We start from the raw sequence: 224,554 nt of genomic DNA on the forward strand, positions 1-224,554 counted from the left end.
ACCCTGCGCAGCGCCGAGGGCGTGGCCGATGAATCCACCGCCGAGCGCGAGGCTCAGCGCAAAGAGCACGCGCCACCAGATCCAGGCCATGTTCTGGAAGCGTCAGGCGGCCGACGCGATCGCTTGCTGGGTGAAGCGATAACCGGCGCCACGGACGGTTTCGATCATGCTGGCGCATTGGGCCGGCAACAAGGCCTCGCGCAGCCGCTTGACGTGGACGTCGACGGTGCGCTCCTCGATGAAGACGTGGTCTCCCCAGACCCGGTCGAGCAACTGGGCGCGGCTGTGCACGCGCTCCGGATGGGTCATGAAGAAGTGCAGCAGGCGGAATTCGGTGGGGCCGAGCTTCAACTCGATGCCCGCCCGACTGACCCGCCGCGTCGAGGGGTCGAGCTTCAGCCCGGCCATCTCGACCGCGGAGTCGAGCGCTTCGGGGACGCGGCGACGCAGCACGGCACGAATCCGGGCCAGCAGTTCCTGGGTCGAGAACGGCTTGGTGAGATAGTCGTCCGCGCCGGCGTCCAGGCCTGACACCTTGTCTGCCTCGTCGGCCCGCGCGGTGAGCATGATGATGGGCAACTCGCGCGTGCGCGCATCGCCCCGCCAGCGGCGTGCCAGCGCGACGCCGGATTGGCCCGGCAGCATCCAGTCCAGCAGCACCAGGTCGGGCAGCACCGCATCCACGGCCACCATGGCCTGGTCGGCGTTCTCGGCCAGCGTCACCTCGAAGCCGGCATGGCGCAGGTTGATCGCGACCAGTTCGGCGATCGCCGATTCGTCTTCAACGACGAGCACGGTGGGCATGTCAGGCGTTCCCTTCGTTCATCACAGCCGATGCCAACTCAGTTGCGTGTCAGCGCGATCGTCTCGACCGCCTCGACGCTGTTGTGCCGCACGTCCTGCCCCTTGACGATGTAGATGATCTGCTCGGCCAGGTTCTTGGCGTGGTCGCCCACCCGCTCGATGGCCTTGGCCACGAACACCAGGTCGATGCTGGCCGAGATGGTGCGCGGGTCTTCCATCATGTAGGTGATGAGCTTGCGCATCAGGCCGTCGAACTCGGCGTCGATCTGGTTGTCGTTCTTGATCACGTCCAGCGCCTGGACCGTGTCCAGCCGGGCGAATGCATCCAGCGCCTTTCGCAGCGAGGCGGTGGCCAGAGACGCTTCGAACGAGACGTCGCCCACGGGCAGCCGCAGCCGGCTGAAGACGCCGGTGTTGATCAGGCGCTGCACGGTGCGGGCGATGCGGGCGGCTTCGTCGCCCACCCGCTCCAGGTTGCCGATGGTCTTGCTGATGGCGATCAGCAGCCGCAGGTCGCGGGCCGTCGGCTGACGGCGGGCGATGATCGCCGACAGGTCGGCATCTATGTCGACCTCGAGCTGGTTGACCCGCTCTTCCATCTGCAGCACCTGGGTGGCCGTCTCGGCGCTGTAGTTCGTCAGCGCGTAGATGGCCTGCGCCACCTGGGCCTCGACCAGGCCGCCCATTTCGAGCACTCGCGTCGAGACCCCGCTCAACTCGGTGTCGAACTGGGTGGAGAGATGCTTGTCCATCTTTGCTTCCTTCTTCTGGAGCGTCAGCCGAAGCGGCCGGTGATGTAGTCCTCGGTGTCCTTCTTCTGCGGCTTCATGAAGAGGTCGCGCGTCGGGCCGAATTCGATGAGGTCACCCAGGTACATGTAGGCGGTGTAGTCCGAAACGCGGGCCGCCTGTTGCATGTTGTGGGTGACGATGACCACGGTGTAGTCGCTCTTGAGCTCGTGGATCAGTTCCTCGACCTTGCCGGTGGAGATCGGATCCAGCGCCGAACAGGGTTCGTCGAGCAGCAGCACCTCGGGCTTGATCGCGATGCCGCGGGCTATGCAAAGGCGCTGCTGCTGGCCTCCGGACAGGCCCGAGCCGCTCTGGCCCAGCTTGTCCTTGACCTCGTTCCACAGCGCCGACTTCTTCAGCGCCCACTCGACGCGCTCGTCCATCTCGACGCGGGAAAGATTCTCGAACAGGCGCACGCCGAAGGCGATGTTGTCGTAGATCGACATCGGGAACGGCGTGGGCTTCTGGAAGACCATGCCGACCTTGGCGCGGATCAGCGACACGTCGAGTTTGCGGTCCAGCACGTTCTCGCCGTCGACCAGGATCTGGCCCTCGGCGCGCTGTTCGGGATAGAGCTCGAACATGCGGTTGAAGGTGCGCAGCAGCGTCGACTTGCCGCAACCCGAGGGACCGATGAAGGCCGTCACCTTCTTCTCCGGAATGTCCAGATCGATGTGCTTCAGGGCGTGGAAGCTGCCGTAGTAGAAGTTCAGGTCGCGCACGGCGATCTTGGCCTTCCCGGCCACCGGGGATCCGACTTTGGCGTCCATTGTGAAAAGGCCTTCAGTGCTTGTTGCGGAACAGTACGCGCGCCAGGATGTTCAGCGCGAGCACGCCCAGGGTGATGAGGAAGACGCCCGCCCAGGCCAGCTTCTGCCAGTTCTCGTACGGGCTCATCGCGAACTCGAAGATGACCTTCGGCAGGCTGGCCATGGGCCGGCTGAGGTCAGTCGACCAGAACTGGTTGTTCAAGGACGTGAAGAGCAAGGGCGCCGTCTCGCCCGCCACGCGGGCCAGTGCGAGAAGAACACCGGTCACCACACCAGCCCGGGCGGCTTTCAAGGTGATCGAGAGGATGACCTTCCACTTCGGCGTCCCCAGTGCATAGGCCGCTTCGCGCAAGGCGTTGGGCACCAGCACCAGCATGTTCTCGGTCGTGCGGATCACGACCGGAATGACGATCAGGGACAGTGCCATGACACCCGCCCAGCCGGAGTACGACTTGAAGCGGGAAACCACCACGCCATAGACGAACAGGCCGATGACGATGGAAGGCGCAGACAGCAGGATGTCGTTGATGAACTGCGTCGTGCGGCCGAGCCAGCTGCGCTGCCCGTATTCGGCGAGATAGATCCCGGCCATGACGCCGATGGGGGTGCCGATCAGGGTGGCCAGCGACACCATCATCACCGAGCCGTAGATCGCGTTGGCCAGGCCACCCGTCTCTGCCTGCGGAGGCGGTGTCGCCTCGGTGAAGACCTGCAGGCTGATGCCGCCGAAGCCTCGGACCACGGTCTCGTAGAGGATCCAGATCAGCCAGACCACCCCGAAGGCCATCGCCGCCAGCGAGAGCGTCAGGGCGATGACGTTGGTGCGTTTGCGGCGGCGGTGAATCGCCAGCCGAGCGGTGTCGAGCGCAGTCAGGGAACTCATGTCTTGCTCCCCTCGTTTTTCTTCAACTGGGCCAGCAGGAGCTTGGAAAAGGCCAGCACGACGAAGGTGATGAAGAACAGCACCAGCCCCAGGTAGATGAGCGACGCCTGGTGCAGTCCCTCCCCGGCCTCGGCGAACTCGTTGGCCAGGGCCGACGTGATGCTGTTCGCGGGCTCGAAAAGCGAGATCGAATTGAGCTGGTTGGCATTGCCGATCAGGAACGTCACCGCCATCGTCTCGCCGAGCGCGCGCCCCAGCCCCAGCATGATCCCGCCGACCACGCCGGTCTTGGTGAACGGCAGCACCACGTTCCAGACCACCTCCCACGTGGTGGAGCCAAGACCGTAGGCCGATTCCTTCAGCAAAGCAGGCGTGACCTCGAAGACGTCACGCATCACCGACGCGATGAACGGAATGATCATGATGGCGAGGATGATCCCGGCGGACAGCAGGCCGATGCCCACCGGCGGGCCGGCGAAAAGCGCCCCGAGGACAGGGACCCCTTTGAACAGGTGCTGAAGCGGCTGCTGCACGTAGGTGGCCAGCAGCGGGCCGAAGACGAGCAGCCCCCACATGCCGTAGACGATGGACGGCACGGCCGCCAGCAACTCGATCGCCACGCCCAGCGGACGCTTCAGCCACTGCGGAGAGAGTTCGGTCAGGAACAGCGCGATACCGAAACTCACCGGAACCGCGATGATCAATGCGATCAGCGAGGTCATCAGCGTGCCGTAGATCATGACCAGGCCGCCGTAGCGATCCTGCACCGGATCCCACTCGCTGCGCCAGAGGAAGGACAGGCCGTACTCCTTGATCGCCGGCGCCGCTCCGGCGATCAGCGACAGGAGGATGCCGAGCAGCAGTGCCAGCGTCAGCCAGGCCGCGCCGTGCGCCGCCAGCGCGAACACCCGGTCGGCCCAGGGGGCACGCACGCTGCGGCCACCCGGCCGCCCGGCCGGGGCCGATCGTTCCATGGTCAGGTCGTGGGCAGTGGGGCTGGCGGGCAGTGTAGCGGTCACCTGTCGCTCCTTCGGTCGCGCCGGCGTGGCACGGGCCCCTTGAGGGGCCCGTCCGTCTCGGCTGGCGTTGACGGTGAATTACTTGAGGGCGATCGGCTTGCCCGCACCATCCTTGACCTCGCCCCACTGCTTGTGCACGAGGCTCTTCACGCTGTCGGGCAGCGGAACGTATTCCAGCTCCGCGGCCATCTTGTCGCCGCTGGCGTAAGCCCAGTCGAAGAACTTGAGCGCGGCACCAGCCTGTTCGGGCTTGGCCTGGACCTTGTGCATCAGGATGAAGGTGGCGCCGGTCAGGGGCCACGACTCCTTGCCCGGCTGATCGGTCAGGACCTGGTAGAAGGTCTTGGCCCAGTCGGCATTGGCGGCAGCGGCCTTGAAATTGGCATCGTCAGGCGCGACGAACGCGCCGTCCTTGTTCTTCAGCTGCACGTGGGCCATCTTGTTCTGCTTGGCGTAGGCGTACTCGACGTAGCCGATCGAGTTCGGCAGGCGCTGCACGTAGGAAGCCACGCCTTCGTTGCCCTTGCCACCGGCGCCGGTCGGCCAGTTGACGGCGGTGCCCTCGCCCACCTTGGCCTTCCAGTCGGCGTTCACCTTGGACAGGTAGTTGGTGAAGATGAAGCTGGTGCCCGAACCATCGGCCCGGCGAACGACCGCGATATCGGCCTCCGGCAAGGCAACGCCCGCGTTGAGCGCCGTGATGGACGGGTCGTTCCACTTCGTGACCTTGCCGAGGTAGATGTCGCCCAGGACCTGCCCGGTGAGCTTCAGCTGACCCGCGGCGATGCCCTTGACGTTGACCACCGGCACCACGCCGCCGATGACGGTCGGGAACTGGAACAGCCCGTCAGCGGCCAGTTCCTCGTCCTTCAGCGGCATGTCGGAGGCACCGAAGTCCACCGTCTTGGACTTGATCTGCTTGATGCCTGCACCGGAGCCGACCGACTGGTAGTTGATCCTCGCGCCGCTGGCCTTGTTGTAGGCGTCCGCCCACTTGGCGTAGATGGGAGCGGGGAACGAGGCTCCTGCGCCGGTCACGTCCTGCGCCAGGGCGGCACCGGACAGCATCAGGGCGGCAACGCCCAGCCAGATCGGACGAATCACAACTTTCAGCATGTCACTACCTTTTCTTCAGCGGGTTGCCCGGCACTGTAGAAAGCTTGTGTGACAGCGCCGTGACGCCGGGGCGGCGTCACGCAGGTGTCATGAACCTGTCACGAACCGGCTCAGGCCCCGTTCCGGGCGGCCTCGGCGAGGCGTTCGGCCATGCGGCGGGAGGTTTCCGCCTCCCGGGCCTCGACCATGACCCGCAACACCGGTTCGGTGCCGGAAGGGCGGATCAGGACGCGACCGGTACGGCCCAGTTCGACCTGTATGGTCTCGATCTGGCGGGCCAGCTGCGCGTTGCGCTTCCAGTCGCTGCCTTGGGCCAGGCGCACATTGATCATCGTCTGCGGAAAGAGTTGCACCTCGTTCAGCAGGACGGACAGGGCGCGGCTGCTGCGCTGAACGGCCTGAAGGACCTGCAAGGCGCTGACGATGCCGTCACCGGTGCTGTGCTTGTCCAGTGCCAGCAGATGACCGGAGCCCTCCCCACCGAGCAGCCATCCTCGCCGGCCGAGCTCCTCCAGCACGTAGCGATCGCCCACCTTGGCTCGCACGAGCGGAATGCCTTGCCCCGCGAGGGCCACTTCAATGGCCATGTTGGTCATCAAGGTTCCGACGACTCCCGGCACCTCTTCGCCGTGCGTCCGTCTGTCCATGGCGAGCAGGTAGAGGAGTTCGTCGCCGTTGTACAGCCGGCCCGCAGCGTCGACCATCTGCAACCGATCCGCGTCGCCGTCCAGGGCGACCCCGTAGTCGGCGCCGTGCTCGCGTACCGCCTGCACCAGCGCCTGGGGTGCCGTGGCGCCAAAGCCCGCGTTGATGTTGGTTCCGTTGGGCGCGCAGCCGATGCTCACGACCTGGGCGCCCAACTCGTGAAACACGGCCGGCGCCACCTGGTAAGCCGCACCGTTCGCGGCATCGACCACCAGCTTCAGGCCCTTGAGCGTCAGCTCCCCGCTCACCGTGGCCTTGCAGAACTCGATGTATCGGCCCTGCGCATCATCGATACGGCGGGCTCGGCCGAGCCGTGCCGAGTCGACCCATTGCGGTGGCTCGTCGAGTGCAGCCTCGACGGCGAGCTCCCATTCGTCGGGCAACTTTTCGCCCCGGGCCGAGAAGAACTTGATGCCGTTGTCCGGATAGGCGTTGTGCGAGGCACTGATCACCAGGCCCAGGTCCAGCCGCAGGGCGCGGGTAAGGTAGGCCACGCCGGGCGTCGGCAGCGGCCCGGTCAGGAGGACATCCACGCCAGCCGAGGCGAATCCGGCTTCCAGAGCCGATTCGAGCATGTAGCCCGAGATGCGGGTGTCCTTGCCTATCAGCACGCCGGGAGCACGCCGGTCTTCGCGGGATGCCGCGCTTCGCTGAAGGACACGGCCCACGGCATGGCCCAGCCGCAACGCGAAATCTGGCGTGATCGGCGCCTGGCCAACGGTGCCGCGGATGCCATCGGTGCCGAAGTAGCGACGGGTCATGGGTCGGTTCTCCTCTGAGTCTCGTTGTTGTCGCAGCCTGGTGCGCCTCCCAGGCCTGCCGAATTCCACACCTTCAAGGCATCGACGGTGTCGGCCACGTCATGCACGCGAACCACTCTTGCCCCCAGGGCCACGGCGGCCAAAGCGGCTGCGACGCTGGGCACCATCCGTTCGCCCGCCGGGCGGCCGGTCAACTGCCCAAGGGTCCCCTTGCGCGACCAGCCCGCCAGCAACGGGCGGCCCAGTGCCGTCAGCTCCCGTTGGCGCCGGAACAGCATCAGATTGTGGTCCAGCGTCTTGCCGAAACCGTACCCCGGGTCGAGCACGATGCGCTCCGCCGCGATGCCGGCCGTTTCGGCGACCGCCATTCGTTGTGCCAGGAAGCCAGCGACATCGACCACCACATCGTCATAGTGGGGCGATATCTGCATCGTCGCCGGTTCGCCCTGCATGTGCATCAGGCACAGGCCTGCGCGCGGATGAGCCGCGGCGGCCGCCAGCGCCCCCGGGGACTGCAGCGCGCGGATGTCGTTGATGATGTCGGCTCCGGCGTCGAGGACCGCACGGATGACTTCGTGCCGGCTGGTATCCACGGAGACCGGCACGCCCAGCGTGACCGCCTGCCGAACCACCGGCAGGACGCGCGCCAGTTCGACCTCGACTGGCGGTGGCTGCGACCCCGGCCGGGTCGACTCTCCGCCGATGTCCAGGATGTCGGCGCCCTGCGCCAGAAGGCGCTCCGCATGCAGGCACGCAGCAGCCTCATCGGCGTGGCGACCGCCGTCCGAGAAGGAATCCGGCGTGACATTCACGATGCCCATCACCAGCGGTCGGGAGGTCAGGTCCAGGCTGAAACGGGCGGTCTGCCAGAGGTAGGTCGACACGATGGCTCGACAGGTGCAAGAACAACGGGGCCTTGCGGCCCCGTTACGGTCTGTGGTGTGTCGCCGCGGCGATCAGGCCGTGGCCGGCGCGCTGTCCGGGTTGACCGGCGGAGTGGCGCCATTGCCCGTGCGATTGGCCGACGGCGTCCAATCCTTCGGCGGGCGCGGCGGCTTGTCGTTCATGATGTCGTCGACCTGGTCGGCATCGATGGTTTCCCACTCCAGCAGCGCCTTGGCCATGGCATGCATCTTGTCTGCGTTCTCTTCGATCAGCTTGCGTGCGATCGAGTACTGCTCGTCGATGATGCGCCGGACCTCCGAATCGACCTTGCGCATCGTGTCTTCGGACACGTTGGTCGTCTTGGTCACCGAGCGGCCGAGGAACACTTCGCCTTCGTTCTCGGCGTAGACCATGGGGCCCAGCGTGTCGCTCATGCCGTACCTGGTCACCATGTCGCGGGCGATCTGGGTGGCACGCTCGAAGTCGCTGCTGGCGCCAGTGGTCATCTGGTTCATGAAGACCTCTTCGGCGATCCGGCCACCGAACAGCATCGAGATGCGGTTCAGCATGTAGATCTTGTCGTAGCCGTAGCGATCCTTCTCGGGCAGGGAGACGGTCACGCCGAGGGCACCGCCGCGCGGGATGATAGTCACCTTGTGAACGGGATCCAGCTTGGGCAGGAGGCGACCGACCAGCGCATGCCCGGCTTCGTGGTATGCCGTGTTGGTGCGCTCCTCCTCGTCCATCACCATGGACTTGCGCTCGGTGCCCATGATGATCTTGTCCTTGGCACGCTCGAAGTCGATCATCTCGACCACGCGAGCGTTGCGCCGGGCGGCAAACAGCGCCGCCTCGTTGACCAGGTTGGCCAGGTCCGCACCTGAGAAGCCCGGCGTGCCGCGCGCGATGATGTCCGCCTTGACGTCGCCGCCGACCGGTACCTTGCGCATGTGCACGTTCAGGATCTGCTCGCGGCCGCGGATGTCCGGCAGCGTCACGTAGACCTGGCGGTCGAAACGGCCGGGGCGCAGCAGCGCGGGGTCGAGGATGTCCGGCCGGTTGGTGGCGGCCATCACGATGACACCGAGGTTGGTTTCGAAGCCGTCCATCTCGACGAGCATCTGGTTCAGCGTCTGCTCGCGCTCGTCGTTGCCGCCGCCCAGGCCAGCGCCGCGATGGCGGCCGACCGCATCGATCTCGTCGACGAAGATGATGCACGGAGCGCTCTTCTTGGCCTGCTCGAACATGTCGCGCACGCGAGCCGCACCGACACCGACGAACATCTCGACGAAGTCGGAACCGGAGATCGAGAAGAACGGCACCTTGGCCTCACCGGCAATCGCCTTGGCCAGCAGCGTCTTGCCCGTCCCCGGAGGGCCGACCAGCAACACGCCGCGCGGAATGCGGCCGCCCAGCTTCTGGAACTTCTGCGGGTCCTTCAGGAAGTCGACCAGCTCCTTCACCTCCTCCTTGGCCTCGTCGCAGCCGGCGACGTCAGCGAAGGTGGTGGAGTTGTTGGCCTCGTCCAGCATGCGAGCCTTCGACTTGCCGAAGCTGAAGGCGCCGCCCTTGCCGCCGCCCTGCATCTGGCGCATGAAGTAGATCCAGACGCCGATCAGCAACAGCATCGGGCCCCAGGACAACAGCAGTGTCTGAAGCAGCGAGGGCTCTTCGTCCGGCTTGCCCGAAACCTGCACGCCGTATTTCATCAGATCGCCCACCATCCACAGGTCGCCAGGCGACGAGATGGTGAAAGGCTGGCCATCGTTGGGCGTGACCTTCAGGGTCCGCCCCTGCACCTCGACCCGCTTGATGCGACCTTGCTTGGCGTCGTCCATGAACTGGGTGTAGGTCACCTGTTCGCTGGCACGGGGCTTGTCGAACTGCTTGAAGACGGTGAACAACACCAAGGCGATCACCAGCCAGACGGCGACCTTCGAAATCCACTGATTGTTCACCGCGGTTCCTTTGCGAAGTCCTGAGGGAATGAACTGGCAACCCAGCTCGTCACCTCGGCATATAGGGTTGATTCTAGTCGACTCAATACCGGGGATGCTGCCAGAGGGTGACTTGGGTCAAGGCAGCCGCAAATGGCTAAAACAGGCTGTTTTCGGGCCTTCGGATGCCCGATCCGACCTTTTTGAGACCAATTCCCACCAGAAATGTTTCCGACGATTTGTCTCTGGATGCTTTGGGCTTGATCGGCTTGACCACACGGAAGTGGCGCTTGAAGAGCTCCGCCAGCTGGCTGTAGCCGCTGCCATGGAAAACCTTGGCCACCAGGGCGCCCTCCGGCTTCAGATGCCGGCCCGCGAAATCCACCGCGAGCTCGACCAGGTGGGCGATGCGTGCCGAATCGGACGCGGCAATGCCCGACAGGTTGGGCGCCATGTCGGATACCACCAGATCCACCGCTCGCCCGGCCAGTTCATCTTCCAGGCGATGCATCACCTCATCTTCGCGGAAGTCCCCCTGGATGAATCGCACGCCATCGATCGGCGCGAACTCCAGCAGGTCGAGCGCGATGATCGTGCCGTCCAGTTCGCCGGTGGCGGCCCCGCCGGTGCCGGCTGCCTTGGGAGCGAAACGCCGGCGCAGGTACTGGCTCCAGGCGCCCGGGGCGGCGCCCAGGTCCACCACGACCTGGCCCGGACGCACCAGACCGAAGGCCTCGTCGATCTCCTTGAGCTTGTAGGCCGCCCGAGCTCGGTAGCCCTCCTTCTGCGCCAGCTTGACGTAGGGATCGGTCAGGTGGTCGTGCAGCCAAGCCTTGTTGACCTTCTTGCTCTTCGTCTTGATCTTCATGCGGCTGCGATAATGACAGGATGTCTGCAATTGAATTGACACCCGCCGAACGCAAGGAAAAGCGGGGAGAAGCCCATCACCTGGATCCGGTGGTGATGATTGGTGCCGACGGCCTGACGCCGGCTGTCCTGAAGGAAACGGAAGCCGCCCTCAAGGCGCATGGGCTGATCAAGGTGCGGATGCTGTCCGACGATCGCGCCGCGCGGGAGGCCGCGCTGGCGACATTGGCAGACGAACTCGGCGCTGCGTCGGTGCAGCACATCGGCAAGCTGCTGGTGCTCTGGAGGCCCCTGCCCGAGAAGGCGGTCGCCGCGAAGGATGACCGCAAGCCGGGGCCGCGCACCGTCAAGCTGGTCAGCTTTTCCAAGAGCGGCAACCATCGTCCGACGGTGAAGAAGGTCAAGGTCTTCGGCAACCAGCGCGTGACGGCCGGCGGGCAGATCAAGCGCGTCAAGGCGAGGGCCACCAGCGTCAAGAAGAAGGCCCAGCAGAGCTGATCGACGGGCCGCAGGCGCGCCAGGCCAGTGCCGACACCGCCGCGATCTTCCCGGCGAAGAAGGCAAGACTCACGGCATGCAACTGGCCGAAGGTCCAGTTGCCCTGCCCGGCCCGCGCCGCCTCCAGCATCGGCTGAAGTCCGAAGTACCCGAACACGGTGCAGAAGATGGCTGTCAACGCCAGGATGATCGGTGTCGTGAACCGGGATCCGCCGTGTACGGCCGCGCTGGCCACCCGGCGCTCCAGCAACAGGACAGCCACCCCCAGCGCGAGACTGAGGTAGGCCTCCTGCGCGAAGATCCTGCCGACCACTCGGCCGGCCTCATGCAAGGCCAGGATGGCAAACGGCGCGGGCGTGGCGATGAGCGCAATGCACAGTAGGACGCCAGCCCACAGCCCGGGAATCAGGCGCCGGGCCCGTTCCTGCAGGCTCACTGGTAACGCACCGCCACGATCTCGTAGCTCTTCACGCCGCCAGGAGCGCGCACTTCGGCGACGTCGCCGACCTCCTTGCCGATCAGCGCACGGGCAATGGGCGAGCTGATGGAGATGAGCCCGAGCTTCAGGTCGGCCTCGTCGTCGCCGACGATCTGATAGGTCACTGCCGCCCCCGACTCTTCCTCCTCCAGATCGACCGTGGCGCCGAACACGACGCGGCCCCCGGCATCCAGCGAGGCCGGGTCGATGATCTGGGCAGCCGCCAGCTTGCCCTCGATTTCGAGGATGCGGCCCTCGATGAAGCCCTGCTTGTCCTTGGCGGCGTCGTACTCGGCGTTCTCCGACAGGTCACCCTGGGCTCGCGCCTCGGCGATGGCCTGGATCACCGCGTGGCGGTCGACGGTCTTGAGCCGTTGAAGCTCTTGCTTGAGCTTCTCGGCGCCGCGCTTGGTGAGTGGAATGGTCGTCATGGGAGTCGTGGCAAAAAGGAAAACGCGCCATCTGGCGCGCTTCGAGTGGAAGTTTAGAGCAGTTTGACCGGCCGGCAAGCCCGCGGACCTCGTGCGGATTTGCCGCCCGGCGGCGACGAACGGTCAGCTGAGCGCGGCGTGCAACTCTTGAAGCGACAGCACGTTCGGATCGTCCTGGTGCTTCAGCGCTTCGGTAACGGCCTCGCATCCCGCCATGGTGGTGTAGTAGGTCACCCGATTGGCCAGGGCGGCGGTGCGGATGTAGCGCGAATCGGCGATGGCCGTGCGGGTCTCGTCCACAGTGGTGAACACCAGCTGGATATCCCCGGCCTTGATCATGTCCGCGATGTGCGGCCGGCCGTCCTTCACCTTGTTCACGACCTTCACCGGCACGCCGGCGGCAGCAATCGCGGCCGCCGTGCCTTTGGTGGCCACCACCTGGTAGCCCAGGTCGACCAGGTCACCCGCGACCTTGATCGCGCGATCCTTGTCATTGTTCTTGACCGTGATGACCACGGTCCCCTTGGCCGGCAGGCGCGAGCCGGCACCGAGCTGGCTCTTGAGCATGGCCTCCCCGAAGGTGTAGGCCACGCCCATCACCTCGCCGGTCGAGCGCATCTCGGGACCGAGGATGGGATCGACGCCGGGGAACTTGTTGAACGGAAAGACCGCCTCCTTCACGCTGAAGTACGGCGGGATCACCTCGTGCGGCGGCTTGCCGTCCTTGCCGCGCTGGTCGGCCAGCTTCTGGCCCGCCATGCATCGCGCGGCGATCTTGGCAAGCGGCTGGGCGGTGGCCTTCGAAACGAACGGGACCGTCCGCGAGGCGCGAGGGTTCACCTCCAGCACGTAGACGGTGCGTTCGTCGCCCTCGCCCTGGATGGCGAACTGAACGTTCATCAGCCCGACGACCTTCAGCGCACGCGCCATCAGCGCCGTCTGGCGGCGAAGCTCGTCCTGCAGCGAGACGGGCAGCGAGTACGGCGGCAGCGAGCACGCCGAGTCGCCGGAGTGGACGCCGGCCTGCTCGATGTGCTCCATGATGCCGCCGATCATCACGTCGCGGCCGTCACTGATGCAATCGACGTCGACCTCGATGGCGTCGTCGAGGAAGCGGTCGAGCAACACCGGCGACTTCTCGGACACGCGCACGGCCTCGCGCATGTAGCGCTCCAGGTCCTTGTCGCCGTGCACGATCTCCATCGCGCGGCCGCCGAGTACATAGCTCGGGCGTACGACCAGCGGGTAGCCGATCTCCTGCGCCATCGCCAGCGCAGCCTCTTCGGTGCGCGCGGTGCGGTTGGGCGGCTGCTTCAGGCCCAGGTCGTTGAGCAGCTTCTGGAAGCGCTCGCGATCCTCGGCGATGTCGATCGAATCGGGGCTGGTGCCGATGATGGGGACGCCGGCGCGCTCCAGGTCGAGCGCGAGCTTCAGGGGCGTCTGGCCGCCGTATTGCACGATCACGCCGACGGGTTTCTCCTTGTCGACGATCTCCAGCACATCTTCCAGCGTCACCGGCTCGAAGTAGAGGCGATCGGAGGTGTCGTAGTCGGTCGACACGGTTTCCGGGTTGCAGTTGACCATGATGGTCTCGTACCCGTCTTCGCGCATCGCCAGTGCCGCGTGCACGCAGCAGTAGTCGAACTCGATGCCCTGGCCGATGCGGTTGGGGCCGCCGCCGAGCACCATGATCTTCTTCCTGTCGCTGGGCTGGGCCTCGCACTCCTCGTCGTAGGTCGAGTACAGGTAGGCCGTCTGGGTCGCGAATTCTGCGGCGCAGGTATCCACTCGCTTGTAGACCGGGCGCACGCCGAGCGCATGCCGCCGGGCGCGGACCTCGTGCTGGTTGGTGGCGAGCAACTTGGCCAGGCGCTTGTCGGAGAAGCCCTTTCGCTTGAGGAAGAACACCTCGTCCTTCGACAGGCTGTCCACAGTGCGACCCGCCAGCGCCTTCTCGGTCGAGACGATCTGCTCGATCTGGGCCAGGAACCACGGGTCGATGGCCGTCTCGGCAAAGATCTCGTCCAGCGTCATGCCGATGCGGAAGGCGTCAGCGACGTAGAGGATCCGCTCGGGCCCGGCCTCGCCGATCTCCTGCACGATCTCCTCGCGGTCGGTCGAGCGCTCCGTGAGCCCGTCGATGCCGGTCTCGAGGCCGCGCAGGGCCTTCTGGAAGCTCTCCTGGAAAGTGCGGCCCATGGCCATGACCTCGCCCACCGACTTCATCTGGGTGGTGAGGTGCGGATCGGCGGCGGGAAACTTCTCGAAAGCGAACCGAGGAATCTTGGTGACGACGTAGTCGATCGACGGCTCGAACGAGGCCGGGGTGGCGCCGCCCGTGATGTCGTTCTTCAACTCATCCAGCGTGTAGCCGACGGCCAGCTTGGCCGCCACCTTGGCGATGGGGAATCCGGTCGCCTTGGATGCCAGTGCCGACGAACGCGAGACACGCGGATTCATCTCGATCACGATCATCCGGCCGGTGTCCGGGTTGATCGAGAACTGGACGTTCGAGCCGCCGGTGTCGACGCCGATCTCGCGCAGGATCGCGATCGAGGCGTTGCGCAGCAGCTGGTATTCCTTGTCGGTCAGCGTCTGGGCCGGTGCCACCGTGATGGAGTCGCCCGTGTGGATGCCCATCGGGTCGAGGTTTTCGATGGAGCACACGATGATGCAGTTGTCGGCCCTGTCGCGGACGACCTCCATCTCGTACTCCTTCCAGCCGATGAGCGACTCCTCGATCAGCAGCTCCTTGGTCGGCGAGAGGTCGAGTCCGCGCTTGCAGATCTCTTCGAATTCTTCCGGGTTGTAGGCGATCCCGCCGCCGGTGCCGCCGAGGGTGAAGCTCGGGCGGATGACCATCGGGAAGCCTGAGCCTCCGATCTCCGCCTGAATCGCCTTCTGCACGGCCCAGGCCTCCTCCATCGAGTGCGCGATGCCGGACTTGGCCGAGCCAAGTCCGATCTTCGTCATCGCATCCTTGAACTTCAGGCGGTCCTCGGCCTTCTCGATGGCGTGCTCGTTGGCGCCGATCATCTCGACACCGTACTTGCCCAGCACGCCGTGGCGGTGCAGATCCAGGGCGCAGTTCAGCGCCGTCTGGCCACCCATGGTCGGCAGGATGGCATCCGGGCGCTCCTTGGCGATGATCTTCTCGACGACCTGCCAGGTGATGGGCTCGATGTAGGTCACATCCGCCGTGTCCGGGTCGGTCATGATGGTCGCCGGATTGGAGTTGACCAGGATGACCTTGTAGCCCTCTTCACGCAGGGCCTTGCAGGCCTGCGCGCCGGAATAGTCGAACTCGCAGGCCTGGCCGATGATGATCGGGCCGGCGCCGATGATCAGGATGCTTTGGATGTCGGTGCGCTTGGGCATTTCAGTTCTTCTCCATCAACGCCACGAAGCGGTCGAACAGGTAACCGATGTCATGCGGGCCCGGCGAGGCTTCGGGGTGGCCCTGGAAGCAAAAGGCCGGCTTGTCGGTCCGGGCGAGGCCCTGGAGGGTGCCGTCAAACAGGCTCACGTGAGTGGGTCGAAGGTTGGACGGCAACGTCTTCTCGTCGACGGCGAACCCGTGGTTCTGGCTGGTAATCGAGACGCGACCGTTGTCCAGGTCCTTCACGGGGTGGTTGGCTCCGTGATGGCCGAACTTCATCTTGAACGTCTTGGCGCCCGATGCGAGGGCCATGATCTGGTGCCCCAGGCAGATGCCGAACACCGGCAATCCGCTGTCGATCAGCTCACGGGTGGCCGAAATGGCGTAGTCGCAGGGCTCCGGATCGCCTGGGCCGTTGGACAGGAAGATGCCATCCGGCTTGTACTTGAGCACCTCGCTCGCCGGAGTCTTGGCCGGCACCACGGTGACGCGGCAGCCGCGTTCGGCGAGCATGCGCAGGATGTTGCGCTTGACGCCGTAGTCGTAGGCCACGACGTGGAACCTGCCATTCGCGAGCTGCCCGTAGCCGGGCGTGCCGTCCTCGCGGGACAGGCGCCACTCGGTCTCCGTCCACTCGTAGGGATGTCCGATGGTGACGACCTGGGCCAGGTCCAGGCCGGACATGCTTGGAGCCGCCTGCGCGCGACCAACGGCCTCGGCGATCTCGGCATCCGTGATCACGTGACCCGGCTCGAAGGTGGCGATGCAGCCGTTCTGCGCCCCCTGGGTGCGCAGCACCCGCGTGAGCCGGCGGGTATCGATGTCGGCGATGGCCACCGTGCCCTGGGACTGCAGGTATTCGGTCAGGGTCTGCCCGTGGCGAAAGTTGGAGACGCGGACCGGCAAGTCCTTGATGATGAGGCCGGCGGCATGGACCTTCGACGCCTCGACATCCTCGGCATTGACCCCATAGTTGCCGATGTGCGGATACGTCAGCGTGACGATCTGCCGGCAGTAGCTGGGGTCGGTGAGGATTTCCTGGTAGCCGGTGAGCGCGGTGTTGAACACCACCTCGCCGACCGTGTGACCGGCTGCGCCGATCGAGGTGCCGGTAAAGACCGTGCCGTCTGCAAGAGCCAGGAGAGCAGGCGCCATGACAGGCACCAGGGACACAGGCGCCTGGGGGGACGTTGCGGGCAACAAAGGAAACTCCGGTGTTTGCGCACCCAGCCCCGGCCCACTTGCCGCCCCGGCGATGCGGGGCTCGGGCAGGACTCGAGAGGAAACCGTGAGGGGAGTTTCGCTGGGTGGATGTGGGTCGGTTAAACCTTCAAATTATAGCTCCAGATCGGCCGGTCGTCCACGGCCTGCCGGGTCCGCGGCAGGCGTGCCCCGTGGGAGCAGGAACTAGAATCGGCCCGGGCGGGTCTGACCCGCTGCGCTGCACTGTGAGCGCCCTTGCAACCAACGGAGGTCCCATGAACGAAAGCCTGCAAACCTACACCGGCCTGGCCGGGTCGGGCACGCTGGCCGCGCAACGCAATCGCGTCCTGCGCAATACCTACTGGCTCCTGGCCTTGTCGATGATCCCCACGGTCCTGGGCGCGTGGGTCGGTGTCTCCACCGGCATCACGGCGGCCATGTCGCCTGGCGTCGGCCTGATCGTCTTCCTCGTCGGCGCCTACGGCCTGATGTTCGGCATCGAGAAGACCAAGCATTCGTCGGCCGGCGTGGCCATGCTGCTGGCGTTCACCTTCTTCATGGGCCTGATGCTTTCGCGCCTGATCGGAGCGGTGCTGGGCTTTCGCAACGGCACGGCGCTGGTCATGACGGCCTTCGGCGGCACGGCAGGGGTCTTCCTGGCCATGGCCATGCTCGCCTCGGTGGTCAAGCGCGATCTGTCGGGCATGGGCAAGTTCCTGTTCGTCGGTGCGGTGGTCATCATGGTGGCCGGCATCATCAACGTCTTCGTGCAATCCAGCGCCGCCTTCCTGACGATCTCGGTGCTGTGCATCGGCCTGTTCTCGGCCTTCATGGTTTACGACCTGAAGCGCGTGATCGACGGCGGCGAGACCAACTACATCACCGCGACGCTGGCACTCTATCTGGACATCTACAACGTGTTCCAGAGCCTGCTCAGCCTGCTGGGCATCTTCGGCGGCGAAAGCGACTGACGCGCTGAACCCGGTTCATCCCCACGGCAAAGGGCCCCTCGCGGGCCCTTTGTCCTGTCTGGACGGAGCAAAATCGTGCCTGATGAGACCGCCATGGAACCAGGCACTCGGCGCGCTGGCCGCGCGCTGTGACACGCTCGTGATAGGCGCCGGCCCCGCCGGCAGCGCCTGCGCCCGCGTCCTCTCGCAGGCCGGGCGGGACGTGACGCTGATCGACGCCCACCCCTTTCCGCGAGACAAGGTGTGCGGCGATGGCCTCGTGCCGGACTCCCACGCCGCCTTGCGGCGCCTCGGCGTCCACGAACGGGTGATGGCCGTGGCGAGAAAGGCCGATGCCGCCCGTTGCGTCGGCCCAGGCGGCAGGTCGATCGACATCCCGGGCGAACTGGCCGTCCTGCCCCGGCGCGAACTGGACGCGATCCTGTGCAACGCCGCGCTGGAGTCGGGCGCAAGAATGGTCGCGCCCGCCAGGTTCGTCGGCACGCTGCGCGATGGCACCGGCCGGGTGGTCGGTGCACGTCTCACGGACGGAGAAGTCTCGCGGGAAGTCACCTGCCGATGGCTGGTGCTGGCGACAGGCGCGAAGCCCAACGCGCTCCTCTCGACCGGGCTGTGCGAGCGGCGGACACCGAGTGCAATGGCCTTGCGGGCTTATGTTCGACACGAAGGGCTGGTGGCAGAGATTCCGAACCTGCGCTTCGTCTGGCATCGCCGAATGCGCGGCGGCTACGGCTGGATCTTTCCCGCCCGGGACGGGTTGTTCAACATCGGCGTCGGCCTTTTGGACAGCCACGTGGAAGCTGCCGATGGGAGCCTAGACGGGCGACGCCAAGGCCCCAACCTGCGTGCACTGTTCGACGATTTTCTGCGTGTGGATCCGGTCGCTGCACGCCTCATGCGGGAGGGCACTCAGGTGGGCGAGTTGCGGGGCGCGCCCCTGCGCTGCGACCTCGAAGGCTCCCAGGTGGCGGCCGCAGGCGTGTTGGTGGCAGGTGAAGCGGCCGGTGCGACCTATGCTTTCTCGGGGGAGGGCATCGGCAAGGCGCTGGAGACCGGCATCGCGGCGGCCGAAAGCCTGCTCGCTCACCAGGACGACCAGGGCGTTCTGGCCGACTACCGCGCGAGGCTGGACGTGCTGCGGCCGCGCTTCCAGATGTACCGCAAGGCGGCCAGCTTCAACCGCCACCCATGGCTGGTCAGCCTGGTCATCTGGCGTGCCCTGCGCAGCCGGCGCACCATCGCGCGACTTTCGGACATCCTGAACGAGCGGCGCCTGCCGGGCAGCCTGCTGTCCTGGCGGGGCTTCAAGGGGATGCTGTTCGGCTGAGCAGGTTCAGTCGCGGTCGAAGACGGCCATGCTCTCCACGTGCGCCGTGTGCGGGAACATGTTCACCGCGCCTGCCGCACTGCACCGGTACCCCGCTACATGAACGAGAAGGCCGGCGTCGCGGGCCAGTGTGGCGGGGTTGCAGCTGACATAGACGATCCGGCGCGGCGGCGTCCAGCCGCCAGGCGGGCCGGGCGCCAGATCCGCCAGGGCCTTGGCGAGCGCGAATGCTCCCTCGCGAGGCGGGTCAACGAGCCACTTGTCTGCCGATCCGAAAGAGACCAGGTCCTCCGGGGTGATCTCAAACAGGTTGCGGGCGGCGAACGAAGACTTGCCAGCCAGGCCGTTGCGCTCGGCGTTCTGCTGCGAGCGCTCGACCAGCGCCTCGCTGCCCTCGATGCCCAGCACCTCACGAGCGCGTGTCGCCAGCGGCAGCGTGAAGTTGCCCAGGCCGCAGAACCAGTCGATGACTCGTTCGTCCGCTTGCACGTCCAGCAGGCGCAGCGCCCGCCCGACCAGCACCGTGTTGACCTGGTGGTTGACCTGGGTGAAGTCGGTCGGCTTGAACGGCATGGTCAAACCGAACTCGGGCATCGTGTAGGCCAGCTCCGGCCCTTGATCGTCCAGCAAGTGAACGGTGTCAGGGCCCTTGGGCTGCAGCCACCACTGCACGCCGTGGGCATCGGCGAACTCGCGCAAACGGGCGAGATCGCCGGAACTCAGCGGCTCCAGATGGCGCAACACCAATGCGATCACGCCCTCGCCCGCCGCCAGTTCGATCTGCGGCAGCCGGTCGCGGGCATCCATCGCGCCGATCAAGGCGCGAAGCGGCAGCAGCATGTCGCTCACGCGGCGCGGCACGACGTGGCATTCCGTCATGTCCGCCACATAGCGAGATTTGCGCTCGTGAAAGCCCACCAGCACGGTGCCCTTCTTGGCGACGTAGCGCACCGAGAGGCGGGCTCGAAGGCGATAACCCCAGGCCGGCCCTTCGATGGGCCGGAGCACGCGCTCGGCCTTCACCTTGCCCAGGTGGGCCAGGTTGTCCTCCAAGACGCGCTGCTTGATGGCCACCTGCGCGCCGGCATGCAGATGCTGCATCTTGCAGCCCCCGCAGGCGCCGGCGTGCAGTCCGAAGTGAGGACAGGCGGGACGCACGCGCTGCGAGCTTTCGCGCCTGAGCGACTTCAGCGTCGCCTGCTCCCACTGGTTCTTGCGCTTGTGAACGTCGACCTGCACATGCTCGCCCGGCAGGGCACCCTCGATGAAGACGACCTTGCCTTCACTGTTGTGGGCCACGCCCTGGGCCTCGATGTCGAGCGATTCGACGACCAGCCATTCGTTCGGTTGGGTCATGATGGAAAAGCGCCGCCCGAAGGCGGCGCCATTGGAAGCTGGTTCGAAGGGTCAGCGGATCTCAGCGCGCCGGCAGCAGCTTGGACGGGTCCACGGGCTTGCCCTGGCGCCGGACCTCGAAGTGCAGCTGGACACGGTCGGCATCCGAGGAACCCATCTCGGCGATCTTCTGCCCCTTGCGCACGACCTGATCCTCCTTGACGAGGAGCGTCTGGTTGTGGGCGTAGGCCGTCAGGTAGGTGGCGTTGTGCTTGACGATCACCAGGTTGCCGTAGCCGCGCAGGCCCGAGCCGGCATACACCACCCGGCCGTCCGCCGCGGCATAGACCGGATCGCCGGCCTTGCCAGTGATCGCCAGGCCCTTGTTGCGCGTTTCATCGAAGGGAGCGACGACCGGGCCGGCCGCCGGCCACGCCCATTGCACGTCGTCATCGTTGTCGCGTGAGGGCACCGCCGGCGCGACGCCTGAGGCGCTCGCGGCCGCCCCTGACGCGGCCGCGGCGGGCGGCTTGCCGTTGGCATCCAGAGGCTTGGTCTCGATCTTGGACGGCGTGACCGGCTTGGTGGCCACCGTCTCGCTGGTCGGTGGAAGCACACGCAGGACCTGGCCGACCTCGATCAGGTTCGGGTTGTCTATGCCATTCCAGCGGGCGATGTCCCGCCAGGCCTGGCCGGTCTCGAGGGCGATGCGCATCAGCGTGTCGCCCGGCTTCACGGTGTAGGTCGCCGGTCGCGTGTCGGACGGGGCGCTGGCAGGCGCGGACGCCGCCTTTGCGGCTTCGGGCGCGACTTCAGGCTTGACCGGCGACTTGGCCGTGGGACGTTCCTCGACGGGTGCGGGAGGGCGCCGCGTGGCGCAGCCCACCAGCAGCAGTGCCGCGAGGGCGGCAGCCGCCAGGCCGAGCGTGCGTGAAGTCAGGCACCGTTGCATCGTGGTCATCGAGGGCATCCGTCCCTGGTGCTGGAAGTCAATGGGTGCCGGATTTTAAGGGGACGAATTGCACGCCCTCGCCAAGGCGGCGCGTGAACCCGTCGGACCGCCTGTCGACGATGACGAGCGTCTGGCCCCGGCCGTCGGGCGAACGGGCGGGCGCCACCAGGCGGCCGCCCACGGCGAGTTGATCCAGCCATGCCGCCGGCAGGTCGTCGCCGCCGGCCGCCGCGATGATGGCGTCATAAGGTGCGTTCGGAGGATGGCCACGCATGCCGTCGCCATAGACCAGTCGGCACCGGGGCACCTGCAGCCGGTGCAGGTGCCGGGCGGCCAGTTCATGCAGGCCCTTGAGCCGCTCGACCGAAACGACGCTGGTCGACAACTGGGCGAGGACGGCGGCTTGATATCCGCAGCCGGTGCCGATCTCCAGGGTGCGTCCGAGATGCCCTCGCGCGCGTGCCGATTCGCCCAAGTAGAGCCACTCGATCATGCGGGCCACGACGGAGGGCTTGGAAATCGTCTGCGACAGGCCTATCGGCAGGCTGGTGTCCTCGTAGGCCTGGGCCGCCAGCGCGGAGTCCACGAACTCATGCCGCGGCACTTCGCCCATCGCGCGCAGGACGGGCTCGCATTGCACCCCATCCGCCCTCAGCCGCTGCACCATGCGTTGCCTGACCGGCGCACTGTCCAGCCCAAGGCCGCTGGGCGCGACGGCGCGCGCGGCATCGCGAGCGGCTTCGTGCAGCGGGCGCTGAGGGCGCAACAGCGTGCCGGCCGGCGCAGGCGCCGCCAGGGCGCCGCGCTGTGCCAGCGAGGCCGGAAAGCGCGCCCCGCGGGCTGGTGGCTTGCCGCTCATGTCAGGGCGCGGAGAAACGCTGGCGCCAGTCGGGCAGTGCCGCGTGGTCAGTGAGATCGACCTGCAGGGGCGTGATGGAGACCATGCCGTTGGCCGCGGCGTGAAAGTCGGTCCCCTCGCCGGCCTCGCGCGCATCGCCGGCCGGGCCTATCCAGTACACGGTCTCGCCGCGCGGGCTGATCTGGCGGATCACCGGCTCGCTGGCATGCCTGCGGCCCAGGCGGGTGACGACCCATGGAAGCTGCTCCGCATCGGGCCGGTTCGGGATGTTGACGTTCAGCAGCCAAGGCCGCTGCGACGGGGGCCTCTGCACGACCGATTCGAGCACCGACTCGACGACCCTTCGCGCCACTCGCGCTGCCGCATCCAGGTGCGCCCAGCCTTTTTCGACTTGCGAGAACGCGATCGCGGGGATACCGAACAGATAGCCTTCCATCGCCGCGGCGACCGTGCCCGAGTAAAGCGTGTCGTCGCCCATGTTGGCGCCCTGGTTGATGCCGGAGAGCACCAGGTCAGGCTTCTCCGGCAGCAGGCCGGTCAGGGCGATGTGGACGCTGTCGGACGGCGTGCCGTTGACAAAGCGAAAGCCCTGGACCGGTTCTCCCCGGGCCTCGTGCACCGTCAAGGGACGGGTCAGGCTCAGCGCATTCGACGTGCCGCTGGCGTTTTGCTCCGGCGCGATGACGTCGATCTCGCCCAGGCCCTGGCAGGCCTGCACCAATGCCGCAATGCCGGGCGCCAGGTAGCCGTCGTCGTTGGCAATCAGGATACGCATGGTTGCATTGTAGGGAGGGCCGGACGCGGTTCGGACGCGTCGCCCAGGCGACGCACGGCACCGGCACCCGCTGCCTATCATCGCGCCACCGGCCTCGTCACTCACCACCCTCGATCGGGAGCGTTCCATGCATGCCTGGCTTTGCGAAACCACCACCGGCCCACAGGATCTCGTCTGGCGCGAGATGCCCACGCCCGAACCGGGTCAAGACGAAGTCCGCATCGCCGTCCGCGCGGCCAGCATCAACTTCCCCGATCTGCTGACGGTGCAAGGCAAGTACCAGTTCCGCCCGGAGCTGCCATTCGTCCCGGGTTCCGAGTTCGCCGGCACCATAGAAGCGATCGGCTCAGGCGTGACGCAGCTTGCAGTGGGCGACCCCGTGGCCGCGATTGGCAATTCCGGTGGCTTCGCGACCCACGCGTGCATCAAGGCCGACCGCGCCATCCCGCTGCCCAGCGGATTTCCGCTGCAGGACGCGGCCGCCTTCGCCTTCACCTACGGCACCTCTCACCATGCGCTGCTCGATCGCGGCCAGCTTCGATCGGGCGAGACGGTGCTGGTGCTGGGTGCGGCAGGCGGGGTGGGCACCGCTGCGGTGCAGATCGCCAAGGCCGCCGGAGCGAAGGTCATCGCGGCCGCCTCCACCGACGACAAGTGCGCGGCCTGCCGGTCCATCGGTGCCGACGCCACGGTCAACTACAGCCAGGAGAACCTGCGCGACGCCCTGAAGGGGCTGACCGGCGGACACGGCGCAGACGTCGTGTACGACCCGGTTGGCGGCGACCTCGCCGAGCCGGCCTTTCGCGCCATGGCGTGGCGTGGCCGCTACCTCGTCGTCGGCTTTGCCGCCGGCACCATACCGGCATTGCCCTTCAATCTGCCGCTACTAAAGGGTGCCTCCATCGTCGGCGTGTTCTGGGGCGACTTCGTGCGGCGCGAGCCGGCGGCCAACACCCGCATGATGGACGAGCTGGCGCGCTGGTATGCCGAGGGGCGGATCAAGCCGGTGATCGACAGCGTCCTGCCGATGAAGGAGCTGCCCACCGCCTACCGTCGGATGGCCGCGAGGGACATCAAAGGCAAGCTGTTGCTCGTGAACTGAGGCAAGGCGCCTAAGATGAGGGGCTGATCCATCGATCGACGTCCCCCAAAAGGGGGCTCGGGATGCGTGCCGGGCACTGCTAGCATGCCGGCCCACGCTAGGTAGTAAAGGGAGCGTCTACATGACCGTCAAGGTTCTGATCCTGGAAGACAACCCGGTCGCTCGCGACTTCCTGTCGCGCGTCCTGAGGGAGAGTTTCAGCGATCCCATTTCGATCACCGAAGCCGGCGATCTCGAGACCGCGCGCGAGCAGATCGCCTTGACGGGACCCCACGGCCTGCACGGCGCCGACCCGTTCAAGCTGATGCTGGTCGACCTCGAGCTGCCCGACGGCAACGGGCTGGAACTGCTGGCAGAGCTGACCCAGTACCCCGCGACGAAGGTCGTCACCACGCTGTATTCGGATGACGACCACCTGTTCCCGGCCCTGCAATGCGGGGCAGACGGCTACCTGCTGAAGGAAGACCGGTTCGACGTGCTGGTCGAAGAGCTTCGCAAGATCGTGCTGGGGCAGCCCCCTCTGTCGCCCGCCATCGCCCGGCGCCTGCTGACGCACTTCCGCCACGGCGCCGCGGCGGAATCCGCCGCTCCCGCGCCCATGGGCAGCTTCTCCAGCACGCCGATGCCCGGCGGCCAGAAGCCGGTGCCCATCGAGAAGCCGATCGATCTTCCCCACCTCACTCCGCGCGAGATCGAAGTCTTGACGTACCTGAGCAAGGGTTTCACGATCAAGGAGATCGCCAACCTCATGGGCATCAAGTGGTTCACAGTCAACGACCACATCAAGTCGATCTACCGCAAGCTCAACGTGTCCAGCCGCGCGGAAGCAGCGGTCCTCGCCAGCAAGCAGGGCCTCGTTTGAACGACCGGCCGGGGGCGGCGCGGTCGCAGCAGGGCGGGCGATGACCCACGCCACCCTCGAAGACGCCCCCGACGCCGGCCTGCCTGGTGACAGCGTCTGGCCGAGCGTAGAAGGACGCCTGGGCGAATCCGGTGGCCTGGGAACGCCCTCCGGGACGCTGGCCGGCACGACCCCGCGCATAGGGTGGCGCCGCCAGGCTCTCCTGCTGGCGGCGGTGGTGGCCTGCCTGACGGTGTTCCTCCTGGCCAGGGTGATGGCCAACAACCCGCACGTGGCCGCCGACTGGCGTGTCACGCCGGCCGGCGGGCTGGAGCTGGTCTATACCAGCGTTCCGGGCCTGAAGGAGCAGGTGGGCAAGGAGCTGGTGGGCATCGAGACCGCACCACGGACCGTGCTGTCCTTCGATGCGCTCGCCCTGACGCATTCCTCTCGCTGGGTGGTCGACGACAACCAGCGGGATCGGCTCATCGCCAGTCGCCTGGCCGTGGCGCGCGAGGTCGAATCCGGCCACGTGCAGTTCGTCTTCAACGACGGCCACCGCATCGACGTGGTGCCCCGCCCGCGCGGCTACGCCGGCCTGGGGGCGATGTTCTGGCTGCTCAGTGCCTTCGCGATGGTGCTGTTCCTGGTGGGCTGGATCGTGCCCCTGGTGCAACCGCAGCTTCGCAACCTGCTGTACGCGCTGATGGCCCTGGCGCAGTCAGGCCAGTTGCTGCTGGCGGCCATCGGCTCGGTGCCCGGCCTGACGCTGCCGAGTTCACTGGTGATACGCGAGCATGCGTTGCTGACGCTGCTCGATCTCGTCACCGGCGCAGCGGTGCTGCACGCGACCGCCCTCTTCCCTTACCGCTCCCGGTGGCGCAGCGTGCCCGTCATGCTCAGCTGGGGCGCCGCCCTGGGCTTCGCAGCGTTTGCGGTGGGGGCAGGCAAGCCCTACGCGTGGTGGGTCTCGCAATCGGTACTGCTGGCCGACGGCTTGTTGTGCATTGCCTATCTCGCATTCCCCATCGGGCCGCAGCCCCACCCGTTTGCCGTGGTGATGAGGCGCTTCGCCATCGTGACGGTCGGCGCGCTGCTGCTGCTGACACTGGCTGTCGCTCTGGTACCGCACATGCCGCCGGACGTCCAGCCGCTCGCCGCCGTCGGCCCGGTGATCTGGAACGTCTTCTTCGCGTCGGTCATCCTGATGGTGCCCTTCATCTCGCGCTCGCAGAACGTGATGCGCGAGTTCGCGATGCTGGCGGGTGTCAGCACCGTGGCCACCTCGGTCGACCTGCTGTTCGTCGCGGTCTTCTCGTTCTCGCAGTTCGCGTCGCTGACGCTGTCGCTCTTTCTCGCGCTCGGGGCCTATGCGGCGGTGCGGCAATGGGTCGTGAACCAGATGATGGGGGCCCGCACGCTCACGACCGAGCGCATGTTCGAGCACCTCTACCGGATCGCCCGCGAGGTCGAGGCCAAGCCGGAGCGGGCCGCCGATCGCATGGCCGATCTGCTGCGTCACGTGTTCGAGCCCCTGGAGACCGCCCACACCGGCGGGTCGGCTCGCCAGAGCCGCGTGGTCGCCAACGGTTCCGTGCTGCTGGTGCCGGCGCCCAACCTGACCCAGGGCCCGATGCTCGACGGGCAGATCGCCCTGCGGTTCGCCGAACGCGGCAAGCGCCTGTTCACGCCCGAGGATGCCCGTCTGGCCGACCGCATCGTCGAGCAGCTGATGCGCGCCCTGGCGCACGACCGCGCGGTCGAGCGTGGCCGCAGCGAGGAGCGCCAGCGCATCGCCCAGGACCTGCACGACGACATCGGCGCCCGCCTGCTGACCCTCATGTACAAGGCGCCCAGCAAGGAGATGGAGGACTACGTCCGCCACACCCTGCAGGACCTGAAGACGCTGACCCGCGGGCTGGCGGCCTCGACCCACTCGCTGACGCTGGCCGCCGCCGAGTGGAAGACCGACATCACCCAGCGCCTGGAGGCGGCACGCTGCGAGCTGGAATGGTCCGCCAGCTTCGACGAAGACCTGACCCTGACGATGGTGCAGTGGTCATCGCTGACCCGCATCCTGCGGGAGCTGGTCAGCAATGCGATCGCGCACTCCAAGGCCAGCAGGATCCTGATCGAGGTCCGGCTTCAGCACAGCGAGTTCACGATCACCATGAGTGACGACGGCGTAGGCCGCGAGCCAGCCAAGTGGTCGCACGGCCTGGGCCTGGGCGGCATCCGCAAGCGCGTGAAGCTCATGGGCGGCACGGTGAGTTGGCGCGAACGCGAGCCCAAGGGCATCGTCTGCCTGGTCACCGTGCCCAGCCTCGGCGGCGCAGCCACGGGCTGACGCGGTAGCGTTCGCCGCGGTAGAAGCCGTCGAGCCGGTCGATGAGCGCGGTCACTGCGCGCACATCCCATCGAGCCAGCCACTCGAACGGCCCGGCCGGGTAGTTGACCCCCAGCTTCATCGCCAGGTCGGCACCCTCCGGGGTGCACACGCCTTGCTGGACAGCGTCTGCCGCTTCGTTGATCAGCATCGCGAGCGTGCGCGCCACGACCAGGCCAGGGGTGTCCTCCACCTGCTGCGGCTGGAGCCCGGCCGCCGCCAGCATCGCGGCAGCCTGCCCCTGCCAGGCTGGGCTCGCCCCTGCAGCTGCTGCAAACGCCATCGTGCTGCCCGGCGCCGCCACGACAGGCCAATCGAAAAGCGCCAGCTCGGCGTGTGCCTCCTCGGCCGCCCGCTGCGAGGCCGTGCGGCCGTCGGTCAGCGCCAACCGGCCGCCCTCGGCTTCGACCCCGATCCACGTCGAGCCAGCCACCGTCTCGACGGCCACGCCGGCAGTCGTCAACGCTTCGCGCCAGCGCTGGCCGAAGGCCGCGAGCGCCGGACCGCCATCGCCCGAATCGTGCCAGCGCACGCGCGTCGGCAACGCGCCCAGCCGCGGAGCCGGCAGCTCGGGGGTCGACACGCCTTCGCCGTAGGCAAAGAAGCCCCGGCCGGACTTGCGGCCCAGCAGGCCGCCATCGACCATGTCGCGCTGTACCAGCGAAGGCTGATAGCGCTTGTCGCCGAAATTGGCCTGGTAGACCGATTCGGTGACCGAGAAGTTGGTGTCGTGGCCGATCAGGTCCATCAGCTCGCAAGGCCCCATCCGGAACCCGGCGCCGCGCAGGCAGGCATCCAGCACGGCCGGCGAGGACGCCCGCTCCTGCAGCAGCGCGAGCGTCTCGGCGTAGTAGGGCCGCGCGATGCGATTGACGATGAAGCCGGGCGTCGATCGAGCGTGCACCGCTGTCTTGCCCCAGGCCGTGGCGAGCTGGAACACCCGCTCCGCGACCGCCGCCTCGGTCTGCAGCCCGGAAACGACCTCCACCAGCTTCATCAGCGGCACCGGGTTGAAGAAATGCATGCCGACCACCCGGCCCGGCGCCTTCAAGCCGTTGGCCAGCGCCGTGATCGAGATCGAGGAGGTGTTCGAGGCCAGGATGGCCTCGGGGGCCAGGAGGGCCTCCAGCTGGCGCAGCAAAGTTCGCTTCGCCTCGAGGTTCTCCACGATCGCTTCCACCGCCAGGCCCGCGTCGGCGGCCTCCTCGAGCCGGCCGACCGGCTGGATTCGAGCCAGCGCGGCATGGGCCGCCTGCTCGGACAGTCGACCTTTGGCGATCAGGGCCTGCAACGACTGGCCCAGCTTGTCCTTCGCCGCAGCTGCAGCGCCTTCACGCGTGTCGAACAGCATCACGGCGTGGCCCGCCTGGGCGGCCACCTGGGCGATGCCGGCGCCCATGATGCCGGCGCCGATGACGAGGACAGTGGGGGATGTCGAGGTGTTCATGGCGGCAAAGCATAGCGTGGCAGGGTATGCACTATATTGCCTTTTCCACGTGGATTGACGTAGTCTAGCGGCACTTTCAGCACAATGATGCATGCCACGCAGGCCGCTGTACCGCCCACCCAACGCCCGTGCTTGCCCCTACCGGAAGCCCTTGGCGCCTGCGCTACCCTGCCTCGGCCCATGACTTCAAGCCCACGGAGAAACTCATGAAGAAACCTCGCCTTGCCCTGCTCGCCTGTGCCGCCGTGATGGCCGTCGCCGCCTTCCCTGCCTGCGCGCAATCGGCCTCCAAGCTCAAGGTCGGCCTGATGCTGCCGTACACCGGCACCTACGCTTCGCTGGGCAATGCGATCGAGAACGGCTTCCGGCTCTACGTGAGCGAGCAGGGCGGCAAGCTCGGGGGCCATGAGATCGAGTTCTACAAGGTGGACGACGAGAGCGAGCCGTCCAAGGCCACCGACAACGTCAACAAGCTCATCAAGCGCGACCAGGTGGACGTCCTGGTGGGCACGGTTCACTCCGGCGTCGCGCTGGCCATGGCCAAGGTGGCGAAGGAAACGGGCACGCTGCTGATCGTTCCGAATGCGGGCGCGGACGCGCTGACCGGGCCGCTGTGCGCCAAGAACATCTGGCGCACCTCGTTTTCCAACTGGCAGCCCGGCTATGCCACCGGCGTCATCGCCGCCCAGAAGGGCTACAAGAAGGCGATGAGCATCACCTGGGGCTATGCGGCGGGCACGGAAGCGGTCAAGGGCTTCACCGAGGCCTTCGAAAAGGGCGGCGGCAAGGTGGTGAAGGACCTGACCCTGCCCTTCCCCAACGTCGAGTTCCAGGCCCTGCTCACCGAGATCGCGGCGCAGAAGCCGGACGTGGTGTTCGCCTTCTTCGCCGGCGGTGGCGCGGTCAAGTTCGTCAAGGACTACGACGCCGCGGGCCTGCGCAAGAGCATCCCGCTGATGGGCTCGGGCTTCCTCACCGATGGCACGCTCGAAGCACAAGGCGCGTCCGCGCAAGGCATCGTCACTTCGCTGCACTACGCCGACAACATCGAGACGCCGCGCAACACCGCCTTCCGCAACAAGTACGCCGTCACCTACAAGACCATGCCGGATGTGTACGCGGTGCAAGGCTACGACGCCGCGCAGCTGCTGCACTCTGGCCTGACCGCCGTGAAAGGCGACTTCAGCAAGAAGGACGAGCTGTACTACGCGATGGGCAAGACCACCATCGCCAGCCCGCGCGGCAAGCTGGCCTTCAGCGCCGCGCACAACCCGATCCAGGATTTCTACATCCGCGAGGTCAAGGGCAACTACAACGTGATCACCGGCGTCGCGGTGCCGGCGCTGGCCGATCCGGCTCGCGGCTGCAAGATGTGACATGGATGGGCCCACCTTCCTCATCCAGTGCCTGAACGCGCTGCAGTACGGGCTGCTGCTGTTCCTGCTGGCCTCGGGCCTGACGCTGATCTTCGGGATCATGGGCGTCATCAACCTGGCCCACGGCAGCTTCTACATGATTGGCGCCTACATGGCGTACGCCCTGGCGCCGGTGGTGTCCGGCACGCTGGGGGGCGGCTTCTTCGCCACGCTGGCCGTCGGCCTGGTGCTGGCGGTGGTGCTGGGCTACGTGCTGGAGTGGGCCTTCTTCAGCTTCCTCTACGAACGTGAGCATCTGCAGCAGGTGCTGATGACCTACGGCCTGATCCTGGTCTTCGAGGAACTGCGCTCCATCCTGGTCGGCGACGACGTGCACAGCGTCGCGCCGCCCGAGTGGCTGGCCGGCAGCCTTCGGCTCGGTGAAATGATGAGTTACCCGGTGTACAGGCTCTTCATCTCCGGCGTGTGCCTGCTGCTCGCGCTGGGCATGTACTTCGTTTTCGCGAAGACCCGGCTGGGCATGATGATCCGCGCCGGCTCGACCAATCGGGAGATGGTCCAGTCCCTGGGCATAGACATCAAGTTCCTCTACCGCGTGGTGTTCGCTGCCGGCGTGGCCATCGCGGTGCTGGCGGGCATGGTGGCGGCTCCGGTGTCCTCGGTTTACCCGGGCATGGGCAACCAGGTGCTGATCATCTGCTTCGTGGTGGTGGTGATAGGCGGCATCGGCTCGATCCGCGGCGCGCTGCTCGCGGCGCTGCTGATCGGCCTGGTCGATACCTTCGGCACGGTGGTGTTCCCGCAGGCCGCGGGCGTGCTGGTCTACGTGATGATGGCGCTGATCCTGCTGTGGAAGCCGGACGGGCTGTTCAAGGCGGGGTGATGTCGCGAAAGAACCTGTTCGTGGCGGGCGCCGTGCTCGCGTTGGCGGCCTTTCCACTGTTGGCCGGGAGCTTCGGCATCGACCTGGTCACCAAGATCATGATCTTCGCCATCCTGGCCCTGAGCCTGGAGTTGCTGGTGGGCATGACGGGCCTCGTGTGCTTCGGCCAAGCCGCGTTGTTCGGGCTGGCGGGCTACGCAGCCGTGCGCCTGTCGCCTGAATCGGAATCGGCCTCGATGTGGTGGCTGCTGCCGGCCAGCGTCGCCGTGGCGGGCTTGTATGCGCTCTTCATGGGCGCGCTGTCGCTGCGCACCAAGGGCGTGTACTTCATCATGGTCACGCTCGCCTTCGCCCAGATGGCGTACTACGTCGTACACGACACGCCGCTGGGTGGCGGCACCGACGGCATCTACCTCTATTTCAAGCCCACGCTCGCGATCGGCAGCTGGACGATCGCCGATCTCGACAAGCCCCTGACCTTCTACTACCTGGTGCTCGTGTTCCTGGCGGTCGTCTTTGCCAAACTGGCGCTGCTGGCGCGGTCCCGCTTCGGACGCGCGCTCGCCGGCATCCACGCCAGCGAGCAACGCATGCGCGCCACCGGCTACTCGACCTATCCCTACAAGCTCGCCGCCTTCGTGATCTCGGGCTGCATCGCAGGCGTGGCGGGATTCCTCTTCGCGGTCAAGGACGGTTTCGTCAACCCCGAGCTGCTCTCCTGGCACCTGTCGGGCTCGGTGCTGATCATGATCATCCTCGGCGGCCTGGGGCACCTGCGCGGAGCGGTGCTCGGCGCCTTCGCGTTCACGCTGCTGCAGGAGCTGTTCCAGAGCGAGGCGGTGTTCGGCTCGTTCGCCAAGCATTGGCACCTGGGCCTGGGCCTGGCCATCATCGCCTGCGTCGCGTTGCTGCCCCGGGGGCTGATAGGCCTTCCAGCCGAAGTGCGGCGCCGCTTGTCAGGTGAAGGGAGCGTGCGATGAGCCCCGCCCGGCTGCCCGTAGTCGCTCGCCCCCGCCGGGCGGAACCGGCCACAGGCCGAAGGGGGCAGGCATGAGTGAGGCACTGCTGCGCTGCGAAGGCCTGACGCGTCGCTGGGGCGGACTCGTGGCCGTCGACGGCGTCTCGCTCGGCTTCGAGCGAGGCCAGGTGCACGCCGTGATCGGTACCAACGGCGCCGGCAAATCGACCTTGATCAACATGCTGTCTGGCGAGATCCCGCCCTCGTCGGGCAGCGTGCAGCTGCTGGGCGAGGACGTCACCGGCTGGACGCAGCCGCGCCGCGCCCGCGCGGGTCTGGGCCGCAGCTACCAGCGCAACACCATCTTCCCCGGCTTCACCGTGCTGGAAAACTGCCGGCTGGCCGCCCAGGCCGCATGGCAACGGCCGTGGCGCTGGTGGCAGGCCGCAGCGCGATGCGAGCACAGCATGGGGGCGGCACGGCAGGCCCTGTCGCGCGTGGGGCTCGACGATGTGCTCGATCGCCCGGCCGGGCTGCTGAGCCATGGCCAGAAGCGCCAGCTGGAGATCGCGATGTGCCTGGCCACCAGCCCGCAGGTGCTGCTGCTGGACGAACCGCTGGCCGGCATGGGCGCCGAAGAGACCGAGCGCATGCTGGCCCTGCTGGCCGAGTTGCGCGCCGGACACGCCACGCTGCTCGTCGAGCACGACATGGACGCAGTCTTCCGCATCGCCGACTGGATCACCGTGATGGTCAACGGCGTCGTCATCGCGTCGGCTGCACCTGACGCGGTGCGCGCCGACCCGGCCGTCCAGGCTGCCTACCTCGGAGGTCACTGAAGTGGCGGCGCCCATCCTCGAAGCCCGCGGCATCCACGCCTGGTACGGCTCCAGCCACGTCCTCCATGGCGTCGACCTCACCGTCCACGCCGGCGAGACCATCGGCCTGCTGGGCCGCAACGGCATGGGCAAGTCCACGCTCATCCGGACCGTGCTCGGCCACGTGAAGCAGCGCGAGGGCCGCATCGCCGTGCGCGGGCAGGACCTTTCACGCGCAGCACCGCACGAGGTCGCGCGGGCGGGCGTGGGCTACGTGCCCGAGGGTCGCGGCGTCTTCCCCAACCTCAGCGTGCGCGAGAACCTGGTGATGGCCGCGCGGCCTGGGCGAGATGGCCGCCGCGACTGGTCGTACGAGCGCGTGCTGCAGACCTTCCCTCGCCTGGCAGAGCGCCTGGACAACCTCGGCGGCCAGCTTTCGGGCGGCGAGCAGCAGATGCTGTCGATCGGCCGGGTCCTGATGACCCATCCGGACCTCGTCATCCTCGATGAAGCCACCGAAGGCCTGGCCCCGCTGATCGTGGCCGAGATCTGGCGCGTCATCGGCCAGATCCGCGCCAGCGGCATCGCCACGCTGATCGTCGACCGCGACTACCGCAAGGTCGCTTCGCAGGCGGATCGCCTGGTGGTGCTGCAGAAAGGCCAGGTGGTGCTGGCCGGCCAGGCAGCCGCGCTAGCGGACAGCCACGAGCTGGCGGCCTGCCTAGGCGTTTGAGTTCCGTCTTGTTTCCGCGTCTGGAGCGCTTGCATGGATACCCCAAACCTCGCCGCCCTCCCGATCGGAGAGCCTGGAGCCCTGGCGCCGTCGCGCGTCGTGCGAGAAGACCGCGCTGACGGCAGCTTCATCCTGCGCAGCGCCGAGGCCCTGCAGCCCTACACCCGCTGCATTGGCGACTGGCTGGAGCACTGGGCCCGCACGACGCCTGATGCGCTCTTTCTCGCAGAGCGTGACGGCGTCGCTGGCTGGCGCCGGCTGGACTACGCCGAAGCGCGGCGCGAGGTCGGCCGCATCGCGCAAGGCCTGTTGAACCTCGGCCTGCCTGACAGCAAACCGGTGGTCGTGCTGTCCGACAATGCCGTCGACCACGCCTTGCTCGCCCTGGCCGCGATGCACGTCGGCCGGGCGGTGTGCACCGTCTCCAGCGCCTACTGCCGCCTCACGAAGGACTACGCCAAGATCCACGCCATCCTCGACGCCCTGGACCCGGCGCTGGTCTACGCCGCCGAGTCTTCCGTCTACGGCCCGCCGATCGCGAGTTGGGCCACGCGAGGTGATCGGCCGATCGTCTTCAGTCGCGGCGCGTCCGAGTTGCCAGGGGCGATGGATTTCGCCGCGCTGGCCGCGGAAGAGACGACTGCCGTCGCCCAGGCGCTGGCGAAGATCACGCCGGACACCCACGCGAAGTACCTGCTGACCAGCGGCTCCACCGGCACACCCAAGGTGGTGATCAACACCCACCGCATGCTGTGCGCCAACCAGCAGATGATCGCCCAGGCCTGGCCCTTCCTGAACCGCCATCCGTTGCGCCTGCTCGACTGGCTGCCCTGGAGCCACACCTTCGGCGGCAATCACAACTTCAACATGGTGCTGGCGCACGGTGGCAGCCTGTGCATCGACGAGGGCCGGCCGATGCCGGGGCTGGTCGAGAAGACCGTGGCCAACCTGCGCGAGGTCCGGCCCAACTTCTACTTCAACGTGCCGCGCGGCTTCGACATGCTGCTGCCGTTCCTGGAGAGCGACGAAGCCTTCGCCCGCGACTTCTTCGCCGACCTGCAGGGCGTGTTCTACGCCGGCGCGGCCCTGCCGCAGAGCCTGTGGCAGCGGCTCGAAGGCGTGGCCCGCCGAGTGCGGGAGCAGCCACTGTGGTTCACCTCGTCGTGGGGCTCGACCGAAACCTCGCCGGCCGTCACCAGCGTGCACTGGAACATCGACCGGGCCGGCTGCATCGGGGCGCCGCTGCCGGGGGCGGAGCTGAAGCTGGTCCCGAGTGCGGGCAAGCTGGAGATGCGCGTGCGCGGGCCGCATGTCTTCGCCGGCTATCGGAATGCCCCGGCGCTGAGCGCCAAGGCCTTCGACGAGGACGGCTACTACCTGATCGGCGACGCCGGCAAGCTGGTCGACCCGGCGGACCCCAGCCAGGGCGTCGCCTTCGACGGCCGTGTGGCCGAGGACTTCAAGCTGATGAGCGGCACCTGGGTCTCGGTCGGCACTCTGCGCATCCGCGCGGTCGCCGCGCTTTCGCCGCTGGCAGCCGACGTGGTGGTGACCGGGCACGACCGCGAGGAGGTGGGCCTGCTCGTCTTTCCCAGCCCGGCAGCCAAGGCCATGGATCACGCCGAACGCGCGGACAAGGTGCGAGCCGCGCTGCAGGCCATTCGCGCCGAGGGCGGCGGCTCTTCGCAATCGCCGACCCGCGTGCTCTTCCTGGCCGAGCCGCCCAACGCCGATGCCGGAGAGATCACCGACAAGGGCTATCTCAACCAGCGCGCCGTCCTCGCCCGCCGCGCCCCCGACGTCATCGCGCTGTACAGTGCCGTCCCGAACCCCGAGGTGATCCGACTCTGATGAGCAACCCCAAGACGCACATCCACCGGGTCGACGTGCATTTCGGCGATTGCGACCCCGCCGGCATCGTCTTCTTCCCGAACTTCTCGCGCTGGATGGACCAGGCCTCGCTGGCCTACTTCATGGCCTGTGGCGTACCGCCTTGGCGAGAACTCGAAGCCACGCGCGGCATTGTCGGCACGCCGCTGCTGGAGATCCACACCCGCTTCCTGCGCCCCGCCACCTACGGCCAGACGCTGGAGGTTCACACCAGCGTCGTCGAGTGGCGCGAGAAGGTGCTGATCCAGCAGCACCGCATCACGCGCGAGGGCGAGCTGCTGTGCGAAGGGCGCGAGACTCGGGCTTTCGTGGTGCGGCTGCCGGGCAGCTACAAGATGAAGTCGATACCGATTCCGGAGGACATCAAGGCGTTGTGTTTGTAGGCGTCCCCTTTTGTGCGCTCGCGATTCAGTGCGTTTGGAAAGTTCTCCCGAGCCCGTTGCAACGGTATGTAATTCTTGAGCTAGGTGTGAGATGCGATTTGGGTTCGAGAAGGTCGAGGCGACTTCATTTGCAGGCCGGGTAGGTTTGGGTTCATCGAGTCAACTCAACTTTCCGGAAGGAAGCACGATTAGTTTCCGACTAATGGCCTTCAGAACTTTCGGCCTCGAATGATAGACCATATACGCTGCAAAGATCGAGCAGCCCCTTAGGAGCCGGAATAACTCCAAAAGTTGAGTCCGAAAAGGTGCACTTGGCTTTATCGCCTCCGGCTCTCGGTGCTTCAATAGCGACGTAAAAGGTCGGCTTGGTATCCACAGACATTCGATCGGCCGAAAGGCGAAGAGCCTGGTATTCGAAGGAGCAACAACCAGAACCGCCTCCCAGGATCAACAGGTCGCCGCGTCGAGCTATGGTACTGAACTCCTTCGCGAGGACCCTCCTGAGGCTTCGGGTGCTGGGGTCAAAGAAGTAGACCGAGTGGGCACACGTTCGGTTGCCACAGTCTCCCTCCAACACAATATCTCCATAACCATCACCGTTGAGGTCGGACGCGCTGGCCGAATGCATACTCTTGTTTTCAAACTCCAAAGCCAGGGCCTGAATGAACTGCGTTTCACCCATCTTCGTTAAACGCACCTCATATGCCTGCAGGCGATCAGAGAATGAGATAAAGAGAATAGTACCGTCCCCATTCGCATAACTACCAGAACTCGGCGCGCCCGTGGCAACACCGGTGGAGCACGCCGAGAAGATCCAACAGAGCGCCATGAAACATATAGCCGTTCTCATTCCATCGAGTCCATCAGAATTTCTTGGCAATGCATCGTTTTCTGGGTGCGGTCGGCCAAGCCAATCTCACCGCCGTTAATTGTTCTGGTGATTCTTCGGATCAAATCATTCCCATAAGCGCTTGCATCAACAACGACGTTGACCGAACTACCCTGCCGGCCCTTTCCGCCAGCCAACCCGCGGATCGGCGTTGCTTCCCAATACCATCCTCCTGCGTCGACCGTTGTGTACGCGTTGCTTCCGGCGAATTGCGGATTGTCAACGACGGGCGCTCGATCAGGTCGAGAGGGGTTCCACCATGGCTCTTTGAACGAGGCAGAAGCTATCCAGTTTCGGTACGCCCAGTAATAGCCATAATTGTATCTTCCCGTGAGCTGTTTGAGGCCGCGACCTCGGAACTTGATATGGTCGCGATCATCAATGTTTCCGTTTCGACCTTTGTACTGATTGAAGTAGTTCTCGTTGTTGCTATCGAACCAGGAATCCATTTCTGACGTCGCGCTGGCAGACGTATTTCCACGTTCGATCATTCCACTCAGCTGAGATGACTCGTGTGCGCCTTGCCCGATAAAATGCGTCATTCGATGCACTGATCCGGTCACGAAATATTTTTCCATGCATCGGTTCAGATGGAGGCGATACAGTTGCCTATTCGCAGCCGTACTCGCTGGCATCAACCTGAGCAACTGAACATCATCTAACCAGCGGCACTTCCGGAGCTGACGAACAAATTCCCTCGGCTGCAAATGCCAATGACTTGCCGGCAATCCCGTGTTCCCCGGAAAGAACGCCAGCGCCCGAATGTGAGCGCGCAGCAGCTCGAAATCCCGATCGCTGAATGGCTTGGGGTTCTCTTCGCTAGATGTCTTGAGCCATCCCCAGCGTTGGTCGATGGTGGCCGCGTCCCACTCCGTGGGGAACTTGCAGATGGTGCGGGCCAGGCGAGGCGCGAGGGCCGGGTCGCTCAGGCGCGTCGTCGCTTCGATCGGATCGATCTGGCCGTCGCCGCTGACGTCCAGCCATGCCCTCAGCATTGGTGAGTCACATCGACTGTCACGGTCCTCGCTGTCGTCGATCAGCTGCCACCTCTGCCAGTGCGGGAAGTCGGCATCGCTGAACTTGCGAACGTTCGGCGCGTTGAGGTTCACCCAGCCTTGGCCGCCCGGGTAGCGGACTTGGCGCCAGTGGGGCACGTCACTGGGCGTGAGCGTCTCGTTGGCCGTGTTGACGACGCGGCCGAAGCGCAAGAGTTCATACACAGCGCTCGGGGCAGGGCGAGCATCGGCGGGATAGGCCTCGCTGATTTCGTTGGCACGGGTGTACAGGTTGTACTCGGCATCTGCTTCGTCCAACGCTTCACCCAGGCTGGTTCCGTCGAGGCGCAGGGTCGTCAGGTACGCGCTGCCGCGATGGCCCTCGGCGCCTTCACCGCCGGCATGACGCAAGCCGACCACCAGCGTGTCATCTGCGGGGCTGGTGTAGACGGCTTGCAGCGCCTCCAGGGGCGGAAGAGGTGCTCTGGCATTCGGTCTCGATGGCTGGGTATGCGCCACCACCAGGTGATCGAGCGGCTTGCGGTCGTAGAACGGCGTGCCGCCCGGAAGCACGAAGTACATCTGGCCGTAAACGGCGTCCAGGCGGCCATCGGTGTCGGTCTGCAATTCGCCAGCCGATCGGCCGACGAGGGCCCGCAGGTTGGCGTCGTTGCAGACGATCTCGAAATGGATGCGTCGCTGGGTATCGCCGTAGATCTGCCCCGCCGTGCCTACCTCGGACTTGCGATAGGCCGTGCGGTCCACGGCCAGCGCCGGGTGGATGGCGCTCAGATGCATGTAGATCGAGAGGAACACGACCTGGCCGTTGAGCCCTTCGCCGATCTCCGTCTCGTGACGAAGCACCACCACGCCATCGTCCGTCCATCCGCCGCGGTAGGCCAACGGATGCTCGACGGGCAACGGACCGCTGGGCTGTCTGGTGGGCTTGCGAAGGAACACCACCGTGCCGTCGGCGATGGCGCGCACAGGCTCGGGCTGATTGCCGCACATCGGCGCGATGAGATGCATGCCGCCGTGCCAGCCGAGATTGAAACTCAGGGGGAAAGCGCCGTCGCCCGGTTGGCCACCGGCCATGCAGCGGTCGATCCACGCGTCTTCGGTCTCGGTGGCCAGGCGCGCGGGAAGGAAGGGTGGGCTGATCAGCATGTACAGCCTCCATCACAGCGAGAACGCATAGCGGGCCTCAAGCTTCAGCTCGCCTTTGGGCATGAGCGGCATCGTGACGCTGACCTGCTGCGGCCCCACCAAGCTCTTGGTACTGGCATGGACGGTATAGGTCCCCGCGCACTCGATGACGATCTTGCCGTCGGACAGGGTGATGCGGCTGCCGTGGCTGTTGGCGATGACGATGCGCTTGGCGGCCTGGAACTTGATCGGGCCGGTGGCGGATTGCAGGGTGAGGTCCTGCTGGGCGGCCAGTTGCAGCGTGCCGGCCTGGGCTTGCAGGCTCAGGTCGCCCGAGCCGGCGATCATCGTCAGGCCCGTTCCCTTGGGTGATGCCTCCGCAACCCCGGGCTCGATGGCGCCGGCGACGATGCCGATGGCCTGGCCGGTGTGGATGCGGGCGGCGCCGCCAGCGGCGATGTCGGTGCGGCCGCCGCTGGCCAGGCTCACCACGTCGCCGGCGGCTATCGCAATGTCCTGCGCAGCGGTGGCGACGAGGCCCGCGCGGGCGGCCACGCTCAAGGCCGGATCGCCAGGGTGCGGGAGCTTGCTTGGGCCGACGCTCGTCAACCGGCTCGCTGCATCGGCCAACGCCTTGTCCGCACTCGCATCGGCCATGCCGCTGGCGTTGGTGAGCCAGGCTTGTGCCGGCGCTTGGGCTTCATTGGCCACGCTGGCATTCGCGCCCGTGGAGCCTTCATGCGCGGCCAGGCGCACGCCCTGGTGCGTGCCGGCCGCCTGGCTGAAGGTCTGCGCGAGCTGGGTGTACTGGCGCGCCAATGCGATGTGGGCCGCCTGGTCCAGCGCCGGCTCCGTCGGGTTGGCGGCGTAGGTGGACAGCAACACGCCGCGCGCCCCGCGCAAGGCACCGTACGCATCCGTGCGCAGCTCGAACCCCAGGCCGCGGAAGCTGCCGCGGTGGTTGTCCGCCTGGTGCACCAGGTGGCCCATGTTCAGCTGGGTGGCGTGCTGGGTGGTGGCCAGTTGCACGCGCGACTGGCCGTCGGTGTCGTCGAAGACGAGCTGGTTGAAGCCCGCGCCGCCGAACTCCTGTGTCTTGAGGCCCGACAGCGCCGCGGCGTTGGCCTGGCCGCCGGCTTGCAGCGATTGCGGCGCGCCGCCGTGCCAGGCCGGGCTGTGGCCGGCGGTCAGGTTGCCCTGACCCGCCGGACGGTGGTCCGCGCTCATGCCGAACACGCTGGTGTCGGCCTCCGCCGGCTTGCCGCCGGGAGTGGCCGGCACACCGCCTTCGCCGCGGCCGTTGTAGAGGCTGCACAGCACGACCGGGCGCTCGGCGTCGTCGTTCAGAAAGCCCACCACCACCTCGTGGCCGATGCGCGGTATCCACTGCGAACTCAGCCCCGGGCCGGCGATGGGTTGCAGCACCCGCACCCAGGTGCTGGCCAGGCTCGCGTCGGGGTCGTTGTCCGGATGGCCCTGGAACTCGAAGCGCACGCGGACGCGGCCCAGGCGGTCCATGTGCAGCTCATCCGCGCCTTGCGGCTTGGTTCGGCCATCGGGGCCGACCACGGTGGCCAACAGCGGCCCGGGCACGCGCGGGCGCGGGGCCAGGCGGCCGGCCGGTGCGCCGGGCAGCAGCGGTCTCCACGGGGTGTCGGCGTCGATCGCATCGAAGCGGTTGGCGTAGCCGCGCTGCGCAGCCTGGCGCTTCAGCTCGGCATCGACGCCAGGCAGCTCGGCCAGCAGCTCCACGCCGGGGCGCAGCAGCGGATCAGCGCCGCTTTCCGGCTGCAGGGCGGTGGGCAGGTTGTTGATGCCGACGTGGGTGATGTCGACGAGCAGGTAGCGCCGCTGCGGGGAGGCCAGGCTTGCGGGCAGCGCCGCCGCCAGGCCCCCGAGCTCATCCATCGGCGTGCCGTTCAGGTGGAAGAACGAGCCGGCACTGAAGCTGCGCACCACGCCGCGACCGGTGAAGACCCAGCGGCGGCACTCCATGGCTTGCTGCGCCAGCGTCAAGGCCTGCTCCGCAGATGCTGCGTCGGGCCAGGCGTAGGCGCCGGCGTACGCGAAGGTCTCCACCGTCGGTGCGCGGGCGCCGCCCACCGCGGCCAGCGTCGGCACGCTGGCCGCGGTGAGCTGGCTGGACTTGTAGTCGGCGGTGACGGCGCTCAGGGTGTCGGCGCTCCAGCGGGACATGGCGTCGAAGGCCTGCAGGGTGTCCTGCTCTTCCACCGGCGCCTCGCGGTGGTAGCGCAGGCCCGCACCGCCAGCCAAGGAAGCAGAAGCCAAATCCTCCGGGCAGCCCTCGACGCTGGTGGTGTCGGCCAGGATCACCAGGATGGCCGGCTCGTCGGGGCCGGTCTCCTCGAAGCGGTACGTCAGGCCCGCGTCGGCCAACATCCGCTGGAAGAACTCCAGCCGCGTCTCGCGGTACTGCACGCAGTAGCTGAGCAGACCGCCCTGCGGCTGGTCGGCCAGGTGCTGCAAGGCACACGGGCTCCAGCGCCAGCGGCCGTGGCGCGCGTAGTGGCCGAGCAGGCCGTCGATGATCTGGACACGCGTCTTCTCCTGCCAGACGTCGCTGCGCAGGTCGTAGGCCAGCAGGCCCAGCCAGGGCATCACGGTCAGCCGCAGGCGGGTCAGGCGCAGCGAGCCGAGCGAGGCACTGGCCTCGTCGGTGGCAGCGGCCTGCTCGACCAGGCCGGTGCGCCGGTGTTCGCTGCCGTCGGCCAGCGTGGTGACGAGGGTGACGCGCTGCCAGCGCAGGGCCGGCAGCCGCACCTGCGGGGGTTCTGCCAGGCCACTGATCACCATCCGCCACGGCTGGTGCAAGGCCTCGTGCAGGGTGAAGGCCTCGACGTGGAACTGGCCGACATCACCCGAGCCTTCGAGGCGGTACAGGCGGCGCTCGCTCGACAGGCCGCCCAGGAACGACGTCACGTCATCCAGGTTCATTCTTATGCTCTCCCGTTCCGGCGCGCATGCCACCGAAGTGCCGGATTATGTGAGGCATATGTAAGAACCAGGTAACGGCGGCCTGGCTAGAGTTCCCCCGGGAGGGGGATGGCAAGACCGCCCGCTCAGCCGCCCGTGGCCCCGCCTTGCATCAGTCCAGACTGATGTTCTTGCGGCGGACCAGCTCGGCGTAGGTGCGGGACTTCGCCGTCGCCTGGCGCTCGATCTCCTCCGGCGACCAGCCCAGGCTCTCGAAGGCGAAGGTGTCGAAGCGCGCCTTGATGTCCGGCTCCGACAGGGCCAGCTGCACGTCGGCGTTGATGCGCGTGCGCACCGCCGCCGGCAACCCGCGCGGAGCGACCAGCACGACGAAGGAGTTCACCTCCAGCCCGGCGGGGCCGCCGGCCTCGGCCACCGTCGGCACCTCGGGCATCTGCGGCAGGCGCTTGGCTGCGGCCACCGCGAGGTAGCGCAGCTTGCCCGCCTTGTACGCGCCCTGGCTCGACGGGATGGAGCCGAAGCTCCAGTCCACGTCGCCGCCGCCCACCGAGGTGAACAGCTGCGAAACCTCGCGGTAGGGCACATGCTGCATCGTCGCACCGGTGAGCACCTCGACCTGCTCGCCGCCCAGGTGGCCGGGGCTGCCGACCCCCCAGGAGCCGTAGCTCAGCTTGTCCGGCTGGGCCTTGGCCGCGGCGATGAGATCGCCCATGGTCTTGAACTTCGAGTCGGCTCCCACCGCCACCAGGAAGGGCGTGCGGAAAAGAGCCGCCACCGGCTCGAAGGTCTTGAGCGTCTCGAAGCCGCGGGCCTTGTACAGATGCGGCAGGGCGGCCAGGTGCTCGCTGTCGACCTGCAGCAGCGTGTAGCCGTCGGCCGGTGCGCGCTTGGTGGCGTCGATGGCGATGAAGCCCCCGCCGCCCGGCCGGTTCTCGACCAGCACGCGCTGGTCCCAGCGTTTGCCGAGCTTCTCGGCGACGAGTCGCAGGACGGCGTCCGGCCCGCTGCCCGGGGCAAAGGCGGTGACGAGCGTCACCGGTTTGTTGGGAAAGGCATCGCCGGCGGCATGTGCAGCGGGCATCAGCAGGGCCGCGGCGAGTGCGATGGATGAATGCTTCATGGACTTTGTCTCCTCTCGTTCCTGGGCAGGCGCGATCAGCCCGCCTCGGCGATCTGCAGGCGGATCTCGCCGATGCCCTCGATGTGGCCATCTATGCGGTCACCCGGGACCACCGGCCCTACACCTTCAGGGGTGCCAGTGAAGATGAGGTCACCGGGCTGCAGGTGGTAGAAGCGCGAGAGGTCCGCGATCAGCTCGCGGACGTTCCAGATCAGCCGAGACACGTCGGACTGCTGCCGCACCTGGCCGTTCACGCTCATCGACAGGGCACCGTGCTCCAGCACGACGCCCGGCATGGGCACGATCTCGGACACGATGGACGATTGCTCTACGTCCTTGCCCGTGTCCCAAGGCCGGCCCTTGTCTCGCGCCGCCAACTGCAGGTCGCGGCGCGTCATGTCCAGGCCGCAGGCGTAGCCGTAGACGAGGCGGTGGGCGTCGGCCTCGCTGACGCCAAATCCCGCCGCGCCTATCACCAGCACCAGCTCCATCTCGTGATGGAAGCTGGAGGTCTCGCTCGGGTAGGCGATGGTGGCGCCGGATTCGACCAGCGTCGTCGGCGACTTGGTGAAGTAGAACGGGCGCTCGCTCGCCTTGTCCACCGGCTTGCCCATCTCGGCGGCATGCGCGTGGTAATTGCGGCCGACGAAGAACAGGCGGTTCACGGGCGCTCGCGCCGCGAGTCTTCGCACCGGCAGGGAGGGAACGGGCGGCGGGGCCCAGACGAAAGTGGTGTCGTTCAAGAAGGGTTCTCCAGAGGGGATGGAAAGGGTTCAGCCGCGGTCTTCGTAGAGGCCGAGCTTGCGGTGCAGGGGCGATTCGTCGGCGATGAAGACGAAGGCGGGCGCGGTGGCCGAGCGATTCGACAACTGCACCGCGGTGTAGCCGGGAGCGCAACAGGTATCGGCCTCGGCCAGGGCAAAGCGCTGGTCCTCGACCTGCACCTCGACGGCGCCTTCGATGAGGTGGAAGACCTGCGCCGGCGAACGTGCCGCCAGCCGCAGTTGCTGGCCGGGCCGCAGCATCAGGGCGGAGAAGCCGAGGATGTTCTGCGCCGGCTCGCCCGTCTCCGGGTGGACGTAGGCGAGCTGGATGACCTCGCGATGCGGCTCGGCCTGCGCTTGCGCGAGCAGGGCTGCACGTGCCTCTTCCCAGGGGTAGCGCAGGAGCGGGTAACCGGCGGAGCAGGCGCGTTCGAACATCGGTGTCGGCCGCAGCCCGGCCTGCGGATCGGGCGGGATGGCGAACTCGCGCAGCGCCTGGCGCGGCCCATCCACGTGGTACGAGGCCTCGAGGTAGTGCACCAGCGGCAGGTCCAGCACGTCGAGCCACACCACCGGCTGGTCGCCGTCGTGGCCATGCTCGTGCCACAGGCCGGTGGGCGTGAGGATCAGGTCGCCGCGTTGCATGGGGCACTTGCGGCCGTCCACCGTGGTGTAGGCGCCCTCGCCTTCCACCACCATGCGAACGGCGTTCGGCGTGTGGCGATGAGCCGGCGCCCATTCGCCTGGCAGCAGCAGCTGCATGCCGAGGTAGATCGCGGCGCTGGCCTGCATGCGCTCCAGCCCGTGGCCGGGGTTGGCCAGCACCAGCACGCGGCGCTCGGCCTTCTCGATCGGGGTCAGCTCGCCGGCCTGCAGCAGCAGCGGGCGAAGGCCTTCGTACGACCAGTGGGTGGCGCGCGTGGCGGGCCGGGGCTTGTCAGGCGGCAGCAGCGCGCGCAGGCTGGGCCACAGCGGGACGAGGTTCTGCCGGGCCAGGGCCTGCACATAGTCCGGCGGCAGGTCCTCGAGGCGGCCGAGGGTGGTCGTCATGTTCGTCTCCTTCGTGATTTCAGTCGGCCAGGCAGGTGTCGGCCGTCCAGCCGTAGAGCCATTCCATGGCGTCGTAGAAGCGCTCTGGGGAACGGCCCTTCCACAGCTCGTTGCGCACCAGCCGCTCGACGCCCTTGGCGTGGAAGATGCGCCCCATCTCACGGGCCGACAGCACCACCCGTGCGGTGCGCGCGATGCGCGAGCGCTCGTAGCGGGCGAAGGCGGGCTGCAGCTCGTTGTCGTGGGCGCGCAGCGCCTCGCCCAGCGTCACCGCGTCCTCCAGCGCCATGCAGGCCCCCTGGGCCAGGTACTGCAGCGTCGGGTGCGCGGCGTCGCCCAGCAGCGTGGCGCGGCCGAAGGTCCATTGGCCTATGGGCTCGCGGTCGGCGGTGGCCCAGCGCTTCCAATCCTTGGGCAGGTCTATCAGCTGGCGGGCCCGGGCGCAGATGCCTTCGAAATAGCTGCGCACTTCCTCGCGGTTGCCTTCGCGCACGCTCCACTCCTCCTTCTCGCGGCTGTGGAAGGTGACGACCACGTTGTACTGCTCACCACCGCGCAACGGGTAGTGGACGAGGTGGCAGTTCGGGCCGACCCAGATGCTCGCGGCGTTCCACTGCAGGTCGGCCGGGAAGTCGCGGCGGTCGATCACCGCTCGGTAGACCACATGGCCGGACACCCGAGGCTCGTCGGCGACGTACTGCCGCCGCACCGCCGACTTGACGCCATCGGCGCCGATCAGCGCCGCGCCACGGTGCGCCTGGCCCTGGGCATCGATGACCGTGACGCCGGCGTCGTCCTGCTCTATGCGCTGGACACACGTGCCGGTGGCCACCTGGATGCGGTCGGTCTGCTGCGCGCCTTCGAGCAGCGACTGGTGCACGTCAGCGCGGTGGATCACCGCATAGGGATTGCCGAAGCGCTGGCGAAATGCCTCGCCGGTGGGGATGCGGCCGACCAGCGTCTCGTCGAGCGCGTCGTGCATCACCATCTCGTCGGTGTAGACGGCCCGGGCCCGTGCCTGCGGCCCCACGCCCAGGGCGTCGAAGGCGGCGAAGGCATTGGGCCCCAGCTGGATGCCGGCGCCGATCTCGCCCAGTTGCGCCGCCTGCTCCAGCACCTTGACGTCGAAGCCCTGCCGCACCAGCGCGAGGGCCGCCGCGATGCCACCGATGCCGCCACCGGCCACCAGGATGGGCAGCTGTCGTCTGTTCGAAGCCATTGCTTGTCTCCTGCTTTCCACTCGATGGGCCGCAGTGTGGGCAAGGGCCTCTATCTCGTAAACGCCATCGTTGATATACGTCAAATTGCGTTTCTTGATAATGTCCGGCCAGGAGGGCCGCCATGGCCAAGCTCGACATCGACTGGCTCAACGTGTTCGTGGAGGTCTACAAGACCCAGAGCGTCTCGCGCGCCGCCGAGCGCCTGGGCATCGCGCAGGCCAACGCCAGCATCGCGCTGGCCAAGCTGAGGCGCCACTTCGGCGACCAGCTGTTCTCACGCACCTCGCGCGGCATGGAGCCCACGCCCTACGCCCGGCAGATCCATCCCGACGTGCTCGCCTCGCTGGAGACGTTGAACCGGCTCGTCGAGGCGCACGGGCCGCGCTTCGATCCAGCCACGGCCGAGCGGCAGTTCCGCATCAGCATGACCGACATCAGCGAGGTCGTCGTGCTGCCCACGCTGGTCAACCGCCTGCGGCGCGTGGCGCCAGGCGTGATCGTCGAGGCCGAGCACATCTCCACCGAAAGCCCGCGGCGGCTCGAATCCGGCGAGATCGACCTGGCGGTGGGCTTCATGCCGCAGCTTGAAGCGGGCTTCTACCAGCAGACGCTGTTCCAGCAGGATTTCGTCTGCCTCGCCGCACGCGACCATCCGCGCATCCGGACGAAGCCGACGCGGCGCGCCTTCCTGGCCGAAGGGCACATCGTCGTGACGACCTCGGGCACCGGCCACGCCATCGTCGAGAAGCTGCTCGCGCAGCAAGGGATGGAGCGGCGCGTCGTGCTGAAGGTGCCGAGTTTCCTGGGGGTGGCGCGGCTGGTCGCGCGGACGGAGCTGCTGGTCATCGTGCCGCGGCGCCTGGGCGACACGCTGGCGCGCCAGGAGGACGTGCGCGTGCTGGAGCCGCCCGTCACCCTCCCCCCATTCGCCGTCAAGCAGCACTGGCACGAGCGCTTCCATGCGGACGCAGGCAACGCGTGGCTCAGGGCCACGCTGGCGGAGCTCTTGCGGGACCGCTGACGAGCTCGGCCTACACCGGCTCGGGACGTCGACCTACACAGGCCTCGCGAGCGCCGGGACAAGCTAATGGCGGGCCGCGACAGCCTGGAGTCCTAAGCCATCATGAGCCAAGCCGACCACGACCACCCCGCCCCACGCGAGCACGTCGACACCCTGGGCCTCATCACGAGCCGCGGCAGCCCGGCCTACGGCGCGCACACGATGCTGCTGCGGGCTTTCGACCGCTTCGCCACGCTGATCACGCGCTGGGCGGGTTCGCCGGCCGCCTTCTGCTTCGCGCTGATCATCGTTCTAGGCTGGGCCCTCGTGGGCCCGCTGTTCGGGTTCTCGGAGGGCTGGCAGCTGGTGATCAACACCGGCACCACCATCGTGACCTTCCTCATGGTGTTCCTCATCCAGCAGAGCCAGAACAAGGACAGCGTGGCAATGCACCTCAAGCTGGATGAGCTGCTGGCCTCCAGCCGCTTCGCCAGCAACCGGATGATCGGTATCGAGGACCTGAACGAGCAGGACTTGCACGAGGTCGCCGCCTTCTACCTCCGCCTGGCCCAGCGGGCCAAGCAGACCGGGCCCCGCAAGGAGGCCCACTCCATCGACGAAGAGGGCCTGCCGACCGACAAGGTCTGACCCGCCGCCCTACCCCATCCTGCCGAGCATCGGGTGCGGCAGGGACGGCGGCGGTTCGCACGGGGCCCGGCGCCCCGCCGCGATGGCCCGTTGAAAAGCCGGCACGGTGACATCCGGGTCTTCGCTCAAACCACGCACCACGCACACGCCGTCCGGGCCACAGGCGGCTGCCAGTTCAGCCTGCTCGGTCGTCAGGATGCCGCCGATGGCCACGACGGGATGGCCCGCCATGCGAGACCACCAGCGCAGGTTGTCCAGCCCTTGCGGAACCCACGGCATGGCCTTGGTCAGCGTCGGCCACACCGGCCCGCAAGCGATGTAGCGCGGGGCCACGGCGCGTGCCCTGGCCAGTTCCCAGAGGCTGTGCGAGCTGATGCCCAGTGCCACCTTGCTGGCGGCCAGCGCTGCGCGGCCGGATTCGCCGAGCTCGAGCAGATCCTCCTGGCCGAGGTGAACCCCGGGTGAACCGAGCTCGACCGCCAGCGCCCAGTGATCGTTGACGAAGAGCTCGGCGCCTGCATCTCGGCAATCGCGCACGCTCGCGGCGATCTGCTCGCGCAGGTCGGTCGTCCCGGCCGAATCGGCCTTGATGCGCAACTGCACCGTTCGCACGCCGGCGGCAAGCACCTCGCGGACGCGGGCGGCGCTTTCCACGATGGCGTACAGGCCGAGCGGCTCGGCGGGCGCCTGGGCTTCGAAGTCCGCGAACACCGGCTCTTCGCCCCATGACAAGCTCGGCATCAGCGAAGGCTCGAGCCCGAAGCCCGGGCGCGCACGCACGGGGCCCGCGCCCTGCCCGGCCGCGCTCGCATGGCGCAGCGCGTGCGATGTCGACATCTTGGCCAGCACCAGCGCATCCGCCGCCACATGGCCCAGCGCCATCGCCGCCGCGGCACTGGTGGCGAAGGTGCAGCCGGTGCCATGGTGGTGCGGGGTAGCGATGCGCGACGCGGCCAGCCAGCCGGCCGCCTGGGGCGTGGCGATCCAGTCGAGGACCCGGCCTTCGAGGTCGGCGCTGTCGCCGCCGGTGATCGCCACCGCCTGGACGCCTCGCTGCTGCAGTGCGCGGGCCAGCGCGGGCGACGCGGTGTGGTCGGCATCGTCGACCGTCTGTCCCAGCAGCCGGGCCGCCTCGCGCCGATTGGGCGACAGCAGCGTCGTGCGAGGCAGCAGCTCGTCACGGTAGGCGGCCAACAAGGCAGCGTCGGCGAAGGTGCGACCGGTGCTGGCACCGAGCACCGGGTCGACGATGAGCGGGACGGGCCCGTGGTCGGCCCGCAGGCGGTCCAACCAGCGGACGAGTACGCGAAGGTTGTCGGCGCTGCCGAGCAGGCCGCACTTGATGGCCGCGGGCGGCATGTCGGCCGCGAGGGCCGCCAGCTGCTCGTCCAGCCATTCGGGCGGTACGGGCCGCACCTGATGGACGGCCACGCTGTTCTGCGAGGTGACGCCAGCGACCACGGGACACAGGTGGACGCCGAACGCTTCAGCGGCGCGCTGGTCGGCGGACAGGCCTGCCCCGCCGCCCGAGTCGGTGCCGGCGATGCTCCAGACGATGGGCAGGTTCATGGCTCTCATCCGATCAGCACCGGCCCGTCGGCGACCGGCGTGCTGGGCACGGCCATGTCCTGCGGTGCCATCACGCCGGCCTCGTAACCCAGCCGCCCCGCGTTGATGGCCTGGGCGAACGCCGCGGCCATCCGCACCGGCTCGCGCGCTTGCGCGACGGCCGAATTCAGCAACACGCCATCGAAGCCCAGCTCCATCGCCCGCGCGGCATGGTGCGGCGCCCCTATGCCCGCATCGACGATCAACGGCACGCCAGGCAGCCGCTCGCGCAGCGTGCGAAGCGCGTAGGGGTTGAGCAGGCCCTGGCCCGAACCAATGGGCGCGCCCCAGGGCATCAGCACTTCGCAACCGGCATCCAGCAGGCGCCGGCAGGCGACCAGGTCGTCGGTGCAGTAGGGGAAGACCTGGAAGCCTTCACGCGAGAGCTGCGCTGCTGCTTCCAGCAGCTCCCACGGGTCCGGCTGCAGCGTGTGCTCGTCGCCGGTGACCTCGAGCTTGATCCAGCGCGTGCCGTACAACTCGCGGGCCATGTGAGCGAGCACCACGGCCTCGCGCGCCGTACGGCAGCCGGCGGTGTTGGGCAGCAGGTGCACGCCGCTCGCCCGCACCATGCCGACGAAGCCGTTGTCGCCGGCCTCGCCCGACAAGGCTCGCTTCAGGCCGACGGTGACCACCTGCGCACCGGCCGAGGCGATGGCTTCGCGCAAGACCTGCGGCGAGGGATAGCCCGCGCTGCCGAGCAGGAACCGGCTCTTCAACGAGGCGCCGTAGACGGCCCACGGCTTCGCTTCGATCGTCATCTCGTCATCCTCCGACGATGGCTTTGAACAGGTTGATGCGGTCGCCGCGCGCCAGCCGATGCTCGCCTCGCCGATCGCGGGCGACGAAACTGCCGTTCAGTGCGGTGGCCACCGCGTCGGGCGGCTCGCCCAGGCGCGCCAGCAACTCGGCCAGGCTCAGGCCTTCTGCCTGGTCGACAGGCACGCCGTTGAGCAGGATGTCGGCGTCATTCGGATCGGTCATGCCAGCTCCATCTCGCGCAGCGCATCGTCGACGAGGGCCGGCGCGATCAGCCAGCCGTGCCGGAACAGGCCGATGATCCGCACCAGGCCGGGCCGGGTCTCGACGTGAGGCTCGTTGTCGGGCAAGGCCGGCCGCAGGTTGCGGTCGAGCCGCAGGACGCGGGCCTCCTGCAGGGCCGGCAGCACGCTGTACGCAGCCGTCATCAGCTCGACCGAGGTCTTCAGCGAGACCTCGCTGCGGTCCTCGCTCTCGATCTCGCTCGCACCGATCACCAGCACGTCGCCGGGCCGAGGTGCGATGTAGATGCGATGGCGCGGATGCAGCAGCCGCAGCGGCCGTGTGAGGCCATGGGCCGGCGCGTGCAGCCACACCGTCTCGCCGCGAACGCCTCGCACGGGCAGGTCGGGCCGCGCCCCCAGGCCCCGGACGTCGAACACCACGTCGTGGCACCGCGTACAGCCGTCGACCACCAGGCGACCGGGCTGCAGGCCTTCGACACCCGCGCCCCAGTGCCACTCCACCGCCGGTGCGCCGTCGAGCAGGGCCCGCATCGTGTGGACGGTGTCGATCTGCCCCTCGCCGGGCAGCAGCCAGGCGTGGGGCACGCCATGCACGGCCGGCTCCAGCTTCGCCAGGTCGGCAGCCGTCAAGGCGACCGGCGCCCGCGCCTCATCGTCCGACGGCAGTCGCGCCAGCATGCGTTGCGCGGTGCCCATGTCGCCGCGGTGGGCCAGGAGCAGGCTGCCGCCATCCCGGAAGTACGGCTCGCCCGGCAACGCGCGCACGATGTCCCGCCACAACGCGATCGACCGCCAGCCGAGATCGGCGACGCGGTCGCTGCCCACGTCTCGCTCCGCCAGCGGGCTCAGCAGCCCGGCCGCGGTGAATGCGGCCGCGCCTTGCCCATCGAAGCACGGTTCTGGGCCTTCGGCGGGATCGAACACCTCGACCCGGCAGCCGCTGCGCGCCAACCGCCAGGCCACGAGCCGCCCGAGCAGGCCGGCGCCCGCGATGCCCACATGCATCCCGGTCACCGCGTCAGGCCTTGTCGGCGTGGTCGGTCTGGATCGGGATGTAGATCTCGCCCCCGGCGGCGCGGAACTCGCCCGACTTGGCCTGCATGCCCCGTCCCAGCGCCTCGGCCTCGTTCACGCCCAGCGTGGCGGCGTAGTCGCGCACCTCCTGCGTGATCTTCATCGAACAGAACTTCGGGCCGCACATCGAGCAGAAGTGCGCCACCTTGCTGCTGTCCTTGGGCAACGTCTCGTCGTGGAAGTCACGGGCGGTGTCCGGATCCAGGCTGAGGTTGAACTGGTCGGTCCAGCGGAACTCGAAGCGGGCCTTGGACAGCGCGTCGTCGCGCGCACGCGAGCCCGGATGGCCCTTGGCCACATCGGCCGCGTGGGCGGCGATCTTGTACGCGATGATCCCCTGCTTGACGTCGTCCCGGTCGGGCAGGCCCAGGTGCTCCTTGGGCGTGACGTAGCACAGCATCGCCGTGCCCATCCAGCCGATCATCGCGGCGCCGATGGCGCTGGCGATGTGGTCGTAGCCGGGCGCTATGTCTATCGTCAACGGGCCCAGCGTGTAGAACGGCGCCTCGTGGCAGTGCTTGAGCTGCTCGTCCATGTTGGACTGGATCATGTGCATCGGCACGTGGCCCGGGCCTTCGATCATGGTCTGCACGTCGTGCTTCCAGGCCACTTGCGTCAACTCGCCCAGCGTGCGCAGCTCGGCGAACTGGGCTTCGTCGTTCGCATCGGAGGCGCAGCCAGGACGCAGGCCATCGCCCAGCGAGAAGCTCACGTCGTACGCCTTCATGATCTCGCAGATCTCTTCGAAGTGCGTGTAGAGGAAGCTCTCCTGGTGGTGCGCGATGCACCACTTGGCCATGATGGAGCCGCCGCGCGAGACGATGCCGGTGACGCGGTCCGCCGTGAGGTGGATGAAGGGCAGCCGCACGCCGGCATGGATGGTGAAGTAGTCCACCCCCTGCTCGGCCTGCTCGATCAGCGTGTCGCGGAAGATGGTCCAGGTCAGGTCCTCGGCGACGCCGCCCACCTTCTCCAGCGCCTGGTAGATCGGGACCGTGCCGATGGGCACCGGCGAGTTGCGCACGATCCAGTCGCGCGTCGTGTGGATGTGGCGGCCGGTGGAAAGATCCATCACCGTGTCCGCACCCCAGCGGATGGACCACACGAGCTTCTCGACCTCCTCCTCGATGCTGGAGGTGACGGCCGAGTTGCCAATGTTGGCGTTGATCTTGACCAGGAAATTGCGCCCGATCGCCATCGGCTCGATTTCCGGGTGGTTGATGTTGGCCGGGATGATGGCCCGGCCGCGCGCCACCTCGTCGCGCACGAACTCGGGCGTGATGAGGCCGCGCGGCAGCACGGCGCCCATTGGATTGCCGGCACGGCGCTGCTCGCGTTTGGCGTCGCCCAGGTAGCTGGCCATCCACTCGCGGCGCCCGTTCTCGCGCAGGGCGACGTACTCCATCTCGGGGGTCACGATGCCGCGCCTGGCGTAGTGCATCTGGGTGACGTTGGACCCGCTCTTCGCGCGGCGGGGTGCTCGCTGCAGTGCTGCAGCTTCGGCGCGCAGGGCGGCGAGGCTGTCGGCAACCCGCTCGGCGTTGCGGGCGCCGTCGTCGAGCGCCTGGGGCGCGCGGCCGTCGTAGGGTTCGGTGTCGCCACGCTCGGCGATCCACCCGCTGCGCAAGCCGGGCAGTCCACGGCGCACGTCGATGGCCACGGACGGGTCGGTGTACGGACCCGAGGTGTCGTACAGCGTCACCGTCTCGCCGTTGGTGAGGCTCACCTCGCGCACCGGCACGCGCAAGTCTGCACGCGAACCGGTGAGGTGGATCTTGCGGGAGGCGGGAAACGGCGCGCGCGTCAGCGACAGCAGCTCGTCGAGTCTTTCAGGGGCGTTCATCGGCGGTCCTTCGCAGCAGGCGGTTTGCTCCGAAGGTCGCCCCGCGACAGGTGCACCGAGAGACGGTGCCCGTGTCCTGAAGGATCGACGGCTCTTCTTACGCCGGTACTAACCGGTTCAAGTTCGCGGGTTCGGATCAACCGTCTCAGCACGCACCATGCATGCACCCCGGAGCAGGGGCGCATTCTCTGCGCCCGGCATTGGCGCTGTCAATGAACCGGCGGCGGATTGACCGGATTTCGACAGCGCGGGCCTGAAACGAAAAACGGCCCCGAAGGGCCGCTTGTCGATGACGAGAAGGCGTTGCCTTGCGTCACTGTTCGGTGGGGTGGCTGATGGGACTCGAACCCACGACAACCAGAATCACAATCTGGGACTCTACCAACTGAGCTACAGCCACCACCGTGAGCCAAAGATTATAGCCTCAGACTCGGGCCCTCCCGCGGGAGTTCACTTGGAGGCGGCGGAAGCCGCTTCGGCCGCCGTCGCTGCGGCCTTGATATCCACCTTGTAGCGGCGCTTGAGGGCATCGTAGTAGGCGGCCCCCTCGGCGGCCGAGAGCGCCTGGGCCACGTAGGGCTGGGCGCGCTCGTTGTCCGGATCATCGGCCGGCCGGTCGACCCGCTTGACCACCTTCGCGGCCACGTAGCCTTCCTTGCCGAGGTCGATGCCGATCACGGCGGGACCCTTGGTGATGTCGGCCCGCAGCACCGCATCGATCACCTGCCGGCCCTGCCCTTCAGGCTTGGTGCGCGACAGTTGCACGGTCTGCGGCAACGCCTCGCTGGCGTTCTGCTTGAGCGCGGCGACGCGGGCTTCGCCATCCTTCTTGGCGGCAGCCGCGGCCTGCTGCGACTTCACCTCGGCCAGCACGCGGTCACGGACCTCGGCCAGCGGCAGGATGCGCTCCGGGTGGTGCTCGACGACGCGGGCCGAGACCAGCTGGTTGGCGCCCGTCTCGACCGCCTCGGTGTTGCGCTTGTTCTTGATCGCATCGGTCGAGAAGATGGCATCCAGGAGCTTGGGGGATGCCAGCGGCCCGGCCGCGCCCGGAGCCGGCGTCCGCTGCACCGTGGCCTGCTGCGGGGCAAGCTTGAGCTTGTCGATCACCGGCTGCAGGCTGTCGGGCTGCTCGTACACCGTGTTGGTGAACTGCTCGGCGGCGGCGGCGAACAGCTCCTGGGCCTTGGGCTTGCTGATGGCTTCGACGATCTCCGGGCGTACCGACTCGAAGCTCTTCTTCTCGCCGCCACGCGCTTCCAGCAGCTTGATGATGTGGTAGCCGAATTCCGACTCCACCAGGTTGCTGATCTCGCCGGGCTTCATCGAGAAGGCCGCGTCCTCGAAGGGCTTGACCATCGCGCCGCGGCCGAAGAAGTCGAGGTCGCCCCCGTTGGCCGCCGAACCCTTGTCATCCGAGTTCTTCTTGGCCAGTTCCGCAAAACCTGCCGGGTTCTTGCGTGCCTCGGCGAGCAGCGCCTCGGCCTTGGCCTTGGCCTTGGCTCGATCGGCCTCGGGCATGTCCTTCGGCGCGTTGACCAGGATGTGCGCGGCGTGGCGTTCCTCGGCCGCGGTGTAGCGGCTGATGTTCTGCTCGTAGTACTTGCGCAGGTCTTCCTCGTTGAGGCTGACCTGCTTCTTCATCGCTTCCAGGTCGAGCACGACATACTCGATGCGGGCTTCCTCGTTGGTGTGGAAGTCGGCCTGGTGCTGCTTGTAGTAGGCCTCCAGGTCCGCGTCGCTGGGGTTGACCTTGGCCAGGTAGTCCTTGGCGTCGAAGCGCTGAAGCTGGACCTCACGGCGTTCCAGCAGGGCGTTCAGGGCAGACCCGAGGGCCGTCTTGCCGGCGACCAGCGAGCCGCTGACGCCTTGCGTCACCTGCCGCGTGGCGAGGTCGTCGCGCAACTGCTCGGCGAACATGGCCGAGCTCATGCCGCGCGCGGCCAGGAATTCCTTGTTGACGCTGCCGTCGGGCAGGCGGATCGACGCGAACTGCGGATCGGTCGCGAAGATGTGCTGCAGCCTGTCGTTGGTGATGACCAGGTTCTCCTTCACCGCTGCGGTTCGCATCACCCGGTCCTTGATGAGCTCATCGAGCGTGCGCCGCCTCATCTCCGGCGTGTCGAACAGCTTGACGTCCACGCCTGGCATCTGCTGGCGCATGCGCTCGACCTGCTGGCGGTGGGCCTGGTCGAGCTCGGACTGCTTGATGTCGCCGCCGGCCACCTTGGCCACGGTGGCATTGCTCGGATCGGTGAACCGCGAGTAGCCCTGGATCCCGAACACCACGAAGGACGGGAAGATCAGCAGCACCAGGATGAACTGCAGCAGCTTGGTGTGCTTACGGACGAAATCAAACATGGGAATGAGCCTCGAAGAGCGGCGCCGCGGACATAGAAACGGAAAAGGCGAACCGGGGTTCGCCTTGGTCATCGCTTGCGCACGCCGCGCGGGATTCTAATCAATGCCCGCCCTGTGGCCTGCGGGTTGCCGGCCGAGGCCGGCGGTGGTGGGTGCTGAGGGGCTCGAACCCCCGACCTACGCCTTGTAAGGGCGCCGCTCTACCAACTGAGCTAAGCACCCGGGTATCAGTTCAACGCATCCTTCAGGCCCTTGCCGGGACGGAACTTCGGCACCTTGGCCGACTTGATCTTGATCGCCGCGCCGGTGCGCGGGTTGCGGCCGGTGCGGGCCGCGCGCTTGGTGACGGCGAAGGTGCCGAAACCGACGATCGATACGCTGCCACCCTTCTTCAGCGTGACTTTCACCCCACCGATCACGGCCTCCAGTGCCCGCGTGGCCGCTGCCTTGGAAATATCGGCCTGGCGCGCAATGTGTTCGATCAACTCGGCCTTGTTCACGTGGGTACCCCTCTCTCTCGGCGCTTTCGCGGTGGTTCTGCGGTGTTGTTGCAGTGGTGACTTCTAAGCGGCTTGCGACGACTGCTGAACGCCCGTTTTTCGAGGGCGAAAATTCATTACAGCCTTGGGCCTTGGCGGTGTCAAGCACGCGGGCGGATTCTATGTGTAAACCCCGAGATGACCGGGTGGCGGAGCCGCCGCGCAGCGTGAAGCGCGTCTCGAGATTCGCGCCAACTAGCGGGCCTTCGCGCGAATTTCCGGCAGGGCTTTTTGCAGGTAGTAGACCATCGACCAGATGGTCAGCACGGTGGCCAGGATGATGAGCCAGGTGCCCCACAGATGCGTATCGATCAAGCCGAAAAGGCGGCCATCGAACAACAGGAAAGGGATGGCGACCAACTGCAGCGTGGTCTTGAGCTTGCCCAGCATGTGGACCGCCACGCTGCGCGATGCGCCGATCTGGGCCATCCATTCACGCAGCGAAGAAATGGCGATCTCCCGTCCGATGATGACCAGCGCGATCAGCACGTCGACCCGGTGCAGATGCACCAGGACCAGCAGCGAAGCGCAGACGAGGAACTTGTCGGCCACCGGATCGAGGAAGGCTCCGAAGGCCGAGGTCTGATTGAGCTTGCGCGCGAGGTAGCCGTCGAGCCAGTCGGTCAGGGCGAAGGCCACGAACATCACCGTTGCCACGAGATTGCGCGTCCCGTCCTGCAGCGGCAGGTAGAACACCGCGACGATCAACGGGATCGCCACGATGCGGGCCCAGGTCAGCAGCGTCGGGACGGTGAAGAACATGATGGGGCGCATTCTGCCCGCGAATGCGCGCGGGCCCGGCCTGGCGCGCTAGCGGTCCAGCGTGACCGGCTTGAACTTGCGGTCTTCGTCGAAGAGAAATGTCTCGACGTACTTCCAGGGCTTGGGCAGGCGTGAGACATCGCCGAAGGGCGCCGCGCGCCGCACCGCGTCGATCGCGATCTGCGTCGTGTCCTTGGCCTGGCTGGGATAGCGCATGACGTCGATGCGGGCGATGCTGCCGTCCGCATGCAACTCGACCGACAGCACGGGGATCGCGAGCAGGGGCTCGGGCACCCGGCCGGTATACGTGATGGTCGGGTTGGCATCGACGAGGCGCTGCGCCGCGCGCAGCCGGAACTCGTCCCAGTTGCGTGCGGCTCCGGGAGCGGGCGTCACCGGCCGCGTGGCGGCGGGGGGCAAAGGCCGGGCGGGCGGTGGCGCGGGGACGGCAGGCGCCGGCTCGCGGGTGGCGCAGCCGGCGATCCAGCCGGCAGGCAGCACCATCGCGCACAGAAGCGCGATGCCGGCCCAGGGTGTGGCGCGGGTCGAGGCGGGCGTGCCCCTGGCGCTGGTGTCGTCCTTGTTCTCGTCAATGCAACGCACGATAGATGTCCTCTGCCAATTCCTTCGAGATGCCTTCCACGGTGGCCAGGTCATCAACGCTCGCCGCGGTCACGCCGCGGACACCACCGAAGCGCTGCAGCAGTTTCGCGCGCTTTTTTGGTCCGACGCCGGCGATGTCCTCGAGCCGGCTGCCGCCGGTGCGAACACTGGCACGCTTGGCGCGCATGCCGGTGATGGCGAAGCGGTGCGCCTCGTCGCGGATCTGCGCGATGAGCATCAGCGCGGCGGAGTCGGGCGGCAGCGAAAGCTTGTCGCGGCCATCGGCGAAGACGAGCTCCTCGAGACCGACCTTGCGTCCCTCGCCCTTTTCGACACCGGCGATCAGCGACAGGTCCAGGCCGAGCTCGCCGAAGACCTCACGGGCCATCGCGACCTGCCCTCGCCCGCCGTCGACCAGCACCAGGTCCGGCAGCCTCGCCTTGGCCCCGGGCACTGTCGGCTGCGGCCCCTCGGCGCTGGCGAGCTCTGCCAACTTGGCATAGCGCCGGGTGAGCACCTGCTTCATCGCGGCGTAGTCGTCGCCGCCGGTCACGCCCTCGATGTTGAATCGCCGGTACTGCGCGTTCTGCATGCGATGGTTTTCATAGACCACGCAGCTTGCCTGGGTAGCCTCGCCGGCCGTGTGGCTGATGTCGAAACATTCGACACGGAATGTGTCGAGATCGTCGATGGCGAGGTCCAGCGCATCGACCATCGCCCGCGTGCGTTCCCGTTGCGAGCCCTCCTCGGAGAGCAGACGTGCCAGTGCCAGCTCGCAACCCTTCACCGCCATGTCCAGCCAGATCCGCCGCTGCTCGCGGGGCTGGTGCTGGGCGACGATCTTCACCCCCGTCTGCACACACAGTGCGGACAGCAGTTCCCTGTCCACTGGGTGGCTCAGGACCAGCAGCGGCGGCGGCGGGCTGTGGAGATAGTGCTGCGCCATGAAGGCCTGCATCACCTGCTGTTCGGCGTTCCACAGCCGCTGATCGGCCGTCAAGGGTTCGTGCGCCGGCGCCGGTTCGCCTTCGTCCAAGGCCGTCGACTCTTCGGCGGCCAGGGCGGTCGCATCATCGACATGGGCCGGGAAGAAGGCCCGGTCGCCGAGGTGGCGCCCGCCCCGCACCATCGCCAGGTTCACGCAGGCGCGGCCGCCAGCGACCTTGACCGCCAGGATGTCGACATCCTTGCCGGCGCCCGACAGGCTGCTCTCGTCGACGGACTGCTGGTGCAGCACGCGCGCCAGCGCCGAGATACGGTTGCGCAGTTCGGCGGCACGCTCGAACTCCAGCACCTCGGAGTGGGCCATCATCTGGCCCTGCAGTTCGTCGATCACCTGCTGCTGCTCGCCCAGCAGGAATCGTTCGGTGTCGCGCACGTCGCGCGCGTAGTCCTCGGCCGAGATGAAGCCGACGCAAGGGCCGGAACAGCGATGGATCTGGTACAGCAGGCAGGGCCTGGACCGGTTGGCGAAGACCGTGTCCTCGCACGTACGCAGGCGAAACACCTTCTGGATCAGCTGGATCGTCTCCTTCACGGCCCATGCGCCCGGGTACGGCCCGAAATACCGGTGCTTGCGATCGACCGAGCCGCGGTAGTAGGCGACACGCGGGAAGCGGTGGGTGACCAGCTTCAGGTAGGGGTAGCTCTTGTCGTCGCGGAAGAGGATGTTGAACCGCGGGTTCAAGGCCTTGATGAGGTTGTTCTCGAGCAGCAGTGCCTCGGCTTCCGTGCGAACGACGGTCGTCTCGAGTCGCGCGATGCGCGAAACCATCACCCCGATGCGCGTGCCGCCCAGGTCCTTGTGGAAGTAGCTGGAGACACGCTTCCTGAGGTCGCGCGCCTTGCCCACGTAGAGCACCTGCCCCTGGGCGTCGAAGTAGCGATAGACGCCCGGCAGCCCGGGCAAGGCGGCGACTTCGGCCAGCAGCCGCTCACGGGCGGCGGCAGAAGATTCGGGCTCGGGCCGGTCGGGCTCGGCCGGCGGGACAGGCAGATCAGGGTCGGACATCGGGGGGCGATTGTGCAGCGTGCCGGCACGTGGGCGCCTTCGATAATGCCTCGATGAGCGCGTCGCCGAATCCGCCGTTGAGATGGGACCTCTTCTGCCGCGTGGTGGACAACTTCGGCGACATCGGCGTGTGCTGGCGCCTGGCAGCCGACCTGGCGGGGCGCGGACATTCGGTCCGGCTGTGGGTCGACGATCCGTCGGCGCTCGCCTGGCTGGCGCCCGGGGGAGCGAAGGGTGTCGAGGTCATTCACTGGACGGCCGACACGCCGGCGCTTGCGCCCGGCGACGTGGTGATCGAGGCCTTTGGCTGCGACCCTCCGGACGCCTTCGTCGCGAAGATGGCTGCCACGACACCGGCGCCGGTCTGGGTCAACCTCGAATACCTCAGCGCCGAAAGCTACGTCGAACGCAGCCACCGCCTGCCATCGCCGCAGCACGGTGGGCCCGGCAAGGGGCTGACGAAGTGGTTCTTCTACCCGGGCTTCACGACGGCCACGGGAGGGCTGCTGAGAGAGCCTGGCCTCGAGGCTGTCCAGGCGCGCTTCGACCCGGCGGCCTGGTTGGCGCATCAAGGGATAGAGCCCCGGCCGGGTGAACGGCTGGTGAGCCTGTTCTGCTATGCCGGAGCGCCGCTGGCGTCGCTGGTGGAGCGCCTGGGGGAAGCGCCGACACTGCTGCTGGCCACCCCGGGGCACGCGACCGAGGGCCTGTCCCGCGTGGCGGCGCCGGCCGCCGTTCGCGTGCAGAGCCTGCCCTGGCTCAGCCAGGCGGATTACGACCGGCTGCTGTGGAGTTGCACCCTGAACCTCGTGCGGGGCGAGGATTCTTTCGTCCGGGCGCAATGGGCCGGCGTGCCTTTCGTCTGGCACATCTACCCGCAGCACGATGGCGTCCACGCAGCCAAGCTGGAGGCCTTCCTGCAGCGGCATCTGGGCGCGGCCCCGCCCGAGCTGGCCGAAGACATCGCCGCGTGGATGCGTGCCTGGAACGGCCTGAGGGACGAACTCCCGCCCTTGCCGGACATGCAAGCCTGGGCCGCCCATGCCAGCCACTGGCGTGACGCCCTGCGCGCCCAACCCGACCTCACGGCGCGGTTGCTCGCCTTCGTCGCCGAAAAGCGTTAAAATTCAAGGCTTTGCGGGCAAGCCTCAAAGGCGCTTGCACGACACCTCTTGCACGGCACGGCTTAGCCTCCATGTCCGGCCTCGAGGCGGGGCATCGCCGCCCGCACCGCACACGCGCCCACCCACCACCCGATGACACGATGGGCGGCAGCGCAGCTTGGAACACCGACTCCTCTCGGAAACTCACCATGAAACTCGCACAGGAAATCCGCGCCGGCAACGTGATCATGCAGGGCAAGGACCCGATGGTCGTCCTCAAGACCGAATACAGCCGTGGCGGCCGCGGCGCGGCCACCGTGCGCATCAAGATGAAGAGCCTGCTCAGCGGCTTCGGCGCTGAAACGGTGTTCAAGGCCGACGACAAGATGGAGCAGATCATCCTCGACAAGAAGGAGTGCACCTACTCCTACTTCGCCGATCCGATGTACGCCTTCATGGACGCCGAGTACAACCAGTTCGAGGTCGAGGCCGAGAACATGGGCGACGCCATCAACTATCTCGAGGACGGCATGTCCGTCGAAGTGGTGTTCTACGAAGGCAAGGCCATCTCCGTCGAACTGCCGACCACCGTCGTGCGCGAGATCGAGACCGATCCTGCCGTCAAGGGCGACACCTCGGGCAAGGTGCTGAAGCCGGCCAAGCTGGTGGGCACCGGTTTCGAGATCAGCGTGCCGATCTTCGTCGAGAACGGCGACAAGATCGAAATCGACACGCGCACCCACGAGTACCGTAAAAGGGTCTGAGCGCATGGCGCTCCAACCCTTTTCGGGTTGAACGTTGAGCTCCCCGAGCCCCCTGCGAGCGGGGGCTCCAGCTTGAGTGACGAGCCGGCCCCTGGGCCGGCTTTTGTTTGGCATCCGTGAAGAGTTCGGGAATCGTTCCGGCGCGCATAGAGATCCAGGACGGCGTTCCATTTGCGCCGGAGTTTGGTGACGTCTATCACGCGAGGGCCGGGGCATTCGAGCAGGCGCGCGAGGTGTTCCTGGCGGGCAATGGGTTGCCCGCGCGCTGGCGTGGACGCGAACGCTTCGTGGTGCTCGAGACGGGGTTCGGGCTAGGGAACAACTTCCTGGCGACCTGGGCGGCGTGGCGCAATGATCCCGCTCGCCCGAAGCGGCTGGTCTTCGTCTCGATCGAGAAGCACCCGCCCACGGCCGCCGACCTGACACTGCTTCACGCGAATTCGCCCGAGCCGTTGCTGGCGAAGCAGTTGCTCGCCGCCTGGCCAGCCCCGACGCACGCCATCCACAGCCTCGAGTTCGACGGCGGGCAGGTGAGCCTGCTTCTGGCGATGGGGGATGTGGCCAGCTGGCTGCCCGAGTTGCAGCTGCAGGCCGATGCCTTCTACCTGGATGGCTTCGCGCCCGCGCGCAATGCGCCCATGTGGGACGCCCGTGTCCTGCGGGCGCTGGGCCGGCTGTCCGCGCCGGGCGCGACGGCGGCCACCTGGAGCGTCGCGCGTGGCGTGCGCGATGGCCTCGCCAGTGCCGGATTCAACGTGCGACGCGCGGCGGGTTTCGCAGGCAAGCGCCAGATGACGGTCGCCGAGGCAGATGCCGGCGTGTCGGCACGCCGCCGCGCCGCGCCACCCGGGCGGCAGACGCGGCCCGATGCCAGGACTGCCGTGGTCATCGGGGCCGGCTTGGCCGGGGCCAGCGCGGCGTGGGCTCTGGCACGCCAGGGCCTTCAGGTCACGGTGCTGGAAGCGGCGGGACACCCCGCTGCCGGGGCCTCCGGCAATCCGGCCGGTCTGTTCCACGGAGTGGTCCACAGCCACGACGGTGCCCATGCGCAGTGGTTGCGTGCGGCCGCTTTGCGAGCGAAGCAGGCCTATGGGCCGCTGGTGGACGCCGGTCTCGTGCCGGGGGCGGTGAACGGCCTGCTGCGGGGCGCCGGCACGGCAACGCTCGCCACGCTCCGGACCACCGTCGGCCACCAGGCCTTGCCTGCTTCGTACGTGAAGTCCCTGTCGCGTGAAGAGGCCTCGGCGGCGGCCGGCGTTCCAGTCGCCGGACCTGCCTGGCTCTTTCCGGGCGGCGGTTGGCTGCGGCCAGGGGCACTGGTGGAACATTGGCTGGACCAGGCGGGTGTGACGCTGCGATGTGGCACGCCGGTGTCTCGGCTGGATCCCTTGCCGGGCGGGCGCTGGCGCGCGTGTGTGCAGGATGGCAACGCTCCCGTCGAAGCCGACGTCGCCGTCGTCGCCACGGCCGCAGCCAGCCATGCCCTGCTTGAACCCCACAGCGACGCCGCCGAGTGGCCGTGGCGGCGTACTCGAGGCCAGGTGACCTGCATTCAAGGATGGCAGGCCGCTGCCTTGCCCCATCCTCGCCTGCCGTTGGCCAGCGGCGGCTACCTCATCGCGCTTCCACAGTCCCTAGGCGGTGGCGTGCTCTGCGGCGCGACCTCGGACCAGGACGATGGCGAGCCGGGCTTGCGTGAGGCCGACCATCGTCGCAATCTGGCTCAGGTTGCCGCTTTGACGGGTCTCGAGATCGATGTCGATTCGATCGACATCGGCGCCCTCTCAGGGCGAGTGGGCTGGAGGCTTGGCCTGGACGACCGGTTGCCGGTGGTCGGGGCCGTGCCCCTGCGGGCCGACGGGCTGATCGGCGTGGCGGGCCTCGAGCAGGCTCGCCATGTCCCTCGGGTTGCTGGCCTGTATGTGCTCGCCGGGCTGGGATCGCGCGGCATCACCTGGGCTGCCTTGATGGGCGAGGTGCTGGCCGCCACCATCGTCGGCGCCCCGGTACCCGTGGCGGGCAGCCTGCTGGACGCCGTCGATCCGGCGCGATTCCTCGTGCGCGGCAGACGCCGCCCGGCCCGCTGAAGGCTCAGCTGGCGGAGGGCGTTTCGCCTGCGGGCGTGTCCTTGGCGCGGCCTTCCGCCGGCGCTTCTGCGGACTCGGTGGACGAGTGCTGCGACCCCGAAGCCTTGCGGGCGGCTTTGTCTTCCTTCTTGCGCTTCTTGGCCAGTTCGCGCTGGCGTTTCTCGTAGGAGTAGTTGGGTGTGGCCACGGGCCTTCCTTTGCATCAACGGGGAAGAGTCGGCATCAGCCTGGTGGCCGACGCAGCGTCGCCAACGATACACCCTGCCCGCGGCGATGCCCATGGAACGCCGGGCGCCACGGGAATCAGAAGCGCAGTGTCTCGACGCCAGCCGGTGTGCCCAGCAGGCAGATGCTCGCCCGGTGGCGTGCGAAGACGCCGACCGTCACCACGCCCGGCCATTGATTCACCTCGGTTTCGAAGCCCAGCGGATCGGCGATGGCGAGACCCTGCACATCGAGGATGTAGTTGCCGTTGTCGGTCACCAGGCCCTCGCGCAGCCGGCCTTCGCCGCCATAGGTGGCCCGGAATCGGCGCGCCACCTGCGCTGCCGCCATCGGGATCACCTCCACCGGCAGCGGGAACGCACCCAGCGTGTCGACGAGCTTCGAAGCATCGGCGATGCAGACGAAACGATCGGCCAGGTCGGCCACGATCTTTTCCCGCGTGAGCGCGGCTCCCCCGCCCTTGATCATGAAGCCGTGGTGGTCGATCTCGTCCGCACCGTCGACATAGACGGGGATGCGCTCCACCTCGTTCGCATCGAACACCCGGATGCCGTGAGCCAGCAGGCGCTCGGTGCTCTTGACGGAGCTGGACACGGCGCCCGCGATTCGGTCCTTCATGGAAGCCAGTGCATCGATGAAGCAGTTGACCGTGGAGCCGGTGCCCACGCCGACGACCGCGCCGGGCACCACCTCGGCCAGGGCCGCCTGGCCGACGAGGGCCTTCAATTCGTCTTGCGTCATGCGCGAATTATCTCAGCCGGCCGGCGTGGACAATTGGCGGATGTCGCTCGTTCCCTACGCGCTTGCGCGCCCCTTTCTCTTCGGCCTCGATCCCGAGGCGGCCCACGAACTGACGCTCGGCTCGATCGCGCGCCTGCAGAACACGCCCGCCCAGTGCCTGTGGTCCAAGCCCCGCGTCGAAGACCCGGTCACGCTCGCCGGCCTGCGCTTTCCCAACCGGGTGGGGCTGGCGGCCGGCCTCGACAAGAACGGGCGCTGCATTGACGGCCTCGGCGCGATGGGATTCGGCTTCATCGAGGTCGGCACGGTCACGCCCAACGCCCAGCCCGGCAATCCCAAACCCAGGATGTTCCGCCTGCCGGAGGCGAACGCCCTGATCAACCGTCTGGGCTTCAACAACGACGGGCTGGACACCTTCCTCGCCAACGTCCGCCAGGCCCGCAGCTTCCGCGCCGGCGGGGGCATCCTGGGGCTGAACATCGGCAAGAACGCCGCCACGCCGATAGAGCGGGCGGCCGATGACTACCTCGCCGGACTGACCGGCGTGTTCCCTCACGCCGATTACGTGACGGTCAACATCTCCAGCCCGAACACCAAGAATCTGCGCGCATTGCAGAGCGACGAAGCCCTGGACGCCCTGCTGGGCAGCCTGACCCGGCACAAGGCGATGCTCGAGCAGCAGCAGGCGCGCCGCGTCCCGATGTTCCTCAAGATCGCGCCTGACCTGGATGACGACCAGATCGGCGTCATCGCGGCGACGCTGCTGCGCCATGGCGTCGACGGCGTGATCGCCACCAACACCACGATCGCGCGCGAAGCCGTCAAGGGCCTGCCGCATGCCGAGGAGACGGGCGGGCTTTCGGGGGCGCCAGTGCGCGAGGCCAGCAACCGCGTCGTGCGCGCCTTGCGCCAGGCCCTCGGCCCCGCCTTTCCCATCATCGGAGTGGGCGGCGTGATGAGCGCCGAAGACGCCCGGGCCAAGATCGCCGCGGGCGCGGATCTCGTGCAGGTCTACACCGGCTTCATCTACCGCGGCCCTGCGCTGGTCCCCGAGATCGGCCGCGCGCTGGCCGGCCGCTAGGGCCTGTTGACAGGCCCTAGTCACCCACGACGGTGCCTTCGCGCCGCCGGTCCGCACCGCCGAGCCAGCCTCCATCCACCCGCAGCAGCACCTGGCTGCCGCTGGTGAGGTCCTGTTCGATCACTCGCTGGCCCCGGGCCCGCAAGGCGTCCTGCGTGGACGAAGGGAAACGGTCTGCCTCCAGCCGTGTCGGACCGTTGTCGTTGGCGAAGTTGGGCAGGTCCAGCGTCTGCTGCGGCGACAGTCCCCACGCGAGGGTGCCCAGCAAGGTCTTGGCGTTGTAGTGGATGATGGTCGCCCCTCCCGGCGATCCCATCACCAGGCGAAGCTGGCCGACCGGCTGATCGAAGACCATCGTCGGCCCCATGCTGGAGCGCGGCCGTTTGCCGGGTTGGACGCGATTGGCCACCGGCCTGCCAGCCGCGTCGCGCGGAACGAAGGCGAAGTCGGTCAGCTGGTTGTTGAGGAGAAACCCGCCTCGCAAACCCGTGCCTCCGTCGCTCATCACGCGGCTGCCGAAGCCGGCTTCGATGGTGGTCGTCATGGCCACCGCGTGGCCTTCGGCATCGACGATGCTGATGTGGCTAGTGCCGTGCTCGACCTGGGCCGCCGAGGGGGCGCGCTTCACGCCGGTGGCGTGCTTCGGGACGCCGGCGGTGGCGATCCCGATGCTGCCGTGGTCGCTCAGCAGGGCAGCGCGACCGGCGAGGTAGGTCTCGTCGAGCAGGCTTTCCCATCGGCCTGCCGGGGGTGTGGCGAAATCCGGATCGGCCAGGTAGAGGGCGCGATCGGCAAAGGCCAGCCGGGAAGATTCGGCGTACCGGTGCAGGAAGGCCGGACTGGGCAACCCACTGCGCAAGGGCGCTGGCGCATCGGGCCAGTGGTCCAGCAGCCGCAGGATCTGCATCGTGCTGATCTGGCCCGACGACGGCGGTGGAAAGCCGCAGACGAGGTAGGTGCTGCGCCATGTCGTGCAGAGCGGCTCGCGCTGGCGCGGACGGTAGCCCGCGAGATCGGATTCGGCCAGGCGGCCAGGGTTCGTGGGATGCTGGCGCACGCGGCGCACGATGTCTGCCGCCACGATGCCGGTGTGCAGCGCTGAGCTGCCCTCGCGCGCCACCCGGCGCAGCACGGCAGCCAAGGCGGGATTGCGCAGCCGCTCCCCGGCCGCCACCGGGATGCCCTGCGCATCGAAGAAGTACGCGGCGGCGCGTGCATCCTCACGCAGCCGGCCCCCCTCGGCGCCACGCAGCAGTCCGGCCAGCCGCGGGCCGACGACGAAGCCGTTCTCGGCCAGTTCGATCGCCGGCTCGAACAACCGGGCCCACGGCAGCCGACCGTGAAGCCGATGCGCGCCTTCGAGCATTCGCACAGCGCCGGGCGTCCCGACCGAGCGGCCGCCGGTCACCGCGGCATCGAAGGGCAGCGGCCGCCCCGAATCGTCGAGGAACAGGCGTTCGGTGGCCGCCGCGGGCGCGGTCTCGCGGCCGTCCCATGCCTGCAGCTTCCGGCCGTCCCAATGCAGCAGGAAGGCGCCTCCGCCTATGCCGCTGGATTGAGGCTCGACGAGTGCCAGCACCATCTGGACGGCGATCGCGGCATCGATGGCGTTGCCGCCCGCTCTCAGCATCGCGGCACCCGCGTCGCTGGCCAGCGGATGGGCGCTGGCCACCGCCCAATGCGGCCAGACTCGCTGCTCGACCGGCGCCAGCGCCGAGCCTGTGGCGGCCTCGGGCTGGCGTGGGAGCTCTTCTTCCGGCTCGGATGCCGGCGGGCGTGAAGGCGCAGGACTGCACGCTCCGAGCACCGCCGCCAGCAGAACGGCCGCCAGGCGTGCAGCGGCCGGTGTGCAGGTTCTCATCCGGACGATCATGCCATCCGCCCGGACTGAGCAATTTGCCCAGGGACGGGCTGGCGCGCTCGGGCATCATGACGCGCTCGGCACCGAGTACGTCAGGGAAGAGATGAAGATGAGGGACAAGACCACCATGCCGGGCCGCAGGCTCACCCACGCCTTGGGCGCCACGGGCATGTGCCTCCTGCTGTTCACCGGGTCCGCCGCGGTCCTGGCCGCGACACCCAAGCCGAAGCCGGCGGCGGCGCCCGCGGAGGCGTTCGGCGTCGGGGCGGCACCCGCCTGGGCCCAACCCGTCGCGCCCGACGCCGCCCTCAGCGCGGCGATGCCCAAGGCGCCGCTGCAGTTCCTCCTGATCGATCTCCAGACGCGCACCGGTGCCACCGCCGGCGACGAGACCCAGTACCGCCACGTGGTTCGCCAGGTGAACGACGCGGCCGGCCTGCAGGCAGGCGCGCAGATCCAGATCGAGTTCGATCCCAGCTACCAGACGCTCGTCCTGCACCGCCTCGAGGTGTGGCGCGGCAACTCACGCATCGACAAGCTCGACCGGCGCAAGGTGCAGGTGCTGCAGCGCGAATCGCAGCTCGAGCGCCAGATGGTCGACGGGCGGCGCACCGCCTCCGTCGTGCTCGAGGACGTGCGCGTCGGCGACCGCATCGAATACGCCTACTCGTTGCGCGGCGCCAACCCCGTCTTCGAAGGCCGGTTCGTCGACACCGATTGGTCCGTCGACCCCAAGGGTCCGACGGCCCTGTTCCGCTACCGCCTGCTCGCCCCCGAGGCGCGCAGCATCCACCTGCGGGCCGACCCGTCGCGACACGAGGTGACGAGCCAGGTCAACGCCGGCTGGCGCGAGACCGTCGTGCGCCGCACCGGCTCGCCGCAATTCCAGTACGACGCCTACGCGCCGCCGAGCGTGTACCAGGTGGATACCGTGCAGGCCAGCGAGTTCGCCGACTGGAACGACGTCGCCCGCTGGGCCGCGCGGGTGTTTGCACCGGCCAACGCCGCACCGTCTGCGGCGGTGCAAGCCCAGGCGGACGCCCTGCGCCAGGCCGCGGGCGAGGACCCGGCGGAGCGTTTGCGCCGCACGCTGGATTTCGTGCAGGCGGAGGTGCGTTATTTCGGCACCGAGATCGGCGCCAACACCCACCGCCCTGCCGAGCCGGACACGGTGCTCAAGCAGCGTTTCGGCGATTGCAAGGACAAGGCCACGCTGCTGGCCGCGCTGCTGAAGGCACAAGGCCTGTCGGCGACGCCGGTGCTGGTGTCCACCGGCTTTCGCAGCGACGTGGCCGGCATGCTGCCGAGCCCCCTGGCCTTCAACCACGTCATCGCTCGCGTTCAGCTGGCGGATCAGACCTGGTGGCTGGACGGCACCCGCGCCCAGCAGACCGGCCCCTTGCCCGAACGCCAGTCCATCGGGCTGGGCCGCGGCCTGCTGGCCGATGCCGCCACCAGCGAGCTCAGCGTGCTGCCGGACGGCCGCCAGACGCTGCGCGTCTCGGGCGAAGACCGCATCGTCTTCAGGAGCATGTCCGAAGATCCGGTACTGGACGCCGAGCTGACCTATCACGGCGACCAGGCCGAGGGCATCCGCTACCTGCTGGCACAGCAGCCTGCCGCCGAGGTCGAGAAACAGTTCGCCGCCGAGTACGTGCGCCACTACACCGGCGCGGAGCTGGACGGCCCCATGCAATCCGAGGAGATCCAGGGGCACAACGCGCTGCGCCTGCGGTTGCACTTCAAGCTGCCCGGCTACCTGCGCCTGTCGGACGGCAAGACGCTGGTCGGCGACTTCGGCCTGGTGTCTCTCGTGCAGTTGCTGCGCCTGCCGGACCAGGTGCCGCGCAAGCAGCCGATGATGCTGGGCTCCGTGGGCATCTACCGCCACGCGGTCGAGTTCAAGTTCCCCGAAGAGGTCTTCAGCCGGGAGAGCCGGCAGCCTTTCGACCTGGCCGATCGCCATCTCGAGCTGCACACGTTGAGCGAGGGGCGCCGCGATGGAGCGCGAATCAGTGGCGAGCTGCGACTTCTCGACGATCGCCTCGAGGCGGCCGACTGGCTGGCCCACCGCGATCAGCTCGTCAAGCTGTGGCCGAAGATGCAAGGCTCCGTCAGCGTCCCCACCGTCAACGCCCGCCAGGCGGCTGCGCTGTCGGACCGCGCCACGGCATCGGACCAGCAGGCCCGCGCCTCGGGCCGCACCCGCACCAAGGCCCAGATCAGCGCGCAGGTGCAGATGTGGCTGGCGCAGGCCCGGCTGGATTCGAACCGGCTGCCGCCGAAGCTGCGTGCGCAGGTCCTCGTCGACCTGGGCGTGCAGCAGGATCACCTGGGCCTGCTCAACGAAGCAGCGCGCACCTTCGACACCGCGCTGAAGCTGGACCCGCGCAACAGCGAAGCGCATGCAGGCATGTCGGTCAACGCCCTGCTGCGCCGAGAGGACGCGCTGGCGGTGGATCACGCGTCGCAGGCGCTGCAGCTCTCACCCAACGACAACGGGCCGCGCTACACACGAGCCTACGCCCGCTACTACGCCGGCGAAGCCGGGCCGGCCCGCGATGAACTGCTGGAAATCCTGAAGAACCGCAGCGACGCCGAGAAGGGCTATGCCACCCTGTGGCTGCACCTGACGACGCGCCGCCTCGGCGGCGACGGCACGGCCGCCATCAAGCCCTATCAGTCCACCGAGGCCAAGCCCGCCTGGCCGCAGCCGGTGGTCCAGCTGCTCAGCGGCACGGGCACGCTCGAACAAGCGCTCGCCGCGGCGAAGGCCGACAAGGAAGAAGCCGACGGGCGCCTGTGCGAGCTGTATTTCTTTCTCGGCCAGCAACAGCTGCTGGACGGCCGCGCGGAGGCCGCGCGCGATTCGTTCCAGAAGGCCGTGAACACCGGCGTGGTCGAGTTCACCGAATACGCGCTGGCCCAGCGCGAGCTGCAGAAGTTGACGACGGCGCGCTGAGGGCGCCGCCCGGAAAGCACCGGCTGCTCAGTGCAGCGTCACGCCGGTCTTGGCCTGCACTTCCTCGCGGGTCACGCCCGGCGCCAGCTCGACGAGCTTCAGGCCCTCGGGCGTCACGTCCATCACCGCCAGGTCGGTGATGATGCGATCGACCACGCCCAGGCCCGTCAGCGGCAGGGTGCACCGGGGGATGATCTTGAGGTCGGTGGAGCCGTCCTTCTTGGTCGCCACATGCTCCATCAGCACGATCACGCGGCCGACGCCGGCGACGAGATCCATCGCGCCGCCCATGCCCTTGACCATCTTGCCGGGGATCATCCAGTTGGCCAGGTCGCCGTGCTCACTGACCTGCATCGCGCCCAGGATGGCCAGGTTGATCTTGCCGCCGCGGATCATGCCGAAGCTGTCGGCGCTGCTGAAGATCGACGAGCCGGGCAGCGTGGTCACCGTCTGCTTGCCGGCGTTGATCATGTCGGGATCGACCTCGTCCTCGGTCGGGAAGGGGCCGATGCCGAGCAGGCCGTTCTCGCTCTGCAGCCACACCTCCATGCCCTGCGGCACGTGGTTGGCCACCAGCGTGGGCAGGCCGATGCCCAGGTTCACGTAGAAGCCGTCCTGCAGTTCCTTCGCAGCGCGGGCGGCCATCTCTTCGCGGGTCCATGCCATGGTCTTGTGCTCCTTCAGGCCTTGCGGGTCGTGCGTTGTTCGATGCGCTTTTCCGGCGTCGTGTTGAGCACGATCCGGTGCACGAAGATGCCGGGCAGGTGGACCTGGTCGGGATCGATCTCGCCAATCTCGACGATCTTCTCGACCTCGACGATGGTGATCTTGCCGGCCTGGGCCACGTTGGGATTGAAGTTGCGCGCGGTGCGGCGGAACTGCAGGTTGCCGCTCTTGTCGGCCAGGTAGGCCTTGACCAGCGAAACCTCGGGCGCCAGCGAGCGCTCCATCACGTAAGTCTGGCCGTCGAACTCGCGGGTCTCCTTGCCCTCGGCCACGATGGTGCCGACGCCCGTCTTGGTGAAGAAGGCCGGGATGCCGGCACCACCGGCGCGCAGCTTCTCCGCCAGCGTGCCTTGCGGCGTGAACTCCAGCTCCAGCTCGCCGGCCAGGTACTGGCGCTCGAACTCCTTGTTCTCGCCCACGTAGCTGGAGATCATCTTCCTGATCTGCCGCGTGGCCAGCAGCTTGCCGAGGCCGAAGCCGTCGACACCCGCGTTGTTGGAGATGACGGTGAGGCCCTTGACGCCGCTTTGCTGCAGGGCCTCGATCAGCGCCTCGGGGATGCCGCAGAGGCCGAAACCCCCGACGGCCATCAGCTGTCCGTCCTTGACGACGCCGTCCAACGCCGCTGCGGCGTTCGGGTATACCTTGTTCATGGCTGGATTCGCTCCGGGCTTGTTCGGATGGGCATGAAGGGTACTACGTACAACATTAAGTAGTCGTTACGTAGATTTGACTAAGGTTCGATTGCCATGCCCCTCCCGACAGACACCCACGCCAGCGCCGTCACCCCCGCCCAGCTGCAGGAGCTGCTCGGCAGCATGTTCGCCCCCTGGGTCCAGGAACTGGACCTCGTCGTGCGCGCGGTCGAGCCCGACGGCGTCATGCTCGCCCTGCCCGTGGGTGCGCGACACGTCCATGGCGGCGGCGTGCTCTGCGGCCAGACGCTGATGGCCGCTGCCGACACGGCGATGGTGCTGGCGGTCAGCGCCCAGCTGGGCGGCTTCCGCCCGATGACCACGGTGCAGCTGCAGACCAGCTTCCTTCGGCCGGTGCCCAAGGACGCCGGCGAGGTCACGGTGGTGGCGCGGATCCTCAAGCCCGGTCGCCAGCTGGTCTTCGGCGAGATCGAGTGCCTGCTGCCGGACGGCAAGCTGGCCGCCCACGCCACCACCACCTACGCCCTGCTGTGACCGCGACCGGCGAAGTGCCCATCGACCTCGACTACCGCACCGCCTTCGACCTGGCGCCGATCGGCATGATCCTTTCGCGCCGACGACTGGTGGTCGACTGCAACCGGCGCGTGCTCGAGATGTTCCGTGCGCAGCGCGACGAACTGGTCGGCCTGTCCTTCGAAGCGCTGTACCCCAGCGCGGCCGAGTACGAGCGCACCGGGGCGCGCATCGTCGCGAGCCTGGGCCGCGACGGCTGCTACGCCGACGATCGGGTGATGAAGCGCATGGACGGCGAGCTGTTCTGGTGTCACGTCTCGGGCCGCGCGCTGGACGCGGCGGACCCGCATGCGGCCGGCATCTGGAGCTTCGAGGACTTGTCCGCCCGGCGCGTGCTGAAGGTCGACTTCACTGCCCGCGAACGCGAGATCGCGGCGTTGCTGATCGACGGCGGCACCAGCAAGCAGATCGGCAAGCGCCTGTCGATCAGCCCGCGCACGGTGGACGTCTACCGTGCCCGCCTGATGCGCAAGGTGGGCGCGAGCACCACGCCCGAGCTGGTCCACCGACTGCTCTCGGCCTGACCCTCTCGGCGCCTGTCCGGCCATGTCCGGATGGGCGCGCCTGGCTCCGTTCTTGTGGATGAGGCGATGCGCCAAACGCAGAAGCCTCGATCCACCACTCACCCAGGAGCAGGCCATGAAAGCATCCGTATTCGCCCTCGCGTTCACCGCCATGGGCACCATCACCCCGTGGGCCGCCGACGCGGCCGTCCCGCCCGTCGACGGCATCGGCAAGCCGGCCATCGTCCGGTGCGGCACCAACAATGGCGCCGTCGTGCGCGCCTCGCACGCCGACAAGATCGTCTTCGCGATCGTGGGCTTTCTCCAGGCCCAGCTGCCGGACGATCAACCCGGCGTCGACAAGCTGCCGCGCAACACGCAGCTGGACATCAAGGTGCTCGATGACCCGCGCACCGTGGCCGACATCTCGGGCAAGGTGCTGACCTTCCTGGGGGCGGCCGACACGTCGGCCAACCGCGAGGCGCTGCGCATCCTCGAGGTCAAGTACGCGATGGTGTGCCCGACGACCACGGGGCCGTGACCTGGCTCGAACCTGCCACCGGGCGCCGCGCCGTCGTGGCGCCCGGCCTCAGGCGATGAGCGCGCGCAACCAGTCCGGCACCGGCATCGACTTGGCCGACGGGAAATCGACCCACACCGTGGTCGCGCCGCCCTCCGCGTAGATCACGCCGGGGTTGTCGGTGCGTTCGAGCGTGATGAAGGTGTCGAAGCTCGTGCGGCCGAGGTTGGCCACGTAGTGCCTGGCCAGCACGTCGCCCGGATATTCGAGCTGGCGCAGGAAGTTGCAGAAGGCGTTGACGATCACCGGCCCCTGCCCTGACGGATCGGGTGCCCCGCCGACCTCGTGAAGCCATTGCACGCGGATGATCTCGAGGTAGCGGAAGTAGACGGTGTTGTTGACATGGCCCATGGCGTCCATGTCGCCCCAGCGGATGGGGATCACCATCTCGCAGGTCAGCTTCTTGTCCGCGGGCAATTCGAAGCGCATGGCGAACGTTCTCAGCCCAGTCCGAGTTCGCCCTTGACCGCCGCCAGGTCTGCCCGCAGGGCGGCCAGCTCGCTGGCCAGACGGGTGACCTCGCTTCGCAGGGCGGCCAGTTCACCCGAGGCCACGCCGGCATCGCTCGACAGGACGACGGCCCCTGCAGGCGGAAGGACGGGCTCGCCGCACAGCAGGTGCGCCCACCGGGCTTCTCGCTCGCCCGGCGCGCGCGGCAGCTTGACGACCCGCGCAGGCGTCTTCTCGGCCAGTTCGTCGAGAAAGGCCTCGACCGAGGAGATGTCGGCGAAGCGATGCAGACGTTCGCAATTCAGCCGCAGCTCCGCGGCCGTCTGCGGGCCGCGCAGCATGAGCACCGCCAGCAGTGCGACCGACTGGCTCGGCACGGCCAGCACCCGGCCCATGTTGTGCTCGTAACGGGCCACTCGGCCACCGCTGACGGCGAACACCAGGTTCAGGTGCTTGAGGCTGTCCACCGCCACCAGGAGGTCGGCCTCGCTCGCCTCCATCACCGGGGCGCGAGCCGTCTTCTGGTTGCAGCCCGACTGCAGCGCATTGAGCGACAGCGGGTAGGTGTCGGGCACCGTGCGCTGCTTCTCCACCAGCACGCCGAGGACCCGCGCCTCGAGGGGCGTCAAGGTTCGCAATTCCACCCGCTGCAGCTCCATCACACTCCGAAGCCGTCGTCGGCCTGGAGCACGGCACCGTTGATGAAGTGGCTCTCCTTGGCGCACAGCATCAGCAGCGCGAGGTCCAGGTCCTCCGGCTTGCCGATGCGCTTGCGCGGCATCATCTGGACCAGCTTCTGGCCACCGTCGGTCTGCCAGTGGTGGTGATTGATCTCGGTGTCGATATAGCCCGGGCAGATGCAGTTGACGTTGATGTCGTAGCGGCCCCATTCGAGAGCCATGGCGCGGGTCATGTGGACGACCGCCGCCTTGCTCATCGCATAGACGCCTATCTGGCTCAGCACGCGCAGGCCGGCCATCGAAGCGATGTTGACGATGCGCCCGCCGGTGAAGGTGCCCGGCGCCGCGCCGCGCGCCCGGGCCACCATGCGCTTGCCCACCTCTTGCGCGACGAAGAAGGCGCCGCGCGTGTTGGTGTCCATCACGTAGTCGAAGTCTTCGGGCGTCACGTCGAGCAGCTTCTGCGTGGTGCTCACGCCCGCGTTGTTGATCAGGATGTCCAGCGTCCCGACTTCGGTCTCGGCATGGGCCACGCCGGCGCGGATGCTGACCGGATCGCTCACGTCCATCGCCACGACGTGGGCATCGCCGCCGGCGCCTTCGATCTCGGCACGCAAGGTCTTGAGGCGCTCGACGCGGCGTGCGGAAAGCACCACCGCAGCACCCGCCTTGGCCAGCGCGCGGGCGAACTGCGCGCCCAGGCCGCTCGAGGCGCCGGTGACCAGGGCCACGCGGCCGGAAAGGTCGATGTTGTAACTCATGGTGATCGCTCTTCGAGGGGGCATTCAGCGTAGCACGGGGCGACACCCCGGTCGATCGTTCGGCGGATTCATGGCAGCATCGTGCCGCTCACCAACCGGGTTATCGCCTGTTGCCATGCGTCCTGCTGGCCCTTCGTCTGCCTCACTGGGCATCGCCATGCTTCGACGGTGCCGCGGCATGGCCTTGGCATGGAGGGTCGGCCTGCTGCTGCTCGCGGCCGGGATGGTGCCGGCGCACGCCGAACATGCGCTCCTGCATGGCTATGGCCAGGCCGACGGCCTCGACAACCTCGCCGTCACCAGCGTGGTGCAGGACAACGACGGCTACCTGTGGGCAGGCACGCTCAATGGCCTGTACCGGTTCGACGGCCAGCGCTTCCACCGCGCGGCAGACCAGGAGCTGATCGAGATCTACGTCGTGCTGCCGGATCCGCTCGGTGGCCTGTGGGTGGCCGCCGGCAACGGCCTCTACCACTGGCGTGCCGGCAAGACGCAGCTGGTGGAGGGTCCCGGCAAGGCGCCGCTGCTGGCGTCCCACAACGGCCTGGCCGTCGATCGCGCCGGAACGGTCTGGGTGGTCAGCAACGATCAGCTCTACGAGATCCGTGGTACGACCCAAGGGGGATCGAACTGGCAGGTCCGCGAAGTCCTCGGCAAGCCAGACGCCGGCACCAGGCCCCCTCGGCTCTACAGCGTCGCGACCACCCCGGACGGGACGGTGTGGGTGGGTTGCGAGCATGCGTTGTGCCGGCTCGAGGCCGGACGGCTCGACCCTTTCGTCGCTGGAGAGGGCCCGCTGGCACACCAGATCTGGAGCCGCCTGCTGTCGACGGGTGACGGCGCACTGTGGTTGCGCAGCGCCCACCGGCTGGCCCGCCTGCCACCGGGCGCCCAAGCGCTGGTCGACATGGACCTGCCCGCATCGGCCGCGGGCGAGCATGGCCCGAACTATCCGCTCGTGGAAGATCGCCAGGGGCGCATCCTCACCGGTGGCGGCAGTGCCCTGGCCCGCCTCGATCCCCGAAACGGCGGCTCCACCTGGCAGGTGTTCGACAAGAGCCGCGGCATGCCGCCGGGGGGGCGCTTCTTCACCGTCTTCTCGGATCGCGAGGGCGGGGTCTGGCTGAGCCGCGGCGGCAGCGGCCTGTGGCAGTGGCTCGGCTATGGCCGCTGGGAACATTGGACGCCGGGCGACGGCCTGCCTCACGACGTGGTGTGGTCCGTCGTGCGGGATCGAGAAGGCGTGCTGCACGCGGCCACGAATGCGGGCGTGGCACGGTTCGACGAGCGCGCACGTCGCTTCGAAACGAGCCCGGGCACGGCGGGCCTGCGGATCATGGCGCTGCATTCGGATGCCGCCGGGCAGGTGTGGGCGTCCGCCATGGGCCGGCTGCTGCGCCGCCCTGCAGCGCCCGCCAACGCCTTCGCGACGATGGCGCACAGCGAAGGCTGGAACTTCATCCACTACAAGCTGCTGTCCCGGCCGGACGGAGAGTTGTGGTTCGCGGGCGATGAGGGCGTCGGCTGGTGGCCGGCAGCCGTCGAAGGGGCCGGGCCGCTGGGCAAGCCGAACACGGCCGGCGGCGGCGCCGGCTTCGACCTGTGCCAGACGCGGACCGAGTCGGAGGCCAGCGTCCTCTGGGCCACCACCGACCAGGGATTGCTGCGGGTGGCCGAAGCGCCCGCCCCCCGCGTGGTCTCGCCGACGTCCTTCACCATGATGGCCTGCGGCCGCGGGGGCGTGCTCTACACGGCAGACCCCAGGGGGCACATCTTCCGCATCGAATCTCCCGCGGCTTCGCCGCGCCAGCAGGACATCACGCCCGCCCTGCTGGCCCACCGCCAGATCGCCGCGATGCTGGAAGACCGGCGGGGCTGGCTCTGGGTCAACACGGACGCCGGTGTCGCGGTGTGGAACGGGCGGCTGTGGCGCCTGCTCGACCAGGCGCAGGGCCTGATCTGGAACGACACCTCGGGCGCCGGATTGTTCGAGGACACCGACGGCTCGATGTGGATCAGCACGAGCCAGGGCCTGTCGCACCTGATGGAGCCGGAGACGGCCTTCTCGCCCACGCTGCCGCCGGTGCGCATCGACTCCATCGTCCATGGCGGCAGGCCGCTCGCTGCCTCGCACCGCCTGAGCTTGCAGTGGTCGCTGACGGAGGCGCTGGAGGTCGCGATCGAGTCTCCCAGCTACCGGGACCGCGCGAGCCAGACCTTCGAGCATCGCCTGCTGGGCTTCGACGATCGCTGGCAACGCACCGGCGGCTCGGTGATCCGCTACGCGCGCCTGCCTGCCGGCAGCTACACGCTGCAAGCCCGCCTGGTGGACCAGCAGCTGGGCATGAGCAGCCCGAACGTCGACCTGCACCTGGAGATCGACCCGCCCTGGTGGGAGACCTGGACCTTCCGGCTGCTGACGGGCGCCCTGCTGGCCGCCCTGGCGTACGCCGGCCACCGATGGCGCATGCGCCTGGCCCGCCAGCGCGAGCAGGAGCTGGCCCAGCTGGTGGCCGAAAGGACCCGCGAGCTCGAAGCCTCGCGCGAGGAACTGCGGGAGCGGGCCACCAAGGACGGCCTGACCGGCGCCTGGAACCGGCGCACGGTGCTCGAGATGCTCGAGCACGATGTCGAGCGCTCGGCGCGCGACCGGCAGCCGCTCACCGTGCTGCTCGCCGACATCGACCACTTCAAGCGCATCAACGACGAACTCGGCCACCCAGCGGGCGACGAGGTGCTGCGCCAGTTCGTGGCTCGCTTGCGCGCGGAGGTGCGCCCCTACGATGCGATCGGCCGCTACGGCGGCGAGGAGTTCGTGGTGATCCTGCGCGGCCTGTGCGTGGACCAGGCTGAAGACCGGGCCCGTGTCGAAGCCATGCGCGCCGCGATTGCGGGTGAACCGATGATGCTGGCACACGGCATGCAACGCCATGTCACTTGCTCCTTCGGTGCCGCCTGCGCCCGCGCCGAAGAAGCCGCCACGTCGGAAGATCTCATCCGACAGGCGGACGAGGCGCTCTACCGCGCCAAGCGCGCCGGCCGCAACCGCGTCGAGTACGCCGGCACCGGCAAATAGCACGACCGTTCGATTCTGCCGCGGGGCCGATAGAATCGCCGCGCGCCGTACCCCCAACTTCCCTCAGAAAACCCATGACATCCCCCGACCTGCTCGCCCAATTCGGTCCCCGCGAATCGATGGAATACGACGTGGTGATCGTCGGCGCCGGCCCCGCGGGCCTGGCCACCGCGATCCGCCTGAAGCAGGTCGCAGCCGACAAGGGCCAGGAGGTGAGCGTGGTGGTGCTGGAGAAGGGCTCCGAGCCCGGCGCCCACATCCTGTCCGGTGCGGTGATGGACCCGCGGGCGATGAACGAGCTGCTGCCGAACTGGAAGGACCTCGGCGCCCCGCTGAACCAGCCGGTCACCGGGGACGACGTGCTCTTCCTCAGCGAGTCCGGCTCCACCCGCACGCCCGACTGGCTCGTGCCGCGCAACCTGCACAACGACGGCTGCTATGTCGTGTCGCTGTCCAACGTCGTGAAGTGGATGGCCCAGCAAGCCGAAAGCCTGGGCGTCGAGATCTTCCCCGGCTTCGCCGCCGCTGAAGTGCTGTACGACGACCAGGGCCGCGTCAAGGGTGTCGCTACCGGCGACCTGGGGCTCGGCAAGGACGGCCAGCCGCACGACGGCTTCCAGCTCGGCATGGAGCTGCTGGGCAAGTACACGATCTTTGCCGAAGGCGCGCGCGGCCACCTGGGCAAGCAGCTCATCGCCAAGTACCAGCTCGACAAGGGCAAGGACCCGCAGAGTTTCGCCATCGGCGTGAAGGAGCTGTGGGAGGTCCCAGCCGACAAGGCCAGGCCCGGCCTCGTGGTGCATACCGCCGGCTGGCCGATGGTCGACGACACCTTCGGCGGCGGCTTCCTCTACCACCTGGAGGACAACAAGGTCACCCTCGGCTTCGTGGTCGGGCTGGATTACCAGAACCCGTACATGAGCCCCTTCGAGGAGATGCAGCGCTGGAAGACGCACCCCGCGATCCGCGCCCACATCGAAGGCGGCAAGCGCCTGGGCTACGGCGCGCGCGCCATCAACAATGGCACGCCACAGGCGCTGCCCACCACCGTCTTCCCGGGCGGCGCGCTCGTCGGCTGCGATGCCGGCTATCTGAACGCGGCGCGCATCAAGGGCAGCCATGCGGCCATCAAGAGCGGCATGCTTTGCGCCGAGGCGCTGGCCGATGCGCTGTCCAGCGGCCGTTCGCAGGACCTGCTGGCCGCCTACCCGGTGGCCTTCGAGCAGAGCTGGCTGAAGGACGAGCTCGACCAGACCCGCAACTTCAAGCTCTGGTTCAAGAAGGGCAAGACGGTCGGCAACCTGATGACCGGCATCGAGCAATGGCTGCTGCCGAAGCTGGGCGTGCAAAGTCCTCCATGGACGCTGCATGCCACCAAGCGCGACCACGAGTGCCTCAAGCCTGCCGCCGATTGCCGGCCCATCGCCTACCCCAAGCCGGACGGCAAGCTGAGCTTCGATCGCCTGTCCTCGGTGTTCGTCAGCAACACCAACCACGAGGAGAACCAGCCCTCGCACCTGACGCTGAAGAACGCCGGCATCCCGGTTCAGGTCAACCTGGCCAACTACGCCGGGCCCGAGAGCCGCTACTGCCCCGCCGGCGTCTACGAGTTCGTGAAGAACGAGGACGGCAGCGACCGCCTGCAGATCAACGCGCAGAACTGCGTGCACTGCAAGACCTGCGACATCAAGGACCCGACCCAGAACATCGTCTGGGTCACGCCCGAAGGCGGCGGCGGCCCGAACTACGTCGGCATGTGAAGACGGGCGCGGCACGGGTCAGGGACTGGGTTGCCGCGCACCACGGGGTGTCGGTGGCTTCTTCGCGCTGCGTGGCGCGACTCGATTGTGAAATCCATCGCCTACGCATCGAGGGGCCCCGGCCGCGCGAGCTGGCGCTGCGTATCTACCCGCCGCGCATCACCACCGCGACGTCGATCGCGGACGAGATCACCTGGCTCGCCGCGCTGGGCGCCGAGCGCCTGCACGTGCCGACGCCGCAGCGCGCCCTCGACGGCGAATTCATCCACCGGTGGCCCGATGGCCGGCTGGCCGTTCTGCTGAGCTGGGTCGACGGCCGCCTGCGCGACAAAGGTTTGCGCGCTCTGCACCTGAAGCGCGTCGGCCGTCTGGCGGGGGCGATGCACCGCGTGTCCCAATCACTGGTAGACGCCGGTCGCATCCAGGGGCAGCGTCCAGGTGACGGCCCCGAGCTGGACGTGTGGGCCGACAGCCGGCGAGCCCTCCACCCCGCCCTGCCTCACGCGGGCCAGCAGCGCGTCGAGGCCGCCGCGCGCCGCCTGCGTGAAGAGCTGGCGACGTTTCCGCGCGACGCGTCCGCCTATGGCTTCATCCACAGCGACCTGCATCTGTGGAACCTGCTCTTCGAAGGCCAGGCGGCCGGTGCCATCGATTTCAGCGAATGCGGCTGGGCCCACCACGCACTGGACCTGGCGGCCCCGCTGCAGTACCTCAAGCACCCCGTCGTCGGCAACCACGACCAGCGGGAGAACTACCCGCGCCTGCGTGACGCCCTGTTCGAAGGTTATGCCGAGGAGCGTCCGTGGCCCGCCGGCCTGGAGCGCCAGGTCGAGGCCCACATCGAGTTCCGCATGATCTGCACCATCGAGTGGGTGCTGGACTGCTGGCCCACGGTGGACGCGCGGCCCTGGGGCCGGGCCCTGCTGCAACGCGCCGGCGAGTTCTTTCCGGATTGAAGGCGGACCGGGGATCCGGCTCTTCCCGGCCCACCGGTCAGATCACCTCAGGTCGAAGCGATCCAGGTTCATCACCTTCGTCCACGCCGCCGCAAAGTGGCGCACGAAGACCTGCTTCGCGTCGCTGCTGGCGTAGACCTCGGCCAGCGAGCGCAGCTGCGAGTTGGAGCCGAAGACCAGGTCGGCCACCGTGCCCGTCCACTTCAGCTCGCCGGTCTGGCGGTCGCGGCCTTCCAGCACGCCTTCGGTCGCCGACTTCTGCCACTTCGTGTTCATGTCGAGCAGGTTGACGAAGAAGTCGTTGGACAGCGTCCCGGGGCGATGCGTGAACACGCCGTGTGACGAGCCATCGACATTGGCATCGAGCACGCGCAGGCCGCCGACCAGCACGGTCATCTCCGGCGCGCCGAGCTTGAGCAGCTGGGCCTTGTCGATCAGCAGCTCGGCCGCGGCGCCTTCCAGGCCCGGCTGCGCATAGTTGCGAAAGCCATCGGCCAGCGGCTCCAGCACGGCGAAGGAGGCCACGTCGGTCTGGTCCTGCGTCGCGTCAGTGCGGCCCGGCGCGAATGCCAACTCCAGCTCCACATCGGCCCGCTCTGCGGCCGCTTCCACCGCCGCGTCGCCCGCCAGCACGACCAGGTCGGCCAGCGAGATCTTCTTGCCGCCGGTTTGGGCCGTGTTGAAAGCTTCGCGAATGCCTTCGAGCGTGGACAGCACGTGCGCCAGTTCGGCCGGCTGGTTGACGGCCCAGTCCTTCTGCGGCGCCAGGCGGATTCGGGCACCGTTGGCACCGCCGCGCTTATCACTGCCGCGAAAGGTCGAGGCCGAGGCCCAGGCGGTGCGCACCAGCTGCGCGATCGACAGGCCCGAGGCGAGCACCTGCTTCTTCAGCGCCGCGACATCCTTCACGTCGACCAGCGGGTGGTCGACCGCCGGCACCGGGTCCTGCCAGATCAGCGCCTCTTGCGGCACGAGCTTGCCGAGGTAGCGGGCACGCGGGCCCATGTCGCGGTGCGTCAGCTTGAACCAGGCCCGTGCGAACGCGTCGGCGAACTCCTGCGGGTTGGCGAGGAACCGGCGCGAGATCTTCTCGTAGGCCGGATCGAAGCGCAGCGCGAGGTCGGCGGTGGACATCATCGGCGCGTGGCGCCTGGAAGGATCGTGCGCATCCACCACGGTGTCGGCGCCGGCGCCATCCCTGGGCCGCCACTGTTGAGCGCCGGCGGGGCTCCTGGTCAGCTCCCACTCGTAGCCGAAGAGCGTCTCGAAGTAACCGTTGTCCCAGGTCGTCGGGTTGGGCTTCCAGGCGCCTTCCAGGCCGCTGGTGGTGGCGTGGGTGCCCACGCCGCTTTCATGCGCGTTGCGCCAGCCGAAACCCTGTTCCTCTATGCCCGCGCCTTCGGGCTCGGCGCCCACGTGGTGCGGGGCGCCGGCACCGTGCGCCTTGCCAAACGTGTGGCCGCCGGCGACGAGCGCCACCGTCTCCTCGTCGTCCATCGCCATGCGGGCGAAGGTCTCGCGGATGTCTCGCGCCGAGGCCACCGGATCCGGGTGGCCGTTGGGGCCTTCCGGGTTCACGTAGATCAGGCCCATCTGCACGGCCGCCAGCGGCTTGGCCAGCTCGCGATCGCCGCTGTAGCGCTCGTCGCCGAGCCAGGTGGTCTCCTTGCCCCAGTGGATGTCGGCTTCAGGCTCCCAGATGTCCGGGCGGCCGCCGCCGAAGCCGAAGGTCTTGAAGCCCATCGACTCGAGCGCGACGTTGCCGGCGAGGATCATCAGGTCGGCCCACGAGAGCTTGCGGCCGTACTTCTGCTTGACCGGCCACAGCAGCCGGCGGGCCTTGTCGAGGTTGCCGTTGTCGGGCCAGCTGTTCAGCGGCGCAAAGCGCTGGGCACCGGTGCCGGCGCCGCCGCGGCCGTCCTGGATGCGGTAGGTGCCCGCTGCATGCCACGCCATGCGGATGAACAGCGGGCCGTAGTGGCCGTAGTCGGCGGGCCACCAGTCCTGCGAGTCCGTCATCAGGGCGTGCAGGTCGGCCACCACCGCGTCCAGGTCGAGGCTCTTGAACTCCGCCGCGTAGTCGAAGGCCTCGCCCATGGGGCTGGAAGCCGGCGAGTGCTGGTGAAGGATGCCCAGCTCGAGCTGGTTAGGCCACCATGCGCGGTTGCCATGGGCGCCCGCCTTGGCATGCGGGACGGCGTGGTGGGGGAACGGGCACTTCGATTCGTTGTTCAACGCGATCTCCTGGTCGATGACAGGACCAGAAGATACGTGGCGCCTCCCGGGGCCGCCAGTTGGTTGTGCCAATTCGAGCGATAGGAAATTTTCTTGCGCTATTCGCCTGACTCGATGAGCGTGACCCCCTGCTTGCGCACCTGGCCGGCGCGCCAGACGGTGAGCGTCACCTTGTCGCCGGGGCGGTAGCGCTCCAGCGCGGAGAGCAGGTCGTCGAAGTCGGCCACCGGTTCATCGTTGATGGCGGTGATCACGTCGCCGGGGATCACGCGCCCATCGCTGCCCCGCTTGAAGGGCTGCAGGCCGGCCCGGTCGGCCGCACCGCCCTTCGTGACGCCGACCAGCGTGACACCGGGTGGCACCTCGAGCGCACGCGCCAGCCCTGGTGAAGCGCTGCTGATGCCCAGCGCGGGCCGCACGAAACGCCCATCGCGGACCAGCCGCGGCACGATGCGATTGACCTCGTCGACTGGGATCGCGAAGCCTATGCCCGAGCTGGCCCCGGACGGGCTGTAGATCGCCGTGTTCACGCCGATCAGCCGGCCGGCGGAATCGAGCAGCGGACCGCCGGAGTTGCCCGGGTTGATGGCCGCGTCCGTCTGGATCACGCCGCGGATGCGGCGGCGCGTGACCGACTCGATCTCGCGGCCCAGGGCCGAGACGATGCCGGTGGTCAGCGTCTGGTCCAGGCCGAAGGGGTTGCCGATGGCGAACACGCGCTGGCCGACGATCAGGTCCTTGCTCGTGCCCAGCGGCAGGGGTGGCAACTTGGCCTTGGGCACGGAGACCTTCAGGACCGCCAGGTCGCGGTCCGGGAAGGCGCCGACGAGCTCGGCGCGGTGCGTGCTCTGGTCGGCCAGCGTCACTCGGGCCGCGCTGGCGCCCTGGATGACATGGAAGTTGGTGACGATGTGACCCTGCTCGTCCCAGACGAAGCCGGTGCCGGTGCCGGCCGGCACCTGCTGCACGTCGAGCGAGAAGAAGTCTCGCTGCACGGTCAGCGCGGTGATGTTGACCACGGACGGCGACGCGGCCTTGAAGACCGCGATGTTGTTCTGCTCATCGGCCGAGAGCGGACCGCGCGGCGCGATCGGGCGCCCGGCGGCCTCGGTGCGGGCCGAGGCCGGCTCCCATGCGGCCAGCAGGAGCGAGCAGGCAACCGCCGCCGTGAGACGGCGGCGGTCGCGGTCAGGCCATGCCGGGGGCGCCTGCATGCGCCGGCGTCAGGTCACGTTGACCGTGACGCGGCGGGGCTGGGCATGCTCCAGCTTCGGGATGCGCAGGTTCAGCACGCCATCCTTCAGGTTGGCCTCGATGCGGCCGGCATCCAGCTCCCGGCTGAGCGTGAACGCGCGCCGGAAGCGCGGCAGGCGCAGCTCGACGTAGGCGGGCTGCAGCGCCTGCGGCGTCGCGGTGGCGACCGTCCCTTCGATCGTCAGCGTCTCGCCGTCGACCTTGATGTCGAGCTGGTCGCGCGGCACGCCCGGCAGGTCGGCCAGCAGCGTGATGCCGCGCTCGTCCTCGAGCACGTCCACGCGAGGCAGCAGCGCGCGCGTGTCAGCCGAGGCTTGCGCGTTGCCCTGGCGCTCGGCGGGGGCCTTGGTTTCGGTCTTTTGCACTTCGGTGCGGGTGGTGTCGGTCATGGCTAGATCTCCTGTTCGGCAACGGCGCTCACTGCACGGTGATGCGCTTGGGCTGCGCTTCTTCGCGGCGGGCGATGCTGACGTTCAGCACGCCGTCACGGTAGGTGGCTTGCACACGAGTCGGGTCGACGTCGTCGGGAAGGCTCAGCGCGCGCTTGAAGGCGCCGGTGGGCCGCTCGCGGGTGTAGACGCTCACGCGCTGGTCGCTGCTGGCCTGCGTGGCCGGGCGTTCGCCGGAGATTGTCAGCACGCCGCGGTCGATCACCACCTCGATCTTCGAGGCGTCGATGCCCGGGGCGAAGGCGTAGACCTCGACGCTGGAGGGCGTCTGGCCCACGTTGATGGCCGGGAAGGTGCCGGGCGCCGCCGAGCGGATGCTGCTGGGCTGGCCGCTGCCGAAGACGTCGTCGAGTTCGCGGCGCAGGCGGTCGAATTCGCTCCACACGCCACCGGGGAAGTTCCAGAGGGATTCGTACATCGCGGTGCTCCTTTCCAAGGGTGAAAGCGCGGCATCCGGGGGTCCTCGAAGGGCCTGTTCAGCGCCGCATGCTCAACGAATTAAGGGCGGCCCGAGGGACTTCAAGACCCCTTCGATTTGATGTGGAGCAACTCACTAGAATCGCCCGCTTTCCCTTTCGGCCACCAGCCGTCCCCAGCTCCCGCATGACGCTCGCCGCCCTCATCCGCAGCTTCGTGCGCCGCCACGCGGCGGCCTACGCCGGCGCCGCCGTGATGCTGGTCGGCATCGCACTGCTGACGGTGTGGATGCCACGCCAGATCGGCCACCTGGTGGATGCGCTGGTCGCCCACCGGCTGGCCGGCCCGGCCCTGTGGCGCGAGCTGGCCCTGCTGCTGGCGGCGGGCGCGGCCATCTACGGCCTGCGGGTCGGCTGGCGCATCCGGCTGTACGCCGCGGCCTACCGCATGGGGGTGGAGGTGCGGCAGCGCCTCTACGCCCGGCTGGCCGCGCAGGGCCCGCGCTTCTACCAGACCCGCCGCACCGGCGACCTGATGGCCCTGGCCACCAACGATGTCGACGCGGTGGAGATGGCCGCCGGCGAGGCCATGCTGGCCGGCTTCGACGGCACCCTCACGCTGTTGCTGGTGGTGGCCACGATGGCGGTCGGCGTGGACTGGCGCCTGGCCGGCGTCGCGCTGCTGCCCTTCCCGCTCATGGCGTGGAGCTTCGCCTGGATCTCCCGCCACCTGCACGACCGGTCGAAGCAGGCGCTGGACCGCTTCGGCGACCTGAACGACCACGTGCAGGAGACGTTCTCCGGCGTGCGCACGCTGCGGGCCCTGGGCCTGGAGGCCCGCAGCTCCGCCGTCTTCGCCGAGCTGGCCGAGAAGGCGGCCGACTCGGCCTACTGGTCGCAGCGCTGGGAGGCGCGCTACGAGCCGGCCGTCGGCATGACGCTCGCCACCTCCATCGTCCTGTCGCTGGCCTTCGGCGGCTGGCTGGTCTGGCATGGCGAGCTGACGATAGGCCAGCTGACCAGCTTCCAGCTCTATCTCGTCCAGCTCATCTGGCCGATGTTCGCCGCCGGCTGGGTGATGGCGCTGTGGCAGCGCGGGCGGGCGGCGTGGGGCCGGGTGAGTGCGGTCCTCGACGAACCGCTGGCGATCGACGACGACGGCAGCGTCGAGAAGGTGCAGCCCGGCGAGATCGCCCTGCGCGACATCCGCTTCGCCTATCCGGGTTCGAACAATGCGGCGCTCGACGGGTTGTCGCTGCATATCCCGGCCGGCGCCACGCTCGGCCTCGTCGGCCCCACCGGCTCGGGCAAGAGCACCCTGCTGAAGCTGCTGCTGCGGCAATGGATGCCGCAGGCCGGCGGCATCACGTGGAGCGGCATCGCCCTGACCGACTACACGCTGGCGGCGCTGCGCTCGGGCATCGCCTGGGTGCCGCAGGAGCCGATCCTGTTTTCGGCCAGCGTCGCGGAAAACATCGCCCTGGCCCGGCCCGGCGCGACGCGCGAGGAGGTCCAGGCGGTGGCCGACCTCGCCGCGGTGCACGATGACATCCTGCGCCTGCCGCAGGGCTACGACACGCCCGTCGGCGAGCGTGGCGTGACGCTGTCGGGCGGCCAGCGCCAGCGCGTCGCCATCGCCCGCGCGTTGCTCGCCGATGCTCCGCTGCTGTTGCTCGACGACGCTCTGTCCGCAGTCGACACCGAGACCGAGCACCGCATCCTCGAGCACCTGCGCTCGCAACGCCAAGGCCGCACGGTGATCGTCGTCAGCCACCGCCTCTCGGCCGTCGCGGATGCCGATCTCATCGCCGTGCTGCGCCACGGCCACCTGGCCGAGCGTGGCACGCACGAGCAGTTGCTCGCCAAGGGCGTGGCCCACAGCTGGTACGCCCAACAGTGGCGCATCCAGCAACTGGAGGCCTCGTTTGAATAGGCCCCCACGCTTCCTCCGGTCGCTGCCCCCCAAGGGGGCTCGCGCAGCGGACCGGCAGAGCCGGATCCGCGCACGCCCTTTGAAGGCGGCGACTCCTTCGGATCGCCTCGAATGAAACAGCTGTCGACGGCAAGAAAGGCTGCCAACCTACTCGGGCGTGCGGCCCGGCCCGATTCCCGCCACCTGTGGACAGGCATGTTGTGGCTGGCCGTGGCCTCTGCGCTGGACGCGCTGGGGCCGGTGCTCGGCAAGGCCTTCATCGACCGCTACCTGCTGCCGCACAACCCCGCCGTCGGTGCGATGGCGGGCCTGCTGCTGGGCGCGCTGGTCGCGGGCTGGGTGGCGAGCTGGGTGCGCTACCGCCAGCTGAGCCGGCTGGCGGGGGTGGCGATGCGCTCGGTGCGGCGCATCCGCGAGTCGGTCTACGGCCACGTGCTGCGGCTGCCGATGAGCTTCTTCGACAAGGCCATCACCGGCCAGCTGGTGAGCCGCGTCACCAACGACACCGAGGCGGTCAAGCAGCTGTTCGTGCAGGTGCTGTTCGTGATGCTGGACTGCCTGATCATGCTGGCCAGCCTGTTGGTGACCATGGCCTTCCTCGACTGGCGGCTGATGCTGATCGTGACCACGCTGGTGCCGGCCGTGTTCGGCATCGTGTGGCTGTACCAGCGGCTGTCGGCGCCCGCGGTGGCCCGCACGCGCGAACTGCGCAGCGAGTTGAACGCGCAGACGGCCGAGTCGATCTCCGGCATGGCGGTGCTGCAGGCCACCGGCGCCACGCAGGGCTACGGCAGCCGCTACGCCCGCATCAACGACGAGCACTACCACTCGCGCCGCGCCGAGCTGCGTGCCAACGCCTTCCTGCTGCGGCCGGCGCTGGACCTGCTGAACGTCGCGATGCTGACGGTGGTGATCGCCGTCTTCGGCCTGCGCGAGAGCGGCGGCGCGCTCAACGCCATCGAGGTGGGCGTGCTCTACGCCTTCGTCTCGTACGTGGGCCGCGTCACCGAGCCGCTGATCCAGATCACCATGCAGTTCTCGCAGCTGCAGCAGGCCATGGTCGCCGCGGCCCGCGTCAACACGCTGCTGGACGAGGCCGAAGCCGAGCGCCCTGCCGCCGAGGGCCGCGTGACGGCCGGCGCGGTCGCCATCGAGGCCCTGAACTTTGCCTACAGCCCCGGCACCCCGGTGCTGCGCGATGTCTCGCTGGACATCGCCCCCGGCGAGTTCATCGGCATCGTCGGGCCGACCGGCAGCGGCAAGTCGAGCCTGCTGTCGCTCCTGCTTCGCTTCTATCCGGTGACGCAAGGCCGGCTGCTGATCGACGGCCAGCCGCTCGCCAGCCTGGACGAGGCTGCCTTTCGCGACGCCGTGGGCCTGGTGCCGCAGGAACCCTTCCTGCTCGCCGCCAGCGCCCGCGAGAACATCGCGATGGGCCGCCAGCTCACCGAGGCCCAGATCGAGACGGCCGCCCGCGGGGCCGGGGCGCACGGCTTCATCAGCCGGCTCGAGCAGGGCTACGACACCAAGCTGGGCGAAGGCGGCGCGCGCCTGGCGGTGGGCGAGAAGCAGCTCATCGCCATCGCCCGCGCCCTGGCCGGCCAGCCGCGCATCCTGCTGCTCGACGAGGCCACCTCGCACGTCGACAGCGAGACCGAGGCCGTGGTGCAGCAGGCCCTGGCCCGGCTGCGCGGCCAGCTGACCCTGATCTCCATCGCTCACCGCCTGTCGACCATCCGCGACGCCGACCGCATCGTCGTGCTGAACCACGGCCGCATCGTCGAGTTGGGCCCGCACGAGGCCCTGATGCAGATCGAAGGCGGCCTCTATCGCCGCCTGGTCGAGCTGCAGCAACTCACCACCGCCGAGGACGACGACGAGGCCGACTTGTCCGTCTGACTGGAGCCCCGCTGGGAGGCGGCCCGGGCGAGCTGAGCAGTCCTCGGAAGCCGACTCCGCGAGCGGCCAGGCCGCTCACGGCGTCGGGCACTTTCCGGTCGTTCCTGCCGCCTTCGCGCACAGCACGATGGCGCTGACCACCGGGCCATGATCACCGTCGGCCGCCGAAGAGCCGCTGAAGGTCAGGGAGACGCCGGCCTCGAAGGCGACGGGCGTGTAGGCCAGGCGCCAGGTCTTCTGCTTGGTCCCGATCATCAGGTCCCAGGTCGAGCCGCCGAGGTGAACCGTCAAGGGCAGGTCCTGCGGCGCCTGGGCCGTGAACTGCACGATGTAGGTATGGGTGGGGTCGAGGTCGAAGACCGGGATGGCCGCCACGCTGCCCGGCCCGGCGTGGCCGGCGAGCTCCAGGCAGTTGCCGGCCGGGTTGGCCGCGCAGCTGCCGTTGCCGGCGCCGTTGAGCACGCCCAGCACGTCGACCGCGCCGCTGGTGACGGCCAGGTTCGTGCCCGGCAGCGTCCCCGGGCCGAAGGAGCCGCCGATGTCGGACCCGACGTGCCAGCCGCCGTCGAAATCCTCGCTGAACAGCACGCCGCTGGTGCGCATGCCCAGGTTCTTCGCCGGCATCGTGGCCTGGAAGACGTAGACCACCGACTCCGGGTCCCCGCCCGCGAACGGCGAGAGGTCGAAGTCGGAGCCGAGCACCGTGGGCAGATCGGCGATGCGTACCCGGTCCGCCGAGGTGGCCGGATAGTCGGTCCTGGAGATGCCGGTGTAGGTCTCGCCCGAGAACGTCATCTCGGGCCGCGCGGCGTTGAAGCCGCCGATCTGGAGCTCGCCCCCGCCCGGGTTCAGGTCGTGGCCGTAGACGGTGACCAGCACCGCATCGCCCTTGCTGAAGTTGCCCTTGGGCGACAGGACATAGCCGACCCCGCGCGCCGAGTAGTTGGACCAGCCCGAGTCACCGTCGCAGTTGATGATGACGTAGTCCGAGACGTTGGGCCAGGTGTTGGTGTAGGGCGGCCAGGGGTGGAAGTAGGTGACGTAGGCGGCCGGCGTGCAAGGCCCGTTGACCTGCTCCAGCGGCAACGTCACGTGGAGGTCGTCCATCGGGCCGCGAACGGCTCGCGCGGCGGGGGCGGCCTGGCTGCAGAAGGTGGCCAGTACCACGGCGGCCATGGCGATCCGATGGCAAGGGGTCGGGTTCGGCTTCATGAGCGGTCCTCTCGGCGAGAGCCCGGGGGTGACGGGCCCTCTTGTTGGTGGGGGGCGAGGGACGGTGCGCGCTCCCGTCGGCCTCGGCTGTAAGGACGAGGTGTTCGACGCGGAACCGGACAGGGTGAGGGTTAGTCCGGGTGTTCGGTGCGAGGCACGACACCGGCAGTCGCCGCGCGAGCCGCGCAGGCGAAGGGCTCGGCCCCCGGCAAACGGGCCGCAAGCCTCAGAGAAACGTGCCGATGTGGTGGGCCGCGACGAGCAGCTCGTGATCCAGCGGGACCGGGCGGCTCCTGCCCGCCACGTCGCTCAAGGGCACGCTGCTGCAATCCGCGCCACGCAACACCACCATCCGCCCGAACCGCCCCTCGCGGACGAGCTGTGCGGCGTGGCAGCCGAAGCGCGTCGCGAGCACCCGGTCGAAGGCCGTGGGCGTGCCGCCGCGCTGCACGTGGCCGAGCAGCGTCGCCCTCACTTCGCTTTGCAGCTGCGGCTCCAGCTGCGCCTGCAGCCACGCCCCGACACCGCCGAGCCGCAGGGGATCCGGACTGCCTTCGAGGCGCGCCTTCACCGTGAACCCGTGGCCGGTCGCCTTGGCCCCCTCGGCGATGCAGATCAGCGTGTGACCCTCGCGCGATTCGCGTTCGCGGCAGAAGGCGACGAGCGCCTCCAGGTCGAAGGACAGCTCCGGGATCAGGATCGCATCGGCGCCGCCGGCCAGGCCGCCTTCCAGCGCTATCCAGCCGGCGTAGCGGCCCATGGTCTCGGCGATCATCACGCGGCCGTGGCTGCGGGCCGTGGTCGCCAGGCGATCGAGCGCCTCGGCCACCACCGCCACCGCGCTGTCGAAGCCGAAGCTGCGATCGTTCTCGGGCAGGTCGTTGTCTATGGTCTTGGGCACGCCCACCACCGGCAGCCCCAGGCGGTGGAAGCGCTCGGCGATGGCCATGGTCCCGTCGCCGCCTATGGCTACCAGCGCGTCGAGCTTCAGCACATCGACCGCGTAGAAGAGGGCCTGGGCCGAGCGGTCCACGCCGTCCACGTCCCTGAAAGGATCGCAGCGGTTGTGGGTGCCGAGGATGGTCCCGCCCTCGGCGAGGATGCCGCGCACGGCCGCCGGCTCCAGCGGCCGCGAGGCGCCATGCAGCAGGCCCCAGAAGCCGCGCTGTATGCCGGTGACCCTCGTCTCGTCGCTGGCCAGCGCCAGCGTGACGGCGCGGATCACCGCATTCAACCCGGGGCAGTCGCCACCACCGGTCAGCAGTCCCACATGCATGTCAGACCTCCTTGCCTGGTGCCCGCCGACCCATCGCAACACTCGAGGAAAAGCCATGTCGTTTGCGCGGATCCGGCTTTGCCGGTCCGCTGCAAAAGCCCCCTCGGGGGGGAAGCGACTGGGAAGGAGCGTGGGGGCTCCATTCAATGCGGCAGGTCGCCGATCCAGCTGGCGACGTCGGCCTTGAGCTGGCGGATGTCGGCGTCGCGGGTGTACATCATGTGGCCGGCGCCGTAGTAGCGGTGGGTGATGCGGCTGCGCACCTCGGCCGGGATGTCGAGCTGGTCCAGGCTCCAGTCGGTGGCGCTGTAGGGCGTGCCCAGGTCGAACTGGCCGCTGGCCACGAAGACCGACAGGTGCGGCAGGCGACGCAGGGCGCGGGCGAGGTCGGGGCTGGTGCAGGTGAAGCTGTTGCCCTGCGCCTCGCCGCGGTTCCAGTTCCAGGCCTTGTGCGCCTGCAGGGACATGGGCACGTAGACGCGCTCGATCGCGCCCTCGGCCGCGCCTATGCCCAGCGTGCCGCGGAAGTAGTCCATCGCGGCCATCGTGTACGGCGCCGACAGGGCGTCCATCGACGGGTCGAACTCCCACTCGCGCTGGCGATCCAGGCCCAGCGGACCCGCCACGCGCGCATCGAGGCGGCCCAGCACCTGGCCGCGCTCGCGCAGCAGCTCCTGGAAGTAGCGGTCGTCGCGCACCCTCAGGTTCATGTGCTCCACCACCTCGGGGGCGAGGCCGATCAGCTCGCCCACGCGACGGGCGATGCGGCTGCGCTCCTTGTCCGACAGCGACGAGCCGCGGTGCAGCGCCGACAGGTAATCGCTGTGCACGAAATCCAGCGCGGCGCTGCGGGCGGCGTCGGCGGACTCGGCGTGCGGGCCCTTGAGGCAACCGTGGTACTGGGCCGTGCCGGCGAAGGCCGGCAGGTACAGCGCATAGGGCAGATCGTTGCGAGGCGAGAAGAAAAGCGATTGGATGTCCATCGCGCAGGACACCAGCACCAGCCCGGCCAGCGCGACCCCTTGATCGCACAGCTTCTCGGCAATGATGGCCGCGCGGGTCGTGCCGTAGCTCTCGCCGCACAGGTAGACCGCAGAACCCCAGCGCCGGTGCCGGGTGAGCCAGGCCCGGATGGCCTCGCACAGCATTTCCGCGTCCCCGTCGACGCTGAAGGCCTTCTTGCGCACCTCCTCGCTCGCCGTCAAGGAGTAGCCGGTGTGCGGCGGGTCAAGGAAGACGAGATCGAAATGCTCGAACCAGGACAGCGGGTTGTCCTCCACGCGGTACGGCGGCGCGGGCATTCCGCCGTCGTCGCGCACGCGCACCCGCTTCGGCCCCAGGGCGCCCAGGTGCAGGAAGATCGAGGCGGCGCCCGGCCCGCCGTTGAAGGCGAAGCACACCGGACGGTTCGCTGCGCCCTCCCCTTCGAGCTGATAGGCCGCCGTGAAGAGCGCGGCATCCGGCTCGCCCAGCGTCTCGCCGAACGCTGCCGAGCGTACCGGCACGAAGCCGGCATCGACGCGGTAGGCCATGGCCTTGCCGCCCAGCGTGACGCTGCCGGTGCTGCGCGCCGGGGCCTCCGCCAGGGCGGCATCGACGGCCGCGCGCTGGCGCTTGTGGGCTTCTTCTTTCTCGGCCGCGGTGGCGGGCTTGGTCATGTCGGGCATTTGTTGTCTCCGTGGGTGGGCTCGTGGCCCGATGAGAACGAGAGAGGCCGGCCTTGGTCAGGCGGCCGGACCTTGAAAAGCATGGGCGCGGTACGTCAGCACCAGCGTGTCGCGGTATCCGCTGCCGCCGGCCTGCAGCGGCTGAATGGGCGTGGACTCGTGGATCACCTTGGCGTCGTCGAGCCAGAGGGTGGCGAAGGGCTCGGTCAGCGTGAAGCGCAGGCCCTCGCGGCCATCCGCTGCGAAGACGCGCGTCTCCGCGCCCTTGATGCCCTCGCGCGCGACCAGGGTCACGCCGACGAGGTCGACGCCGTCGCGGTGGGCGCCCTCGGGCGTGGGCCGGCCTATGCCGTCGGTCGTGTCGATGCGGAACATGTGCGCCTCGACGTACCAGCGCTGCGCCCCGCGAATGGCATCGGCCCGCCGCGCTCCGACGCAGAGGAAGCGCGCCCAGAGCGGGTCGGCCACCAGCGCCTCGGGCAGCGGCTCGAAATGGCGCTCGATGCCGCCGTGCAGCGCGTTGTATTCGACCGGTTGCCAGTGGGCCCGGTGCGGTTGTGGCAGCACCTCGTCGCCCTCGACGATGAAGCAGCCATGGCGCCGCCGCCGGTAGCGGCCGCCGTCCTTGAGGTACAGGTCGGGCGGCAGCTCGTCCCACAGCGACAGCCAGCGTGCCAGGCCGGACGCCGGCTCGCCCAGCGTGTCGCCGAGGTCGCGCGCGCCCAGCACGCAGAAGCCGAGTTCAGCCAGGGCAGCGTCGAGCTCGCCGGGCCGGCACAGGGGGGGAGGCAGCAGTTGCATGGTCCGATTGTTCACCAGGTGTCGAGCAGCCCGCGGCGCGCGGGCAAGGGATGGGCGGCCGCCACCTGCAGGCCACGGGCCAGCCAGGCACGCGTCTCGGCCGGGTCGATGACGTCGTCGATCTCGAGGTGGCTGGCCATGTTGATCGCCCGGCCGCGCGCCATGTGTTCAGCCACCAGCCTGTCGAACAGGGCCTGCCGACCCTCGCCGGCGGCATCGAGCTCCTTGCGGAACCCCAGGCGCACCGCGCCTTCGATGCCCATGGCGCCGAACTCGGCGCCGGGCCACGCGGCGGTCGCCACGGGCGCATGGAAGTGGCCCGCCGTCAGCGCCATCGCGCCCAGGCCGTAGCCGCGCCGCAGCACCACGCTGAAGACCGGCACGCGCAGGGCCGCGGCATGGACGAACAGGCGCGAAGCGTGGCGCACCATCGCCGTCGCCTCCGAGGCCGGGCCGACCATGAAGCCGGGCGTGTCGACCAGCGTGACCAGTGGCAGGCCGAAGGCATCGGCCAGTTGCATGAAGCGCGCGAGCTTGTCGCAGGCCGGTGCGTCCAGGGCACCGGCCCGGTGGCGCGGATGGCTGGCGGCCAGGGCCACCGCGCGGCCCTCGATGCGCACCAGCGCCGTGATCACGCCGGGGCCGAACTCGGCCCGCAACTCCAGCACCGAGCCGATGTCGGCCAGGGTCTGGATGATCTTGCGCGGGTCGTACAGCGCGTTGCGGTTCTCGGGCAGCGCGTGGCGCAGGCTGGACTGATCGGCCACCTCGCCGGGGGGCAGCGCGCCCTGGAAGTAGCCGAGGTAGCGCTTCGCCGTGGCCACCGCTGCCGCTTCGTCCGGCACGCGCACGTCCACCACGCCGTTGGGGCCGAGCACCGACACCGGCCCGACCTCCTCTGCCGCGACCCGGCCCAGGCCGCCGCCTTCGATCATGGCCGGGCCGCCCATGCCGATCGAGGCGGACTCGGTGGCGATGATCACGTCCGAGCAGCCGAGCAGCGCCGCGTTGCCGGCGAAGCACCGTCCGCCGACGATCCCGACGCGCGGCACCTGGCCCGACAGTGCCGCCCATCGCGCGAAGGTGGTGCAGTCCAGCCCGGCGACGATGGGCCAGTCCACGTCGCCCGGCCGGCCGCCGCCGCCCTCGGCGAAGAGCACCACCGGCAGCTTCAGGCGGCCGGCGATCTCCAGCAGCCGGTCGGCTTTCATGTGGTTGAACACGCCCTGGGTGCCGGCGAGCACCGTGTAGTCGTAGGCCATCACGGCGCAGCGAGCGCGCTCGGGGCCGAAGGCAGCGGCGTTGACGGTGCCGATGGCGGTCACCAGGCCGTCGGCGGGCGTCTGCGCGATCAGCTCGTCCAGCGGGCGGCGGCTGCGCTGGGCCGCCACGGCGTGCGCGCCGTACTCGGTGAAGCTGCCGGTGTCGAGCAGGTCGGCCAGGTTCTCGCGCACGGTACGGCCGCCGGCAGCATGTCGGCGGGCCACGGCCTCGGGCCGCGCGGCATCGGCGAGGGCTTGGCGACGCAACGCCAGCGCTGCCAACTCGGGATCGGAGGCCGGCGCTGAACTCTCCGCCGCCGACTCGACCGCCTCCACGGCCGGCGCCGGTTCGAACGACGCGAGCACCTCGCCCTCGCCCACCGTGTCGCCCACCGCCACGTGCAGCGCCTGCAGACGGCCGGTGAAGGGCGCATCGACCGGCACCTCCATCTTCATGGACTCGATCAGGATCACCGGCCTTCCGGCGGCCACCGGCTGGCCCGGCGCGGCCTCCAGGGCGATCACGATGCCCTGCACCGGGGCGTGAAGATTGACGCTGGCCATGGGCCGATTCTGGCCTGACCGCCGGTAGACTCGGCCGCCGCGGGGCGCAGTGGAGCGCCCCATCTGCTCTTCCTCCCATGCCGTCCGCCCCGCCGCCGCAAGATCCCAGCTTCGACCTCGACCAGCTGCACCTGGCACTGGACATGTCCGAGGTCAGCATCTGGCGGATGGACATCGCCACCGAGCGGGTGCACGCCAATGCGGCGGGGTTCCGTGTGCTCGGGCACGAGCCCCGCACGCAGGGCTGGACGGTGGCGGAGATGATGCAGCTCATCCACCCGGACGACCGGGAGGCGGTGGTCGCCTCAGCCCACCAGGCGAGGGTGGAGAAGCGCCCGGTGGAGCTGCTGGTGCGCTTCCGCCACCAGGACGGCACCTGGCGCCGCATGCTGACCCGCCGGGTGCCCATCCGCGATGCCGCCGGCCAGTTGCTGGCCTTCTTCGGCATGGCCATCGACGTCAGCGAGCGCCTGCGCGCCGAAGAGCGGCTGCGCGACGCTAACGAGCGAATCGCCCTGATCGCGCGCAGCACCGGCATCGGCACCTGGGAATGGGACCTGCCCGAAGGCCGCAGCCGGTGGGACGATCAGATGTTCCGCCTGCGCGGTCTGACACCGCGCGCCACGGCGCCGGCCTTGGACGAGATGACCCAGTACGTCCATCCGGACGACCGCGAGCGCGTCAACCGGCAGATCCGGCAGGCGGCCGCGGGGGGCGAAGCCGCGCAGTACGAATTCCGCGTGTGCTGCCCCGACGGGCAGGTGCGCTGGCTGGCCTCGCGTTCCCTGCCCGTGGTCGACGACCAGGGCCGGATCGTCCGGCGCCTGGGCGTGAACTGGGACATCACCGCCAGCCGCGAAGCCGAGCAGGAGCGCCAGGCCGCCGCGCTGGCCCAGCGCGAGAGCGAGGCCAAGTCCGAGTTGCTGGCGCGCATGAGCCACGAGCTGCGCACGCCGCTGAACGCGATCCTGGGTTTCAGCGAACTGCTGCTGGCCCATGGCGAATCGATGGATGCCGCGGCGCGCCAGGCGCGGCTGGAGCACATCCAATCTGCCGGGCGCCACCTGCTGGCGCTCATCAACGACGTGCTGGAGCTGGCGCGGCCCGGTGCCGAGACGGCGCATCCGCTGGGTCCCGTGGCCCTGGAGCGGCTGCTGGGCGAGACGCTGCCGCTGGTCGAAGGCGCGGCGGCCGAGTGCGGCGTGAGCGTGCGTCGCGAGCCCTGTCCCGCCGGCCTCGCGGCCTGGGGTGACCCGCTGTGGCTGAAGCAGGTGCTGCTGAACCTGCTGACCAACGCGGTCAAGTACAACCGCCCCGGCGGCTGGGTCGACCTGAGCGCCAGGGTGATCTCTTCCACCCGCCTGTGCATCACCGTGCGCGACAGCGGCCACGGCATGACGGCCGAGGCGCTGGCCCGCGCCTTCGAGCCCTTCCAGCAGGCGGCCGAAAGACAACCCGGCGTTCCTGGCGTGGGCATAGGCCTGGCGGTGGTGAAGACGCTGATGCAGCGGATGGGCGGGGCCGTGACGGCACGCAGCACGCCGGGCCAGGGCAGCGAGTTCGAGCTGTGGCTGGACAGGCCTGCGGCGCCTGCGAGGGCCACGGCCGCGCCGGTGCCGAGCCCAGGAGAAAAGCCGCCGGCCACCAACGGCCACGCCCCGCTGCTGCTCTACATCGAGGACAACCCCGTCAACGTGATGATCGTGCAAGAGCTCGCCCATCGCCGGCCCGGCCTGCGCTTCCACAGCGCGCCCGACGGCGACAGCGGCCTGCGGCTGGCGGCCGAGCTCGCCCCCTCGCTGATCCTGCTGGACATGCAACTGCCCGACCTGCACGGACTGACCGTGTTCGAGCGCCTGCGGCAGGATCCGCGCACGCTGCACATCCCCTGCATCGCACTTTCCGCCAACGCGATGCCCGAGGACATCCGCCAGGCGATGAACTGCGGCTTTGCCGACTACTGGACCAAGCCGCTGGACTTCACGCTGTTCAACCAGGTGATGGACGGGCTGATCCGCCGCCAGCATCCGCCGCCCGCCACGGCAGATTGACGACGACCCGCAGGCCCGGCTCGGCGGCCTCGAAGCGCAGGCTCCCGCCATGCGCCTGCGCCACGAGGCGGCACAGGTAAAGCCCCAGCCCGACGCCGCCGGTCGCGCGCTGCCGCGCGGCGTCGGCCCGGTAGAAGGGCTCGGACAGGTGGGCCAGCAATTCCGGGGCGACGCCGGGGCCGTGGTCTCGCACGCTGAGGGTCAGCGTGTCGCCGTCCCAGCGGGCCGCCAGCTCCGGCGGCTGGTTCGCTTCGCCACCATGCCGCAAAGCGTTGTCCAGCAGGTTGCGCAGCAGCAGGGTCAGCCGGGTCTTGTCGACCTCGCCGGGCGGCAGCTCGGGCGGCAGCTCCACGCGCAAGGCGCGGCCGGCGAAGGCGCCGGTCTGCAGACCCTGCACCAGCGCCGCGAGATCGGTCGGCTCCCGTTGCAACGCGGCGTGGGGCTGGGCGAGGCGTTCGCTCTCGAGCAGGCTGGTGACGAGGTCGCGCATCTCGGCCAGGTCGCGCAGCAAGGCATCTCGCTCGGCGCTGTCGGGCACCAGCTCGGCATTCAGCCGGGCCCGCGTCAGCGGCGAACGCAGCTCGTGGCTGATGGCCAGCAGCAACGCGCGCTTGGCATCGAGCATGCCGGAGAGATCGGCCGCCATGGTGTTCACCTGCTCGGCCAGCTCGCCCAGCTCGTCGCGCCGGCGCAGCCGGATGGGCTGGCTGAAATCGCCGCGGCCGAAGCGCTCGACGCCGGCGCCAATCTCCTTCAGCGGGCCGAACAGGTGCTGCGCCAGCTTCCACGCCAGGCCGGTCAGCATCAGCAGCACCCCCAGCGTCAGCCAGCCGATCATGCGGGGCCGCTGCATCCAGGCCTGCGGATCCAGGCCGAAGCGGATGCGCGTGCCATCGGCCGTGTGGCGCACCAGCAGCTCGTGAGGGTGGTGTGCAAAGACGGGGTTGGGCCCTTCGGGCGCCGAGCGCCAGTGGACGTTCGGCCCGTCGATCTCGATCACCACCGGCAGGCGTTCGGCCAGCGCCTGGGCCCGGGCGATGTCGGGCGGGTCGCCGAGGTCGTGGGCCAGGCGGTCGACGTAGTCGGCCACCAGCGGCTGGATCACCTCGCGCCAGCCGGTGCTGAAGGCGCGCTGCATGCCGAACATGAAGGTGCCGCTGATGGCCAGGGCCAGGGCGAAGAACAGCACGATCAGGCGCAGGCCGAGCGAGTGGCGCATCTGGCGGTGCCACCTTCGGTGCCAGGAAAGGATGTTGGCCCCTCCTCCGGCGGCAACGCCGGACGATGATCCCCCGGCGCCGTGGGTCATTCGTTCGCCCCTGGGCCTGCCGCCGACCCCGCTGGCCCCGCCGGCGCGGCGGCGAAGGCGTAGCCGGCATTGCGCAGGGTCTTGATGCAGTCCAGCGGCTCGAGCTTGCGGCGCAGGCGCGAGATCAGGATGTCGACGGCCCGGGTGGCGAGGTCCGCCTCGTGACCGCGCAGGCGGTTGAGGATCTCGTCGCGGCTGAAGACCTTGCGCGGCGTGCCGGCCAGCAGGGCCAGCAGCTCGAACTCGGTGCCGGTCAGCTCCACCACTTCACCGTGCCGGCGCACTTCGCGCCGGGCGAGATCGATGGCGATGCCGTCGAAGCGCAGCTCGTCGGGCGAGGCGGGCGCGGGCGCAGCACGCTGCCGCCGCAGCAGGGTGTGCAGCCGCGCGGCCAGCTCGCGCGGCTCGAAGGGCTTGGCGAGGTAATCGTCCGCGCCCAGCTCGAGGCCGGCCACCTTGTCCGGCAGCTCGCCGCGCGCGGTGAGCATGATCAGCGGCAGCTGGGCCGCCGCGCCGGGGCCGTGGCGGATGGTGCGCAGCAGCTCGAAGCCGTCCATCTCGGGCAGCATGACGTCGAGGATGGCGGCATCGAAGCGCTGGTCGCGCAGCATGGCCAGCCCGAGGCTGGGCCGGCCGGCCCAGGCGAGCTCGAAGTCGAAGCGCTTGAGGTAGGCGGCCAGCGGCGGCGCGAGATGCTCGTCGTCGTCGATCAGCAGGATGCGGGGCATTCGGGGATGGTCTCATGGCCGAGGCGCGACACGCGCGCGCCCCGGCCACCGGTCTTCTTCACCAGTGGATCTCGCGCCGGGCCCAGCGGGCACCGAGCACGAACAGCGAAGTGGAGAGCACCGTGACGACGGCCAGCGCGATGGCCAGCGCGCGGGCGTCGGCCAGCGGCGCCCCTTGCGCGGCCACGCACAGTGCGGCCAGCATCAGCAGGCTCACGCCACGAGCCAGGGCTTGTCCCGCCTCACGCGGGACCTGCGTCGCCCACAAGGCCCACAGCGCGATCGCGGCCAGGGCGGCGGTGCTGATCGCATGCCAGGCGACCCAGCCGCCCGCTGCGGCCGGCGCGGTCGCGTCGAGCAGCAGCGCCGGCCCCGCCAGCATGGCGATCGCCGCCGTCATCAGGCTGCGGCCGACCGGGCGGTGGGGCCACCCCGCGCCGGCCCCAGGCGGCGTGGGTGGCGTGGCCGGGGTGGAACGAGGCGGCCACATGGTCGTCACCCGTGCATGCGGTTCCAGCCGTGGTGACCGCCGCGCGACATGAAGTCACGCAGCTTCTGCTGCTGCTCGGGGCGCAGGCTGTCGTAGAAGGTCGAGACGGCAGCGATCACGGCCGGGCTGGCGGTGCGCACGGCCTCGGTCTTCTCCAGCACCAGGCCCTGGGCCTTCGCGGCGTCGAACTTCTCGCCGGCAAACAGGCCTTGCAGTTGCTCGCGCATGTTGGACGCACCGCCGGCCATCATGGATTGGCGTTGCGCGTGCAGCGTGTCGGCCAGCGCGATCAGGTTCTGGCGCTGGTTGGCATCGAGCGAGAGCTCGCTGGTGGCACGGTCGATGATCTTGTCGCGGAACTTGGCCGCGTCGGCTTCGCTCATCTGGCCGCCGTGCCAGCCGCAGCCGCCCATGCGGGCGTTGCTGGCGAAGGCCATGCCGCCGAGCGCGACGCTGGCGCCGAGGGCGGCGATGAGGGTGTTCTTGATCCAGGCTCTCATGGTGGGCTCCGGGTGTCGTGTTGAGGTGGCGCCATCGTGCGGCGCGCTCGCCGGGCCGTCCTTTCGTCGCCGTATCGGCGTGTTTCGTTTCTTGTCAGCCGAAGCGGCCGTGCAGGAACCAGCCCGGCTCGCCGGCCGGCGGCGCCGGGCGCAGGCGGTAGATCCACAGCAGCGCGCCATCGGGCTGCTGGGCGATGAAGTAGTCGCGGCAGACGAGGTCGCCGTCCCACCAGCCGGTCTCGATGCGCTCGGGGCCGCCCAGCAGGTGCAGCGGCTGGCCGCAGAGCCAGGGGCGCGAACCGCGCTCGGCCAGGGCCTGCGGCTTCGGCAGCAGCCAGGTGGGTCGCGTCAGCCGGTGGCCGGGCAGCGGCGGCAGGGGGCCGGCGGCGGGGTGGCCGGTGACGGCCTCGCGCACGCTGGCACGCTCGGGGCGGTGATCGGCCTGCACGGCCAGGCGCTGCACGGCTTCGGCCCCGAGCCGGGCCTGCAGCCGCTCGACCAGGCGCATGAGGCCCTCGCGCTGGCCCGCCAGGCTGGGGAAGAGCTCGCCGTCCGGAGGCGGGCCGAGCACCGGCTCGTCGCACTCCAGGCCGAGGGTGTGGACCGGCGCGGCCAGCGGCTCGCGCGCCAGACGCTCGCGCAGCACGGCCTGCAGGTGGCGGGCCTCGCCGGTCGGCTCGGCCAGGGCGATCTCCAGCCGACTGACGTGCGCGCCGGCCTCGCCCTGCGAACTGGCGCGCAGCCGGCTGTCGTGGTGCAGCAGCAGGGTGAAGCGCTGCACGCGCGCATGCCGGGCCTGGGCCCAGGCCAGCAGGCGGATCAACAGGACCTGCGCGCCGCCGATCAGCGCATCGGCGTGGTCCGCCCGGGCCCACAGCTCCGCCTGGCCGTGGAAGCGCAGCGGCGGCAGGATCGGCTCCAACGGATCGGACGCGCTGCCCCAGGCCCGATCCAGCGCCGACAGCAGGCCCGGGCCGAAGCGCCGCGCCAGGCCGCTGCGCGGCTGCCGGCGCAGGTCTGCCAGCGTGCGCAGGCCCATCGCCTCCATCTGGGCGGACGCTGCCGCTTCCGGCGCCAGCCAGGTGGCCGGCAGGGCGAGCAGGCGCTGGTGCAGCGAAGCCCAGGCCGGATCGGAAGAGCACAGCGGCGTCCGGGTCAGCTCGCGGGGCGGCGCAGGGTCATCGCCTGCCCGCGCCAGGAGCAAGGCGCCGAGCGCCGTCGGCGCATGGGCGCGCTGGAGGCGATGGCCGAGCGGGCCGAGCGCTTCGGCCATGCGCTGCCAGAGCTTGAGCGGGCCACCGAAGCAGCGCAGGCTCGCCTGCACTTCGGCCAGGACGCCGTCGGGCGGAACCGGCACCACGGTCGGAGTGAAGGCCAGCCACGCGTGCGCCACGGCCAGCAAGGCCTGGGCGTCGCGTGGCTCATCCGCCGCGCCCAGCACCAGCTCGGGCGCCAGCGCCAGCGCGGTGGCGCGCTTCATGCCGGGCGCCACGCCCTTGGCTGCCGCCGCCGGATTGGCGGCCACGATGCGGTGCTGCTCCTGCAGCGCCACCGGCTGGGCGGCGCGCTCCGGCCCGATCAGGGCGCAGAAGGCCTCCAGCGACAGCAAGGGAAGGTGCAGGCCGATCCAGAGCATGGCAAGCGAAGCAGACGCACGGCGAGACGATGCTCAGCGGTGAGGCACGGCGGCGCCCGCAGTCACCGAAGACCGCCAGGCCACCACCGGCAGCCGGCGCGCCGCGGCCAGCGCCCGCTCGGACAGCACCGGCGAAAGCGACAGGCGCAACGGCTGCTCCATCGCCGGGCCGCGGCGCTTGACGATCTGCAGCGCCAGCTCATCCCCGCCCGCAGGCTGCAAGACGAGCCGCAGCGGCGCCGGGCTGGGATGGGCCTGCGCGGCCATCTCGCGCAGCAGGAAGGCCGGCCCCTCGTGGGCTTGCGCCGCCAGCTGCAGGCGGCGCAGAGCCTCCGCCCTCGCGTTCATGCCCGGCCAGGCGAGCACCGCCCCGGCCTGGCCGCTGCGCAGCGTCTGCTCCAGGGCCCAGCAGGCTCCGGACTCTGACGGCCCCGCCCCGCGCCGGGAAGCCTGGCCGCGCGCGGATCGGGCCGGCCCGGCCGCACGCGAGCGCACAACGAGGCACTGTGCCGGCGGCCAGCCCAGCTCGGCCAGCGCGACGGCATTGATCTCGGCCGGCGGGTCGAACAGCATCACGCTGCGGCCCGCCCTCGCCAGAGGCACCAGCACCGGCGCCAGCAAGCGCAACTCGCCGACCCCGGGCTCGCGCAGCAGCAACTCGGTCAGCACCCGCACCGGCCAGCCTCCCCCGGGCAGCTCGGCATCGAGTGCAGGAAAGCCGCTGGACAAGGTCCCGGCGCCGGCCGGGCCTCCTCGGCCGGCCTGGGCCCGCCAGACGGCAGGATGCAGCGCACTCGGCTCGGCCAGCAGCTCGGCCCGGCCGGGGGGCATGTGGCCGGTGGACGCGCGGCCGGCTGCCTCGGCCGAGGCCAGTGGCACGGGCCGCGAAGGCACGAAGAGCGGTGTGAAAGGCAGGGCCATGATACTGTGTATTTATACAGCATCGTAGGCCTGCCGCTCGTCCCGCTCAAGCGCGATCCGAAAGACCCAGCCGAGGTCTCGTGCAAGATGCACGGATGCCTTTCCCGCCCTCCGCACCCTGCCCCTGCGGCCGCCTCGGCCCCGATCGCCGGCCCCTGGCCTACGCGGCCTGCTGCGGCCGCTGGCACCAGGGTGAACCAGCCCCCGACGCCGAAGCCCTGATGCGCTCACGCTACTCGGCCTATGTCCTGCAGCTGGGCGACCACCTGCTCGCCAGCTGGCACCCTTCCACCCGCCCGACGGCGATCGAACCCGATCCGCCCGGACTGAAGTGGCTGGGGCTGGAAGTCCGAGGCCAGGCGGTGCAGGATGCCGACCACGCCACGGTCGAATTCGTCGCCCGCAGCAAGCTCGGCGGCCGCGCCCACCGCCTGCACGAGACCAGCCGCTTCGTGCGCGAGCCGGCGGGCCCCGAGGGCCGCTGGTTCTATGTCGATGGCGACCTGCACTGACCATGCTCCTCTACACCAACCCCCAGCACGCCCGCCACGAGGGCCGCCACGAGATGTTCCGCGGCCAGCTCGTGCCCTGCCACGAAACCCCGGCCCGGCTGCAGCACGTGCTGTCAGAGCTGGAACGCCGCCCCATGGGCGAGCTGCGCGAACCGCCACCGATCCCCCGCGCCACGCTGGAGCGCGTCCACTCGGCGCGCTATCTCGATTTCCTGCGTGGCGCCTGGAGCGAATGGATCGCCCTGGACCCCGCCAACGCGGCCGTCGACGCCCTGCCCTCGGTCTGGCCCATCCGCGGCTTCAGGGACGACGTGGAGCCGGCCAACTTCGCCGCCCGCATGGGCCTGTACTCCTTCGACAGCGGCACACCCCTGACCGCCGGCACCTGGGCCGCGGCCGAAGCGGGTGCCGCCTGCGCCGTGGCTGCGGCCAAGGCCGTGATGGGAACGAGCGCCGAGCGCGTGGCCGTAGCCCTGACCCGCCCGCCCGGCCACCACGCCGGCGCGGACTTCTTCGGCGGCTACTGCTTCCTCAACAACGCCGCGCTGGCGGCCCAGGCCCTGCGCGACGGTGGCGCGAAGAGGGTGGCCGTGCTGGACGTGGACTACCACCACGGCAATGGGACGCAAAGCCTGTTCTACGAGCGGCCCGATGTGCTGACCGTCTCCATCCACGGCGACCCGCGAACCGAATACCCGTTCTATCTCGGCCATGCCGACGAGCGGGGCGAGGGCGATGGCTTCGGCCACAACCTCAACCTGCCCCTGCCCGCCGGCACAGGCTTCGCCGCCTGGCGCGCCACGCTGATGCAGGCGCTGGAGCACATCGGCCACTACGGCGCCGAAGCGCTCGTCATCGCCCTGGGCGTCGACACCTACGAGGGCGACCCCATCTCGCGCTTCACCCTGGCCAGCGCAGATTACCTGCAAGTGGGCCGTGACCTCGCTTCGCTGCGCCTGCCCAGCGTCATCACGCTGGAGGGCGGCTACGCCGTCGCAGCGATGGGGGTCAACGTGGTGAACGTGCTGGAGGGTTTTGTCGCGACCTGAGGCGTCTTCAGGCCACGAACTCCTGGCGCACCTTGGGCGACATCAGGCGGCGGATCACCCAGGCCAGACCGGCGCAGGCGAGGACGGTGACCACGCCCGACAGCACCCTGGCCACGGGAGCGGATCCACCCGACAGGCCCAACGCATGGAAGCGCAGCGCTGATTCGGCCAGCGTGGCATCGACGAGCGATTGCACGAAGGCGTGCTGCAGCCACAGGCTCGCGAGGTTGGCGGCCAGGGCCACGCCGACCAGGCCGATGAAGGCGCGGCGGGCCCACTCCAGACGCATCAGCAGGCCGACCGCCGCCACCAGCAGCGCCACCGAGATGATCATCCCGCCCCCTATGGCCCAGGGCAGCGAGCGCAGCAGCACGCCGCTGTCGGCCGTCATCGGCTCGGCCTGGACCAGCGCGTCCAAGCCCGGCGCGAAGGAGGCGAGCGAAGCCTGCTGGATCACGCCGAAGGCACAGGCCACGGCGGCCAGCACGATGGCCGCCCAGGCGGTGAGGGTGACGAAGAGCGATCGGTATCCGAGGTAGTAGGTGGTGGGCATGGCAGTCTTTCGGTGCAGGCGCATCATGGCGACTGCAGATGTCGGGCATTTTTCAGGTCGCAACCAGCGGTGTCATTCCCTCGTAAGGGGGGACTCCCCTAACCCTCAGGATGAATCGGCTGCCCTGCGTGGCGCGTGACCCACAGCGCCTGTGTGCGGAGCTGCAAGAACGATCGATGGACCTGCCACTGCTGTATCGCGACGATGACCTCCTCGTCATCGACAAACCCCCCGGCCTGCTGGTCCATCGCAGCGGCCTGGACGCCCACGAGAACGACACCGTGCTCGATCGACTGCGCGCGCAACTCGGGCGAGGCGAGACCGCCACCCTCGCGCCGGCGCACCGTCTCGACAAGGGAACGTCCGGCGTGCTGGTCCTGGCCTTCCATGCAGACGCCGCACGGCGGCTCGGGCAGGCCTTCGAGGAGGGCCAGGTGAACAAGCGTTACCTCGCGCTGGTTCGCGGCTGGCCAGCGGAAGCCATCGACCTTGACCATCCCCTGGCGCGTGATCCGGAACAACCGAGCGTGGGCCAACCTCGTCTGCCGGCCCGAACCTTGTTCCGGCGCCTGGCGCGTGTCGAATGGCCCTTTGCCGTCGACGCGCGCCACCCGGCCTCGCGCTATGCACTCGTCGAAGCCACGCCGCTGAGCGGCCGCCGGCACCAGATCCGCCGCCACCTGAAGCACCTGGCCCACCCCATCGTCGGCGACGCCACGCACGGCAAGGGACCACACAACCGCGCAGTGGCCGCCTGGCTGGGCGTCTCGCGCCTGTGGCTGCACGCCGCCGAGCTGCAGCTGCCGCATCCGGCCAGTGGCGACCTGTTGCGTTTCGTCGCCACGCCCGGCGCCGAATGGCAACGGCTGTCCGAGCGCGGCCCGTGGCTGGAGTCACCGCCTTCGAACGTCATCGGCTAACCTCGCCGGCCCACTCCACCGCCGCGACGACGAGCATGGACGACACCATTCCCGGCCCCGATGGCCGCCCGCGCTGCCGCTGGTGCGCGGCCGCCCCCGAGTTCTTCGCCTACCACGATGCCGAATGGGGCTTTCCGGTCGCCGATGACCGGCGCCTGTTCGAGAAGCTCTGCCTCGAAGGCTTCCAGTCGGGGCTGAGCTGGCGGACCATCCTCGCCAAGCGCGAGAACTTCCGCGCAGCTTTCCGCGGCTTCGACGCCGACCGGGTCGCCCGCTTCGGCGAGCGTGATGTCGAGCGGCTGCTGCAGGACGCCGGCATCGTGCGCCACCGCGGAAAGATCGAGGCGGTGATCAACAACGCCCGGCGGGCGCTGGAGATGGTGGAGCGCGAGGGTTCGCTGGCCGCCTTCTTCTGGCGCTTCGAGCCTTCCGGCCGCGATGCCTCCTCCGCCTCGCAGACGGCCGAGTCGGTGGCGATCTCGAAGGAGCTCAAGCGCCGCGGCTGGCAGTTCGTCGGCCCCACCACCGTCTACGCGTTCATGCAGGCGATGGGCCTGGTCAACGACCACGCCGGGGCCTGCGTCATCCGGCCCGCGGTCGAACGCGCGCGCCGGACGTTCGAGCGACCCGGCTAGCCGAACCGCACGGCGTGGACTGGCGGCAGATGCCCGAAGGCGTGCCGCCAACTGTCACCGCCATCGCTGCTGGCCCAGAGTTGACCGGTGGTGCTGCCCATGAGCAGGTGCTCGCCTTCCGGCGCGATGGCCAGGCCGTGCCGGTAGACGAGGTCGTAGCAGTCCGCTTGCGGCAGGCCCTCGCGCAGTTCTTCGAACGTCCGGCCGCCGTCACGCGTGCGCTGCACGGCCAGGGCTGCGCCCACCGGCACGCGCTGCTGGTCGGCCACGCCGGGCACGAACCAGGCGGTCAGCGGATCAGCCGGGTGAGCGACGACCGCGAAGCCGAAGTTCGACAGCGGCGCCGTGGTGATCTCTTCCCAACGCTGCCCGTTGTCGTCGGTTCGCCAGATGCCGTTGTGGTGCTGGCACCAGAGCACGTCGGGCTGGGCGTTGCAGCGGGCCACGCGGTGCGGATCCTGCACGGCCGGATCCTCGGCCCGCTCGGGCGGCATGTAGGCGGCGCGAAGGCCCGCGCCGCGCGTGGTCCAGGTCTGCCCCGCGTCGGCGGTGTGCCAGATCCCGGCACAGCTGAGCGCGAGCAGCCACTCGTCGGGGTCGGCGGGATGCGGGCAGATGGAATGGATGCCCGGCACGTCGTAGCCGCCGCCGAACCACTCCGGGCGCCCGGGCTGGTTCCACAGCGGCAGGTTGAGCTGCCAGCTCGCGCCGTCGTCCTCCGAAACGAACAACCCACCAGGCAGCGTGCCGGCCAGCAGGCGCGAGCCCGCTCGCTCCAGCACCCAGATCTGCACCAAGTTCCAGGCCGGTCCCGGCGCCCCCTCGGGCTGCGGCGGATAGGCTGGCGCCGGAAGCTCGGACCAAGTCTCGCCCGCATCGTGGCTGGCGTGCAGCTTGACGCCGAAGTGGCCGAGGTTGAGCGCGGCCAGCATGCGGCCCTGGTCGTCCGGCGGCAGCATCGTGCTGACCGGCTCGCCGAGAAAGCTGGTGCGCGCGATGCGCCAGGCCGAGCCGGAGCGGCGCAGCTCGAACAGGCCCTTGCGGGTCGCTACCCAGGCGCGATCGGTGGTCATGAGAGTCATCCTCCGGACAAGGCTTGCAGCACGTAGACCGTGCTCGCGGGTTGCAGGGCTTGGTCCAGGCGAACGCGTTCGTGGCAGCGCTCGCCGTCGATGAAGACCACCACGTTGGCGCGCAGCGCGCCCTGGTCGTCGAGCACATACCCGCGCAGCAGCGGGTTGCCGGCGAAGGCGTCTTCCAGCGCCGAGCGCAAGGTGCGGGCCTCGCTGCGGACCTCCGGCACGGCGATGAAGCGACGCAGCTGGGGCGTGAACTGGATGGTGGGCATCGCGGGGCATCATGGCCATCCGGCGCCCCTGCAGCAAGCGAGACGACCCCAATCCCCCGAAAGCCGGAATGAACCCGCCTCGACGAAGGACAGGACGGGCCGCAGACAATCGCGCCCCTTCCCCACGTCTGCGCTGACGCCCGCCCCATGCCGACTGGCCTGCTCGCCGCCGCCTTGTCCTACGCCCTGTGGGGCCTGTTCCCGCTGTACTTCCGCCAGCTGGCCGAGGTGCCGGCGCTGGAGATCGTGTTGCACCGCTCCGTCTGGTCGCTGGTGTTCGTATTGCTGCTGCTGGCGGTGATGAAACGATGGGCCTGGCTGGCCGATGTGGCTCGGCAGCCGCGCACCCTGGCCATCTTCGCGGCGAGCGCGCTGCTGCTGTCGAGCAACTGGCTGATCTACGTCTGGGCGGTGAACAACGGCCGGGTGATGGAGGCGAGCCTGGGCTACTTCATCAACCCGCTGGTCAACGTGGTGCTGGGCATGGTGTTCCTGCACGAGCGGCTGCGACCGGCGCAGCGCTGGGCCCTGGGCGTGGCGGCCGCGGGGGTGGCCTGGCTGACCTGGACGGCCGGCGTGCCGCCGTGGATCTCTCTGGCGCTGGCTTTCAGCTTCGGGCTCTACGGGCTGCTGCGCAAGACGGCCCCGCTGGGCGCACTCGAAGGGCTCGCGCTGGAGACCGCCCTGCTCGCGCCGCTGGCCATTCCGGCCCTGGCCTGGTTCAGCCTGCACGGCGGCGCGCTCCAGGGGGCCTCCCTCGGCACCTGGGCCTGGCTGCTCTTCGCCGGCCCGCTGACCGCCGTGCCCCTGCTGCTGTTCGCCTTCGGCGCCCGCCGCGTCACCATGGCCACGCTGGGCCTGCTGCAGTACCTGGCGCCGACCATCCAGTTCGCGCTGGCGGTGTGGCTGTTCCACGAGCCGCTGAAAGCCGAGCGCCTGATCGGCTTCATCCTGATCTGGATCGCTCTCGCCCTCTACAGCGCCGAGTCGATCTGGCGCCTACGGCGTACAGCAGCGACACCGGCCTCGGCCTGACCACAGACGGCGGCAACCAGCGCGGAGCCTTCGAAGGCACCCTGCCGGCCGACGGGCCGGCCCTCGTCAAACAAGCCAGAGCCTCCCTCTCGGAGGGAGGCTGGTGCGAGCCCACTGCATGCTGGAGCCCCTTCTTGGAGGGGGCTGGAGGAGCCCCATGTTCCATCGGATGGAAGTGGGCGGCAAATGCCGCCCGCTTCTATCCGATATCTTCATGGAGGCAGAGGATGTTGCCCTCGGTGTCCTCGAACCACGCGGCCTTCTCGGAGCCCAGGACGCACACGTGGTTGACTGTCTTCAGGCCCGGCAGGTCGTAGTCGGCGAAGGTGACGCCGCGGGACTCGAGCTCGGCCACCGCGCGGCCTATGTCCGGCACCTTGAAGCTCACGGCGGTGTGCTCGGCCTTGGTGCCCTCGGGCTTGGGGAACAGGGCCAGCTCGGTGCCGCCGGCGCGGTAGATGAACTTGCCGTCGGGCCGGGCGCCGAGCGGCGTCAGGCCCAGGTACTGCTCGTAGAAGGTCCTGGCGCGGGTGAGGTCCTTCACCGGCAGCAGGCAGGTCACCGGGGCGTCGTCGAGCAGGGCCATCGCGTCCTCCTGCGCGCCGTCGCGGCGCGCCAGCTGTTTTACGCCGGCGCCGTGGCGCCGTAAAGCTCAGCGAAGGTCGCCGGCCAGGCTGGCCAGCGTGTCGGGCGGGATCGCCAGGTGGGCCGGGTAGTGCGTGTGGTCGCAGCCCAGCTTCACCCCGGCACCGGCGCGCACCGCCTCACGCGCGACAGGCGGCAGCTCGAAGCGCAGGAAGTGGACCGAGGAGGTCTTCTCCTCGTTCTCGCGGTCCAGGTCCTCGTCGGCGATGGCGTAGACGCGGGGCTGGCCCTCAACCTCGACGAACATGCGGTCCTCGACCCCTATCAGCCGCGCCAGCTCGCGCTTGCGCTCGTTCGGGTCGGGGTACTCGATCAGCATCGTCGCCTTCCAGTTGCTGCCATCGGGCACCAGCGGAGCGTAGGCGTCGATCTCGGCCTGGATGCCCTGCTCGTCGAAGATCTTCTCGATGTGCAGCATCTCCTGGATCTGGCGGCGGATGGTCTGCTCGTCCTCGAACTGCAGCGTCATGTGCTCGCCCAGGTGCACGCTGCGCAGCCGCCGATGGGCGATGACCGCGGGCCGGTCGGTCTTGCGGATCCTGGCGTAGGCCTCGAGCGTGAGCAGGCTGTCGGGGGTGATGGTCATCGCACGGATTCCTTGTTCACGAAAGTCCGTAGGCCTGCCGGACGAGCGAGAGCGGGTGCTGCAGCGCCTTGGCCGGCGTGCCGGCAATCGCCATGCCCTGGGCGATGTGGTGGCCGGCCAGCGCGCAGTCGCTGCTGATCACGTCGGGCTCGTCCTTGGCCATGGCCTTGAAGACCGGGCGCCCGATCTTCAACGCCACCGGGTGGTAGGGGGTCTTCACGCCGTAGGTGCCGGCGTGGCCGGAGCAGCGTTCCACGGTGTTGAGCTGCACGTTCACCGTCTGGCCGATCAGCTTGAACATCTCTTCCGTCTTGCGGCCTATGTTCTGCACCCGGCCGTGGCAGGGGATGTGGTAGCTGACCTTGCCCAGCGGCCGCTTGAAATCGGTCTTGAGCAGGCCGTCCTTGTGGCGGGCGACGAGGTACTCGAAGGGATCGAACATCGCCTCCTTCACCGCCTGCACTTCGGCATCGTCGGGGAACATCAGCGGCAGCTCCTGCTTGAACATCAGGGTGCAGCTGGGGATGGCGCTGACGATGGCCCAACCCTCGCGGGCATAGCGGGCGAGCACCGGGATGTTGGCCTGCTTGTGCTCGGCCACCGAGTCGAGGTCGCCCAGCTCCAGCTTGGGCATGCCGCAGCACTTCTCCTTCTCGACGATCTCGTACGGGATCTCGTTGTGGGCGAGCAGCTTGAGCAGGTCGTGGCCGATGCCGGGCTCGTTGTAGTTGACGTAGCAGGTGGCGAAGATGGCCACCTTGCCGGGCGTTCGCTGGCCGTTGCGGACGGCTTCGCCGTTCGGCTTGCGGTTCTTGGCGCCCCAGCGGAAGCGCCAGGTCGCCAGTTCGGGCAGCCACGCCTCGGGATGCACGCCGAGTGTCTGGTCGAGCACGCGGCGCATCGGCCGCGTCCGGTTCACCGCATTGACCACCTGCACGACGACGGGGATGCCGGCGAACTGGCCATGCACGTCGGTGGAGGCCAGCAGCTGCTCCCCCTTGCCCACGCCGCCCTTCTTGAACTTGATCGCCTTGGCCCGCAGCATCAGGTGCGGGAAGTCCACGTTCCACGGGTGCGGCGGAACGTAGGGACACTTGGTCATGTAGCAGAGGTCGCACAGGTAGCACTGGTCGACGACCCGGCCGTAGTCGGCCTTGGGCACGCCATGCACCTCGCCATCGTCGGTGGCGTCGACCAGGTCGAACAGCGTCGGGAACGACTGGCACAGGCCCACGCAGCGCCGGCAGCCGTGGCAGATGTCGAACACCCGCTCCATCTCCTTCTCGCAGGCGCCCTCGTCGTAGTAGGCCGGGTTGCGCCAGTCGATGGGATGGCGGGTCGGGGCTTCGAGACTGCCTTCGCGTTGGGCCATGCACGCTCCTGCTCAGGAATCCGGTGAAGCGCAAGCGAACCGGGGGGCCCGAGAGCCCCCCGATCGCGGGTTGCGCATGACAGCGTCGGAAATTCGCTCAGTCCACCAGTGCGTCCAGCGCCTTCTGGTAGCGGTTGGCGTGGGAGCGTTCGGCCTTGGCCAGCGTCTCGAACCAGTCGGCGATCTCGTCGAAGCCTTCTTCGCGCGCCATGCGGGCCATGCCGGGGTACATGTCGGTGTACTCGTGCGTCTCGCCGGCGACGGCGGCCTTGAGGTTGTCGCGCGTGGCGCCGATAGGCAGGCCGGTGGCCGGGTCGCCCGAACCATGCTCGAGGAACTCGAGATGGCCGTGGGCGTGACCCGTCTCGCCTTCCGCCGTGGAGCGGAACAGCGCCGCGATGTCGTTCTGGCCCTCCACATCGGCCTTGCTTGCGAAGTAAAGGTACCGGCGGTTGGCCTGCGATTCGCCGGCGAAGGCGTCCTTCAGGTTCTGCTCGGTCTTGGAACCTTTCAAAGCCATGTTGAGCTCCTCTGAGTCAAGGGGGTGACGGTGGCCGGTCGGCGGCAGCCAGACGGCTCGCCTGCGACCCTAGCGCGCGGCCGGGGCCTTGGCAACTCAAATGCGTCAATGCGCGGCATAGGCCTGCGCTATGCAGATGCGGGGGAACCCTGAGCTCAACGCAGGCCGAGCAGCCGGAGCGCGAGGTCATGCAGGCGGCCGGAGGGGTCCGCCAGGTTGCGCAGAAGGCTGAAGTGATGGTGGCCGACCAGCGTCTCGCAAACCGGCACCGCGGTGGGGCCCCACTGGTCGCGGATGAGCTGGTTCTGGCGGCGGAACTCCTCGCTCTCGTCGCCGCCGACCACCGCGTAAAGCGGGCGCCTCGGCCGCGGAAAGAAGACCGGCGACAGCCGCCGCACGCTGGCCGGCGTGAGCTGCAGATCGCGCTGCAGTGAAGGGGCCAGGCGAAGCGGCTCGAGGTCGTACAGGCCGGAGATGGACAACGCGCCCTGCAGCGGCAGCAGGGGCAGCTCGGCCTCGACCTCCTTCCAGCGGCAGCAAAGCAGCATGGAGGCCAGGTGGCCGCCGGCCGAGTGGCCGACCAGCGCGATGCGCGACGGATCCGCGCCGTGCTCGGCTGCGTGCCGCGCGACCCAGGCGATGACTCGCGTCATCTGCAGCGCGATCTGCTCGATCGTCACCGCCGGGCACAGGCTGTAGCCGGGCACGACGACCGCCGCGCCATCGGCCACGAAGGACGGCGCGATGAAGCTGAAGTCCGACTTGCCGAAAGCTCGCCAATAGCCGCCGTGGATGAAGACGAGCACCGGAGCGCCGGAGCGGGCTGCCGGGAACACATCGAGCCGTTCATCGAGGCCTTCGCCGTACGGCACATCCAGCGTGCAGCGCGACTGCTCGCGCGCGAGCTGCGAAGCGGCGCGCCAGCCCTCGAAGATCGCCGGGTGGTCGGGCACGCGGCCACGGTTGTCGAACTGCTCGTCCAGCGACTGCGGATCGGGTGGGCTCATGCCTGGGGCTCCGGAATCTTGCTGCTAGAATTCAAAGCTTAGTGGGGACGTAGCTCAGCTGGGAGAGCGTCGCGTTCGCAATGCGAAGGTCGGGAGTTCGATCCTCCTCGTCTCCACCAGATACCCGCAAAAGGCCTCCACCACGATGTGACTTGAAGCATTGGATTGCAGCTAGTGCAAGTCTTATATGTTCATTTCACAGGTGCAAGCTGAAGTTGAACGGCCCCGTCAGGGGCCGTTTTCTTTTCCACATCCGCAAGCCGCCTTGAGCCACATCGCCGGAACCCGGAAGCACCTCCTTGGCGCGACACGCCACTGATCGGCTCGCGTCAAGGCCCAGACTCGTCCCGAAGCCAATGCCAGCGTCCCGACGAGCCGCGCCGCCCTCCGGGCGTGGCCGCGGCGCGGATGCTGCGCGGGCGCGATCCGGAGGCGCCCTCCGAGTACACGTTCGCGCCATGTCGCCAGCGACCAAGGGCTGAACTGCCTGCTGGATTCGATCGCCCAATTGGCCAATGACACTCGTCGCTAGGCGCGCCCCATGCCCGCGCTGGATGGCCAGGTGCAGACCATGCGCTACATGGCGTTGCGCCGAAGAGACAGGCCATCGCCACGTGGTGCGCGCCCTGGCGGCGCCAGCCGCTTGGCAGGTGTGCCGGTTCGCCGCCACCGCGATGCCTGGCGTGCTGCGCAAGGCTTGCGATGGTGGGGCTATCTGGCGCCTTTACGGCGCCGCTACGAATACGCCGGGGTCGCCGTAGCGGAGACTCCCACGGGTGCACCGTCGGCGCGAGAGGACTCCCCCGGCATACCGCGCCAGCGGTCGCAAGGTCGTAGGAAGAGGCGGCGGGAACGCCCTTGCGCCCATACCACCCAGCGCCGGCGCCTTCGCATCGCGCCACACGGCCTCGCGTGGCGGACCCGGCGGTCCCAGTTGGGGGCGCAGACTGGCGCAGCGATCGAAAGCGCGGCTGACAGCCGGTCGCTCGCAACCGCCACGGAAGTTCATGAAGACTCGCCGAACAGGCCTCCCCCCGCTGCCTCCTGTGCGCGGCTCGTCGTCGCAGGCGCCGAGCGACGCTGGCGCCACGCGCGGGCCCGTGCCGACCAACAGCACGGGCCCGGCTGCGCTGCTGCCTGCGCGCCCCCGTGCACCGCAGGACCCGGCGGGCACCCTGTCGGCCCGCCCGAGAAACGCGGTGCTGCCCGCGAGCGTTCCTGCAGCCTCTGCGCAGCCTGTGTCCCCGCAGCCTCTGGTGAGAGCGTCTGCCGACGCGAGCACGGCGGATCCTCAGGCGTTGGACCGCGCCCCGTTGTCCCGTCTAAAGATCTTGTGGAATGGGAGCGGGACACGGCAGGTGGAGTTCGAGCCCCTGCGCCAGGCGTACAGCCGCGCCAAAAATGAGCCCATCGAAGGGCGGCATTTCCTCCGCCTGGTGTACTTCCTCACGACCAAGGCGGATGCGCCGGCGCAGTCCACCGGCGTCCCAGGCATCCAGCGCCATGCGGTCCAGGTCCCGGGCACTCGGGGCGCGGTGCAGGTGCTGCGGCGCGACGATGACGCTGGCTTCCTCGCCGACCTGCGCATTCCCAAGAGCGCCGAGGCGGCCGATGTGCGCAAGTTGGCCACGCAGATGCAGTGCCAGGCGGAAAGGAGCGCCGTAAGGATCAAGTCACTGCGGGCAACGCTTGCAAAGCGGAAGAAGCCCGGCAGTTCGTCCGGGCTCCCGTGGAGACAGCAGCAAACGCCGCAGCAGCGTGTCTGGCAATTCCGCAAGTCGGAGCTGGCCTCTCTTCACAAGGAATACGTGGAGACCTTGCGAGGCAAGAAAACCTTCAACGGCGCGCAGCTCATCGAGCTCCTGCTGCAGCGCGCCGGGCAGCCGGACGCATCCGAGCCGACGGGCATGGCCGGCATCGACCGGTGCAGCGTGCGCCTGCCGGGGATAGCTCGCGACATCCGGTTCCTGATGCACCGCGAGCCTGGCGGCACGCTGACAGATCTGCGCCTGCTGCCTTCCACCGAGCTGGAGCCGTACGTGCTGGACACGATGGCGACATTCCAGAGACAGCGCAAGGCCGGCTTGAGCCGGAAGGTCGCCACCACACCGGAGGAACGCTACGCGGCGGCGCAACGCGGGCAGTGGAAGCATCTGAAGCCGACCCTCCAGGCGCAGTTCGACGCCCATGTGCAAGGCAAGCACTCACAGCATCAGAGCAACGCCGGGATCACCACGTTCATGCGCCACCTGGACGAAGCCTGCCAGAAGGAGGGCGGCACGGTCGTGGACGCGCAGCACGGCATCACGCGCCATGTTCTCAAGCTCGAAGGGAGCGACGAGGCCGTCACCTTGCTTCGACGCGCCAGGTCCGACGGACCACCCATCCTGCGTCACGTCGGGGCCGGTCCCATGGACGAGGCGCTCGCGATCAGCAACATCGTGCGCGACATCCGGACCCTGAAGGCACGCACGGAGCGGGAAGCACGGGCCCAGAGCCCCCCGGCTGCGCTGTCTCCTGCCACCGAGCCGCCAGCGAGGACCCGCGAAATTGCGAACAGGCGCGCACGCGCCGATCAACTCACGCGTGCGCTCTCGGTGATGGTCGCCAACAAGGCGGCCGGCAGGCCCAACCTGCTCGAGGGTGCAGACGCCGCCGCCGGCTTCGACGGCCCCCGGCTCAGGTCCTGGTTCGCGCACGACGGCAAGCTGCGGCGATCGTTAGACCTCTTGCCACAGCGCCTCAAGGGCTTTGCGGCGGAGCGGGCCGCGATCCACCAGCACCTCACGGCGCTGGGCCATGAAGACCAGGCCGCGCGCCTGCCCCAGCTGGTCTCCGCCGACCTGGTGGCGGCCGCACTGCGGGCGCGGGTCGACCACCCGAGCGCAACGAACAGCGCCAGCTTGGCGCGGCTCACCGGCTGCAACCGCGACGTCATCGCGCTCGCCGTCGACCCCCGCAACGGCGCATTGCTGATCAGCGACCACCGCCTACGGCACCTGCCCGGGTATGACACCCACTGCGAAGCCATACGCGCGGCACTGCAGGCCTTGGGCCACGCGGACCGAGCCAAGAGCCTGCCGCGGCCGCCGACCCCTGGCGAGCAGTTCATGCGTGCCCTGAAGGAAGACCTGTACCCGATGGCGGCGGCGGTGAATGCCATGCAGGCCGAGCCCGGCCTGGCCGTGCAGGAGGCGGCGCGGCGCATGTCGGACTCGGCCGGACTGGCCAAGCGCCTGGAGATGCTCGTCGCACCGGGCGGGCGGGTGCGCAGCCGTGCCCAGGTCGAAGGGCAGCTGCCGGAGCTGAACCTGCACCACCACAAGCAGGAGCTCTCGGCCCTGCTCGAGGGGCTGGAGCCCACGGCGCCGTCACGCATGCGCCGCGTGCTGGTGCCGGGCTCATTCAACTTCGGCGCGAAGCTGTTCATCGTCAACAAGACGGACGAGGGCGCAGGGGTGCAGAGCATCACGAAGAAGGGCCTGCGTGCCATCTACGCCGGCAGCCGGGACCTGGTGATGCCGCCGCGCTCGTTCCAGCATGACCGCGCGCGGCAGGCCTTGCGGTGGCTGTCGACGGTGCTCAAGAAGGAGTTCAAGACCTCCATCGAGGTGCAGTGCTACTTCGACGCCAAGCGCAAGGACGTCTGGGTGTCCTCGAACAGCGACAGCGTGAACCGCAAGATCCAGAAGTTTCTCGCCTCCGACGGGCTGGCGAGCCGGCTCGAGCAGGGGAGCGCGGACGGCTTTGCCAGCCGCGAAGACCGGCACCTGTCGAAGCTGGCGCGCAAGCTCGCCGAGCCGGAAGCCGGTGGGGCGATGGCGTCGGTGCTCAAGGCCATGGCGGAGAAGCGCTTTCGGGTGCCCACCGAGACCGTGTACCAGCACGGCAAGGCCATCGACCTGCATGCCGAGCGCCGCATCAAGGAGGCCTTCCAGGAGGCCAACGGCGAAGCGCTGAACCTGAAATCGCTGGCCGGGACGATGCGCCCGTGCACCGTGTGTGCCGAAGACTTGGGCCTGCGGCGCTCGGACCGCCGCGGCCCGGCCTGGCTGTCGCGCGCGGGCCAGGCCTTCTACGACGCCAACGAGATCGTGGAGCGCAACATCGGCCAGGCGATCGGCACCTACGCGTCGCTCACCAGAGACGGCAAGATCAGCGTGAAGTACAACACCGACAGCGACTCGTCGGACGACGACACCGCCCGCGCACCGCGCCGTGCCGGTGCGCCGGCCTCGTCTTCGGCGCCCTCCACGTCTTCGGCGCCCTCCCTGTCTTCGGCCTCCCCGTCTTCGGCGCCCTCCCTGTCATGGGCGGCGCTGGGCAAGCGCAAGGCACGCGAGCCGCGCATCCAGCCGCCCCGCGAACCGCGTGATCCGCGTGCCGCCGTCGAACCGAGGCCGGCGCCCGCTGCGGATCCAGCGGACGTCATGGCGGAACTGACCCGCCATCTCGATCCCGGGAACTGGCCTTCTTCGCCGCCCGCCACGACCTGGCGACCGGCTTCGCCGCAGGAGCCGGCCAGCCCCGCGGGCGCGCCGGCGGGGCAGGATGACTCCGCCGGAAAACGGCCGCGGCGATCGTAGGACCATGATGCTCGGGAGGGGAGGCCACAGCCCGCGATCGTCAAGCCTCTCGGATCCGCACGTCACAAGCGAATGGGGACTCGGTGGAGCGAAGCCCGAGCAGTGCGGCCACACGCCGCGGCTGCGCGCAGGGCGTGACAGGTGGGCCTGTGCCCAGCGTAGGCGTGCCACGTGGCCCTGGCGGCCACGCCTTCTCCTCGAGCCGGCGGCGGCGGGCGACGGATCGACCCTCATCCTGCGGCGCTACCTGCGCCGAGCCACAGCGGCATGGGCGTGAACCCGGTGGTGCTGCGGCTGCTGACCGATCGGCTGGCCCAGCCGGAAGACGACTGGCGGCCTTACCTGGGCTGCTTGTCCGGTGTGCCGCTGACGACAGCATCCTCGCGCAGCTGCGCGATCTCGCCAGCCGAGTAGCCGAGGCCGCGCAACAGCGATTCGGTGTGCTCGCCCAAGGCCGGCGGCGACGTGCGCAGTGGCAGGCGCTCGCCATCGAGCGTCAGCGGCAGCAAGGCCACGCGGGTGTCGACAGGGGAGCCAGCGCCACTCGCATCGGCCGGCAAGGTCACCGGTGCCAGGCCGCCGGTGGCCGCCAGGTGCGGGTCGTCGAACAGGTCCTGCGGCCGGGTGATGGGTGCATAGGGCAGACCGACCCTCTCGAAGCGCGCCGCCAGCTCGGCCGCCGGGTGACCGGCGAAGCGCTCGCGCAACAAGGGCAGCAGCCATTCGCGAGCCTGGACCCGCGCGTTGTTCGATGCGAGGCGCGCGTCGGCCTTCAGGTCGTCGAAGCCGAACTCCTTGCACATCGCCGCCCATTGCCCATCGCTCACGGCCGCGAGGAAGATCTGCTCGCCGCCCAGCACGGTGAACACGTCGTACAGCGCCCAGGCACTGATGCGGCTGGGCATGGGCGCCGCCGCATGCCCCGTCACCGCGAACTGCATCATGTGCTGGGCGACGAGGAACACGTTGTTCTCGAACAGCGCGCTCTGCACCTCCTGCCCCCGGCCGGTCTTCTCGCGGGCGGCCAGCGCCGCCAGCGCCCCGATGGCACCGAACATGCCGCCCATGATGTCGTTGACGCTGGCACCCGCCCTCAACGGTCGGCCTTCAGGGCCGGTCATGTAGGCCAGGCCTCCCATCATCTGCACCACCTCGTCGAGCGCCGTTCGGTGCTCGTACGGCCCAGGGAGGAAGCCCTTGTGCGAGACGTAGACCAGGCGCGGGTTCAGACGCGAGAGCGCCTCGTGGCCGAAGCCCAGGCGATCCATCGTGCCGCCCTTGAAGTTCTCGCTGAAGACATCGGCGCCGGCGACCAGCTTGAGCACGATCTCCCGGCCACGCGGGTCCTTCACGTCCACTGCCAGGCTCTTCTTGTTGCGGTTGAACAGGCCGAAGAAGCCCGCCCCCGAGCCCAGCAGGCGGCGGGTGTTGTCGCCCGCCAGCGGCTCTACCTTGATGACCTCGGCCCCCAGGTCGGCGAGGATCATCCCGCACGTCGGCCCCATGACCATGTGGGTGAACTCGACGACCCGCAGGCCGGCCAGCGGCAGAGCTTGTGCCTCGGTGCTCATCGCACGCTCCTTCCTTCGGCATGGCGAAAGCCCGGCGGGAGTCCGGCCTCGGGCGTCATGCCGTACAGCGGCTCGCCGGGCAGGCCAGCCTGCAGCGCGGCGCGTGCGGCGAACAAGGCCGGCAGGTCCACTCCGGTCGGCACGCCCATGGCCTCGAACATGAAGACCAGGTCTTCGGTCACCACGTTGCCCGACGCGCCCGGCGCGTAGGGGCAGCCGCCGAGCCCGGCCTGCGAGCTGTCGAAGGTTCGCACGCCCACCTCGTAAGCGGCCAGGCAGTTGGCGAGGCCGAGGCCGCGCGTGTTGTGCATGTGCGCAGCGCCCGCGCGCCCGCCTAGTGCAGAGCGAAGACGAGCAAACAGGCGCTTGACCTGCGCCGGATTGGCCATGCCGGTGGTGTCGGACAAGCCCACCTCATCGGCGCCAGCTTCGGCGGCGGCCTCGGCGATGCGCAGCACTTCGTCCTCCGGCACTTCGCCTTGCAGCGTGCAGCCGAAGGCGGTCGAGATGCCGGCCTCCACCTTCACGTGCGGCGCGCGTTCATTGCGCAGTGCAGCGATGGCGCGCACCTCCTCGATCATTTGCTCGCGGTTCTTGCGCACATTGGCCAGCGAATGCGCTTCGCTCGCCGACACCGGCAGCGTCAGCTTGTGCACTCCGGCAGCGAGGGCGGCCTCGGCGCCACGGCGATTGGGGACCAGGGCCATCACCGTCCAGCCGGGCTTGCGCAAGGCGTACCGCACCACCTCGGCGACGTCGGCCATCTGCGGCAGCAGCGAGGCCGGCACGAAGGAGCCGACCTCGACCTCGCGCAAGCCTGCCGCGTGCAGCGCGTCCAGCCACGCGAGCTTGTGGTGGGTGGCCATCACGGCCTTCACGCTTTGCAGGCCGTCGCGCGGGCCGACTTCGCTGACGAGAACGGGATCCAGGCTCATTGACAACTTCCAGTCATTCTGTAGGATAGAACTATGATCTATCAGACGGATCAATCCTAAGCCTCTCGCCAGGCGACTGTCAAACCACGACCATCCACCGGTAAAGGCCATGCCCCGCAAGTCCGCCACCCCTTCGATCGCCGACGAGCAGGCCGCGCCCGGCGGCGCGGCCGCGGTGGACCGCGCGATCAGCCTCCTGGCGGCCTTCCGCTCGGGCGACAGGTCTCTTTCGGTCACCGAGCTCGCCGAGCGCAGCCGGCTCTACAAGAGCACCGTCCTGCGCTTGATGGCCTCTCTCGAGCACGGCCGCCTGGTGCGCCGCACCGAGGACGGCCGCTGGGCGCTCGGGGCCGAGGTGGCCCGCCTGGGCGCCTTGTATGCCGAGGCCTTCTCGCTCGAGGACGTGGTGCTGCCGGTGATGCGCGAGCTGGTCGCGAGGACACAGGAGAGCGTCGCCTTCCACGTTCGCCAGGGCGACCAGCGGCTGTGCCTGTACCGGGTCGATTCGCCCCACTCCCTGCGCGACCACATCCGCGCCGGAGACCTGCTGCCGCTGGACCGCGGCGCGGGCGGTCGCGTGCTGAAGGCCTTCTCAGGCGCTCGCGGCCGGCTGTACGAGCAGATCCGCCGCGAGGGCTATGTGCAGCTGGCCGGTGATCGGGTGCCCGGCCTGGTCGGCATCTCGGCCCCGGTGTGGGACGCCGCGGGCGACCTGGCCGGCGCGCTCACACTCACCGTGCCCGAGTCGCGCCTGCAGCCGCGCCTGGCTGGCGACCTGCGAACGGCGGCCGGGCTGCTCAACCGGCGGCTGGGCAGCCGCTGAAGCTCAGCCCTCGTCGACGATCTCGAAGTCGATCGGCCGCGAGAACAAGTCCATCGCCGCCTTCGCCACCTGGGAAGTGTCGTAGAAGGCGTAGGCCGCGACGCCCATGGCGCCCACGACCGGCAGCCAGCGCGCCGCCGCCTTGGAGACCCCCTGCTGGCTCAGGCGCACGCCGATGCGCCGGGCCACCCCTTGCAGCGCGGCACTGCTGGCCTGGCGCACGAGCCAGCGCTCGCCTGCGCGCACGACGAGATCGCGCACGGCCTGCGACGCGGTGTGCTTGAACAGGCAATAAAGCATCTGCTCGCGGGTCACGCCGCCCCGCTTGCCGTACAGCGCGGCGATGTCGGCCACCAGCCTGGCCTGGATGCGCCAGACCGTCAGCAGCTCCGGCAGCATGGTCAGCCAGCCCATGGGACCGGGTGGCAGGGCCAGGGCGCCGGCCGCCGTCGCGGCCTTGGCGGCGGCGGCGGTGGTGGCCGCGCGGGCGGCCTCGGCGGGGTTGTCGCTGGCTTCGCGGGTGGACTTGGGCGCCGTGCCGAGCACGTCGAGCACCGCTGCGGCCAACGCGCCGGCTACATCGCGGCGAGGCGGCGCAGGGTCGGCGCGCCGGGGCACCACGGAGCGGGAGGTCTGGGGCATGGCCCCATTAGATCGGAATCCGCTCAGGAGGGTTCGACCCGCGGCGTGGCGAACTCGCGCCCTATGACCGCGCGGGCATACAGGTAGTTGCCCAGCGCCTTGTCGGTGAGCGCATTCATGTCGACGCGCCCTTCGCCATCGCAGGGGAACACCAGGCCGCGCCCCTCGTTGAACAGCGAACGGAAGCGCAGCAGGTGTGTGTCGTAGCGGCCATCCAGCAGTCTCGTCGTGCCCATCGCGTCACTCCCAGGGAGTTTGGCTATGGGTGCACCTTAGGAGCCGCGCTGCAACCGCCGGCAAACGACGGCCGACGGTGCGAAACAGCGTGTGAACGGTCGGTGTCAGCGCCTGCGGGTCAGCACGGCGTGCGTGGCGTGCGGCGTGGGAGCGTGTTCGGTGCACTCGAAACCGAGCTCCGCCAGGTCCAGGCCGGCGAACAAGGCCTCGCCCCGCCCCTGGACCAGCGGAGACAGCGCCAGATGCATCTCGTCCACCAGCCCCGCCTGCAGGTACTGGCGCACCGTGGATACGCCTCCGCCAATCCGCACGTCCTGTCCGCGTGCCGCCTCGCGGGCGCGCTCCAGCGCCGCGTGGAGGCCCTCGGTCACGAAGTGGAAGACCGTGCCGCCTTCCATCTCCAGCGGCGGCCGGGCGTGGTGGGTCAGCACGAAGACCGGCACGTGGTACGGCGGATTCGGCCCCCACCAGCCCTTCCAGGTGTCATCGGGCCAGGGGCCGCGCACCGGGCCGAACATGTTGCGCCCCATGATCCAGGCGCCGACGTTGGCGAAGCTGCGCGCGGCGAATTCCTCGTCGACGCCGGTCTCGCCCGCCTGCTCATTGCCGAGCATGCGCTGGAAGGTGCGCGTCGTGAACGCCCATTCGTGCAAGCGTTCCCCGCCCTCGCCCAACGGATTCTGCAGGCTCTGGTTCGGGCCGGCGCCGAAGCCGTCGAGCGAGATGGAAAAGGCGGCGACTCTCAATCGGGACATGGTGGAGTTTCTCCTGGCTTCAGTGGGGAATGCCGTCGTGCGCGGCCTGCAGCGCCGCGATGTCGAACTTGACCATCTTCATCATCGCCTCGGCCGTGCGCCTGGCCTTGGCGGGGTCCGGGTCGCCCATCAGCTCGCCCAACGCCGTGGGCACGATCTGCCACGAAAGGCCGAAGCGGTCCTTCAGCCAGCCGCACTGCTCAGGCGAGCCGCCCTCGAGCAGCGCGTTCCAGTACTTGTCGAGCTCTTGCTGGGTGTCACAGTTGACGACGAAGGACACCGCGTGATTGAACGGGTCCAGCGGGCCGGCGCTCATGGCCACGAAGTTCTGCCCGAAGAGCAGGAACTCGACCACCTTCACCGAGCCCGGGGGGCCACTGGGCGAATCGGTGGGCAGGCTGTTGACGCGCAGGATGCGCGAATCGGGGAAGATGGACGCATAGAAACGCGCGGCCTCTTCGGCCTCCTTCGCGTACCAGAGGAAGGGGGTGATCTTCTGAATCGCCATGCCGGACTCCTGGGTTGAGTTGAAAGGGGCCACGGCCGACAGGCCGGTCCCCATCACCACGACGAACAAGGGTTGAGGACTTCGACATGGCACTGCCGAACAGGGATCTCATCGTCCAGCGGCCCGAGGGCCTTTACTGCCCGCCCGGCGACTTCTACATAGACCCCTGGCGACCGGTGGCACGCGCCGTCATCACCCACGCGCACGGCGACCACGCCCGCGTCGGGCATGGGCACTACCTCGCCTCGGCACGCTCGGCCGGGGTACTGCGGGCCCGGCTGGGCGACATCGAGCTGCAGACGCTCGGCTACGGTGAAGCGATTGAGCACCACGGCGTGCGAGTGAGCCTGCATCCGGCCGGCCACGTGCTGGGCTCGGCCCAGGTGCGGCTGGAGCACGAAGGCCAGGTGTGGGTGGCCTCGGGCGACTACTTCGTTTCCGGTGCCGGCGACGACAACAGCACCTGCGAGCCCTTCGAACCGATCCGCTGCCACTGCTTCGTCACCGAGTCGACCTTCGGCCTGCCCATCTACCGCTGGCAGCCGCAGCGCGAGGTGTTCGACGACATCAACCGCTGGTGGCGCGCCAACGCCGAGGCCGGCCGCGCCAGCCTGCTGATGGGCTACAGCTTCGGCAAGGCGCAGCGCATCCTGGCGGGGGTGGACGCGAGCATTGGGCCCATCGTCGTGCACGGCGCGGTGGAGCCGCTGGACCGCGCCTATCGCGAAGAGGGTGTCGCCCTGCCCGCCACCCACCACGCGACCGAGCTGGACAAGACCGCGCTGTCGCGCGCGCTGGTGGTCGCCCCGCCCTCCGTTCAAGGCTCGCCCTGGACCCGCCGCTTCGGCGACTACAGCGATGCCTTCGCCAGCGGCTGGATGCAGTTGCGCGGCGCCCGGCGGCGGCGCGCGGTCGACCGCGGGTTCGTGCTGAGCGACCACGCCGACTGGCCCGGCCTGCAGCGGGCCATTGCAGCGACCGGGGCCGAGCGCGTCATCGTCACCCATGGCTACGAGGCCATCATGGTCCGCTGGCTGCAGGAGCAGGGATTGCAGGCCGGTGCGTTCCAGACCGAATACGACGACGAACGCGTGCTGGCGGAAAAGCCCGCGGGCGACGTCCAGAGCAACGAATGAAGCGCTTCTCTCAGCTGTTCAACGAGCTGGACGCGAGCACCGGCACCAACGACAAGGTGGCCGCACTGGTTCGCTACTTCGGCGAGGCCAGCGATGCCGATGCCGCCTGGGCGACGTACTTCCTCGCCGGCGGCAAGCCCCGCCAGGTCGTCTCGCCGGCCCTGCTCACCGAGCTGGCGCGCCAGCAGGCGGGCATCGCCCCCTGGCTTTTCGACGAGTGCTACCAGGCGGTCGGCGACCTGGCCGAGACCATCGCCCACGTGCTGCCGCTCGCGCCCGAGACGAGTGACGTGGGCCTGGCGGAATGGGTGGAGCAACGGCTGCTGCCGCTGCGGCAGCTCTCGCCCGAGCAGCAGGCCGCCCGCATAGTCGCCTGGTGGGCCGAGCTCGATGCGACCGGCCGCTTCCTGCTCACCAAGCTGATCGGCGGCGGCTTTCGCGTGGGCGTGAGCAAGCTGCTGGTGCAGCGGGCGCTGGCCCAGCATGCCGGCGCCGACGCCAAGCTCGTCGCCCAGCGGATGATGGGCTACACCGACAAGTCGGCCCGGCCGGATGCGCGTGCCTTTCGCGCCTTGCTGACCGACGAAGGCGCGGCGAGCGCAACCGACTCGGGCCAGCCTTACCCCTTCTTCCTCGCTCACGCGCTGGACGGGACATCCCAGGAGTTCGACGCCCGCCTCGGCCCGCCGGCGGACTGGCTGGTGGAATGGAAGTACGACGGCATCCGCGCCCAGGTCGTCCGGCGCGGCGGCCAGATCTGGGTCTGGTCGCGTGGCGAGGAGCTGGTGACCGAGCGCTTCCCCGAGGTCGTCGTCCAGGCCGGCCGCTGGCCCGACGGCACCGTCATCGATGGCGAGATCGTCGTCTGGAAGGATGACCGCCCCGCCCCGTTCAACCTGCTGCAGCAGCGAATCGGGCGCAAGACGTTGACGAAAAAAATACTGTCAGAAGCACCGGCCGGCTTCATCGCTTACGACCTCCTCGAATGGGCCGGCGAAGACTGGCGCGGGCGACCCCAGCGGGAGCGTCGCCGCCAGCTCGAGGAACTCGCCGCGAGCGCGCCGGGCCTGATGGTCTCGCCGCTGGTCACGGGCGGCGATTGGGGAGCACTCGAGAGCCTGCGCGAGGAGTCGCGCGAGCGCGGCGTCGAAGGCTTCATGCTCAAGCACGCCGAGGCGCGCTACGGCAGCGGCCGCACCAAGTCCGACGGGACATGGTGGAAGTGGAAGATCGCGCCGCTGTCGGTCGATGCGGTGCTGATCTACGCCCAGGCCGGCCACGGCCGGCGTGCCAGCGTGTACACCGACTACACCTTCGCGGTGTGGAACCGCGCACCGCGCGACGCGGCCGAGGCACAGGCCGTGGTGGAGGCCATCGCGAGGCGCGAGCCGGCCCAGGCCGCAGCGCTGCAGCTGGTGCCCTTCGCGAAGGCTTATTCGGGCCTGACGGACGAGGAGTTTCGCGAGGTCGATCGCGTCATCCGTGCCAACACGCTGGAGAAGTTCGGCCCGGTCCGCAGCGTCCGGCCCACCCTGGTCTTCGAGCTCGGCTTCGAGGGCATCAACCGCAGCACGAGGCACAAGAGCGGCATCGCCGTGCGCTTCCCGCGGATGCTTCGAATCCGCCACGACAAGCCCCTGCACGAGGCCGACACGCTCGACATCCTGCAGGCCCTCATGCAGTCGTGACCGTTACATCGTCGGGCGCTGTTTGGGAATGGCACTTGCCGAATGGCCCGGTACGGGTGACCGGCGGTGCCGGAATCATCTGACCAACCGATCGAAAGGAAGCCAGATGCAACAGCGAGACTATTCCAACCGCCAGGGTGGCGGTTCCGAGGACGACGACCGTTCCGGTGGCAACTTCGGCCGTCGAGAGCAGCAACAGCAGCAGCGCGGCATGGGCGGAAGCGAGTACGGCGAACAGGGTCGTGACTACGGCTCCGGCGGCTCGCGCGGCGGCCAGGAATACGGCCAGTACGGCAGCAGCGGTGGCAGCTACGGCAGCCAGCAGTACGGCAGTGGTGGTGGCGGCGGCTTCGGCGGCCAGCACTCCCAGGGCCAGGGCGGCGGCTTCGGCGGCCAGCAGTCCGGTGGTGGCCAAGGCTATGGCCAGGGCAGCCAAGGCTATGGGCAAGGCAGCCAAGGCTATGGCCAGGGCAGCCAGGGCTATGGGCAAGGCAGCCAGGGTTATGGCCAGCAATACGGCAGCGGCCAGGGCAGCTACGGCGGCCAGCATTCGCAAGGCCAAGGGGGCTACGGTGGCCAGAGCGGCTACGGTCAAGGTGGCTATGGCCAATCCGGCTACGGCCAAGGTGGCTATGGCCAATCCGGCTACGGCCAGGGCGGCTATGGGCAAGGCGGTTACGGCCAGGGCGGCTTCGGCGGCCAGCAATCCCAGGGCGGCGGCTACGGCACTCAGCAGGGAGGCTATGGCGCGCAGCAGGGCCAAGGCAGCTACGGCGGCCAAGGCGGCTACGGCGGTCAAGGCAGCTACGGCGGCCAAGGCGGCTATGGCGGTCAGGGTGGCTACGGCCAGCACTCCCAGGGCGGCGGCTATGGGGGCCAGCAATTCGGTGGCCAGAGCGGCCCTTGGGGCGGGCAGTCCGGCGGCTACGGCCAGAGCAGCTACGGCCAGGGCAGCTATGGCGGCCAGAGCAGTGGCTACGGTGGCTACGGCGGCGGCCAGCACGAGCAGGGCCAATGGGGTGGCGCGGGCCAGACCAGCCAGCGCAGCGGCGGGCAGTACGGCCAGTCGGGTCAGTACGGCCAGTCCGCTGGCAGCCAGTGGGGCAGCCAGGCCGGCGAGGGCGGCATGTACGGCGGTCAGGGACAGCACGAGCAGTTCGACCCCGACTACCACCAGTGGCGCAGCGAACAGATGCGCACCCTCGACGACGACTACCGCAACTGGCGCCAGGACCGGTTCCAGAAGTTCTCGGACGAGTTCGGCAAGTGGCGTGAAAGCCGCCGCAGCGGGACGGGGTCCGGCACCGGCGGCTCGTCGGGCACCAGCGGCTCGTCGGGCACCGGCGGCTCGTCCGGGACCAGCGGCTACTCGGGCACCGGCTCGTCTGGCTCCAGCGGCTTGTCCGGCTCCAGCGGCTCGACGGGCTCCACCGGCGGCAGTTCCGCGGCGGGCTCCACCGGCTCGTCAGGATCGACCGGCTCCACGTCGCTCAGCGGCTCGTCCGGCGCCGGCACCAGCTCGGGCCTGACGGGTACCAGCGGGACCAGCGGAACCGGTGGCTCCAGCGGCATGGGCAGCAGCGGGTCTTCGTCGAGCGGCAGCACGAAGAAGTAAGCACCGCCTGAAACGCCGAGGCCCGCATCTGCGGGCCTCGGCTTCTTCCATCGACCTTCGTCAGGGGTTGCCCGCGACCTTCAGGCTGGGCGAGACGTCTTCGGCCTCCGGCAGGACATAGACCACTCCGCGCTCCCGGCCGAGCGTGGTCGCGACCACCTGGTCGAAGAATCCCCCTGGAACGATCACGCAGCCTTGCGAGATGCGGTTGTCGTCAGGCGTATCAGAGCTCAGCCGCTCCGGCCGGTGCTCGACGGCCGGCGCCGGACGCAGGCGGTGGATGGCGAACGCGGCGTCATAGTCGACCCACACGATGGACTCGCCCCTCGCGTTGTGCCCCGGCTCGGAATCGAATCTTCCGGCGGGCGTGGTGCGCAGACCGGCGGGGATGTAGCCGCCCGCCATTTCGCCAATGCCCGGAGCGCTCTTGTCACCCCTGGCCAGTCCCAGCAGGACGGGCGTCGTGCCGCGCAAGCGGCCATCGGCGCCGAAAACATAGATACGCGCGTTCTTCTTGTCGACAACGGCGACCGGTCGCCCCTGGGCGTCACGGTGATCGAAGGCCCATTCGGCCACGCGGCGGGCGTCATCCGAGGGCCGGACATCCACGAAATCCGCCCGCACGGTACCGGCCTGCCCCAGAACCGCCACGGCGGCCTGAGTGCCAGCTCCCGCCAGACACAACATCGCCAGGCACGCGGCACGCGCGCCTCTTCCACCCATCCAAGCCATCTCGCCCGAAGTCCTTCTGACGGTAACCAATGACAAACCGGGCACACAGCCTGGCTCGCGATGGCCGCCATACTAAAGGCAAGGGGGGTAAGCAATCGAGACAAGAAGGACTAATCCGCACGGCTTTTCGGCGGATAGACGGGCGTCCGCACCCATGAAACCAGGGTGCGCTAGGCGCCTGCTGGGATAAACCCTAGGGGGTGTCGGCTCAGGCTCAGATCGGAGGCGGGGAGGCCCGGCCACCAGCCATGCGAAGGCCGTTGTTCTTCACGCCGGGGAAGACATCGACCAGCGACTTGACCTCCGGCAGGACGTAGACGATGCCCTTGTGACCGCGGAAGACCGGGAACAGCACGCTTTCGAAGAAGGATGGCGGCAGGTTGATGCAGCCGTAGCTGATGCGGTTGTCGGCGGCCGTGGGCGTGGCCAGGCGCTCCAGGCGATGTTCCTTCGGGTTCGTGGTGATAACCCGGTGCATGGAAACCGCGGCGTCGTAATCGACCCAGACCACGTCCTCCTGTCTTGCATTGCGCCCCGGCTCGGCCACGAAGCGGCCCGCCGGGGTGGTGCGCTCCTGCGGGCGGACCTGCTCGATAGGCCGCTCGCCGATGCCGGGGACGGTGTCGTCACCGGCCGCATAGCCGAGCAGGACGGGGCTGGCGCCCAACAGCTTGCCGCCCGGCTCGAAGACGAAGACCTTGGCATTGCGCTTGTCGAGGATGACGAAATTCCGCGTGCCGTTGTCGGCGCTCTCGACGACCCATTGCGCCACACGCCTCACGTCGCGCGAAGCGATCTCCGAACCGAGGTCCAGCTTGCGCTCGATCGCGGCGGCCGAATCTGCGCCGGGCGTGAGCGCCGACTCGGCCGGCGCCGTGAGCGAGCCCATGTCGGCCTGGGACAGCGAAGGCACCAGAGAGGGTGCCAGGCTGCCGTGGTGACGGACCTGGGGCACGACCAGAACGAGAACGGCTGCTCCCATGAGCAGCCCGTTCTTCAAGCCATCGGTGACGTCGCGACTGAGGTTCATGGCGGATCCTCTTTCCTCGCGGCAGACCGGACGAACCCGGCATGCCGATTTCCTCGGCATGCCGGGCCCGCGGTCGCCCTGTCAAGCGTCAATCATGCTCCTGAGTCCATGTGGCTTTGCCACTCGACTCAACCCCCTCGGGGGTGGACGACGCATGTCGTCGGCCAGGGGGCGCTCAGTTGCGGTCCGCGCGCGGAGCGCGTTCCCCCGAGCTGGCGGTGCCGCTCGTGTTGTTGTCAGCCGCTGCGCCGTTGGTGCTGTTCGAGTTGTGGGCGTTGCGGTGGCGCAGCCACGGATCGCTGGCCAGGTTGTATTGAGGTTCGTTCGGCGAGTTCAGGTCGACACGCGATTCGGTCTGCACCGGAGCCGGCGTCGGCGCGGCCGCGGGGGCAGCCATCGGCGCCGTCGAAGAGGACGTGGACGTGGACGTCGAGTTGGTCGTCATGCTGGGGTTCGTGCCGCTGGTGTCGCCTTGCGGTGCCACGGCCGGGTGGGTGATGTCGGTCTTGTCCGGCGAAGTGCCTGCCGTGGGGTTGGCCGCATTCGGGCGGGCCGCATTGGGATCGGTGGCCGTCGTGGCGGTCGAGCTGCCCTGGGTCGAGTCGGCCGACCACGGACTGGTGGCGCTCGAGGAGCTGTTGGCCGTGTCGGTGGCCGCCATGCTCGAGGACGCCGGCGAGCTCGAGTAGTCGGTGCTCGTCGTGGTGGTGGTCGTGGTCGTGGTCGACTGGTCGGCCATGGCGCTGGCGGCACCGGTCTCGGCATCGTAGGCGGTCACGGCCGAGGGCGGCATCGCCGGCGCACCGTTGACGTTGTTCTCGGCCGAGTTCTGCGCGCCGTTGTAGTTGCTGTTGGCCAGCGCGGTGTCGTCGCTGCTCTGGGCGTAGGCGAAGCCGATCGAGGCCACCAGTGCGGTGGCGGACAGACTGGCGATGGCGAGCTTCTTGGGTGATGACATGTCGGACTCCTTTATTTGAAGCCCCGCGGGGCAACGATGGGGTCGAAGAGGAGGAACTGGAACCGGGGTTCCCGGTCTGTCCACTCTAGGCGCCGCGATCGAGGCGGCGGGTCCGCCGCCGGAGGGTCTGGATGTAGGAAATCATGCCGTCAAGATGACTCTCTAGGCGCCCTTTCCGGCCCGCGCGGAAACGTGCTTTTCGACGAACTGCGCGTACGCCTTCGCCCACTGCTGGATGAACTCGCGCGTGCCCGGGTTGGTGATCTCGCCGGAAGCGTCGATCAGCCCTTCCTTGAAGTGGATGAAGGCCTCGGGCTGCCCCAGCGTCGGCACGTCCAGGTAGGCCAGGACATTGCGCAGGTGCTGCTGCGCGAGAGCCGTGCCGATGCTGCCTATCGAGGCACCTATGACCCCCGCCGGCTTGCCCGCGAACGAGTTCTTGCCGTAGGGCCGGGAGGCGATGTCGATGGCGTTCTTCAGCACGCCGGGGATCGAGCGGTTGTATTCGGGCGTGACGAACAGCAGGCCATCGGCCGCCTCCACGCGTTGCTTCAATCGCAGCGCCGCAGGCTGCATGGCCTTGTCCTCGTCCTGGTTGTACAGCGGCAGGTCGTCGATGGAGACGTGTTCCCACGTCCAGTCCTGCGGTCCCAGCCGGGCGATCGCTCGCGCCAGCTGCAGGTTGATCGAGTCGGCGCGGATGCTGCCGACGAGGATGGCGATGCGGGTCATGTGCGGGACCTCCCGTGGTTGGATTCAGGCATGGAGTCGAGCGCCGCGCCGGGGTCTTCCTCGCCGGCGGCGGATTCGCCCTCGGTTGGCGGCTCGCCGGCGGAAGTCGAGCTGTGCGTCGCGCCCGCGGGTGTGGGCGCGGGTGCAAGTGACGATTGCGCGTCATCGTCCTCGGGCGGGAACAGGCCGCTCCACCATTGGCGCGCGGCGGCCATCACGGTGTCTATGGCATCGCGGTCGCCCTTGATCATGGCGGCGGCGTAGGCCCGCAGCTGCCTGCCGGTCAGGTGCGGGGGCGCCGGCGGCATGTTCGGGTCGGTGACCATCTCCAGCAGCACCGGACGATCGGCCGCCAGGGCCGCGTCCCAGGCCGCGCCCACGCTTTGCGGCTCGTCGATGCGCACGCCCACCAGCCCCAGCAGCTCGGCGTACTCGGCATACGGGAAGGCCGGGACGAACTGCGAGATCGCGGCTCGCGGCTCGCCTTCGGTGACACGCTGCTCCCAGGTCACCATGTTCAGGTCGTCGTTGCGCAGGACCATGATCACCAGCCGCGGGTTGGTCCAGCGCCGCCATGCGTGAGCGATGGAGATGAGCGCATTGATGCCGCTCATCTGCATCGCGCCGTCGCCGAGCAGCGCGATCACCGGTCGGTCGGGGAAGGCGTACTTGGCGGCGAGCGCATACGGCAGTGCCGGCCCCATGGACGCCAGTCCGCCGGACAGCGAAGCCATCATGCCCCGCCGCAACTTCAGGTCGCGCGCGAACCAGAAGGCCGCGGTGCCGGAGTCGCAGGTCACGATGCAGCCGTCGGGCAGGCGCGGCGAAAGCTCCCAGAACACCTTCTTCGGATTCAGCGGCTCTGCCAGCACCTCGGCATGGGCCTGCAGCACGCGCCACCAGCGGTCGACGTTGCGCTCTATGCGCTCCCGCCACCGGCGGTCAGGTTGGCGGCGCAGCCGGGGCAGCAGCGCGCGCAGCACCTCGCGGCTGTCGCCGGCCAGGTTGATCTGCATCGGGTAGCGCAGCGACAGCCGCGTCGGCTCGATGTCGATCTGGACGCCGCGCGCCTGCCCTTCCGCGGGCAGGAACTCGGCGTACGGGAAGTTGGAGCCCACCATCAGCAAGGTGTCGCAGTGGGCCATCAGGTCCCAGCTCGGCTCGGTGCCGAGCAGTCCGATCGCACCAGTGACGAACGGCAGTTCGTCCGGCACGCAGGCCTTGCCGAGCAGGGCCTTGGCGATGCCGGCGCCCAGGGTCTCGGCGACCATGATCAGCTCGTCGGTGGCGTGCAGCGCGCCCGCACCTGCCAGGATGGCCACGCGCTCGCCGCGGTTGAGGATGGCGGCGGCCGCATCCAGCTCCGCCTCGCCGGGCACCATGGAACGCGCGCTGCGGCCCCAGCCGCTGTGCAGGGTGCCGTGCTCGCGCGGCGGCTCGGTCGTCGCCGGCAGCGCCTGCACGTCCGTGGGCAGGATGATGCAGGTGACGGTGCGACGCTCGATGGCGCTGCGGAAGGCACGGTCCACCACGTGCCTGAGTTGAGCGGGCACGGTGACCATCTGCACGTACTCGGAGGCGACGTCGCGAAACAGCGCGGCCAGGTCCACCTCCTGCTGGAAGTCACCGCCCAGGGCGCTGCGGGCCTGCTGCCCGACGATGGCGACCACCGGCTGGTGGTCCAGCCGCGCGTCGTAGAGGCCGTTGAGCAGGTGGATCGCACCCGGGCCCGCGGTCGCCAGGCACACGCCGACCTCGCCGGTGAACTTCGCATGGGCGCAGGCCATGAAAGCCGCGAGTTCCTCGTGCCGTGTCTGCACGAACTCCGTCCCGGGCTCGCCTCGTTCGGCCGCGCGCTGCAGCGCGCCGATCACGCCATTGATGCCGTCACCCGGATAGCCGAAGACCCGTCGGGCGCCCCAGCGGCTCATGCGTTCGACCAGGTGATCCGCGACGGTATGGGAGGACATGATGGACCCGCGAGCAAGCCATGTTCCCGAGCGACGGGATCGGCCTGCGTCCTTCTTGCGGCAATTGCGGCGGACGCCCGAGAGGTGTGGCGGGCATGTGCCATGCCCATCGGAGGCAGACGCCTTCGCCGCGGCTGGGCCACGGACGTCATGGCGCCACATCCACCCGAGGAAAGGACATCATGGAACACCGCGACTTGATCGATACGCTCAACCGTCTCGTGGAGACCTGCAAGGATGGCGAATACGGCTTCCGCAGTTGTGCCGAGCACTGCAACAGCGAAGAGCTGAAAAGAACTTTCAGCAGCCGTGCCGAGGACTGCCGCCAAGGCGCCGCCGAACTGCAGTCACTGATCCGCCAAAACGGCGGCGAGCCCGAGGAAGGCGGCAGCACCACCGGAGCCGTGCACCGCGGCTGGGTGGCCGTCAAGGGCACGCTGTCGGGCTACAGCGACCTGGCCATGCTCGAGGAATGCGAGCGGGGCGAGGACGCCGCGCTGGAACGCTATCGCAAGGCCCTGGAAGAGTCTCTGGCGCCCGAGGTACGCAGCGTGGTCGAACGCCAGTTCGAAGGCGTCAAGAAGAACCACCTGCAGATCCGCACCCTGCGCGACCAGATGCGCGCCTCGCAACCGTAACAGGCATGCCGAAAGGGCTGGGTGCGTACCCAGCCCTGCTGCTTGTCGGCCGTGAAGGCCTTCGTCTGAAAGGCTAGCGCGGCCCCGCCGGAGGTGCCGGCTCGGGTTGCGGCACTTCCACCGGTGGATCACCTTCGGGGCGCGCCGGCATCTCCTGCGGGGGTGGAGGCGGGATCGTGTCCGGAGGCGGCTGTTCCACGTGCAGCCGCAGGAGCCGACTCGTCTTCACTGGCTCGCCGCCGAGGCGCTCGGCGACGCGGGCATGCTGTCGCTGGCGGCAGGCATCGTCGTCGATGGCGTCGTGGTCACCGTGGCGGTCGTGTTGTCTCGCTTGTTGCAGCCGGCCAGTCCGAAGGTGGCGGCGGCCAGGAGCGTGGCGCCAAGCAGGCCGGCGATCGTGCGCGCCGTCGTGGGGGTCGTCGTCATGGTGGGTTCCTCTCGCTAACTTGTTGACGCTGGCATGGGTGGATTGCGCCCGTGCAAACAACACTGCGCAGGGCAGGCAACTTTCGTGCGCATCCGCCGGCGGCGTAGCCAGGGGTCAGCTGTAGACCTGCGGCTCCGGCTGCGCCGGCGGATCCTCGACCGGCGCGGGCGGTTGCCACGGGTCCGGATCGTGGATATGGCGCTTGGGCTGCTCCATGGGGGGCACCGGATGCGGCGGGAGGTCGGGATTGGGCGTGGTGGGAACGGGCATGGTCCGCAAGGTGCGGCAAGGCTTGTGCCGGGGCACGAGCCTTGCCGCGCTTGCGGCTGACTGTTGGGCTCAGGCCCCCCGCCTTCGAGCGCGGCGGTAGAACTTCATCACGGGTGTCGCGCTCGAGCCGTGCAGCAGCACCGACAAGGTGATGGTGACCAGCACCGCGTCGGCGACCCAGCCCATCTGCACGCCGCGCGCTCCATGGGAAACGGCGAAGGCCAGGTAGTACATGGAGCCGACGCCGCGGATGCCGAACCAGGCGGCGAGTCGCCGCTGGGACGGATTGAAGGCGCGCCCGGGCACGGTGAGGAACACCGCCAGCGGACGCGCGATGAGCAGCGCCGCCAGGGCCACGACCACCGTCTGCGCTGTGAAGGCCTCGCGCGTCAGCAGCGTACCGACGACGATCATCACGACCAGCTCGGCGAGCTTCTCCAGGTCCAGCGTGAAGTCGAGCACCGCCTTGGCCATGTAGGCCGAGGCCTGTTCAGGGTGGGCCTGGGCATCCGGCCGCAACTGAGTGCCGACGTGGCCCGGCGTGTCGTGCCTCTCGACCTGCCGCATGGCCAATCCGGCGGCGAACACCGCGAGGAAGCCGAAGACCTGGATCAGCAAGGCGAGGCCGTAGGTGAGCGCAATGAGGCCCAGCGTGAGAAAGCTCTCCATGCCCAGCGCCTGCTCGCGCTCGCGCCGCAGCCACACCACCGCGCGGCTCACTGCGAAGCCCAACGTCCAGCCCAGCGCCAAGCCTCCGGCAGCTCCCCAGAGCACGTCGACCAGCGCCCAGCGAGACAGCCCCGGGCCGAGTTCGTGCAGGCCCATCAGGCCCAGTGCCAGCAGCACCATGGGCGCGGCCGTGCCGTCGTTCAGGCCGCCCTCTGCGGTGAGCGAGAAGCGCAGGCGGTCCCGGTCGCGTTCATGGTCCACCTGCACATCCGAGGCCAGCACCGGATCCGTTGGCGCCAGGGCAGCCGCCATCAGCAGCGCCGGCCCCAGGGCCAGGCCCAGGGCCAGGCCGCCAGCGCACAGCAAGGCCACGGTGGCCAGCATGGTCAGCGTGGCCATCAGGACGGGCGCGCGCCAGATCCGGTCCCTCAAGGGGGCGCGCAACTTCAACCCGACCGCGAACAGCGAGATGAGCACGGCGGACTCGGTCAAGTGCTCGAGCAACGCCGCGTCCCGGTCCAGGCTGAGGTCGATGAAGCCGGCCACCTCGGGGCCCAGCAAATGCCCCGCGATCAGGTAGAGCGCCGCGGCACTGACCGGCAGCTCGCGCCGCCAGGTGTCCGTCAGGCCGATGAGGATGAGCAGCAGCCCGACGATCAGGTACCAGCCCGTCGCCATGCCGGATCCTCGGCCACCGTCAGCACCTGCGCGGCGACGAACAATTGATCGTCGTACCCGCGCGTGCCCGCAGGGCCGGGATGCCAGTCGAGGACGAATCGGACGTCGCGCTCCGCGTCCTCTCGGGCAGCTTGCCGCAGAAGCTGCAACCGGGCGGCGACCGCGGGCTTCGAATCACACATCGCAGCCTCCTGCGAGTTTCGAAGCAACCCTTGTTCCCGCCCGCATCGGTCAACGGCCGGTGGCAGGCCCAGTCGTCGACGGGCCGCCCCTAGAGGACTGATCCCCTCGGGGGACCGACGCCGCAGGCGGCGCAGGGGTCGTCATTCCACTCGACGGGCCGCCCCTAGACGACTGATCCCCTCGGGGGACCGACGCCGCAGGCGGCGCAGGGGCCTTGTTCATGCGGCCACGCGCCCCCGCCGGCGCTCGATAGGGTCAATGCGCAGCAGCTGGCGGTACTTGGTCACCGTGCGGCGTGCCAGGCGGACACCCTGCTGCGCCAGCTGGCGCGCGATGTCGGCATCGGACAGCGGCGCGTCCGGCGACTCGGCATCGATCATGTCCTTGATGAGGCTGCGCAGCGCGGTCCCCGAGCAGGTCTTGCCGCTGTCGGTGGTCAAGGCGCGCGAGAAGAAGTACTTCAGCTCGAACACGCCCAGCGGCGTCATCATGTACTTGTTGTTCGTGACGCGGGACACCGTGGATTCGTGCAACCCCAGCTCGTCGGCGATTTCGCGCAGGCCCATCGGCCGCATCGCCATCGGGCCATGCTCGAGGAAGCGGTGCTGCCTCGCGACGATGGCCTCGGTCACCTGCAGGATGGTGGCGAAGCGCTGCTCCACGTTGCGCAGGGTCCAGCGCGCCTCCTTGAGGTGATCGGCCAGCGCCTGGTCTTCGGCGCGGCGATGGCGCTGGAAGAGCTCGGCGTAGACGCGGTTCATGCGCACGCGCGGCACCACCGCGCTGTTGAGCTGCACCGTCCACTGTCCTCGCAGCTTGCGCACGATCACGTCGGGCACCACGTACTGCACCTGCGCCGGGCCGCAACGCCAACCCGGGCGCGGATCCAGCCGGCGGATGCGCTCGCACACCGCCTCGACTTCGGCCGGCGAACGCTGCAGTTCGCGCGCCATGCGCGCCACGTCGTGCCGGGCCAGCACCTCCATGTGCTCGTTGACGATGCGCCGCGCCAGTTCGCGCTGGTCCGGGCAGTCGATGGACGACAGCTGCAGCGTCAGGCACTCCGCGACATTGCGCGCGGCCACGCCTGCCGGCTCCAGCGATTGCACGCGCTTCAGGGCGATCATCACCTCCGGCAGGATCGCCGGCGGGCTGAGGTCGGTGAGCTCGAGGATTTCCTCCAGCGGCGTGCGCAGGTAGCCATCGTCGTCCAGCGATTCGATGATCGCGCGGGCGAGCGCGGCATCGCGCTCGGGCAGCGAAAGCAGGTCGAGCTGGGAATGCAACTGGGCCGCGAGCGTGGGCTCGGCCGCCATCAGCTCCAGGGCGCCGATGTCGCCGTCCTCGGCGCGGCGAAGGCGCGTCAAGCCATCGCCGTGCCAGCCGTCCGCGAAATCGACCATGCCGCCCTCGGGGCCGGTGTCGCCGTGGTCGGGCTGGTCGGCCGCGAACTCGTCCGCGGCCGGCGCGGCCGACGAGGGCTCGCTTGCTTCGGACTGCGCCGAATATTCCGACGCGCCATCGTCCATGCCATTGACCACCCGCTCAGGAGCCAGACCGGCCGTGGGAGGTGCCTCGGCGCCATCGCCCTCGTCTCCCTCCAGGAAGGGATTGCGTCCCAGCGCCGACTGCACCTCATGGGCGAAATCGGTGGAAGACAGCTGCAGCAGCCAGACGGCACGCTGCAAGCGCGGCGACAGGACTTGCTGCTGCCGTTGTTCGGTGTGTCGCGAAAGGGTAAGCATGCCGCCTCTCTCGATGAGTTTGGGGTTCTTCGGATGGTCCGCGTGGTCAGGTGAAGTTCGATGTCTCCATCGAAACCGCAGCGTCAAAAACTGCGTCTTTCCTCATCACCATGCATGGGCCGTGCCGGAACTCGGCTGTGGTTGCAACAACTCACACAAGGCACCATCCGCGCCGCCGGCGATCCGGCGTTTTCCCTCGGCAGACGTGGGAATGAAAGATGCCGCGTCGTTACATCGGATCGCCAGGATTCGGTCCGCCCGGACGTGCTCGAGTTCGAGGGGCACGAGCTCAACCATTCGGAATTGCCGGCAAGTCGTCAGACTTACCGTTTGTTCTGCTGCCCCGCCGCGCCCCGGTCGAATCGTTCAGGGCCTGCGGAAGGCGTACAGCGTGGCCCCTTCGCCAGCATTGCCTGCCGCCGCACGATCGCCGAGGGCCCCCCGCGCGATCATGGCCTCGAGCGTTGCCGGGTCCACGGGCTTGAGCAGGTGCTCGTCGAAGCCCGCCTCATGGCTTCGCTGGCGATCGGTCGCCTGGCCGTAGCCGGTCAATGCGATGAGGAACACCTTGCCGCCGGCCTCCGTCTGCCGCAGGCGGCGCGCCACCTCGTAGCCGTCCATGCCCGGCAGGCCGATGTCCAGCAGCATCACGTCCGGCTGGAACTCCGCCGCCTGCTCCAGCGCTTCCCGCCCGTCGCGCGCGGTACGCACCTCATGGCCCGAAAGGCCCAGCATCGCAGCGGTGGTGTCGGCCACATCGGCCTGGTCATCCACGACCAGGATGCGGCGCTGCATGACCGCCTGCGGCCGCTCCGGCTCACTGGAGTGCATGGCCATGGGTGCCGAGTGACTCGGCAGGTAGACGCGGAATTCGGCCCCGCTGCCCGCCCCCGCGCTCAGCGCCTCCACGTGGCCGCCGTGGAGCTTGACGAGCAGTTGCACCAGCGTCAGCCCGATGCCCAGGCCGCCCTGGCTGCGGTCCAGCGCCCGGTGGCCCTGCTCGAACAGGTCGAACACCCGCGGCAGCAGATCGGCCTCTATGCCCATGCCGTTGTCCCGGACGCTGATCATCACTTCGCCGCCCTCGGCGGCGACCCCGACGTGCAGCCGGCCCTCGTCGGGCGTGTACTTGACGGCATTGCTGAGCAGGTTGTTCACCACCTGCTCTATGCGTGCCGCATCGCCCTGCACCCACACGGGCTCGCGCGGCAGGGCCTGCGTGAGCGTCTGGCGCCGCATCGCGATGAAGGGCGCCTGCGCCTCGATGCAATGAGTCACGAGCGACGACAGGTCGACCGGCGCACGCTGCAGCACGATCTTGCCCTGGCTGATGCGCGCCACGTCCAGCAGTTCATCGACCAGGCGGGTGAGCTGGCGCACCTGGCGGTCGGTGATGTCGGTGGCCCACTGCAGCGTGGCATCGCGCGGCGAGAGGCGGCGGATGACCTCCACCGCATTGCGGATGGGCGCCAGGGGACTGCGCAGCTCGTGCGAAAGCATCGCGATGAACTCGTCCTTGCGCCGGCTCGCATCCTCCAGCCGCGCTTCGGCCTGCCGGCGCTCGGCGATCTCGACCTGCAGGCTCTGGTGCAGCTGAGCCGCCGCAAACGCCACGGCGGCGCGGGTGGCGGCTTCGGCCAGCAGCGCGTCGCCGAGCGGCGTGGGCTCGCCGTGCACGAGAAGCACGCCCAGCAGCCGGTCGCCATGGGCCAGGGGGTAGACACGCTCGGCCCGCGCACGGCCCGCGACCTCCAGCGCCCGGATCTCCTCCTCGGTCAGCGCCTCGGGCGACACATCGACAGGCAGCGTATCCGCCTCGCCGAGCCTGGCGGCCGTGTGCACCCGCAGGCGTTCGTCGATGAGCATCACGCTGGCGCCGCCGGCCAGCAGGGGAACGACCTTTCGCAGCAGCGTGTGCAGGCCTGCCTGCACGTCCAGCAGGCCGGACATGGCATGGCTCAGCTCCGACAGGGCTGCCGAGCGTCGGCTGGCCTCCTGAGCCACCTCCAGCGCCGCCGCCGATGCCGCGAGCGCAACGCGTTCGTCGGCCTGGCGTGCCACGCGCTTTTGCAACAGGTGCAGCTCGACGAAGACGCGGACCTTCGACCGCAGGATGTCCGGCACGACCGGCGACAGGATGTAGTCGACCGCCCCGAGGGAGTAGCCGCGCGCCGTCTGCAGCTCGTCGGCATACGAGGTGATGAAGATGATCGGCGTGTGGGCCGACCGGCGGTGGCGACGGATGAGGGCGGCGGTCTCGAAGCCGTCGATGTCCGGCATGTTGACGTCCAGCAGGATCACCGCGAATTCGCGCTGAAGGACCTCGCGCAGGGCCTCGGTGCCGGAGCGCACGAAGATCAGGTTCTGGTCCAGATCCTCCAGCACCGTGCGGAAGACCAGCAGCTTCTCCGGCAGGTCGTCGACCACCAGGATGTTGGCGCGCTCGGGCAGCAGGGAGTCCGCTTGGCTCACAGCAACCAGCCTCGAAGCACGGCCAGGAGATTCGTCGGATCCACCGGCTTGGACAGGTAGTCCCAGGCGCCGGCCTCTATGCATTTCTGCCGGTCGCCCTTCATCGCCTTGGCGGTCACCGCCACCATCGGCAGCTCGCGCCCGCGCGGCAGCTTGCGGATCTCCTGCATGGTCATGATCCCGTCCATCTCCGGCATCATGATGTCCATCAGCACGATGTCGATGCCCGGGTCGGTTTCGACCAGCCGGATCGCCTCGCGGCCGTTGTCGGCCGAGACGATGACCATGCCGACCTCGTCCAGCGCCGTGGCCAGGGCGAAGATGTTGCGCATGTCGTCGTCGACGATGAGCGCCTTCTTGCCCTTCAGCCCGTCCTGGCTGGACAGCTCGGCCTCGATCTCGCGCAGCTCCTCGTCCGAAAGCACGGCGGGCCCGCGATGCAGCCAGAAGCTCACCAGGTTGCGCAGGCGCTTCTGCGTGTCGGCGTTGCTCTGGCCGAAGCCGCGCCCGCCGCGGCCCCAGGGCGGCGACTCGTTGCCGGCCTTGCGGTGCAGGACCACGGGCAGCTGGCAGATGCTGCGCCGTTCGGCGATGGCATCCAGGATGTCCTCCGGTCCGAAATCAGGCACCGTGGCGTCCACCAGCACGCAGTCCGCGTCCATCAGGATGTGGCGCGCCTGTTCGGCATCGTCGGCCAGCAGCGGCTGGATGTCGTCGGGCAGCCCGCCGAGCAGTTGCTCGCGCAGGGGCGAAGGCGGCATCACCACGGCCAGGCGCTTGACCGCCCGGTCGACATAGGCCGAGAGCTCGTCGATCGCGGCGCGCGCCACGTCGGCCGACTGCAGCGGCTTGGCCAGGAAGCCGATCGCGCCCGACTGCAGCGCCCGGTCGCGCGCGTCGTCGGTCGACACGACGCAGATCGGCAGGTGGCGCGTGGCCATGTCGGCCTTGAGCCGATCCAGGATGCGCCAGCCCTCCATGTCGGGGAGGTGGATGTCCAGCGTGATCGCGGCCGGGTGGTACTCGCGCGCCATCGTCAATGCGCTGGCCCCTGTTCCCGTCACCAGGCCCTTGAAGCCGCCGGCACGCGCGGCCTCCAGCATCACCTTGGCAAAGCCGATGTCGTTCTCGACGATGAGCATCACGCGGTCGCCGGTGCCGAGGTCCGCGCGGTCATCATCGGCATGGTTGGCGAACAGGACCGGCGCCACCGCGGCCGCCGGATCTTCCTCGGCGAGCGCGACGGCAGGCGCGCGGCGACGGTCGGACAACAGGCGAGGCGCCGACGGCGTGGCCTCGGCCACTTCCCCGGTCTGCGGCCGCCCGTGCCGCCCGCTGCGCTGCGGGTTGTAGCTTTGCGGCAGGAACAGCGTGAAGACGCTGCCGCGCCCAGGCTCGCTGACCAGCCTGATCTCGCCGCCCAGCAGGCGCGAGAGCTCGCGGCTGATCGCCAGGCCCAGGCCGGTGCCGCCGTACTTGCGCGAGGTCGAGCCGTCCGCCTGCTGGAAGGCCTCGAAGATGATCTGCTGCTTGTCTGGCGGGATGCCGATGCCGGTGTCGGCCACGGCGAAGGCCAGCACCTGGCCGGCGCGGTTGAGCTCCTCGTTCTCCGGCGACCAGCCGCTGGTGACCGTCGAGATCATGAAGGTCACCTGGCCGACGTGGGTGAACTTGAAGGCGTTGGACAGCAGGTTCTTGACGATCTGCTGCAGGCGCTTGACGTCGGTGACGATGCTCTTGGGCAGCGGCGGCTCCAGCTGGACGATGAAGTCCACGTGCTTGGATTCCGCGAAGTGGCGGAAGCCCCGTTCGATGGAGCGGTGCAGCTCGTCGATGCGCAGCTCGCTGACATCCACCGCCACCGTGCCGGACTCGATCTTGGACAGGTCCAGGATGTCGTTGATCAGCATCAGCAGGTCGTTGCCGGAGGCATGGATGGTCTTGGCGAACTCGACCTGCTTGGTGCTCAGGTTGCCGTCGGGGTTCTTGCAGAGCTGGTCCGAAAGGATGAGCAGCGAGTTCAGCGGCGTGCGCAGTTCATGGCTCATGTTGGCCAGGAACTCGCTCTTGTACTTCGACGTCAGCGCCAGCTGCTCGGCTTTCTCTTCCAGCGCCTGGCGGGCCTGCTCGACCTCGCTGTTCTTGCGCTCGACCTCCTGGTTCTGGTGGGCCAGCAGGCGGGCCTTGTCCTGCAGCTCCTGGTTGGTCTGCTGCAGCTCCTCCTGCCGGCTGCCGAGCTCCGAGGCCAGCGACTGGGATTGCTTGAGCAGGTCCTCGGTGCGGGTGTTGGCCTCGATGGTGTTGATGACGATGCCGATCGATTCGGTCAGCTGGTCGAGGAAGGCCTCGTGCACCGGGTTGAAGTGGTCCAGCGAGGCGAGCTCCAGCACGCCGCGCACCTGGTCCTCGAAGACGATGGGCAGCACCAGCACGTCCATCGCCGCATGGTCCGACAGGCCCGAGGCGATGCGGAAGGCTTCGCTGGGCGTGTTGGTCAGCAGGATCTTGCGCTTGTCGATCGCGCACTGGCCGACCAGGCCTTGACCCAGCTCGACCACCTTGCCGTGGCTGGCCTGGCCCCCCGAGGCATAGCTGGCCAGCAGCACCAGGCGGGGCGGCTCGCCGGGCGTGCCCATCACGTAGAACTCGGCCTGCTGGGCACTCACCACCGGGGCCAGTTCGGACAGGATCAGCTGGCCGACCGTGACCAGGTCCTTCTGGCCCTGCAGCATGCGGCTGAACTTGGCCAGGTTGGTCTTCAGCCAGTCCTGCTCGGTGTTCTTCTGGGTCGTGTCCTTCAGGTTGCGGATCATCTCGTTGATGGTGTCCTTCAGGGCCGCGACCTCGCCTTGCGTCTCGACCGTGATGGACCGCGTCAGGTCGCCCTGCGTCACCGCGGTGGCCACCTCGGCGATGGCGCGCACCTGGGTCGTCAGGTTGGCCGCCAGCTCGTTCACGTTCTCGGTCAGGCCCTTCCACGTGCCGGCCGCGCCCGGCACCTTGGCCTGGCCGCCGAGCTTGCCTTCCACGCCCACTTCGCGGGCCACCGTGGTCACCTGGTCGGCGAAGGTGGCGAGCGTGTCGATCATGGAGTTGATGGTCTCGGCCAGCGCCGCGATCTCGCCCTCGGCCTCCACGGTCAGCTTGCGTTTCAGGTCGCCGTTGGCCACGGCCGTGACCACCTTGGCGATGCCGCGGACCTGGCTCGTCAGGTTGCCCGCCATGAAGTTCACGTTGTCGGTCAGGTCCTTCCAGGTGCCCGACACGCCCTTGACCTGGGCCTGGCCGCCGAGCCGCCCTTCGGTGCCCACCTCGCGGGCGACGCGGGTCACTTCCGCGGCGAACGAGGACAGCTGGTCCACCATGGTGTTGATGGTGTTCTTCAGCTCCAGGATCTCGCCCTTGACGTCCACCGTGATCTTCTTGGACAGGTCACCGGCCTGCACGGCCTTGGTCACGTCGGCGATGTTGCGCACCTGGCTCGTGAGGTTGGAGGCCATGAAGTTGACCGAGTCGGTCAGGTCCTTCCAGGTGCCGGCCACGCCCTGCACGTCCGCCTGGCCGCCCAGCTTGCCTTCGGTGCCGACCTCGCGCGCCACGCGGGTCACCTCGGCCGCGAAGGAGCGCAGCTGGTCCACCATGGTGTTGATGGTGTTCTTCAGCTCCGAGATCTCGCCCTTGACGTCCACCGTGATCTTCTTGGACAGGTCGCCCTTGGCCACCGCGGTCGTCACCTCGGCGATGTTGCGCACCTGGCTCGTCAGGTTGCCGGCCATGAAGTTGACCGACTCCGTCAAGTCCTTCCAGGTGCCGGCCACGCCCTGCACATCGGCCTGGCCGCCCAGGCGCCCTTCGGTGCCGACTTCACGCGCCACGCGCGTCACTTCCGCCGCGAACGAACGCAGCTGGTCCACCATGGTGTTGATGGTGTTCTTCAGCTCCGAGATCTCGCCCTTCACATCGACCGTGATCTTCTTGCTCAGGTCACCGGCCTGCACGGCCTTGGTGACGTCGGCGATGTTGCGCACCTGAGAGGTCAGGTTGGAGGCCATCGAGTTGACCGACTCGGTCAGGTCCTTCCAGGTGCCCGCCACGCCCTGCACGTCGGCCTGGCCGCCGAGCTTGCCTTCGGAGCCCACCTCGCGGGCCACGCGGGTCACCTCGGCCGCGAACGAGGAGAGCTGGTCCACCATGGTGTTGATGGTGTTCTTCAGCTCCGAGATCTCGCCCTTGACGTCCACCGTGATCTTCTTCGAGAGGTCACCGGCCGCCACGGCGGTCGTCACCTCGGCGATGTTGCGGACCTGGCTCGTGAGGTTGCCGGCCATGAAGTTGACCGACTCGGTCAGGTCCTTCCAGGTGCCGGCCACGCCCTGCACATCCGCCTGGCCGCCGAGCTTGCCTTCGGTGCCCACCTCGCGGGCCACGCGGGTCACTTCGGCCGCGAATGATCGCAGCTGGTCCACCATGGTGTTCACGGTGTTCTTCAGCTCCAGGATCTCGCCCTTGACGTCCACCGTGATCTTCTTGCTCAGGTCGCCGGCGGCCACCGCCTTGGTCACGTCGGCGATGTTGCGCACCTGGGCCGTGAGGTTGCCGGCCATGGAGTTCACCGAGTCGGTCAGGTCCTTCCAGGTGCCCGACACGCCCTTGACCTCGGCCTGGCCGCCCAGGCGCCCTTCGGTGCCCACCTCGCGCGCCACGCGCGTGACTTCCGCCGCGAAGGACGAGAGCTGGTCCACCATGGTGTTGATGGTGGCCTTGAGCTCCAGGATCTCGCCCTTGACGTCCACCGTGATCTTCTTGCTCAGGTCGCCCGCCGCCACCGCCTTGGTCACGTCGGCGATGTTGCGCACCTGGTCGGTCAGGTTGCCGGCCATGGAGTTGACCGAGTCGGTCAGGTCCTTCCAGGTGCCGGCCACGCCGGCCACCTCGGCCTGCCCGCCGAGCCGCCCTTCGGTGCCCACCTCGCGGGCGACGCGGGTCACCTCCGCGGCAAACGAGCGGAGCTGGTCGACCATGGTGTTGATGGTGTTCTTCAGCTCCGAGATCTCGCCCTTGACGTCCACCGTGATCTTCTTGCTCAGGTCGCCGGCCGCCACGGCGGTCGTCACCTCGGCGATGTTGCGGACCTGGCTCGTGAGGTTGCCGGCCATGAAATTGACCGACTCGGTCAGGTCCTTCCACGTGCCGGCCACGCCCTGCACGTCCGCCTGTCCGCCGAGCTTGCCTTCGGTGCCGACCTCGCGCGCCACGCGGGTCACCTCGGCGGCGAAGGAGCGCAGCTGATCCACCATCGTGTTGATGGTGTTCTTCAGCTCCGAGATCTCGCCCTTCACGTCGACCGTGATCTTCTTGCTCAGGTCGCCCGCGGCCACCGCCTTGGTCACGTCGGCGATGTTGCGCACCTGGGAAGTCAGGTTGCCGGCCATCGAGTTGACCGAGTCGGTCAGGTCCTTCCACGTCCCCGACACGCCCTCCACCCGCGCCTGGCCACCGAGGATGCCCTCGGTGCCCACCTCGCGGGCGACACGCGTGACCTCGGAGGCGAAGGAACGCAGCTGGTCCACCATCGTGTTGATGGTGTTCTTCAGGGTCAGGAACTCGCCCTTGACGTCCACCTCGATCTTCTTCGACAGGTCGCCCTTGGCCACCGCGGTGGTCACGTCGGCGATGTTGCGCACCTGGGCCGTGAGGTTGCCGGCCATGGAGTTCACCGAGTCGGTCAGGTCCTTCCAGGTGCCGGCCACGCCCTTGACCGTGGCCTGGCCGCCGAGCTTGCCCTCGGTGCCCACCTCGCGCGCCACGCGCGTGACCTCGGCCGAGAAGTTGCCGAGCTGGTCGACCATCTTGTTGATGGTCTGCGCGGTGTGCAGGAACTCGCCTTCGAGAGGCCGGCCATCGACCTCGAGCGCCATGCTCTTCGAAAGATCGCCCTGGGCCACGGCGCCGATCACCCGCGCGACCTCGGAGGTCGGATGCACGAGGTCGTCGATCAGCGCGTTGATGCAGTGGATGGACTCGCCCCAGAAGCCGCGCGCCTCGCGCATGGAGGCCCGCTGCTTGAGCCGGCCCTGCTTGCCGACGACCTGGCGCAGCCGCGTCAGCTCCTTGGCCATGTTGGCGTTCTGCTCGACCACGTCGTTGAAGACATCCGAGACGCGGCCAGCGAGGCCGGACCAGTGGTGCGGCAAGCGCACGCTCGCGTCCCCGTCGCGCAGCGCCACCAGCGCCGTCAGCAACGCGTGCAACTCCTGGACCGGTTCGTTGACGACCGGGCTCTCGATGACGCTCATGGCAACTCCTGAAGCTCGCTCGCAGCCATCCCTCGCGGCTGCGAATGGTTCGAGCAGCAGCTTTTGTGCCACGTGCAAACGCTTGCAGCCACCGGGGCATGACGCGCTGCAGCATCCGGGCGGGCCTGGCATGCCGGCTGCCAACACGCCTGGCAAGGGCTCGGCACACCGCCTTCGAAGGCTCCACTTCGGCGGGAAGACTTGCGCGATGTCGGTAAGCCTTGCCGACAGTTTGGTCGCGCCCGCGCGTCAGGCCTGGCCTGAGCCGCTAACCCAGCACCCTCGCCTCGACGTAGATCCGCTTGATCCGCGGATAGCGGCGCCGGATCTCGGCCTCCAGCGAGTCCACCGTGGCGGCGATGTGCCGGGCGGGCAGGCCCGATTCAAACTCCACGTCCAGCGCAAGCAGCACGTCTTCGGCACCGACGTACATCGACAGGGGCCGGCTTGCCTTCTGCACGCCCGGCTGCGACACCGCCAGGGCATGGATGGCCGCCGCGGTCTCGCGCTGCAGCCCCGCGCCCACCAGCAATTGGCGCGACTCGTGGATCAGCAGCACCGCCACGCCGCAGAGCAGGATACCGATCGCCAGCGAGGCGGCGCCGTCGAACTCCGGCCGCCCGGTGAGCTGCGATGCCGCGATGCCGGCGCCGGCGATCACCAGGCCCAGCAGCGCTGCGCCATCCTCGGCCATCACGGTGTAGGTGGCCGGGTCCTTGCTGCGCCGCAGCGCCTTCCAGAAGGGCATCGAGCCGCTGGCGGCGCGGAACTGCCGCAGTGCGACCGCGAAGCTCGCGCCCTCGAAGAGGAAGGCGAAGGCCAGCACGAGGTAGCTCCAGCGCGCGTCCTCGATCGGCACGGGATGACGCAGGTGCTGCACGCCTTCGAAGAACGACATGCCGCCGCCGACGCCGAAGATCAGCACCGCCACGATGAGGCTCCAGAAGAACAGCTCCTTCCCGTGGCCGAAGGGGTGCTCGGCATTGGGCGGACGGCGGCTGCGCCGCAGCCCCACCAGCAGCAGCGCGCCGTTGCAGGTGTCCACGGTGGAGTGGATGGCCTCGGACAGCATGGCCGAGCTGCCGCTCAGGCCCGCGACGACGTACTTCGTGATGGCGATCGCGATGTTGGCCGCGATCGCCCCATAGACGGCGATCGACGAAGTGCCGACCTCAGCGGCCGCCGGCGGCGGTGACACGCCAGACGGTGTTTCCGACATCGTCGGCCACCAGCAACGCGCCCCGTCCATCGAGCGCCACGCCCACCGGCCGGCCGTAGGCCTCGCCCTTGGAGCCCAGGAAGCCGGTCAGCACGTCCACGGGCTTGGCATCGCCCGCGGGCTTCGGGCCGTCGAAGGGCACGAAGATCACCTTGTACCCGCTGGGCACGGAGCGGTTCCACGAGCCGTGCTGGCCGACGAACACGCCGTGCGCGTAGGCCTTGGGCAGGGAGCTGCCGTCCGAGAACGTCATGCCCAGCGATGCGGTGTGTGAGCCGAGGGCATAGTCTGGCGGCACGGCGCGCGCCACCATGTCGGGCCGCTTGGGCTCGACCCTGTCGTCGACGTGCGAGCCGTAGTAGCTCCACGGCCAGCCGTAGAAGCCGCCCTCGCGCACGGAGGTCAGGTAGTCGGGCACCAGGTTGTCGCCCAGTTCGTCGCGCTCGTTGACCACCGTCCACAGCGCCTTGCTGCCCGGCTCCCAGCCCATGCCATTCGGGTTGCGCAGGCCGCTGGCGAACACGCGGTGCTGGCCGCTCGCGATGTCGATCTCCCAGATTGCCGCGCGACCCGCTTCGACCTCCATCCCGCGCTCCGCCACGTTGCTGTTGGAGCCGACGGTGGCGTACAGCTTGCTGCCGTCGGGGCTGGCCACCAGGCTCTTGGTCCAGTGGTGGTTGATGGTGCCGCCCGGCAGGTCGACCAGCTTCGTGGGTGCCGCGGTGATGCGCGTGTCGCCGTCCTTGTACGGGACCCACACCACGGCATCGGAGTTCGCCACGTAGAGCCTGTCCTTCACCAGCGCCATGCCGAAGGGGGAGTTCAGGTTGGACAGCAGCACCGAGCGGGTCTCGGCTTCGCCGTCGCCGTCGGCATCGCGCAGCAGGGTGATGCGGTTGGCGCTGGGCACGCCCGCCCCCGCCTTCTTCATCTCGTGCTTCATCACCGCGCCCTTGATGCCCTTGCCGTCGTCGGGCTTGGGCGGAGCGTTGGTCTCCGCGACCAGCACATCGCCGCTGGGCAGCGTGAGCAGCCAGCGAGGATGGTCGAGGCCGGTCGCGAAGGCCTTCACGGCGAGTCCGGCGGCGGCCGTCGGTGCGCCGCCGGAAGGCCATCCCTTCGCTTCCGCGATCTTGATGGTCGGGATCAGCTTCTTGTCTGGCGCCGGCAGGGTCGGGTTGGCGCCATAGCCGGGATCGGACGCACCGGCTCGTGCCGATGCAGACGCAGATGCCGGTGCGATGGTCGGCGTGGCCGGCGGATCCGTGCTGGTGGCGGCCATGCTGCAGCCGGCCAGCACGAAGGCGGCCAGGCCATTGAGGGCACGCGTGCGCGGCGAAGGGATGGTGGGTCGCATCGCGTACCTCCAGGCAGCAAGGTCAGGGAATCAATGCTTGCTGGCAGCGGTCTTGCGACTGCCGGAGGACGAGCGCTTGGACGGCACCTTGCCGCCTTCCTTGCGAGCTTCGGACAGCCCGATGGCCACCGCCTGCTTCGGGTTGGTGACCTTCTTGCCGCTGCCGCTCTTCAGTTCGCCATGCTTCATTTCATGCATGGCCTTCTCGACCTTGTCTTGCGCCTTGGGACCATAGCGTGCCGTCATGGCTGCTCTCCTTGGAGACTCGATGTCCCCAAGGAGAAGCAAGCGAGGTGCCCAGCCTTCAGCGACCGCCGCGCGCACGCTCCTCGCGCCATTGGGAGAATTCCTCCCACTGGCGCTTGCGGCGCTCGTCGTGCCAGCGGCGGTAGTCGTCGTCCAGGCCGCGGACCTGCTCGTCGCGCCAGCGCTGGTACTCGCTGTCGTGCCGCTGGTGCACGTAGCCGCCCTCGGGGTCGCCGCCCCAGCCGCTCGTGCCGCCGTGGTTCTCGCCGCCATAGGGATGGCCGCCAGGCGTGCCGGCAGCCGGCCGGACGCCCTCGCCGTATGGGCCGCCGCGGAACTCTCCGCCCGCGCGCCCCCCGAACTGCGAGCCGCCGAAGCCCTGGTCAGGACGGCCCGAGCGCATGGGCACGGAATCGACACGGCCGGCGTACGCGCTCACGTAGCCGGGATCGCCTTGGCCGTACACGCCGCGTTCGTCGGCGCTGGCGTGGCGGCTGCCATCTCCGCTCGTCGCATCGCCCGTCGCACCCGCAAATTCGCCGCCCCCGGCGAAGCCACGTTCCGCCCCGGCTCCGCAGAGCTGGTCCTCGTCGTGCTGATCGTGTTGGCGTGGCTGCATTCCGGTCTCCTGGTAGGTGGTCCGCGGTACCCATCGCGCGGCAAGGTCCGTACCCATAGGGCATCCGGATTGCCGCGAAGGTGTCCTGGCCCCTCGCGCCGTCATGGCAGCGACGTGCGGGGCAGGACATGCCCATGAGCACGACTCCAGACCGGCCCGCCGTCGACCTCATCGTCTCGCCTCATCTCGACGATGCGGTTTTCAGCTGCGGCGAGTGGATGGCCACCCACCCGGGCGTCCAGGTGGTCACGGTCTTCGCCGGCACACCTGTGGATGTCAGCCAGGCCACCGAATGGGACCGCGCCTGCGGCTTCGTGGATGCCCGGCAGGCCTTGACGATGCGCCGGCTGGAAGACCAGCAGGCGCACGACGCGCTGGGCGCCACGCCGCACTGGCTGGAGCATTGCGAAGAACAGTACGGCGAGCCCCGCACTGCCGATCAGATCGCCGCCACGCTGCTCCAGCTGCTTCGCTCGATCGAGCCGACGCGCCTGCTGCTGCCGCTGGGCCTGTATCACCGCGACCACGTGCTGGCCCACCAGGCCACCTTGCAGGCGCTGGCCGAAACGGGCGCGACGCCGCAGGTCTGGGCCTACGAAGACGTGCCCCACCGGCGCAGGCCCGGTTGGCTGCAAAACCGCCTGTGCGAATTGCGGCAAGCAGGCATCGTGCTCACGCCCGCTGCCGTCGGGGACTCGCCCACCGGTGCGCTCAAGGACCGCGCCGTGGCGTCCTATGTGAGTCAATGGCAGGCACTCACCGACGACGCCCGGGAAGACACGCGTCGCCCCGAGCGCTTCTGGGCCTTCGAGCCGGCAGCCGTCATCCGCTGAACGAGTCAGGATGCGAGCGACTCGTGGACAGCGCGGCGGCCGTGGGGCTGTCGACGGAACACGCCTTGCCACAGCACGATGCCGGCGATCGCGGGCCGGGCCGGTCACGTCGACGCCTGCAGGCCCTTTGCACCATGGAGCGCGGCATGGACTCCCCCCCACCGACCACCGACCGGCAGCGTTGCATCGACGCGTGCAACGCCTGCGCCGATGCCTGCGACCGCTGTGCCGCGTCCTGTCTTCGCGAGAAGGATGTACAGCACATGGTGCGCTGCATTTCGCTCGACATGGATTGCGCCGCCGCCTGCCGCTTCGCCGCGGGCGCGATCGCGCGCGACAGCGAGCTGGTCAACACCGTCTGCGCCATGTGCGCGATGGTGTGCCATGCCTGTGCCGCGCAGTGCGAAACCCACGACGCAGCGCATTGCAAGGCCTGCGCACGAGCCTGCCGCGACTGTGCAGCCGCCTGCGATCGCATGGGATTGGCCGCCGTCCAGGCCGCGCGTCCGGCGGCGCCATGACCGCGTCACGTCACTCGCTGGCGGTCTGCCTGGCCGATGCCCTGCGACTGCGCTGTCTCGCGCTCGACGAGACCCTCCGCCAGCGCGGCGGGCCCGACCTGATGCTGGCCCTGCTGAAGGACATCCGCCGGCTGTCCACCGAGCTGCGTTGCGCGCTCGACGCCCACGAAGCCCTGGAGCGCATCCGGCACGACACGGTGTGAAGCCAGGGACCATGTCCGGTTCTCGAGAGAACCCGCAGGACCGCTCCCGACGCGCTCGTTGAACACTCGAATCGCGTCAATCGTGACCGTTGGTGCACCGGATTTCGGCAAGGGATGCAAACGAAAAAGGCCCGAACCGTTGCCGGCGCGGGCCTCGTGATGCCTGGTGGGCTGGATCAGCGTTGGCCACCCTTGCCGGTGTCCTGAGTGCGGGAGCCTTGCTGCTCTCGGCCGGCTTCCTTGCCGCTCTCCTTGCCGCTGTCCTGGCCGACTTGACCTTGCCCGCCTTGGCGCTGCTGCTGGTCCTGGCTCTTGTTCATGTCGCTGCCGCCTTGCTGGCCGCTCTTCTGGCCGCCCTGCTGGTCGCTGCGATTGCCCTGCTGTTGCTGCTGGTCGCGTTGCTGGTCGCTGCGATTGCCTTGTTGTTGCTGCTGGTCGCGTTGCTGATCTCGGTTTTGCTGGGGCATGCTGAACTCCTGTTGCGAATCGGCTGGTTGCCGACATCCGTGGGATAGCAAATGCAATACCCGCGACGCCCTGGACCGGGGGCATGCGCCTTGCCTGAAGAGGCCCTACCGAACCATCCATTATTTGACTGGAGATACCCATGGCCACCACCGCGAAGAACACCGCGAAGACCGACGCGATCAAGCTGCTGACAGAGGACCACAAGGAGGTCAAGAAGCTGTTCGACGAGTACAAGAAGCTCGCCGAGGAGGAGGCGCCGGCGCAAGAGCGCCAGCAGCTCGCCGCCCGCATCTGCGCGATGCTCACCGTGCACGCCACGATCGAGGAGGAGCTGTTCTACCCGCTGGCGCGTGAGGCACTGGGCGAGGACGACGACCTCATCGACGAGGCCACGGTCGAGCACGCGAGCGCCAAGGACCTCATCGCCCAGATCGAGGACTCGTCTCCCGATGAGCCGCTGTACGACGCCAAGGTCACCGTGCTGGGCGAATACATCCAGCACCACGTGAAGGAAGAGGAAGGCGAACTCTTCCCCAAGGTCAGGAAATCCGAACTCGACCTGGCCGTCCTCGGCGCCGAGATGGCCGAACGCAAGCAAACCCTCGAAGCAACCCTCTGACCCTCACGCCCCTTCCCAGGGGCTTCGCACCCCGGGGCGCGCGCAGCGCCGCCCCCCATCAAGGGCGTGCGCGGATCCGGCTTTGCCGGTCCGCTGCGCGAGCCCCCTCGGGGGGCAGGCCCCTGGCAGGGGGCCGTGGGGGCTCAAGTTCACCGGGACATGCGCCCGATGAGCACGCCCAGCAGCAGCGCGCCGCCGATGTAGGCCAGGGGGCTTTCGCGGATTCGGACGCGGGCGGCGTCGGCGGCTTGCTGTTCGAGGTCCGAGAAGCGCTGGGCCTGGGTGCGCAGCTTCTCGGCGGCCTGCTGCACGGATTCGGCGGCCGTGTCGACGGCCTCGTGCGCGCTGCTGACCACGCGCTCGAAGCGGCGGTCCATCGCGGCGCCGTTGTTGCCGCCGAGCATGTCGCTGTCGTTGGACGTGCCGAGCGGCGACATCGTCGGGTTGTTGGGCAAGGGCATTTCGCTGGCCATGGTGAGGGCTCCTCAGACGGTAGGTCCAGGACTCTGGGCAAGCCGCGTACCGGCGGCGGCGCCAAGTCACCGCTTGTCGCGAGCCCTGGGAACGTCACCCGCCCGCGTGCCGCACTGGGGCTCAGGCGGGACCGGGAGTCAACACGACCTTGCGGCAGTCTTCCGCCTTGGTGGCGAACAGCTCGTAGCCCAGGGCTGCCTCCTCCAGCGGCAGCTGGTGGCTGACGATCTGCTCGGGCCTGAGTTCACCCTTGCCTATGCGCTCCAGCAGCTCGGGCATGTGCTGCTGCACGTGCGTCTGGCCCATGCGGAAGCTCAGGCCCTTGTCGAAGGCGTCGCCGAAAAGGAAGCCGTGGATGAAGCCGGCATAGACGCCGGGCACGCTGACGATGCCCCCGCGCCGCGTGGCGGCCATGGCCTGGCGCAGCGCGCTGCCGCTGGAGCCCTCCATCTTGAGCGTGGTCATCACCGTCTCGAGCCGGCTGCCCTTGGCTTCGAAGCCCACCGCGTCCACGGTCGCATCCACGCCGCGGAACTGCGTCTGCTCGATGATGTGCTGCGCCGGATCCTCGATGCGTTCGAAGTGGACCGGCTCCACGCCCCAGGTCTGCCGGGCGAAGTCCAGCCGGTACTGGTGATGGTCGACCATGAAGATGCGGTCGGCCCCGAGCATGCGCGCGCAGGCGGCGGCCATCATGCCCACCGGTCCGGCACCGAAGATAGCCACCGTGCGCCCCGGCCCGACCTCGGCATTGACGACGGCCTGGTAGCCGGTCGGCAGGATGTCGGACAGGAACAGCACCTGCGCGTCCGACAGCGCGTCCGGCACCGGCAGCGGGCCGGTGTTGGCCATGGGCACGCGCACGTACTCGGCCTGCCCGCCCGCCAGGCCGCCATAGAGGTGCGTGTAGCCGAACATCGCGGCGCCGGAGCGGAGATCCTTCTTGTTCAGGATGGCGCCGCGGCCATCGTTGGTGGTCTCGCAGGCAGCGAACAGCCGCCGCTGGCAGAAGTAGCACTCGCCGCAGGCGACGACGAAGGGCACGACGACCCGGTCGCCTCGCCGCACGCGCGTCACCTCGGGCCCCGTTTCCTCGACGATGCCCATGAACTCGTGCCCGAGGATGTCGCCCTCCTTCAGGCCGGGGACCTTGCCGCGGTACAGGTGCAGGTCGGAGCCGCAGATGGCGGTGGCCGTCACCCGCAGCAGGATGTCCTGCGGGTGCTGGACGATGGGATCCGGCACGGTCTCGACGCGGACGTCGCGCGTGCCGTGGTAGGTCAGAGCGCGCATGGACTTCCTTTCGCAAAAGTCCACACATCCGGCAACCGGGATGCCGGCAGCGCAGGCGTTTGCGGCCTGCGGATGCACGGCCCGCCCGAGGCAGCCGGAGCCTGCGGCTCCTATCGCCTGCGCCTTTTCTCCACCGACTCGATGTGCAGCATCTGCCGGTACTTGGTGACCGTGCGCCGGGCGACGTTCAACCCCTGGCCGACCAGCTGGCGCCGGATCTCCGCATCCGACAGCGGATGGCCCGGAGTCTCGGCTTCGATGATGTCCTTGATCAGGCCGCGGATGGCGGTGCCCGAGCAGGCGCTGCCGTTGGACGAGACGATGGCGCGCGAGAAAAAGTACTTGAGTTCGAACACCCCGACCGGCGTGGCCATGTACTTGTTGTTCGTCACCCGCGACACCGTGGACTCGTGGACCCCGCACTCCAGCGCGATCTCGCGAAGGAGCAAGGGCTTCATCGCCATCGGGCCGTACTCGAGGAAGTGGCGCTGGCGCCGCACGATGGCGCCGGCCACGTCGAGGATGGTGGAGAAACGCTGCTCCACGTTGCGCAACGTCCAGCGCGCGTCTTCCAGGTGGCCGGCCATGTCGGCGTTCTCGGCCTTGCGGTGGCGCTGGAACAGCTCGGCGTAGACCCGGTTCAGGCGGATGCGTGGCACCACCGCCGGGTTGAGCTGAACCGACCACTGATGGCGCAGCCTCTTCACCACCACGTCCGGGATGACGTAGGCGATGTTGGCCGAGCCGAAGCGCCAGCCGGGCCGCGGGTCCAGCCTTCGAATGCGCTCGCAAGCCTCCTTGACGCGGCTGGCGCTCGCGCCCAGCCGCGAGGCCAGGGCGGTGACGTCTCGCGCCGCCAGGGCCGGCAGATGCTCCTGCACGATGGCCTTGGCGAGGGCGCGAATCTGCGGGCAGTCGATGGCTGGCAGCTGCAGCTCCAGGCACTCCGCGACGCTGCGCGCGCCGACGCCCGGCGGATCCAGCGATTGCACGCGACGCAGGGCAATCTGCATCTCCTCCATCGTCGCCGGCGGATTCAGCGGCGCGATCTGGGCCAGCTCTTCCAGGGGCGCTCGCAAGTAGCCGTCGTCGTCCAGCGATTCGACCAGCGTGCGCGCCAGCATCAGGTCTCGCGGCTGCAGCGGCAGGACGTTGAGCTGACCGTGCAGATGCATCTGCAGCGTGGTCTCCACCGCCATCATGTCGAGGGCCGAGAGATCGCCGTCCTCGGCCCTTCGGGCCAGGCCTGCCTGGTCGGCCTGCCACAGCGCGCGGTCATCGCCGTCGGCCGGGTCCATGGAGACGCCGCCTTCGCCGACCTCTCCATCGGCACCTGCGATGCCGGTTTCGGCAGCGAGGGTACTGCCGGGCTCGGCCGGATCCTCCTCTTCGAGGAACGGGTTCTCGCCCAGCTTGGTTCGCACGATGGCCGCGAAGTCGAGCGACGACATCTGCAGCAGCCTGACCGCGTGCTGCAGTCTCGGGGAAAGTGTCTGGGTCTGCCGGTGATCGGCCCGAAGTTCGAGGGAACTCATTTTTCCTGGTCTCCTGCACCTAGCCAGATTGCAAGGGCGCAAACGACCGTCGCCGTCCATGCTCACGCAAAGGTTTGTGCGGCGTCAATTCGCCACATCCTTGATTGAATACGCTGCCTTGACGCGGAAGGAATCATCAGACCGCCTACGTCCGGTCCTCGTGAGCCGGATACGGGCTTGCCGTAAACCCTGCCCTGCGTCTGGCAGGTAGCGCTTTCCACGCCTCGACAGGCGTTTGCCTGTGGCACGGCACTTGCCGTGCCAGGGTCGAACGGGCTCGCCGGGCCCGAGGAGAAACCACCATGCCCGACTCGACCAAGAGCACGCGTGTCACGCGAGCCGCCACCGCCGCCCGCAGCCACATCATCGACGTGCTGAAGGAAGACCACCGGCGAATCAAGCGCGCGTACCGCGAGTTCCTGCGGCTGGACGCCGACCGCAACGGCGACCAGTGCGAATCGATCGTGCGCCGCACCCTCTCGCTGCTGCGAGTGCACTCGACGCTCGAGGAAGAACTCATCTATCCGGTGATGCGCCCCATCGTGGGCGAGGCCGAGGCCGTCGACGAAGCCGAGATCGAGCACGAGATCGTGCGCTACCTCGGCGACCAGTTGGACTCCGCCAGCGCCGTGGACGACAAGTTCTCGGCCCGCTTCGCCGTCCTGTGCGAGTACGTGCTGCACCACGTGAAGGAAGAAGAAGGCGAACTCTTTCCCCAGCTCAAGCGCGCCAAGCTCGACTGGGAGGGCCTGTGCAACGAGTTCATGGAGCGCCGCGAGGCCCTGCAGACCGAAGAGGGCACCCACGACACCCTGACCGGCCCCAACAGCCTCCTGCCCACCGACGAAACCGGCCTCCTCCTCACCGGCCACGAACCCCCCCGCTACGAATCCGGCTCGATCACCTCCCGAAAGATCTGAGCCTCCACTGGGGTCAACCGCTCCTCAATGCACAAGGCGCCGGCAGGCGCCTTGTTGCATTCCTTCCAGGGCGTGCGCGGATCCGGCTCTGCCGGTCCGCCGCGAGCCCCCTCGGGGGGCAGCCCCCGGCAGGGGGCGTGGGGGCCAACATCTCCTGCGCGGATCCGGCTCCGCCGGTCCGCTGCGCGAGCCCCCTCGGGGGCAGCCCCCGGCAAAGGGCCTCAGGTCCCCTGAATGCGCAAGGCGCCACAGGCGCCTTGCCGCATTCCTTCCAGGGCGTGCGCGGATCCGGCTCTGCCGGTCCGCTGCGCGAGCCCCCTCGGGGGGCAGGCCCCGGGAGGGGCCGTGGGGGCCAACAGTCCAGGCCCGCCGTTTGCCGATACAGGGTTCCCCGACAACTTCACGGAGCATTCCATGAACAAGCATTCCCTGATCGTCGCGATGATGGTGGCCACCGGCGTGGTGACCTTGTCCACCATGGCCGGCTGCGCAGTGACCAGCGGCCAGAGCAGCGTCGGCCAGTACGTCGACGACAAGACCATCACTGCGCGTGTGAAGACGCGCATGGCCGAGGATCCGATGGTCAGTGCCATGCGCATCGATGTCACGACGCTCAATGGCACGGTGCAGCTGTCGGGCTTCGCGACCAGCTCGTCGGAGAAGGCCAAGGCCGGCGAGATCGCCGCCGCGGTGCCGGACGTGAAGTCGGTCCGCAACGACATCGTCGTGCGCGCGCCTCAGTGAGGATCAAGCCTGCCCCAGCCAAAGGGCCGGCTTGCCGGCCCTTTTGTCATGCGGGCTAGAACTGGTAGCGATAGCCAAAGGTCGTCAGCTGGACCTCATGCTTGCCGACACCTGGAAAGCGCATGTCGTGCCGTTCCCATTCGATGACGAGCGCGGAACTGCGCGCGACCTCGTAGCTCACGCCGGCCCCGTAGGAGGCACCCCAGCCCTTGGCGCGGCCGGTCGGCACGCCCGAAAGGGGATCGGCCGTCACTTCGCTGCGACCGTAGGTCGCACCGAGCTTGAGGTGGGCGCTGAAGGCCCCGGCGGGCCAGCGACCGAGCAGGCTGAAGTTGATCCCCTTGGCCGAGGTCGTGCCGCCAGCGCGATCGGCGTCGCCCAGGTGCAGGTAGCCGATCTCGGCTCCGAGGTAGCGGTTGAAAAGTCCGCCGATGTGGGCACGCCCGGCGAGATCAGGGTTCTTGCAGCGGTAGCCGCCGAAGCCGCATCCGGTGGAGTAGCGGGCCTGGCCGAAATCGATGCCCAGCCAGGCGCGCTTGTCGGCCGGCGTCAGAAGGAAGCTGCCTTCCGGTACGCGCGCTTCCGGCTCCGTACCGGGTGCGGGGGCCGTGGCCGGTCCTTGAGCCAGAGCGAGGGATTGAAGCAGAGCCGCCGACAAGGCACAAAGGCCACGCCGGGCCGGCGCCAGACGCTTGCAACCTCGAAGCGTACCCATGACACGTCCTTTCAACATGAAGCGCGTCGGACATCTCTCGGCAACATGGTGGCAAACGCAATGCCCCGCAGATGTCGGACGACGCCGCATGGATCACACCGACAGTTCCTCTCCTGACGACGGACGGTTCCTCCACTAAAGTCCGTCGCGCCTTGCGTCGCTTCCCATGCCGATCTCGATCCGCTCCCGCCTGCTCCTGCTCGTGATGTCCGTGCTGCTGCCGGCCATGGCCGGGGCGCTGTGGGTGATGGCGGATGCCTTCCAGGCCGAGCGGGCGGCCCTGGAGCGGGGGTTTCGCGACACCGCCGGCGCGCTGTCGATGGTGGTCGACCGTGAACTGACCCAGCGCGCGGCCATCGCGCGGACGCTGTCGATGTCGGTCGCGCTCGACGACGCCCCATCGCTCGGGCCGCAGCAGCTGGCCTTGTTCGAGCGGCAAGCGCGCCACGCGATGCAGGGCCTGTCCGGCTGGGTCGAGTTGCGATCGGTCGACGGGCTGCTGCTCAGCACCCGGTCGGCGTCCGATGCGGCCTCCTCGCCGGCCTCCGCACCCGCGCGGGCGGGCAGCTCGGCCCTGGGCGAGCATCCCGCCGTCGGCTCGCTGGAACTCGGTGGAGCCGGCGAGAACTGGCGGGCGGCCGTCGTGCAGCCGGTTCAACGCCGTGGGCGGACCGTCGTCGAGCTGGCCGTGACACTGCTGCCGTCCGAACTGCAGCACATCATCGACGAGCAGCACCTGCCCACCGGTTGGGTGGCCACGGTGGTCGACAACCGAGGCACCGTCGTGGCCCGGCATCCCGATGCGGCCCGGTACGTCGGGCGCCCGGTGACGCCCGAGATGCGCCAGCAACTCACCGCGGCCCGCGAGGGCCTCTACCAGGGTCGGGCCCTGGACGGCCGGCCGATGGTGGGCTACTACAGCACCTCGCCGCAGGGCTGGACCTTCGCCACCGCCATGCCCGAGGACGAATTCAACGGCCGGGTGCCCGCCGCCGTGTTCCAGGTGGTCGCCGGCGGCGCGATCTTGCTGGCCCTGGCCTGCGGCGGGGCGCTGTGGATTTCGCGCCGCATCGCGCGGCCGGTCGAGCAGCTGGAGCAGATGGCCGCGAGCATGCAGGCCGGCGAGCCCGTCGGGCCGCTGCACTCCGGCGTGGTGGAGCTGGACCGGGTCGGCGCCGCGATGGCCGAGGCCGCCCGTGCGATGCGCGATGCGCACAGCGAACTGGAGCATCGTGTGGAAGAGGCGATCGCCCGCACGCGGGAGGCCGAGCAGCGAGCCTCCACCAACCAGCGCGTCGAGGCACTTGGCCGGCTCACCGGGGGCGTCGCCCACGACGTCAACAATCTGCTGGGGGTGATCAGCAACAGCGCCTACCTCATCGAGCGCCGCACCGAGCAGATGCCCGAGCTGCAGGCGCCGCTCGGCGCGACGATGCGTGCGGTGGAGGCCGGCCGGCGCCTGACGCAGCACCTGCTGCGCTTTGCCGGCCGGCATGCCACCCGGCCCGAGCGCATGGACCTGGCCCTCGCCCTGCCCGACATGCGCGAGCTGCTGCAGATCGTCGTGGGCAAGCGCATCGCCGTAGAGGTGCAAATCGAGCCCGGCACGCGTCCCATCGTCGCTGACGCGGGAGAGCTCGAGTTGGCGCTCATCAACCTGGCCCTGAATGCCCGCGACGCCCTTCAGCAGCCCGGCCCTGAAGGCGGACACGTCTGGCTGGAGGCGCGCAACGCCCTGGCGGACGAAGCCCCGGACCTGCCGCCCGGGCACTACGTGGCCATCACCTTCACAGACGACGGCCACGGCATCGACGAAGGCGTCGCCAGCCGCGTCTTCGAACCCTTCTTCACCACCAAGCCGACCGGACGCGGCAGCGGCCTGGGCCTGAGCCAGGTGCATGGCTTCTGTGCCGAGGCCGGCGGCCTCTCCCGCATCGCCAGCACGCCGGGCCTGGGCACCACGGTCACCTTGCTGCTGCCGGCCGAAGGCATCACCACCGCAGCCCCCTCACCGGCCCGCGAGATGACGACGAGCACCGCGGCGTCGTCCGACCTGTCCGGCCTGCGCGTGCTGGTGGTCGAGGACAACGAGACCCTGGGCGACGTGACCGGCGCGCTGCTTCGTTCGTACGGCAGCGTGGTGCAGCTGGCGCGCAGCGGCGAACAGGCGCTGGGCCTGGTCGACAGCGAGCCGCCTTTCGATGCCGTGCTGTCGGACATCGTGATGCCGGGCGGCATGGACGGCATCTCGCTCGCCCAGACCCTGCGGCAACGCTTTCCCCAGTTGCCCATCGTGTTGATCACCGGGTACAGCCAGACGCGGGTGCCGGTGGAGCAGTTCCCTCTGCTGCACAAGCCCTGCAGCCCCCATGACCTGGTGAGCGCCCTGCGCGGCGCGGTGGCGGCACGGCCGGCGTCCTGAAGATCACAATGGGCGCTTCAGCAGGAGAGTGTCCTTGCCATGAATGCCCACGATCCCCGCTGGCCCGCCGCGCTGCTGGCGGCCGTCCTGGCCGCTCCGCTGGCCCACGCCGAATCCCTGCGATGCAACGGCAGCAGCGCGGCCGAAGGCGATTCACGGCTGGCCGTGCTGCACAAGTGCGGCCAGCCCCTGCTGAGGGACAGCTACTGCGCGCCCTGGGTGGTGGGCCCCGCACTGCAGCCCGTGCCCGAGCCGATCGCCGGCGCGATGCTGCCCTGCCAGCCGGTCGAGGAATGGGTCTACGACCGCGGCCCCGGCAACCTCATGGCCACCGTGCGCTTCAAGGCCGGGGTGGTGCAGTCGATTCGCTACGGCCAGGGGCCGCAGTGAATTGGGCCCCCACGGCCCCTCCCGGGGCCTGCCCCCCGAGGGGGCTCGCGCAGCGGACCGGCAGAGCCGGATCCGCGCAGGACATGTTGGCCCCCACGCCCCTGCCGGGGGCTGCCCCCCCATGGGGGCTCGCGCAGCGGACCGGCAGAGCCGGATCCGCGCACGCCCTGGAGGGAGCGGCGCTGCGCGCGCTCGGGGGCACGACCCTGCCGGGGCGTGCCCGAGAGGCGCGGGGTGGAGGGAGTGGGGTTGGGGGGGTCAGTCGGCGACTTCGAAGAAGCCTTTGACGGGGACCCAGGTCTTGTCGTTGGAGGCGAAGCCGGAGAGGCTCTGGTCGGTGAAGCAGAGCGCGACGGTCAGGGTGTAGCCTGACTTCGAGAGGTAGGACACCAGGCACACGTCGTCGCCGACGGCCAGGGCGGCGTAGCGGGGGCGATCCGCGGAGGGGGCGCTTTTTTCGGCATCGTCTGCCGCCGGCACCGCATGCCACTCGACCGTGCCGTCGGGATGGAAGACGTGCTCGTGGGTCTTGCCTTGCGTGGGGCCCTCGTTCCAGGTGAAGCGGATGGTCTGGCCCTTCACGCGGCTGTCGGCCTGCTCTTGGTTCATGTGCGACTCCGTCTGCCTGTCCAGGTTCAATTGAAGACGAGACGTTCCACCGCGAAGCCCTGGGCGCGCGCCACGCCGACCAGCTGATGCAAGGTCTCGGCGTCGAGGTGCGGACGGCGGGCCAGCAGCCACAGGGAGCGCCGCGTCGGCTCACCGACCAGCGCCACGGTGTAGCCCTCGTCCAGGTGCAGGATCCAGTAGTCGCCCCATCCGAACGGCAGCCAGCGCAACCAGGTCGGCAGGAAACTGACTTTCAGGCGGGCGCCGTTGCTGCCGGGAACGACCCGCGCCTCACCCTGCACGAGGCGCTCGCGGCCGTCGGCACCTCGGCATCGATTGGTCACGGCCAGCCCGTTGCGGTTGCTCAAGGCGTAGGTGGCCAGAGGCTGGCCGGCGCAGGGCTGCTCGAACGGGTTGGGCAGGCGGGCGATCTCGTGCCAGGTGCCTGCATAGCGGCCGAGATCCACGTACGCGACGGTGCGCAGTGGCGGCCACGTCGGCCCCGCCGGCGCGGCGGGAACGGAACCCGAAGGCACGGGCGGGTGCGACGTGGCGGCGGATGGACCGGGTGGCGGCGGAACGAACCGCTCGTGTCCCGTCACTTTGCGCACCAGGGCGCCGCCGAAGTTGAACAGGGCACTGGTGGAGGTCGGGCCCCAGCGCGCGCGCCAGGCCTCGGGCAGCAGAGGCCAGGCCAGCGCCAGGCCCTCCCACAGGCTGAACCGGCTGTGCGAGCGCCGGCCGCGGCTTTCGTGGCCGGGCCTCGCGCTGATTTCGTGATGGTGCGCCGGCTCTCGCCGCAGGCGTCGCCACAGCCACCAACCACAGAGGAACAGCGCCACGCCGCCCAGCAGCGGGGGCAGCCATCGCGCGGGACGCCGAGCCCGTCGCACGCGCTGTCCCAGGCCGGACACCAGCCCGCTCACGCGCTCGTCGCGGGAAATCAGGGCCAGCTCGGCCAGCCGGATGCGCTCGTCGAGATCGAGCTCGCCGGCGTCCGGCGGCCGTTCACGGGTGAGCGGGCTGCTGCTGAGGAGGTCCATCGTTGAGGGGGCCCGCCGGCGGCGGGGCTGCGGTTGAAACGGCAGGCGGCCGCTCGGGCGGCGGCCTGACGGAGCCCGCCATCGTGAGGTGGCGCCTCGTGGCCGGCAGGCTGAGCCTCGTGGCCAGGCGGCGAACCTCCTTGAGGCCGACGATCACGGCCCCCAGGTTGATCGCCAGCACAAGCAGCAGCGCCAACGCCCAGTGCAGGCCGAGCTGGATCAGCCCGACGACCACACCGGCCCACAAGGCCAGCCATGCCGTCACACCGACGATGGCGATGGCCACGAGCCAGGCCACGATGCGCCCGAGCGCCCGCCCTGCGCGGGCCAGCTCGAGCGCGAAGAGCTCGACCCGATCGCTGATCAGGCCGGGCAGCTCGTGCAGCAAGGCCTGCAGGCTGTCCAGCAGCGATGCACTGGCGGCTTCGTCGCCGCCGCCACCGTCCGCTGGAGCGCTGCCGGCCATGCTGCGCTTGCTAGCGGGTGGTGCCGCGACGGACCAGGTTCACGATCGCCAGCAGGATCACTGCGCCGACCAGCGACACCAGCAACGCTCCTGCGCTGAACGACCCCTGGTTGATGGTGGGCACGCCGACCAGCGGCGAGATGAACCATCCGCCCAAGAGGGCGCCGACGATACCGACGATGACATTCAGGATCACGCCCTGCTGGGCATCCGTGCGCATGATCATGCTGGCAACCCAGCCGAGCAGACCGCCAACAACAAGCCAGACGATCAAGTTCATGGTGTACTCCTTGGAGGTGAGGAAAGGTTGTAAAGGGACCTGTGGTGAGCACTGTGGCAAGGGGTGTGCCGGGGGCCTGCAGCCTCCTCTCCCCGCCCCGCGCCCCTCCATCGAAGCCGTGCGCAAGCCCGGCCCTGCGGACCGCATCGCACCCTGGGCAGGCCCTGGCAGGGGCCTGCCCTCCGAGCGCGCGCAGCGCCGCTCCCTACCAGGGCGTGCGCGGATCCGGCTTTGCCGGTCCGCTGCGCGAGCCCCCTTGGGGGGCAGGCCCCGGGAGGGGCCGTGGGGGTCGACAGTCATATGGCCCCGACGCTGCCCGTGATGGGCAAGACGATGCCGCTGATGTAGCCGGAGCAGACGGGGGAGGCGAGGAAGACGTAGGCGGGGGAAAGTTCCTCGGGCTGGGCGGCGCGTTTCATGTCGGTGCTCTGGCCGAACTGGGCGACCTTGTCGGCGGGGCTGTCAGCTGGGTTGAGCGGCGTCCAGACCGGGCCGGGCGCGATGGCGTTGACGCGGATGCCGCGCTCCATGAGGTTGCTCGCCAGCGACTTGGTGAAGGCGTGGATGGCGCCCTTGGTGGCCGAGTAGTCGAGCAGCTTCTCGCTGCCTTCGAGGCCGGTGACCGAACCGGTGTTGATGATCGACGCGCCGCGTTTGAGGTAAGGCAGCGCCGCGCGAGCCATGCGGAAGTAGCCGCCTATGTTGGTCTGCAGCGTCTCCTCGAGCCGGCGGTCGTCGATGTCCTCCAGTGACGAGGCATGTTCCTGGAAGGCGGCGTTGTTGACCAGCACGTCGAGCCGGCCGAACTCCTTGACCGTGCGTTCCACGGCTTCGCGGCACCAGTCCGAGTCCTTCACGTCGCCGGACAGCAGCAGGCAGCGGCGCCCTTCGGCCTCGACGTAACGCTTGGTTTCCTCTGCATCGCCATGCGACGAGTGATAGGCCACGGCGACGTCCGCGCCCTCGCGCGCGAACAGCACCGCGACCGCGCGGCCGATGCCGGAGTCGGCGCCGGTCACTATGGCCGTCAGGCCTTCCAGCTTGCCGCTGCCGCGGTAGTCGGGCGCTTCGAAGCGTGGCCTCAACTGCAGGTCCGCCTCGCGGCCCGGCTTCTGCAGGTGCTGGGCCGGCAGCTTCTGGGGCTGCTCTCGCGCACCGGCCTGTACCGCGCCGCCCGGCTGGCCACTTTGCTGGCCGCCACCTTGCTGGCGGCCACCTTTTGACGCGCTGTCCTGGCGATCCTGCTGCTGCTGGATCTCGCGCTGGGTCCTGAGCGTGTCGTCCTGTGTCTTTGCCTTGGGCATGTGTGGGCTCCTTCGGTGGGACAGATGGGTCCTTCATACCGGCAGGGTGCATGCCGGCGGACCGCCGCCCTTGCCTGCGCAGAACGGCAAAACTTGCCGAACCTTTGTGCCGCTATCGGGCCGTGATGGCGCCGTGGACCTCGCCGTCAACGGCACGCCGATTGCTGCAACAGCATCACGGCGCTTGGCGCGGATCGGTCTGAGTCGATCGGGCGCAAGAAGCGTTTTCCTCAACGCACCATGGAGTCTTTGGAATGAACAGCACTCTTGTCACTCGCCTCACCACCGCGGCAGCGGCCTGTCTTGTGGTTGTCGCCGGCGTAGCCGTCGCGCAAGGCAACAGCGGCAGCCCCGGCTCGACCGGCCCCGACACCACCACCTCGACCACCAACTCGACCAGCGCGACGACGACCGCGCCTCCGGGAAGCACGACGACCGCCCCGAGCTCGACGGGCACGATGACCTCTCCCAGCACGACGACTTCCCCGAGCACGACCACGTCACCCAGCTCGACCGGCTCGACCTACGACAGCTCCACCACCACGACCACCACGACCAGCCCGAGTTCGTCATCCACGATGACGACCCCGAGCACGACGAGCCCGAGCTCCAGCAGCTATTCCACGACCCCGAGCACGAGCAGCGACATGTCGACGAACAACTCGTCCGACACGAGCGCCCGCGCCGCTCGCAGCGACCGGAACTGATGACGAAGTGAGCCACAGCCGCTTTGCGGACGTCGCCACGGCCCGGAGGGCCGTGGCGCACATGCTTCCCTCGATCGAGGCCGCGCTGGCCGACCAGGCCACCAGCGGCCTCGGTGTTTTGCATCTCGTGCTGGTCGATCCGGCGGCCCGTCCGGGCGGCGTGAGCTTCGAGCAGGCGATCGTCCACGAGCAGACGGTGGGCAACCGCGATCGCTGGGACGTCGACTACGCCGCCTACGCCCGTGCCAAGGCCCGCCTGAGCTGGCGCCACGGCATGGACAGCAGGCGCCTGCAGTGGCTGGAGCCACACCGGCTCGAAGCGGATGAGAGCCTGCTGTGGGGCGGCGTGTGCCTGGATGGCATCGTCGTCGCCGCGAGCGGCGCCGTTCCGGCCTGGGACGAGGCCTTTGCATTCGGCGTCGCCGCCTGCTGGCGCGCGCTGGCCCTGCAAGCCGCCGAGGCCGCCCGTGGCAGTCATTGACGGACACCACCTGCTCGACGCGACCATGTTCTGGTCGCGTGACGGCGTGGGCGGAGTGCGCCAGGTCCTGCAGACCAAGCGCGATGCCTTGCTCGCGAAGGGCTGGCGGCACACGCTGATGGCGCCCGGCGCCGGCGGCGGGCCGGGCATGCTCGATTGCGGCGGCGTGCCGATTCCCTTCTCCGGCGGCTACCGTTTCGTGGTCCGCCGCGGCCATGCGGCCCGGCTCATCGAGCGCGCCGAGCCCGACCTGATCGAAGCCGCCGACCCCTACACCCTGGGCTGGTCCGTGCTGGACGCAGCCCGCGGCCTGCAAGTCCCCGCCGTGGCCTTCTGCCACAGCAACCTGCCGCAGATGGCCCAGCGCTGGCTGGCCGGCGCCGATGGCCGCCAGACGCGGCGCGGTCGCTGGGCCGAACACCAGGCCGCCCGCTACCTGGCCCATCTCTACGGCCGATACGACCTCGTGCTCGCGCCCAACAGGGAGCTGACGCAGTCGCTGCAGTCCCTCGGCGTGACCCAGGCCAGACTGCAGCCCCTGGGCGTCGATTGCCAGGTATTCACCCCGCGCGCCGACGACCCCGCGTGGCGCCACGCGCTGATGCAGCGCCTGGGCCTGGCCGCCGGCACGAAGCTGATCGTCTACGCCGGGCGCTTCGCCCCCGAGAAGAACCTGGACCTCACCGCCCGCGCCGTCGAACGGCTCGGACCGGGGCACGCGCTGCTGGCGATCGGCCGTGGACCGCGTCCCCCGCGCGGGCCTGGAGTCCACGTGCTGCAGCCCCCTTCGCAGCGCAGCCACGTGGCGCGCTTGCTGGCGAGCGCCGACGTCTTCGTGCATGCCGGCGACCAGGAGACCTTCGGCCTGGCCGCGCTCGAGGCCATGGCGTGCGGCACGCCGGTCGTCGCCAGCGGCCGCGGTGGCCTGGGCGAGCTGGTCCAGGGCGCCGGGATCACCCTGCGCTCGCGCCGCGCCGACGATTGGGCCGAGGCGATCCGCGAGGCGCTGGAGCAGACCGACCCTGCACCCACCCGCAACGCACTGGCCCGCGCCCGCAGCCTCGACTGGCCGCTGGTCATCGACGCCTGGGAGCGCCAGTACGAGCGGCTGCTGCGCCCGGCTCGACAGGCCGATGGCGACGGCGCCGTGTCTTCGCGCGGCCCCATGCCACACCACGCCTGACCCGCATCGCCGGGCTGCCCTTCATGAACCGCCGCTACCTGACCGTCGTCATCCACGATGTGGCCCCGGCGACCTGGGCCGCCTGCCAGCGCCTCATGACCCTGGTGCAGGCCGAAGCCCGTGCCGCCCGAGTGCGCGTGCCGCTGACCCTTCTCGTCGTGCCGGCGATGCACGGAGAGCCCGCGACGCCGACCTTCGTGCGCTGGCTGCATCATCAGGCGCAGCACGGCCACGAGCTGGCCCTGCACGGGCTGACCCACCAGGACGAAGCCCCGCCGCCCACCTCCTGGCGCGAACGCCTGCTGCGTCGCTGGTACACCGCCGGCGAAGGCGAGTTCGCGGCGCTCGATGCGCAGGAGGCCGCCCAGCGCCTTTCCCTGGGCCGCCGCTGGGCGAACGCCTTGCGCCTGCCCATGCGTGGCTTCGTCGCACCGGCGTGGCTGCTCAGCGATGCCTCGTGGGAAGCGGTCGAGCAAGCCGGCTTCGACTACACCTGCACCCTCACGGAACTCGTGGCGTGGCCGGGCCGGCGCCGCCTGCATGCGCGCAGCGTGGTGTTCAGCACCCGCTCCTGGTGGCGGCGAGCCTTGTCGGTGCTGTGGAACAGCGCCCTCGCCTGGTGGCTCACTCCTGCACCGCTGCTGCGACTGGAGTTGCACCCGGGCGATGCCGACCACGCGGCCGTGCGGCGCTGCTGGCGGCGAATCCTGCGGCGCACCCTGCGCGAACAGAAACGTCGCCCCTTGCGACTGCATGAAGCGGCGGCGCACCTGCATCCCCGGCCGCCGCGACGGCGTGCACAGAGTGCCATGGCCACGGCCTGAATTCGATGCTCTGCCGGGTTTGATGGGCGCCCGGCCCTCGCCCGCCGATGACCACTGGAGCCAGGGGCACCTCCATGCGATCCCGGCAGACGCCCCTGGGCCCGTCGATTGCCGATTCATCGAGGGGCCACGAGCCCTGTTGTTTCATCCTTTCCCAGGAGTACCGCCATGTCCAAGGTCAGTGAAATCATGTCCCCCAACCCCCAGGTGATCGGCCCCGAGGACACGCTGCAGCGGGCCGCGCGGATGATGCAGGAGCTCGACGTCGGCGCCCTGCCGGTCTGCAACGGCAGGCAGGTGCTGGGAATGATCACCGACCGGGACATCGCCATCCGCGGCGTGGCCGCGGGCCTGAAGCCCGACACGGCCTGCGTGTCCGACATCATGACGCGCGACATCAAGTACGCCAGCGAGTCGCAGGACAGCGACGAAGTGATGCGCATGATGGGCGACGCCCAGATCCGCCGCCTGCCCGTGATGAACGAGCGCAAGGAGCTGGTCGGCATCGTCTCGCTCGGTGACCTGGCCACGCGCCAGAACCATCACACCGACGATGCCCTGCGAGACATCTCGGAGCCTCAGCGCAAGGCCGCCTAGGGCTGAGCCGGTTCGCAGCCCAAGCCCCGCAAGGGGCAGCCACCCGGGAGGGGGGCGGGTCGTCAGCCCAATCCGGCCTTGTAGAGCACCAGCAGCCGGCTCCACGCGCGTTCGGCCTCGGGCTTGCTGTAGATCGGCTTGCCGTTCTCGACCGGCATGTCGGGCACGCACCAGCCGTGCTGCGCCGGATAGACCTCGATCTCGGCCGGCACCTTGGCCTCGGCGAAGGCCTGCTTCAGCTTGTCCTTGGCGTCCGGCTGTTTCTGGTCGTCGTTCTGCGCGATGGCGACCAGCGCCCGGCCCTTGATCTTCGACACCAGCAGGTGCGGGCTGTCGGGCTTGTCGGTCACCAGGCCACCGCCGTGGAAGGAGGCGACTGCGCCGATGCGCGCGGGCACGGCGGCGGCAGTGCGCAGGGCCAGCGCCCCGCCCATGCAGTAGCCCTGCGTACCGATCTTCTTCCCCTTGTCCACCGCGGGCTGGCTGTCGAGGTAGGCGACGAAGGCCGCCGTGTCACGCTCGGCCGCTCCGGCGGCGCTGATGGAGTCGCGCAGGGGCTTGAGCTTCTCCCATACCGCGTTGTCCTTGAAGTCGATGCCGGCCGCGCTCTCGTACTGCGGCGCCTTCGACACGCGGTAGTAGGGGTTGGGCACCAGCACGGCGTAACCGTCCTCGGCCAGGCGCTTGGCCATCTCTCGCACCGACGGGCGCACGCCGAAGGCATCGGGCCAGAGCACCACCCCGGGATGGGCCCCGGTCGCCGGGTGGATGAACAAGGCGTCGCACTCGCCGTCAGGCGTCTTGATGGTCACCGCCTGGTCCGACACCGGCGTCGCCGCCGAGGCATTGCCGGCGACACCGGCACCGAGGCTGCCGGCCATCGACACGGCCACGAAATCGCGCCGCGAGAACTCGCCGGCCGACACTGCTGATTCGCTCATCGTCATCGCTCCTTCTTGAGTGAGGGGGTTCACCGAAGGCGGGCAGCATACGCCGAGCCCAGCGCCGCGGCAGGCTCAGGCCCTTCGGGCAAGCCCGGCCGCGAACGCGTTCCTCGCGAGGCCGTCGGCAGGCCTGCGGGTCCACGCGACTTGTCCCTGCATGCTCTTTCCGCGACAGTCGCGGCTTCCCAAGATCCGAGCCGTCCAGTGTCCACCTACTCGACCACCGCCGAAGCCTCCGCCGGCAGCAGCAACGATCCTCGCGAGCGCGCCGACCGCGCCTTCTTCGGGCACCCTGCCGGCCTGGGCTGGCTGGCCTTCTGCGAGCTGTGGGAGCGCTTCTCCTACTACGGCATGCAGGCGCTGCTGGTGCTGTACCTGACCAACTACCTGTTCCTGCCTGAGCACATCGGCCAGGTCGCCGGCATCGACGCCCTGCGAAGAATGATCGAGGGCGTCACGGGGCCGCGCACGACGCAGCAACTGGCCTCCGCGGTGTTCGGCCTGTATGCAGGCTTCGTGTTTCTCACGCCCCTGTTCGGCGGCCTGGTCGCCGATCGCTGGCTGGGGCGAACCAAGACCGTGGTCATAGGCGCGAGCCTGATGGCGGTCGGCCACTTCCTGATGGCCTTCGAGGCGAGTTTCCTGCCCGCCCTGGCCTGCCTGCTCATCGGGGTGGGCTGCTTTAAGGGCAACATCGCGGCGCAGGTGGGCGATCTCTACGCTCCGCAAGACAAGCGCCGGGCGAGCGCCTTCCAGATCTTCATGCTCGCGGTGCAGATCGCCGTCATCCTGGCGCCCATCGTGTGCGGCACGCTGGGCGAGAAAGTGGCCTGGCACTGGGGCTTCGGCGCCGCCGGCGTGGGCATGGTGATCGGGCTGTTCGTCTACCTCGCCGGCCGGCGCTGGCTGCCGCCCGAGCCCAAGGTGGGCAAGGCCCGCGCCGCGGGCGGCGAGTCTGGCGTGGCCAGCCGCATGAGCCGCGCCGACATCGGGCGCTTCGGCCTCCTGATCGCCCTGCTGCCGGTGCTGATGCTGTCCATCGTCGGCAACCAGCAGTACCAGAACGCCTTCCCGCTGTGGTCGCAGAAGCACATGGACCTGGTGTTGTTCGGCTGGGACGTGCCGGTGACCTGGCTGCAGGCGGTGGATGCAGTGATCAGCACCGCCACCATGGTCGCCTCCATCGCCTTCTGGCGCTGGTGGGCCAATCGCCGCCGCGAGCCGGACGAGTTGACCAAGATGGCCCTGGGCTCGCTGCTCGCGGCCGGCGGCCCCGCCCTGATCGCCATCGCCGCGAGCCTGGTCGAGGCCACGGGCGAGAAGGTCAGCTTCGTCTGGACCCTCGGCTACACCATCGTCAACGACTTCGGCTTCGCCAACATCCTGCCGGTCGGCCTCGCGCTGTACTCGCGCGTGTCGCCCAAGCGGTTCGAAGGCCTGGTGCTGGGCGTGTACTACCTGCACCTGTTCTTCGGCAACACCTTCGTCGGCTGGCTCGCCGGGCTGCTGGAGACCATGCCGGGCCGAGACTTCTGGGCCTTGCACGCGACGCTGGTCGCTGCCGCAGGGGCACTGCTGTTCGCCTGCCGCTTCCTCTTCGGCCGGTTGCTGGCGCCGGAGACAGGCGCGCCCGTCACGCCCACGGCCGCGACCGCGACCGCTCACTGACTTTCGCCAGGGCCGGGCTGCGCCCAGCCAGCCCCCAAGAGGACTCAAGCAAAGCGGCCAGGAGCCTCGGCTCAGTGCCGGTGCGTGTGGTGCGCATCCGGCACGTGAGCGTGGCTGTGGCGCAGCGGCTCGTGGCGATGCGGGTGGCTGTGGGGGCCAGTGGGCATGGTGTCATGCGAGTGCTCGTGATGCCCGTCGTCGTGGCGGTGGGCGTGCTCGTGCTCCAGCGCCTCGTGCGCGTGCTCGTGGCCGTGCGACTCGGCCAGGTGCAGCAGGACGCCCGTCATCATCAGCGCACCGCCCGCGGCGATCGGCCAGCTTGCCGAGCGGTCACCCAGGAGCCATGCCACGGCGGCGCCGATGAATGGGGCGAACGCGAACACCGAGCCGGTTCTCGCCGCCCCGAACGCGCGCTGGGCGAGCAGGTACAAGCGCAGGCTGAGGCCGTAGCCGCTGGCACCGACCAGGCCCAGGGTCAGCATCACGGGCCAGCCAGGCCAGGGCTCGCCGGCCAGGGTCGCCATCACTGTCGATGCCATCGCCCCGAGCGCCGCCTTGGCCATCACCACCTGGCCGGGGTCCCGCTCGGCGAGCGCACGCGACAGCGTGTTGTCGACGCCCCAGGCCAGCGTCGCCAGCATGACCGCGAGCAGGCCTTGCCACTGGGTCGCGCCGCCGCGCGACTGGTCGAGTACCAACACGCCCCCGCCGAGCGACAAGAGCAGCATCGCCATCCACACGCGGCGGCCCATGGTCTCGTGATAGAGCCGCGAGGCCAGCACTGCGGTGAACACCGCCTCCAGCGTGAGCATCAACGAGGCGCTCGTGCCGCTGGTGCGCTGAAGGCCCCATGCGAGCGCCACCGGCCCCAGGACGGCCCCGAAGGCCGCCATCGTCAGCAAGCGAGGCAGATCCGATGTCGCCAGCCGGGCCTCGAGGCCTGCTGGCCGCCGGGAGAGCATCCCCACGAAGGCCGCGCCGGCATAGAGCAAGGCCGCGGTGGAGAACGGTCCGATGCCAGCGCCCCAGCGTTGCACCAGCGGCGTGCTGGCGCCGAACAGCAGCGCCGCCAGCAAGGCGAGCGCGCCGCCTCGCAGTGCCGGCAGCGTCGTGGATCGGAACATCATCGCCGCCACTGTAGACGCCGCCGGAAGGCGACGCCGCGGCCTACGAAAGCTCCACCTCCAGGGCCGCCCTCGCCCACCGCGTTGGGCGCCACTCGTACAGCGCGCCGTAGATCACCGGCCCGTGGGCCAGCCAACCTTCGCCTGCGCGCGGAACCCCGCTTCAGGCTGGCGCCCCGCCCGCTGCGGCCAGGCGCCGGCCGGCCGACTCCCAGCGCACGTTGGCCATGAAGGCATCGACATAAGCCGCCGCCTTGGCACCGAAATCCATGTGGTAGGAGTGCTCGTACATGTCCAGCGCCAGCACCGGCGTCGCGCCGGCCAGCACCTGAGTGTGATCGGACGCCCAATGATTGACGAGCCGTTGTTCGCGCGGCGACCAGGACAGCAGTGCCCAGCCCGAGCCGCCGCCCATGGCCTTGGCCAACGCGGTGAACTCGCTGCGCCAGCGAGCCACGGAGCCGAAATCGCGCTCGATCGCGGCGGCCAGGGGTGCCGGCATGAGCTGGCCATCGCCCCCCAGGCCGTCGAAGTACAGCTCGTGCAGCCAGGCCGAATTGGCGGCGATCAGTTCCTCGCGCTTCAGGCCATTGACGACGAAGACCGGCGCCGTGGCCCAGTCCAGGCCACTCAGTTGCAGACGGATCGCGTTCAAGCGCTTGACCGCACCGCTGTAGTTGTTCTCGTGGTGGCTCACCACGAGCTTGGCCGACAGGCCGTTGAGCCGTTCCGGATCCAGGGGCAGCGGGAGGATCTGATAGTCCATCACAGGCTCCATTTCAAACGTGGGCGATGAGCGGGTGCACGACCAGGCCGATCGCGGCGGATGCCGCCACGATCACCGGCTCCGGGATCTTCTTGAAGCGCCACAGCACGGCCGCGGTGACGATGGCGATGAGCGCGGTGATCCAGTCGGTGATCGAGCGCTGGCCGATGACGACCACCGCGCCCGCGATCGCGCCTATGGCCGCTGCAGTGACGCCGTCGACAAAGGCCACGATCGCCGGCCGCTTGCCGTGCTTCTTGAAGTACGGGGCCGGGATGATGGTCAGCAGATAACACGGCAGGAAGGTGGCAGCGGCCGCGACCACCGCGCCCCAGAAGCCCTGCACCAGGAAGCCGATGAAGCCCGTGGTGATGACCACCGGCCCCGGCGTGATCATCGCCACCGCCACGGCGTCCACGAACTGGCGGTCGTTCAGCCAGGCGTACTCCTTGACCACGCCGCTGTAGAGGAAGGGCACGATCGCGAGTCCGCTGCCGAAGACGAAGCTGCCGGCGTAGGCGAAGTAGGTCGCGATCTTGGCGAGCTTGGCCGGGTCCACCGCCTCGAGGGCAAACATCGCCAACAGCGGCGCGGCCACGGCCTGCGCGCCGCCACGGCCGCCGCGCTGCAGCCAGGCCGGCGGCACGCGCCACAGCCACACCAGCACGCCGGCGCCTATGAACAGCCAGATCTCCTCGGACTGCGTCACGATGGTGACGATGGCGCTGACCGCGAAGATCGCCCACAGCAGCTTGTCGCGGCCGATGTTCTTGCTGGTGAGCTTCCAGGCGCTCATGGCGATGATGCCGATCACCGCCGCGCCCACGCCGTAGAAGACCGACTGCATCCAGCCGATGCCGCCATAGCTGACGTAGGCCATGCCGATGGCCACCACCATCAGGAAGGAAGGCAGCACGAAGGCCAGGCCGACGAGCGTGGCCCCCAGCACCCGGTAGTGCACGAAGCCGAGGTAGATGGCCAGCTGCGCGGCCAGCGGCCCGGGCATCAGCTGCGCGATGGCCATGCCCTCCTTGTAGTCGCCCTCGGTGATCCAGCGCCGTTTCTCGACGAGGTCGCGGTACATGTAGCCGACCAGGGCCACCGGGCCGCCGAAGCCCCAGGTGCCGAGGCCCAGCATGTAGCCCACGAGCTGCCACAAGGTATAGGGCGCGCTGCTCGCCGCTGGGGTGGTTTCGGAAGTCGTGGCGTCGCTCATCGGCGGCTCCTGGATGGTGGTGGAGGTGTCAGGCCCTGGCGCGGCCGAAGTGGGCGTAGAGCGAATCGAGCACCGTGCCGATCTCGGCCAGCAGCGCGTCGTCGTCCGGCAGGCGCTCGCGCGCGCCGGCCAGCACGGCCTCGAAGCCGGCGGCCTCGGGCACGGGCGGGCCGCCGATGTCGAGCTGGTGAACCATCGCGCCCAGGCGCATCAGTGCGGCGTCTTCGTCCAGCCCGAAGCTGGCCCGCAAGGTCTCGAAGCTCACGCGCTCGCCGACGTGGGTGAAGGTGGCGCCGTCGAAGTCGAAGCCCAGCGCGTCGGGCGGGCAGTCGGCGGGCTGCGCCAGCCAGAGGAAGCGGGCCTCGGGATCGATGAAGCGGCGGATCAACCAGGCGCAGGCGACGCGGTCCACCCACAGGCGTCTGCGGGTGGCCCAGGTGCGGCCGCGGTAGGCCGCCAGGTCCAGGCGGGGCAGCTCGCCACCGGCCTCATGAGGCTCGTCCGGCGAAGCCAGCGACTGCAGGCGGCGGCTGAACGCGAGCCAGGCGGCCTCGGTCTCGGCCGAGCTGTCGCCGGGGAAGTAGTCGATCGCCTTGACGGCGTCGTAGTCGCGCTGCAGGCGGCGCTGCACCCGCAGCAACTCGGCGGGCGATTGCTTGGCGAGCCCCGGCTGGGCCTGTTTCCAGGCCTTGCGCAGTTCGGCCAGGTCTTCGCTTCGGTCGAACAGCGCCTGGTACTCGGCGTTTTCTTCGGCTGTGGCCGGCTGCACCGCCATCAGCCAGGCGGTGCCCCCTTCGCGGATGCAGTCGTCGGCCAGTTCGCGCAAGGCCTCTTCCCGCCCGCCGCCGGCGGGCAGCAGGTAGGCGCCGTCACGCAGGGCGGCGCAACCCTGGGCCTTGAGCGCGCGCCAGATGCGCATGCGAGCCGTCGCCGCCTGGGTAGGCAGGGAGACGACGAGCAGGCGCCAGCCGGCGGAGTCTGGAATCATGTAGTGAACGATACATCAATGTCTCGCTCACTACGTACGATCTTTTCTTCAGTGACTGCGTTTCAGGTGTTGCTCCACCTTTTCGGCGTCCGTGCCGACCGCGCGCACGGCATCTCGCAATTCGTCCGGACTCACTCCGAACTTGCGGGACCAGTCGCGCAGCTCGTAGGGCTCGTTCACATCGATACGCCGGCGGTCCTGGCCGCCACGCTGTTGCAGGTTGTCGGACATGGTGTGCCTTTCGGTGACTTCACATGGCCGAAGAGCGGCAATCACTGTGCCGTGGATGCGCTCAGGGCACGGTTGGATGGGGCCCCCACGCCCCCTGGCGGGGGCTGCCCCCCGAGGGGGCTCGCGCAGCGGACCGGCGAAGCCGGATCCGCGCACGCCCTGGTAGGGAGCGGCTCCTGCGGAGCGCCTGCTCAGGCAGGGCCGAGGCGGGCGTAGGCGGAGGCGACCTGGGCGGCGAGGCGGGCGTTGTTCAGGACCAGGGCGATGTTGGCGGCGAGGCTGCTGCCGCCGGTCAGGGCGTTGATGCGCTCGAGGAGGAAGGGCGTGAGGGCCTTGCCGGCGACACCTTGGGCGCGGGCGTCAGCCAGGGCCTGGGTGATGGCGCGGTCGATGACCTCGCGTGGCATCGCGTGCTCGGCGGGCACCGGGTTGGCGATCACCAGGCCGCCTGTCAGGCCGAGCGACCATTGGGCGTGCATCACGCGGGCGATGTCGGTCGGCTCGTCCAGCCGCGCGTCGACGCCGAAGGGGCTTTCGCGGCTGAAGAAGTCGGGCAGGCGATCGGTGCGGTAGCCGAGCACGGGCACGCCGTGCGTTTCCAGGTATTCCAGCGTCAGCCCGAGGTCCAGGATGGACTTGGGCCCGGCGCAGACCACCGCCACCGGCGTGCGGGCCAGCTCCTGCAGGTCGGCCGAGATGTCGAAGCTCGTCTCGGCGCCGCGGTGCACGCCGCCGATGCCGCCGGTGGCGAAGACGCGGATGCCCGCCAGCGCCGCGACGATCATCGTGCCCGCCACGGTGGTCGCCCCGCTGCCACCGCGCGACACGAGCAGCGGCAGGTCGCGCCGGCTCGCCTTGGCCATCTGCGGGCCGGCGCGGGCGATGCGCTCGATCTCGCCCGGCGCCAGGCCGGCCTTGAGGCGGCCATCGAGCACGGCGATGGTGGCGGGCACGGCGCCGTGGGCGCGGACCTCGGCCTCCACCGCCAGCGCCGTCTCCAGGTTGCGCGGCCACGGCATGCCGTGCGAGACGATGGTCGACTCCAGGGCCACGACCGGACGCCCTTCGCCGAGGGCGCGGGCGACGTCGGGGTGCAGGTCGAGCAGCGGATGACTCATGGCCGGCGATGCTATGCGGGCGGCCGCATCAAGGCCTTGCGCTCGCGCCAGATCTCCTGCACGAAGGGATCGGTCAGGCCGTACAGGCCGTGACCGCGGCGCATGACCACGTTGGCCACCATCAGCTCGTTCAGGACCGCCTGCACTTCGTCCGCCCGGACTTCCCGGCCCACGACCGCGGCATAGCCGGCCATCGCTTCGGCCGAGAAATGCCCCTTGGCGTCGCCCTCGGAGCCGGCCACGCGCTCGAACACCGCGGTGGCCAGCACCCCGAGCTGCTCCACCTTCATGATCTCCACATCGGCCGCCGTCGAGCGCAGCGTCCCCGCGATGACGGGCACGAAGGCATCCGGGTCCCCCCCGGGGGGAAGAAGGGCTCGCAGCTCGCGCAAGGCGCGCAGCATTTCTTCCGGCCGCGAGCCGAGGGTGCGGAAGGCCTGGGTCGCCACCTCCAGGCTGGGCTGCACCGTCATGCCTTCGGCGCGCAGGCGCTGGAGCAGGTGGTCGACGTAGTCGGCATCCAGGACCGGGAATGCGATCGACGTGGCGCCGACGAAGGCCTGGTTGCGGCGCGCCGTCAATTCGCTCACCAGCGCGCGGTGCGAGCCGGTGCCAATGAAAAGGAAGTGGCCGGGCGTGTCGGGCCGGGGGTTGATGGCGTCGCGCACCGCCTTCAATGCCAGCAGCATCTGGTTGCCCTCTTCCGAGGTGATCGCGTGCTGCACCTCGTCGATGATCAGAACGATGTCGGTTCGGGCCTGGTCCACCACCTGGGTGAAGGCGGCCGCCAGGGTCGGGCCCTCTTCAGTGCCCACCGTCTCGACCTTGAAGCCGAACTTCAAGCCCGCCACCGCGATCTCGGCGTTTCGAAGTTTTTTCAGTCGCGCTGCCAGGGCGCCTGCCGGAGATTGCAATTCGCGCAAGGTGCGCCGGATCGCCGCGTGGACCAGTGTGGCCGGGTTGGCCTGGGTGTTGGACCACAGGTCCACGTAGATCACCAGCGCGCCGGCCGCCTCCAGCGCGGGCACCAGGTCGGACAGCAGGAAGGTCGTCTTGCCGGTGCGCCGCACGCCGGAGATGAACAAGCCCGAGCGCAGGCCCTCGTCCAGCACGCCCGGGTGCAGCAACTGTTCGGCCATGCGCTGGGCCAGCGCCGTGCGGTGGAAGATCTTGTCCATTTGGGCCATTTTAGGTCGATCAGAAAATTAGGCAAATCCGATAAAAAGCCCCATTTGCCAGGAGATGCGACGGACCGGCGCCCAGCCCACGCCACAGGCACGCCGAATGCCTGAGGTCGACCTTGCAATGCCCCCGGAGCTGTCCATGTCGCCGCCATCGTCCGCCTTGTCCGCCTTGTCCTCCTCCCCCGACACCGATCCCCACGCCCTGCGCGGCCAGACGGTCCTGATCACCGGGGGCTCGCGCGGCCTCGGCGGGGCCATCGCCGACCTGCTCGGCAGCGCCGGCGCGCAGCTCATCATCGGCGACGTCGCCTACGACCGCGCCCAGGACAAGGCGGCCACGCTGTCCGCCAACGGCATCCAGGCCATTGCCCTGCCGCTGGACGTCGGCAACGAGGACCAGGTGCTTCACGTGATGGCCCAGGTGCGCCTGCGCTACGGGCATCTGGATGTGCTGGTCAACAACGCGGCCGTCGATGTCGCCGCGCCGATGGCGGAGCTGGCGACCGAGGACTGGCATCGCATCGTCCAGACCAATCTCACCGGCCCTTTCCTGATGGCCAAGCATGCGCTGGCGCTGCTGGCCGCCAGCCCGAGCGGGGGCCAGATCGTCAACATCGCCTCCACCGCCTCCAAACGGACCTGGCCCAACGCCGCCGCCTACCACGCGACGAAATGGGGCCTGCTGGGCCTTTCGCATGCATTGCATGCGGAGCTGCGGACGCAAGGCATCAAGGTGTCGGCGGTGGTGGCCGGCGGCATGCGCACGCCGTTCCACATCGACCGCTTCCCGGACCTCGACCCCGGCGTCCTGCAGGACCCGGTCAGCGTGGCGCGTGCCGTGCGCTTCGTGCTGACGCAGCCCAAGGACTCCGTGGTGCCCGAGATGATGGTGCTGCCCATGCGGGAGACCTCGTGGCCCTGATCACCCTCGGCACCTGCGAGGCCTTCCCCGACTCGGCCGCGGCCGGCACCCCGCTCGATGCGCTGGCCATCGGGCCCTTCATCCTGGAGAAGTAGTGTCCATGGGCCCTGTCCTCGAATCCGTCCTCCCCGGCGCGCGCCACGGCGACCTGGCGGCGCCCCGCATCAGCGTCGTCGTCCCGACCTATTGCCGCATGAACCTGCTGCGAAGATGCCTGGACGCCCTGATGGCCCAGCGCCTGCCGCCGCACGCCTACGAGGTCATCGTCGTCGACGACGGTCGAGAAAGCCGGGTCCAGTTCGCGGTGGGCGAGCTCGCGCGACAACCCGGAGCACCGCGGATCCGCTACCTGCGCCCGGCCAACGGGCGCGGCCCGGCGGTCGCTCGCAACTGCGGCTGGCGAGCCGCTCGCGGCGCCATCGTCGCCTTCACCGACGACGACACCATTCCCGACCGCGACTGGCTGGCAGAAGGAGAGCGCGCGCTGCGCGAGCACCCGGAGTGGGCCGGCGCCGCCGGCGCGGTGCAGGTGCCGCGCGCCTGCTCGGAGGCCCGCCCGACCGATCACGAACTCATGACCGCGGGGCTGGCCCGCGCCGACTTCGTCACCGCCAGCGCCTTCGTGCGGCGAGCCGCGCTGGAGCGAATCGGGGGCTTCGACGAGCGCTTCCGCCGCGCCTGGCGCGAGGATTCCGACCTGCAGTTCAGGCTGATGGAGGACGTCGGGCCCGTCGGCCGCATCGCCACCGCGCGGGTGCAGCACCCCGTGCGCCCGCAGCCCTGGGGCGTGTGCCTGCGCCAGCAGCGCAACACCTTCTTCGACGCGCTGCTGTTCAAGAAGCATCCACAGCTCTACAGGCAGCGCATCCGCAAGCTCCCGCCCTGGGACTACTACCTCGTCGTCGTGGCCAGCCTCGCCGCGCCATGGCTGGCGTGGACGGGCCATGGCGAGGCGGCGGCCGCCTGCGCGGTGCTCGCGCTGACGCTGGTGATGTGGATCGCCGCGCGCCGCCTGAGGCACACCGACCGCTCGCCTGCCCATGCCATCGAGATGATCGTCACCTCGGCACTGATCCCGTTCCTGTCGGTGTACTGGCGGCTGCGCGGGGCGCTGCACTTCCGGGTTCTCTTCCTCTGAAGGTGCTGCGGGCAGAGCAGCGGCGCCGGCCTCGGAGCCTGCGCCACACCCGCCGCGCCCGCAGGCACATCCCGATGGGCAGTACGGTCGCCAGGACGCGACCCTTTCAACTGCGCAGCGGCAGCGCCGCGCCGATGGCGATGAAGACGCCGCCGCAGGCCTGGTTGAAGCGCTTGCCGACGCGCTTGAGCCAGGGGCTGATGCGGTGGGCCATGCTGGCGATGAAGAGCTCCGTTGCGATCTCGATCGCCGCGAAGGTGCCGGCCATGAGGGCGAACTGCAGCGCCAGGCTGCGGGCCGGGTCGATGAACTGCGGCAGGAAGGCGGCAAAGAACAGAATGCCCTTGGGATTGGTCAGGGCCGAGAGCGCCCCCTGGCGGAACATCGACCAGCCGCCGCGCGGTTCGGCCGGCCCGGCGGCCTCCAGCCCGATCGGCGCGGCGCGCCAGACCTGGATGCCCAGCCACACCAGGTAGGCGCCGCCCACCCACTTCAGCACCGTGAGCCAGGTCAGTGACGCCTGCAGCAGGGCCCCGATGCCGAACAGCGAAAGCCCGATCACCGTCACGAAACCAAGCGCTCCGCCGAAGATGGTGTAGAGCGCCTTGCGGCGGCCGTGCAGCGCGCCATGGGTCAGTGCCAGCAGGCCGTTGGGCCCGGGCGAGAGCGAAAGGCCCAGCGCCGCCAGGAAGTAGATGAACCAGGTGTGCGGATCCATGGAGGACCATGCTGCCGGCCCCGCCGGCGAGCGTCAAGGCGGGCCGACGAGCTCGCCGCCTCAGGCCGCCGGGTCCACGTCCGCCAACGATTGCGAGAAGGTCCAGACGTGGCCGCACAGGTCGCGGGAGCTGTATTGCCGTTCGCCGTAGGGATGGCTCACCGGCTCGTCGCCTGCGGCATCGAGCGGTTCGCCGGTGCCGCGGCGAAGACCTCCTCCACCGCCCGGCGCAAATTGCGCCGCGCCGACTCTTCGAGCGCGCTGTGCATGGGCTCGGTAAGGTACAGCCGGGGCCGATCCAGGAAGGACCGCAGCACCTCTCGCCGCTTGACGCGGTAGGTGTCGGCCGGCACGAAGGCGTACTCCTCGCGGATCTGCCGGTCGTACTCGGCAAAGCGCGCCGGCTCGGCGCCGAGGATGGCCAGGTCGATGTCGACCAGCACCTGCTCGTCCCGGCCGGCAGGCACGGCTGTGTGGCGCGTGGCGAGCACCAGCGCCGCCACACGCGCCGCCACGACGGCGTCCACCCCGGCGCCCGACAGGCTTTCGCGCGCCAGGTCCGCACTGCGCTGTTCGTTGTCATGCCGCCCGAGGTCGTAGATGGCATCGTGGAACCACAGGGCGAGTTCGACCTCGGCCGGGTGCCCGGCCAGGGCGCCGACCCGCTCGAACCAGCCCAGGCACTCCTTCAGATGCTGCCGCGTGTGGTAGGCCCGGTGAGGCTCGTCGTAGCGGGCGATCAGCGCGTCGCGCAGCGATTCGCCGTCGCCCCGCGCGCCCGCGCCGTGCCAGGCGCGATGCCAGGAGTCATGCAGCTCTGCCATGGTGGATCCGGTGTCGTGCCCGAGGTCCGCCATTTTGCGAGACCGCGGGCTCGGCCGGCGCCATGCCTTCGCCGGCAAAGCCCCGAGTTGTCAGCGGGACACCGCCAGCCGCGCCGGCGACCCGGCCGATGCCTTCGCGCGTACCGGCCCGGCGCTGGCGGCCTGCAATTCATGCTCCATGAGTTCGTGCATGCATTGCGCCGTCGAATCCCAGGACGTCCTGAACACCGTGTTCGTCATGTTGCTCAATCGCCGCGCGCGCTGGTGGCCCGTCTCGCGCAGCAGGCCGGCGCAGGCCTCGATGAACTGCGCCGGATCGCGCGCCAGGCGGACGACGTCGCCGTACAGCGCCACCACGTCCGGCACCGCGGTGCTGACGATGGGCTTCTCGCCGGCCATGTACTCCAGCGTCTTCGTCGGGCTGATGCAGCGGGTGGTGTCGTTGAGCGCGAAGGGCATCAGGCAGACGTCCCAGCCGGCCAGGAGATAGGGCAGCACGTCCTGCGGCTGACGGCCGAGCCAGTGGATGTTGGGGCGGTTGGGGAGGCTGTCGGGGTCCAGCTTCACGACCGGTCCGGCCATCACGATCTGCCATTCAGGTCGGTCTGCCGCCACGGCATCCAGCAGGCCCAGGTCGATCCGCTCGTCGATGATGCCGAAGAAGCCCAGGCGCGGATGCGGCAGCCGCTCCTGCAGCCGATCCGCCTCGCGCGCCTGGTCGCTCGACGGGTCCAGCCGCGAAGGGCTGAAGCGCGCCGGATCCACCGCGCTGGGCACGCAATGCACCCGCGGATGCAGCTGGCGCTTGGCCTCGTACAGCGCCGGCCCGGCAGCGAAGACGAGCGAGGCGGCCTGCAGCAGCTGCGCCTCGCGCTGCGGCAACTCGGCCGGCGCATCCTTCAGCGCCGACAGGTCGTCCATGCAGTCGTACACCACCAGCCGCGGCTGCAGCACGGCCATGAGCGGCGAGGCCATCGGCGTGTAGAACCAGGCTATGCAGTCCTCGATGCCTCGCTCGCGCAGGTACGCGGTCAGCATCGGGCCGAGCAGGCGCAGCTGATCCTCGTGGAAGCCGGGGGCCTCGACAGGCGTGTGCGGCATCAGCACTTCGACCGCGCCCCGTAGTTGGCGAACCAGTCCCGGCGGCCCTTCCTCGTGGACCGGCTCTTCGACATAGACGATGGGATAGTGGCGAGACAGGCAGCTCATCAGCCGCTGTGGACGCCGGCACACGAAGTCCCACCGCCAGTGGGACAGCACGATGAGCGCAGGCATGGACAACCCTCCGTTCTTGGAGCGCGCAGCATCGGCGCGCCGTGTCGCGGCATCCGCAATGCGCCGGCCGCGGCAGCACGAGGAGGCAATCGGCATGCCCCTGGCCGCAGAAATTGCAAACACTTGCCGCGTGAACGGGGGACAGGTCCTGCTGCCGAAAAATCTGCGTCCTTCCTCCCTGCATTGCCTCGCCGGTCCGGGGCAGCTGGAAAGGTTCTCAGGCCCGGCATTTGCCATCCCCTTACACACTGCGGGGCCGTTCGGGTGCGCCGCCAGGAGGGCTGTATGAAGCAAACAAGTTGGGTTCTGGCCGCATTGATTTCGGCCGGGGGAAGCGCCACCGCTCAGGTGGACGTACAGGCGCCATTCATCCATGGCGACGGGCGACCGCCGGCGGTGGACTATCGCGTGGGGACCGACGCGTGGGCACGCCACATCGACTTCGCGACCGCAAGCGGCACGGCGCCGCAGACCCCGGCGCACGAGGCCCTGGGCGACGTGGACTTCGGCCGTTCGGGCCCGCCGCTCGTGCCCGACTCCGCCGAACCGATAGGCCTGCCTCCCAGCCCCGCCGGCACCGCGCTGGCCGAGAACATCGCGGTCGAGAACAACATCGTCAACGGCCTGATCAACGTCCAGCAGGTGCCGGAGCCCTCGGCCTGGCTGATGATGCTGGCCGGCGTGGGGGCGATCGCCTTCGTCATCCGCCGCCGCAACAGCGAAGACAACGGCTGAATCGATCGATTCGACCAGGGCGCGTCCCGCGCCCTGCAGGCCGCCAATGGCGGCGGCCGGACTCCCGCAGGACACATCGGCCGGCGGGCTCCTTCGTCCCGCCTGACCCTGCGCGTCAGCGGCCGCGCTGCGTGCGCGGGCTGCGCGGCTTGGCCGCGTCGGCCACGGCACCGCGACGGTTCCTGCCGATGAGCGAACGCAGGCTGGTCACCGGCTTGCGGGTGCCCTCCAGGTAGGCATTGAACAGGCGCAATCTGCGCTGGCGCTTGCACAGGGCCCGCACGGCCACGAGCAAGGGCACGGCCATCACCGCCCCCGCCAGGCCCCATAGCCAGCCCCAGAACATCACCGACAGGCACATCGACACGGGACTCAGCGACAGCTGCTTGCCCACGTAGAACGGGCTGATGAAGTTGCTCTCGGTGGCATGGATCGCCAGCAGCGCCGCGGCCGGCGCCACGATCTGCGGCAGCGAGTCGAAGGTGAGCAGGCCGGCCATCAGCAGCATCGTCGCGCCGATCATCGGGCCCAGGTAGGGGATGAAGTTCAGCAGTCCGCAGAGCGTGCCCCAGAGCACGGGGTTGGGCAGCTCCAGCCACCAGGCGGCGACCGACATCGCGATGCCCACGCCCAGGTTGACCACCGCCAGGGCGCCGAGGAAATGAGAGATCTCGCGCTGCACGCTCCGCAGGCCCGCGAGCAGCAGTGCGCGCGCCCTGCGACGCGGAATGGCCTCCACGCTGCGCGAGATCACCCAGTGCTCCGAGGCGAGGAGGAAGTACAACAGGATCACGGTGGCCGCCGCCGAGACGCAGAACCCGACCAGCCGAACCAGCACGGCGCGGGTCAGGGCAAAGCCTTCGGTGGCCAGGTGCTCCTTGATCGGGTCGGGCCGCAGCTCCTCCAGGTCGGCCGTCGTCGGCCGGCCCTTGGCGGCCCGCGGGGCCGCGGAAGCGGGCGGCACGGGCGTCGACACCGGAAACGCGATGCGCAAGCGCTCCAGCCTCGCCATCACCTGGGCCACGGTGGTCGGCGCGCGGTCCCACCATTCGGCCGCCGGCCTGGCCAGCGTGCTGGCGAACAGCCCGGTGACGCCCAGCAGCAGCACCACCACCACCCCGGCGCCAATCGTCTCCCTCACGCCATGGCGACGCAGCCAGCGCACCACCGGTGCGAAGACGAAGGTGAGCACCAGCGCGGCCGCGATAGGCACCAACAACGCCGCCGTCTCCTTCAACAGCAGGATGATGGCGATGACCAGCAGCCCCGACAGGGCCCGGTGGCCCCAGATCGGATGCCTTGCCGGCGCGCCCGGGTTGTCCGCCGAGTCCACGTGGGCCTCCTCCACAACGCACCTGCGGCGCGGCGCGCCGTGGTCGTTCGGCGTTGAGCAAACGCGGTGCCCGGCCGGGCCAGGCCAGGCCGGGCACCTTGATCGTCGGCAGGCGGTGGAGGGCCTCCGGCCAGTTCAGCGTGAGCGTGGCCCTTCCGGTCGTAGCGCTCAGCGCGCGACGGCCATCGCGGCGGCCGCGCCTTCGTGCGTGCGGCGGCCGATCCCGCGGTAGTTGAATCCCCGGGCCGCCAGCAGCGCGCCGTCGCACACGTTGCGGCCGTCGAAGACCCAGTCGCCGGCCATGCACCGCCGCACCCTGGCCCAGTCGATGTCGCGGTACTGCGGCCATTCGGTGGCGATCACCAGCGCATCCGCGCCGGCCACCGCGCCCAGGGGATCGGCAGCGAAGCGCAACCCGCTCCACAGCGCATGCCGAAGACGCGCGGCGGGCATGGCCATCGGATCGTGCGCGACGACCTCGGCGCCTTCGGCGAGCAGGGCCCGGATGAGCACCTCGCTCGGTGCCTCGCGCAGGTCATCGGTGCCCGGCTTGAAGGCCAGGCCCCACAGCGCGATGCGGCGACCCTCGAGGTGGCCGTCGAAGGCCTGGGCCACGTGCCGCGCCAGCAGCAGCTTCTGGCGTTCGTTGACCTCCTCGGTCGCCTCCAGCATGGGCAGCTCCAGCCCGGCGTCCGCCGCGGTGTGCAGCAGCGCGCGCAAGTCCTTGGGCAGGCAGGATCCGCCGAAGCCGCAGCCGGCGGCCAGGAAGCCCGCCCCGATGCGCGGATCGCCCGCCATGCCGCGGCGCACCTCCTCGATGTCGGTGTCGAGCGTTTCGGCCAGCAGGGCGAGGTCGTTCATCAGGCTGATCCGGGCCGCCAGCATGACGTTGCTCGCGTACTTGCACATCTCGGCACTGCGCACCGACATCGGCAGCCACTGGCGCACCGGGTCGCGCAGCAGCGGCGCGTACAGGCGCTGCAGCTCGGCCAGGACGGCGGGCCGGTCGGCACCGGCCACGATGCGGTCGGGGTGCATGAAATCGTGCACCGCGCTGCCTTCGCGAAGGAACTCGGGATTCGAGACCACGGCGAAGTCCAGGTCCGCGCGACCGCGCCGGGCCAGCGAGGCGCCGATCACCTCGCGCACCCTCTCGGCCGTGCCGACCGGCACCGTGCTCTTGTTCACCACCAGCACCTCGCGCGTGATGCCTTCGCCGATCGCGCGGGCCACCGACAGCACATGCCGTAGATCGGCCGAGCCGTCGTCCGTGCCCGGCGTGCCCACGGCGATGAACAGCAGGCGGCCATGAGCCACCGCCTCGCCGGCGTCCGCGGTGAAGCGCAGCCGGCCGTCCCGGTACAGCCCGGCCATGAGTTCGGCCAGGCCGGGCTCGTGGAAAGGCAGGGGGCCGCCCGAGGCCACGGCGGCGAGCTGCTCCACGCGTTCGGCGTCGGTATCCATGCAGACGACGGCATGCCCCAGCCCGGCCAGGCAGGCGGCGGTGACCAGCCCCACGTAGCCAGCCCCGAAGACGGAGATGGAGGTCGCGGCCGCATCGCTGGATCCGCCGCCGGCGGCGTGGTCGTCGTTCTTCATCGTGTGGGTCCCCTGTTGATGTGACGTTGGATAGGGCGGCGCGCGGCAAGGCACGTTCCCAGGCGTGCCGCCTGGTCCACGCGGGAACTGCGATTGCCGGTAGCTCCGACTCCGCACCGACGCTCCACACGCCAACGGCCGGCTGCTCTCCATGACGACAGATCACAGCGCCAGCGAACTGCGGGTTCTCGTCATCGACGACAACCTCGACGGCGCCGTCTCCTTCGGCTATCTGCTGCAGGTCATCGGCTGCCGCACCTCCACCGCGTTCGGCGGCGAAATGGGCTTGCGGGTGGCTCAGCTGTTCCAGCCGGTGCTGGTCTTCATCGACCTGCACATGCCGGGCCCGGATGGCTGCGAGGTGGTGACGCAGCTGCGGGAGATGGGCGGCAGCCTGTCGAAGGCGATCTGCGTATGCCTGACGGCGACGGGCCACCTCGACGAGGAACCGCGCTGCCTGGCGGCCGGCTTCGACCGCTTTCTGCAGAAACCGCTGGAGCCGGCGGCCCTGGCCGACCTGATCCAGCTGGCGCGGGACCGGCAGGGCCTGGCGGACGCGGCGGCCGCCGCCTCGCTGCCGAGCGAAGGTCCGCTCGACGAGGAGACTGGTTAGGAATCCGAGCGGCAAGAGCCGCCGGGACCCCGGCGCGAACTCAGCGCCAAGGATCCGAGCGACACATGTCGCTCGGGTCCGCAGCCTGTACAGGCCAGCGGCGCAGGACCGCCTCGAGCTTGTCCAGCGTGCACGGCTTGGTGAGGAAATCATCCATGCCGGCCGCACGCGCCTCTTCCACGTTGCTGGCCAGCGCATTGGCGGTCAGCGCCACGATCGGCAGGTGCGGCAGGTCCCGGCTGCGCTCCATCTCGCGCCAGCGACGCGTCACCTCGAAGCCGGAGATGCCGGGCAGCATGCAATCCATCAGCACCAGCTCGTAGTCACCGCTGCAAAGCCGGTGCAGCGCCTCCTCGCCGTCGGCGGCGATGTCGCAGCGGCGGCCCAGGCGCTCGAGCTGCGCTTCGACGACCAGGGCGTTCACCTCGTTGTCCTCGACCACCAGCACGCGGCCGCCGTGAGGGCCCGGCGAGGGCGCCGCCAGCGGCATGGCCCCGCTGTGCGCGAAGGTCCAGTCCGAATGCTGGTGCGGCTGCGGATCGGCCGCGGGGCCGGCAGCCGCGGGCAGCGGCAGGTCGACCCGGAAGCGGGTGCCGCGATCCGGCTCGCTGTCGAAGTCGATGCTCCCGCCCATCAGCATGACCAGGCGGCGCGAGATCGCCAGGCCGAGGCCCGTGCCGCCGAATCGGCGCGAGATCGTGCTGTCGGCCTGCATGAAGGGCTGGAAGATCCTGTCTCGCGCCTCGGGCGGGATGCCGACCCCGTGGTCGTGCACCTCGAAGCGCAGCAGCCCGGCACGCCCGCCGTCCGGCATGGCGCGCAACTCGACGTGCACCTCGCCGCGGTCGGAGAACTTGATCGCGTTGCCGACGAGATTGCCCAGCACCTGCTTGACGCGCTTGGCATCCCCGGCGACGGCCGGCGGCACGTCGTCGTCGACGTGCAGCGTCAAGGCCAGCCCCTTGCCGGCCGCATACGGCGCGAAAAGACTCAGCACGTCGCGCAGCATCGCCCGCGGGTCGAACGGGGCGACGTCGATCTCGATCTCATCAGCCTCGATCTTGGTCAGGTCGAGGATGTCGTTGATGATGGACAGCAGGTTGCGCCCGGAGGCCAGCAGCGTTCGCGCCCACTGCTGCTCGCGTGGGCCCAGCGGCGCCTGCACCAGCAGCTCCGCCGTGCCGAGGATGCCGTTCAGCGGCGTGCGCACCTCGTGGCTCACCGTCGCGAGGAAGTTGCTCTTCGCACGGCTGGCCTGCTCGGCCGCAGCGCGCAGCCGCTCCACATCCTGCAGGTGGCGCTCGCGCCGGCGCAGCACCTGCACCAGGGTCGAGAAGGTGCCGACGAGGAACAGCGTCGCCGCGCCCGCGAACCAGGCCACGCCTCGCGCCTGGCGCTGCCAGTCGGCCAGGTACAGCTCGTCGCGGGCAGCGACCGTCACCACCAGCGGGAAGCCATCGACCTGGCGCGCGACGAGCATCAGGTGATCCAGCATCTCCGGGCTGGCGTCCCAGGGTTCGAAGACGCCGGGGGCCGCCTCGGGCTGCAGCGCGGGCTGGCCATAGGCGCCGCGCCGGCTGACGCGCTGGCCGAGGCTGTCCTCGTCCAGCGGGGCCCGGGCCAGCACCGTTCCATCCCCGCGCAGCAGCGTCATCGAGGTGATGTCCTCCCGCGGCTGCGCCCGGTCCAGTCGCAGGGCTGCATAGAAGCGCGAGAAGTAGCGGGGCGACAGGCCCACCGTCACCATGCCTTCGAACCCGCCGGCGTCGTCCGTGAGCCGGCGGACCATGTAGAAGGTCCATTCGCCGGTGATGCGGCTGCGGATCGGCCCGGCGATGTGCGGCCCCGGCCACGTCTGTCCGCGTGCCAGGGCGAAGGCCTCGGTGTCCGCCACGTTGATCTCCGGCGGCGGATAGGCGCGCGAGCTGCTCAGCAGGCGGCCGTGGCGGTCGAACACCGAGACGGCGTCGATGGCATCGAAGCTGGCCTGGCGCGCGGCGAGCAGTTGCTGGTGCAGCTCGTTGCCGAAGTAGGCCGCGAGATCATCGTCGCTCTTGAGATGGCGGGCCTCGATCATTCGGGCCACGCCGTCCGCCACGAAATCGGCGGCCGACATCACCTGCTTGGCGTGCTCGGCCAGGGCCATGGCATGGTCCTCCGCCACGCTGCGCGCCTGCGACATGGCCTGCACGCGAAGCTGCCACACCGAGATGAGCGCCAGCCCAAGCAGCGCCAGCACCACGATCGCTCCGACGGCACCGGCGGCGCGGCTGGCCGATTCGGGCCCACGGAAGATCAGCACGCTGGAGTTCGGCACGGGGCCGGCGCGGCCCGCGGGGGGCCGTTCGCCATGGCCCGTTCAGGCAAGCCCTGTGCCCGTGCGCGGGCCGCTTCAGGGCCGCTTCAGCGTCGGCTCGGGCGGATGTCGGCCTTGAGCACGCGCTTCATCAGGTCCAGCGCCTGGTCGCGCGCCTGCTCCGACTCCGAGGCCACGCAGTCCGCGGGGGCCCAGACGGCATAGCCGCGCAGATAGGCATCCATCGCGGAGGCCAGCACGCAGCTGTCGGCGGCCAGCCCGGCCAGGATCAGCCTCCTGCAGCGCAGCTGGCGCAGCAGCAGGTCCAGCGGCGTCTCGTAGAACGCGGAGTGACGCGGCTTGAGGATGGTGAAGTCGGACTTGCGCGGAACCAGGGCGCGAGCGAGCTCGCCCGGCGGCCCCGGCATGCCTCGGCAACGCTGCCACAAGGCATGGAAGTCGGAACGCCACACCCCGTAGTTGTCGTTGGCATACACCACCTGGGTCCCCGCGGCGTGCAAGCGGCGGCGCAAGGCTGCGGTGGCCCGGGCCGCGGCGACGGCCGCCGGCGCCAGCGCCTCGGCACCGGGGAAATCCAACGGGTTGACGTAGTCCACCAGCAGCAGGACGGTGGGGCTCGGCTCCAGCGCCGGCACGGCGATGCGCCCGCCCCCGCCTCCACCGGCTGCCGCGCGCATGCCTACTTCTCCCCGCCGGCCAGCAAGGTGCGCAGGACGTCCGCCGTCCCGTCCAGTTCGGCGGCTCGACGGGCGTAGTCCGGCTTGACCCCGGAAATGCTCTCCGGCCAACGCTCTGCGAGGCGGCGCAGGGCGGCGGCTTTCTCCTCGACGGCGCGAAGGGCGCTGTAAAGGCCCTCCTCGATGGCCAGCGTCTGGTCCACCAGCAGGCTGCCCTGCGAGAAGGCGTGGCCGGTGTGGCAGCGGTAGCGCAGGTGCCCGCCTTCCTCCAGCTCCCACAGGGCGCCCCGGCAGCTGGGGCAGGTGAAGGGGCTGCGTGCGCCGAGCCGCGCCACGTCGCCCATGTGGCCCTGGAAGGCCGCGAAGCCGACTTCCTCGCCGAGGCCCGGCACCGGCTCCGCCGGCGCGTCCCGCTCCACCGGCTGTCGCGCCAGCCGCGCCAGCAGGTCGGCGATGTCGGCAAGCGGCAATCGGTGGTCGACGCGGTTGTGCATCAGGGCGTTGGCCGGCATCTCGGGGTGCTCGGCTTCACCCGGGTCCTGCACGACGGTGATCCCGCCGCCATTCTTGACAGCCCACAGGCCGGCCGTGCCGTCGTCCAGATGGCCGCTGAGTACGACGCCGACGACGCGTGGACCGTAGGCCCAGGCAGCGGAGCGGAACAGCGGGTCCACCGCCGGCCGGTGGCGGTTCTCCCGCGGGCCGCGCACCACGCGCATCCGGCCGACCTCGAGCAGCAGGTGGTGGTCCGGCGGCGCGGTGTAGAGGGTCCCGGGTTCGATGGCCAAGCCGTCCTGCGCGGCGACGGCGCGAACCGGCCCGGCGCGGGCCAGGATGGCCGCCATGTCGCCGGAGGCCTCGGGGCTGATGTGCACCACGACGAACATCGAGCCTGGGTAGTCGGGGGGCAGCCGTGAAACGAGTCGCTTCAGCGCCGTCAATCCGCCGGCCGATGCGCCGATCACGATGATGTCGTGCGTGGCGCGTGTGGCCGCCGGCGCCGACTGGGGCTCATCGAGAGACGCCGGCAGGCCGGTGGCAGGGTCGAGTTCAGCCATCGCCTCGCCCGGCAAGCGGCGCGCCGGGCTCAGCCCCGCGCCGGATCGGCCTCGGCCGCCGCCAGCAGGCGCAGCAGCGCGGCCGGCTCGATCGGCTTGACGAGGTGGAAGTCGAAGCCGGCGGCGTGGGCCCGCTCGCGGTCCGCCTCCTGGCCCCAGCCGGTGCAGGCGATGAGCAGCGGCGGCCGGCCATGGCTCTGCTCGCGCAGGCGCTCGCACAGCTGGTAGCCATTCAGGCCCGGCATGCCGATGTCGAGCACCGCCACGTCGGGCCGCCAGGTCTCGGCCACCTGGAGCGCGTCGTAGCCGTTGAAGGCGGTGCGGACGTCCTGGCCATGCAGGGTGAGCATGGCGGCCAGGGTCTGCGCCGCATCGACGTTGTCGTCGACGACCAGCAGGCGGTGCTGAGGCGGATCGCTGACGGCCGCCTGGGACGACCCGCCATGGACCCTGGGCGGGGCCGTGCCCACCGGCAAGGTGACCACGAACTCGCTGCCCTTGCCTGCGCCTTCGCTGCGGGCCTGCAGCGAGCCGCCATGCTGCTCGACGAGGCCGCGCGCCAGCGCCAAGCCGATGCCCAGGCCGCCGCCTGATCGATCCAGCGCCGGGGCGAGCTGCGAAAACATGCGGAAGATCAGCGGCAGCTGTTCGGCCGAAATGCCGATGCCATGGTCACGCACGGAGATGCGCACCTGCTCGCCGTCGAGTTCGGCACCGAGAAGGATCTCGCTGCCGGGGTCGGAGTATTTCGCGGCGTTGTTCAGCAGGTTGGCGAAGACCTGCGTCAGGCGGGTGAGGTCGCCGTGCACCATCACGGTCTCCTCGGGCAGCTGCAGCTTCAGCCGGTGGTGGCGCGCGTCCAGCAGGTGCTGCGTCGCTTCCACCGCCTGCTCGATCGGCCGCTGGAGCGGAAAGCGCTCGACGCGCAGCTCGATCTTGTTGCGCGTCAGCCGGCTGGCGTCCAGCAGGTCCTCCAGCAGGTGGGTCATCTGCACCACCTGCCGCTCGATGACGTCCCGGCACCAGGCGATCTGCTTCGCATCGGCGTTGTCGCGGCGCAGGATGGTCACCGCATTGCGGATGGGCGCGAGCGGGTTGCGCAGCTCGTGGGCCAGGGTGGCGATCAGGTCGTCCTTGGCCTTGTCGGCACGGCGCAGCGTTTGTTCGCTCTGCCGCAGCTCGGCCGTCAGGCGCATGCGCTCCAGCATGGCCGCGACCTGGTCGCACAAGGTGTTGATGACCAGCAGGTCGCCGCGCCGGAAGCGCTCGCGGCTGGTGGAGGCGAAGGCGGCCACGCCGTAGAAGCGGTCGTGCGCCAGCAGAGGGTAGCCGGCGAAGGCGCGAACACCCATCGCCCGCAGGCGCCGGGCCTGCGGCAGCTCGCTGGCCTGCAGCTCCTCGACCACCAGTCCGGCGCGGCGCTGCGCCACCAGCCCGGCCAGCGAATCTTCGACGGGCACCACGGCCAGCTCGGCCTGCTGCGCCTCGTTCAGGCCCCAGGCCGACAGCAGCACCAGGTCGCTCTCTTCGTCTATGCCGGCGCCATAGTTGAGGCAGATCTCGCTGCCGGTGGCCGCGCGCACGCGCTCGAACAGGTCGCGCCGCATGGCCGCGGGATCCTGCTCGCCCAGGATGAGCGCCTGGCTGGCGTGGGCCAGCACGTCGAGCTGGCGCACGCGCTCGCGCAGCGCCCGGTCGGCCCGTCGGCGATCGCTGATGTCCCGTGCGATCAGCGCCGATCCCACCACCTCGTCGCGCTCGTCGCGGATGGGCGACAGGCTCATCGACACCGGCACGCGCACGCCGCCACGGCCCAGCCGCTCGGTCTCGACGTGGGCCACGGTCTCGCCCTGCTGCAGGCGGAACAGCAGGCCGGCTTCGTGTGCCTTGAACTCCTCCGGCACCAGCTCTTCCATGGTGCGGCCGACCATCTCGTCGGCCTCGCGGCCGAACAGGCGCCTCGCGCCGTCGTTCCAGGAGTCGATGCGGCCCTCGAGATCGCGGCTGATGATCGCGTCCTCGGACGACTCCACGATGGCTGCCAGCCGGGACAGCTCCTCGTGCATCCGCACCCGATCGCTGATGTCCAGCATGGCCACGCGGCAGTGCGCCGTCCGATGGGCCGGCTCGGCCACCAGGGCCATCTCCAGCGTCACGGCTTTCTCGCGGGCGTTGGCGCAGACCAGTCGGAGGTCCAGCGCGCCACGATCCTGCTGGTGGGCCGTCGCGATCAGGTGTTGCTCGAGCCGGTGCCGGTCGGCGGGAACCACGTACTCGACGAAGCGATCGCCCAGCATGCGCGGATAGGGCACCCCGAGCAGTGCGGACGCCGCATGGTTCGCCTCGATGATGAAGCCGAGCAGGTCGAGCGTCACGTAGCCGACAGGCGCCCGCTCGTAGAGATCCAGGTAGCGGTCGCGCGAAATCTCCAGGGCCCCGTGAGCGTGGCGCAGCTCCTCGTTCTGCATTTCGAGCTCGACCTGATAGACCCCCAGCTCGTGCATCAGCCGGGTCAGGTCCTGGCCCTCCTGGCCGCCCCTTCGGTTGACGATGGTGCGGATCCGTTCCTCGGCCAGCCGCCGCACCTCCTCCATCCGCTCGGACGGAAGTTCCGGCATGGGCAAAGGATCAGGCGAAGGCGAGTCGGGGCCGGTGCTCATCGGACGCTCTCTGCCGCGCAAGCCGGTACGGGCCCCGCCGCTTGGTTTTTGTCGCGCATGGCGTTCCCACAGCGGGACCGTCGGAGCAATCAGCGCTCCCGCTTCGTGAGATCCTCGCGTGAAGCGACTTCGAATGACAGCCACAGCAGCGAGGCGGGGGGGTGCCAGGCGTCGCGGATGGCGCTCACCCGCTCCAGCGTGCGCAGCCTGCTGCCGTCCTTGCGCACCCAGCGCTTCTCGAATTGCGTGTAAGGGCCGCCCTCGGACACAGCCCGGGCCTCGGCCTGCACCAGCGGGAGATCGGCCGGGTCGGTCAGGTCGCCGATGCGCCGGCCGAGCAGTTCTTCGCGCGGGTAGCCCAGCGTCTCGCACAGTCGATCGTTGGCGAAGGTGATCCGGCCGGCGAAGTCGGTCTCGCACACGCCGGCATAGGCCTGGTTGATGAACAGGCTCAAGCGGGCCTCGCTGCGACGCAAAGAATCCTCGGCCTGCTTCCGGGCGCTGATCTCGACCAGGGTCACGACCACCCCTTCGATCCGGTTCTCCGCCGTGCGGTAAGGGCGAATGCGCATCAGGTACCAGGCGCCGCTCCTGATCTGCACCTCGGCCTCGGCGGGCACCAGGGTGTCGCGCACCGTCCGGATGTCCTCGATCATGCGGTCGTAGCCGACCAGGTTGGTGACCACGTGCTCCAGCGGCCGACCGACGTCGGTGGGAATGAGGTTGATCACCTGTGTCGCGGCCGGCGTGAAGCGGACGATGCGCAACTCGTGGTCGACGAAGACCGTGCCGTCGCCGGTCCCGGCCAGCAGGTTGTTCATGTCGTTGTCGGCCCGCGAGAGGTCGGCCACCTTGTCGCGCAATTCGGCGTTGACGGTGGACAGCTCCTCGTTGACGGACTGCATCTCCTCGTTGGTCGACTTCAGCTCCTCGTTGGTGGACTCCATCTCCTCCAGCGTGGCCTGGAGGTATTCTTCCTTCGCACGAAGCTCGCGCTCGAGCTCGGCCACGTGGCCGGACGACTCGCCGTCAGCGCCGGGAGGCTGGCCCTCGTCGGGGCGGCTTTGCGCCTCTTCCAGGACGACCAGGTAGAGCACCAGCCCGTCTGGCAGTTGCACCGTCCGCAGCGCCATGTCGACGTGGATCGTGCCGCCATGGAGCGGCACCGCCAGGCCGCTGTGCTGGCTGTCCTGCATCGTCGCCACCACTCGGCGCAACGCGACGCCGAGAGCGCGGCGCAGGCCCTCGCGCGCCATCCCCAGGATGTTCATCGAAGCATCGCCATCGGACGGCTCGAGGAACTGGCCGGTCCGGCCGACGATGTGCAGGATCTGGCCGCGGGCATTGACCAGCACCCCCGCTCCGCCGTGGTGGGCCAGCAGGGCCCTTTCAGTCACCTGCCTCAGGTTGGCCGGCACTTCGGACACCTCGGCCGCGCGAGTGGCCGGATGGCGGGGGTCCGCGTGGTGGGCCGACGCGGACACGAAATTCGGCAGCGGCGTGCCCGTCGGCCTGTCGCCCGGCAGGCGGGTGAAGATCTTCCACTTGCGGTCGACCACGTGGAACAGGCGGGCACTCTCGCCCACCGTCTCCGACGTGCCGAGGAAAAGCGCGCCTCCCGGCACCAGCGCGTAGTGGAACAGCGGAATGAGCCGGCGCTGAAGGTCGCCGTTCAGATAGATCAGCAGGTTGCGGCAACTGACCAGGTCCACCCTGGAAAAGGGCGGGTCCTTGATGACGTCCTGGCGCGAGAACACCACCAGATCGCGGATGTGCTTCTGCACCCGATAGGTTCCGTGTCGCGAGTCCGGCGTGAAGAAGCGGTGCAGCCGCTCCTCGTCGACGTGGTCGGCGATGCTGGCCGGGTACACGCCATTGCGCGCGTACTCGATGGCAGCCATGTCGATGTCGCTGGCGAACAGCTGCAGCTTGACCGAGCGCTTCTGGGCCAGCATCTGCTCGTACAGCAGGATGGCGATCGAATAGGCCTCCTCACCGGTGGAGCAGCCGCAGACCCAGACCCGCATGGGCTCGTTCGGCGCCTTCTGCGCCACCCGGCGCGCGATGACCTTTTCCTGCACCACCTGGAAGGCCTCGGGATCGCGGAAGAAGTGGGTCACGCCGATCAGCAGATCGCGGAACAGGGCCTCGATCTCCTGCGGGTCTTCGCGGGCGAAGCGCACGTAGTCCTCGGGATGGACGACCTGATGCAAGGCCATGCGGCGCTCCATCCGGCGCACCAGCGTAGTCTCCTTGTACTGCGAGAAGTCGTGGCCGGTCTGCGCCCGCAGGAGCATGCAGATCGTCTTGAGCGCGCTTTCGCGAAGCACGGGCTCCACCGGCCGCTGGGTGCGGCCATGCAGGTGGTTCACATAGCTCAGCAGGCGACCGGGAATCTCCTCGGGCGGCAGAACGTAGTCGACCATGCCGGTGTCTATCGCGCCCTGCGGCATGCCGCCGTGCTCGGCGCTTTCCGGCGCCTGCGCGATGACCAGGCCGCCTTCGGCCTTGATCTCGCGCACGCCCATCGAGCCGTCGCTGCCCGTGCCCGAGAGCACGACGGCGATGGCACGGTCGCGCTGCGCCGCGGCCAGCGAGCTGAAGAAATGGTCGACGGTGAGCTGGGGACGATGGCCGGCATCGCGGTAGGCTCGCAGGCACAACCGGCCATCCGCAAGCGCCATGTCGTGGCCGGGCGGTATCACGTAGATGCAGTTCGGCTGCACCACCACGCCGTCGGTCGCCTCGTGCGCGGGCAGGCGGGTTTGGCGCGTCAACAGTTCCGCCAGCGAGCTCTTGTGATCCGGCGACAGGTGCTGGACGAGCACGAAGGCGAGCTGGCCGCCACCCTCGGGCGGCAGCGCGGAGAAAAGGGTCTGCATCGCGGCCAGGCCGCCCGCTGAGGCGCCTATGCCGACGATGGGGAAATCCACCGCGTGCGCGGAAGAGTTGTCATCCCGCTGCGGGTCCTCACCGCCATCGATCACGGCCTGCTGCCGGTTCGGGGCCGGCGGCCGCGCCGGTCCGCGGTTGGTCTGCGTGATCGATTTCCTTTCGGTCATCCGCGGCTCCGCGGGCATTCGTTTCATGCCCAGCGTCAATAGTAGGCGGCGCCCGGCTTGGCAGCGCGTCCACCCGCACGGCAATCCTTGCCGAAAGGAGGGCGACGTGACAGCGCTGCCAAGCTTGCACCGGGCCGATCCGCGACCCAGAATCCGGGCACACGGATTGCAGCTACCGGGTCTTGTCTTTGGGATCCACAACCGTTGGGAGCTCTGCACATGGTGGATGGTGATCTGTATGGCCGGCCGGGCCGGCCCCAGGTGTTGTACGTGGAGGACGAGCCGACGAACCTGCTGCTGATGCAGGCGTTGTTCCGCCTTCGCCCGCACCTGCACCTGGTGACAGCCACCGATGGCGCGGAGGTGACCGCACTGGCGCCCAGCATCCGACCCGCCCTGATCCTGCTCGACCTGCGGCTGCCCGACTGCTGGGGCAGCGACCTGCTGCCCCAGCTGCGGCAGCGCTTCCGTTGGCGTCATGTACCGGCCGTGGCGGTGACGGCGGAGGTCGAGTTCGACGGCTCGCGCAGCGCCTTCATCGAGACCTGGCACAAGCCGCTGGACTTGAAGTTCGTCCTGGAGCGGCTGGACCGCTGGCTGCCCGACACCGTCCAGGCGGAGCACACCGGCCAGCATTGGCGGCCGCCGGCGGCGGACAAGTTCGAAGCGCGGGCCTGAAGGTCGCCTTCAGGCCGGTGCACCGACCACACGGTGCACCAGGTAGAGCTTTCGCAGCGCCGTTGCCGACAGCACGAAGGGATAGAAATCCCCCACGCCCATGGCACGCGACAGCTCGTTGAGCACGCCGGTCAGCTCCATCCAGCTGATGACCAGCGCGAGGAAGGCCGGGGCCTGCGGGTCGCCCTCGCCCTCCTCGCCCAGCGCGTCCGGGCGAAAGCGTTCGTAGCTCAGCTCGACGCTCTCGCCATCGATGCCGAAGCTGCGCGCCGTGTCGAGGGTGTCTCGCAAGTGCAGGTAGTGGGCCCAGGTCTCGGCCCAGTCCTCCCAGGGGTGGCTGCTCGCGTAGGCGCTGACGTGGCGGGTCGCCCAGTCCGCCGGGGCGCCGTTGGCATAGTGGGCCTGCAAGGCAGTCGCATAGTCCTGGCGCTCGTCGCCGAAGAGGGCTCGAAAGGGCTCCAGCCAGGAGCTTCCGTCGACGAGCCGCTGCCAGTAGTAGTGCCCGGTCTCGTGCCTCAAGTGGCCCAACAGCGTCCGATAGGGTTCCTGCAGGGCGAGCCGGCGAGTCTCGCGCTGGGCGTCGTCGGCTTCCTCGATGTCGAGCGTGATGACGCCGTCGGCATGCCCCGTCATCACCGCCGGCCCGCCCGGCGGTGCGCGCAGCAGATCGAAGGCCAGCCCCCGTTTGGGGTCCTCGCGCAGCTTCGACTTCACCGGCAGGTTCAGGCCGATCAGCGTCGACACCAGTCGCCGCTGGGCGCTGGAGATGCGCCCCCAGTAGATCCCGTTCTCCGGCACCGACAGGTCCGGCAGCGTGCGGGTCAGCCGGCAGCATCGGCACAACGGCGGCGTGCCGGCATGGCGGTCGGTGCTCTCCACCAGCCAGTTGCAAGCCGCGGCGTCGTTCAGGTGGTGGCAACGGCGGTAGGTGCGCGTGCTGGCCCGTTTGCCGACGGCGCGCCACAGGCCTTCCGTGCCTGAGGATTCCAGCGGCAGCAGCTGCCGCCGCACGGGGTCATAACCCAGCGGCGTGTGGCACGCCAGGCACTCGCTGTTGCGGAAGAAGACCGGCCGGCCGCAGCGGCAGCGGAACGAGCGCGCGATCAGCGGCCGGGCGACGCTCACCCGAGTTGCACCAGCACGATCGCGGCCGTGATGGCCCCGATGAGCCCGCCGCCCACGACGTCGCTCGGATAGTGCAGGCCGAGGATCACCCGCGCGATGGCGACCAGCAGCGCGTAGAACCACAGCAGCGGCGCCAGCGCGGGATAGAAGGCCGACAGCAGCAGCGCGAAGGCCGCGGCATGCAGCGAGTGGCCGCTGGGGAAGCTGAAGCAATCCGGGATGGGCGCGCAGGCCCGGATGTCGGCCGGGCACTGGTCGCAAGGGCGGACGCGGCGGGTGAGCCGCTTGATGGTCCAGTAGATGGCGAGGTTGACCGCCCCCGTGGCGATCAGCAGGGCCGCGCAGTGCGCGCCGCGCGTGCCGCCTGCCAGCGGCAGCACCCCGAGCACGAGGACCCACATCGGCCCGTCGCCGAGCCGGCTGCACCAGACCATCAGCCGCAGCAGCGTGGGCTGGGCGGCCTGGGCATGCAGCGCTATGGCCCAGCGCCGGTCGATCTCTCCCACGCTGGCGAACTCGATCGCCGCCGGGCCGACGCTGGACGCGGGATCTCCCGAAGGGACAGGCGCCGAAGGCGGCGCAGCAGATCTGTCAAACCAGCGCCGCATGGGCCATCGTCCCGCCCATGCGGGCCCTGTCTTCGACGACCTCGACCAGCTGCCGCTCGAAGGCCCGCAGCGCGCTCTCCCAGTCGCTGCGCAAGGCGAGCGTGCGGGCCCGCTGCCGCACCGCGCTGCCCGGAGCGGAGGCCGCCAGTCCCAGCTCCGCGGCGGCGAAGTAGCCGGACCGGTCGTTGGGCTCGGCGAGGAAGCCGTTGTAATCGTGGCTCACCAGCGCGCCGGCGCCGGCCGAATTGAAGGCCACGAGCGCCAGCCCGCTGGCCAGCGCCTCGAGCGCGACATTGCCGAAGGTGTCGGTCAGGCTCGGGAAGAGGAACACATCCGCGCTCGCGTAGCAGCGGGCCAGCGAGCCGGCGCGCTGCAGTCCGACGAAGCGCACCTGGGGCCAGGCGGCCGCGAGCTTGGCGCGCAGCGGCCCTTCGCCGGCGACGACCATGTGCAGGCCCGGGTGGCGGTGACTCAGCCAGGAGAAGGCCTCCAACGCGAGCTGCACGTTCTTCTCGGCCGCGAGCCGGCCGACGTGCAGCAGCACGCGGTCATCGGGCCCGGCGCCCCAGGCTGCCCGCAGGGCATCGTCGCGCTGCGCCGGCGAGAACAGGCCGGCATCGACGCCGCGGCCGACCACGTGCAAGCGCTCGAAGCCCCGCGCCGCCAGCTCGCGCGACAGCGCATGCGTGGGCACGAAGGTGCGGTCCGCCATCGAATGGAGTTGCCTCAGGTAGGCCAGCACCGCCGGCTGCAGCCAGCCCAGCCGGTAGTGGCGGCTGTAGGCATGGAAGTTGGTGCGGAAGTCGATCGTGGTCGGGATGCCCTCGGCGCGCGCGGCGCGCAATGCGGTCCAGGCCAGCGGCCCCGGCGTCGCGGCGTGAACGAGATCCGGCCGCGCGGCCTGCCAGCGCTCCCGCAGCGAGCCCACCGTGGCCCACCCGAAGCGCAGGCCGGAATACATCGGGATGGGCGCCCCCGCCGTGCGCCATTCGGCATTGTCGAAGGTGTGGTCGCCCGGGTTCTGCGTGTCCTCGAACGAACGGGTCGCCTCATGCCGCTGTCGCGGCCGGATGAGCTGCACGACATGGCCTACCTGGCGAAGGTGGTGGACCGTGCGTGCCGTCGTGAGCGAGACGCCGTTGATCTCGGGCGGGAACGTTTCGGTGATGTAGGCAATGCGCACGAGTGACCTTTTTGGCAGGTGTAGGCGGCCAGTGGAGGCCGGACCAGCGGCGGACCGGCGGTTGTCCGACTTCAGCAAGCACCGTTCCCGTCGGTGTGCCCAGGCCGCCGGCGGCGCGTTGGACGGGCGCCGCGGCGAACGTCCTGGAGCAGCCCGATCAGCCGGCGTTCAGGCAGGGTCAGGCCGCGATCGGCCGGCGGCCGGGTCACCCAGGGGCGGCTCTTGAGCGCGGCGCGACGCTCGGGCGAGGCCAGTTCGTCGCCCAGGGCGAGGACCGCGGGATGGATGTAAGCCTTGCGGCAAACGGCGGGCGTGTTGCCGAGCCTGCGCGCGACCTCGGCGACGACCGCGGCGGGCGTGGGCACGGGATCCGCATCGCACGCCTGCAGCAGCGCCGCCAGGGCCTGGACGCTGCCGTGCCAGGTGCGGAAATCCTTGGCCGTCGCGTGCAGGTCTCCGCTCGCCTGCGCGAGCCATGCATTCACGTCGCCCGAGCCGAGCCGGCCGATGCTGCCAGCGCTGTCGACATACTGGAAAAGCTCCTGGCCGGGCAACTCGCGGCAGCGCCGGATCACCCGTGCGATGCGACGGTCGCTGAGCTTGACCTCGTGCCGCACGCCGCTCTTGCCGACGAAGGACAGGCGCAACTCGTCGCCGCGCACGCCTGCATGGTCGCTGCGCAACGTGGACAGCCCGTAGGACCCGTTCTGCCGCGCGTACTCGTCATTGCCGATGCGCATCCAGGTGGTGTCGAGCAGCCGCACCAGCGTGGCGAGCACCCGCTCGCGGGTCGGCTCCGCATCGTCCCCCAGCCGCCGCTGCACCGCGCGGCGCAGCGAAGGCAGCAGGCGGCCAAAGGCGAGCAGGCGATCGAACTTGGTATGCCCGCGCTGCAACTGCCAATCGGGGTGGTAGCGGTACTGCTTGCGCCCGCGCGCATCGCGGCCGGTGGCCTGCAGGTGACCATCCTCGCGCAGGCAGATCCAGACATCCTCGTAGGCCGGCGGCACCGCCAGCCGCCGTATGCGCTGCAGCACCGCCTCATCGCGCACCGGCTTGCCCGTCGGCAGCAGGTACACGAACCCCGCACCGCGCCGCCGACGCCGAATCCCCGGCTCACTGTCCGTCACCCACGCCAACCGTGCCGGCGGCGCAGGCGCGAACAGCGCCGCCGCGGCATCCGCAGAAACAACCCGGGAAGAGCGCGACCGACTGGACATGACCATGACCGCCGCACGTTTGCAAGCGTCATGCCGATGGACCTTGCGGCCCCTCCTCCCAGTCCGGCCCCGGCAGTGCCGCAGGCCTTCTTCCGGGCAGGCCCCGGCAGGGGCCCCGCCCCCGAGCGCGCGAAGCGCCGCTCCCCTTCAAGGGCGTGCGCGGATCCGGCTTTGCCGGTCCGCTGCGCGAGCCCCCCTGGGGGGCAGGCCCCGGGAGGGGCCGTGGGGGTCCCAATCCGCGGCTTTGCCGGTCCGCTGCGCGAGCCCCCCTGGGGGGCAGGCCCCGGGAGGGGCCGTGGGGGTCCCAGTCCGCGGCTTTGCCGGTCCGCTGCGCGAGCCCCCCTGGGGGCAGGCCCCCGGGGGGGCCGTGGGGGCCTATTCTTCCCCGCCTTCGGCGGCGTACTCCTTCAGCCGGTTGTAGAGCGTCTTCAGGCTGATGCCGAGCACCGCCGCCGTCCGCTCCTTCTGGTACTTGTGGTGCCTCAGCGTGGCCTCTATGAGCTGGCGTTCGGCCTGCGCCATGGAGATGCCGATAGGCAGGGTCAGCGTGTCGGCCCCAGGCGCCGATGCAGCAGGCGCCGATGCGGCATATGCGGCCGGCGGTTCGGCAGCCGCCGGGGCGGAGGCTTTGGATGGCGTTGCGGCCGGGGCGGCGGGCGCGGGCGCCGACGGCGCCACCGTCGCACCAGGCTGCGGCTGCGGCAGCCACTCGTCGTCTATCACTTCGCCCGAGGCCATCACGTAGGCACGCTGCACGACGTTGCGCAACTCGCGCACATTGCCCGGCCAGTGGTAGCAGCCCAGGCGATCCAGCGCCTTCGGGGTGAATCGCTTGACCTGGCCCTCCTGGGCCACGATGGCGTCGAGGAAGTGCTGGGCCAGCAGCGGCACGTCGGACAGCTTGTGGCGCAAGGGCGGCAACTCGATAGGGAACACGTTGAGCCGGTAAAGCAGATCCTCCCGCAGCTTGCCCTGGGCCACGGCCTGCTCCGGCTGCCGATTGGTGGCTGCGATCACGCGCACATCGGCTTCCAGGCTCTGCGTGGAGCCCACGCGCATGAAGCGCCCAGTCTCCAGCACACGCAGCAGCTTGACCTGCAGCTCCTGCGGCATCTCGGTGATCTCGTCCAGGAACAGCGTGCCGCCATTGGCCCGCTCGAAGAAACCCAGGTGCTGCCTGTCCGCCCCGGTGAAGCTGCCCTTCTCGTGGCCGAAGATCTCGCTCTCGATCAGGTTCGGCGAGATGGCGCCGCAGTTCACCGCGAGGAAGGGCTGCTTGCGACGGCGCGAAAGGTCGTGCACCGTCTGGGCCACCACCTCCTTGCCGGTCCCGCTTTCGCCGGTGATGAAGACGGTGACCGCGGTGCCTGCCACGCGCGAGATCTGCTCGTAGACCTTGAGCATCGACGGGTCCTGGCCCCACAGGTGGCCGAAGTGGCCGCCGGTCGCCAGGCTGGCCTTCATGCGCGCCACGTCGGCCTTGAGGGCCGCCGGCTTCATGAACCGCGACAGCACGCCCTTGAGCTGCTTGATCGCCACCGGCTTGACGAGGTAGTCCGCCGCGCCCAGGCGCAGCGCCTCGATCGAGGTCTCGAGGCTGGCGTGGCCGGTGATGAGCACCAGCTCCGAACTCGAGATCAGCTCCGGATCGGAAAACAGGTCCAGTCCGCTGCCGTCGGGCAATTGCAGGTCCAGCAGCACCAGGTCGGGCGGCTGCATCGCGATCTGCCGGCGGGCGTCACGCAGCGTGTGGGCGGTGGCGACCGAGAAGTTCTCGAGCGCGACCAGCTCACGCAAGGTGGCGGCGGAGTCGACATCGTCGTCAACGATCAGTACGTGGTTCAGGGCTCTGTCCTCTTCGTGTGACGCGAATCGGCCGGACGCTTCGGGCGTCCGGCCGGGCTTTGATCATCCACCAGTCTGGTCCTGAGGTGTATCCGGATGCGGGTTTTCCAAGGGGCAGCGTCGCCCTTTCGCGGCTCATCTGTGATCCTGGGGTCCTCAGCGGTCAGCGCCATCGTCCGCCTTTCGACGTGGGCCAGTGCCTGTGTCCCAGCGGACGGCTGCGCCAGGCCAGGCGGCCACGATGCCGCATCTTCAGCCACCATTCGCGGCGCCCGTCGGGGCCCTGCCCCCACGCCGCGAGGCAAAGCTGCGGCTTCACGCCCGGCACCGAGGGTTGGACCGGGTCTTCATCAACGATTGGCGGCAGGAGAAGACGGCGGCGGGCTGGCCGGCGCGGCCGGGTCCATGGTCCCCGGCGCCGTGGTCTGCGGACGCGGCGGGCTCGGTTCGGGATGAGAGGGCTTGGGAGGGTCGCTCGGCTTGCGGTCACACCCGGTCTGCAGGGTTGCCGCGCCCATGGCGACCAGGCAGGCCATGGCGCATCCGACGACACGGCGCAGGGTGAAGGGCGGTTTCATCGCTTTACGCAAAAAGGCCTCAGGCAAGGAGAGGCCGGAAAGGGGCAAGCGACGTGCCTGCCGACCTATCCAAACAGCTGCGCCAGCCGCCGCGGGTCCACCGGCTTGGTGAGGTGATGGTCGAAACCGGCCTCGAGGGCCCGGTGGCGATCCGATTCTTGGCCCCAGCCGGTGATGGCGATCAGCACCGGCCGGCGGCCGCCGGCCATCTGCCGGATCGTGCGCGCCACTTCGTAGCCGTTGCGCCCCGGCATGCCGATGTCCAGCAGGCAGACATCGGGCTCGAACTGCTCGTACATCGCCAAGGCGCCTTCACCATCGAACGACAGGCGGGTCTCATGCCCGTCGAGCTGCAACAGGGCCGCCAGGCTGTCGGCCGCATCGCGGTTGTCGTCCGCTATCAGCACCTTGCGGGACATCGGGACGGCCGCGGCGCCGCGGCCATCCAGCAGGCCCTCCTCGGCGGGCAGCTGGCCGACAGGCAGGCGGACGGTGAAGGTGCTGCCGGTGCCTATCCCCTCGCTGCGCACGGCAATGCTGCCGCCGTGAAGTTCCACCAGGCCCTTGGACAGCGCCAGGCCGATGCCCAGCCCCGCGCTGGAGCCCTCCCCGGCGGGATGCAGTTGCGCGAACATGCGGAAGATGTCGGGCATCGACTCCGGCGCGATACCCATCCCGTTGTCGCTCACCTCGATCACGATCTCGGGCCCGACGCGCTGCGCGACCAGGCGTATGCGCCCACCGCGGTCGGTGTACTTCGCGGCATTGGTCAGGAGGTTGGCCACGACTTGCGCGAGGCGCAGTGGGTCGGCCTGCAGCCGCTCGGGATGCGCTGGCAGATCGATCTCGAGCTCGTGCTTCATGGCGTCGATCGCCGGGCGGGCCGTCTCGACCGCGCTGGCGATCACCGCCCCCAGCTCGGTCGCCAGCTTGCGCAGCGGCAGCACGCCGCGGGTGATGCGGGAGACGTCCAGCAGATCGTCCAGCAGCAGCGCCATGTGCTGCACCTGGCGCTCGATGACCTCGTGGCTCCAGCGCTTCTGCGCCTCGGTGGCGTGCGCGGAGGTGGACAGCATCGCGGCCTGGCGGATCGGCGCGAGGGGGTTGCGCAACTCGTGCGCCAGGGTGGCGAGGAACTCGTCCTTGCGGCGGTCCGCCTCGCGCAGGATCTGCTCGTGGCGCTTGCGATCGGTGATGTCGTTGAACCAGACGGCGACCGAGCCGCGCATCGGCGAAGCGACGCAATGCAGCCAGCCTTCGCCGGACGGCAGGCGGCTGTGCGTCTCGAACTCGCGCGCCTCGCCCTTTTCAGCCACGGCCACGTACTCCAGGAAGGCGCTGGAGTCCTTCCAGCTGGCGGGCATCACCTCCAGCACTCGCCGGCCGACCAGCTCCTGCGCGCTGCGCTGAAGGACGGCCGCAGCGGCGCGGTTGAGGTAGTTCCAGTTGAAGTCGACGATGGTGCCGTGGTCGTCCCGCCGAGGATCGAGCACCACGAACGGCACCGCCGAGGCCTCGAGCACGGCGCGAAAGCGGCCCTGAGTCTCCTCCAGCGCCGCCTGCGCTCGAGCCCGCTCGCTGAAGACCGCGGCCTTGCGCGCGCAGATGTCGGCCAGCGCGCGTTCGCGCTCCGTCGGCTCGTGGGTTTCGTCGAAGTACAACGCGATGTCGCCCAGCGTCTCGCCGGCCAGGCTCAGCAGGGGCGTGCTGTGCACCGAGAACTCCTCGCCGCGAGGACCGTCGGCCAGCTCCGCCTCGTCGAAGCCCAGGCCGGCCTCCACCCGGGGCCGGCCGCTGACCGGATCGAGCAGGCGGACCACGCCGCGGCGGGCGCCGTTCAACCTGGCCAGCGTCTGCAGGATCATCTGCAGCTGCTCGGGCAACGTCGCCGCTTCGAACAGGCGCGTGGTCAGCTCGTGCAACTGGTCCAGGTCGTCCACCTTCTGCCGCAGATCGGCCTGGGCGAGGGCCAGGCGCGCCTCGATCGCCTTGTGATCGGTGATGTCTATGCAGGCGCCCCGCAGGCGGACGGCGCGGTCCTGGCTCCAGCTCAGGTGCACCCGCAGCAGCAACCAGAGCTCACCGCCATCCGGCTGCGGGATCCGGAGTTCGCGCTCGTAGGTCCGGGCCCGCTCGCGAAGCCGCTGCGCCAGGTGGACGCGGCTTTCGGCCAGCAGCTCCGGCGGCGCGCGCTCGAGCCACCGGGCCAGCGGCACGGTGCCGGACGAGACGGGCAGGTGGACCAGGCGCGCCAGCGCCGGCGAGCAATACGCCGTCTGCGAGACCAGGTCGATGTCGAACACGCCGATGCCGGTGCCCTGTATGGCCATCACCAGGCGCTCCTCGGCCGACGAAGCGCGATCGGCAATGTGGCGCATGCGGGCACCGAACTCCACCACCAGCGCGCCGATGGCGACGAACAGCGTGAGGGTCAGCATGTCCGGCGGCGCGTCGATGGTGAACGACCCCGCCGGGGGCATGCCCCAGGCGGCATGGAGAAGTCCCGCGCCCAGGGGCAACCAGCCCGGTCCGCGGCCGCCGGCCACCGCGGCCAGCGCAATCGCAGGCCAGAAGCTGATGAAGGGAACGCGCGGCCCGATCCAGCGGCTCAAGGCCAGCTGAAGCAACAAAGCGAGCGCGGTGGCCACCAGGGAAATGGCGTAGCCGCGCAGGACGGGCCAGGACCATGCACGAGCACCCATGGCGGGCTCGCTCCAGCAGTGGGGAAGCGGCAAGCGTATCTCAGCGCCGACGCGCCGGATCCCGCTGCCGGCCGGTGGAAGGAGAGCGGGCGCTCAGGTCATCCGGGCCGGCGCCGGGAGCTCCCGGTCCGGTCGTGGCGCCGCGCGCGTCCGGGCACCGGCGGCCGCCAGCACGGCCGCGGCGAAAGCCTTTGCCGAGGTGGCTTCGCCGTCCGGCCCCGGCTCGCCCTCGTCGGGCGGAGGCGTGCCGCCATAGAACCAGCGGCGCACGCCCTCGAGTTCGAGTTCTTCGCACATTCCAGCGTCCTCGGTCCGGTGTTCGACAGGCCGCCAGATCAGTCGGCCTGCCCGGCCTGAGCAAGTTTGACTCCCAGCGCCTTCATGGCCGGGGCGATGGACTGCTTCGTCTGGAAGTAGGCGGCCCAGGGGTCGGCCTTCTCGGACGCCAGGTGCTCGCAGGCCGTGCGCACCGTCCACTGCGCGCCGCCTTCGAGCTGCGGCAGGTCCTCCCAGGACACCGGCACGGAAACGCCCAACCCCGGCCGCGCCCGTGCCGAAAAGGCCGCCACCGTGGTGGCGATGGTGTTGTTGCGCAGGTAGTCCACGAAGATCTTGCCGACACGGTTGGCCGGGCCGCTCTTGGCGACGAAGCGGTCCGGCAAGGTGCGGGCGAGCTGCTCGACCACGGCTTTCGAGAGCGCCCTGACCGTCTCGCCCGGCCAGCGCGCGGCGATCGGCACCACCACGTGCAGGCCCTTGCCGCCGCTGGTCTTCAGCCACGCTTCGAGCTTGAGCTCCTGCAGCAGGCCGCGCACGAGCGCCGCGCCTTCCTGCATCCGGGGCCAGTCCAGCTTGTCTCCGGGGTCGAGGTCGAACACCATGCGGTCGGGCTTGTCCGGTGTCCGCAGCTGGCAGTTGCCGGTGTGGAACTCGATGACATTGAGCTGCGCGGCTGCCAGCAGTTGCTCGGCCGTGCGTACCTGCAGCGGAGTGTCTTCGCCCTCCCCCGCCGGGTCATTGCGCTGGAAGAACAGCGACTGGCCTATGCCTTGCGGCCCCCGCACCTCGGCCACGGCGCGGCCCTTGAGGTGCGGCAGGATTCGTTCGGCCACGCTGGCGTAGTAGCGCACGAGCTCGAGCTTGGTCAGGCCGGTGCTCGGGTCGATGACGCGATCCGGATGCGTGACGCGCAAGCGCCCCGTCTCGCGGCGGGACGACGAGGCGGCGGCAGGTGCAACGTGACGCATCGATGGCTTCCCGGTTCAGGCCCGCTTGCGCGCGGCGGCACGCTGGCTGCTGCGCGCCGGGCTCTTGCGGGCCGGTGCCTTCTTCGCCGCCGGCGCCTCTTTCTGGGCTTCGCCCTGGCGGCCGAGGCTGCGCTTGAGGAGCTCGGTGAGGTCGACCACGTTGCTGGCCCGTGGAGCTTCGCCCTCCTCCATCGGCTCGACGTGCTCGGTATGGCCGGCGGCCGCCCGCTGTTCCACCAGCAGCTCGATCGCCTTGGCGAACTGGTCGTCATAGCGCTCGATGCGCAGGGGCTCGATCATGTCGTCGATCAGCTGGCGCGCCATCTTCAGCTCACCGTCCTTGAGCCCCGCGCCCCGCTTGCCTTCGGCCGGCAGGTTCAACTCGCTCAGGGGCCGGATTTCATTGGCCCAGCGCAGGGTGTTGAGCATCAGCGCCGGCCCGGCAGGCACCAGCGCGGCCAGATGCTCCTTGGTGTGCAGGACGATGCGTGCAATGCCGATGACGCCCGCCTCCAGCATGGCCTCGCGCAGCAGCGCGTAGGGCTTGTCGCCGCGGGCCTGGGGCTCCAGGTAGTAAGGCGTCTCGAGATGCGTGAAGGGGACCTCCCGGGCGTGCACGAAGGCCTCGATCGAAATCGTCTGGGTCGTCTTGGGATAGGCGGCCTTGATCTCGTCCGCCCCGAGAATCACGTACTCGCCGCCCTCGACCTTGACGCCCTTGACGATGTTGTCCTTGTCGATCTCCTTGCCGGTGCGCTTGTTGATGCGCTTGTAGCCGACCGGATCCATGTTGCGCTTGTCCAGCCAGTCGAAGTCGATGCTTCGCGACGACGACGCGGGGTACAGGGCGACGGGGATGTGCACCAGCCCGAAGCTAATGGCCCCCTTCCAGATGGCTCGTGGCATGAGGACCAGTATCTGGCTGGGCGTGAGCGGCGCGCGTCGGACGGGCCTTCAGCGGCCTGTAGGAATCGGCGCCACCTCTCGCTTGCGGTCGATGACGAAGAACAGGACCACCGCCACCGCAAGCGGCAGGAGGTAGAAGATCGCCCGAAATCCCAGCAGGGCCGCCAGCAGTTCCGCTTGGGGCACCTGCGATTGCAGCAGGCCGATGAACACCGCCTCCAGCACGCCCAGCCCGCCCGGCACGTGGGTGATGAGGCCGGCCACCGCGGAGGCCAGCAGCGCATTGAGCACGCTCACGAAATCCACCTGCTGGCGCAACATCAGCCAGCACACTGCGGCGGTGAGGAGCCAGTGCAAGGCCGAGATGCCCAGCTGGAGCAGCGCGATGCGAGCCGAAGGCAGGCGCAGAGCGTGCCGGCCCCAATGCCACTCGCGGCCCTCCGCCCGCCAGCAGGCCAGTGCATAGGCCACGGCGCTCGCCAGCATCACCAGGCCAATCAAGCGCAGCGCGTGCATTCCTGGGCCCCAGCCTTCGGGCAGCACCGGGGGATGGGCCAGCAAAAGCAGTCCAGCCAGGGCCACGTAGCCGAGCCAGTTGGTCAGCACGCTGGCGCCCAGGATGCGGGTGATCTCGTCGATCCTCAGGCCCAGCCGCTCATACAGGCGGTAGCGAAGCGCGACCCCACCGACCACCGTGCCGAGATTGAGCTTGAACGCGAAGGACACGAAGCCCACGGCCAGCATCCAGCGGATGGCCACCGGCTTTTCGCCCACCCGGCGCCGCGGAGGCGCCATGGGGCGCCCAAGCAACTCGTAGCTGGCATACAGAAGATGGGCGCCCGCCGCACACAACAGCGCCGGCCCCAACACGGCGGCCGGCACTCGCTTCAAGGTTTGGAAGGCTCCCTCCCAGTCCCACTCACTGCCGAGCCGCACGATGAGCACCAGCGTCAGCAGGCCGAACACCGTCCAGAAGGTTCGGCGGGCCGCGGCCCACCACGGCCGTGTCGTCCAGCCGCCGCCCGACTCTTCGCCGGGCAGCGTGTGCTCAGCGCCCATTCGTCGCCTCCGCCACGCTCACCAGCGCGGGCGAGTGTCGCGGCAACCGACCTGCCCACACCGGGAAGCGGCGCAGGAAGTGGAAGACGAAGAAGTTGCGCACGGCCGGCCACCAACGGGGCTGGTGATCGGGCGCGGGCGCTGGCACCTCGCGGCAGGATCGCTCTATCAGCTGCTCCAGCCGCTGGCGCAGGTCCGAGGCGAAGTCCCGGTCGCGCAGGACCACGTTGGCCTCCAGGTTCAGGGCCAGGCTCAGGGGATCTAGGTTGCTGGAGCCGACCGTGGCCCATTCATCGTCCACCACCGCGACCTTGCCGTGAAGCGGCCGCTCGATGTACTCGTGGATCTTCACGCCCGAGCGCAGCAGGTCGTCGTAGAGCGTGCTGGCCGCGGTCTTGACGATGGCCATGTCCGGCTGGCCCTGCAGGATCAGGCGCACGTCCACCCCTCGCCGCGCCGCGCGCTGCAGGTCGCGCAGCAGCCGGTAGCCGGGGAAGAAGTACGCGTTCGCGATCAGCACCTGGCTGCGGGCGCGCCGGATGGCGATGCGGTAGTAGCGCTCGATGTCGTTGCGGTGGTGCAGGTTGTCCCTTCGCACGAACAGCGCTTCGGCGGGCCCGGCCGGCTCGATCGCGGTCGGCGTCTCCTCATGACGCTGCCAGCGCCGGCGCGCCGCTCGCCAGCCGCGCGGCGGCTTGTCGGCGTCCGGCGGGGGGGCAGGCTGGATGGCGTGGCGCACGAAGCGGCGGATCTCGATCACCACCGGCCCCTGCAACTGGATCGAATAGTCCTGCTTGGCCTCGGGGCCGAAATCCATCAAGTGATCGGCCGAGTAGTTGATGCCGCCCACGAAGGCCACGCGCCCGTCGACGACGACGATCTTGCGGTGCATGCGGCGCAGCACGTTGAAGCGCACGCCCATCACGCGCAGGCTCGGGTCGAAGCTGCGCAGCCGGACGCCGGCCGACGTCAGGCCGGAGACGAACTCGTCCGACAGGTCGGGCGAACCGAAGCCGTCGATGAGAAGGTCGATCTGCACGCCGCGGCGCGCGGCGGCGATCAGCACCTCTCGCAGGTGCAAGCCGACCTTGTCCTCGAAAAGGATGAAGGTCTCGATGATCACTTCGCGCTCGGCCTGCCCGATCGCGTCGAACACGGCAGGGAAGAACTCCTCGCCGTTCTCGAGCAGCTGCACCCGGTTGCCGGGCCACCAGTGAGGCTTCATAAGACGATCTCCGCAGCCAGTGGGGCGTGGTCGGACAGCCGGGCCCAGGGCTGGCGCGGCAACGCGACGGGCCGGTGTGATCGCGCGGCACGGACGTAGATGCGATCCAGCCGCAACAGCGGCATGCGGGCCGGGAAGGTCCGCGCCGCCCGGCCGTAGGCCTGCACGAAGACCTCCTGCAGCCCGACGCACTTCTGCAGCACGCGGTGTGCCCGGTCGCGCCAGTCGTTGAAGTCCCCGGCCACGACCAGCGGCGCATCGCGCGGGATGCATTCGTCGACGAGTCGGCAGAGCAGTTCGAGCTGGTGCAGCCGATGCGCCTCGGCCAGGCCCAGGTGCACGCTGATCGCATGCACCGGCTCGTCCTGGCCCGGGACCGCCAGCTGACAGTGCAGCAGGCCGCGGGCCTCGTGGCGGTGGGCGTCGACCGACACGTCCACATTGCGCTGGCCGACGATGGGGTACTTCGACAGCACCGCATTGCCGTGATCGCCCTGCTGGTGGACCGCATTGCGGCCATAGGCGAACTGCGGCCAGATCTCGTCGGCGAGGAACTCGTAGTGCGGCGCCGGCGTCCATCCGGTGCCGAAGGCCGCCCGGTGCGGGTATTCGCCCAGCACCTCCTGCAGGAAGACCACGTCGGCGTCGACGGCGCGCACGGCATCGCGCAGTTCGGGCAGCACGAAGCGCCGATTGAAGAGGTTGAATCCCTTGTGGATGTTCACCGTCAACACGCGCAGCTTGGGCAAGGGTTGCGTTCCGGGCATGTCGCGTTTGTAGCGGCCGCCCTGCTGCGGCCGTGTAGGAAAGCGCGCGCATGCACTGCCGGCAGGCGCCGCGACCTCTCTCCCGGTGGGGTCAGGCTCGCGGCTCGGCCGCAGGCTCGCGCGCGGAATCCGCGCCATCCGCGGCCTCGGCCCTGGGGGCGGGCGATTCGGACTGCGCCTGCGATGCGTTCGGCGCCGGGGCCGGCGTTTCCGCCGAGGCCGTGGCCGGCGAGCGGCGCGACCCCTGCACCATCTCCTTCAGCCAGGTCTCCAGGACCTTGGTGTAGTTCTTCTGGGCACGCTCGCCGGTCAGGCCATGGTCGGCACCGCCGAGGCAGCGGTACGTCAGCGAGCGGGCATGGATGGCGGCCTCGCGATAGCTGGTCAGCACCGCTCGCGGGATGATGGCATCGCACTCCGATTCGATCAGCATCACGTCGCCTTCGAACGCCTGCATCGCCTTGAGCGCGCGGTTCTCGGACGCCAGCACCAGCCGCTGGCGGTAGGTGCGCAGGTCCTGATCCTTGTGCAGCTGGAGCTTGGGGCTCTTCCAGCCCGAGTCGATGTAGAGCGCCGGTGCCCGCAACGCGAGCCAGCGCACCTTGCGCATCGAGGTGAGGATTGCCGCCAGGTAGCCGCCGTAACTGCTTCCGACGACAGCGATGGCGCCCGGGTCCACGTGACGCCGCTTGACGAGGGTGTCGTAGGCGGTGACCACGTCCTCCAGGTTCTGGGCACGGGAGACGGTCTCGAACTGGGTCCTGGTCTGCGCATGGCCCCGCAGGTCGAACGTGAGGCAGACGCAGCCCAGCTCGGCCACCTCGCGGGCCCGCGACCGGTACTGCTCCTGGCTTCCGCCCCAGCCATGCACGAACAGCACGCCGGGGATCAGCGTGCCCGGTGTGACGAAGGTGCCGGCGATCCGCTCGCCGTCGACGCCTATCTCGATGGTCTCCTCAAGCGTCGACATCCGTCGTCACCTGCGCGAACTTGACAAGGCGGCCGCCTTGGCGGTCGGGGCCGTCGTACAGCAGCCAGGCGCCGGCCGGCAACTGCACCTGGTCGGCATAGACCTCGCAGGTCGACGCCCGCACGCGCTGCAGCGATGGGTCCGCCGCGAACGCGTGAAGGGCTGCCGCCTCGGCGCCGCTGGCACCGCCGATGCGCCACGACTGCTCCAGCACCCCGCCATGAGTTTGACCATGATCGTCCACACCATACGCCACGTCGTAGTTGCAGCGTGAGGCGAAGAAGTCCGGATAGCCCTCGGCGACGGCGCGATGGAAGGCCAGGGACTGCTCGACGGCCTGGCGCACCTGAGGCTCAAGGTCCGCACGAAGGAGGTCGTCGAAGCCGCCGCGCGAAACGATCAGGCTCGACCCGCCGTAGACCTCGTGGCCCTGGTGGTTCTTCGTCAGGCCCTGGGTGCCGAAGTAGCTCGCACGGTGGTGCCCGACCTGCACGTGCCCCACGCTGTAGGTGACCACGTCGTGCAGATTGCGCTCGAGCACGAGGCCATGGCGACTCAAGCCATCCTCGCCGAGGCGCTCCAGATGCTCGTCGAGTTCCGCGGCTTCGCGCACGACCCATTGGCCTACGCCCCCGACGCCGGCCGGATCCTTCACCCGCACGCTGCCTCCGCGCAGCAGGCGAGCGGCGGCCTCCCGAGCATCGGCGGCATTGAAGACCGAGTAGCCCGGCAGGGCCGCCTCTCGCACCCGTTCCGCGCACAGCGACGACCATCCCGGCGGGGCCGCTGCGTCGGGCCGGACCAGGGGATGAGAGACCACCTTGGTGGCCACGAAAGCGGCTGGCACGACGCCACCGAAAAGGTCCTCGGCGCGACGCACGCCCAGCCGCCGCGCAGCCGCCATGGAGGGCAGCGTGTCGCTCGGCACCAGGTAGACCGGCGAGGCCGCCGGCAGCGACGGATCGAACTCGCCGGCGAAGTCCATCCCCAGCAGTCCCGCCAACGATTCGGCCACGGTGGCCTTGGAACTGGCGTCGTGATCCAGCGGGCCGCTCTGGCCGTTGCTTCGGTAGAAGGCGACCACGGGACGCAGTCCGCGCGGGGGCGGCAAGGTGGTGTCGCGCAGAGGGGGCTCGGCCAGGGCGGCGATCAACATGGCGTCTCCTTGGAAGGGCAACGGAATGCCGCCGCGGACCGGCTTGATCCGGCTTCGCAGCAGCGGCCCGGAAGCGGCGTCACGCAGAGGTTAGGAAGCGGGCTGGCCGGCGGCTGTCGGCGGCCGGCGCGACGCTTTGTAGGAACCGGCCCGCAACTCCGGTCATGTAACCGTCACGTACCTGAGCGCGTCGTCGGGACGTTCTTGGCTGGCTGCCAGCGCGCCAGGATCGCAAAGGCTCGGCAGTGCGAAGAAATGGCGACGCAACACTCGGTCACACCCGCCTGCCGGCAGATTCCGTTCGGCGAAGCCCCAGCTTCAGCCGTGAATCATTAGGGTGAAGCCTATATTGATCGAAATTAACTCCGCGCTATAGTCCGCGATCCCACAGCCCATGAGGCTGCGTATTGACAAAACAGCACCCCCCTGGATCGGGGTGACTGGAGGAAACGAGTGGACTACGCAGAAGCGCAGCGCAACCCCGGCAAACATCCCGTCGGGCTAGGCGTTGTCATCGTGCTGCACATCCTGCTGGGCTACGCCCTCGTCAGCGGGCTGGCACGCAAGGTGGTCGAGGTGGCGATCAAGCCAGTGGAGACCAAGATCATCGAGGAGGTGAAGCCTCCGCCGCCCCCGCCTCCAGAGAACCTCCCGCCTCCGCCCAAGAACATGCCGCCCCCGCCGGCGTTCGTGCCGCCGCCGGAAGTGCAGGTCAACACGCCGCCCATTCCGGCGCCTGCGATCACCACCACCAACACCGCGCCGCCCCCGGCCCCCACGGCACCGGTCGTCGCTGCGCCCCCGGCACCGCCGGCGCCTCCTGCACCGCCGCGAGTCGCGCGTCCGGCCCAGCTCAACGTGGCGGGTTGCGACAAGCCCGAATACCCCGCCACCGCCCGCAAGAACGAAGCCACGGGTTCCACCCACATCCGCTTCACCGTCGACGAGTCGGGCCACGTCACGAAGGCCGAGCTGCTGAAGCCCTCCGGCGCCACGCGCGACCACCGTGCGATGGACAAGGCGGCGATCGACGCGCTGAGTGCCTGCCCCTTCAAGCCCGGTATCGACGAAAACGGAAAGCCGGTCGGGGGCCAGACCACGGTCATCTACGACTGGAAGATCGAAGGTTGACGCTGGGTGCACGGTTCGCCGCTGCACCACCTTTCTCGCAACATTTTCTTAACGGGAGCGCCCGGACCGCCGCTGGCATAGCAACGGGCGCCCCAATTCCTTGCTCCTCTGGAGGAACCATGTCCTTTCTGAAGTTCGTGCGCGCCCCGTTCATGGCCGCCTGCATCGCCCTGCTGGGCGCCGTCGCCATCACCCCCGTGGAAGCGCTGGCTCAGGATACCGCTGCCTCGGCGCCCGCCGCCGCGCCAGCGACCGAAGCGCCGCCCGTGGGCGTGCCCACTCCGGAGGTCAAGAAGGAAACGATCGACAACCCGTACGGCCTCGAGGCCCTGTGGACGCAAGGTGACTTCGTCGCCCGCGGCACGCTGATCATCATGGTCATCATGTCGATGGGCAGCTGGTACATCATCTTCACCAAGGTCTGGGAACAGGCCAAGCTGATGAGGAGCGCCAAGGCGGCGACCGAGACCTTCTGGACGGCCGGCTCCGTGCGCAAGGGCGCCGAGGGCCTGGACGAAGCCAGCGCCTTCCGCTACATGGCCGAGCAGGGCCTGAAGGCTGCCGAGCACCACGAAGGCACGCTGACCGAGCAGATCGACCGCCACACCTGGATCGGCATGAGCGTGCAGCGCTCGGTCGAGAACATCAACAGCCGCCTGCAGGATGGCCTGGCCTTCCTCGCCACCGTCGGTTCCACCTCTCCGTTCGTCGGCCTGTTCGGCACCGTCTGGGGCATCTACCACGCCCTGACCGCCATCGGCATCTCCGGCCAGGCCTCGATCGACAAGGTCGCCGGCCCGGTGGGCGAGGCGCTGATCATGACCGCCTTCGGTCTGGCGGTGGCCGTGCCCGCGGTGATGGGCTACAACTGGCTGATCCGCCGCAACAAGACCGCGATGGAGCGTGTGCGCGCGTTCTCGGGCGACCTGCACAACGTGCTGCTGGCCGGCAAGAAGTGATCTCGGCGGACCGGGTCGCCGCTGGATGGTGGCGGCCGGGCCCACCGCCCTCTTGCGAACGAGCGAAGGAATTACCAGATGGCCATGAGCGTAGGCTCGCCTGACGGCGACGAAGAAGAGCGGATGAACTCCAGCATCAACACCACGCCCCTGGTGGACGTGATGCTGGTGCTGCTGATCATCTTCCTGATCACCATCCCGGTGGTGACCCAGTCGGTGCAGCTCACCCTGCCCAAGGAGATCAACGTCCCGACGCAGACCAAGCCGGAGAACATCCTGCTGGCCGTGTCCAAGGACGGAGACGTCTACTGGAACACCAAGCGCATGCCGGACAACGAAGCCCTGGTCGAGGCGCTGAAGAAGGAAGCGGTCAAGGAGCCGCAACCCGAGGTGCACATCCGCGGCGACGAGAACGTCCGCTACGAGTCGGTCGGTCGTCTGATCGTGGCATGCCAGCGTGCGGGCATCGCCAAGGTCGGCTTCATCACCGAGCCGCCGCCGAAACACTGAAAGAGGAGACCAATCATGGCAATGAGCGTTGGCTCCGCTGGCGAAGACGACATGATGGTGGAGATGAACACCACGCCGTTGATCGACGTGATGCTCGTCCTGCTGATCATGTTCATCATCACCATCCCCGTGCAGACGCACGCGGTGAAGATGAACATGCCCACGGCCCCGTCCGCCCCGCCGCCCACCCCGCCCACGGTGATCGAGATCGACGTCGACTTCGACGGCACCATCGCCTGGAACCACGAGCTGGTGCCCACGCGCGGTGACCTGCAGGCCCGCCTGTACCGCATCGCGCAGCAGCCGGACCAGCCCGAGGTCCACCTGCGGCCGAACAAGCTGGTGACCTACAAGTACGTCGCGATGGTCATGGCCGAAGCCCAGCGACTGGGCGTCACCAAGATCGGCATCGTCGGGAACGAACAGTTCATGAACTAGATCGGACTCGCTATCCTGCCGGGGATCGGCCGTCAGCGGTTCGGTCCCCGTTTGCGTTTCTGACAGGCACAAACTTCCCTTTGGAACTCCAACCATGAAGAACCTGCGCGCCCTCACCCTGGCCCTGGTGGCCGCCGGCGGCCTGAGCGCCGCCCAAGCCCAGAGCGTGCGGCCCGAGGTCGGCAAGCCGCTGCAGCAGGCCTCGGAACTGCTGCGAGCCGGCAAGGCCAAGGAAGCCCTGGCCAAGGTGCGCGAGGCCGATGCCGTCGGCGGCAAGACGGCCGGCGAGCAACTGATGATCGATCGCATGCGAGGCTCTGCCGCGCAGCGCGCCGGCGACAACGCCACGGCCGCGCAGGCGTTCGAAGCGGTCTACAACACCGGCAAGCTCAGTGGATCGGAGCAGGCCCAGGTCGCCGAGTCGCTGGCTTTCATCTACTCCCAGATGCGCGACAACGCACGCGCCAGCCAGTGGCTCAACAAGGCGCTGGCCGCCGGCGCCAGCGGCTCGCAGATCAAGCAGCTGCAAAGTTACCTGCAGGCCCAGAGCGGCGACTACAGCGCCATTGCCAAGGACGCGGCGGCCGCGGTCCAGGCCGCAGAGCAAGGCGGACGCCGACCCGACGAAGGCGACCTGCTGCGCCTGGCCGACGCTCAGCAGCACCTGAACGCCACGGCAGCGCAGGCCGCCACGCTCGAGAAGCTCGTCGCCTACTACCCCAAGAAGGACTACTGGGCCGCCCTGCTCGGCCGACTGCCGCGCAAGCCGGGCTTCTCCGATCGCTTCGCGCTCGATGTGCTGCGCCTGAAACTGGCCACCGGCAACCTGACCAAGACCGAAGAGTTCATGGAGATGGCCCAGCTCGCCCTGCAGAGCGGCTACGCCGCCGAGGGCAAGGCCATCGTCGACAAGGGCTTCGCCGCCGGCGCGTTGGGCACCGGCCCGGAGGCCGAGCGCCACAAGCGACTGCGCGACCTGGCCAACAAGCAGGATGCCGAAGTACGAGCGAGCATCGACAAGGATGTTGCTGCGGCTGCCGCCGCCAAGGACGGCAATGAACTCGTCCAGGCGGGCACCTTGCTCGCCAGCATGGGCAAGGCTGAACAGGGTGCGCAACTCATCGAGCAGGGCATCGCCAAGGGTGGGCTGAAGCGACCGGACGAGGCCAAACTGCGACTGGGCCAGGCCCAGGTGCAGAACCCGAAGACCAAGGCGCAAGGGCAGCGCACGCTGCGCAGCGTACAGGGCAACGACGGCGCGGCCGACCTCGGCCGGCTGTACGCGGCGCTGGCCGGCTAGCGCGAGCGCATCGTCCATGCAAGACGGCGACTGGCTGATCCCACTGGGACATGGCGTTCACGCCATCGACACCGGCTTCCAGCGCCCTCGCTTCGACGCGGCCTACCTGATCGTCGATGAGGGCCGCGCCGCCTTCATCGACACCGGCACCCGCCACGCCCTGCCCCGGTTGCTGGGCGCGCTCGGGGCGCTGGGCCTCGCCGTGGACGACGTGGATTGGGTCATCCCGACCCATGTCCACCTGGATCACGCGGGCGGCGTGGGCCCGCTGATGCACGCCCTTCCGCGCGCGCAGCTGCTGGTTCATCCGCGTGGCGCACGCCACATGATCGACCCCAGCGCCCTGTACCAGGGCGCCCTGGCCGTCTACGGACAGGAGGAGATGGACCGCTCCTACGGCCAGCTCATGGGCGTGCCGGCAGAGCGAGTCCAGGTCAGCGAAGACGGCATGGCCGCCCGCCTGGGCGACCGGCAGCTGGAACTCATCTTCACGCCGGGCCACGCCCTGCACCACCACTGCATCTGGGATCCGGTCTCGCGAGGCTGGTTCACGGGTGACACCTTCGGACTGTCGTACCGCGAGCTGGACAACGCCGCGGGCGAGCCGTGGATCTTTCCGACCTCCACACCCGTGCAGTTCCAGCCGCAGGCATTGCGATCGTCGGTGCTGCGCCTGCTGGCGCGTGAGCCCGAGGCGGTCTACCTGACCCACTTCGGGCGGCTCGGCCACGTCCAGTCGCTCGGCCAAAGCCAGATGGCCCTGCTGGACGAGGTGGTCACCCTGGGCCACGCCCTGCGTGACCATCCGCAGCGCCACCAGGCCTTGCGTGATGCCCTGGGCGCGCTGTACCTGAAGAGCCTTCGTGCCCACGGCTGCACACTGACCGACGGGCAGATCCTGGAGTGGCTGGCCATCGACATCGAGCTCAACGCCCAAGGCATGGGCGTCTGGCTCGATCGCGAACGAAGCTGACGACCGAAGGCGACGTACGGCAGGTGGCTAAACTGGCCGCCCCTCAGCCAACCGGGGCCCGCGAAGCCGGCGACCTTCCATGTCGATTTCCACTCACTTGAGCTCGAGCGGCCCGGGCCCGAACTTCGGCCTTCGCGACCGCACGTTCATCGTCACTGGAGCCGCGCAAGGCATAGGCGCGGCCTGCAGCGCCAGGCTGGCTGGCGAGGGAGCACGGGTCGCGCTGTGGGACGTGAACCTGGCGGTGGCGCAGTCGCTGGCCGAGCGCCTGCGCGCAGGCGGCGCCCAGGTGCAGGCGATGCCTTGCAACGTCGCTCGCAAAGCCGACGTGGATGCCGCCCTGGCCGCGACCGCACTCGCCTTCGGGCGCGTCGACGGCCTGGTCAACAACGCGGGCATCTTCCGCGCCGCCGATTTTCTCGACATCACGGAGCAAGACTGGGACGCCGTGCTGGACGTGAACCTCAAGGGCGCCTTCCTGGTCGGCCAGGCCGTCGCGCGCCAGATGGTGGCGCAAGGCGGCGGCGGCTCCATAGTCAACATGTCTTCGGTCAATGGCTCGATGGCCATCGCCAGCATCGCCAGCTACAACGCCAGCAAGGGCGGCATCAACCAGCTCACCCGGGCGATGGCGCTGGCCCTGGCGGATCACGGCATCCGCGTGAACGCCGCCGCCCCGGGCACCATCGCGACCGAACTCGCTCGAGAAGCGGTGCTCACCAGCGAAGACGCGCGCTTGAGAATCCTCGGCCGAACGCCGATGAAGCGGCTGGGCGAGCCTGAGGAAGTGGCCGACGTGGTGGCCTTCCTGCTGAGCGACGCGGCCCGCTACATGACGGGCGAGATCGTGCACGTGGACGGCGGGCGGATGGCCTTGAACTACACCGTTCCCATCGCTCCGCCACCCCCGGCGGCACCGGCCTAACGAGGCAATGCAGCGGCCTCGGCGGCCAGCCGGGTGATGCGTCCCCAGTCGCGGCTGTTCACCGCATCGGCCGGTGTGAGCCAGGAGCCGCCGCACACCTTGACGTTCGGCAGCCCGAGGAACTCGGGCGCGGTCTGCAGCGTGATGCCCCCGGTCGGGCAGAAGGCGACGTCGGGAAACGGCCCGGCCAGGGCCTTGAGCATGGGGATGCCGCCGGCGGCGGTGGCGGGGAAGAACTTCAGGAAGGACAGGCCGTCAGCCTGCGCGGCCATCACTTCGCTGGCCGTGGCCACGCCCGGCAGCAACGGCAGCCCCACCTCGCGGCAAGCGGCACCAACCTCGGCCGTGTAGCCTGGGCTGACGCCGAACACCGCACCCGCCTGCCGCGCCGCGCGGGCATCCGCAGCGCTGCGGATCGTGCCCGCGCCGACGATGGCGCCAGGCACCTCGCGCGCCATCGCCTCGATGGCGCGCAATGCCACCGGGGTGCGCAACGTCACCTCCAGCACCTTCACCCCGCCGTCGACGAGCGCGCGTGCCAGAGGCACCGCATCTTCCAGACGGTCGATCACGATCACCGGAATCACCGGTCCGTGGGAAGCCAGTTCAAGCGTGTTCATAGGCATGTCGAAACAAGAAACTCAAAGCCACGTGCAAGCGCCTTCTTCGGCGCTGGCGACGTTGCGGCGCATGCCGCCAAAGAGCTCGCGGCCCAGGCCGTGCCCAGCCTCGTCGGCCATCTCCTCCGTACGCGCGGCCAACGGACGGGCAGCCCATTCATCATCTGGCAGCAGGACCGCCAGCGTTCCGGCCTTCGCATCGAGCCGGATGATGTCGCCATCGCGCACCTTGGCCAGAGGGCCGCCGGCAAGCGCTTCGGGGCTGAGGTGAATCGCGGCCGGCACCTTGCCCGAGGCGCCGCTCATGCGCCCATCGGTGACCAGCGCCACGCGATGGCCCCTGCCCTGCAGCACCGCCAGGGGCGGGGTCAACTTGTGCAGCTCGGGCATCCCATTGGCCTTGGGCCCCTGGAACCGCACGACGACGATGACGTCGCGCTCCAACTCGCCCGCCTTGAACGCGGCATGCAAGCCCTCCTGGCTGTCGAAGACCCGGGCCGGGGCCTCGATGACGTGGCGATCGTCCGGCACGGCCGACACCTTGATCACCGCCCGGCCGAGATTGCCCTGCAGCAAGGCCAGGCCGCCCGTGGCCGAGAAAGGATCGTCCGCCGTACGCACCACGCTGGAATCGCCGCTCTGATCCGGCAGGGCATGCCAGCGCACGCGGCCCCCGTCCAGCGCAGGCAACTCGGCATGGCGGGCGATACCGCCTTCGGCCACGGCCTGCGCATCTGCATGCATCAGCCCCGCGCGCATCAGCTCTCGCAGCACGAATCCAGGACCACCGGCCGCCTGGAACTGGTTCACGTCGGCGCTGCCGTTGGGATACACCCGGGCCAGCAACGGCACCACGCCAGACAGGTCGGAGAAGTCGTTCCAGTCGATGAGGATGCCTGCGGCACGTGCCACGGCCACCCAATGGATGAGGTGGTTGGTCGAGCCGCCGGTGGCCAGCAGGGCCACCATGGCGTTGACGATGCTGCGCTCATCGACCAGGTGCCCGATGGGCAGGTCGCGCTGGCCCTGGCGCAGGCTCAGCACGGTGCTCACCGCCTCGTCCGTCAGGGCCGTGCGAAGAGGATCGTGCGGGTGGATGAAGGCAGCGCCCGGCACGTGCAAGCCCATGGCCTCCAACAGCATCTGGTTGGAGTTGGCCGTGCCGTAGAAAGTGCACGTGCCTGCCGAGTGGTAGGCCGCCTGCTCGGCCTTGAGGAGTTCTTCGCGCCCCACCAGGCCTTGCGCAGCCTGCTCGCGCACCTTGGCCTTGTCGCTGTTGGACAAGCCCGAGCCCATCGGCCCGGCCGGCACGAACACGCAGGGAAGATGACCGAAATGCAGCGCGCCGATCAACAGCCCCGGCACGATCTTGTCGCAGATGCCCAGCAGCAGTGCCGCGTCGAAGACATCGTGGCTCAGCGCGATCGCCGTGCCCATCGCGATGGTGTCGCGCGAGAACAGGCTGAGCTCCATGCCGGGATAGCCTTGGGTCACGCCATCACACATCGCTGGGACGCCGCCGGCCACCTGTGCCGTGGCGCCCAGCCGGTGGGCCGTCGCACGGATCTGCCCGGGATAGCCTTCGTACGGCTGGTGGGCCGACAGCATGTCGTTGTAGGCGGTCACGATCCCGATGTTGGGCGCCTTCTGGGCAACGATGCGAAGCTTGTCTTCACCCGGCAAGGCGGCAAAGGCGTGGGCGACGTTCGCGCAGCCCATGCGCTCGGCGCCGCGGGGCCTCTGGCGCAACGCCTCGACTCGCGCCAGGTACGCCTGGCGACCCGGCGCGCTGCGTTCACGGATGCGGGAAGTGACGTCGGCCAGGACGGGATGAATGGATTTCATGGGGCGTGGCTCGCGATGTAACTCAGCGGTCGATTATTAGGTAACTTGGTTACAGCGTCAAACCAAGAACGGCAAAGCCTGTGCCGGCTGAGCTAGATTTCCGTCATGGAGCATGAACTGCTCACCTTGCGCGATCCGGCCCCGCTGCTCGAACGCACGCTGCACGAATGGGGCGGCCGGGAACCCTTGTGGATCTTCGGCTACGGGTCGCTGCTGTGGCGACGCGAGTTCGAGATAGACGCAGAGTGGCCGGCGCAGGTTCATGGCTGGCACAGGGCATTTCGCATGCGATCCCGCGTCAACCGCGGCACGCCGGTCCAGCCGGGGCTGGTGTTTGCGCTCATGGCCGGCGGCTCGTGCCATGGCGCTGTGTTCCGAGTGCCGGCCGAACGTGCAGAGGCCGAGTTGCGTCTGCTATGGCTGAGGGAGATGCCGACCGGCGTGTACGACCCGCGCTGGCTGTCCTGCCGGACCTCGAGGGGCCCCGTGCAGGCCCTGGCCTTCACCCTGCACCGCAGCAGCCCGGGCCATACCGGCCGCCTGGCGGACGCGCAGATGCGTCACATCCTGGCGCACGCCCGCGGCCGCTATGGCAGCACGCTCGACTACCTGCGTGAAACCGCCCTGGAACTGCGCCGACGCGGCATCCGCGATCGCGAAGTGGAGCGCCTGATGCGATTGGCCGGCGACTGAGGGCGCCGCAGCGCCCTCAGCGCCTGACCGCGGAGGCAACGTCCTCGGCAGCGACGTGCGCTCGCAGGCTGGCCAGATCGGCCTCGGTGTCCATGTCGAGCAGCACACCGGCGTCGTCGAGTTCCACCGCGTGCCCCGGATAACGGGCCAGGATGCGGCGTGCGCCTTCGTCGCCGCTCAAGCGCACGAGCTCGGAAAAGAGCTCGGCCCCGAATCCGACCGGATGCCCGCGCCGCCCGCGGTATTGCGCATACGCCAGCGGATGCGATGCGAGCGCGGCGGCGACCGCTGCCATCGACGTCGGCCGGGCCAGCGGCATGTCGGCCGGCATGACCAGCCAGCCGCCCGCGCCGGGCCGCGCGGCGACCCCCGCGGCGATCGAGTCCCCCATGCCCCCCAAGGGCAGGCCGTCGGCTTCGCCGAGCACCACGATGTCTCGCCGTGCCACCAGGTCAGCGACTTCGGCGGCGAAGGCAGGCGTGGTGACGACCAGCACCGGCAGCCCGCTGGCCAGCGCGTTGCTCACCGTCCGCTTGAGCACGCTCTCGGCGCCCAGGGACTCGGCGAGCTTGTGGCGAGGCCCGGTGTAGCGGGTGCCGCGCCCCGCGCCGAGCACGATGATGGTCGGTGGCGTCTTCATGGTGTACTGGACCGTTCCCTCGGGGCTTGGGCGCCCCGCCCAACACAGCTTGTCGTGAATGATGCGGCTAGGATGGGATCGATGAGCCCTCGGTTCCAGTGGGACGATCACCTAAGGCCTAGCCCCTACACTGCCTGCCATGGATGACCTGGCCTCGTTGAGAAAAAGCTACGAGCGGGCAGAGCTGGACGAATCAAGCTCGGCCGGCGAACCCTGGCGCCAGTTTTC

The 224,554-nt window shown here is 69.2% G+C and carries 201 protein-coding genes, 3 tRNA genes, 1 pseudogene and 1 riboswitch (2 of these 206 running past the window's edge); of the genes and pseudogenes, 70 read left to right on the top strand and 135 right to left on the bottom strand.

Features of this window, described 5'->3' with window-relative positions; genetic code table 11:
* From phoR to ACS5PM_RS02590, 11 genes are all read right to left on the bottom strand, one after another.
* Positions 1–90, bottom strand: partial view of a phosphate regulon sensor histidine kinase PhoR gene (gene phoR, locus ACS5PM_RS02540; RefSeq protein ID WP_439385085.1) — the 5' end (the start) only. Its footprint begins 1,254 nt before the window's first position; 90 of the gene's 1,344 nt are visible here — the first part of the coding sequence; it begins with the start codon at positions 88–90; its stop codon lies beyond the left edge, outside the window.
* A 12-nt stretch (positions 91–102) separates the two neighbouring features.
* Positions 103–804 (bottom strand): phosphate regulon transcriptional regulator PhoB, encoded by a 702-nt coding sequence (phoB, locus tag ACS5PM_RS02545; protein WP_439385087.1) that lies wholly within the window; start codon positions 802–804, stop codon positions 103–105.
* Between the two features lie 38 nt (positions 805–842).
* A complete protein-coding gene (gene phoU, locus ACS5PM_RS02550) occupies positions 843–1,556 on the bottom strand; it encodes a phosphate signaling complex protein PhoU (protein ID WP_439385089.1) in 714 nt (237 codons plus the stop codon).
* A gap of 23 nt (positions 1,557–1,579) precedes the next feature.
* Positions 1,580–2,365, bottom strand: coding sequence for a phosphate ABC transporter ATP-binding protein PstB (gene pstB / locus ACS5PM_RS02555; protein ID WP_439385091.1), 786 nt, complete (start codon positions 2,363–2,365; stop codon positions 1,580–1,582).
* Positions 2,366–2,378: 13 nt separating this feature from the next.
* Positions 2,379–3,248: a phosphate ABC transporter permease PstA gene (gene pstA, locus ACS5PM_RS02560; protein WP_439385093.1), complete on the bottom strand. Its 870-nt coding sequence runs from the start codon at positions 3,246–3,248 to the stop codon at positions 2,379–2,381.
* A complete protein-coding gene (gene pstC / locus ACS5PM_RS02565; protein ID WP_439385605.1) occupies positions 3,245–4,222 on the bottom strand; it encodes a phosphate ABC transporter permease PstC in 978 nt (325 codons plus the stop codon). Before pstC ends, pstA begins: the two co-directional genes overlap by 4 nt.
* Positions 4,223–4,345: 123 nt before the next feature.
* Positions 4,346–5,383 carry a phosphate ABC transporter substrate-binding protein PstS gene (gene pstS, locus ACS5PM_RS02570; protein ID WP_439385095.1) on the bottom strand — a complete coding sequence of 346 codons (1,038 nt, stop codon included), beginning with the start codon at positions 5,381–5,383 and terminating at the stop codon, positions 4,346–4,348.
* A 110-nt stretch (positions 5,384–5,493) separates the two neighbouring features.
* Positions 5,494–6,849 carry a phosphoglucosamine mutase gene (gene glmM, locus ACS5PM_RS02575; protein WP_439385097.1) on the bottom strand — a complete coding sequence of 452 codons (1,356 nt, stop codon included), beginning with the start codon at positions 6,847–6,849 and terminating at the stop codon, positions 5,494–5,496.
* The gene (gene folP / locus ACS5PM_RS02580; RefSeq protein WP_439385607.1) at positions 6,846–7,670 is read right to left on the bottom strand and encodes a dihydropteroate synthase; all 825 of its coding nucleotides are present in this window, start codon (positions 7,668–7,670) and stop codon (positions 6,846–6,848) included. The genes glmM and folP overlap by 4 nt, the downstream gene beginning before the upstream one ends.
* Positions 7,671–7,805: 135 nt before the next feature.
* Entirely contained in the window at positions 7,806–9,692 is a 1,887-nt protein-coding gene (gene ftsH / locus ACS5PM_RS02585; RefSeq protein WP_439385099.1) for an ATP-dependent zinc metalloprotease FtsH, read from the bottom strand.
* Between the two features lie 136 nt (positions 9,693–9,828).
* Positions 9,829–10,539: an RlmE family RNA methyltransferase gene (locus tag ACS5PM_RS02590; RefSeq protein ID WP_439385102.1), complete on the bottom strand. Its 711-nt coding sequence runs from the start codon at positions 10,537–10,539 to the stop codon at positions 9,829–9,831.
* Positions 10,540–10,559: 20 nt separating this feature from the next.
* Here ACS5PM_RS02590 and ACS5PM_RS02595 point away from each other — a divergent pair, with 20 nt between their 5' ends.
* Positions 10,560–11,036, top strand: coding sequence for a YhbY family RNA-binding protein (locus ACS5PM_RS02595; protein WP_439385104.1), 477 nt, complete (start codon positions 10,560–10,562; stop codon positions 11,034–11,036).
* Here the strand turns inward: ACS5PM_RS02595 and ACS5PM_RS02600 are convergent.
* The 4 genes from ACS5PM_RS02600 to carA all read right to left on the bottom strand — a co-directional run bounded on the left by ACS5PM_RS02600 (position 11,011) and on the right by carA (position 16,479).
* Positions 11,011–11,472, bottom strand: coding sequence for a DUF4149 domain-containing protein (locus tag ACS5PM_RS02600; protein WP_439385106.1), 462 nt, complete (start codon positions 11,470–11,472; stop codon positions 11,011–11,013). The two genes, ACS5PM_RS02595 and ACS5PM_RS02600, sit on opposite strands and share 26 nt — an antisense overlap.
* Positions 11,469–11,945, bottom strand: a complete 477-nt coding sequence (gene greA, locus ACS5PM_RS02605) for a transcription elongation factor GreA (RefSeq protein WP_439385108.1) — start codon at positions 11,943–11,945, stop codon at positions 11,469–11,471. Before greA ends, ACS5PM_RS02600 begins: the two co-directional genes overlap by 4 nt.
* Before the next feature lie 123 nt (positions 11,946–12,068).
* Entirely contained in the window at positions 12,069–15,323 is a 3,255-nt protein-coding gene (gene carB / locus ACS5PM_RS02610; protein WP_439385110.1) for a carbamoyl-phosphate synthase large subunit, read from the bottom strand.
* A 1-nt stretch (position 15,324) separates the two neighbouring features.
* Positions 15,325–16,479: a glutamine-hydrolyzing carbamoyl-phosphate synthase small subunit gene (carA, locus tag ACS5PM_RS02615; RefSeq protein WP_439385112.1), complete on the bottom strand. Its 1,155-nt coding sequence runs from the start codon at positions 16,477–16,479 to the stop codon at positions 15,325–15,327.
* Between the two features lie 323 nt (positions 16,480–16,802).
* Between carA and ACS5PM_RS02620 the strand changes: the two genes are divergently transcribed.
* Positions 16,803–17,498: a Bax inhibitor-1/YccA family protein gene (locus ACS5PM_RS02620; protein WP_439385114.1), complete on the top strand. Its 696-nt coding sequence runs from the start codon at positions 16,803–16,805 to the stop codon at positions 17,496–17,498.
* Positions 17,499–17,580: 82 nt separating this feature from the next.
* A complete protein-coding gene (locus tag ACS5PM_RS02625; RefSeq protein ID WP_439385116.1) occupies positions 17,581–18,825 on the top strand; it encodes an NAD(P)/FAD-dependent oxidoreductase in 1,245 nt (414 codons plus the stop codon).
* A 6-nt stretch (positions 18,826–18,831) separates the two neighbouring features.
* Here ACS5PM_RS02625 and rlmD read toward each other — a convergent pair whose 3' ends face one another.
* The 4 genes from rlmD to surE all read right to left on the bottom strand — a co-directional run bounded on the left by rlmD (position 18,832) and on the right by surE (position 22,746).
* Positions 18,832–20,181 (bottom strand): 23S rRNA (uracil(1939)-C(5))-methyltransferase RlmD, encoded by a 1,350-nt coding sequence (gene rlmD / locus ACS5PM_RS02630; protein ID WP_439385118.1) that lies wholly within the window; start codon positions 20,179–20,181, stop codon positions 18,832–18,834.
* A 61-nt stretch (positions 20,182–20,242) separates the two neighbouring features.
* The gene (locus tag ACS5PM_RS02635) at positions 20,243–21,121 is read right to left on the bottom strand and encodes a peptidoglycan DD-metalloendopeptidase family protein (RefSeq protein ID WP_439385120.1); all 879 of its coding nucleotides are present in this window, start codon (positions 21,119–21,121) and stop codon (positions 20,243–20,245) included.
* Positions 21,122–21,149: 28 nt separating this feature from the next.
* The gene (locus ACS5PM_RS02640; protein WP_439385122.1) at positions 21,150–21,971 is read right to left on the bottom strand and encodes a protein-L-isoaspartate(D-aspartate) O-methyltransferase; all 822 of its coding nucleotides are present in this window, start codon (positions 21,969–21,971) and stop codon (positions 21,150–21,152) included.
* A gap of 1 nt (position 21,972) precedes the next feature.
* Positions 21,973–22,746: a 5'/3'-nucleotidase SurE gene (surE, locus tag ACS5PM_RS02645; protein WP_439385124.1), complete on the bottom strand. Its 774-nt coding sequence runs from the start codon at positions 22,744–22,746 to the stop codon at positions 21,973–21,975.
* 127 nt (positions 22,747–22,873) lie between these two features.
* Between surE and ACS5PM_RS02650 the strand changes: the two genes are divergently transcribed.
* From ACS5PM_RS02650 to ACS5PM_RS02660, 3 genes are all read left to right on the top strand, one after another.
* Entirely contained in the window at positions 22,874–23,848 is a 975-nt protein-coding gene (locus ACS5PM_RS02650) for an NADPH:quinone oxidoreductase family protein (protein WP_439385126.1), read from the top strand.
* Positions 23,849–23,969: 121 nt separating this feature from the next.
* Complete coding sequence (locus tag ACS5PM_RS02655) at positions 23,970–24,710, top strand: LuxR C-terminal-related transcriptional regulator (protein ID WP_439385128.1); 741 nt, start codon at positions 23,970–23,972, stop codon at positions 24,708–24,710.
* A 40-nt stretch (positions 24,711–24,750) separates the two neighbouring features.
* Positions 24,751–27,036, top strand: coding sequence for a sensor histidine kinase (locus ACS5PM_RS02660; RefSeq protein WP_439385130.1), 2,286 nt, complete (start codon positions 24,751–24,753; stop codon positions 27,034–27,036).
* Here the strand turns inward: ACS5PM_RS02660 and ACS5PM_RS02665 are convergent.
* Positions 26,999–28,522 carry a 3-hydroxyacyl-CoA dehydrogenase gene (locus tag ACS5PM_RS02665; RefSeq protein WP_439385132.1) on the bottom strand — a complete coding sequence of 508 codons (1,524 nt, stop codon included), beginning with the start codon at positions 28,520–28,522 and terminating at the stop codon, positions 26,999–27,001. The genes ACS5PM_RS02660 and ACS5PM_RS02665 overlap by 38 nt on opposite strands.
* 206 nt (positions 28,523–28,728) lie before the next feature.
* Between ACS5PM_RS02665 and ACS5PM_RS02670 the strand changes: the two genes are divergently transcribed.
* The 7 genes from ACS5PM_RS02670 (at position 28,729) to ACS5PM_RS02700 (ending at position 35,563) form a co-directional block, all read left to right on the top strand.
* Positions 28,729–29,898 (top strand): ABC transporter substrate-binding protein, encoded by a 1,170-nt coding sequence (locus ACS5PM_RS02670; RefSeq protein ID WP_439385134.1) that lies wholly within the window; start codon positions 28,729–28,731, stop codon positions 29,896–29,898.
* Position 29,899: 1 nt separating this feature from the next.
* A complete protein-coding gene (locus ACS5PM_RS02675; RefSeq protein ID WP_439385136.1) occupies positions 29,900–30,781 on the top strand; it encodes a branched-chain amino acid ABC transporter permease in 882 nt (293 codons plus the stop codon).
* A complete protein-coding gene (locus ACS5PM_RS02680; protein ID WP_439385138.1) occupies positions 30,781–31,761 on the top strand; it encodes a branched-chain amino acid ABC transporter permease in 981 nt (326 codons plus the stop codon). The genes ACS5PM_RS02675 and ACS5PM_RS02680 overlap by 1 nt, the downstream gene beginning before the upstream one ends.
* 70 nt (positions 31,762–31,831) lie before the next feature.
* A complete protein-coding gene (locus tag ACS5PM_RS02685) occupies positions 31,832–32,578 on the top strand; it encodes an ABC transporter ATP-binding protein (protein WP_439385140.1) in 747 nt (248 codons plus the stop codon).
* A 1-nt stretch (position 32,579) separates the two neighbouring features.
* Positions 32,580–33,290 (top strand): ABC transporter ATP-binding protein, encoded by a 711-nt coding sequence (locus tag ACS5PM_RS02690; RefSeq protein WP_439385142.1) that lies wholly within the window; start codon positions 32,580–32,582, stop codon positions 33,288–33,290.
* Positions 33,291–33,323: 33 nt separating this feature from the next.
* The gene (locus ACS5PM_RS02695) at positions 33,324–35,141 is read left to right on the top strand and encodes a feruloyl-CoA synthase (protein ID WP_439385144.1); all 1,818 of its coding nucleotides are present in this window, start codon (positions 33,324–33,326) and stop codon (positions 35,139–35,141) included.
* Positions 35,141–35,563 carry an acyl-CoA thioesterase gene (locus ACS5PM_RS02700; protein ID WP_439385146.1) on the top strand — a complete coding sequence of 141 codons (423 nt, stop codon included), beginning with the start codon at positions 35,141–35,143 and terminating at the stop codon, positions 35,561–35,563. Before ACS5PM_RS02695 ends, ACS5PM_RS02700 begins: the two co-directional genes overlap by 1 nt.
* Before the next feature lie 846 nt (positions 35,564–36,409).
* Here the strand turns inward: ACS5PM_RS02700 and ACS5PM_RS02705 are convergent.
* The 6 genes from ACS5PM_RS02705 to ACS5PM_RS02730 all read right to left on the bottom strand — a co-directional run bounded on the left by ACS5PM_RS02705 (position 36,410) and on the right by ACS5PM_RS02730 (position 45,701).
* Positions 36,410–38,614 carry a M23 family metallopeptidase gene (locus ACS5PM_RS02705; RefSeq protein ID WP_439385148.1) on the bottom strand — a complete coding sequence of 735 codons (2,205 nt, stop codon included), beginning with the start codon at positions 38,612–38,614 and terminating at the stop codon, positions 36,410–36,412.
* 12 nt (positions 38,615–38,626) lie between these two features.
* Positions 38,627–41,548, bottom strand: coding sequence for a type VI secretion system Vgr family protein (locus tag ACS5PM_RS02710; RefSeq protein ID WP_439385150.1), 2,922 nt, complete (start codon positions 41,546–41,548; stop codon positions 38,627–38,629).
* Positions 41,549–41,699: 151 nt separating this feature from the next.
* Entirely contained in the window at positions 41,700–42,629 is a 930-nt protein-coding gene (locus tag ACS5PM_RS02715) for a Bug family tripartite tricarboxylate transporter substrate binding protein (protein WP_439385609.1), read from the bottom strand.
* 74 nt (positions 42,630–42,703) lie between these two features.
* Entirely contained in the window at positions 42,704–43,411 is a 708-nt protein-coding gene (locus ACS5PM_RS02720; protein ID WP_439385152.1) for a fumarylacetoacetate hydrolase family protein, read from the bottom strand.
* A 30-nt stretch (positions 43,412–43,441) separates the two neighbouring features.
* Positions 43,442–44,482: a cupin domain-containing protein gene (locus ACS5PM_RS02725; protein WP_439385154.1), complete on the bottom strand. Its 1,041-nt coding sequence runs from the start codon at positions 44,480–44,482 to the stop codon at positions 43,442–43,444.
* Between the two features lie 19 nt (positions 44,483–44,501).
* A complete protein-coding gene (locus tag ACS5PM_RS02730) occupies positions 44,502–45,701 on the bottom strand; it encodes a 3-hydroxybenzoate 6-monooxygenase (protein ID WP_439385156.1) in 1,200 nt (399 codons plus the stop codon).
* Positions 45,702–45,823: 122 nt separating this feature from the next.
* Here ACS5PM_RS02730 and ACS5PM_RS02735 point away from each other — a divergent pair, with 122 nt between their 5' ends.
* Positions 45,824–46,723 (top strand): LysR family transcriptional regulator, encoded by a 900-nt coding sequence (locus tag ACS5PM_RS02735; protein ID WP_439385158.1) that lies wholly within the window; start codon positions 45,824–45,826, stop codon positions 46,721–46,723.
* Positions 46,724–46,825: 102 nt separating this feature from the next.
* The gene (locus ACS5PM_RS02740; protein ID WP_439385160.1) at positions 46,826–47,350 is read left to right on the top strand and encodes a low affinity iron permease family protein; all 525 of its coding nucleotides are present in this window, start codon (positions 46,826–46,828) and stop codon (positions 47,348–47,350) included.
* Between the two features lie 9 nt (positions 47,351–47,359).
* Here ACS5PM_RS02740 and ACS5PM_RS02745 read toward each other — a convergent pair whose 3' ends face one another.
* The 12 genes from ACS5PM_RS02745 to uvrC all read right to left on the bottom strand — a co-directional run bounded on the left by ACS5PM_RS02745 (position 47,360) and on the right by uvrC (position 59,155).
* Positions 47,360–48,919: a bifunctional hydroxymethylpyrimidine kinase/phosphomethylpyrimidine kinase gene (locus ACS5PM_RS02745; RefSeq protein ID WP_439385162.1), complete on the bottom strand. Its 1,560-nt coding sequence runs from the start codon at positions 48,917–48,919 to the stop codon at positions 47,360–47,362.
* A gap of 5 nt (positions 48,920–48,924) precedes the next feature.
* Positions 48,925–49,719 carry a thiazole synthase gene (locus ACS5PM_RS02750; RefSeq protein ID WP_439385164.1) on the bottom strand — a complete coding sequence of 265 codons (795 nt, stop codon included), beginning with the start codon at positions 49,717–49,719 and terminating at the stop codon, positions 48,925–48,927.
* 4 nt (positions 49,720–49,723) lie between these two features.
* Positions 49,724–49,942, bottom strand: coding sequence for a sulfur carrier protein ThiS (gene thiS, locus ACS5PM_RS02755; protein ID WP_439385165.1), 219 nt, complete (start codon positions 49,940–49,942; stop codon positions 49,724–49,726).
* Positions 49,939–50,967, bottom strand: a complete 1,029-nt coding sequence (locus ACS5PM_RS02760) for an FAD-dependent oxidoreductase (RefSeq protein WP_439385612.1) — start codon at positions 50,965–50,967, stop codon at positions 49,939–49,941. Before ACS5PM_RS02760 ends, thiS begins: the two co-directional genes overlap by 4 nt.
* A gap of 13 nt (positions 50,968–50,980) precedes the next feature.
* Positions 50,981–52,879, bottom strand: a complete 1,899-nt coding sequence (thiC, locus tag ACS5PM_RS02765) for a phosphomethylpyrimidine synthase ThiC (protein ID WP_439385167.1) — start codon at positions 52,877–52,879, stop codon at positions 50,981–50,983.
* 77 nt (positions 52,880–52,956) lie between these two features.
* Positions 52,957–53,060, bottom strand: a riboswitch (TPP riboswitch).
* A gap of 143 nt (positions 53,061–53,203) precedes the next feature.
* A tRNA-His gene (locus ACS5PM_RS02770) sits at positions 53,204–53,279 on the bottom strand.
* Between the two features lie 50 nt (positions 53,280–53,329).
* On the bottom strand, positions 53,330–55,312 hold the full coding sequence (locus ACS5PM_RS02775) for a SurA N-terminal domain-containing protein (protein ID WP_439385169.1): 1,983 nt from the start codon (positions 55,310–55,312) through the stop codon (positions 53,330–53,332).
* Positions 55,313–55,386: 74 nt separating this feature from the next.
* Positions 55,387–55,462: transfer RNA gene (locus tag ACS5PM_RS02780), tRNA-Val, on the bottom strand.
* A 5-nt stretch (positions 55,463–55,467) separates the two neighbouring features.
* A complete protein-coding gene (locus tag ACS5PM_RS02785; RefSeq protein WP_439385171.1) occupies positions 55,468–55,740 on the bottom strand; it encodes an HU family DNA-binding protein in 273 nt (90 codons plus the stop codon).
* 234 nt (positions 55,741–55,974) lie between these two features.
* On the bottom strand, positions 55,975–56,541 hold the full coding sequence (pgsA, locus tag ACS5PM_RS02790) for a CDP-diacylglycerol--glycerol-3-phosphate 3-phosphatidyltransferase (protein ID WP_439385174.1): 567 nt from the start codon (positions 56,539–56,541) through the stop codon (positions 55,975–55,977).
* Positions 56,542–56,589: 48 nt separating this feature from the next.
* Positions 56,590–57,144 (bottom strand): hypothetical protein, encoded by a 555-nt coding sequence (locus ACS5PM_RS02795; protein ID WP_439385176.1) that lies wholly within the window; start codon positions 57,142–57,144, stop codon positions 56,590–56,592.
* Positions 57,131–59,155 (bottom strand): excinuclease ABC subunit UvrC, encoded by a 2,025-nt coding sequence (uvrC, locus tag ACS5PM_RS02800; RefSeq protein WP_439385178.1) that lies wholly within the window; start codon positions 59,153–59,155, stop codon positions 57,131–57,133. Before uvrC ends, ACS5PM_RS02795 begins: the two co-directional genes overlap by 14 nt.
* A gap of 53 nt (positions 59,156–59,208) precedes the next feature.
* Between uvrC and earP the strand changes: the two genes are divergently transcribed.
* From earP to mnmC, 3 genes are all read left to right on the top strand, one after another.
* Positions 59,209–60,279: an elongation factor P maturation arginine rhamnosyltransferase EarP gene (earP, locus tag ACS5PM_RS02805; protein ID WP_439385180.1), complete on the top strand. Its 1,071-nt coding sequence runs from the start codon at positions 59,209–59,211 to the stop codon at positions 60,277–60,279.
* A 188-nt stretch (positions 60,280–60,467) separates the two neighbouring features.
* A complete protein-coding gene (efp, locus tag ACS5PM_RS02810) occupies positions 60,468–61,022 on the top strand; it encodes an elongation factor P (RefSeq protein WP_439385182.1) in 555 nt (184 codons plus the stop codon).
* Between the two features lie 116 nt (positions 61,023–61,138).
* Positions 61,139–63,109 carry a bifunctional tRNA (5-methylaminomethyl-2-thiouridine)(34)-methyltransferase MnmC2/FAD-dependent 5-carboxymethylaminomethyl-2-thiouridine(34) oxidoreductase MnmC1 gene (mnmC, locus tag ACS5PM_RS02815; RefSeq protein ID WP_439385184.1) on the top strand — a complete coding sequence of 657 codons (1,971 nt, stop codon included), beginning with the start codon at positions 61,139–61,141 and terminating at the stop codon, positions 63,107–63,109.
* A 4-nt stretch (positions 63,110–63,113) separates the two neighbouring features.
* Here mnmC and ACS5PM_RS02820 read toward each other — a convergent pair whose 3' ends face one another.
* Together ACS5PM_RS02820 and rpiA are read right to left on the bottom strand one after the other, a co-directional pair.
* On the bottom strand, positions 63,114–63,296 hold the full coding sequence (locus ACS5PM_RS02820) for a hypothetical protein (protein ID WP_439385186.1): 183 nt from the start codon (positions 63,294–63,296) through the stop codon (positions 63,114–63,116).
* Between the two features lie 116 nt (positions 63,297–63,412).
* Positions 63,413–64,075 (bottom strand): ribose-5-phosphate isomerase RpiA, encoded by a 663-nt coding sequence (gene rpiA, locus ACS5PM_RS02825; RefSeq protein ID WP_439385188.1) that lies wholly within the window; start codon positions 64,073–64,075, stop codon positions 63,413–63,415.
* 40 nt (positions 64,076–64,115) lie between these two features.
* Between rpiA and ACS5PM_RS02830 the strand changes: the two genes are divergently transcribed.
* The gene (locus ACS5PM_RS02830) at positions 64,116–65,156 is read left to right on the top strand and encodes a quinone-dependent dihydroorotate dehydrogenase (protein ID WP_439385190.1); all 1,041 of its coding nucleotides are present in this window, start codon (positions 64,116–64,118) and stop codon (positions 65,154–65,156) included.
* Positions 65,157–65,172: 16 nt separating this feature from the next.
* On the opposite strand, the gene ACS5PM_RS02835 is transcribed toward ACS5PM_RS02830, so the two are convergent.
* On the bottom strand, positions 65,173–67,017 hold the full coding sequence (locus tag ACS5PM_RS02835; protein WP_439385192.1) for a gamma-glutamyltransferase family protein: 1,845 nt from the start codon (positions 67,015–67,017) through the stop codon (positions 65,173–65,175).
* A 109-nt stretch (positions 67,018–67,126) separates the two neighbouring features.
* On the opposite strand from ACS5PM_RS02835, the gene ACS5PM_RS02840 reads away from it, so the two are divergent.
* Positions 67,127–69,979 carry a DUF3857 domain-containing protein gene (locus tag ACS5PM_RS02840; protein ID WP_439385194.1) on the top strand — a complete coding sequence of 951 codons (2,853 nt, stop codon included), beginning with the start codon at positions 67,127–67,129 and terminating at the stop codon, positions 69,977–69,979.
* A 27-nt stretch (positions 69,980–70,006) separates the two neighbouring features.
* On the opposite strand, the gene ACS5PM_RS02845 is transcribed toward ACS5PM_RS02840, so the two are convergent.
* Together ACS5PM_RS02845 and ACS5PM_RS02850 are read right to left on the bottom strand one after the other, a co-directional pair.
* On the bottom strand, positions 70,007–70,645 hold the full coding sequence (locus ACS5PM_RS02845; RefSeq protein WP_439385196.1) for a CoA transferase subunit B: 639 nt from the start codon (positions 70,643–70,645) through the stop codon (positions 70,007–70,009).
* A 14-nt stretch (positions 70,646–70,659) separates the two neighbouring features.
* Positions 70,660–71,358 carry a CoA transferase subunit A gene (locus ACS5PM_RS02850; protein WP_439385198.1) on the bottom strand — a complete coding sequence of 233 codons (699 nt, stop codon included), beginning with the start codon at positions 71,356–71,358 and terminating at the stop codon, positions 70,660–70,662.
* 96 nt (positions 71,359–71,454) lie between these two features.
* Between ACS5PM_RS02850 and ACS5PM_RS02855 the strand changes: the two genes are divergently transcribed.
* From ACS5PM_RS02855 to ACS5PM_RS02865, 3 genes are all read left to right on the top strand, one after another.
* Entirely contained in the window at positions 71,455–71,895 is a 441-nt protein-coding gene (locus ACS5PM_RS02855; protein ID WP_439385200.1) for a PaaI family thioesterase, read from the top strand.
* Between the two features lie 20 nt (positions 71,896–71,915).
* Complete coding sequence (locus ACS5PM_RS02860) at positions 71,916–72,458, top strand: helix-turn-helix transcriptional regulator (RefSeq protein ID WP_439385614.1); 543 nt, start codon at positions 71,916–71,918, stop codon at positions 72,456–72,458.
* 115 nt (positions 72,459–72,573) lie between these two features.
* Entirely contained in the window at positions 72,574–72,978 is a 405-nt protein-coding gene (locus tag ACS5PM_RS02865; RefSeq protein ID WP_439385202.1) for a hypothetical protein, read from the top strand.
* Between the two features lie 48 nt (positions 72,979–73,026).
* Here ACS5PM_RS02865 and ACS5PM_RS02870 read toward each other — a convergent pair whose 3' ends face one another.
* Genes ACS5PM_RS02870 through ACS5PM_RS02880 form a run of 3 tightly spaced genes read right to left on the bottom strand, consistent with a single transcriptional unit; the run spans position 73,027 to position 74,908 of the window.
* Positions 73,027–73,446 (bottom strand): acyl-CoA thioesterase, encoded by a 420-nt coding sequence (locus ACS5PM_RS02870; RefSeq protein ID WP_439385204.1) that lies wholly within the window; start codon positions 73,444–73,446, stop codon positions 73,027–73,029.
* 11 nt (positions 73,447–73,457) lie between these two features.
* Entirely contained in the window at positions 73,458–74,126 is a 669-nt protein-coding gene (locus ACS5PM_RS02875; protein ID WP_439385206.1) for a YceH family protein, read from the bottom strand.
* Positions 74,126–74,908, bottom strand: a complete 783-nt coding sequence (locus ACS5PM_RS02880) for an SDR family oxidoreductase (protein WP_439385208.1) — start codon at positions 74,906–74,908, stop codon at positions 74,126–74,128. The genes ACS5PM_RS02875 and ACS5PM_RS02880 overlap by 1 nt, the downstream gene beginning before the upstream one ends.
* Before the next feature lie 178 nt (positions 74,909–75,086).
* On the opposite strand from ACS5PM_RS02880, the gene ACS5PM_RS02885 reads away from it, so the two are divergent.
* The 3 genes from ACS5PM_RS02885 to ACS5PM_RS02895 all read left to right on the top strand — a co-directional run bounded on the left by ACS5PM_RS02885 (position 75,087) and on the right by ACS5PM_RS02895 (position 80,700).
* Entirely contained in the window at positions 75,087–77,984 is a 2,898-nt protein-coding gene (locus ACS5PM_RS02885) for a ligand-binding sensor domain-containing diguanylate cyclase (RefSeq protein ID WP_439385210.1), read from the top strand.
* A 74-nt stretch (positions 77,985–78,058) separates the two neighbouring features.
* Entirely contained in the window at positions 78,059–79,744 is a 1,686-nt protein-coding gene (locus ACS5PM_RS02890; protein WP_439385212.1) for an electron transfer flavoprotein-ubiquinone oxidoreductase, read from the top strand.
* Between the two features lie 71 nt (positions 79,745–79,815).
* Positions 79,816–80,700 carry a phosphotransferase enzyme family protein gene (locus ACS5PM_RS02895; protein ID WP_439385214.1) on the top strand — a complete coding sequence of 295 codons (885 nt, stop codon included), beginning with the start codon at positions 79,816–79,818 and terminating at the stop codon, positions 80,698–80,700.
* 42 nt (positions 80,701–80,742) lie between these two features.
* Here the strand turns inward: ACS5PM_RS02895 and katG are convergent, their stop codons facing one another.
* From katG to ACS5PM_RS02915, 4 genes are all read right to left on the bottom strand, one after another.
* Complete coding sequence (gene katG, locus ACS5PM_RS02900; RefSeq protein ID WP_439385216.1) at positions 80,743–82,935, bottom strand: catalase/peroxidase HPI; 2,193 nt, start codon at positions 82,933–82,935, stop codon at positions 80,743–80,745.
* Positions 82,936–83,033: 98 nt separating this feature from the next.
* Positions 83,034–84,149 carry a S1C family serine protease gene (locus ACS5PM_RS02905; RefSeq protein ID WP_439385218.1) on the bottom strand — a complete coding sequence of 372 codons (1,116 nt, stop codon included), beginning with the start codon at positions 84,147–84,149 and terminating at the stop codon, positions 83,034–83,036.
* A 9-nt stretch (positions 84,150–84,158) separates the two neighbouring features.
* Entirely contained in the window at positions 84,159–84,578 is a 420-nt protein-coding gene (locus ACS5PM_RS02910; protein ID WP_439385220.1) for an Hsp20/alpha crystallin family protein, read from the bottom strand.
* A gap of 28 nt (positions 84,579–84,606) precedes the next feature.
* Positions 84,607–85,056, bottom strand: coding sequence for an Hsp20/alpha crystallin family protein (locus ACS5PM_RS02915; protein WP_439385222.1), 450 nt, complete (start codon positions 85,054–85,056; stop codon positions 84,607–84,609).
* Positions 85,057–85,241: 185 nt separating this feature from the next.
* Between ACS5PM_RS02915 and ACS5PM_RS02920 the strand changes: the two genes are divergently transcribed.
* Positions 85,242–86,987 carry an ABC transporter ATP-binding protein gene (locus tag ACS5PM_RS02920; RefSeq protein ID WP_439385224.1) on the top strand — a complete coding sequence of 582 codons (1,746 nt, stop codon included), beginning with the start codon at positions 85,242–85,244 and terminating at the stop codon, positions 86,985–86,987.
* Between the two features lie 111 nt (positions 86,988–87,098).
* On the top strand, positions 87,099–88,886 hold the full coding sequence (locus tag ACS5PM_RS02925; RefSeq protein ID WP_439385226.1) for an ABC transporter ATP-binding protein: 1,788 nt from the start codon (positions 87,099–87,101) through the stop codon (positions 88,884–88,886).
* Between the two features lie 75 nt (positions 88,887–88,961).
* On the opposite strand, the gene ACS5PM_RS02930 is transcribed toward ACS5PM_RS02925, so the two are convergent.
* The 5 genes and pseudogenes from ACS5PM_RS02930 to ACS5PM_RS02950 form a co-directional block, all read right to left on the bottom strand.
* Positions 88,962–90,098, bottom strand: a complete 1,137-nt coding sequence (locus tag ACS5PM_RS02930) for a hypothetical protein (protein ID WP_439385228.1) — start codon at positions 90,096–90,098, stop codon at positions 88,962–88,964.
* A 226-nt stretch (positions 90,099–90,324) separates the two neighbouring features.
* A complete protein-coding gene (locus ACS5PM_RS02935; protein WP_439385230.1) occupies positions 90,325–91,374 on the bottom strand; it encodes a 6-phosphofructokinase in 1,050 nt (349 codons plus the stop codon).
* A gap of 143 nt (positions 91,375–91,517) precedes the next feature.
* Positions 91,518–93,041: a S10 family peptidase gene (locus ACS5PM_RS02940; protein WP_439385232.1), complete on the bottom strand. Its 1,524-nt coding sequence runs from the start codon at positions 93,039–93,041 to the stop codon at positions 91,518–91,520.
* 57 nt (positions 93,042–93,098) lie between these two features.
* Positions 93,099–93,842 (bottom strand): 2OG-Fe dioxygenase family protein, encoded by a 744-nt coding sequence (locus tag ACS5PM_RS02945; protein WP_439385234.1) that lies wholly within the window; start codon positions 93,840–93,842, stop codon positions 93,099–93,101.
* A gap of 11 nt (positions 93,843–93,853) precedes the next feature.
* Positions 93,854–95,659, bottom strand: a pseudogene (locus tag ACS5PM_RS02950) (carboxyl transferase domain-containing protein); the annotation flags it as partial.
* An 86-nt stretch (positions 95,660–95,745) separates the two neighbouring features.
* Here ACS5PM_RS02950 and ACS5PM_RS02955 point away from each other — a divergent pair.
* Positions 95,746–97,719 carry a hybrid sensor histidine kinase/response regulator gene (locus ACS5PM_RS02955; RefSeq protein WP_439385236.1) on the top strand — a complete coding sequence of 658 codons (1,974 nt, stop codon included), beginning with the start codon at positions 95,746–95,748 and terminating at the stop codon, positions 97,717–97,719.
* Here the strand turns inward: ACS5PM_RS02955 and ACS5PM_RS02960 are convergent.
* The 6 genes from ACS5PM_RS02960 to imuA all read right to left on the bottom strand — a co-directional run bounded on the left by ACS5PM_RS02960 (position 97,658) and on the right by imuA (position 103,303).
* On the bottom strand, positions 97,658–98,938 hold the full coding sequence (locus ACS5PM_RS02960; RefSeq protein WP_439385239.1) for an ATP-binding protein: 1,281 nt from the start codon (positions 98,936–98,938) through the stop codon (positions 97,658–97,660). The two genes, ACS5PM_RS02955 and ACS5PM_RS02960, sit on opposite strands and share 62 nt — an antisense overlap.
* A gap of 86 nt (positions 98,939–99,024) precedes the next feature.
* A complete protein-coding gene (locus ACS5PM_RS02965; protein WP_439385241.1) occupies positions 99,025–99,756 on the bottom strand; it encodes a response regulator transcription factor in 732 nt (243 codons plus the stop codon).
* Positions 99,757–99,814: 58 nt separating this feature from the next.
* Positions 99,815–100,246: a hypothetical protein gene (locus tag ACS5PM_RS02970; protein ID WP_439385243.1), complete on the bottom strand. Its 432-nt coding sequence runs from the start codon at positions 100,244–100,246 to the stop codon at positions 99,815–99,817.
* A 5-nt stretch (positions 100,247–100,251) separates the two neighbouring features.
* The gene (locus ACS5PM_RS02975; RefSeq protein ID WP_439385244.1) at positions 100,252–100,746 is read right to left on the bottom strand and encodes a Spy/CpxP family protein refolding chaperone; all 495 of its coding nucleotides are present in this window, start codon (positions 100,744–100,746) and stop codon (positions 100,252–100,254) included.
* 94 nt (positions 100,747–100,840) lie between these two features.
* The gene (locus ACS5PM_RS02980) at positions 100,841–102,382 is read right to left on the bottom strand and encodes a Y-family DNA polymerase (protein WP_439385246.1); all 1,542 of its coding nucleotides are present in this window, start codon (positions 102,380–102,382) and stop codon (positions 100,841–100,843) included.
* Between the two features lie 33 nt (positions 102,383–102,415).
* Positions 102,416–103,303, bottom strand: coding sequence for a translesion DNA synthesis-associated protein ImuA (gene imuA, locus ACS5PM_RS02985; protein WP_439385248.1), 888 nt, complete (start codon positions 103,301–103,303; stop codon positions 102,416–102,418).
* Positions 103,304–103,398: 95 nt separating this feature from the next.
* Between imuA and ACS5PM_RS02990 the strand changes: the two genes are divergently transcribed.
* The gene (locus tag ACS5PM_RS02990) at positions 103,399–103,815 is read left to right on the top strand and encodes a YchJ family protein (protein WP_439385250.1); all 417 of its coding nucleotides are present in this window, start codon (positions 103,399–103,401) and stop codon (positions 103,813–103,815) included.
* A 2-nt stretch (positions 103,816–103,817) separates the two neighbouring features.
* A complete protein-coding gene (locus ACS5PM_RS02995) occupies positions 103,818–104,864 on the top strand; it encodes a histone deacetylase family protein (RefSeq protein ID WP_439385252.1) in 1,047 nt (348 codons plus the stop codon).
* Between the two features lie 7 nt (positions 104,865–104,871).
* Here ACS5PM_RS02995 and ACS5PM_RS03000 read toward each other — a convergent pair whose 3' ends face one another.
* Positions 104,872–105,417, bottom strand: a complete 546-nt coding sequence (locus tag ACS5PM_RS03000) for a hypothetical protein (protein ID WP_439385254.1) — start codon at positions 105,415–105,417, stop codon at positions 104,872–104,874.
* A gap of 176 nt (positions 105,418–105,593) precedes the next feature.
* On the opposite strand from ACS5PM_RS03000, the gene ACS5PM_RS03005 reads away from it, so the two are divergent.
* Together ACS5PM_RS03005 and ACS5PM_RS03010 are read left to right on the top strand one after the other, a co-directional pair.
* A complete protein-coding gene (locus tag ACS5PM_RS03005) occupies positions 105,594–106,337 on the top strand; it encodes a pseudouridine synthase (RefSeq protein WP_439385256.1) in 744 nt (247 codons plus the stop codon).
* Positions 106,338–106,372: 35 nt separating this feature from the next.
* On the top strand, positions 106,373–106,972 hold the full coding sequence (locus ACS5PM_RS03010) for a DNA-3-methyladenine glycosylase I (RefSeq protein WP_439385258.1): 600 nt from the start codon (positions 106,373–106,375) through the stop codon (positions 106,970–106,972).
* On the opposite strand, the gene ACS5PM_RS03015 is transcribed toward ACS5PM_RS03010, so the two are convergent.
* Entirely contained in the window at positions 106,969–108,045 is a 1,077-nt protein-coding gene (locus ACS5PM_RS03015) for a WD40/YVTN/BNR-like repeat-containing protein (RefSeq protein WP_439385260.1), read from the bottom strand. The two genes, ACS5PM_RS03010 and ACS5PM_RS03015, sit on opposite strands and share 4 nt — an antisense overlap.
* A 5-nt stretch (positions 108,046–108,050) precedes the next feature.
* Complete coding sequence (locus ACS5PM_RS03020; RefSeq protein ID WP_439385262.1) at positions 108,051–108,320, bottom strand: MoaD/ThiS family protein; 270 nt, start codon at positions 108,318–108,320, stop codon at positions 108,051–108,053.
* 147 nt (positions 108,321–108,467) lie between these two features.
* Here ACS5PM_RS03020 and rarD point away from each other — a divergent pair, with 147 nt between their 5' ends.
* Complete coding sequence (rarD, locus tag ACS5PM_RS03025; RefSeq protein WP_439385264.1) at positions 108,468–109,355, top strand: EamA family transporter RarD; 888 nt, start codon at positions 108,468–108,470, stop codon at positions 109,353–109,355.
* 199 nt (positions 109,356–109,554) lie between these two features.
* On the opposite strand, the gene ACS5PM_RS03030 is transcribed toward rarD, so the two are convergent.
* The 5 genes from ACS5PM_RS03030 to ACS5PM_RS03050 all read right to left on the bottom strand — a co-directional run bounded on the left by ACS5PM_RS03030 (position 109,555) and on the right by ACS5PM_RS03050 (position 113,485).
* Positions 109,555–109,941 (bottom strand): VOC family protein, encoded by a 387-nt coding sequence (locus ACS5PM_RS03030; protein WP_439385266.1) that lies wholly within the window; start codon positions 109,939–109,941, stop codon positions 109,555–109,557.
* Between the two features lie 66 nt (positions 109,942–110,007).
* Complete coding sequence (locus ACS5PM_RS03035; RefSeq protein ID WP_439385268.1) at positions 110,008–110,586, bottom strand: DUF3501 family protein; 579 nt, start codon at positions 110,584–110,586, stop codon at positions 110,008–110,010.
* A 16-nt stretch (positions 110,587–110,602) separates the two neighbouring features.
* Positions 110,603–111,958: a (Fe-S)-binding protein gene (locus ACS5PM_RS03040; protein ID WP_439385270.1), complete on the bottom strand. Its 1,356-nt coding sequence runs from the start codon at positions 111,956–111,958 to the stop codon at positions 110,603–110,605.
* A 97-nt stretch (positions 111,959–112,055) separates the two neighbouring features.
* Positions 112,056–112,478, bottom strand: a complete 423-nt coding sequence (locus tag ACS5PM_RS03045; RefSeq protein ID WP_439385272.1) for a rubrerythrin family protein — start codon at positions 112,476–112,478, stop codon at positions 112,056–112,058.
* A 155-nt stretch (positions 112,479–112,633) separates the two neighbouring features.
* Positions 112,634–113,485: an alpha/beta hydrolase gene (locus ACS5PM_RS03050; protein ID WP_439385274.1), complete on the bottom strand. Its 852-nt coding sequence runs from the start codon at positions 113,483–113,485 to the stop codon at positions 112,634–112,636.
* A gap of 43 nt (positions 113,486–113,528) precedes the next feature.
* Here ACS5PM_RS03050 and ACS5PM_RS03055 point away from each other — a divergent pair.
* Together ACS5PM_RS03055 and ACS5PM_RS03060 are read left to right on the top strand one after the other, a co-directional pair.
* Positions 113,529–113,604 (top strand) — tRNA-Ala (locus ACS5PM_RS03055).
* 1,239 nt (positions 113,605–114,843) lie between these two features.
* Entirely contained in the window at positions 114,844–118,071 is a 3,228-nt protein-coding gene (locus tag ACS5PM_RS03060) for a hypothetical protein (RefSeq protein WP_439385276.1), read from the top strand.
* A 338-nt stretch (positions 118,072–118,409) separates the two neighbouring features.
* Here ACS5PM_RS03060 and ACS5PM_RS03065 read toward each other — a convergent pair whose 3' ends face one another.
* Entirely contained in the window at positions 118,410–119,642 is a 1,233-nt protein-coding gene (locus ACS5PM_RS03065; protein ID WP_439385278.1) for a CaiB/BaiF CoA transferase family protein, read from the bottom strand.
* Positions 119,639–120,577 carry a hydroxymethylglutaryl-CoA lyase gene (locus ACS5PM_RS03070; protein WP_439385280.1) on the bottom strand — a complete coding sequence of 313 codons (939 nt, stop codon included), beginning with the start codon at positions 120,575–120,577 and terminating at the stop codon, positions 119,639–119,641. Before ACS5PM_RS03070 ends, ACS5PM_RS03065 begins: the two co-directional genes overlap by 4 nt.
* A gap of 109 nt (positions 120,578–120,686) precedes the next feature.
* Between ACS5PM_RS03070 and ACS5PM_RS03075 the strand changes: the two genes are divergently transcribed.
* Positions 120,687–121,400, top strand: a complete 714-nt coding sequence (locus tag ACS5PM_RS03075) for an IclR family transcriptional regulator (RefSeq protein ID WP_439385282.1) — start codon at positions 120,687–120,689, stop codon at positions 121,398–121,400.
* 3 nt (positions 121,401–121,403) lie between these two features.
* Here ACS5PM_RS03075 and ACS5PM_RS03080 read toward each other — a convergent pair whose 3' ends face one another.
* The 4 genes from ACS5PM_RS03080 to ACS5PM_RS03095 form a co-directional block, all read right to left on the bottom strand.
* Complete coding sequence (locus ACS5PM_RS03080) at positions 121,404–122,042, bottom strand: EcsC family protein (protein ID WP_439385284.1); 639 nt, start codon at positions 122,040–122,042, stop codon at positions 121,404–121,406.
* Between the two features lie 23 nt (positions 122,043–122,065).
* Positions 122,066–122,278, bottom strand: coding sequence for a hypothetical protein (locus ACS5PM_RS03085; protein ID WP_439385286.1), 213 nt, complete (start codon positions 122,276–122,278; stop codon positions 122,066–122,068).
* A gap of 105 nt (positions 122,279–122,383) precedes the next feature.
* On the bottom strand, positions 122,384–123,034 hold the full coding sequence (locus ACS5PM_RS03090) for a dihydrofolate reductase family protein (protein ID WP_439385288.1): 651 nt from the start codon (positions 123,032–123,034) through the stop codon (positions 122,384–122,386).
* Positions 123,035–123,053: 19 nt separating this feature from the next.
* Positions 123,054–123,542, bottom strand: coding sequence for a VOC family protein (locus ACS5PM_RS03095; protein WP_439385290.1), 489 nt, complete (start codon positions 123,540–123,542; stop codon positions 123,054–123,056).
* Positions 123,543–123,628: 86 nt separating this feature from the next.
* Between ACS5PM_RS03095 and ACS5PM_RS03100 the strand changes: the two genes are divergently transcribed.
* The 3 genes from ACS5PM_RS03100 to ACS5PM_RS03110 all read left to right on the top strand — a co-directional run bounded on the left by ACS5PM_RS03100 (position 123,629) and on the right by ACS5PM_RS03110 (position 127,981).
* Entirely contained in the window at positions 123,629–124,678 is a 1,050-nt protein-coding gene (locus ACS5PM_RS03100; RefSeq protein WP_439385292.1) for a ligase-associated DNA damage response exonuclease, read from the top strand.
* Positions 124,675–126,366, top strand: a complete 1,692-nt coding sequence (locus ACS5PM_RS03105) for an ATP-dependent DNA ligase (protein WP_439385294.1) — start codon at positions 124,675–124,677, stop codon at positions 126,364–126,366. Before ACS5PM_RS03100 ends, ACS5PM_RS03105 begins: the two co-directional genes overlap by 4 nt.
* Positions 126,367–126,472: 106 nt before the next feature.
* A complete protein-coding gene (locus ACS5PM_RS03110; protein ID WP_439385296.1) occupies positions 126,473–127,981 on the top strand; it encodes a hypothetical protein in 1,509 nt (502 codons plus the stop codon).
* A 60-nt stretch (positions 127,982–128,041) separates the two neighbouring features.
* Here the strand turns inward: ACS5PM_RS03110 and ACS5PM_RS03115 are convergent, their stop codons facing one another.
* The 5 genes from ACS5PM_RS03115 to ACS5PM_RS03135 all read right to left on the bottom strand — a co-directional run bounded on the left by ACS5PM_RS03115 (position 128,042) and on the right by ACS5PM_RS03135 (position 133,403).
* Positions 128,042–128,632, bottom strand: coding sequence for a L,D-transpeptidase (locus ACS5PM_RS03115; protein WP_439385298.1), 591 nt, complete (start codon positions 128,630–128,632; stop codon positions 128,042–128,044).
* Positions 128,633–128,927: 295 nt separating this feature from the next.
* Positions 128,928–129,743 carry a hypothetical protein gene (locus tag ACS5PM_RS03120; protein WP_439385300.1) on the bottom strand — a complete coding sequence of 272 codons (816 nt, stop codon included), beginning with the start codon at positions 129,741–129,743 and terminating at the stop codon, positions 128,928–128,930.
* A gap of 175 nt (positions 129,744–129,918) precedes the next feature.
* Positions 129,919–130,701, bottom strand: a complete 783-nt coding sequence (locus ACS5PM_RS03125) for a hypothetical protein (RefSeq protein ID WP_439385302.1) — start codon at positions 130,699–130,701, stop codon at positions 129,919–129,921.
* 162 nt (positions 130,702–130,863) lie between these two features.
* Positions 130,864–131,433: an NADPH-dependent FMN reductase gene (locus tag ACS5PM_RS03130; protein ID WP_439385304.1), complete on the bottom strand. Its 570-nt coding sequence runs from the start codon at positions 131,431–131,433 to the stop codon at positions 130,864–130,866.
* Positions 131,430–133,403, bottom strand: coding sequence for a thiamine pyrophosphate-requiring protein (locus tag ACS5PM_RS03135; protein WP_439385306.1), 1,974 nt, complete (start codon positions 133,401–133,403; stop codon positions 131,430–131,432). Before ACS5PM_RS03135 ends, ACS5PM_RS03130 begins: the two co-directional genes overlap by 4 nt.
* A 182-nt stretch (positions 133,404–133,585) precedes the next feature.
* On the opposite strand from ACS5PM_RS03135, the gene ACS5PM_RS03140 reads away from it, so the two are divergent.
* Complete coding sequence (locus tag ACS5PM_RS03140) at positions 133,586–134,041, top strand: ferritin-like domain-containing protein (protein WP_439385308.1); 456 nt, start codon at positions 133,586–133,588, stop codon at positions 134,039–134,041.
* Between the two features lie 225 nt (positions 134,042–134,266).
* Here ACS5PM_RS03140 and ACS5PM_RS03145 read toward each other — a convergent pair whose 3' ends face one another.
* From ACS5PM_RS03145 to ACS5PM_RS03195, 11 genes are all read right to left on the bottom strand, one after another.
* Positions 134,267–134,467 carry a hypothetical protein gene (locus ACS5PM_RS03145; protein ID WP_439385310.1) on the bottom strand — a complete coding sequence of 67 codons (201 nt, stop codon included), beginning with the start codon at positions 134,465–134,467 and terminating at the stop codon, positions 134,267–134,269.
* Between the two features lie 115 nt (positions 134,468–134,582).
* On the bottom strand, positions 134,583–134,738 hold the full coding sequence (locus tag ACS5PM_RS03150) for a hypothetical protein (RefSeq protein ID WP_439385312.1): 156 nt from the start codon (positions 134,736–134,738) through the stop codon (positions 134,583–134,585).
* Between the two features lie 69 nt (positions 134,739–134,807).
* The gene (locus ACS5PM_RS03155) at positions 134,808–136,085 is read right to left on the bottom strand and encodes a cation:proton antiporter (RefSeq protein ID WP_439385314.1); all 1,278 of its coding nucleotides are present in this window, start codon (positions 136,083–136,085) and stop codon (positions 134,808–134,810) included.
* Positions 136,064–136,267, bottom strand: a complete 204-nt coding sequence (locus tag ACS5PM_RS03160; RefSeq protein ID WP_439385316.1) for a hypothetical protein — start codon at positions 136,265–136,267, stop codon at positions 136,064–136,066. Before ACS5PM_RS03160 ends, ACS5PM_RS03155 begins: the two co-directional genes overlap by 22 nt.
* A gap of 219 nt (positions 136,268–136,486) precedes the next feature.
* Entirely contained in the window at positions 136,487–138,013 is a 1,527-nt protein-coding gene (gene rpoN / locus ACS5PM_RS03165) for an RNA polymerase factor sigma-54 (protein WP_439385318.1), read from the bottom strand.
* A 366-nt stretch (positions 138,014–138,379) separates the two neighbouring features.
* Positions 138,380–140,485 carry a hybrid sensor histidine kinase/response regulator gene (locus tag ACS5PM_RS03170; RefSeq protein WP_439385320.1) on the bottom strand — a complete coding sequence of 702 codons (2,106 nt, stop codon included), beginning with the start codon at positions 140,483–140,485 and terminating at the stop codon, positions 138,380–138,382.
* A complete protein-coding gene (locus ACS5PM_RS03175) occupies positions 140,482–146,781 on the bottom strand; it encodes a HAMP domain-containing protein (RefSeq protein WP_439385322.1) in 6,300 nt (2,099 codons plus the stop codon). Before ACS5PM_RS03175 ends, ACS5PM_RS03170 begins: the two co-directional genes overlap by 4 nt.
* Positions 146,782–147,049: 268 nt before the next feature.
* Positions 147,050–148,000, bottom strand: a complete 951-nt coding sequence (locus ACS5PM_RS03180; protein WP_439385324.1) for a cation diffusion facilitator family transporter — start codon at positions 147,998–148,000, stop codon at positions 147,050–147,052.
* Positions 147,954–149,282, bottom strand: coding sequence for a PQQ-dependent sugar dehydrogenase (locus tag ACS5PM_RS03185; protein ID WP_439385616.1), 1,329 nt, complete (start codon positions 149,280–149,282; stop codon positions 147,954–147,956). The genes ACS5PM_RS03180 and ACS5PM_RS03185 overlap by 47 nt, the downstream gene beginning before the upstream one ends.
* Before the next feature lie 105 nt (positions 149,283–149,387).
* A complete protein-coding gene (locus tag ACS5PM_RS03190; RefSeq protein WP_439385326.1) occupies positions 149,388–149,603 on the bottom strand; it encodes a DUF6496 domain-containing protein in 216 nt (71 codons plus the stop codon).
* Positions 149,604–149,661: 58 nt separating this feature from the next.
* Positions 149,662–150,222: a hypothetical protein gene (locus ACS5PM_RS03195; RefSeq protein WP_439385328.1), complete on the bottom strand. Its 561-nt coding sequence runs from the start codon at positions 150,220–150,222 to the stop codon at positions 149,662–149,664.
* A 134-nt stretch (positions 150,223–150,356) separates the two neighbouring features.
* On the opposite strand from ACS5PM_RS03195, the gene ACS5PM_RS03200 reads away from it, so the two are divergent.
* From ACS5PM_RS03200 to ACS5PM_RS03220, 5 genes are all read left to right on the top strand, one after another.
* Entirely contained in the window at positions 150,357–151,055 is a 699-nt protein-coding gene (locus ACS5PM_RS03200; protein WP_439385330.1) for a PIG-L deacetylase family protein, read from the top strand.
* A 146-nt stretch (positions 151,056–151,201) separates the two neighbouring features.
* A complete protein-coding gene (locus ACS5PM_RS03205) occupies positions 151,202–151,576 on the top strand; it encodes a four-helix bundle copper-binding protein (RefSeq protein ID WP_439385332.1) in 375 nt (124 codons plus the stop codon).
* Positions 151,573–151,779 carry a hypothetical protein gene (locus ACS5PM_RS03210; protein WP_439385334.1) on the top strand — a complete coding sequence of 69 codons (207 nt, stop codon included), beginning with the start codon at positions 151,573–151,575 and terminating at the stop codon, positions 151,777–151,779. Before ACS5PM_RS03205 ends, ACS5PM_RS03210 begins: the two co-directional genes overlap by 4 nt.
* A 182-nt stretch (positions 151,780–151,961) precedes the next feature.
* Positions 151,962–152,294, top strand: a complete 333-nt coding sequence (locus ACS5PM_RS03215) for a hypothetical protein (RefSeq protein WP_439385336.1) — start codon at positions 151,962–151,964, stop codon at positions 152,292–152,294.
* A 92-nt stretch (positions 152,295–152,386) separates the two neighbouring features.
* Positions 152,387–152,866: a hemerythrin domain-containing protein gene (locus ACS5PM_RS03220; protein WP_439385338.1), complete on the top strand. Its 480-nt coding sequence runs from the start codon at positions 152,387–152,389 to the stop codon at positions 152,864–152,866.
* Positions 152,867–153,015: 149 nt separating this feature from the next.
* On the opposite strand, the gene ACS5PM_RS03225 is transcribed toward ACS5PM_RS03220, so the two are convergent.
* The 3 genes from ACS5PM_RS03225 to rpoN (ACS5PM_RS03235) all read right to left on the bottom strand — a co-directional run bounded on the left by ACS5PM_RS03225 (position 153,016) and on the right by rpoN (ACS5PM_RS03235) (position 156,168).
* Positions 153,016–153,339 (bottom strand): hypothetical protein, encoded by a 324-nt coding sequence (locus ACS5PM_RS03225; protein ID WP_439385340.1) that lies wholly within the window; start codon positions 153,337–153,339, stop codon positions 153,016–153,018.
* A 121-nt stretch (positions 153,340–153,460) separates the two neighbouring features.
* Complete coding sequence (locus ACS5PM_RS03230; RefSeq protein ID WP_439385342.1) at positions 153,461–154,633, bottom strand: zinc-dependent alcohol dehydrogenase; 1,173 nt, start codon at positions 154,631–154,633, stop codon at positions 153,461–153,463.
* Between the two features lie 110 nt (positions 154,634–154,743).
* Entirely contained in the window at positions 154,744–156,168 is a 1,425-nt protein-coding gene (gene rpoN, locus ACS5PM_RS03235; protein ID WP_439385344.1) for an RNA polymerase factor sigma-54, read from the bottom strand.
* A 302-nt stretch (positions 156,169–156,470) separates the two neighbouring features.
* Between rpoN (ACS5PM_RS03235) and ACS5PM_RS03240 the strand changes: the two genes are divergently transcribed.
* Together ACS5PM_RS03240 and ACS5PM_RS03245 are read left to right on the top strand one after the other, a co-directional pair.
* Positions 156,471–157,088 (top strand): hemerythrin domain-containing protein, encoded by a 618-nt coding sequence (locus tag ACS5PM_RS03240; protein WP_439385346.1) that lies wholly within the window; start codon positions 156,471–156,473, stop codon positions 157,086–157,088.
* Between the two features lie 414 nt (positions 157,089–157,502).
* Positions 157,503–157,832 (top strand): BON domain-containing protein, encoded by a 330-nt coding sequence (locus ACS5PM_RS03245; RefSeq protein WP_439385348.1) that lies wholly within the window; start codon positions 157,503–157,505, stop codon positions 157,830–157,832.
* Between the two features lie 55 nt (positions 157,833–157,887).
* Here ACS5PM_RS03245 and ACS5PM_RS03250 read toward each other — a convergent pair whose 3' ends face one another.
* Positions 157,888–158,547, bottom strand: coding sequence for an outer membrane beta-barrel protein (locus tag ACS5PM_RS03250; RefSeq protein WP_439385350.1), 660 nt, complete (start codon positions 158,545–158,547; stop codon positions 157,888–157,890).
* Between the two features lie 166 nt (positions 158,548–158,713).
* On the opposite strand from ACS5PM_RS03250, the gene ACS5PM_RS03255 reads away from it, so the two are divergent.
* On the top strand, positions 158,714–160,969 hold the full coding sequence (locus ACS5PM_RS03255; RefSeq protein WP_439385352.1) for a response regulator: 2,256 nt from the start codon (positions 158,714–158,716) through the stop codon (positions 160,967–160,969).
* A 39-nt stretch (positions 160,970–161,008) separates the two neighbouring features.
* On the top strand, positions 161,009–161,359 hold the full coding sequence (locus tag ACS5PM_RS03260; protein WP_439385354.1) for a DUF2845 domain-containing protein: 351 nt from the start codon (positions 161,009–161,011) through the stop codon (positions 161,357–161,359).
* Positions 161,360–161,617: 258 nt separating this feature from the next.
* On the opposite strand, the gene ACS5PM_RS03265 is transcribed toward ACS5PM_RS03260, so the two are convergent.
* From ACS5PM_RS03265 to ACS5PM_RS03285, 5 genes are all read right to left on the bottom strand, one after another.
* Complete coding sequence (locus tag ACS5PM_RS03265) at positions 161,618–161,968, bottom strand: hypothetical protein (RefSeq protein ID WP_439385356.1); 351 nt, start codon at positions 161,966–161,968, stop codon at positions 161,618–161,620.
* Positions 161,969–161,994: 26 nt separating this feature from the next.
* Positions 161,995–163,011 (bottom strand): lipocalin family protein, encoded by a 1,017-nt coding sequence (locus ACS5PM_RS03270; protein WP_439385358.1) that lies wholly within the window; start codon positions 163,009–163,011, stop codon positions 161,995–161,997.
* The gene (locus ACS5PM_RS03275; protein ID WP_439385360.1) at positions 162,977–163,477 is read right to left on the bottom strand and encodes a phage holin family protein; all 501 of its coding nucleotides are present in this window, start codon (positions 163,475–163,477) and stop codon (positions 162,977–162,979) included. Before ACS5PM_RS03275 ends, ACS5PM_RS03270 begins: the two co-directional genes overlap by 35 nt.
* Before the next feature lie 10 nt (positions 163,478–163,487).
* Complete coding sequence (locus tag ACS5PM_RS03280) at positions 163,488–163,757, bottom strand: GlsB/YeaQ/YmgE family stress response membrane protein (RefSeq protein WP_439385362.1); 270 nt, start codon at positions 163,755–163,757, stop codon at positions 163,488–163,490.
* A 296-nt stretch (positions 163,758–164,053) separates the two neighbouring features.
* Positions 164,054–165,061, bottom strand: coding sequence for an SDR family oxidoreductase (locus ACS5PM_RS03285; protein WP_439385364.1), 1,008 nt, complete (start codon positions 165,059–165,061; stop codon positions 164,054–164,056).
* Positions 165,062–165,194: 133 nt separating this feature from the next.
* Here ACS5PM_RS03285 and ACS5PM_RS03290 point away from each other — a divergent pair, with 133 nt between their 5' ends.
* The 5 genes from ACS5PM_RS03290 to ACS5PM_RS03310 all read left to right on the top strand — a co-directional run bounded on the left by ACS5PM_RS03290 (position 165,195) and on the right by ACS5PM_RS03310 (position 168,853).
* Positions 165,195–165,779, top strand: coding sequence for a hypothetical protein (locus ACS5PM_RS03290; protein WP_439385366.1), 585 nt, complete (start codon positions 165,195–165,197; stop codon positions 165,777–165,779).
* A gap of 50 nt (positions 165,780–165,829) precedes the next feature.
* Positions 165,830–166,249 carry a hypothetical protein gene (locus ACS5PM_RS03295; RefSeq protein WP_439385368.1) on the top strand — a complete coding sequence of 140 codons (420 nt, stop codon included), beginning with the start codon at positions 165,830–165,832 and terminating at the stop codon, positions 166,247–166,249.
* Entirely contained in the window at positions 166,236–167,432 is a 1,197-nt protein-coding gene (locus tag ACS5PM_RS03300) for a glycosyltransferase (protein ID WP_439385370.1), read from the top strand. Before ACS5PM_RS03295 ends, ACS5PM_RS03300 begins: the two co-directional genes overlap by 14 nt.
* Positions 167,433–167,455: 23 nt before the next feature.
* On the top strand, positions 167,456–168,256 hold the full coding sequence (locus tag ACS5PM_RS03305) for a DUF2334 domain-containing protein (RefSeq protein WP_439385372.1): 801 nt from the start codon (positions 167,456–167,458) through the stop codon (positions 168,254–168,256).
* A gap of 168 nt (positions 168,257–168,424) precedes the next feature.
* Positions 168,425–168,853 (top strand): CBS domain-containing protein, encoded by a 429-nt coding sequence (locus ACS5PM_RS03310; protein WP_439385374.1) that lies wholly within the window; start codon positions 168,425–168,427, stop codon positions 168,851–168,853.
* A gap of 62 nt (positions 168,854–168,915) precedes the next feature.
* On the opposite strand, the gene ACS5PM_RS03315 is transcribed toward ACS5PM_RS03310, so the two are convergent.
* A complete protein-coding gene (locus tag ACS5PM_RS03315) occupies positions 168,916–169,794 on the bottom strand; it encodes a dienelactone hydrolase family protein (protein WP_439385376.1) in 879 nt (292 codons plus the stop codon).
* Positions 169,795–170,001: 207 nt separating this feature from the next.
* On the opposite strand from ACS5PM_RS03315, the gene ACS5PM_RS03320 reads away from it, so the two are divergent.
* Entirely contained in the window at positions 170,002–171,465 is a 1,464-nt protein-coding gene (locus tag ACS5PM_RS03320; RefSeq protein ID WP_439385378.1) for a peptide MFS transporter, read from the top strand.
* A gap of 71 nt (positions 171,466–171,536) precedes the next feature.
* On the opposite strand, the gene ACS5PM_RS03325 is transcribed toward ACS5PM_RS03320, so the two are convergent.
* The 7 genes from ACS5PM_RS03325 to ACS5PM_RS03355 all read right to left on the bottom strand — a co-directional run bounded on the left by ACS5PM_RS03325 (position 171,537) and on the right by ACS5PM_RS03355 (position 178,086).
* Positions 171,537–172,592, bottom strand: coding sequence for a DMT family transporter (locus ACS5PM_RS03325; protein WP_439385380.1), 1,056 nt, complete (start codon positions 172,590–172,592; stop codon positions 171,537–171,539).
* 160 nt (positions 172,593–172,752) lie between these two features.
* A complete protein-coding gene (locus tag ACS5PM_RS03330) occupies positions 172,753–173,355 on the bottom strand; it encodes a superoxide dismutase (RefSeq protein ID WP_439385382.1) in 603 nt (200 codons plus the stop codon).
* A 13-nt stretch (positions 173,356–173,368) separates the two neighbouring features.
* Positions 173,369–174,571 (bottom strand): chromate transporter, encoded by a 1,203-nt coding sequence (locus tag ACS5PM_RS03335; protein ID WP_439385384.1) that lies wholly within the window; start codon positions 174,569–174,571, stop codon positions 173,369–173,371.
* Between the two features lie 28 nt (positions 174,572–174,599).
* Positions 174,600–175,559, bottom strand: a complete 960-nt coding sequence (locus tag ACS5PM_RS03340) for a chromate resistance protein ChrB domain-containing protein (protein WP_439385386.1) — start codon at positions 175,557–175,559, stop codon at positions 174,600–174,602.
* Between the two features lie 48 nt (positions 175,560–175,607).
* Positions 175,608–175,790, bottom strand: a complete 183-nt coding sequence (locus tag ACS5PM_RS03345) for a DUF3606 domain-containing protein (RefSeq protein ID WP_439385389.1) — start codon at positions 175,788–175,790, stop codon at positions 175,608–175,610.
* 191 nt (positions 175,791–175,981) lie between these two features.
* Entirely contained in the window at positions 175,982–176,908 is a 927-nt protein-coding gene (locus tag ACS5PM_RS03350; protein ID WP_439385391.1) for a pseudouridine-5'-phosphate glycosidase, read from the bottom strand.
* 11 nt (positions 176,909–176,919) lie between these two features.
* A complete protein-coding gene (locus ACS5PM_RS03355) occupies positions 176,920–178,086 on the bottom strand; it encodes an AAA family ATPase (protein ID WP_439385392.1) in 1,167 nt (388 codons plus the stop codon).
* A 145-nt stretch (positions 178,087–178,231) separates the two neighbouring features.
* On the opposite strand from ACS5PM_RS03355, the gene ACS5PM_RS03360 reads away from it, so the two are divergent.
* Positions 178,232–179,014 carry an SDR family oxidoreductase gene (locus tag ACS5PM_RS03360; RefSeq protein ID WP_439385394.1) on the top strand — a complete coding sequence of 261 codons (783 nt, stop codon included), beginning with the start codon at positions 178,232–178,234 and terminating at the stop codon, positions 179,012–179,014.
* Between the two features lie 100 nt (positions 179,015–179,114).
* The gene (locus ACS5PM_RS03365) at positions 179,115–180,152 is read left to right on the top strand and encodes a glycosyltransferase family 2 protein (RefSeq protein WP_439385397.1); all 1,038 of its coding nucleotides are present in this window, start codon (positions 179,115–179,117) and stop codon (positions 180,150–180,152) included.
* 106 nt (positions 180,153–180,258) lie between these two features.
* On the opposite strand, the gene ACS5PM_RS03370 is transcribed toward ACS5PM_RS03365, so the two are convergent.
* The 3 genes from ACS5PM_RS03370 to ACS5PM_RS03380 all read right to left on the bottom strand — a co-directional run bounded on the left by ACS5PM_RS03370 (position 180,259) and on the right by ACS5PM_RS03380 (position 182,969).
* On the bottom strand, positions 180,259–180,870 hold the full coding sequence (locus ACS5PM_RS03370; protein WP_439385399.1) for a LysE family translocator: 612 nt from the start codon (positions 180,868–180,870) through the stop codon (positions 180,259–180,261).
* 158 nt (positions 180,871–181,028) lie between these two features.
* Positions 181,029–181,694 carry an HD domain-containing protein gene (locus ACS5PM_RS03375; protein WP_439385401.1) on the bottom strand — a complete coding sequence of 222 codons (666 nt, stop codon included), beginning with the start codon at positions 181,692–181,694 and terminating at the stop codon, positions 181,029–181,031.
* A gap of 90 nt (positions 181,695–181,784) precedes the next feature.
* Entirely contained in the window at positions 181,785–182,969 is a 1,185-nt protein-coding gene (locus ACS5PM_RS03380) for a glycosyltransferase (protein WP_439385403.1), read from the bottom strand.
* 285 nt (positions 182,970–183,254) lie between these two features.
* On the opposite strand from ACS5PM_RS03380, the gene ACS5PM_RS03385 reads away from it, so the two are divergent.
* Positions 183,255–183,704, top strand: coding sequence for a PEP-CTERM sorting domain-containing protein (locus ACS5PM_RS03385; protein WP_439385405.1), 450 nt, complete (start codon positions 183,255–183,257; stop codon positions 183,702–183,704).
* 115 nt (positions 183,705–183,819) lie between these two features.
* Here ACS5PM_RS03385 and ACS5PM_RS03390 read toward each other — a convergent pair whose 3' ends face one another.
* Together ACS5PM_RS03390 and ACS5PM_RS03395 are read right to left on the bottom strand one after the other, a co-directional pair.
* Positions 183,820–185,037: an AI-2E family transporter gene (locus tag ACS5PM_RS03390; RefSeq protein ID WP_439385407.1), complete on the bottom strand. Its 1,218-nt coding sequence runs from the start codon at positions 185,035–185,037 to the stop codon at positions 183,820–183,822.
* A gap of 168 nt (positions 185,038–185,205) precedes the next feature.
* Positions 185,206–186,636, bottom strand: a complete 1,431-nt coding sequence (locus ACS5PM_RS03395) for a UDP-glucose dehydrogenase family protein (RefSeq protein ID WP_439385409.1) — start codon at positions 186,634–186,636, stop codon at positions 185,206–185,208.
* 151 nt (positions 186,637–186,787) lie between these two features.
* Here ACS5PM_RS03395 and ACS5PM_RS03400 point away from each other — a divergent pair, with 151 nt between their 5' ends.
* Positions 186,788–187,249 carry a response regulator gene (locus ACS5PM_RS03400; protein WP_439385411.1) on the top strand — a complete coding sequence of 154 codons (462 nt, stop codon included), beginning with the start codon at positions 186,788–186,790 and terminating at the stop codon, positions 187,247–187,249.
* Between the two features lie 40 nt (positions 187,250–187,289).
* Here the strand turns inward: ACS5PM_RS03400 and ACS5PM_RS03405 are convergent, their stop codons facing one another.
* From ACS5PM_RS03405 to ACS5PM_RS03425, 5 genes are all read right to left on the bottom strand, one after another.
* Positions 187,290–189,551, bottom strand: a complete 2,262-nt coding sequence (locus ACS5PM_RS03405; RefSeq protein WP_439385413.1) for a hybrid sensor histidine kinase/response regulator — start codon at positions 189,549–189,551, stop codon at positions 187,290–187,292.
* Between the two features lie 101 nt (positions 189,552–189,652).
* Positions 189,653–190,243 (bottom strand): cysteine hydrolase family protein, encoded by a 591-nt coding sequence (locus ACS5PM_RS03410; RefSeq protein WP_439385415.1) that lies wholly within the window; start codon positions 190,241–190,243, stop codon positions 189,653–189,655.
* Positions 190,244–190,245: 2 nt separating this feature from the next.
* The gene (locus tag ACS5PM_RS03415) at positions 190,246–191,301 is read right to left on the bottom strand and encodes a chemotaxis protein CheB (protein WP_439385417.1); all 1,056 of its coding nucleotides are present in this window, start codon (positions 191,299–191,301) and stop codon (positions 190,246–190,248) included.
* A 29-nt stretch (positions 191,302–191,330) separates the two neighbouring features.
* A complete protein-coding gene (locus ACS5PM_RS03420; RefSeq protein ID WP_439385419.1) occupies positions 191,331–193,919 on the bottom strand; it encodes a PAS domain-containing hybrid sensor histidine kinase/response regulator in 2,589 nt (862 codons plus the stop codon).
* Positions 193,920–194,050: 131 nt separating this feature from the next.
* A complete protein-coding gene (locus ACS5PM_RS03425; RefSeq protein ID WP_439385421.1) occupies positions 194,051–197,023 on the bottom strand; it encodes a chemotaxis protein CheB in 2,973 nt (990 codons plus the stop codon).
* 219 nt (positions 197,024–197,242) lie between these two features.
* Here ACS5PM_RS03425 and ACS5PM_RS03430 point away from each other — a divergent pair, with 219 nt between their 5' ends.
* Positions 197,243–197,701 (top strand): response regulator, encoded by a 459-nt coding sequence (locus tag ACS5PM_RS03430; protein ID WP_439385423.1) that lies wholly within the window; start codon positions 197,243–197,245, stop codon positions 197,699–197,701.
* 9 nt (positions 197,702–197,710) lie between these two features.
* Here ACS5PM_RS03430 and ACS5PM_RS03435 read toward each other — a convergent pair whose 3' ends face one another.
* The 14 genes from ACS5PM_RS03435 to ACS5PM_RS03500 form a co-directional block, all read right to left on the bottom strand.
* Complete coding sequence (locus ACS5PM_RS03435; RefSeq protein ID WP_439385425.1) at positions 197,711–198,826, bottom strand: zinc-binding metallopeptidase family protein; 1,116 nt, start codon at positions 198,824–198,826, stop codon at positions 197,711–197,713.
* A complete protein-coding gene (locus ACS5PM_RS03440) occupies positions 198,823–199,434 on the bottom strand; it encodes a phosphatase PAP2 family protein (protein WP_439385427.1) in 612 nt (203 codons plus the stop codon). Before ACS5PM_RS03440 ends, ACS5PM_RS03435 begins: the two co-directional genes overlap by 4 nt.
* Positions 199,418–200,617: a glycosyltransferase family 4 protein gene (locus ACS5PM_RS03445; RefSeq protein WP_439385429.1), complete on the bottom strand. Its 1,200-nt coding sequence runs from the start codon at positions 200,615–200,617 to the stop codon at positions 199,418–199,420. Before ACS5PM_RS03445 ends, ACS5PM_RS03440 begins: the two co-directional genes overlap by 17 nt.
* A 71-nt stretch (positions 200,618–200,688) precedes the next feature.
* On the bottom strand, positions 200,689–201,696 hold the full coding sequence (locus ACS5PM_RS03450; protein ID WP_439385431.1) for a DNA topoisomerase IB: 1,008 nt from the start codon (positions 201,694–201,696) through the stop codon (positions 200,689–200,691).
* Between the two features lie 516 nt (positions 201,697–202,212).
* A complete protein-coding gene (locus tag ACS5PM_RS03455; protein WP_439385618.1) occupies positions 202,213–203,682 on the bottom strand; it encodes a sigma-54-dependent transcriptional regulator in 1,470 nt (489 codons plus the stop codon).
* A gap of 643 nt (positions 203,683–204,325) precedes the next feature.
* Positions 204,326–206,962: an ATP-binding protein gene (locus ACS5PM_RS03460; protein ID WP_439385433.1), complete on the bottom strand. Its 2,637-nt coding sequence runs from the start codon at positions 206,960–206,962 to the stop codon at positions 204,326–204,328.
* Between the two features lie 93 nt (positions 206,963–207,055).
* Positions 207,056–207,259, bottom strand: a complete 204-nt coding sequence (locus ACS5PM_RS03465) for a hypothetical protein (protein ID WP_439385436.1) — start codon at positions 207,257–207,259, stop codon at positions 207,056–207,058.
* 38 nt (positions 207,260–207,297) lie between these two features.
* Positions 207,298–208,209: a non-homologous end-joining DNA ligase gene (gene ligD / locus ACS5PM_RS03470; RefSeq protein ID WP_439385438.1), complete on the bottom strand. Its 912-nt coding sequence runs from the start codon at positions 208,207–208,209 to the stop codon at positions 207,298–207,300.
* A 15-nt stretch (positions 208,210–208,224) separates the two neighbouring features.
* Positions 208,225–209,115 (bottom strand): non-homologous end joining protein Ku, encoded by an 891-nt coding sequence (ku, locus tag ACS5PM_RS03475; RefSeq protein ID WP_439385440.1) that lies wholly within the window; start codon positions 209,113–209,115, stop codon positions 208,225–208,227.
* Positions 209,116–209,163: 48 nt separating this feature from the next.
* The gene (locus ACS5PM_RS03480; RefSeq protein WP_439385442.1) at positions 209,164–210,174 is read right to left on the bottom strand and encodes a lysylphosphatidylglycerol synthase domain-containing protein; all 1,011 of its coding nucleotides are present in this window, start codon (positions 210,172–210,174) and stop codon (positions 209,164–209,166) included.
* A complete protein-coding gene (gene clsB, locus ACS5PM_RS03485; protein ID WP_439385444.1) occupies positions 210,164–211,399 on the bottom strand; it encodes a cardiolipin synthase ClsB in 1,236 nt (411 codons plus the stop codon). The genes ACS5PM_RS03480 and clsB overlap by 11 nt, the downstream gene beginning before the upstream one ends.
* Positions 211,396–212,166 carry an endonuclease/exonuclease/phosphatase family protein gene (locus ACS5PM_RS03490; protein WP_439385446.1) on the bottom strand — a complete coding sequence of 257 codons (771 nt, stop codon included), beginning with the start codon at positions 212,164–212,166 and terminating at the stop codon, positions 211,396–211,398. The genes clsB and ACS5PM_RS03490 overlap by 4 nt, the downstream gene beginning before the upstream one ends.
* A gap of 91 nt (positions 212,167–212,257) precedes the next feature.
* The gene (locus tag ACS5PM_RS03495) at positions 212,258–213,136 is read right to left on the bottom strand and encodes an alpha/beta hydrolase family protein (RefSeq protein ID WP_439385448.1); all 879 of its coding nucleotides are present in this window, start codon (positions 213,134–213,136) and stop codon (positions 212,258–212,260) included.
* A complete protein-coding gene (locus ACS5PM_RS03500) occupies positions 213,123–214,292 on the bottom strand; it encodes a DUF3182 family protein (RefSeq protein ID WP_439385450.1) in 1,170 nt (389 codons plus the stop codon). Before ACS5PM_RS03500 ends, ACS5PM_RS03495 begins: the two co-directional genes overlap by 14 nt.
* Before the next feature lie 453 nt (positions 214,293–214,745).
* Here ACS5PM_RS03500 and ACS5PM_RS03505 point away from each other — a divergent pair, with 453 nt between their 5' ends.
* The 7 genes from ACS5PM_RS03505 (at position 214,746) to ACS5PM_RS03535 (ending at position 220,528) form a co-directional block, all read left to right on the top strand.
* Complete coding sequence (locus tag ACS5PM_RS03505; RefSeq protein ID WP_439385452.1) at positions 214,746–215,423, top strand: energy transducer TonB; 678 nt, start codon at positions 214,746–214,748, stop codon at positions 215,421–215,423.
* A 119-nt stretch (positions 215,424–215,542) separates the two neighbouring features.
* Positions 215,543–216,382, top strand: coding sequence for a MotA/TolQ/ExbB proton channel family protein (locus ACS5PM_RS03510; protein ID WP_439385454.1), 840 nt, complete (start codon positions 215,543–215,545; stop codon positions 216,380–216,382).
* A gap of 78 nt (positions 216,383–216,460) precedes the next feature.
* Positions 216,461–216,892 carry an ExbD/TolR family protein gene (locus ACS5PM_RS03515; RefSeq protein ID WP_439385456.1) on the top strand — a complete coding sequence of 144 codons (432 nt, stop codon included), beginning with the start codon at positions 216,461–216,463 and terminating at the stop codon, positions 216,890–216,892.
* Between the two features lie 15 nt (positions 216,893–216,907).
* On the top strand, positions 216,908–217,330 hold the full coding sequence (locus tag ACS5PM_RS03520; RefSeq protein ID WP_439385458.1) for an ExbD/TolR family protein: 423 nt from the start codon (positions 216,908–216,910) through the stop codon (positions 217,328–217,330).
* Positions 217,331–217,424: 94 nt separating this feature from the next.
* Positions 217,425–218,630, top strand: a complete 1,206-nt coding sequence (locus ACS5PM_RS03525) for a hypothetical protein (RefSeq protein WP_439385460.1) — start codon at positions 217,425–217,427, stop codon at positions 218,628–218,630.
* A gap of 16 nt (positions 218,631–218,646) precedes the next feature.
* The gene (locus ACS5PM_RS03530) at positions 218,647–219,603 is read left to right on the top strand and encodes an MBL fold metallo-hydrolase (protein WP_439385462.1); all 957 of its coding nucleotides are present in this window, start codon (positions 218,647–218,649) and stop codon (positions 219,601–219,603) included.
* A 79-nt stretch (positions 219,604–219,682) separates the two neighbouring features.
* On the top strand, positions 219,683–220,528 hold the full coding sequence (locus tag ACS5PM_RS03535; RefSeq protein WP_439385464.1) for an SDR family NAD(P)-dependent oxidoreductase: 846 nt from the start codon (positions 219,683–219,685) through the stop codon (positions 220,526–220,528).
* Here the strand turns inward: ACS5PM_RS03535 and eda are convergent.
* A complete protein-coding gene (eda, locus tag ACS5PM_RS03540) occupies positions 220,525–221,148 on the bottom strand; it encodes a bifunctional 4-hydroxy-2-oxoglutarate aldolase/2-dehydro-3-deoxy-phosphogluconate aldolase (RefSeq protein ID WP_439385466.1) in 624 nt (207 codons plus the stop codon). The two genes, ACS5PM_RS03535 and eda, sit on opposite strands and share 4 nt — an antisense overlap.
* Before the next feature lie 21 nt (positions 221,149–221,169).
* On the bottom strand, positions 221,170–222,993 hold the full coding sequence (edd, locus tag ACS5PM_RS03545; protein ID WP_439385468.1) for a phosphogluconate dehydratase: 1,824 nt from the start codon (positions 222,991–222,993) through the stop codon (positions 221,170–221,172).
* A gap of 105 nt (positions 222,994–223,098) precedes the next feature.
* On the opposite strand from edd, the gene ACS5PM_RS03550 reads away from it, so the two are divergent.
* A complete protein-coding gene (locus ACS5PM_RS03550; RefSeq protein ID WP_439385470.1) occupies positions 223,099–223,686 on the top strand; it encodes a gamma-glutamylcyclotransferase in 588 nt (195 codons plus the stop codon).
* Positions 223,687–223,702: 16 nt separating this feature from the next.
* Here ACS5PM_RS03550 and ACS5PM_RS03555 read toward each other — a convergent pair whose 3' ends face one another.
* Positions 223,703–224,326 (bottom strand): nucleotidyltransferase family protein, encoded by a 624-nt coding sequence (locus tag ACS5PM_RS03555; RefSeq protein ID WP_439385472.1) that lies wholly within the window; start codon positions 224,324–224,326, stop codon positions 223,703–223,705.
* 139 nt (positions 224,327–224,465) lie between these two features.
* On the opposite strand from ACS5PM_RS03555, the gene pdxH reads away from it, so the two are divergent.
* Positions 224,466–224,554, top strand: partial view of a pyridoxamine 5'-phosphate oxidase gene (gene pdxH, locus ACS5PM_RS03560; RefSeq protein WP_439385474.1) — the beginning only. Its footprint extends 547 nt past the window's final position; only the first 89 of its 636 coding nucleotides appear in the window; the start codon lies at positions 224,466–224,468; its stop codon lies beyond the right edge, outside the window.

Source organism: Ideonella flava (assembly GCF_051857595.1).
Lineage (GTDB): Bacteria > Pseudomonadota > Gammaproteobacteria > Burkholderiales > Burkholderiaceae_C > Ideonella.

Coding starts and splice junctions, on each gene's coding strand:
- phoB (WP_439385087.1), bottom strand. CDS start 804: ATGCCCACCGTGCTCGTCGTTGAAGACGAATCGGCGATCGCCGAACTG.
- phoU (WP_439385089.1), bottom strand. CDS start 1,556: ATGGACAAGCATCTCTCCACCCAGTTCGACACCGAGTTGAGCGGGGTC.
- pstB (WP_439385091.1), bottom strand. CDS start 2,365: ATGGACGCCAAAGTCGGATCCCCGGTGGCCGGGAAGGCCAAGATCGCC.
- pstA (WP_439385093.1), bottom strand. CDS start 3,248: ATGAGTTCCCTGACTGCGCTCGACACCGCTCGGCTGGCGATTCACCGC.
- pstC (WP_439385605.1), bottom strand. CDS start 4,222: ATGGAACGATCGGCCCCGGCCGGGCGGCCGGGTGGCCGCAGCGTGCGT.
- pstS (WP_439385095.1), bottom strand. CDS start 5,383: ATGCTGAAAGTTGTGATTCGTCCGATCTGGCTGGGCGTTGCCGCCCTG.
- glmM (WP_439385097.1), bottom strand. CDS start 6,849: ATGACCCGTCGCTACTTCGGCACCGATGGCATCCGCGGCACCGTTGGC.
- folP (WP_439385607.1), bottom strand. CDS start 7,670: ATGGGCATCGTGAATGTCACGCCGGATTCCTTCTCGGACGGCGGTCGC.
- ACS5PM_RS02590 (WP_439385102.1), bottom strand. CDS start 10,539: ATGAAGATCAAGACGAAGAGCAAGAAGGTCAACAAGGCTTGGCTGCAC.
- ACS5PM_RS02595 (WP_439385104.1), top strand. CDS start 10,560: ATGTCTGCAATTGAATTGACACCCGCCGAACGCAAGGAAAAGCGGGGA.
- greA (WP_439385108.1), bottom strand. CDS start 11,945: ATGACGACCATTCCACTCACCAAGCGCGGCGCCGAGAAGCTCAAGCAA.
- carB (WP_439385110.1), bottom strand. CDS start 15,323: ATGCCCAAGCGCACCGACATCCAAAGCATCCTGATCATCGGCGCCGGC.
- carA (WP_439385112.1), bottom strand. CDS start 16,479: ATGGCGCCTGCTCTCCTGGCTCTTGCAGACGGCACGGTCTTTACCGGC.
- ACS5PM_RS02620 (WP_439385114.1), top strand. CDS start 16,803: ATGAACGAAAGCCTGCAAACCTACACCGGCCTGGCCGGGTCGGGCACG.
- ACS5PM_RS02625 (WP_439385116.1), top strand. CDS start 17,581: ATGAGACCGCCATGGAACCAGGCACTCGGCGCGCTGGCCGCGCGCTGT.
- rlmD (WP_439385118.1), bottom strand. CDS start 20,181: ATGACCCAACCGAACGAATGGCTGGTCGTCGAATCGCTCGACATCGAG.
- ACS5PM_RS02635 (WP_439385120.1), bottom strand. CDS start 21,121: ATGACCACGATGCAACGGTGCCTGACTTCACGCACGCTCGGCCTGGCG.
- ACS5PM_RS02640 (WP_439385122.1), bottom strand. CDS start 21,971: ATGAGCGGCAAGCCACCAGCCCGCGGGGCGCGCTTTCCGGCCTCGCTG.
- surE (WP_439385124.1), bottom strand. CDS start 22,746: ATGCGTATCCTGATTGCCAACGACGACGGCTACCTGGCGCCCGGCATT.
- ACS5PM_RS02650 (WP_439385126.1), top strand. CDS start 22,874: ATGCATGCCTGGCTTTGCGAAACCACCACCGGCCCACAGGATCTCGTC.
- ACS5PM_RS02655 (WP_439385128.1), top strand. CDS start 23,970: ATGACCGTCAAGGTTCTGATCCTGGAAGACAACCCGGTCGCTCGCGAC.
- ACS5PM_RS02660 (WP_439385130.1), top strand. CDS start 24,751: ATGACCCACGCCACCCTCGAAGACGCCCCCGACGCCGGCCTGCCTGGT.
- ACS5PM_RS02665 (WP_439385132.1), bottom strand. CDS start 28,522: ATGAACACCTCGACATCCCCCACTGTCCTCGTCATCGGCGCCGGCATC.
- ACS5PM_RS02670 (WP_439385134.1), top strand. CDS start 28,729: ATGAAGAAACCTCGCCTTGCCCTGCTCGCCTGTGCCGCCGTGATGGCC.
- ACS5PM_RS02675 (WP_439385136.1), top strand. CDS start 29,900: ATGGATGGGCCCACCTTCCTCATCCAGTGCCTGAACGCGCTGCAGTAC.
- ACS5PM_RS02680 (WP_439385138.1), top strand. CDS start 30,781: ATGTCGCGAAAGAACCTGTTCGTGGCGGGCGCCGTGCTCGCGTTGGCG.
- ACS5PM_RS02685 (WP_439385140.1), top strand. CDS start 31,832: ATGAGTGAGGCACTGCTGCGCTGCGAAGGCCTGACGCGTCGCTGGGGC.
- ACS5PM_RS02695 (WP_439385144.1), top strand. CDS start 33,324: ATGGATACCCCAAACCTCGCCGCCCTCCCGATCGGAGAGCCTGGAGCC.
- ACS5PM_RS02700 (WP_439385146.1), top strand. CDS start 35,141: ATGAGCAACCCCAAGACGCACATCCACCGGGTCGACGTGCATTTCGGC.
- ACS5PM_RS02705 (WP_439385148.1), bottom strand. CDS start 38,614: ATGCTGATCAGCCCACCCTTCCTTCCCGCGCGCCTGGCCACCGAGACC.
- ACS5PM_RS02710 (WP_439385150.1), bottom strand. CDS start 41,548: ATGAACCTGGATGACGTGACGTCGTTCCTGGGCGGCCTGTCGAGCGAG.
- ACS5PM_RS02715 (WP_439385609.1), bottom strand. CDS start 42,629: ATGCCCGCTGCACATGCCGCCGGCGATGCCTTTCCCAACAAACCGGTG.
- ACS5PM_RS02725 (WP_439385154.1), bottom strand. CDS start 44,482: ATGACGACCACCCTCGGCCGCCTCGAGGACCTGCCGCCGGACTATGTG.
- ACS5PM_RS02730 (WP_439385156.1), bottom strand. CDS start 45,701: ATGGCTTCGAACAGACGACAGCTGCCCATCCTGGTGGCCGGTGGCGGC.
- ACS5PM_RS02735 (WP_439385158.1), top strand. CDS start 45,824: ATGGCCAAGCTCGACATCGACTGGCTCAACGTGTTCGTGGAGGTCTAC.
- ACS5PM_RS02740 (WP_439385160.1), top strand. CDS start 46,826: ATGAGCCAAGCCGACCACGACCACCCCGCCCCACGCGAGCACGTCGAC.
- ACS5PM_RS02745 (WP_439385162.1), bottom strand. CDS start 48,919: ATGAACCTGCCCATCGTCTGGAGCATCGCCGGCACCGACTCGGGCGGC.
- ACS5PM_RS02750 (WP_439385164.1), bottom strand. CDS start 49,719: ATGACGATCGAAGCGAAGCCGTGGGCCGTCTACGGCGCCTCGTTGAAG.
- thiS (WP_439385165.1), bottom strand. CDS start 49,942: ATGACCGATCCGAATGACGCCGACATCCTGCTCAACGGCGTGCCTGTC.
- ACS5PM_RS02760 (WP_439385612.1), bottom strand. CDS start 50,967: ATGCATGTGGGCATCGCGGGCGCCGGCCTGCTCGGGCGGCTCGTGGCC.
- thiC (WP_439385167.1), bottom strand. CDS start 52,879: ATGAACGCCCCTGAAAGACTCGACGAGCTGCTGTCGCTGACGCGCGCG.
- ACS5PM_RS02775 (WP_439385169.1), bottom strand. CDS start 55,312: ATGACCAAGGCGAACCCCGGTTCGCCTTTTCCGTTTCTATGTCCGCGG.
- pgsA (WP_439385174.1), bottom strand. CDS start 56,541: ATGTTCTTCACCGTCCCGACGCTGCTGACCTGGGCCCGCATCGTGGCG.
- uvrC (WP_439385178.1), bottom strand. CDS start 59,155: ATGTCCGACCCTGATCTGCCTGTCCCGCCGGCCGAGCCCGACCGGCCC.
- earP (WP_439385180.1), top strand. CDS start 59,209: ATGAGCGCGTCGCCGAATCCGCCGTTGAGATGGGACCTCTTCTGCCGC.
- efp (WP_439385182.1), top strand. CDS start 60,468: ATGAAACTCGCACAGGAAATCCGCGCCGGCAACGTGATCATGCAGGGC.
- rpiA (WP_439385188.1), bottom strand. CDS start 64,075: ATGACGCAAGACGAATTGAAGGCCCTCGTCGGCCAGGCGGCCCTGGCC.
- ACS5PM_RS02830 (WP_439385190.1), top strand. CDS start 64,116: ATGTCGCTCGTTCCCTACGCGCTTGCGCGCCCCTTTCTCTTCGGCCTC.
- ACS5PM_RS02835 (WP_439385192.1), bottom strand. CDS start 67,017: ATGAGAACCTGCACACCGGCCGCTGCACGCCTGGCGGCCGTTCTGCTG.
- ACS5PM_RS02840 (WP_439385194.1), top strand. CDS start 67,127: ATGAGGGACAAGACCACCATGCCGGGCCGCAGGCTCACCCACGCCTTG.
- ACS5PM_RS02845 (WP_439385196.1), bottom strand. CDS start 70,645: ATGGCATGGACCCGCGAAGAGATGGCCGCCCGCGCTGCGAAGGAACTG.
- ACS5PM_RS02850 (WP_439385198.1), bottom strand. CDS start 71,358: ATGAACAAGGTATACCCGAACGCCGCAGCGGCGTTGGACGGCGTCGTC.
- ACS5PM_RS02855 (WP_439385200.1), top strand. CDS start 71,455: ATGCCCCTCCCGACAGACACCCACGCCAGCGCCGTCACCCCCGCCCAG.
- ACS5PM_RS02865 (WP_439385202.1), top strand. CDS start 72,574: ATGAAAGCATCCGTATTCGCCCTCGCGTTCACCGCCATGGGCACCATC.
- ACS5PM_RS02870 (WP_439385204.1), bottom strand. CDS start 73,446: ATGCGCTTCGAATTGCCCGCGGACAAGAAGCTGACCTGCGAGATGGTG.
- ACS5PM_RS02875 (WP_439385206.1), bottom strand. CDS start 74,126: ATGGAGCTGCAGCGGGTGGAATTGCGAACCTTGACGCCCCTCGAGGCG.
- ACS5PM_RS02880 (WP_439385208.1), bottom strand. CDS start 74,908: ATGAGTTACAACATCGACCTTTCCGGCCGCGTGGCCCTGGTCACCGGC.
- ACS5PM_RS02885 (WP_439385210.1), top strand. CDS start 75,087: ATGGCCTTGGCATGGAGGGTCGGCCTGCTGCTGCTCGCGGCCGGGATG.
- ACS5PM_RS02890 (WP_439385212.1), top strand. CDS start 78,059: ATGACATCCCCCGACCTGCTCGCCCAATTCGGTCCCCGCGAATCGATG.
- ACS5PM_RS02905 (WP_439385218.1), bottom strand. CDS start 84,149: ATGCAGGCGCCCCCGGCATGGCCTGACCGCGACCGCCGCCGTCTCACG.
- ACS5PM_RS02910 (WP_439385220.1), bottom strand. CDS start 84,578: ATGACCGACACCACCCGCACCGAAGTGCAAAAGACCGAAACCAAGGCC.
- ACS5PM_RS02915 (WP_439385222.1), bottom strand. CDS start 85,056: ATGTACGAATCCCTCTGGAACTTCCCCGGTGGCGTGTGGAGCGAATTC.
- ACS5PM_RS02920 (WP_439385224.1), top strand. CDS start 85,242: ATGACGCTCGCCGCCCTCATCCGCAGCTTCGTGCGCCGCCACGCGGCG.
- ACS5PM_RS02925 (WP_439385226.1), top strand. CDS start 87,099: ATGAAACAGCTGTCGACGGCAAGAAAGGCTGCCAACCTACTCGGGCGT.
- ACS5PM_RS02930 (WP_439385228.1), bottom strand. CDS start 90,098: ATGAAGCCGAACCCGACCCCTTGCCATCGGATCGCCATGGCCGCCGTG.
- ACS5PM_RS02935 (WP_439385230.1), bottom strand. CDS start 91,374: ATGCATGTGGGACTGCTGACCGGTGGTGGCGACTGCCCCGGGTTGAAT.
- ACS5PM_RS02940 (WP_439385232.1), bottom strand. CDS start 93,041: ATGCCCGACATGACCAAGCCCGCCACCGCGGCCGAGAAAGAAGAAGCC.
- ACS5PM_RS02945 (WP_439385234.1), bottom strand. CDS start 93,842: ATGCAACTGCTGCCTCCCCCCCTGTGCCGGCCCGGCGAGCTCGACGCT.
- ACS5PM_RS02955 (WP_439385236.1), top strand. CDS start 95,746: ATGCCGTCCGCCCCGCCGCCGCAAGATCCCAGCTTCGACCTCGACCAG.
- ACS5PM_RS02960 (WP_439385239.1), bottom strand. CDS start 98,938: ATGCGCCACTCGCTCGGCCTGCGCCTGATCGTGCTGTTCTTCGCCCTG.
- ACS5PM_RS02965 (WP_439385241.1), bottom strand. CDS start 99,756: ATGCCCCGCATCCTGCTGATCGACGACGACGAGCATCTCGCGCCGCCG.
- ACS5PM_RS02970 (WP_439385243.1), bottom strand. CDS start 100,246: ATGTGGCCGCCTCGTTCCACCCCGGCCACGCCACCCACGCCGCCTGGG.
- ACS5PM_RS02975 (WP_439385244.1), bottom strand. CDS start 100,746: ATGAGAGCCTGGATCAAGAACACCCTCATCGCCGCCCTCGGCGCCAGC.
- ACS5PM_RS02980 (WP_439385246.1), bottom strand. CDS start 102,382: ATGCTCTGGATCGGCCTGCACCTTCCCTTGCTGTCGCTGGAGGCCTTC.
- imuA (WP_439385248.1), bottom strand. CDS start 103,303: ATGGCCCTGCCTTTCACACCGCTCTTCGTGCCTTCGCGGCCCGTGCCA.
- ACS5PM_RS02990 (WP_439385250.1), top strand. CDS start 103,399: ATGCCTTTCCCGCCCTCCGCACCCTGCCCCTGCGGCCGCCTCGGCCCC.
- ACS5PM_RS02995 (WP_439385252.1), top strand. CDS start 103,818: ATGCTCCTCTACACCAACCCCCAGCACGCCCGCCACGAGGGCCGCCAC.
- ACS5PM_RS03000 (WP_439385254.1), bottom strand. CDS start 105,417: ATGCCCACCACCTACTACCTCGGATACCGATCGCTCTTCGTCACCCTC.
- ACS5PM_RS03005 (WP_439385256.1), top strand. CDS start 105,594: ATGGACCTGCCACTGCTGTATCGCGACGATGACCTCCTCGTCATCGAC.
- ACS5PM_RS03010 (WP_439385258.1), top strand. CDS start 106,373: ATGGACGACACCATTCCCGGCCCCGATGGCCGCCCGCGCTGCCGCTGG.
- ACS5PM_RS03015 (WP_439385260.1), bottom strand. CDS start 108,045: ATGACCACCGATCGCGCCTGGGTAGCGACCCGCAAGGGCCTGTTCGAG.
- ACS5PM_RS03020 (WP_439385262.1), bottom strand. CDS start 108,320: ATGCCCACCATCCAGTTCACGCCCCAGCTGCGTCGCTTCATCGCCGTG.
- rarD (WP_439385264.1), top strand. CDS start 108,468: ATGCCGACTGGCCTGCTCGCCGCCGCCTTGTCCTACGCCCTGTGGGGC.
- ACS5PM_RS03030 (WP_439385266.1), bottom strand. CDS start 109,941: ATGGCCCTGCTCGACGACGCCCCGGTGACCTGCCTGCTGCCGGTGAAG.
- ACS5PM_RS03035 (WP_439385268.1), bottom strand. CDS start 110,586: ATGACCATCACCCCCGACAGCCTGCTCACGCTCGAGGCCTACGCCAGG.
- ACS5PM_RS03040 (WP_439385270.1), bottom strand. CDS start 111,958: ATGGCCCAACGCGAAGGCAGTCTCGAAGCCCCGACCCGCCATCCCATC.
- ACS5PM_RS03045 (WP_439385272.1), bottom strand. CDS start 112,478: ATGGCTTTGAAAGGTTCCAAGACCGAGCAGAACCTGAAGGACGCCTTC.
- ACS5PM_RS03050 (WP_439385274.1), bottom strand. CDS start 113,485: ATGAGCCCACCCGATCCGCAGTCGCTGGACGAGCAGTTCGACAACCGT.
- ACS5PM_RS03065 (WP_439385278.1), bottom strand. CDS start 119,642: ATGAGCACCGAGGCACAAGCTCTGCCGCTGGCCGGCCTGCGGGTCGTC.
- ACS5PM_RS03070 (WP_439385280.1), bottom strand. CDS start 120,577: ATGAGCCTGGATCCCGTTCTCGTCAGCGAAGTCGGCCCGCGCGACGGC.
- ACS5PM_RS03075 (WP_439385282.1), top strand. CDS start 120,687: ATGCCCCGCAAGTCCGCCACCCCTTCGATCGCCGACGAGCAGGCCGCG.
- ACS5PM_RS03080 (WP_439385284.1), bottom strand. CDS start 122,042: ATGCCCCAGACCTCCCGCTCCGTGGTGCCCCGGCGCGCCGACCCTGCG.
- ACS5PM_RS03085 (WP_439385286.1), bottom strand. CDS start 122,278: ATGGGCACGACGAGACTGCTGGATGGCCGCTACGACACACACCTGCTG.
- ACS5PM_RS03090 (WP_439385288.1), bottom strand. CDS start 123,034: ATGTCCCGATTGAGAGTCGCCGCCTTTTCCATCTCGCTCGACGGCTTC.
- ACS5PM_RS03095 (WP_439385290.1), bottom strand. CDS start 123,542: ATGGCGATTCAGAAGATCACCCCCTTCCTCTGGTACGCGAAGGAGGCC.
- ACS5PM_RS03100 (WP_439385292.1), top strand. CDS start 123,629: ATGGCACTGCCGAACAGGGATCTCATCGTCCAGCGGCCCGAGGGCCTT.
- ACS5PM_RS03105 (WP_439385294.1), top strand. CDS start 124,675: ATGAAGCGCTTCTCTCAGCTGTTCAACGAGCTGGACGCGAGCACCGGC.
- ACS5PM_RS03110 (WP_439385296.1), top strand. CDS start 126,473: ATGCAACAGCGAGACTATTCCAACCGCCAGGGTGGCGGTTCCGAGGAC.
- ACS5PM_RS03120 (WP_439385300.1), bottom strand. CDS start 129,743: ATGAACCTCAGTCGCGACGTCACCGATGGCTTGAAGAACGGGCTGCTC.
- ACS5PM_RS03125 (WP_439385302.1), bottom strand. CDS start 130,701: ATGTCATCACCCAAGAAGCTCGCCATCGCCAGTCTGTCCGCCACCGCA.
- ACS5PM_RS03130 (WP_439385304.1), bottom strand. CDS start 131,433: ATGACCCGCATCGCCATCCTCGTCGGCAGCATCCGCGCCGACTCGATC.
- ACS5PM_RS03135 (WP_439385306.1), bottom strand. CDS start 133,403: ATGTCCTCCCATACCGTCGCGGATCACCTGGTCGAACGCATGAGCCGC.
- ACS5PM_RS03140 (WP_439385308.1), top strand. CDS start 133,586: ATGGAACACCGCGACTTGATCGATACGCTCAACCGTCTCGTGGAGACC.
- ACS5PM_RS03145 (WP_439385310.1), bottom strand. CDS start 134,467: ATGACGACGACCCCCACGACGGCGCGCACGATCGCCGGCCTGCTTGGC.
- ACS5PM_RS03150 (WP_439385312.1), bottom strand. CDS start 134,738: ATGCCCGTTCCCACCACGCCCAATCCCGACCTCCCGCCGCATCCGGTG.
- ACS5PM_RS03155 (WP_439385314.1), bottom strand. CDS start 136,085: ATGGCGACGGGCTGGTACCTGATCGTCGGGCTGCTGCTCATCCTCATC.
- ACS5PM_RS03160 (WP_439385316.1), bottom strand. CDS start 136,267: ATGTGTGATTCGAAGCCCGCGGTCGCCGCCCGGTTGCAGCTTCTGCGG.
- rpoN (WP_439385318.1), bottom strand. CDS start 138,013: ATGCTTACCCTTTCGCGACACACCGAACAACGGCAGCAGCAAGTCCTG.
- ACS5PM_RS03175 (WP_439385322.1), bottom strand. CDS start 146,781: ATGAGCGTCATCGAGAGCCCGGTCGTCAACGAACCGGTCCAGGAGTTG.
- ACS5PM_RS03180 (WP_439385324.1), bottom strand. CDS start 148,000: ATGTCGGAAACACCGTCTGGCGTGTCACCGCCGCCGGCGGCCGCTGAG.
- ACS5PM_RS03185 (WP_439385616.1), bottom strand. CDS start 149,282: ATGGCCGCCACCAGCACGGATCCGCCGGCCACGCCGACCATCGCACCG.
- ACS5PM_RS03190 (WP_439385326.1), bottom strand. CDS start 149,603: ATGACGGCACGCTATGGTCCCAAGGCGCAAGACAAGGTCGAGAAGGCC.
- ACS5PM_RS03195 (WP_439385328.1), bottom strand. CDS start 150,222: ATGCAGCCACGCCAACACGATCAGCACGACGAGGACCAGCTCTGCGGA.
- ACS5PM_RS03200 (WP_439385330.1), top strand. CDS start 150,357: ATGAGCACGACTCCAGACCGGCCCGCCGTCGACCTCATCGTCTCGCCT.
- ACS5PM_RS03205 (WP_439385332.1), top strand. CDS start 151,202: ATGGACTCCCCCCCACCGACCACCGACCGGCAGCGTTGCATCGACGCG.
- ACS5PM_RS03210 (WP_439385334.1), top strand. CDS start 151,573: ATGACCGCGTCACGTCACTCGCTGGCGGTCTGCCTGGCCGATGCCCTG.
- ACS5PM_RS03220 (WP_439385338.1), top strand. CDS start 152,387: ATGGCCACCACCGCGAAGAACACCGCGAAGACCGACGCGATCAAGCTG.
- ACS5PM_RS03225 (WP_439385340.1), bottom strand. CDS start 153,339: ATGGCCAGCGAAATGCCCTTGCCCAACAACCCGACGATGTCGCCGCTC.
- ACS5PM_RS03230 (WP_439385342.1), bottom strand. CDS start 154,633: ATGCGCGCTCTGACCTACCACGGCACGCGCGACGTCCGCGTCGAGACC.
- rpoN (WP_439385344.1), bottom strand. CDS start 156,168: ATGAGTTCCCTCGAACTTCGGGCCGATCACCGGCAGACCCAGACACTT.
- ACS5PM_RS03240 (WP_439385346.1), top strand. CDS start 156,471: ATGCCCGACTCGACCAAGAGCACGCGTGTCACGCGAGCCGCCACCGCC.
- ACS5PM_RS03245 (WP_439385348.1), top strand. CDS start 157,503: ATGAACAAGCATTCCCTGATCGTCGCGATGATGGTGGCCACCGGCGTG.
- ACS5PM_RS03250 (WP_439385350.1), bottom strand. CDS start 158,547: ATGGGTACGCTTCGAGGTTGCAAGCGTCTGGCGCCGGCCCGGCGTGGC.
- ACS5PM_RS03255 (WP_439385352.1), top strand. CDS start 158,714: ATGCCGATCTCGATCCGCTCCCGCCTGCTCCTGCTCGTGATGTCCGTG.
- ACS5PM_RS03260 (WP_439385354.1), top strand. CDS start 161,009: ATGAATGCCCACGATCCCCGCTGGCCCGCCGCGCTGCTGGCGGCCGTC.
- ACS5PM_RS03265 (WP_439385356.1), bottom strand. CDS start 161,968: ATGAACCAAGAGCAGGCCGACAGCCGCGTGAAGGGCCAGACCATCCGC.
- ACS5PM_RS03270 (WP_439385358.1), bottom strand. CDS start 163,011: ATGGACCTCCTCAGCAGCAGCCCGCTCACCCGTGAACGGCCGCCGGAC.
- ACS5PM_RS03275 (WP_439385360.1), bottom strand. CDS start 163,477: ATGGCCGGCAGCGCTCCAGCGGACGGTGGCGGCGGCGACGAAGCCGCC.
- ACS5PM_RS03280 (WP_439385362.1), bottom strand. CDS start 163,757: ATGAACTTGATCGTCTGGCTTGTTGTTGGCGGTCTGCTCGGCTGGGTT.
- ACS5PM_RS03285 (WP_439385364.1), bottom strand. CDS start 165,061: ATGCCCAAGGCAAAGACACAGGACGACACGCTCAGGACCCAGCGCGAG.
- ACS5PM_RS03295 (WP_439385368.1), top strand. CDS start 165,830: ATGCTTCCCTCGATCGAGGCCGCGCTGGCCGACCAGGCCACCAGCGGC.
- ACS5PM_RS03305 (WP_439385372.1), top strand. CDS start 167,456: ATGAACCGCCGCTACCTGACCGTCGTCATCCACGATGTGGCCCCGGCG.
- ACS5PM_RS03310 (WP_439385374.1), top strand. CDS start 168,425: ATGTCCAAGGTCAGTGAAATCATGTCCCCCAACCCCCAGGTGATCGGC.
- ACS5PM_RS03315 (WP_439385376.1), bottom strand. CDS start 169,794: ATGAGCGAATCAGCAGTGTCGGCCGGCGAGTTCTCGCGGCGCGATTTC.
- ACS5PM_RS03325 (WP_439385380.1), bottom strand. CDS start 172,592: ATGATGTTCCGATCCACGACGCTGCCGGCACTGCGAGGCGGCGCGCTC.
- ACS5PM_RS03330 (WP_439385382.1), bottom strand. CDS start 173,355: ATGGACTATCAGATCCTCCCGCTGCCCCTGGATCCGGAACGGCTCAAC.
- ACS5PM_RS03335 (WP_439385384.1), bottom strand. CDS start 174,571: ATGAGCGACGCCACGACTTCCGAAACCACCCCAGCGGCGAGCAGCGCG.
- ACS5PM_RS03340 (WP_439385386.1), bottom strand. CDS start 175,559: ATGATTCCAGACTCCGCCGGCTGGCGCCTGCTCGTCGTCTCCCTGCCT.
- ACS5PM_RS03345 (WP_439385389.1), bottom strand. CDS start 175,790: ATGTCCGACAACCTGCAACAGCGTGGCGGCCAGGACCGCCGGCGTATC.
- ACS5PM_RS03350 (WP_439385391.1), bottom strand. CDS start 176,908: ATGAGTCATCCGCTGCTCGACCTGCACCCCGACGTCGCCCGCGCCCTC.
- ACS5PM_RS03355 (WP_439385392.1), bottom strand. CDS start 178,086: ATGGACAAGATCTTCCACCGCACGGCGCTGGCCCAGCGCATGGCCGAA.
- ACS5PM_RS03360 (WP_439385394.1), top strand. CDS start 178,232: ATGTCGCCGCCATCGTCCGCCTTGTCCGCCTTGTCCTCCTCCCCCGAC.
- ACS5PM_RS03365 (WP_439385397.1), top strand. CDS start 179,115: ATGGGCCCTGTCCTCGAATCCGTCCTCCCCGGCGCGCGCCACGGCGAC.
- ACS5PM_RS03370 (WP_439385399.1), bottom strand. CDS start 180,870: ATGGATCCGCACACCTGGTTCATCTACTTCCTGGCGGCGCTGGGCCTT.
- ACS5PM_RS03375 (WP_439385401.1), bottom strand. CDS start 181,694: ATGGCAGAGCTGCATGACTCCTGGCATCGCGCCTGGCACGGCGCGGGC.
- ACS5PM_RS03380 (WP_439385403.1), bottom strand. CDS start 182,969: ATGCCTGCGCTCATCGTGCTGTCCCACTGGCGGTGGGACTTCGTGTGC.
- ACS5PM_RS03385 (WP_439385405.1), top strand. CDS start 183,255: ATGAAGCAAACAAGTTGGGTTCTGGCCGCATTGATTTCGGCCGGGGGA.
- ACS5PM_RS03395 (WP_439385409.1), bottom strand. CDS start 186,636: ATGAAGAACGACGACCACGCCGCCGGCGGCGGATCCAGCGATGCGGCC.
- ACS5PM_RS03400 (WP_439385411.1), top strand. CDS start 186,788: ATGACGACAGATCACAGCGCCAGCGAACTGCGGGTTCTCGTCATCGAC.
- ACS5PM_RS03410 (WP_439385415.1), bottom strand. CDS start 190,243: ATGCGCGCGGCAGCCGGTGGAGGCGGGGGCGGGCGCATCGCCGTGCCG.
- ACS5PM_RS03415 (WP_439385417.1), bottom strand. CDS start 191,301: ATGGCTGAACTCGACCCTGCCACCGGCCTGCCGGCGTCTCTCGATGAG.
- ACS5PM_RS03420 (WP_439385419.1), bottom strand. CDS start 193,919: ATGCCGGAACTTCCGTCCGAGCGGATGGAGGAGGTGCGGCGGCTGGCC.
- ACS5PM_RS03425 (WP_439385421.1), bottom strand. CDS start 197,023: ATGACCGAAAGGAAATCGATCACGCAGACCAACCGCGGACCGGCGCGG.
- ACS5PM_RS03430 (WP_439385423.1), top strand. CDS start 197,243: ATGGTGGATGGTGATCTGTATGGCCGGCCGGGCCGGCCCCAGGTGTTG.
- ACS5PM_RS03440 (WP_439385427.1), bottom strand. CDS start 199,434: ATGCGGCGCTGGTTTGACAGATCTGCTGCGCCGCCTTCGGCGCCTGTC.
- ACS5PM_RS03460 (WP_439385433.1), bottom strand. CDS start 206,962: ATGGGTGCTCGTGCATGGTCCTGGCCCGTCCTGCGCGGCTACGCCATT.
- ACS5PM_RS03465 (WP_439385436.1), bottom strand. CDS start 207,259: ATGTGCGAAGAACTCGAACTCGAGGGCGTGCGCCGCTGGTTCTATGGC.
- ligD (WP_439385438.1), bottom strand. CDS start 208,209: ATGCGTCACGTTGCACCTGCCGCCGCCTCGTCGTCCCGCCGCGAGACG.
- ku (WP_439385440.1), bottom strand. CDS start 209,115: ATGCCACGAGCCATCTGGAAGGGGGCCATTAGCTTCGGGCTGGTGCAC.
- ACS5PM_RS03480 (WP_439385442.1), bottom strand. CDS start 210,174: ATGGGCGCTGAGCACACGCTGCCCGGCGAAGAGTCGGGCGGCGGCTGG.
- clsB (WP_439385444.1), bottom strand. CDS start 211,399: ATGAAGCCTCACTGGTGGCCCGGCAACCGGGTGCAGCTGCTCGAGAAC.
- ACS5PM_RS03490 (WP_439385446.1), bottom strand. CDS start 212,166: ATGCCCGGAACGCAACCCTTGCCCAAGCTGCGCGTGTTGACGGTGAAC.
- ACS5PM_RS03495 (WP_439385448.1), bottom strand. CDS start 213,136: ATGTCGACGCTTGAGGAGACCATCGAGATAGGCGTCGACGGCGAGCGG.
- ACS5PM_RS03500 (WP_439385450.1), bottom strand. CDS start 214,292: ATGTTGATCGCCGCCCTGGCCGAGCCCCCTCTGCGCGACACCACCTTG.
- ACS5PM_RS03510 (WP_439385454.1), top strand. CDS start 215,543: ATGTCCTTTCTGAAGTTCGTGCGCGCCCCGTTCATGGCCGCCTGCATC.
- ACS5PM_RS03515 (WP_439385456.1), top strand. CDS start 216,461: ATGGCCATGAGCGTAGGCTCGCCTGACGGCGACGAAGAAGAGCGGATG.
- ACS5PM_RS03520 (WP_439385458.1), top strand. CDS start 216,908: ATGGCAATGAGCGTTGGCTCCGCTGGCGAAGACGACATGATGGTGGAG.
- ACS5PM_RS03525 (WP_439385460.1), top strand. CDS start 217,425: ATGAAGAACCTGCGCGCCCTCACCCTGGCCCTGGTGGCCGCCGGCGGC.
- ACS5PM_RS03530 (WP_439385462.1), top strand. CDS start 218,647: ATGCAAGACGGCGACTGGCTGATCCCACTGGGACATGGCGTTCACGCC.
- ACS5PM_RS03535 (WP_439385464.1), top strand. CDS start 219,683: ATGTCGATTTCCACTCACTTGAGCTCGAGCGGCCCGGGCCCGAACTTC.
- eda (WP_439385466.1), bottom strand. CDS start 221,148: ATGAACACGCTTGAACTGGCTTCCCACGGACCGGTGATTCCGGTGATC.
- edd (WP_439385468.1), bottom strand. CDS start 222,993: ATGAAATCCATTCATCCCGTCCTGGCCGACGTCACTTCCCGCATCCGT.
- ACS5PM_RS03550 (WP_439385470.1), top strand. CDS start 223,099: ATGGAGCATGAACTGCTCACCTTGCGCGATCCGGCCCCGCTGCTCGAA.
- ACS5PM_RS03555 (WP_439385472.1), bottom strand. CDS start 224,326: ATGAAGACGCCACCGACCATCATCGTGCTCGGCGCGGGGCGCGGCACC.